The organism is Sphingomonas sp. 320_CC (assembly GCF_059691795.1).
This window is the reverse complement of record NZ_JCAWAE010000005.1, coordinates 1-230,686: the sequence shown is the minus strand read 5'-3', so window position 1 is coordinate 230,686 and position 230,686 is coordinate 1. Positions and strand designations below refer to the sequence as shown.

The window sequence follows — 230,686 nt, the reverse complement described above, 5'->3', positions numbered from 1 at the left end:
TTCTTAGCGTTTTCCATTGGAAACTCCTGCCAGCGAAGGCTTCAAAAACTTCCGTAAGTGCCATGTCTTTGAAATGAGCGGCAATTCCCGATTGTAACATAGATTAACAATTTTTACCAGTATCTTCGAGGCCAAGTGCGGTGGCAGACTTCGACCTCCACAACGACCCGATGCGTTCGTCAGCCGCCGGGTCGAGTTAGAGCAGCTTAGGGTAGGCTACGTCCCAAATTACCACTGCGGGGCTCATTGCTGGCGAGTGAAGCTCCCGAATGGCATTACGGATTTCAGGAAAGCATACCGATTGGACTAATCGGGGTTAGGAACGACTTTTCCAACATAAACGAGTTATCAATATGCCTCGATTAGAACGCCATCGCTAAGGAACCGAAAACCATGGCTGGTTGGCTATTTGACTTGATGCCGAATAGCGAGCGGCAGTCCGGGGAGCTGCTGACCGAGCAATACACCACGTTGCGGCGCCAGATCCCGTTGATGTACGCGTTGATGTTCATCAACGTACTTTTCCTTGGGATCGAGACATTCCGGGACGTTCCGTTGGGAATGAGTTTCGGCATCCCGATGGCATTGTCAGCCGCAATCGTCGGGCGCACGATTATCTGGGTTCGCCGCCGATCGATCGTCGCAATGCCCAAGGACGTCCAGTCATATCTTCGCGGTACCATAGTTACCGCTGCAGCCCTCAGCATCATCTTCGGCAGTTGGGGCGCGCTCCTGTTTTCGGAAGGGGACCCCATCCGCAGCGTGTTGATCGCGCTTTACGTGTTCGTTGGTGCCATCAGCTGCTGCTTCTGCCTGCAAGCGCTTCCACTAGCTGGCTATTTCGTGCTGATGTTCGGGGTGATGCCCGTGACGGTCAGGCTTCTGACTTCTCCGAACTGGTCGTTGGCGAGTGTCGGCATCAATTTTCTGATCGTCGCGTTCCTGATACTTCGGACGTTGTCGACAAGCTACGCAGGGTTCAAGCAGGGCCTGCAAGCGCGTTACGATATGCGCTTCGAACAGGATCGGGCACGGGCCGCCGAACGCACCGCGCAGGAACTGGCTTATCGGGATCCGTTGACAGGCCTGGAAAACCGCCGCGCTCTTACCGAACAGTTGGACATGCTGACGGCTCGAAAGGAGGGGCCCTCCCGGTTAGACCTTCTGCTACTCGATCTCGACCGGTTCAAGGGCGTGAACGATGCCCATGGTCATGGTGTCGGAGACAAGCTTTTGCAGCACGTCGCGATCAGGATGGAGGCGATCGTCGGACAGACTGGCAAAGCTTACCGGCTCGGTGGCGACGAATTCGCCATCACCTTGAGTGCTACTCCGAATGATCAAGACGCACAGGTCATCGCCGACCGGCTTATACAGGCGATGGCTGCGCCGTTTTCCATCGATGGGTTCTTACATCATATCAGTGCCAGCATCGGAATCTCGCGGTTCCCTGCAGATGCCAGCCGTCGCGAAACCCTCATCCAGTATGCCGACATTGCGATGTACGAGGCCAAATCGCAGGGGCGCTCCCGGTGCAGAGCGTTCGAGCCCTGCATGGGCCAGGCGCTTGCCGCCCGCGCCGTCCTGGAGAGCGAGATGCGCACGGACCTTTGCACAGACGCGTTCAGACCATATTATCAACCGATCGTGAACCTCGCTTCGGGTCGCATCGTCGGCTTCGAGATGCTGGCGCGTTGGCTGCGCGCTGACGGCACGATCGTCAGCCCGGGGCAGTTCATTCCGATCGTCGAAGAATGTGGCCTAATGGGCGAGCTGATGCTGAAACTTCTGGAGCAAGTATGCGTCGACGCATCGGCTTGGCCTCCTGAATTAACGATCGCGATCAATGTGTCACCAGTCCAATTTCGCGATCCTTGGCTATCCGAGAAAATCCTGGCCGTCCTTACCCGTCGAGGCTTCCCGTCGCGGCGGATCAGCCTTGAGATCACCGAGAACGCGCTGATCTCCGATCCTGTTGCTGCGCAGCGGATAATCGAGTCCTTGAAGAACCAGGGGATGATGCTTGCGCTCGACGATTTCGGAACGGGCTATTCCTCGCTCCAGCACCTCGGCATGCTTCCATTCGACAAGCTGAAGATCGATCGGTCCTTCGTGCGTAATGTCGATACCGACGACGACGCGAACCGGATGGCCATGGCCATGATTCGGCTCGCGGACAGTCTGAATCTGAGCGTGGTGGCCGAGGGGGTCGAAAGCCATTCGGTGCTCGCCACGCTGCAGCAACTGGGATGTCAGGAGGTTCAAGGCTATCTGTTCGGAGAACCGAAAGGCATGGCGGACACAACCGCCCTACTCAGGAATTACAGGGAAAATATGTTTCGGATCAGCCCCGCCAACAGTGTCTGATGTGTTACATCGGGCAATCTTCGGCATTTTGCCAAACTGTCCTATCAGCTCGCTTAACACAGCTTTGTATCTAACTTTTATGTCACCAGCGCCCAGACGTAGTTTTCAGCTTATTCGTGTTCTGCGTTTGCTGCTACTGCTTTCGAAAGCAAACTTGTGATGACGTCCAGAAGGCGCTCTACGCTCACCGGCTTTTCCAGAACAGTATCGGTTTGAGCATAGTCTTGGCATTCACCGGCATTGCCGGTTACGAACAGAGCGGGCACATGGCGCACTCGCCTACGAAGCTGCCGTACCGCAGCTGGTCCGGAGCCCTGAGATAGTTTGACGTCCGCAATTATTAACGTCGGGAATTGTTTTGCCGCAGACTCTTCGGCTGCCTGTTGGGTTTCTACGATATCGACCGTACGCGCACCAGCCAACCGAGCTATGTCGGCGACCAGTTGTCCGAAAAGGTAGGAATCCTCGATAATTAAGACATGAGGCACTTATAATACCAGACCAATACCAAAGCCGACACGCTTCGAAATTGGTCCGTTAGCGAAAGATGATCGGTTGTGCGACCTTCTCTCACCGTGAGGCCGCCGCAACGGAATTTGATCGCTGCCGGTGCAGCGCTTTTCCGACGCAACGGGTCCGTCAGTCACTAAACGTTCGCTTCTAGTGCCAGCGGTCTGTTAGCCATTCTCTACTGGCGGACCTTTTCAGTAAAGACCAGCCGGGAACAGATTTGGGTGCCCCGAACGCTCTCGGCGCGATTGCCCAGGCGATTGCCTTGCTATGGTTGATTTGCGAAAATTATCCCTCGATCAGATTCCGGATCCGGGTTGCAAGAACGTCCATCGCGAATGGTTTGGTAAGGACATGCATTCCGGCGTCGAGATGGCCGTGGCTTAACACGGCGTTCTCGGCATATCCGGTGATGAACAGGACCTTCAGACCGGGGCGTGCGACGCGTGCCGCGTCTGCCACCTGCCGGCCGTTCAGGCCGCCTGGCAACCCCACGTCTGTAACGAGCAGATCGATACGCAGGTCTGAGTTGATAACCTTGAGCCCAGCCGCGCCGTCGGCCGCCTCAATCGCGGTATAGCCCAAATCGGTCAAAACTTCGGCGACAAGCATGCGCACGGTCGGCTCGTCATCCACTACCAGCACCGTCTCGCCGGCCTCGGCGCGTGGTGCGGCCTCAATCTCCGCTTTCACATCGTCCAGTTCAGCCTCACCCTGATGGCGCGGGAGGTAAACGCACACCATCGTGCCCTGATCGACCTCTGAGTAGATAGCCACCGAGCCACCGGACTGCTTGGCGAAGCCGTAGATCATCGAAAGGCCGAGCCCCGTACCCTCGCCGATCGGCTTGGTGGTGAAGAACGGATCAAACGCTCGAGCAATGACCTCCGGCGGCATACCCGTTCCCTTGTCGGACACGCATAGTGAAATGTACTGACCGGGATCCAGACCGCGCTCCTTGGCCGTCCGCTCGTCCATCCAGCGGTTGCAGGTTTCGATCGTGATCGTGCCGCCATGCGGCATCGCGTCCCGCGCGTTGATGCATAGATTGAGAATGGCGTTTTCGAGCTGGCTGGGATCGATCAGGCTGGGCCATAGCCCCCCAGCATTGACAGTCTCCACTTCGATCTGCGGCCCAACCGTACGGCGTATCAGATCCTCCATTCCGCTGACAAGGTGGTTGACGTTGGTGGGCTTGGGAGCAAGCGTCTGACGGCGTGAGAAGGCGAGTAGCCGGTGGGTAAGAGATGCGGCGCGTTTGGCAGCCCCTTGCGCGGCGCCGACATAGCGTTCGACATCGGTCGTCCTGCCCTGCGCAATACGGATTTGCATCATCTCCAGGCTGCCGGAGATACCGGTAAGCAGGTTGTTGAAGTCATGCGCGAGGCCGCCTGTAAGCTGGCCGACCGCTTCCATTTTTTGCGCCTGTCGCAGCGCATCCTGCGCCGTCATGAGGTCCGCCGTTCGCTCCGAAACGCGGGCCTCCAGCGTCTCATTGAGCTCCTGCAGCGCTTTTTCTGCGCGCTTTCGCTCTGTGAGGTCCAGCATTGCGCCGATCATGCGCACGGCGCTTCCGTCCTCACCGCGGAAGACGTGCCCACGGTCGAAGACATCGGCGAAGCTGCCGTCGCCCCGGCGGAAGCGGTACTCGGACGCCCAATGGTCACCCGCCCCATCGATGATCGCATGGATGTCCGTGTCGACCCGCTCTCGGTCATTGGGATGAATGTTACCCATCCACCAGTCGCCGGTCGGCTCGATCTCGTTTTCAGAATAGCCAAAAAGAACCTGGACCGCTTCGTTCCACTCCACGCGGTTGGAGGCCAAGTCCCAGTCCCAGATCGCGTCGTTGGTTGCCTTGGCGGCAAGGCGGTAGCGCTGTTCGGCCTCACGCAGCGTGGCCTCGGCCGCACGCCGCTCGGTCTCGTCGCGCGCAATCTTGATGAAGCCAGTGATTGTACCCTGCGCGTCGTGCAACGGACGAACCGAGCCGTTGGCAAAGAACCGGCTTCCGTCACGTCGAATGTGCCAGCGTTCGTCGTTGGCGCAACCTTCGTCGCGCGCCGTCCTCAACTCCTGCGTCGGAACGCCAGCGGCGCGGTCTTCGGGCGTGTATAGAATATCGACGGAGCGGCCGCGGATCTCATCAGCGGACCAGCCAAAGACGGTCTCAGCGCCGGGCGTCCAATCCATCACTTGGTTCTGAATATCAACGGTGAAAATGGAATGGTCCTTTACACCTTCCACAATGCGACGGTTACGCTCCTCACTTTCCCGCAACTCGGTTTGCGCACGGTGCGCCTCAGTGGCGTCATGGCCTTCGACGAAAATACCGGTCACGTTGCCGGCATCGTCGGTGATCGGTTCGTAGATGAAGTCGAGGATGCGCTCGACCTGGCTGCCGTCCTCTTCATCCAGCACGAGCGGGATATGATCGGCAACGAACCGCTCGCCGGTCTGATAAACGGAGTCCAACAGCTCGTAGAAACCCTGGTCTGCCAGTTCGGGGAAAGCCTCCCGCACTGTCTTGCCGACGGCATCTCGATCACCGAACAGCCGGCGATAGGTCGCGTTTGCAAACTCGAACACGTGCTCGGGCCCGTGAAGGATGGTGATGAATCCCGGCGCCTGTTCGAACAAGCGCCGCTGGCGTTGCGTATCTGCGTCGCGACGGCGCTCGGCCAGGACCTGATCGGTGATCTCGGTGCAGGCGCAGAACAGCCCGTCCACTGCTCCGGCTTCACCCCGAACCGGGGTATAGGAGAAGGCGAAATGCGTTTCCTCGACGTAGCCGCGCCGCTGCATCATCAACGTGATGTCGTCCATGTGGACAGGCAAGCCGGCATAGGCCTGTTCGACTATCGGAGTCAGATCGGCTTCGATCTCCGCCCACACCTGCATGAACGGCTGGCCAAGCGCCTCAGGATGCTTGTCCGCCAGAATGGTCGCATATGCGTCGTTGTAAAAGAGCGTCTGCTCCACACCCCAGGCGACAAACATGGGCTGGTTGGAGCCAAGTACGACGCTGACCAACGTCTTCAACGCAGTCGGCCATCCCGCGGGCGTGCCTAGTACAGTCTCGCTCCAATCGCGGGCACGAATAGCAGCCCCCATCTGGCCACCATCGACGAGAAAACTAAGCATCTGATCTTCCGATGTTGTCATGTTTGGCCTGTCGGTTCGCCGCGCCGACTGGACGACTAGGCCGTGCGAACGTCTTCCTCAATGGCGTTGCGGCGGAATTTGCCGGACCTTCCGCCAGCCTTACACGATCGTTCGCGCTGGTCGTTTGCGACGCACCGTCAAATCAAACAACTTTCTACCTCATCAGATCACCGATGAGGCCCGAAACTGCCAGGTCATTCGCTTGGAATGGGACTTCGGACTAAGCCTAGGTTGTAAGGTACATCGAGAGGGATTCAGGACCACGAACAGATGCTCTCTCGCAGCGATGAAGGAGCGCCGAATAACGATTAGGCTTTATTTGGCCCGAACGATTTTCCCAACGCTGAACCCGCTTAGCCAAGCGAAACGCTGATCCATCGCTTCATGGACAGCGAACGGACAGGCGGTCGGGAAGCCTTTTTCCAGACCACTTTTCAAGCCCGCATCATAGGCGGCGCGTAATGGGTCATGGCGCATATACGTTTAACGTTACTTTCAGCAGAACGGGCCCTCGAAAAGTAACTTTTGTTTACCTGTGCCAAAACGGTGCTCTTAGTAGACCGGGCGTGGTACCGCTTTGCCATGACAATCATTGAACGGGCATTTGAAATCGCACGGAGTGGCAAAGCGCGCTCGATAACGGATATCCGCACTCAGTTGAAGCGGGAGGGTTTCGATCATGTGCAATCTCATTTGAGTAGCGCAGCGCTCCAAAAGCAGCTGAAGGGGCTGATCAAACCTCTGGTCTAGGACTCGACCACACTAGCGTTCTTTCTTTGTTCCTCTATGATCCGGATATGGAACAGGCACCCGAGTCGATGCGCGACGGCGCACAGCCCTTCAGTCAGACCCCCACTCTGATTGCCGAAATCCTGCCAGAGCTTCGGCCTTGCGAGATGCAGACCATCTTTTTCCAATGCTTCGAAGACGGTCCTGAGACCCTCCTGGCGCCGATTGAAGCAGAGTTTGCGCGGCGTGGGCTGTCACCGTACGGCAAGTACTCGACCGATTGCTTCTGATGGCTAGCGTGATTTCGCCGGAGCGGATCGCGGCCATTATCGAGGACGCGCCTGCATGGGCTTTGATCGGCCTTACAGCACCACGCGAGGGACTGAGAGCGGACGCACGCCTTGAAGTCGCAAGGCATGTCTACGGCACTCTATATCAGCCTGTAGACGCTGAAACGGCGCAGATGGCTTTGCCCTGGTGATCCTGTGGGCAACACGCGGTTTAGGACGCTCGGCAATTTCACGAAGCACGAGGCTAATGTGGGGTGCGTATGCTCGAAATGCGGACGTAAGGGTGTTGTGCACCGCTTGGTTCTAGCAAGATGGTGCTACCTCAAACGCAAGAACATGGCGGTCGAATGCCTACCAGAATATCTGCGGTGTTCGGCTTGCGGCAGTAGGCCAACAGGGTCGCACCGACGCCGCTACCGCCGTCCTTTCCCAGTTATGGTCGGGACGAACGCCAATGGAAACGCCTCGAGCGGAAGCTGAGAGGGTAAGGTGGCCTTCTGAAAGAGCGGGCGTCATCACCGACCATGTCGTTGATAATGACCGCTGACGCCGGGTCGACGGACCAGATGGGCTAGCATCACAGACGGGCGCCGGGAACACACTACAAGCTTGGCAGTTTCTATATACGCTGGAAGCGTCCTGCCCTTTCGGGGGGGAACGGCGGTGAAAGCTCGCAATGCCTTGTCGGTCTTCAGATCGGCAGGGCATTTTCGCAACTATGTGCGGAACCAACACCGGCCTGCACTGTTGTAGTTATAACCGGTTGGGTACTTGCCCCCCCCTTGGTCCCGCTGGTTTTTAAAGCGCCCCGCTGCCCCCCCCCGCAGCGGGGCATTTTATTGTCTGGGTCCTTTCGGACAATTTTCCAATCAGGCGCGTGCATCCGAAGCGATGGCTTAGGGATCTCAAAGCCAGTGGCAAAAACGGTTGCGACGGAGCCGTTTTCGTACGTGACGGGTTAGTGCGGCATGCCCCTATCAACAGTTCCCTATGCGCTTGCCGTCGACGACGACCCGTTCATCCTCATGGATGTCACAGGCATTCTCGAAGATGCAGGTTTCCGCACCTATGAAGCGGATCACGGCGATGCTGCGATCGCGATGCTCCCCGAGTACGCGCACACAATCACCCTGCTCTTCTCAGACGTCGATATGCCGGGCGATACTAACGGGTTCGCGCTCGCCCACCACGTCGCGGAGAACTACCCCTGGATCGAGATCGTCATCGGCAGCGGCCACCTCCGGCCGAAGACGGGTGACTTACCCGAGAAGGCGACATTCGTGTCCAAGCCGTTCAATGCGCAGATGATCCATGGCCATCTCCGCGAGACCCTCCCCGATGGCAAGCTGCCGGAGCCCCTGAAAAAAGCGGTCTAGGCTGGCGTTTACACCGAATATAAGTCGCTGAGCCGAAGAAATTCCCGACGTTTGTCAGGACGAATTGCGATCGGTAAAGGACGGGCAAGTCTACGGACCTGGCGATGTCTGAGTAGAAGGTTGAAGAGACCAAGCCGCCTCGGCCTACATCCAGAAAGGCACCGCTTTGCCGGAGGTGTATCTTAGGTGACCTTTCAATTTTGGGGTTCTCCTAACCGGCGTTGATTATCAGGCAGCCGGTCTCATGGTGAAGCTCGCATAATAAGCATTTGAATGGTTGTGATGTTATTCAGGGAGCCCTACTTGCCCGTCAGCTAAATGGAGCACCCGATGTCCGACGATACCTACCAGCCCAACGCTGTTGAACTCGCTACCGAGTTGACAATCGCTTGGCTTAGCAATCCAAATACCCGTACGTCGGCCGACGACGTTCCTGCATTTCTATCGCAGATGCACAGCAGCGTTCGGTCGCTTGTTGGTGGTTCGCAGGCGGAAGAAGGCCCTGCGGAAGAGCCCAAGGAATACGTTGCCGCGGTAACGGCCCGGAAGTCCCTTGCCAGCCCCGATCACATCATCAGCATGATCGATGGCAAGCCGTACAAGACGCTGCGTCGTCACCTCGCCACTAACGGCATGACGCCAGTGGAGTATCGCGAGCGTTATGGCCTGAAGGCTGATTACCCGATGGTCGCTCCGACCTATTCGGAAGCGCGCCGCACCATGGCCAAGAGCATTGGTCTGGGTCGCAAGCCCGGTCAGACGAATGAGGCTAAGGCAGAGGCAGCAAAGCCTGCACTGCGTAAGCGCAAAGCTGACGACACCGCAGAGTGATTTTGGGCCGGCCTTTAGAAATGAAGGCCGGCCACCCCAGCTATTTCTTTTGCTCTCCCTGCGGCACGCCATTGTAGGGACGAGTAACGTTCTCATCCGGCTTGGCGTCAAAAGAATTGGGCCGCTTGTGATCGTTGCAAGCACCCAATGTGATCAGCAGGCCTAATAGCAATATACGCATCTGATGTACCAGTATGATTGACCACGAGGCGGACCTCTGTTTGGCCTAGTTCGTCTCGATTAGGCAGTTGATCCGTGACGGGAGAGCTTGCCAGGGAAACGGTTATCCGTCCTGGAGGGTTTTCATCACTGCCGCGAGGTTGCCCTTGACCACGACGTAATTGCCCTTCTCAAAGTTTACGGCACTCGCATCATTGCCGCCCCTGAAACGGCGCACAAAGTTCACGCGATCAACGTTCACGACGATTGGATCGCCCTCGGGACTGTGAAATTCCACGTAACCGTTCACTCGTATCCCCCAACGACCGCGCTTGAATGCACTACGTTAAGCATTGTCAGCCGTGTCCGGCGATCTCGCGGCAATCAAAGACGCTATTTCCGCTTCGTCGATCGTCCGATTTTCCCATGTGTCTTCCATTGCGATCGACTTTTCGTCATCGCGCATCGCGATCATTTCAGCGGCAGTAGCGAGCGCTTCATCGAAGCTGTTTCGGTGAACACCCAGCGTGGACATTTCGCCGTCTTTACGGATTACGTAACGCATTGAATCTGCTCCTGTTAATTGGGGTCACTAACCCAACCCAACAGGAATCCCTATGCGCTTCACGGACGCGAGCACTGCTGCGCAAACGCGCACGAGCAATCCGGCGCGAGCAAGAGGCTATCGTCCTGAGATCCTTGAACCTTCCGCGAGCACACCCATATCCGCTTCACTGTTCAACAACTGGAAGGAGGTGGTCGAATGTCTCATTGTTATACGCCGCTAACGGCAAACCGGATGAGTGCGACCCCCGCTGGCGGGGCTGTCCAGCTCTAAGGATCAGGCCATTAGTGGCTGACAATGGAAAGGTCGTCCCGAAAGGGGCGGCCTTTTATGTTTTCTCTCCGCTTGCACACGATCGACCAACGCCCGCAGTTTTGGAGCGAGATGACGATCCCGCTCAATCTGGATGATCGAGCGTCAAGAGATGGAACGCAGGTGGAGCAGCTCGAACGTCGAGAACGAAGTCCACTCGACATACGAGTGGACTTCGTTTCCTGATCCTGAGCCCTGGTCAGGCGCTTTGCAGCCCCGGCTTGCCGCGCTCGGTAACGAAGCTGGCGTGGGTCGAGAGCGTACCGTTCCGCGTTGCGATCGTGTCCAGGACCTTCAGGTCGCCGCGCCATAGATCGCGACCGACGTCGCATAAGACATAGCCACGCCGGTCAGTCAGGGCCTTCAGGTTCGAATTTTCGGCGCGGGACGAACGCGTGTAGTCGTCGTTCTCGCCTACTCCGTCCGCGCCAGAGCTGATTGAAGTCGCTAGGTATTCGCTGCTGATGATTTTGCCGTTGCTGTAATCCTGGATCAGGTCGCCGGCGTAATGGCGGTGGGCGTCACCGCTGACAGTCATGACGTTGCCGGGGCAATGCGCGTCGATGTGTGTGAGCAAACGACGACGGCTGTTCATGTAGCCCGACCATTGGTCCATCGAGACCAGCTGCTCGGGCTGACCGGCCTTGTGATAGCCAAGGTTCATCAGGCAGACCTGCTGGGCGATAAGGTTCCAGCGCGCCTTGGAGCGATCTAGGCCTTTGAACAGCCACGCTTCCTGCGGCGCGCCGGTGATCGATCGGTCGGTGGCGAAGGCGTCCGGGCCTTGCGGAGCATCGCGGTCACCGTAGACCTGATCCGAGCGGTATTGCCGCGTATCGAGGAAGAACGCGTCCATCAGGTCGCCGAACCGCGCGCCGCGATACATCTGCATGTGCGATCCGTCGGGCATCGACGAACGGCGCAACGGCATATGCTCGTAATAGGCCTGCATCGCCATCGCGCGCCGCGTGCGGAACACCTCCGGCGCGGTGTTGTCCTGGTCGATGTCGCCGGCCCAGTTATTGTCGATCTCATGATCGTCGAAGCTGACGAACCACGGTGCGGCAGCGTGCGCGGCCTGGAGATCGGGATCGCTCTTGTACTGGGCGTAGCGCTGCCGGTAATCACCGATCGAATAGATTTCGTGGCCGAGATGACGGCGCACCAGCGGCCTCTTCGCGCCGCGCGGTTGTTCGCCGCGATCGGGGCCCTCATAGATATAGTCGCCGTAGTGGAACACGAAATCGATCGGCTCGGCAGCGATATGGCGCCACGCGGTGTAATAGCCCTCCTCGTAATGCTGGCAGCCGGCGACTGCGAAGCGCACGCGGTCGAGCGCTGCGCCGGGTAACGGCAGGGTTGCGCCGCGCCCCGTGCCGCTGCGCTCGCCGCCGCAGGTGAAGCGGTACCAATAGGGTCGTGCGGGAGCGAGTCCGGCGACCTCGACATGGACCGAATGCGCGAGCTCCGGATGCGCGATCGCCTCACCGTGCTGGATGATCTGGCGGAATTCGGGATCCGCGGCGATCTCCCAGGCAACGAGCACGGGCGCCATCATCATGCCGCCATCGGGCTGGAGCGGTAGGGGCGCGAGCCGCGTCCAGATGACGAAGCCCGTGGCATCCGGATCGCCGGCCGCCACGCCCAGCGTGAATGGCGGGGTCGGAAAACGCGGATCCTCGATCAGGTTGCGTGGCCGCACTTCGGCTGCACCGGCGCGCCATGGAATCAGACCAGCGGCGGTCAGGCTGCCGAGGGCGGACAATAGATAGCGGCGATCGACTTCGTACATGGTCGTAACTCCGTTCGGCTTATCAGCGCAGCATGATGTGGAAAAAGGCGCCTTGGCCATAATCGTCGACTTCGCTGACGTAGCGAAGACCGTTGCCGACCAGGAATTTCGGCTGGTCGTTCAGCAGGTTGGTGATCTCGTATTTGAACGTCATGTGCTTCGTCACGCGGTGCCAGAGGCCGAGGTTGACGGTGGTCAGTTCAGCGCGACCGTTATCGTCCTGCACGGTCTCGCCGATGCCCTCCATGTAGCTGCCGCGGTGCGTGACGGTCGCGCGGAACGCACCGTCGATCGCGGGCAACCGGACCGTTGCGCCACCGTTGATGATCCATTTCGGCTGGTAGATCAGCCGGTCGAGCGTACGCGTTCCGGCGTCGCTGGTGATCGACATCCGCCCCTTCAGCCAAGTCGCGTTGAAGAACGGGTCGATCCGCTGCCCGAACAGGTTGACGTCGTGGTCGGCCACCTGGAACTCGATGCCGTATAGCCGAGAATTGTCGGCATTGAGCGGCTGGCGCACCCGGTAGTTGACGTCGTCGATGAGCTGCGTCGTCGTCAGCGTGAAGATGTCGTCCTTGATCCACTTGGCGAACGCGCCGAGCGAGACAATGCCGTCCTTGTGGAAATACTGCTCGAACTGGACATCGAGATTGTCTGATCGGCGTGGGCTCAGGTCTGGATTGCCGCGGCTGATCGAGCAGTCCGCGCCGCCCGAGTCCTCGTCCCCGCAATTGAGCGATTCCGGCTGCGCGATGTTGCCAGGCGTAGGGCGACCAAGCGTGCGGCTGTACGAGAACCGTAGCTTCTTGCCGCCGGCAAAGTCCTGGATACCGGTGAACGACGGCAGCAGATACTGGTACCCGCCTTTGTTCCGCGTCATGACCGCCGATGCGGTGCCGCCGGTGATCGTGGGCTGGAACGCGGAAAAGCGCGTGTGGTCGTAGCGGACGCCGGCCACCAGCGTAGTGTCGTCAGTAGCGTAATGGAGCGACAGAAACGGCGTTACCAGCCGCTCGGTGTATCGATAATCCCCGGTGATGCTGTCGTAGGTCGAGTTGGGTACGTCCTTGACGAACTTGGGCCACAACTCCTTTTTCACGCGCGCCCAGTCGACCCACGGGAACGATTGCGGTGCGCCCACGGGCACATAACCAGGATCGTAGAGATAGGCGTTCATTGCCTGGCCAAGCTTGTATTCGGTCATATCGACGTTGCGCGACAGTTCCAGGTTGCGGAATTCGATCCCTGTGACGAAGCCGAAGCCACGATCCTCGGGCTCGGCGTTCCAGCCATAATCGACGCGCGCATTCGCCAGCCCCTCGTTGGCCATGCGGTATGTCGTCTGCGCTGTGCTGAGCTTGTACGGCGATCCGAGCACCAGGCCCGGCTTGTTGATCCCGGTGACGTAAGGCAGCCCGCCGGTGCCGTCATTGCCCGCCGCCCAATCGAGCGAAAGCCCGGTCGGATAGGCTCGGACGCCGATGTAGGGCTGCGTATTGTCGTACCGGGCGCGCGTATAGCCACCGCGAACGCGCAACGACGAGCGGTCGTCGTGCCATTCGACATTGCCGATCGCGCCGACGGTCGCCTTGTTCCAGGTGTCGTAGCGATAGCGCGAATAGAGGCTGTTGATGTCCGAGCCGCCGCCCTCCGCCGTCAGATCGCTGACGCTGTTCTTGGTGTAGTAATCGTTCTTGTTCATCGTCGAGGATTCCCACTGACGATAATTGAACCCCAGCAGCGACGCATAGATGTCGGTACCGAGCGGCCGCCATTCGAACTTTGCCGAGCTGCCCGCAGTCTGGAGGCGGTTGGTGTAGCTGCCATAGCTGTGGTTGTACGGCACGGCGATGCCGTTCCACGCGGGATCGTCGGGGCCGGCCAGCTTCTTGCCGGCGTCGCTGAAGTAATATTTGGTGTCCTGCCACCATTTGCGCGAGTTGCGGATGCGGTTCTCGTAGCGCGCCGACAAGACCACGCCGAACTGGTCGCCCGCACCGAACTTGTCGGCGAACACCATCTTGCCGCCACCGCCGAAATGCGGCGTGCTGCCGTTGCCGGCGTTGCTGCCGCCATCGCCCTTGAACGACGAATAGATGCCATAGCCGTCGACCATGACGTAGCGGCGCTTAAGCGCAAAGGCGCTGCGCGTGACGATGTCGACGATCCCGCCGATCGCCGCGCCATCCTGTTCGGCGGTGAAGGTCTTGTAGATGTCGTTATGGAACGCGAGTTCGGACGGAATTTGCTGCAAATTGACCTTGCGCGAACCCTCGCCGTCATTGCCGATCGTCGCGAGGGTGATCCCGTCGATCGTGGTCTGGTTTAGATCTGGCGAGATGCCCCGGATGCTGACGAACCGCGGCGCATCGCCATCCTCGATCGCGCTGATACCGGGCAGCAGGATCAACTGGCCTGCAACGCTGCCGTCGGCGGACAGCGTTTCGAGGTCGTCAAAGACGATCGAGTCACGTACCGACGTCGATTGCTCCTTGTCGGAGCGGATCGCGCGATCGCCCATGACGATGATGTCGGACTTGGTCTGCTCGGGATCGGCGGTCGGGTCTTCGGCGTTTGCGGCACTAGCTACGAACAAAAGTGGAAGCGCACAGGCCGCGGACGCGACCAACCGGACGCGTCTGGCGGGCGAAAGGAACAACATTGGGCCAGCATCTCCGAAAGGGGCGGGCAGAGAGGCTTCCCGATAATGGAAAGGCTGCTCTACCGATTGCGAGACCCCATCTGCGGTCTCGAGCGCCTCGCCTATGATATCGACACGACATAACCGTGTCAGTTATGCTGACCTTTTATGACAGTCAGGGTTATCCGGGCGCACTGTTCGGCCGTGTACTAAAGCTGTCTTTTACTGAGCAGGCCCACGGATCACCCCGGTGGCGATTGTCCGCTTGTGTGCGACGGTTCAGGCACTTCTCGACGACATCGCGACGTTCGGGTCAAGGCCCACTTCAACCTTAGCAGCAAGCGTGGTCACGTCTGCGCCCGACGCCACCTGACTTGCCGTAGCCTTCCGCCAGAGAGATGCGGCACATGGGCGGCCGCGAGAACCCGCAACCGCAAAATCCGGGCCGAGTTGCCGTGTGCCACGGCTGCCCGCTCCACCCCGGTTTTTGCGGTTTCCCTTACGCTTCGCTTGCGGTGCGGGCGCCTCTTGTTCGGCCGCCCAGGAGGTGCGCATCCAGCGGATAGGCCGCCGGCCTCAATCAGATGAAGTGCTTGACCCCATGACCACTTCCCTCGCTGCCGCACTCTCCGCTCTGGAGCTTGGACACCTCGAACCCCGCACTGAAGACGTTTCGGGCATGTGCCCGCCCTCGACCGAAGCACTGGAGCAGACCACCACCGCCATCTGGAGCGACCTGATCGCAACCCTCCAGAACACCTCGCTCGAGCGCGACATCGAGGAAATGGGCTGGGGCCTGGTCAACCTCTTCCACCGGGCCGCGGCCAAGAAGCGCGCGACGATCGACCGTCTCACCGACGAGATCAGGCTCCTCCTGGCCGAGCAGGACGGTTCGGAGATCAACACCGCCAACCTCGAAGACAAGATCGACCTTGCCAAGAAGATCGAGGAAGCTGCCACCTGCGACGAACACATGCGCGACACCGCAGCGGCACACTATATCCGCGAGACCGGCCGTTCCTGGATCCCGTCGACCGGCAACCGCATTTCGCTCGGGGTTACGTCGGCAATCGTTGACGGACGCGCCTTCCTTCAGGCTCGCCGCGAGCGGGTCCGCGACGCCAACACGGCACAGGGCACGCCCGTAGTGTTTGCCGGGGGACGGCTTACCTTCCGCACCGACGAGGACATGAAGGCGTTTGGCGACAATCTGCTGCGTACCCTAGGTGCGGTTCGGGAGCGCGTCGGTGACATGTATCTCGTCCATGGCGGCGACATGAAGGGGATCGAGCGCATCGCAGCGTCGTGGGCCGAACAGAACGGTATCCAGCAAGTCCGCTTCGGTCTCGATCGCAAGCTCGGCGATCGCGCCGGCTTCCGTCGCAACGAGCAGATGCTCTCGCTGAAGCCCCGCTACGTCATCGCCTTTCAGGGTAACGGCGTGACCGAGCGTCTGGTCATCGACGCGAACAAGGCCGGCATACGCGTGGTCGATCGTCGCGGCCCGTTCGGAACTCCTCCCGCTGCACAGAACGCTCAGCGCGACCGCAGAGTCGCCTGAGCTTCGGCGAGGCCGCTGGCTTTGCGCCAGCGGCCTCGCCTCTTGCGGCTTTGCCGCAAAAGATCATTCTCACCCACAACACCGCTGGCGTAACCCGGTACCCCGCCCCAACCCATTCCAGACGGCTGCGCATTGCTGGCGCTTATCCCGGCGCGGATCTCCACGGCCTCGAGAGGGTCTGGACGCCCGCCGAACTCGGCACGTTGATCGTCGAGGCAACCAACCGAAAACCGCTGCTCGACCTTGGTCGAACCCCGCCGCGGACCAAAGGCCCGGCGCTCGATCGCCGGCTCTTGCCGGATGATAGGCTTGCGCATCTTATCCAGACGCATCGCGACCTCGCCATAGTCGCGGCACTCGCGCCGCACGCGAGCGCCGGCGCGCTGTGATCGCGTGAACCGGGCGCTGCCGCGCCCCCAATATATGAGGCAGAGCGGTTCCGTAGGGCGAGGCCCGGAGCCTGCCCCGACCGTCTGCTTTTGTTGATGGGCATGGTCCTCACGCTGTTACGATGGGCCGCGCAAGCCTTGCTCGCACCCCGGTTGAAAGCCTCGATCGGCATCACGACAGCGGGGCTTTTGTCTCGACCGCGTAGCGGGGTGGAACGCGTCGGACCGCCATAGTGCCATGTCGACAGGGGACGGCGCGCGCGCCTGGGCAGGACGGCAGTGCCAAGGTCCACGCCGCGACCGTCATCCCAGAGGTTTGCCCGTGTACGATCGGCGCAAGGCGACGGCAGTCAGGGTAACGCGCCGCCTGTGGTGACGGAACGAGACACCGACGTTGCCGGCAGATCGATGCGACAAGCTGGTCCTGCATACGGTTCTCTGTCCGTTGCCCGCCGGAGGTCCATCCCCTCTCTTTCCTGAACGACCTAATCCGGCCGTCCACCCTCCCCAACCCGCGATCCTTCGGGCCGAGTTGCCGCTTACGCGGCTGCCCGCACCACCCCTCGGATCGGGGTTCCCCTCCGCGTCTTCGCAGCTTCGGTGGAGAGGGCGTCCTGGCCGTCTTTTTTGGTGTTCAGTCGAGGGGACGGACCCTTCGGCTAAGCAAAAGAAGGAACCTCGAAATGCAGAATCTCGTCATCCTCGCCGGCAACGTCGGCGCCGCTCCCGAAGTGCGCACCACCCAGGGCGGCACCAAGATCACCCAGTTCAGCCTCGCCACCTCGCGCCCAAAGCGCGACAGCGAGGGCAAGATCCTCAAGGACGCCGATGGTCGCCGGGTCGAAGACACCGAATGGCACCGCATCACCTGCTTCAACGGCGTCGGCAAGACCGTCGCCCAGTATGTCGACAAGGGCCAGAAGGTCATGGTCCGGGGCCGCATCCACTACACCCGCTGGACGGACAGCGAGAACATCGAGCGCTACGGCGTCGAGATCATCGCCGACGAAGTGACCTTCCTCAGTCGGGGTCGCCAGAGCCAAGGCAACACGCAGGACCAGAACGATCTGGATGACGACGTCCCCTTCTGACCAAGGGTAAGTACGGCCCGGAGCTCAGGCTCCGGGCCTCTTCCCATGTTCAGCCTTGCCGCATCCCCTCCCCGCGTAGCATGCTGCTGCGCAGCTCGCCGTGCCGCGGGCCTGCCAAGGGGAGATGAGCATGAGACGACTGTGGCTGGTTCTGGCAGGTGCAATGGCGCTCACCGCTTGCGGGAAGTCCGTGAAGGGCACCTACAACTTGGTCAACGCGCCAGTCCCCGGCGTAGTCGCCACCTTTGGTGACAAGACGTTCTCCCTCTCCAGCGGCGCCAGCGGCAACTACGAGGTTAGCGGCGACACGGTAATCCTGTCGGGCATGTCGCTGACGGGAAGCTACAAGATCGAGGGCGGGAAGCTGGTCGGTGACACATACAGCTTTGTGCCGCGCGACCCCAACGACACGTCGCCAATCAATCAGGGCCCACATCAGACGAACCGAGCCGAGAAGCGAAGCGACTATCACCAGTGACGTGGAGACCTCAACTTAGCGGCAACCTGAGGAAGCCTGCTTGAGAGGGCGGCGTCTCCCGGCTGTGCCGGGACCGTCGCTCTATTCCGCTTGCGCTCCGCCGAGTCCCTCCGGGTCTCGGCCTATTCGGGTGACGATCACCTGACGAGCGCGCACGCGCGCAGGAAATCCTTTCCCGAAAAGCGGCAACATCTTTCCCATCTGGCCCGGCCAGGCCGTCTCTGCAGGCCCGCGAACTCTCCCATGGATCGGAGGGGGGGGCAGAGTGCGGACACGAGGCAGGCGAGCACCATCCTTACCGAGGGGGACGTCACCGGCGACCCAGCGCTGAGCACGACGCTCCGGCCAGCGAGCTTCACCCCGCTCCTTGAGGCGCAATCCTTGGGACGGCTCGGGGCCTTATACGATCAACCCGCAAGGGGTCCGGGCGCTTCGCTACGGCTTTTTTGCGCGAGCGGAAAAAAGTGATCGCGGCCCCTCCCCATCCCTGTCGGGCGCCTGTCGAGCGGGGATGAACCCCGCCGGCTTCACAAGAGCCTCGCACATGTTCAACGATATCTGGATCGCCCGCAAAAACGCCATGAGCCTCGCCAAGACCCTGATGGTGGCAACCATGGTCATCACCATCGGCACACAATACGTGTCATCATCACCGCCCGAGATCACGACAGCTCGGTCGTCGTCGTCAACGAATACGACCCCTTTGCCTGACCAGATGGGGGCCGAAAGGCCCCCGCGCTTCCCAGCGCAAAAGATCGAGGCCAAGCGGGGCATCGAGCCCGTCTCGTCCCCCGCGCTTCGCGCAGATGCGGCGCCTGTGGGCGAGTTGCTCATCCGTGTCGCGGTACTATGACCTGGGTGCGGGAAACGGAACGCTAGTGTTGATCCCGAGGCACTGATAAAAGGGAGCTTCGGCCCCTGTTTTTGCTCATCGCGTCATGTTGCCGATGATCAACTCCACGCCGTCCTGACGGGCGGCAGCTCCTCGAATGCGTTGAGCAGCCTGGGTTCGCGCAGCAGAGTCGTCCACTGTCCGCCATAGGTCCGTGACACCAGATAGAAGGTCGAGCCGTAGCACTCGACCATCCGGCAGCGCTCGAGCTTGTCGACCAGCGAATAGTTCGCGCCGTGGCGGGCAACGACATCTTCCATCTCGACGCGCATCAACGTCCCGCATTGGCAGCAGCGCGAACGAACCAGCGCCTTCATCCGCAGCATCGTGCCGACGTTCTCCATCCAGCGAGGCCAGAGAGCGACGATGTCGGCAGACGTTTCCATGGCTGCGACGATAATCCACCCGGCCCGGCATCGTCCACCGGTTTGGGATCGGCCGGTCTCTCACTCGCCGCCACCCGAGGGGCCTTTCGGGCTCCCACGTCCTCGCCGAGGCGCTCTCACGCGCAAGTCCGCAAGCGGACTTCTCCACGGCGTTTCGACCCTGCGGGTGCGCGAGCCAGCTATGCCTCGGCGGTCCTGTCGCCTGTCGAAGGCCCCGATTGGCGGGGTCAGACAAGGAGACCGAAATGGCCGACCAGACCTCCACATCCGAGCGCCGGAAGGGCGAGCCGACCGAGATCGCGCGGCTTAACGACTGGCTCCGCGAAAATATCATCGCCCCAGGCAAGAACCGCATCGTGATGACGAGCGGGATCGCCGACCTGATCGGCGACGTCAGCCTCTTGCGTGGTTTTCGCAAGCGGGCCGAGCTGATCCGCACCGTGCGCGACTACGACCGGTTCGATGACGCCATCAATCCGCACGGCGAGCGCGACATGGGCCGGTTCGAGTTCGAGGGGACCGCCTGCTACTGGAAGATCGATTACTACGATATCGACCTCACCGGGGGTTCGGAGGATCCTGCCGATCCTTGTCTGACCACGCGCGTCCTCACCATCATGCGTGTCGATGAACGATGACGCAGACCGCCCCGACGCCCAGCCGTCGGGGCTTTTCCCCATCTCCCGACAGGATCGCAGCACGATCGTCGAAACGATCAACCAGATCAGCGCAATCGAGCGCACCCGTCGTCACCATGAAGTGGACTTCGCACGCGGCAACGTCCGTCACGAAGGCGGCACCCTCTCCGACGAGATCGAGCAGCTCAATGCCCGCTACATCACCCGTGAAATCGACAGCGACGCGCTGACCGGCGCGATCCTGGCATCTTAGGGCGTCCAGGTGCCGTGATGGTGCGCAGGCAGAAAGAAGTGCGCTGTGTGGCGGCCTCCCCTGCCCCACCAACGTCGGAAAGGCTCTGTCGTCGACGCTCCTTCATCGTGACGACCGGGCGGGGCCGGCGTCAAGGATGCGCGGTGCCCCCAATTTTGACGCGGCCTGCGTTTTCGCTGCGCTTCACTACGACCACGACAAAATCGGCACCCCCACGCCCCGCTTCGCGGCCGCTTCGCGGTCCTGTGACCCCGACCCCGCCCGATCGTCAGCCCGCCTCTGTCTCAAGCGAACAGAAGGAGGATCAGATGAACATTCAAACCGCACGCACCCAGACATGGCTCGCGGAGCTGGCCAGCATCCAAGCGGAGATCGCGATACACGGGATGCCCGCGGCACCCCGGCCCGCTCACAAACGGACCCGCAAGCTCAAGCCGCTCTGGGAAGAGTGAGCGCAAGACGGGGCGGCGCTGCCGCCCCGCTCTCGTCATGTCTCACGCAGACCGATGCGCCAACGCATCCCGGGTGCCGCGCGCAGCCCTCTAAAAATCCCTGCATGAGCCCGATCAGATAGGCGGTGAAGAACACCCCCAATCACTGTGGCGATCCCAAGAACGAGACGCTGCGCTGGAGATGCGCGGCGATGCAGCGGTAGCTTTGCCACGTCGACCTTGGCCTGGTGCCCCTGCTGAAACGTCCGGGCCGAAGCGACCAGCTTTTCCACGAAAAGCATGTCCTGACGCGAGATTTCACCAACATCCTCGATGATCTCGGCAGAGGTCGCGACGACCTTTGCTGCTGCCTCACCGCTCAGCCTTACGCTCTCCTCGATGACTCCCAACGGATCCGCCAGATTACTCAACGCAGAGCTTCGATCATGACGCTGTAAGAGCCCCCTCTCGATATCAAGGAGTAAGCTTTCTTCGAAGTTGGGTTCGCCAATGATCGTTCCGCGCTCTGCTGTTCTCGCTGTATAATATATGGCCGGTGTAACCCCCAATGTGCGCTGGTCGGCCCGTCCTCGGAATGAGCTAGGGGCGGGTCGTTACCAGGCCTGAAGAGTATCGCACAAAAAAGGGCGGCCAAAGCCGCCCCGGAGTACGATGCCGGAAGGGGGCTAACGGCATGTGTCAATGGGTTAGGTTAGCTGTCCAATTAATGCAACCTCATGCATCACCCGCGAGTCCCGCACATTAGGGAAGCAGCAGCCAATCATGTTAACGCGGGTTAAACCGAGCGAGCCAGCATTCTGGAAGGCCGTTCCACCGTCACGGAGAAGGTGAAAACAGAACCACTGCGTCACCATGCGTTCAATATCTTGGCGAACCAGGGAATGGTACTTGTCGAGGCGCCGGGCGTCGTAGCGACGATCGGTATAGAGGCTGCGTTCATCCTTTCCGATCAGCTCCTGGCAGCTTGCGCATCAGCCCGGCTGCAACGGCATCGCGCGCTCGATCAGGCTCCAATCTCCGGCCCATCCAACTTGGCCTAGTTAGGCAGTGCCAGCCAGTTCGACCTCAAGCTCATCGGCAGCTCGCTCGAGCGCGAGCGCGACCTCCTCGATCGCATCACTCAGAACCGGACCCGATAAGTGAGCGTGCAGTTCACGGTACTCTCGTGGCTGAGTTCGCATCTGGTCGGGGGTTTTAGTCATGGCGCCCCGATAGAGGGCGAACCTCTACAGGGCATGACGCATTTCGATCATGGCCTACTGTCCAATGTACCACACGACCGGCAAGCAAACGGGTCCGCACCTAGTAAGGGGCATTCCGGTTATCGACGGCCTTTTGCTCCATGGATCGGTCACGCAGGCGTTGCTGCAGTTCTTCCCACTCTCGCACTATCTGGGCTTCCTCAACCCGCCGGTTGTTGCTTCTGAGGGCCCGCATATGCTGCTGACGTCGCGATCCAATCAGGAGGAACCCGATCGCCGCAAGGGCAGCGAACGCTAAGGCTAAGGCCATCTGTAACCACGGCATCACCTTCTCCGAATCCAAGTCCGTCAGGTTAATAGCACTCGGTTCGGCCCTATCTAACTTAATTTCCTGACGGTTCAGTACGGTCAACATCAGCTTCGCAGTCCGGCAGCGACGTCAGTCCGGTTGGTGCGTGAGCGTCGTCTGCCTCTGACCTTCGAGAACCCTCGGCTTCGAGCGTTTGTCGAACAAGGGCCCAGGAGTGCAAAATGTAACGGCTCGCCCCCAGGGTCAGCCAAGAGCGAGCCGGCCAACAGTTTCCGAAGCTACTTGGATTCGGACAACGCGGAAACTTTGAGCCGGTTTCTTCGTAACGGCCCGTCTCTAACGTGAGTGACGACGCGAGACGGGCCGACCAAGGTCGGAGGACGATCTCGGCTTGATACTGATGCCGTGCAATATCTTACGCCGCAAGCGGTAACGACCCGCCTCAAACGTGATGAGCGCGATGCGGTCCGACCGGCAAAAGCGGAGATGAGCCCCGCCAGTGTGCGCGTAAACGGCCGTCGACGGGAAAAGCTTCAACTTGGAAAGAATATACCGGCTCGTCGGGACCTGTTTGGCTTAGCGGGTCGTTTTCAGAGCGTGCATCACAGTAGTATGATGGCGCCCGACTGCACGCACTATCGAACTGGTGCTGGAGCTATCGTCGGCGAAACGCTTCCACATGGCGCGCCTCGCCTCGACGAAGACGACGCTTCGGCCGGCAACCATGACGTCTGCGCGGGTAAGAAAGTAGGCAGATGCCGCCTCCGCGGCATACTGCTCGACCCAAGACGTAGATGGTTCAGCAGTAATCATAACGGATCCTCGCAACCCCAAGATGATCCACTGAAGCAAAGGGAGGGCTCCGACCTCTCCCTTTTTGGTCTCGCTCTGCTCCGACCTAGCGGGCGACTGGGATCTCCGCCAAGCGTGTCGTCCATGCCGGGCTTTTCTGGCCCCGCTTCGTATCGAACGCGCGCGCGCCGAACCCCTGCGCGGCGTTCCCGACGGTTCCACGCCCGAACCGATCGTTGAGCCCATCCATAGCGGCCAGCAGCCCGGGCGCGCGCGGATCCTGGACGGCAAAGAAGTCGCCCTGCCCCGCGCCTCGCACCAGCAGCTCCTCGAGTAGAATGCCGCACTTCGTATAGACGCCCCCAGGCTGATACATCGCCTCCATCATCTTGGCCGCGAGGCCAGCGATGATGCGCTGATCGTTACTGGGCGGCACATCCGGGTCTGGCTGCTCGCCGAGGGCGGATTGGGCGGTAGCGCCCGTGCGCAAACACGATCAGCGACGTCGCTTACCAGCCCTTGGTGACGGATCTTCTCGGCCGCGCGCCGCACCATCGCCTCGCAAAGCTCGTCGAGTTCCGTCACCGGCACGCCAAACTGGCGCGTCACCGCCGTCGCCTTGCTGGCTTCCGGCTCCGGCTTGAAGCCGTCGCACTCGACGCCGTTCAACTCGCGCACCAGGCGCTCGAGAACGACGGTCTCCACATCACGCGCCGACGCCGGTGCCATCGCCACCAGATCGGCCGTCGTGCAGATCCCGAACGGATGCAGTCGCGCAGCCAGCGCCGACCCTATCGCTGCCGCGCAGCGCGCGGGCACGCGGTTCGGGCGGCCATCGAGCATCGACGATGCACAGTGGGCGAAAGCCAAGGAATATCTGGCAGCCGCCCCCCTGCCCGGGTTAACGTTATCGCGGTTTTATCGGGGTCAGCCGGCAAGCAATCTACCGGCGCCTAGAGAGTAACAAGACTCCAGCGACATACCTGTGAACATGCTCACAGGATGAGCATGTTCACAAATGTACATGCGCCCATGTGATCATGCTCACGACGCGGAACGAGTACAGCACGTGAGCGTGCGCCACATGTGCAACCTGCGGCTGCCCGGCACTTGGAAGGCGTATGGGATGTGCGCAATGTGAACATGCGCTACGCATGTAACACGCGGCGGACGCAGCCTTGTATAACGTGCGGGACGTGTGTGACATGTGAGCAAGCGCTACGCGTGACACGCGCCACAGGTGGCTTTTGTACAAAGTGCGGCACGTGTGGGACATGTCGGATATGCCGGACATGTCGGACATCTCGGACATGTCGGACATGCAGGACATGCAGGACATGCAGGACATGAAGGACATGCGGGACATGTGGGACATGCAGAACCCGCGGGACACGCGCGATATGTGAACATGCGATACGCGTGCAACATGCGACAGACTCGACCTTTGTAAAACGTGCGGCACGTGCGGCACGTGCGGCACGTGCGGCACGTGCTGGCCTTGCGAGACATATCAGACATGTGAAACATGTGAGCATGTGTTACGCAGGTAACACGCGCCAGATGCGACTTTTGTACAACGTGCGGGACGTGCGGGACGTGTGAGGCATGTAAGACATGTTAACATGCGCTACGCGTGTAACACGCCGCAGACCCGGATCTGTACAAGGTGTGAAACATGTAAGACACGTGAACATGCGCTACGCGTGTCACGCGCGGCACACGTAAGATTTGTCAGACGTGCGGGACGTGTGTAACGTGCGAAACAACATACACATGTGCGGCTGTCGTCAGCGCAAACCATCGGAGCCATTATGCCCGTAATCACCATGCTATCGCCAAAGGGCGGTGTCGGGAAAACGACAACAGCCCTGATCCTAGCGACAGAGATCGCCGCGCAGGGATCGAGCGTCGTCATGATCGATGCCGACCCGAATTTTCCGCTTGCCCGATGGGCGAAGAAGGATGGGAAGCCCGACACTATCGAGGTCTTGCCGGAGATCGATGAAGACGAGATAATCGGCACAATCGACGCAGCTCGGAAGCGGGCGGACTTCGTGATCGTCGATCTGGAGGGAAAGGCAAGCGCACGCGCGACCAGTGCGCTCCTGATGTCCAATCTTGCGCTCATTCCCATCCAGGGATCGGAATTAGACGCCGTGGAGGCAGCGCGGGCGTTTAAGGTGGTCCGCAACGCCGGGACTGCCCGCGAGCGTTCGTTGCCGTTCGCAGCGGTCCTTACGAGGACGCCTGCTTCGCTTCGGCTTTGGACGCGCGACCTGAAAGCAGTTGTCGCGAACCTGCAAAAAGCCGGCATCCCTATGATTCCAACTGCACTCGCGGAACGCGGTGCATTCCGCGGTCTTTTCAGCATAGGCGGTACGCTTGCTGAGATGACAAACGCGGACGTGGGTTCGCTAGATAGCGCACGAATTAACGCAGCCGCTTTTCGCGATGATGTTCTGGCGCTGCTCGAGGAAGGGGCTACCGCATGATCGATAAGGCCGCACCGGGTTCACGCCGATCCATCGCCAGCTTCGCGGCTGATGATGACATTCCAGTCCCGACGCCCGAGCAAATCGTGGCCGCGAAGGCGGGCGGGGAGGGGCTTGGCTTTCGTTCAGAGAAGGCGACGCCATCAGCGCCCGCCCGGCCTACGCCGAAGCCCAGACAGGCGACATTTACTGACGCGATCCATGTTCGTGCACGCCCCGAGGATAGACAAAGGTTCGAGGATTTCGCGTACCGGCAGCGTCTCTCGAAGGGTGACGCGATGACCCGGCTTCTCGACTTTGCTGAGAAGGAAGAGGAGCGCCTGGCTGCCCTGGGCGACGAGTAGAGACGCGACGGCGCGCGACGATGATACCCGAGCGACGGGCCCAAACAGGTTCAGTGAACCGCAAACGGCCAACGGGACCGCTCGGCAATAGCTGAACGAAAACGAGTCGGGGACGATCGCTGGCGCAGGACATAGAGGAGCTGGTCGACGCACATAAGCAGGCGTCGCCGCACTGATAACAGGGCGGGCCCCGCGTCCGATCGCTGCCCATTAAGGTAGAGGAATGACGAGACTCAAACCGTCGCAACGAACGGGGAGACTTGCGTGGGTCGGTAGCGAAGAGTGCCGGGTACGCAAGCAACGGGTTTATCAGCTGCGCGCGATCGATGCGCACAGATGCCTCAATGCGTTTCCTCTGGCCTGGTAAACGAAAAGATGCCCCGAACAACGGACTGTGGATATGACCGAACGGCTGCCGGTTGGGTCTGAGACCTAGCCAGAAGCGGGGAAGCGGTGAGATAGGCGCGCAACAACCAGCGATGGCGATTCAACGGGGCCGAGCAGCTCCAGTTTCAGTTCGTGAGCAATCCCACGAAGCGCGACAGGGGCTTTCTGGTGCGGACTTATCAATCGTTGGGGCTCGGCTTACGTTTCGAATTAAAGATACGCCCAGAGATACGATAAGCGCCATCGTTCGACATGTCCGGCGAGGGATTGGAGGGTTTTGACAACGGTCGTTCCCGTCTGTGGGCCTTGCGAAAATAAGATCTGCCGCGACCTCAAGATTACGAAGGGCGCCAACACGCCTCATGGAGCAGATGCGGGCCCGTTTTGCGGGGGAAGTTGTAGCGCAGTGAGAGTCAGGACGTAGAAATCGTGGCAAGGTGTTGAGCGACAGCCGCAGCGCCGTGGGTTGAGATGGCTGTAGCGATGGAGCGAGCGTCTGTCTTTTCCATCGATGGGATTTTGACGCGATCGAGAGCAGCAAGCAGGACTGGACGGCCGGCATCGCGTGCAGCAAGTTCGGCGACCTTTTTCTGTTCAGATAGGGCGGCCAGTTCCTCACGTAGGGCTTTTTCCCGCGCTTCGATCGTTACGATGTCGACTGCCTTGGGGGAGGTACGCGCCATGTGATATCTCCGGGTTGGGGGCGGGATCGATCGCATAATGTCCGAGGATGGCATGGATTGCTAGGCTGATCGGTTGAACAGCGACCGCTTAAAACCAGAGACAAAAAAGCGCGCGCCGTAGGTGCACCTTATGACCTTTTATCGACAGCAGACAGAAATGCGGTGGTCATAGTTGAGGGGCTGACGCAGCACAGTTGCCCCGGCTCCGCGTTCGTGAGATGCTGTAGTGCGTAGGGAGGAGCCGAAAGGTCGTGAGGAATTGCTTTAAGGTATGGCAGGATATGCCTCATGGCGCCAATGTCCGACATTGGCTTACGGGTCTCCGCTGCTCGGGGCTTTCAGGATGAAGGTTACGGTCCGGCTTAGCGACGTTCTTACGGCCGAGATCGATCGTATCGCCGTGGCGTCCGGACAGACGCGCAGTAGCTGGATCACAGCCGCGTTGACGCAAGCAGTGCTCACACCAGAAAGTCGAAGCGTGCCGGTCATGCCGGTGCAGGGCAGGGGCCACCCCGACGATTACATTCGGGTTACCGTCCGGCTAAACCGGAGTGAAATGGAGGCGATCGACACCGTTGCGGCGCCGATGCGCCTGACCCGCAACGAGTGGATCAAACGCACGATCCGCTGGCAGCTTTGGGACAGGGCCGCGCTGCTGCGTCTCGCACCGGCAACGCAAACGGAGATCGGCAAAGTCCGCAAGCAGGTCCTCGCGATTGGACGAAACATCAACCAGGCGGTCCACGCAATGAACGCGGCGAACCAACCGGAGAGCTCGCTCGACATCGCGCGTATCGCCGGCTCCTTCATGGAAACATGCGCCGAGTTACGCACTATTCTGATTGAGGCCCGGCGCACGCTGGCCTCCTCAATCGGTGGTGAAATCGGGTACTGGACCCGCAAGGATGAGGCACCGAGCGAGTGAGTCTTCGGCTATCCTCCGGGACCATGGATTCGATGGCAGGCGTCTTTGCGCCTCCCAAAAAGTACCGCATGGGATCGGGGGGCGGCAGCGCCAAAGGCCCGAAGACCGGGGGCACGATCCTCGGCATGGCCGTCGCATCGATGTTTCCGAAACCGGCATCATCGTCGGCTGGATCGCGCCCGAGCGCGCAGGCAAAACATGCGTTCGGAGGCGGATCGCAGGCCCGCATGAATACCCGCGCCGTGATGACGGCCGACCGTACTTCACGTCGCGCGCCAGAGGCCGTTGTGCGGATCACCGGGCGTCAACATGGCGGAGGTCATGTGCTCGCAAACTTCTCCTACATCAGCCGCCTGGGCCACGGCGATGAGAGCGAACTGGGTCTGGAAACGAGCGAAGGCGAGGTGCTGCGCGACGGGCGTGACATGCAGTTGCTCGCCCAAGAATGGCACGGCTGGGAGATGGATGGTGACGCTCGGCGCAAGGGGGCGACGTCGATTTCCATGATCCTTTCGATGCCCACTGGCACCGATCCGGATCGCTTGAAGGACGCCGCTCTCGACTTTGCCAGGCAAGAATTTGCCAATCGATCATGGGTCGCGTCGCTCCACATCGACCGCGACCATCCGCACGTTCACCTCACGATCGCGCGTCGCGATCACGATGGCCGACGCTTCCATCCGAACCGCGAAGATCTCTTCCGGTATCGCCAGCGGTTTGCAGAGAAGCTGCGGACCCGCGGCATCGAGGCAAACGCCACGCCCGCCAGGGCGCGTGGCATTGACCCTATGCACGAGCCGATCGCCGCGGTGAAAATGCGTGAAAAGGGACAGGTGCCTGAGATCGACAAGAGCCGTATCGCGCGTGCTGAACGACTTCGCGCGGAGGGTCGCGACGATCCCGTTATAGCGATGCTGGCCAGCAGGCAGGCGACCGTTCGCGCTACCTACTCACGCTCGATTGCGGAACTCTCGACGTCGCCTTCAGCCGTCGATCAACACGTCGCGCGGAGCCTCGAGCGGTTCGCCGCCACGATGCCGGAGCCCGAACCAAACTCGGTCAGGGCGATGCGCCTGGCGAGAGGGAAGGTCGCCGAGCCGATCGTCGCTGCACCTGTCCGACCGCCTGTTAGTATCCCCGACGCCTCGGTGTCGCGCGCCGATACCGGCCTCGACATCCTCAAGGCGCTTCATCAGAAAATGGCGGCGCCAGAGGTACAACCCAAGGCGCGTTCCGGCGATACGATGCCGACGCCAGCCCAGTCCGAGGACAGGGCAAATCGTATTCGAGATCCGCTCGAAAAGAGCCGCGCCCCGGCCGGGAAGGATGACGATCCAGATCGCGCCGGCACGCTTAGCGATCGTCTCCGAGCGATCACCGAGAAGATCGGCGAGCCCAGTCAGCCGATCGATGTGTCACGCCACGACGAGATCGTGAGGAAGGCCGAGGAGCAAAATCGCGAGCGGCTCGATCGCGACCGTTCAAAGGATAGGGGTGGGCCCAGCCGATGACTTCAGACGCATCAACCGTCGCGATCGCCGCGCTCATGGACGCCGTGTCCCTGCTCCGGGGCGAAGTAGCGGCACTGGCGAGAAGCAACGCGCGCATCGAAGAGTCCCAGGAGCAGCTACATCGCCGCATCAATGTTATCGACACCGGCATCGCGCCACTTTGCGACGTAGTGCCGTACCAAGAGGCTATCCTCGCAAAGATGGTCGAGGGTCACGCTGACACGCATGCGTGGCTCAAAGCTCTGGCCCCGGTTCTACACAACCTCATCGAGCGGTCCGACACCGATCGCGTGACGACACGCTCGCTGCACCAGGACATCATCCGGACTCAGGAAATCGCTGGCGCCGGTGAGAAGGGGATCGCTGAGATCGCCCTTGGCCTCGAGGTGATCGCAGGCCGATTGGATGTGGCCGCAAGTGCCAACCGGAAGGACCGCAGGGCAGGGGTCGCAAAAACCCTGGAATTGATCGGTTTCACCCGGGCAGCCGTATTGGGGCAACGCGGCCCGCTACCGATCGATGTGGAAGATGACCCCTTGATGGAACGGTTCATCCTCGCTCAACCGGCCGACCTCACATCCAACGAACGCGCCCTGGTCGACTGGCGAAAGGCAATCGCCGGCACCGGCGCGGAGGATCTCATCACGCTTCTGAAAAAGCAGCAGACCCCTTCACCAACGGACACCCCAGAATCACGCCTCCTGCGGTATCGCCTCGCCGCCATCTCACGCGCGAAGATCGAAGAGCGCGGAGCAGTACCGCCACCACGGCCGGCGACGACCCGGGCGACGGATCGATCAGCCGGCAGTGGCTTCTTGCGATCCCAGGAACTCGCTGAGCTATGGCGTCAGGGTGAAAGCATAGAACTTTACGCCGAGTCCGAACTGGCGGGCGCGATCGATTTGTTCGATGCTCTTGAGGAGAAGCTCGAACCTACATCGGGGGACGTCGTACAGCCAGAGCTGACCGCGCTTCACCGCGACCTGGCCAAACGTATCGAACTCGGCGAACGGCCATCGCTCGGTGAGAGCCGCTCCACGACGCAACACGAACCCACCATCACGGTGGAGCCGATTAAAGACCGTTAGGGTCGCTGCTGCGCTGACAGGCCGCCACTGGTAGCGAAAGGCGGAACGGCCAATTGAAACGCGCGACGATCAAACGCGTGTCGAGCGTTCCAGCAACCGATCGATATCAGCCATGCTCGCATCAAGGGCGGCCGTAGCAAGGGCCAGCGGCCCATCGTCCAGAATAGCGGGTTGCTCGACGATAAGCTGTCGTTGCGTCGGCTGGATACGACCGCCAGCTACAAGGGTAACAAGGCCGGCACGGGCGAGCGCGTGCGCCTGGATATCGGCCCCGGCTCGAGACAGACGCAGCGCCCGTGCAAGCTGGATCCGCCGCAGCGGGCCAACTGCCACGATGAGCGCCCACGCCTCGCGCGCACGGGCGTTGCGGGATAGGCCGGCAAGCGCCTCGGTACCGCGAACGCAGCGCCGGTTGATGAGCGTGAGGCGGTCGAAGCCACCGCGCGCGGTGTATTCGCAATGCTTGACGAGGGCCTCGGCGCGCTCCTGGGTGGTCAAATCGAGGCGGAAGACGGCCCGCGGAAGCTGACCTGCAAGCCCAGCCATGACACCCGCATTGTGGCTCAGCAACGCCAGGTTGAGCGCCCAACACCCTGACGGTGGTGCTGCGACATGGCGGTGCAGCGGTCCACCCGGCAGGTCCAGCATGGCGTCATGGCCCTGATGCTCGGCAAAATTGGGATGGTCAAACAGTATGTCGACAGCGCCAACAGCTGGCGCGATCGACTGCAAAGAATGATCGGCATCAAGCCCGGCGAGTCCGAGCGCGATAGCGAGTGGGCCGGTTTTCGACGCTGCGAACAGAGCGATCTGCGCGGTATCGAGCAGCGCGAGCTCATTGGAGGCGAAACGCCGGGTCGCATTAACCATGCGCGCCAGCGTGGCGGCGGGTGCTGCGATCGCGGGCACGCCATGATCAGCAAGCCATAAGAGCACGGCGTCACGACGCGGGTCATCGGTCAGGAGGATCGACATGCTGTCAGCGGAAGCCTGGTGAGCGGGGCCAACATCGCCAGCGCCAGCATCGCGCCGATACGCGTGCCATGCGTCTGACACGGTTGCCAGGGCCGCAACCTTGCGAATTTCGGGGGACGCAAAGCAGGTTGCGCCAGCCAGTCGACCGAAAGCGTAGGCAAAGTGCGTGAGATCAAGCCGAGGCATCAAAAGCCTCGTACCCTAGTAATAAGCAAATCACTAGGCACCGGTATTTGCTAATTAATGTCACTTACCATAATCGGACATTATGGTAACTACTGGGATATGCTACACAGGCGGAATGCAGGGTAAATCAGACCGGCGGGCAGGGCCCGCGTGAGCGAAATCGTCGTCCATCGCACCGACGGGGAGGGGCTGCCGGTCCGAGCGCGGCGTGGGACCGTCGAGCCAATCGATGCCCGCGTTACCCGGTTGCTGGGCCTTGCGCTGCCCGCTGATGCCGGCCCTGTCAGCGAGATCGGTTTTGCGGCGCAGCTCGGCGCTATGGCAGCGGCGAGCAAGGCGGCGCTGGCGTCGGACCTGGCCTGCTATCTGCGTTGGTGTGAGGACATCCGTGTCGCCCCGCTGCCCGCCGAGCCCGAAAACCTGGTCCGATACATTGCCATGCTCGAGGCGCGGGGCGCCAAGCCCGCCACGGTCGCCCGGCGGGTTGCCAGTCTCGCCACGGCACACGGCCTGTCAGGGCTGCAGGAGAGGGGGCATGCGCCCACCAGCCACGTCATGGTCCGCGCCGCCCTCAAGGGCCTACGCCGACGGCGTGGCGCTGCGCAGCGTCAGGCGGCCCCGTTGCGCTTCGGGGCCTCGCTCGATCCGCACACCAAGGGGTTTACGCTGACGGCGCTGCTCGGCGCCTGTGGCGGCGATCTGCAGGGGCTGCGTGATGCCGCGCTGCTGTCGCTGGGCTATGACGCTGGACTGCGCGTCAGCGAGCTTGTCGCGGTCACTGTCGCGCATATTGATCCACACAGCGATGGTTCGGCGCTCCTGTTCATTCCGTCGTCCAAGACCGATCAGGAGGGGCAGGGGGCCTGGGGCTGGCTGTCCGCGGACACGATGCGCCGGGTCGGCGCCTGGCTGGTCGCGAGCGACATCACGGAGGGGCCGGTCTTCCGCCGCGTGGGGGTTGATCGGCGCCGTCTACGCGCCGCAGTTCCGCCGATGGCGTACGAGGCGATACCGGGGCACACGCGGCACTGGCAGGAGAAGCTTCGTGGCAAGAAGGCCGAACCGGCGCGGACGGTCTACACCGTGGGTACCGCGTCGCTGAGCCGGCAGGGCGTCAACGGGATCTATCGGCGGGTGGCGCTGAGTGCGTTCGATCAGGGGCTGGTCGAGATGTCGATCGCGAAGGTTGAGGAGGCTGCTAGGGCGCTATCAAGCCACTCGCTGCGGGTAGGGCTGACGCAGGATCTGTTCGCAGCCGGGGAGGACGGCGTTGGCATTGCCCAGGCGCTGCGTTGGTCGTCGCCGTCGACGGCGCTCCGCTATGGGCGGAAGCTTGCAGCGAGGAGCAATGTTGCGGCGCGCGTACTCTCTCGCATCAGGAGCTGATTATTGTTGGATCCAGCGGTCCGGTCACGCTGTCTAAAGGTCTGGCCCAGCCCAGCGGCTGGGATCAGGCCCGGCGCAGCTCACCGATGCTGCGAACAGAATCTCAAGTCTTTTCCGTGTAGCAAGAACGTCGCTGATGGATTTCACAAAAAGCGGTAAGGTGACGGCCTGCGGTCCGAGGCCAACAGAACGGCCGTTGGCTTATACAGCACCAGCGAGCTTCGACGATCCTTCGCTCAGACCGTCATTCCTGATACCGAATGCCGCGCATAGACCCCATAGGCCAGGATCAATATATAGCAGACGGCGGGGAGCAGTAGAGCGAAGTGTAGGCTGCCCGAGCTATCTGCAAGCATACCGGTCAAATACGGAATGATCGCGCCACCGACGATCGCCGTGGCGATCACGCCCGAGCCTTCCGCGGCACGCTTGCCGAGCCCTTCCGAGGCCAGCGAGAAGATTGTCGGGAACATCACCGCGTTCATCAGGCCGATCGCGAGCAACGCCCAGCCCGACAGCGCGCCCTCGGTGTTCGCCGAGATCAGTATCAGCGCCAGCGTGCCCGTTGCGACGCCGGCGAGCACCTTGCCCGGCGACACCTTGTTCAGCACGTAGGCGCCGATGAACCGGCCGACCAGCGCGCCGCCCCAGTAGAACGGTACGTGCTTGCCCGCGGCGACATCGCTCAGGCCCATCACGCTCGGCTGCATCAGGTAATTGACGATCAGCGAGCCGACCGCGACTTCGGCGCCGACGTACAGGAAGATGCACGCCGTCCCCATCGCGAAGCGCGGGCGCTTCAGCAGCGTAAACGCGTGGAAGATGCTGCCGGTCTGGTCCTGCTCCTCGTTGAGCCGGTTGCGACGGGTCCACACGACCGCAGCGACGATCAGCAGCGCGATCGCAAGGCCGAGATAGGTGTGCACGACGGTCCGCGAGGACTCGGTGCGGTACGCATCGAGCGCGGCGCCGGTGAGCTTGGAAGAGTCGACCGTCGCCAGCCCGCCGAGGATCAGCGCGGAGCCAACATACGGGAAGATGGTGGTGCCGAGCGAGTTGAACGCCTGCGCGAAGGTCAGCCGGCTCGAGGCCGACTTGGGATGGCCGAGCGCCGAGATCAGCGGGTTGGCGACGACCTGCACCACGGTGATGCCTGCGCCGAGCACGAACAGCGCGAACAGGAACATGCCGAAGCTCGCCTGCCCTGCGGCGGGGATGAACAACAAGCAGCCCGCGGTCATCGTCACGAGGCCGATCGACGCGGTCCGCATGTAGCCCGCTTTGCGCACGATCGCGGCAGCGGGGATCGAGAACAGCGCATAGGCGAGAAAGAACGCGGACTGGACCAGCATCGCGGTCGCGTGGTCGAGCGTGAAGAGCTCCTTCATCTTGGGGATGATGATATCGTTCAGCGAGGTGATGCCGCCGAAGATGAAGAACAGCGCGAACACGAACACGCGCAGGTCGGGCGCGTCGTAGCCATGGCTGGCATCGCCGTCCGCCGCTACAGCAGACTTTGTATTGACGTGCATCGTTTCAAATCCTCGTGGCACATGGTTGGCAGCGATCAGACCTATAGTATTATCTGTTTCTGATATTGATAAATTGAATATTTTTGGTAGATGATGCACAGCTGCTTGCTCGGCAGATCAGCTTTACAGGAACGGCTGGCAGCTTATAGTCTTCACCAGCTATCATTCGAAGAAGTGCTTCAACGAGGTAACTGCCGGCAACGGCGCCGTTCTGCTCGACCGTGCTCAGCGGGGGAACCGTGTATGGTGCGGAACCAATGCCGTCGAAGCCGATAACGGCAACATCTTCAGGGATGATGCGACCGCATTTGTTATGCGCCTGCATCGCTCCCACAGCAAGACCATCCGATGCCGCGAAGATCGCGTCGAACGAGACATCGTTGTTCACGAGATCCAGTGTCGCAGCATATCCTTGAAGCTCACGGGTGCCGGTCAATCTTGCCTGTGCTTCGAAGACTGGAAGGCGCTGCTAACTCATGACGCTGATGTAGCCGGAACGGCGATCTCGATACGCGTGTTGGCGACGCCAACCTGGGCCCAAGAAGATGATGCGCCGGCGACCCGTCGCAACAGGTGGTGAACAGCAGTCGCCGCACCTGCATGATTGTCACATCTCAGCGTTGGGAGGACGTCGTCCGGACTTCCCCAACAGATGACGTTTTCGCCCTGAGATCGCGCCTTTGAAAAGAACCTCCAGCCCGCTGAGTTTCCTGCGGTCCCGATAACGATGATCCCGTCCGCAATTCGGTCTTGGCAGTAGCTGGCGAAGAAATTGGCAGGGTCATGTTGAAAGGAAACCAGCATCTCCTGGTCGTGGTCAGCCGCTGCGGCCGCGACGTGGGCGAGAATGTCCATGTAGAACGAGTTGATCGGAGCGCCACGAACACCGGGATCGCCTAGGATGACGACCGCAATACGTCCCGTTGCGCTGCTTTGGAGGCTGACAGCTCGCTGATCCGGTCGATAGTTTAGCGCTGCCGCCACCTCTAGGACGCGTCGGCGGGTTTCGATACTGACGCCTTCGCTTCCGCGCAGGGCCTTCGAGACGGTCGATTGGGATACCCCGGCCCCCTCGGCGACGTCGAACGAAGTGCATCTTCTGGTCATCCGGCGATCAACTCGGCCGGGAGCCGCTGATGCTGGATCCTGAACACCATGCTCTCCCTAAGCCCGCTCAACACCGAGCCGCACCCATCAGGCGGCCCGCTAACAGCGGGGCGTCACTATCGTCGCTGCGCGACGCAACACGTCTAACCCAAGTGACGTGAGACATGTCGCGTCCGCTCGCCTCTAACCCGGTCAAATCCGGGCCGCGCCAGGGTAGGCGAACAGGAGATCCGCATCGTCCGATGCGTCCAGATCCTCGTTTCCCGTCACGATAAGACATTCCCCTGCCTTCCAGGCGATCCCGCCTACGCTTCCCGTGCCGCGTACCGGAACGAGCCAGCCTCGGGCATTCCCAGGCATATCGATCCTGCGATCACCGCCGGTCCAGCGTTCGAGAACGAACGTCGGGCCTTCGACCAGTATCTCACGGCCGGGTTCGACGACCCCGCCTTGGGGCTCCGCCGTCCAAGGATCGAGTTCCGCTACGGCGACGCCGTCGTCCAGATGGAGCTCCCTCGGTCGGCCGTAGTCGAACAGGCGATAGGTCGTATCGGAGTTCTGCTGGACCTCAATCAACGTGAGACCCGCCCCAATCGCGTGGACGACACCCGACTTCGAGTAGAAGAAGTCACCTGGCTTGGCCGGCTTCCAGTCCAGTCGGCCTTCCAAGGTTCCGTTTTCCGCGCTTGAGCGCAGATCCTCTCGGGTCATGGGCTCCAGAGGGCCTAGAGCGATCGTCGAGTCTGGCTCCGCGTCGAGTATGATCCAACACTCGTCCTTGCCACGCGGAAGGCCACGTTTTGCAGCTTCCATGTCGGAAGGATGATTCTGCACGGATAGCTTTTCACTCGTGAAGAGATACTTGATCAGAAGCTCCGGGTCGGACAGTTCGGAGGATTGAAACCAGATCTCCCCGATCGGTCCATCGTTCTCCGCCGGGTCCGTGAAGCCCCCGTAGAGGCTATGGCGACCCCAGGGTTTCTCCACTCGTTTCGTCGTGAGTAGCTCAGCAGGCATGTCGTGTGTGTTCTTGATCGAGAAGGTGGGTGGCAGGCCCTCTTGGCCGGCCATTCGCAGAAGGTGGGCAGGTGGAGGCGGATTCGGATATCTAGTCGACCCGACGCTCTCTCCCGGTTTTTAGCCGCCCTTTCGGGAGGAAAAGGGAAGCGACGCGGGTTCGACGTTCCAGCCCCGGACCCGAAGCTCACCGAGCTTCCGGTCAGCCGGTATCTGCAGACGCAGTCGTCTCGTTTCGCCGGGGAGAAGGGAGACGTAGTTGTCCGTGAAGTAGGCAGGTAGTATCTGCACTCCCGCCGCATCGAACGGCGTCAGCTTAGCTTGGAGCACGGGCGAAGTGGACGTGTTGCGTATGATGACGTCGATCCCAGCATCGGAATTCGGTGACGTGCCACCAAACGCGATATCCAATCGAATCTTGGGCAGGTCGTCGAGCGCCTTGAACGCTGCCGGATCGCTCGCATCCCAGTAGAGATTTTCAGACAACAGACCGCCTTTGGCGCTCGTCGCCGTGAGCTTGACGAACCTCAATCCGCCATCCCTACCGACGTCGAGATTACGTATATCGGCTATGTCATCGGCTGCGGCGCTGACCACAGCCGACTTCGTGGCTAGTTCCTGCCCGCTGGGCGATACGATGCGAGCGGTGACCGTGACGTCCTGCAACGAGGCATTGGTGGTGTTCACGAGCGTTAGGCTGCGATCCGGCAAATTCATCTGTATATGGATGGGCTCCGTCCCCTTACGCGTTCCATAGAAAGAAGCGTGCGTGTCGTAGTCGGACGAATAGATTTGAAAATTTGCCGATGGCCATGCGGGATGCGACATCCAGAGCATGCGGGCGCTGTTCGTTCTCCACAGCCCGGCGTTCATGCCTTCGAAGATCGCACGATGGGACTCGTAGTTCAGCAGCTGAGCCTTGCGCTCGAAGTCGGGCAGGCTCGTCGCCTCCCCCAGGCGCAGCTTCATCGCATCCATGAAGCTGGCCACCGAGACCGCTCGTTCCTGATGCCAGTCATGGTAGGCCCAAGTGTCGTTTATAGGCCATTGATCAGCCCCGGGGACCGCCCTCTGCCAGGCTTCAAGCGTGGGAAAGCTCGGCGTGCCTACTTCGACCGCGAAGCCCTTCGCGAAATCGGTAAAGTAGCCTTCCGGGGAACGCCAGTTGTATGGTCCGGATCCGCCGAGGTTTATGATCCGTGACGAACCCTTGTAAAGTCGGCCTCCATCCTCCTCCCAGATCATGTCCTGCAACGCCGTCTGCAGGATCGGCTGGGGTACGCCCTCGTTGCGACCGATCCACATAACGATAGACGGATGGGTCCTGAAACGTCGGACGACGTCACGTGCGTTCTCTAGGAACAGAGGGACGTCCTCGGCTTCCGCATTGTTGTCCTGTGTGGACTCCCAAAAATCGTTGAGGATCATCATGCCGTATTCGTCGGCGAGCTGGAAAAAGTTCTCCTCAGTGCTCTGGCCCATCCAGTTCCGGATGATGTTCAGACCGGCGTCGCGGTGAAGGCGAAAATAGGGTTCGAGCCGCTCTCGCTCCACCCGCTTCATCATCTCGTCCATGCCCCAGTTGCCGCCACGCGCCGCGATCCGGACTCCGTTGACCCTCAGGACGAGGTTCGGAGAAAGGCGCGGGTCGCTGACGACCTTGCGGACCGCTGGTGACAGCTCGGATCCGGGCCGCAACGAGTTCGCCCACCCATTGGGGACCTTTCGAAGAGCCGCGTTCCGCTCGTCGATGATCGGGGTCCCAAGTCGCTTCGCCTCCGCGAGATCGACCTCGACGCGCTCCAGGTCACCGTGCTGATCAAGCGAGGACAGTTCGTAGGTCACCTTCCGCATTCCGAAGGACAGCTGCCGTCGATCGGACACCGTGCCCCCAGCATCCACGGCAAGCCTGAGTTGGTGCAGCGCCGGGGCGCCATATCCGTTTGGCCACCAGAGCTTCGGGTTCCGAACGTGCAGGGCGGCGTGTTCCGATGGGTTGAACCGCGCCGTCACGGTCGACCTGGGCGGTACGCTGATCCGGCGAGCTACGGAGACATCGTCGAAGGCGGCGCTCACGGTCGTATCCAGCGTGGTATCACTAACGTTTGTCACAGGCACGTCGATGAAGACATCCGCAAGCGAGTTATCGTCCTTGGGCAGATCCGTGGACACTTCGGGATCTCCGATAACCAGGGCACCTGTGGATTGCAGTTCGACGCCTTGCCACAACCCGGTGTTGCGGTCGCGTATGCCAGGTATCCAATCCCACCCCTCACTGGCGGTGAAGGTCGGGCCATCGATCATCATGGCGCCCCCGTTTTCGCCCCGTCCGCCCGTCATCGACTGCTCATGGGGGATGCCGGGATGGGGCGGCGGGGATACGCGGATCGCTATCGCGTTCGACCTCCCGGGCATCAGCAGGCTCGTAACGTCGAACCGACCTCGCACGAAAGCGCCTTTGACGTCCCCCACCCGTCGACCATTGACCCAGACGTCGGCATGATAGTTGACGCCGTTCAGAACAAGACGCTGCCTCTTTCCCTCTTCCGATCGAGGAAGGGTGAACTCGGTTCGATACCAGTAGTCCTGCCGTGCAAGCCGCTCGGGGATGGCCATGTTGTTCAGTCCCACGCGCGGGTCCGGATAGACCCCACGATCGACCAGGGTCGTCAGCGCGGTTCCGGGGACCGTTGCGTGAAACCATCTGCTCGCATCGTAGCCAGCGCTCGATAGCAGTTCCGGCGTGCTCGATACGTTTGGAGCTTCAACCATTCTCCAGCCGTTGACCGCGAACAGGCCATCTCGAACCGGAGTCAGCGGGCGGCCTTCCACCGCGGGGAAGGGCTGAGGTTGCGAGAAGGGCGCGGTGCCCTTCGGAAGGGTCCAGGCGCGCTGCGGCACGGCCTCGCCGTACTGCGTTCGTACCTGAAGAGGCCAACTGGGGCTGTTTGTCTCGAAACGGACGAGATTCTCGTCCGGCACGACTGCAGCTTCACTACGTATCCGTTCGGCGGAGTAGGCCTGCGGAGCGGCAACGAAAGCCGCGAGGCGGCCAGCATAGCCTGGCTTGCCGAGCGTGCGCGAGCCGAGCACGATCAGCGCTTCGGGCGAGGACGCAGACGTGGTTCCTTTACCGACTTCGCGTCCATCAAGGTAGAGACGGGCTGTTCCGCCGTCGCTGACTGCGACCACGTGGTGCCATCTGCCAATCTCGAGCGGCCGACCACCACGGATGGATCGTCCACCCACCGATAAGCTTAATCGTCCATCGACCAAATCCAACGAGCGCGAAGCATCGTCCCCGGGCCTGCCGACGCCGGCGACCTCGACCTGGCCAGGCACGAGCCTTGCCGGTTTAATCCAGGCAGACATCGTCCATGCAGAGCCTGCGGGAATGTGCTCGCCTTCGGCATAGCCCTGAGCGCGCTTCGATATGGTGTCCCCACCAGCGATGAACTCGGCATCGTAGGGGCCAAACGCATCCATTTTTGGCTGCTGGAGTCGCGGGGAAGCCCAGTCGACCTGCTGCGCGGTTCCGGGGACCGCTCCTCCGGCCACTACCGCCAGAAGGACGCTCTTCAAGACGATGCGCTTCACTGCGATTCTCCTTCATGGGCGGCAATGCCGATTTCGAGCCCGCGCAGTTCGGCGAGCCCCCTGAGCCGCCCAATCGCAGAATAGCCAGGGTTGCTTCCCGACTTCTTCAGGTCGTCGAGCATCCGGTGACCGTGATCTGGACGCATCGGGATCGAACGCCGTCCCGACATCGATATCGAACGGATGGCCTTCATGATCGCGACCATGTCACTGGACCCACCCAGGTGTGTGGCCTCGTGGAATCCGCCACCTGCTTCGCGCCGCACGTTTCTGAGATGGAGAAAGTGAACACGGTCGCCGAAACGACGGATCATCGCAGGCAGATCGTTCTGCGCGACCACGCCCAACGAGCCGACGCAGAAGCAGAGACCGTTGGAGACGTTGGGCACGGCGTCGAACAGCTTGCCCAGGTCGTCTGCCGATCCGACCACTCGTGGCAGACCGAAAAGTTCGAAGGGCGGATCGTCGGGGTGGATCACCAGCCGCATGCCGAGCTCATCCGCGAGCGGGCATACCGCACGCAGGAAGCCGAAGAGGTTCTCGCGCAGCGTCTGCGCGTCGATATGTGCGTAGCCTTCTATCGCCGCAAGGAATTCTGCGGAACCGAAGCTCTCCTCGCTACCGGGCAGTCCGGCGATGATCGTGCGCTCCAGGCAGTGGCGCGCTGCGCTGTCTATCGAAGCGAAATAGACTGCGGCGCGAGCCCTGACGTGATCGGAATAGCTCCGTTCGGCCGAAGGGCGCCGCAGGATATGAATGTCGTAGGCCGCCAGCGCTTCTGGTTCGAACCTCAAGGCCAACGCGCCATCGGGAAGCTCGTAGGCAAGATCGGTCCGCGTCCAGTCGAGAAGCGGCATGAAGTTGTAGGTCACCGTCGTGACGCCACATGCATGGAGGTTGACCAGGCTCTTTTTGTAGTTCGCCAACGCGTCATCCCGGCCCGGGCCGCCAAGCTTGATCGCCTCGTGAACCGGCAGGCTTTCGACCACCGACCACCTGAGACCGGCCTGCTCGATGAGCGCCTTGCGATGCGCGATCGCCTCGACAGGCCACACCGCGCCATTGGGTATCTCGTGCAGCGCCGTGACGACGCCCGTGCACCCGGCCTGTCGAATGTCGGACAACGAGACAGGATCAGGCGGGCCGAACCACCGCATTGTCTGTTCCATGGGGTATGGAAACGAAAGGGACCGATCGTTCATACGATTAGGCTCAGCATGAGAGTGAAAATCAGGCCGAACACGCCGACCAGCGTCTCCATGACCGACCAGGACCGGAAGGTGTCCACCAGGCTCAGTCCAAAGTATTCTTTGAACATCCAGAAGCCGGAGTCGTTGACGTGGCTGCACATCAAGCTGCCGGCACCTATGGCGAGAACCATTAGACTGGGATCAACGTGCTGGGAGGCCACCAACGGCTGCACCATGCCGGCAGCGGTCAGGCCCGCCACCGTGGCCGATCCCAGAGCCAGCCGGATCGCAAGGGCAATGGTCCAGCCGAGGACAAGAGGCGGAACGTGAAGTCCTGAAAGCCAGCCGGCCAGCGCAACATCGGCCCCGCCGTCAATGAACACCTGCTTGAGCGCGCCAGCGCCTGCAATGACAAGGAGAATGCCGGCGATGTCCTTGATAGCGTCGACGGACCCGACGGACAGAAGGGAAGCGCTTCTACCTTGCGCGACGCCGAGCACAATTGTCGCGACGAGCAGCGAACTTAGCATCACTACGTTCGCATCACCGGCAACGGCAGCCGCCATCAGCGCTTCTGGTCGCATGCCGTGGAAAGACGTGAGGAGGGTTGCACCGGCTAGCAGCGCGACCGGCAAGAGCGCGACCCCGAAACTGGCGGCGACGCCAGGAACATGAAGACTTGTCGGGCTACTATCCGGCCGGGACGTGTCAGGCTTCGCCACTATGTCCTTCAGCGTGTGGGCGAACAGTGGCCCTGCGATCAGCAGCGTTGGAACCCCGACGATCAGCCCATAGACGAGAGTTCTTCCCATGTTTGCGCCGAACAGTCCGACGAGAGCAGTAGGGGAGGGATGGGGCGGCAGAAATCCATGGGCGATCGAAAGACCAGCCAGCATCGGTATTCCGAGATATACCGCAGGCAGGCGTGAGCGCTGCTGGACCGACAGTATGAGCGGCACCATCAGGACGAAGCCGACGTTGTAGAACAGCGGGATCCCGACCAGGAACCCGGAGGCCGCGAGGGCGAGCGTTATACGCTTCATTCCCGCGACGCGTATCAACGTGTCCGCGATCCTCCGTGCGGCACCGCTGTCAGCGACGATCCTACCGAACATGGCTCCGAGGCACAGGATCGCGGTCAACGAGCCCAGCATGTCGCCGATGCCGTGGTTCAAGCTGGTCGTGATGCTGGCCATCGGACGCCCGAGCAGCATGGCCGCGAGAATCGCGGCGATCAGGAACGCCACGAAGGGATGCAGCTTAACGACGGAGATCAGAAGCACGAGCGCTCCCACCGCGACCAGCACGGCGAGCAGGGTCATATCGAACTCCGGCGGATGACTTTGCGCTGAAGACGTGGTTCGGAAACATGCCGATCCGCACGCGCTTCCGAATGACAACTCAACGGCGACAGCATGATGGAGGCGATCAATTCGCCACCCCTCGGTCGACTGGTTCACAGGTGGCCAGTCGGAAGTTGGATCTAGCCAGCGTCTCGAGCTCTCCGCCGATGTCGTCGTTGATCTTCGGGCAAAGCACGCCCTGAGGCATGAGGCGATCTTCGATCATCATTGCGGCGGCGCCGATGGCGACGGCGTAATCGGGCTCGGTCGCAGGAGATACCACCGATCCGCTTCCGCGAAGCTTGCCTAGCGCCGTGGCCAGATCGATCGCGACGGAGTCCGTTACGTATCCCCCCACAAATAATGTCGTGGGCACGGACCTGCCGTAAGCCTCGTGCAGAGCAAGATGCAGATCCCCAGCGCAATCGGCCACCGCGCCGTTGCTTGCGGCCGTTGTTGCGACGATTGGCTGCGCTTCGCTCGCTGCTTGAAGCCTCGCTGCGATCTTCGCTCCCTGCGGAATGCGCTTCGCCTCTACGTGAAGATGGCCCGTAGACCTTCCCGTGACCGTTACGAGCAACGGGGAGGCACTGAGGTGGACGTATCCGAAGCGCCCGATCTCATGACCGGTCCGGTGAAATGGCTCCATCGCCGCCAACGCCTCGTAGCTCGAGACAAAGGTAAACTCGCTTTCCGAGGCATGCTGATCCGCTCGCCCTCCCAGCCTCTCGATCGCGTTGGTCGTAGACGCTTCACCCTGATCTGCACGATCGATCCGGGAACCACATTGCGCCACGGAAACGCCGATGACCTTGCTCGCATCAAGGATCCCGCTGGCGAGCAGGTCAGCGACGGCGACGGTGATCGCGGCGCAGACTTCCGTCTCGTCCGCGACATCCCGCGCCTGTGTTTGTCGGTGAACGACCTGGCCTGCCAGATTGACGGCAACGAGGCGCATCGCGGAGGAACCGACATCAACGCCTACGCAGATCGCTCGATCCTGCACCATCTGCAATCGGATCGCCGGCTGGCCTCGGCCACCGCTCGTCCGGCCGGATTCCCGAACGAAGCCGTCCTTGATCAGAAGGCCCGCGATGTTCGCGATCGCCGGCATGGAAAGCCCGGTAACCGCTGCAAGCTCGCGCCGGGTCTTCTGACCGGACGTTCGAAGAATCTGCAGTAACATCCGCCGGTTCCACTCGGCAGCGACTTCCAGATTTATCCCGTGCAGCATGACGCACTGTCTCCACTGCTGAAAGAATGTCGCGGGCTCCGACTTCCATCGTGGACCCGCAAGCTAGATCAGCCACCGCAACCTGCGGCCCTAATCAACGAGGCTTGATGACGGCGTTGACCACGTTCCATACTCGAACGGACACCGCAGGAGCCTCGTTCGGCGCATCGTCGCACTTGATCTCGAGACGGAAGCGTCTCTGGTAATAATTCATCGATTTTCTCTCTCGATATCAAAGCAATCCACGCTGATCGTGGATGACTTCGGAAAAGCAGGCTTGAGCGACAGCGCCAGGTTCAATCGTTTGCTGCAAAGCGTCCAAAGCCAACGCGAGCGAGCCCATCGGACCAGCTTCGTCGCCAAGACCCGGCGCCACCAGCAGCGTCTCGAGCTGCGCCGCGATGACGTCCGAACCGGCATAGCCGCCCATCCGCGATTCCAGTCTGCTGCGGATCATGGGGATGAGGAACGGCCGCCGAGATGGGACGCCACCTCCCAGCAGGATGCGCTCCGGCACGACAGTGAAGAGCATGTTGTGCATCATGGTCGCCAACGCATCCGCGACGTGCTCCCAGACCGGGTGATCGTCCGCGATGGCGTCACCTGACATGCCGGTCCGCCGTTCTATCGCCGGACCGGAAACCAAACCTTCGACGCAGTCCCCGTGGAACGGGCATGAGCCCTCCCAGTCATCACCAGGCTCGCGCCTCACGAGCATGTGTCCCGCCTCGGGATGGCCGAGCCCATGAACGGTTTGCCCACCAACTACGATGCCCGCACCCACCCCCGTGCCAACGGTGATGTAAGTCCAGCTCGAAAGTCCTCGGGCTGCACCCCATCGACCTTCGGCCAGCGCTGCCGCATTCACGTCCGTATCGGCCCCGGTCGGAACGTCATAGCGTCGCATCAGCCGCTGGACCACGTCGGCGCCATGCCATCCGGGTTTGGTCGTCTTCCCGATGCGGCCAAAGTCGTCGGACGACCGGTTCAGTTCAATCGGCCCGAAGCTGCCTATGCCGAGCGCCCGCACATCGTGCATTCGCATCCAGCCATCGAGTATCCTCTCGATGTCGGCGAGCGTCGAGACCGGGTCGCACGTTGCAAGCCGTCTTGTCTCGACGATTTCGTCATGGTCTCGGGCCAGTGTGCAGATGATCTTGGTGCCGCCAAGCTCTATCCCGACGATGCAGTCCCCGCGGATCGTCTCAGCCGTCGGCTCCGCCCCGGCACGGATGTCCTGAGTGTGCACCTCCATCATCGCACCACCACCGTCGAAGGCGTCACGTTCCATCCGCTAAGGCGTACGCTCACCGGTCCGGCCGCGCGGCTCGTCGGGTATCGCACGGCGATCACCCGTTCTTCTCCTGGGAGAAGAGAGACGTAGTTGTCGGTGAAGTAGGCTGGCAGAACCTGTTTTCCGGCTGCGTCGAAAAGCGTGGCCTTCGCCTCGATGATCGGCGTCTGAGTGGCATTCCGAAGCGTGATGGTAGCGGCTGTCTCCGCTCCGTCGATCCGTGCCGTCGTGGACGCCGTCAGTCCGACCTTCGGCATCGCCGTCATACCCTTCAGGTCTGATGGCTGGCGGCCCTCCCAATAGAAGTTCCGCGAGAGACTCGTGCCCTTTGCATCCACGGCTTCGAGACTGACCAGCGTCACCGGAGTCGAACTCAGCATTTCAGGAGCGATCGTCAAGGCGTCTGAAACGCCTTCGCCGGGCGCATCCAACTGCACAGAGCGATCCGCGATGACCTTGCCTTGCAGATCGGTCATCCTCACTCGAACCTTCAGCCCGCGCAGCGGTTCGCGCGTGTTGTTGACCACCACGATCTTGTGATCCGGCAGGTTCATCTGCACGTGGACCGGTTCCGAGGACTTTTGGACCGCGTAGTAGGACGCCTGCGTATCGTAGTCCGAGCTGAAGATGTTCCATGCGCTGGACGGCCAGGCAGGTTGGGTCATCCACAGCATCCGAGCGCTGTTCGTCTTCCAGATGCCGGCGTTGAACCCTTCGAAGATCGCCCGATGCGAGTCATACTGGAGAAGCTGCGCCTTGCCGCTGAAGTCCTCGAGGCTGGTTGGTTCACCGAAACGAACGCGCATGGCGTCCATGTAAGTCTTAACCGATCCGCCCCGATCCTGATGCCAGTCGTGGTAGGCCCATGCGTCGCTGATCGGCCAGAGATCCTCCTTCGGGATCGCGCGCTTCCAGCTTTCCAGAGTAGGGAATGACGGCGTGCCGAGTTCCACCGCAAAACCCTTGGCATGCTCGGTGAAGTAGGTTTCGGGCTGCCGCCAGTCATAGGGCCCGCTTCCGGCAAGATTCACGTTATTGGAGGAGCCCATGTAAAGCCGGGTTCCGTCCTCCTTTTCGATCAGCGACTGCAAAGCAACGTTGAGCGACGGCTGCGGAACACCCTCGTTCCGGCCGATCCACGCAACGATCGATGGGTGATTCCGATACCGGGCCACGACGTCCTGCGCATTGTTCATGAACAGGGGCACATCGTCGACCTGCTGGTTGTAATCCTGTGTCGATTCCCAGAAATCGTTGAGAACCATCAGGCCATATTCGTCCGCAAGATCGAAGAACACGTCCTCGGTGTTCTGGCCGACCCAGTTGCGGATGATGTTCATGTTGCCGTCACGGTGCAGGCGGAAGAAAGGCTCCAGTCGGTCGCGCTCGATGCGCTTCATGAAATCGTCCATGCCGATGTTCCCGCCCCGAGCGGCGATGCGGACGCCGTTCACGCGGATGACGAGATGCGGCGCGAGCTCCTCCTCGCCATCGATCCGCGTTACAGCGGCCGACTTGAGCGCACCTGGCGCCAAGGATGCGGCCCAGCCGCCCTTGACCTTGCGGATTCCGTCGTGAGTGCCATCGACGATATGCTGTCCCATCGATCTGGCGCGAGAAAGATCGATGCCGACCCGACGCAGCTCTCCCGCATCGTCCATCAACGACATGTCGTAGGTCACCTGCCGAATCCCGAAGCGCGTCGTGCGCTCGTCGGACTTCCTCCCTGCGATCGACGTCTCGATGCGCAGATCGTGGAGGTTCGGCTTGCCGTAGCCGTTAGGCCACCAGAGTAGCGGGTTCCGGACGGTGAGTTGCGGGAACTCGCTGGGCATGAACGCGACGACGGTCTTCTGCCGCGGGGCGAGTTGAACGGAACGGCTGACGGCGACGTCGTCGAAGCTCGCGCGCACGACGGTTTCGACAGGCTGATCCGTAAGGTTCTCGACCGGGACGCGAACCTCGACGTTCGCGAGGCTGTTGTCAGGCTTTGGAAGCGTCGTGACGATCTGCGGATCGCCTATCCGCGCCGCGCTGACCTGTTCGATCAGCACGGGCTGCCAGATCCCCATGTTCCGATCGCGGATGGACGGTATCCAGTCCCAGCCTTCGGCTGCGACAAAGGTGGGGCCGTCAAGGACGAGCATGCCACCGTTCTCGCCGGCACCGGCCTTCAAGGACTCCTCCTGGGCGATGCCGGGATGGGGCGGGGGAAGGATCTTCACGGCGACTGCGGCAATGGTGCCAGGCGCGGCCACCTTCGAGATGTCGAAGCGGCCGCGAACGAATGCGCCCTTCACATCGCCGACGAGCTGCCCGTTGACCCAGATCTCCGCGGCATAGTTGATCCCCTTGAACGTGAGGAACGTGTTCGTCGCGGCTTTTCCCGCTGGCACGCGGAACTGTGTGCGATACCAGTAGGCCTGCCGGCTGAGCTTCTCCGGAATGGCCATGTTGTTGAGGCCGTAACCAGGATCAGGATAGACGCCCCGATCTACCAGAGTCGTCAGGACGGTTCCCGGCACCGTGGCAACGTGCCAGCGGCTGACGTCGTATCCAGCCCTGGACACGACCGCTCCTGCGTCGTGGATGTCCGGTGCGGCAACGAGACGCCAGCCGTTCAGCGTCCAGTGCCCGTCCGCGCCGCTCACCAGAACCGGCAGATCCGGAATCGGCTTGGCGATCGGAGCCGAAAAGGGCGCACCTGACTTCGGGAGCGTATCGGCGGACTGAGGTGCCTCCATACCGATCTGCTGCTTCTTCTGCACCGGCCATTTCGGGCTGTTCGTCGCGAAGCCGATGAGATCCGGATTAGGAAGCCGACCCGCCTCAGATTCGATCGTTGCTGACGGGGTCCCGGACTGGTCCAGGCGAACGTCCGCCAAGCGGCCTGCGAACGTCTGGTAGCCGGACTGGCGTGGCGCGACAGTCATCGATCTCTGGGAAGCGAACCCTTCTAGGCGTCGAGCCCGCCCCGCGGTTCTGCCATTGACGTACAGGACGAGGCCGTTGGCATCGTTGATCACTGCAAAATGGGTCCAACGCCCGACCGGCATCGTCGCATTGGCAGTAATTCTGGTCGAGCCCGCAATGAAGGTAGGACGCCCCTTGACCAGGTTCAGCGCGAACGCGACCTTCCCCTGATCAGCTTGCGCCATCAGCGGCGCGTCCGTTGCCGAAGCGTCCTTGGGCAATACCCACCCGCTCAGTGTGAAGTCACCGGTTCGAGCCGTAGCGTTCGCTGATCGCGCCGCGATTGGGACCTTAACGCTGTCGCCGCCACGCGCGATGTCGACGTTGATGGGACCGCCCACGACGGCTGATGGCTCGCTAGCCGAGACCTGCCACCCGCTAAGCGCCGTTGCCGCAAGCGCTACCGCCAAATACTTCATGCTTCCTCCCTCAGGCGTCAAAACCATTTGCTGCCTACCAGTTCGGGGCAGCCATGATCGATCGTCGATGACTGGAATAGCACCGCCCTAAATTTATTCAATCAAATTGAATAAGTCTTGATCTCGGCTTCTCGGTGTGTTTCTCTGCAACTCTAAGACAGGGCTTAGACACCGGTCGTCACAGGAGAGGACTCGACGCTGCGGCAACCGCGGCGCTCGTCCCCGCTTGCGCGATCAACACAGGGGACGACACCATGCGCACAGGCAGACAACTCATCGCAATGCGCCTGCTTGCAGGCTCGGCAGCTATTCTGATGCATCCTGACGCTGCATTGGCGCAGCAAGAGGTATCGTCTGCCGCACAGGAGGACGTGTCGCAGGATATCGTCGTCACGGGCGTCCGCGGCGCGCAGCAGAAGGCGATCAACGTCAAGCGCGATGCAGCACAAATCGTGGACTCAATCGCGGCGGAAGACATCGGCAAGCTGCCGGATGCGACCATCGCGGACTCTCTGCAGCGGGTGCCCGGCGTCCAGATCACGCGATCCGCAGGGGAGGGGGCTTCCCTAAACATCCGTGGTCTGGGTCAGGTGCTCACGACATTGAACGGGGAGCAGTTTCTAGGTGCCTCGAACATAACGGGAGCGCAGCCAAACCTCACCGACGTCCCATCGGAACTCTTCGCCGGCGTCGACGTGATAAAGTCGCCAACGGCGCGCAACCTGTCCGGCGGTGTCTCTGGGATCGTCGATCTCAAGACGCGCCGCCCCTTCGACCTACCCAAGGGGTTGACCGCATCGGTGTCGGGTCAGCACGTCTACGGAAACCGCACCAAGGACTGGAGCCAGCAGTATTCGGCGCTAGTCGGATGGAACAACGGCCGGTTCGGCGGACTGCTTGCGGTAGCATACGACGACCAGACGCTGTCAAATCAGCGCCCATCGATTACCAACGGCATCCGCAAGACGACGGACAGGGCGGCGGGTTTCGACACGAGAGGCGATGGCGACATCACGAACAGCACCCTGCGCGCCGATGGCGACTACTTCTACAATCCCGTCGCCTTCGAAATGAGCAACTCGATCACTAATCGACAGAGGCTGGGCGCGAACGCGTCGGCGCAGTATCAGATCACGGACTCGCTCCAGCTCATTGGAGATCTGGCCTACACGCGCCTGCGAAACCGAGACTCCGGCGTTTCGGCCGTGCTGCACAACAATTTTTCCGACAACGCCTACCAGTCCAGTTCGATCATCGACGGAAACGGCGTGCTGGAGGTCGGAAACGCGAACCTGTTCCGTTTCCACACATCGACCATCAACAACTATACCACGGCTCGTTCGCTTAACACGAACGTTGAACTGCGCTTCGACGACGGAGGCCCGTTCACAGCGTCGGCGCGCTGGGTGCAGGCGGATTCGAAATCGAGCTACATCTCCGGCAACGTCGATGCATGGGCCACCAGAAGCATTCTCGTTCCGAGGAGCTCGAGCGTCGCCGACTGCACGGCGACGCCGGCGTCCTGCGTCTACGGCAATCCGGGCGGTCTTCCCAGCGTCCTCGCTAGCATCGACTTCCGCAACCACTACCCTGCGGTGTCGTTCGCGAGCGACGTGACGAACCCTGCGCTTTACTCGCTGACGTCCACATGGGCCTTCGGAAACCGCTCCGAAGCACAGCTCGACGCGTATCGGATTGATGGGGCCTACCAGGTCAGCGACGACGGCCTTCTGCGAAAGCTACAGTTCGGCGGCCGATACGGGACGCGTGACGTCAGCAACGACGCTTTCCGGCTCTTGTCTCCGATCTCATTCGGCGGGACGCCTTATCTCTACTACTTCAAGGACGCGACTGGCATTAACCGGGTCAACGGGCTCAACCGCTCCCTCGTGCCGGTGCGCAAGTTCGCCGACATTCCCGGCCTGACCACGATGGCCACCGGCTTTGGTCCCATTACTGGCATTCCAGCCCTACCAGCGATCAATCCGACCGCGCTCAACGATGTCCGGCAGTTCAATGAGGCATTGTTTCCTGGTACGCGGGAATTCGCAAACCCGACCCAGTCGTATCGCGTCAACAGTCGTGACGTCGCCGCCTACCTTCAGGCGGACGTCGGCGGGCAGCTGATCATTCCGTTCACTGGGAACGTCGGATTGCGCTACGCGCGCAACTCGCTCGACATCTTCACCAACCCAGCGAACGGGATCGCCTTCGTCGGGTTGAACGCCAACAACGGCGTCCAGCTCGCGCTGCCCACCGTAAAATACAAGAACGACAGCGACTTCTGGCTACCGAATGCCAATCTCAATTTTGAGCTGGCGAGCGACATGCGACTGCGGTTCGCGTTCGCCAAGGTCGTCGGGACCTACGATCTGGCCACGCTCGGGCAGGGCTTCGCGTTCAGTTACGTCATCAACGGTTCGCGGACGTTCAACGGGCAGCCCCTCCCGTCGGATCTGAAACGGTTCAACTCGGGATCCGCCGGAAACCCATCTCTGAAGCTTCCACAGTCGACGAACTACAATGTTTCCTATGAGTGGTATTTCTCGCGCAACAGCATCCTGTCGGTGGCTGCCTTCCTGTTCGACGTCAAATCGTTCCTACAGACGAACACGGCCATAGAAGCGCAGCCAGACGAAGACGACGTCGTTCGCGAGGGGGGACCAGTGACGCGCCCTGCTAATGGAAAGGGCGGGATCATCAAAGGTGTGGAGATTGGGCTTCAAACGACCTTCGACTATCTGCCTGGTCTGCTCAGCGGCTTCGGCACGCAGCTGAACTACACGCTGTCCGATAGCAGCAGCTCGAACGTCGATCTGTTTGGAAGGACGCTGCCCGTTCCAGACAACTCCCGACACCAGGTCAACGCTGTCGTCTTTTATCAGAAGGGGCCATTCCAGGGGCGGGTCGCGATGAACTACCGCAGCAAGCGGTTCAACGGCCTGACCCCCGCCGGAAGCGACAATCTGGCCGTCTTCACGAAACCGACGAACTATCTGGACGCGTCACTCAGCTACGACGTCACGCCGCGCTTCACTGTATACGTGCAGGGCACCAACCTTACGCAGGAGAACGAGGAGCGCTACGCTCAGTTCAAGAACTTCTATCTCGATCAGGCCATCTTCGAACGCCGCGTCTTGGGCGGGGTTCGGATACGGCTATGAAACGCACGAACGCGTCTGCACAGCTTGCCAGTTGGATCGTCCGGAGCGTGATCGCGATTGTCGCGCTTTCGGGCGGCGCCGCAGCATCCGCGGCACGTCCCCGCTGCGAACTGACGCCATCCGGGCGACAGATCATCGAGATCGGGACGGTGGGCATGGCGCGTCCGGTATTGCTCTACGTGCCTCACGCGACCCGGTCCTGGAAGGCTCTGCCGCTCATTCTCAACCTGCATGGTAGCGGCTCGAATGGCGCACAGCAGCTCGACCGTTCGGGATTGATGGAGCTCGCGGATCGCCACCACGTGATCGTGGCCTCGCCGGATGGGGGGCTGACTCTTCCCTCCGGTGGCCTGGCCTGGAACATACCAGGCGTGCCGACCACGGCCGGGACCTTGCCGCCCGCCGATGCGCCGGATGACGTCGCGCGCATCTTGGCGTTGATCGACACTTTGATCGCCAAGGGCTGCACCGACCCAGAACGCGTTTACGCAACCGGTCTATCCGGAGGCGGCCGGATGGTCTCACTGCTTGGCTGCGTTCTGTCTGATCGCCTGGCGGCGATCGCGCCGGTGGTTGGGCTCAGAGCGGGTGCGCCAGATCGCTCGACGCCTCCGAAACCTGACGTGAAGACCTGCCAGCCGACAAGGCCTATGCCGGTCGTTGCCTTTTCGGGCGGCGCTGACACCACAAATCCGATTGATGGCGGTGGAGCGAGGTATTGGCAGTATGGGTTGCTGGCAGCTGAGCGCCGTTGGGCGGACATTGATGGATGCCGAGGCGTCGCCGAAACTGAACTTGGCAGGTCTGGAAGAATGAAACGTCGTTATCTCGGCTGCCAGCCGGGGGCGGACGTAGTCTCCTATGTGACGAGGAGTGGCACACACGAGTGGGGCGTCGCAGACACGCGGCTTATGTGGCGCTTCATGTCCGAGCATCGCCGTTTACTCAGAAGTGACCCAGCAGCCCCCACCAGAGCCCTAAGCGAAAAGTAGCATGCCAACTTTTATTCAATCAAATTGAATAAGTATTGCAAACGCAAATGAAAGCTGCTTTTCAGGCAAGACCAAGAGGGCTTGGAAAGAGCCGAGTGGGGGAGGGAACATGACACTGCGCCGAAGCGCCGTGCACGTTCGAGTTCCCTCCCGGTCAGGATGAGGGGATGAAGGCAATGCGTAAACTCACAGCACTCCGATCGGTTCTATTTACGGCTAGCTCCGTTGTAGCGCTTCTAGGCGCACAGTCCGCGACGGCGCAGCAGACCACGTCGGACGGTCCGGCAGCAGCGGCCCCGGATGCGGCAACGCCACCAGTTCAGGACGGCGCCAACGAGCAGGACATCGTCGTGACAGGCGTCCGTGGGGCGCAGCAGAAGGCTATCAACGTCAAGCGCGAGGCGTCGCAGATCATCGACTCGATCGCCGCCGAAGACATCGGCAAGCTGCCCGACGTCACCATTGCGGATTCACTTCAACGCGTCACCGGCGTGCAGATCACGCGGTCCGCCGGACAGGGGGCATCCGTCAACATCCGAGGCCTGGCCAACGTCCTGACGACGCTGAACGGCGAGCAGTTCCTTGGCGCATCCAACATCACCGGGGCGCAGCCTAACCTGACGGACATCCCGTCGACGCTGTTCGCGGGTGTCGACGTCATCAAGTCTCCAACGGCCGCAGACCTCACCGGCGGCAACTCGGGCATCATCGCACTGAAGACCCGCCGGCCCTTCGATCTCCATAAGGGTCTGACGGCGACGGGCTCGGTGCAGGACACGTACGGGAATATTACCAAGGACTGGAGCCAGAACGCCTCTGCCCTGGTCGCATACAACGGCAGCCGCATCGGCTTTCTTCTTGCCGGCTCGTATGATCATGAGATCCTGAGCAACAAGAACCCGCGCGTGACCAACGGCATCCTGAAGACCACCGATGCCCAGGCCGGCTTCGACGTCCGTAAGGACGGCGACATCACGAACAGCACGAAGCTCGCCGACAAGGACTACTTCTATAACCCCGTCGCTCTTGAGTTCGACAATGGGCAGACGCAGCGCGAGCGCATCGGGGCGAACGCTTCGGTGCAGTACGACGTAACAGATTCCATCCAGCTCATCGGCGACGTCGCCTACACTCGGTTCCGCAACAGGAACTCGGGCAACACGGCTGTGCTGCACGGGAACTTCTCGAACGACAGCTACCTCCCGTCGTCGATCATCGATAGCAATGGCGTCGTCCAGTTCGCCGACCTGAACTTGTCGCGGTTTCAGGTTCATACGCTGAACGCGTACAACAAGGCTCGATCGCTCAATACGAACCTTGAAGCTCGCTTCAAGAACGACGGACCATTCAGCGCGACGCTGCGCTACGTCCATGGGGATTCGCGTAACAACTCGACCCAGACCGACATCGATTCTTGGGCCACCAGAGCAGGCGTTGTTCCCCGTTCGCTTCCTACCAGCTGCGCCGGAGCCACGATCCCCGCCAACTGCAGCTATGCCAACCCAGGCGGCCTGGCCGCGGTTCGCGCTACGGTGGATTGGCGCGGATCGGAACCGTCGGTCAACTTCCTCACGGACGTGACGAACCCAGCCAACTACTCCCTGACCTCCACTTGGTCGCAAGCGTCGAAGCAGAACGCTACGCTCGACGTCTACCGCGCAGACGCGCAATACGATACCGACCTGGGTCCGCTCAAAAACATCCGCATCGGCGGCAGGTACGGCAATCGCGACGCCGGCAACAACGCATTCCGATATCTGTCGCCTATTGGTCCGGCCGGCCATCTGTACTTCTACAGGGATCCCCTCGTTGTCGATACGTTGGGCTACAGCGTAGTGCCGATTCGCAAGTTCAACGATCTGCCGGGGCTGGTAACGTCGGCGGGCGGCTTTGGACCAATTAGCGGCATTCCCAACCTCCCAGCTATTTCACCCAACGCACTTAACGACGTGAACGCGTACAACGCACTGCTTTTCCCAGGCACGAAAGCATACCTTGATCCGCAGAACAGCTACCGCGTTACCCAACGCCAGATTAGCGCGTACGCCGAAGCCAACTTCGATGGATCGGTAGGTTCACTCGATTTTACTGGCAACGCTGGCGTACGATACGTGAAGACTAAGCTTGGTATTTACTCCTTCCCAACTGGTAATCAGTTTATTGGGGATCAATCGTTCAACGGCGTTGCAATCGCGACCGGGACGTCAAAGTCAAACAATGATAGTGACGACTTCCTGCCGGACGCAAACCTTAGCCTGCACGTGCGCCAGGACATGTATCTGCGCTTCGCTTATGCCAAGACGCTAGGACAGCTCGACCTTTCCCAGTTCGGTCGTGGTCTGGCATCATCGTACGCAGTGAATGGAACGCGGACCTATCAAGGGGTGGCGCTTAATCCAAGCCTACAGCGCTACAGTTCCGGATCGGCAGGTAACCCCAATCTCGAGCTGCCGCGATCGGCCAACTACAACGTCTCCTACGAATGGTATTTCAATCAGAGCAGCCTTCTATCTGTTGCCGCCTTCTGGTTCGACGTTGAAAGTTTCCTGCAGACGAACACCCTGATAGAGGCGCAGCCTGACGCCGATGGCGTTGTCCGGGAGGGTGGCCCGGTCACGCGACCGGTCAACGGTAAGGGCGGCTCCATCAAGGGTGTCGAAGTCGGTTTTCAGACCGTCTTCGATTGGCTGCCTGGTGTGCTCAGCGGCTTCGGCGGACAGCTGAACTACACCTACTCCGACAGCGGCAGTTCCAACGTCGATCTCTTCGGCAAGTCGCTGCCCGTTCCGGACAACTCGAAGCATCAGGCCAACGCAGTGCTGTTCTATCAGAAGGGCCCAGTGCAGGGCCGTGTGGCCTACAACTATCGCAGTAAGCGCTTCGGTGGGTTCGTCGCTGCGGCCGATGACAATCTGGCCGTCTGGAACCGCGCGACAGGCTATCTGGACGCGTCCGCGAGCTATGACGTGACACCGAAGTTCACGATGTTCGTGCAAGGGTCGAACCTGACCAAGGAGAACGAGGAGCAATACGCCCAGTTCAAGAACTTCTGGTATGGCTCGAGCATCTTCGAACGACGAGTGACGTTTGGCGTCCGCATCCGCAACTGAGCTTCACGCGATACCCTAGGCTGGTTCTCCTCCCCTTGACCAGCCACTCACGGGGTTCACTCAGGCCGCAGCGACATTTCGCTGCGGCCATATTTTTGTTCGCGTCACCAGCCGTATTTGATGCAATATGGAGGGGATGAATGATAGCGGTAACGGCAAGATGGTGGCGACGGTGTCCAAGGACGACGGCATGCGTGGCAACGACCGGCAGCCTCGGCTGACCGTTGGCCTGTCTGGCAGCAATCTTGTCCGCGTCAGCGACTTCAACCAGCGGGTGGTCCTGCAGGCCATCCGTGTCGCAGGAGGCGAGGTTTCGCGTTCCGAACTCGCCGCGGCGACCGGCCTCACGTTTCCCACCATAGCCAACATCACCCGTCGTCTCATCGACGAGGGTCTCATCCACGAGACCGCCCGCATCAAAGGCCCCAGAGGTAGCCCCGCTTCGCGGCTCGCGATCGATCCCGACGGCTGCTTTTCGCTAGGGGTCAACATCGATCGGGATCATGTCGCCGTTGTGATCCTCGACCTCGCGGGAGGCGTTCGCGCGCGATCCGTCAAGGAGGTCGATTTTCCTAGCCCCGAAATGGTCGTCGACTTCGTTCAGGAGTGGTACGCCGAGACGACTGACGCATTGAAGCTGGACCGAGAACGCTTCATCGGCATCGGTCTTGCGATACCTGACGATATTGGAACGATCGCGCTGCCGAAGATGCCCGAGGCATACGGCGTCTGGGCAACGACGAACGTCTCACTCCTACTTCAAGATGGACTGGGCCTGCCCGTCCTCCGCGACAACGACGCCGCAGCGGCGGCGATCGGGGAAGCGCAGTTCGGCAACGGACGGCAATTCACCGACTTCTTCTACGTGTTGATCAGCGCCGGACTGGGCGGTGCTGTCGTCGTGGACAACGAGTATGTGCGCGGCGGAAACGGGCGAGCAGGTGAACTCGGACTGCTTCCTGCGGACTTCAACCATCCCGCAGGGCCGACCGTCCAGGACTGCGTGTCTTTGTCTGAACTTAGACTCAGGCTGGAGAAAGCGGGGTATTCGGGTAGCGTGGCGGAACTTCGTGCAGACGTCGAACGCCACAACCCGGTCGTCCGCGCTTGGTCCTTAGAGGCGGCAAAGACTCTCACGCTCCCCATCATGACGGTGAACGCCCTCCTCAACCCGACCGCGATCTTCATCGGCGCGCGACTGCCGTCGTGCCTGCTGGACAGCCTCATACTCGAACTGAACCGTAACATCGCCGCGCTCGGAAGCGCGGTCCCGAACATGGCTTTGATCCAACGAGCCAGTCATGACGAGGACGCCGTCGCGATCGGTGCGGCCATCCTGCCGTTCATAGCCCATACGTTGCCGTCGCACGCTGCACTCATGAAGAACCTTAGCTGACGCCCTGCTCCTGATCGTCGCGTCCCGACATGGCGCGGCGGCAAAAATCCAACGCTAGCATCACGGACTGCAGGAACAGCGCAGGGTTATAGCGCGGAGTGCCTTGGCGACTTTCCCGCTACCTGATCGATCACGGCGGCCGAAGTGCTGCCATTCCTAAAAGGAAAATTCATAAGCGCCTATGTCGTTTACGTCGCGACGAATGAACGGCAATCAAGAAAGCATCGGCGTTCTCGAAATCGATGGTTTGTCGGGACAGCCGCGTTATGCCGTTATGCCAAGGGCTAATCCAAATGTGACCGTCGACACTACTCCCAGCACGCTCCTAACGGTGTGCAGCTTTCCCCATGACACCAACAGCACACGGCTCGCCGGTCCGGCTTCTTCGGGCCGGATTACCTTGAGCCGCTTGTTGGTCGGCATGATCGCAAGTAGGGTGAACGGCCAGTTTGCGAGCAGTACGAGGCTCCCGAACGCCCAGAATAGATTGCCCGATAGATAACAGGCACCCATGCCGGTGACCCCTCCGGCAATGGCTAGGCCGGACTGGATCGGAAGCGCCCTGTCGTAGCTGGGCTTCCATTGCGCGAGCAGGGGGCCATCCGCTAGCTTTAGCCGTGCCGGATGCTCGACCAGCGTGATGTATCCGGCCGCGCCGGTGAACAGCGCCGCACAGATCAGGGCGACGATAGCGATTGTAACCATGAGCATTCCTCGGCTTCAGCCGGGAAGACGCGAACCCCAAAGCCAGCGTCTTCCCAAACATGTTGGGTCAACGCCGTGGCTGGGAAGAACCCGTAGACGGGCGCAGGAGCTACCGACCTGCTACTCTATTTTCGGCGTGCTGACCTGGCTCTACTTGTCCGCCTACATTCTATTGCTCGGCGCGGAGTTCAATTGCGAGCTGGAACGACAGACCACGCAAGACACGACCAGGGGGCCTACTAAATCGCTTGGTGATCGCGGAGCGTACGCAGCCGATACGGTAGCTTCCGGACCGGAGATAGCGCCGCAGGAGGGACCAGAACCGCAGTCCTCGAGTGGAGACAAGGCGGTATCACGAGCCGCACCGTCTACGCCTTCACCTTTGCATGAATACGCTACCGGACGCATCGCCGCGCGTGCAGCACGCATAACTGGCCTTGGCAAAGCTGGCATGGTGCCTTCCGTCATCGTTACCGGCGGGCTTGTTCTTCTTCGACGCCGTGACAAGGCGCTTATGGGGGCAGGTCTGCTTGCTATCGGGGGAGGGCTTAGTTGGCTCTCCGGCCGACCCGTTGGTTCAGATACGCCCGAACTTCCTGACTAACATTGCGCAGACAGCGCATGCCTACCGATCCATGGTCCAAGCGCGATCGAAGGGGACCGGACCTATAGGTCGCAGCATCTGTTGGTACCCGTCACAACAAGGAAGCTGCCATGAATCTTAATGACCTCCTCCCAGATGGTGGCATCGATGCACTCGCCGCCCAACTAGGCATACCGCGTGAGCAAGCTCAGCGCGGCGCAGAGGCGCTGCTGCCGTCGGTTCTGGGCGGCATGGGGAATAACACGACGCAGTTAGACGCCCATGTGAACACGCTTGGCGGCGCAGACCTTGCTTCGAACGTGTTAGGCAACGAGCCGACGCAGATCGATCGCGGTAATCAGATCCTCGGCGGTATCTTCGGGTCGAAGGACGGCAGTCGTGAGGTAGCCGACAACGCGGCGCAGAGCAGCGGCCTGGCGCCCGAGCTTCTGAAGCAGATGCTGCCGATCCTGGTCATGCTGGTGGCCGGCCATCTGACAGGGCGCTCGGGCGGGCAGCAAGGTGGCCTTGGCGGGATCCTTGGATCTGTACTTGGCAGCCTGGGTGGCGCTGGAGTCGCAGGCGCTGCGCCCGGGGGCGGTCTTGGCGGCGGACTTGGGGGCATTCTTGGTTCGGTCTTCGGCGAGCGGCGATAGAGCCGTCCGGACATAAGACCGTCCTGTTCGATCAAACCGGTGGACTTGGGGTCAAGGAACATCCCGTCGCCACATGGGCTACGGCACGGCGACTACATCGATGGCATGACTGGGGAGCGCATGTGATGCGAAGACGAGGAAACAAGCGAGCCGGTCCTGTGGCAATTGTCATTTTCGTTATGATCGTGGCACTCGTCGTCACGATCTGCGCGCTCGCCATGCGTGGCTTTCAGAAAGAGCCGAATGGACCACCGCGTGGTAGTCAGACACTGCCAGCACAGGCGGCGCAGGGAACCGCCGCTGGGACGCCTCCGAACGCTAGTCCAGCTCGCTAGATTGAAAGACGGTTAAGCCAGCAGTCTAAGGCAGGAGGGGGCCGCATAGGGCGCGGTCCCCTCCGGATCGGGCGCGTTAGTTGCGCAGGCTGTCGGGAACGATACCGCCGTTATCGGCAAGCTTCTGCATCACTGCCTTATGAAGGGCAATGTTCTGCTCGGCCGAGCCGTCGGCTGCTGCATGGACATTCAGCTCGGCAGCAAGTTCCTTGCGAGCGGTCAGACTGGAATCCAGGTCCAGCAGCTTCAAAAGATCGACGATCGAACTCTGGTAGTTGCCGCCGCCATCTTTCATCGATGCCATCTCGCTGAGGACCGCACCGACATCGACGGACTGCTGGGACGCTGCGGGGGCGGGCTGGGCGGTAGCGGTCGGCGCAGCTTGCGGTGCAGCCTGCGGCGCAGCGGCGGGAGCTTGAGCCGGTGCAGCGGCTGGTGCGGCTTTGTGGTGAAAAACCTTGTTCATGATCGTGCTGAAGATGCTCATAACCGTGTCCCGATAAGGCCGGCAGCTGTACCGGCAGACGGCTAGAACGAACTCGCTTCAGGATCGGTCCGGAGCTCGTTACTCGTGCGGAACGGTCCTCAGGGGGCACGCGTTGGGCAGATAGCGGTAATATGCGAGCAGATGGAGAGCATAATGAACATCAAGACCCTAGCACTGGTGTCGGTAGCGGCCCTGTCATTGGCCGCATGCGGCAAGAAGGCGGAAGATGCGACTGCCGTCGATAACAGCACCTATGCCAACACGACCGCCATGGAAGTGAACGCAGCTGGTTCCAATGATGCGATGGCAGCACCCGCCTCAGGTGGACAGGCCTTCGTCAACATGGCGGCTGCAAGCGATGCGTTCGAGATCGAGACCTCGAAGCTTGCTGTGACTAACGGCGCATCCGCTGCGGTGAAGAAGTTCGCTGGCCAGATGATCACCGCACATGAGGGTTCGACTGCGAAGCTGAAGGCCCTGACCGCGACGCTGTCGCCAGCTTTGGCGCCCAACCCGGCGCTTAATGCCGAGCAGCAGCAGAAGCTTGCTGATCTGAAGACGAAGCAGGGCGCTGATTTCGACACCGCGTACGCAGCGGCCCAGGTCGCGGGGCACCAGCAGACCCTCGATACGCTGAAGGGTTATGCAGCAACCGGTGATGTGCCCGAGCTGAAGACGTTCGCGTCTGGTCTAGCACCGACGGTCGCCGCACACCTCAACATGGCAAAATCGCTAAAGTCCTGACGCCGCGCGCAAGCCGAGGGGTGCTCAACGACGAGTATCCCTTGGTTTTGCCAATGTGACAGATGCGCAACGAACTTGTATGCGACGCAAAAAGGGCATCCAGGTCGCCCCGAATGCCCTCAATAGATAAGCCGCTTGGGAGCAACCTGGCGGTAGCCCTAAGCGCTTAGCGCCTTAGATGCCATTCGAAAGATTGGTATCTGGATCATTGGTACGCATGTCATCAGCCTGGTTCTGGCCGGTCGCGCGCACTGCGTCAGCCTTGTTCTCGAGGACTGCTTCCGCTGCAGCGTTGCCCGTGTTGTCGGCAGCGTCCTCAAGGTTGTCAGCAACGGCCTCGGTGTTCGACTCAACGTTATCAGCAGCTTGCTCGCGGGGGCTGCTGTTGCATGCTCCAAGCGACAATAGGCCAGTAGCGACAGCGACGGCGAAAATCTTCTTCATGGTCAAACCCTCTTATGGTGGTGTCTGGATACACGAGGGATGTGCGAATTCAACGCCGATCCGTTCGGTCTGCTATGAAGGTTGTGCCTTCGGCATCTAAACTTTTGCCTAGCCCGCACCAACGCTGGAGCTTGTCGACGAAGCTGCCGCTGCTTTGCATCGTCGCGTTGCGACGACCCGCGGCGCATAGCCAAACGCGCTTGGCAGCATTCGCAGGCAGAACCTTATCCACATAAGTCTCGAGTCTGACGCTTGACCAAACGGTTCTGGTAACGGAACATAAAGGGAACATGTAGAGTCTAGACATCATGATCACCGCCTTCGAGTCCCTGCCGACCACCATTGCCCACCTGCGGACAATCGCGACGCCGGTGGTGGATCACCGCATCATGCCGTTCGGTATCCCTGCGCTCGACGATCGCCTCGCAGGCAGGGGCCTTCGCGCCGGCGCGCTGCATGAGGTCGCTGCACAAAGTTGTTCGATGGTCGACGATGCCGCAGCAACGCTGTTCCTGGCGGGCATTGCCGCGCGAGAGGCAGCCCATACCGGCGGACCGGTGCTGTGGGTGAGCTGCCGCAACGATCTCTATGCACCGGGCCTCGAGCAGGCGGGGCTGTCGCCTGCCGACCTGATCCATGCACAACCCCGTGACGATGCAGCCTTGCTTGCCGTCGTCGAGGACGCGGTGCGCGATGGAACGCCGTCGGCAGTGATCGCAGAGGTTAGCCGGATGTCGATGGTGGCGACCCGGCGCCTGCAACTCGTCGCGGCCGACGCCGACATTCCTGTTCTCATCCTGCGGCGCCGACGTAATCGCGACCAGGATCCGCTCGCCGAACCGTCCGCGGCCTGGACGCGCTGGCGGATCGCCAGTGCGTCGTCCGAGCGCCTCGGTGTTGCCGGCGTTGGCCGATCGCGGTGGCAGGTACAGGTCGCACGGCAGCGTGGCGGCGAAGCATTTTCGATGATTTTGGAGGGCTGCGATGAGACGGGTTGTCTCGCTGTTCCTGCCGCACTTGGCCATCGAACGGCTGAGACGGCTGGACCGGCACGCTACGCGGTCGCCTGAGCGGCCAGCGCTTCAGCTTCCCGTCGACGACGATCCCGGTGCCTGTTCGGTGCCGCGGAGTGGCGGATGGCGACCGGGTGCGCGGTGGGCTCGTGTCGACATGCCAACCAGGCAGGATGTGGAAGGTGAGATCGCAGCGCTGCCCGCGCATGCGAAACCACCCATGCGTGAACTTGGCCGACGATCGGAAGCGGCGAACCATCCGTTTCACGGACCAGCGCCAGTGGACAGTCACGACAGGGTCGCGGCGACCGTTGCCGCGTTTCACAGGGCGCCGCTCGCGCTGGTGGGCAAGGTCGGCCGGCGCGAAGAGGTGGTTGCCGCCTGCGATGGCGCTGCCGCGTTAGGGATCACGATCGGGATGGCCGCGACCCATGCGCGTGCGCTGGTGTCCGATCTCGACATCCGACCGTCCGAGACCGAGGCGGATGCCGTGTTACTGGATCAGCTCGCGCTGCGTGCAGTGCGACGCTGGTCGCCGATCGCCGCAGCCACACCGCCCGACGGGCTGTGGCTCGACGTGACCGGCTGCGCGCATCTCCATGGCGGGGAAGAACGGTTCTGCCGGCGTCTGCGCGCGTTTTGCCAGCGTGCCGGGTTCACGGCCCGCGTGGCGGTTGCAGACACACCGGGCGCGGCACACGCTATTGCCCGGTTCGGGCCTGCCGACATCGCGATCGTGCCCACAGGGCGGACGGTCGACGCGCTCAGCGGCCTACCGGTCGCCGCCTTGCGCCTAGCAGGCACCGCGCTCGTTGCTGCCCGCAAGTTCGGCTTCGAACGCGTCGCCGATCTCCTGCCAGTTGCCCGCGGGCCTTTGGCACGCCGGCTCGGGCTGGCCGCAATCACGCGGCTCGATCAGGCACTCGGCGCGGTCGCCGAACCCATCACGCCGCGCACCGACGAGGTCATGCCGGTCGTCGAGCGCCGATTGCTCGAACCGATCGTCACCGCAGACGCGATTGCGCAGGTCATGGAGGATCTCCTCGGCGACATGGCCGAACTGCTGCGCGCGAAAGGGCTTGGCGTACGATCGCTGCGGCTCGGTGGCCTACGCGTCGATGGCACCGAGCAGGTCGTGGCCGTCGGCACCTCACGCCCGACGCGCGAGGTCTCGCACCTGTTGCGGCTCATGAAGCTCAGGATCGAGCGGATCGATCCAGGTCTGGGGCTCGAGCAATTCTATCTGGCGGCGCCGCACACCGAGCCCCTCGACGCGGTCGATCTCGGCGCGGTTCTCGCCGGTGAGGTTCTCGTGCGTGATCCGGCCCGTCTCGTCGACGTCGTTGCCGGCCGCATCGGCGCTGATGCCGTGTTCCGGATCGCCCCTGTTGAAAGCCACGTGCCCGAGCGCGCCGTCGTGCGCGCCGACCCGGTGGTAGCGCCCTCGGGCTGGCCGAAATGGCGACGACCAACGCGCCTGCTGGCCAGACCCGAACCGCTTTGGGGTGTCATAGCGCTGATGCCCGATCAGCCGCCCAGACGGTTCGAGTGGCGCGGCAGGCCGCACAAGGTCGTTGCGGGCGACGGCCCCGAGCGGATCCACGGTGAGTGGTGGCGCCGCGACGCAGAAGTATGGGCGGTGCGCGACTATTACCGCGTCGAGGACGAGACCGGTGGTCGCTACTGGGTATTCCGGCGTGGCGACGGCTTCGTCGACGACACCGGCGATCTGAGCTGGTGGATGCACGGCGTGTTCGCATGACGGACTATGTCGAACTCCAGGTCCTCACGCACTTCTCACTGCTGCGCGGCGCATCGAGTCCCGAGGAGCTGTTCGCGGCTGCAGCGCTGCTCAGCTATCCCTCGATCGGCGTCAGCGACATCGGCACCGTCGCAGGGGTGGTGCGCGCATGGGAAGCGCAGAAGGCGACGGGCGTTCGCTCGATCGCAGGCACGCGCGTTAATCTATCCTGCGGCCGGCAGTTGCTGCTGTACCCGACCAACCGCCCCGCCTGGTCGCGGCTGACGCGTTTGCTGACAGTGGGCAAGAAGCGGGCGGGGAAGGGGGGATGCCTCCTCCACTGGCATGACCTCGAACCCTGGTCGGAGGGCATGATCGCCATCCTGCTGCCGGTTGAGCCGGACGAAGCGAATCTGGCAGCGCTCGCCGACTTGAAGACGGTCTATGGTCGTCGCGGGTATATGGCATTGTTTCAGCGGCGCCGACCGGACGATGCCGTCCGGATCGACGCGCTGGCGCGGCAGGCGGGCGGCGCTGGCGTTCGTGCGGTGGTGACGGGGGATGTCCTCTACCACGCGCCCGAAGCAAGGCTGCTACAAGACGTGGTGACGGCCGTGCGCGAGAAATGCACTGTCGACGAACTCGGCTACCGGCGCGAGGTCAACGCCGATCGGGCGCTCAAATCCCCCGACGAGATGGTCCGGCGGTTCAAGGCGTATCCCGATGCGCTGCGTGCCAGCGTCGATATCGCCCGCCTATGTACCTTCGATCTGGGCGAGCTGGCCTATCAATACCCCCACGAGCGGCTGATCGACGGGCTGACCGCACAAGAGGCTCTGCAGAAGCTGACGGAAGGCGCGGTCGACGCCCTGTTCAACGGCGCGGTGCCGGCTGCCTATACCGAGCAGATCGCGCACGAGATGCGGCTGATCGGCGAGCTCGGCTATGCGCCGTATTTCCTGACCGTCTACGCGATCGTCCGCGAGGCGCGCCGGCGCGGCATCCTGTGCCAGGGGCGCGGTTCGGCTGCCAATTCCTGCGTCTGCTTCGTGCTAGGCGTCACCTCGATCGACCCGATCAAGCACGAGTTGCTGTTCGAGCGGTTCGTCAGTGGTGAGCGCCGCGAGCCGCCCGATATCGACGTCGATTTCGAGCATGAACGCCGCGAAGAGATCATCCAGTGGATCTACGAAACCTATGGCCGCAACCACTCGGCGTTGACCGCGGTCGTCACACGCTACCGGGCGCGGGGCGCGGTGCGCGATGTCGGCAAGGCGCTCGGCTTGCCCGAGGATCTGACCTCGTCATTGGCAGGGCAAGTGTGGGGCTGGTCGGCCGAAGGCGTCGGCGAAAAGCAGGTCAACGAGCTGAACCTCGACATCGGCGATCGTCGCCTGCGCCTGACGCTCGAGCTGGCCCGCAAGCTGATCGGCGTACCGCGCCATATGAGCCAGCATCCAGGTGGCTTCGTCCTCACCCATGACCGTCTCGACGATCTGGTCCCGATCGAACCCGCCGCGATGGAAGACCGGCAGATCATCGAATGGGACAAGGACGACATCGATGCGCTGAAGTTCATGAAGGTCGACGTGCTGGGTCTCGGCATGCTCGGCTGCATGAACCGCGCCTTTAACATGCTCGAGGCGGACAAGGGGCTGCGCGTCGGCCTGGCCGATCTGCAGGACGACGATCCCGACGTCTACGCAATGATCTCGAAGGCCGATACGCTCGGTACGTTCCAGATCGAAAGCCGCGCGCAGATGTCGATGCTGCCGCGGATGAAGCCGCGACGTTTCTACGACCTCGTCATTCAGGTGGCGATCGTGCGACCGGGACCGATCCAAGGCGACATGGTCCACCCGTATCTGCGCCGGCGCGAAGGGCTGGAGAAGCCGGAATACCCACGGCCCGAGCTGCGCGCGGTGCTGGAAAAGACGCTCGGGGTGCCCCTGTTCCAGGAACAGGCGATGAAGGTCGCGATCGTCGGCGCCGGGTTCACGCCGGCCGAAGCCGATCAGCTGCGCCGCGCGATGGCGACGTTCAAGTTTACAGGTGGCGTGTCGCACTTCAGCGAAAAGCTGATCGGGGGCATGGTCGAGCGCGGTTATCCGCGTGAATTTGCCGAACGCACCTTCCGCCAGCTCGAGGGGTTCGGGTCTTACGGCTTCCCCGAGAGCCACGCCGCCTCGTTCGCCAAGATCTCCTACGCATCGTCGTGGATGAAGCATCATCATCCCGACGTGTTCTGCGCGGCACTGATGAATGCGCAGCCGATGGGCTTCTACGCGCCCGCGCAGATTGTCCGCGATGCGCGCGAACACGGCGTCGTGGTTCGCCCCCCTTGCGTCAACGCAAGCCGCTGGGACTGCACGCTGGAGCCGTATGGCGGGCGGTACCTCGCCGTACGGCTGGGGCTCCGGCAGATCCGCGGCCTGTCCAACGCGGACGGCGCGAAGATCGTCGGCGCGCGCGAGCTGACCGCGTTCGAAAGCGTGGAAGATGTGTGGCGGCGATCGAGCGTCCAGCGCGCGGCGATCGAGAAGCTCGCCGATGGCGATGCCTTTCATAGCTTCGGTGCCGATCGTCGGCAGGGCTTGTGGAAGGTGAGGGGGCTCGGCGAAGCGCCGTTGCCGCTGTTCGCCGCGGCCGACCGCGCCGACCAGGCCGTCAGCGCGGAAGGGATTGAGCCTGATGTCGAACTGCGGCCACTGACCGACGGTCGTGAGGTGATTGAGGACTACCGCGCGCTGCAACTCTCGCTGCGCGCGCATCCGCTGACCTTCGTCCGCGATGAGCTGGCCAGGCGTGGCGTAACCAAATGCGCGGACCTGGCCACCATCCGCGATGGACGCCATGTCGAGGTCGCCGGCATCATTCTCGTTCGCCAGAAGCCGGGGTCTGCCAAAGGCGTTCTGTTCATCACGATCGAAGACGAGACGGGAATCGCCAACGGCATCCTTTGGCCCGATCGGTTCGAGCGCCAACGCCGTACCGTCATGTCCGCGTCGATGATCGGCATGAAGGGCAGGGTGCAGAAGGAGGGCGAGGTCATCCACGTCATCTGCGACCGGATCATCGACCACGGCGATCTGCTGCACCGGGTCGGCGAGATGTCGTTCCCGCACCGGACCGGCCGCGGTGACGGCGCGAAGCATGCCGGCTCCCCCGACCGCGGGGACAAGGGCTGGAGCCCTGCCCCTCGCAATTCCTACTGGCCGCCCCATGCGGACGGGATGGATCCGGAAGCTGTCGTGAAGTTCAAATCTCACGACTTCCACTGATGGCCACGCTCGTCCGCCATCAACGCGTTGTCATCGCGCTATCAGTGCATATCTTGCGGGGCGGCGTTGCGCGCTGCTCGGACGCTCGCGTCGATGTCGTCGAGATCCGGTTGGCGCTGCGCTGCCTGCTGCCACACTGCCCGGAACGCTGGCCACTCGAACTCTACTGGGATGCCGCAGCCCAAGAGAACGAGATCGGCAGGGCACAGGGCGTGACCGCGGCGTTCAACGGGATTGTCCGCCAGCTGAGGCGCGCTGGCTGTTATGAAGAGGTAACCGAACCGTGAGTATGCGACTACCGCGAGCAGCCATTGCTCGCGTTCCCGACGGCACGCGGATCGTCAGCGTTGAGCGCATGTCGCGGGCTTTTACCAAATACCATCTGGATGACGGACGCGCACTGCACCGGTTCAAGATGGAAGAGCCGCATGCGACCCCGCATGATCACCCCTGGAGCTTCGACACCGAGATCCTTGATGGCGGCTATGTCGAAGAGGTGTTCCACTTGGATCCAAACGGCGGTTGGCACAGCGAACTGGTTCACCGACTCCCTGGCGAAACCTACCATGTCGACGCTGCGCACATTCACCGCATCGTGGAGCTGCCGACGGGTGAGTGCTGGACCCTCGTCCGCGCAGGTCTCCACACACGCGAGACCCGGTTCTGGCGTTTCAGAGACGCGGTTCAGTCCCGGGCCTGGCATGAGCGCCGATGGACGCGCTTAGGATAAGGCATCACGGCAAGGGTCGATCCACCGCAATATTCATGACGGCGTTGGCCGGGGAAGGGCATCGAGCGCTGCCGATACCTGCAGGCGCAGATCGTCGTCCCGGGTAATTTCCAGCATCGCGCTGAGACTGCTGCGGGCGCCGGCCACATCACCTGCGACCAGTTGAAGTCTGGCGCGCTCCCACCAACCATGGGCATGCGTAGGCGCCACGATCGTCATACGGTCGTACAGGACCAGCGCGCGTGCGGGATCCCCGGCCTGCTCGGCACGGGTCGCCTGGTTGAGCAGCAGGCGGACGAGCGCCGACCGGTTCGACAGGGGAAGCATCCCGTCGGAAAACCGGGCCTGGCCCGTCATCTGCTCCAGCAAGGCTTCCACCTGTGCAGGGGCGACGATGCGACCATCGTTGAAGGGATCGATGATCAGCGCATCCGACGCGTCGCCAAGGCGCACCAGGACGTGACCGGGGGTATTGAGCGGCATTGCCGACCATCCGAGACGTCGTGCCATCGCCACATAGAGGATCGAAAGACTGATCGGCAGACCGAGCCTGCGATCGACGACCGCGATCAGGTCCGCATTCTGCGGATCGTCATAGTGTGTGCGGTCGCCGGAAAACCCGAACTCCTCAACCATCACGCTGCTCAGGGCCTGAGCCTGAGCAGCGCTGCTCACTGCGTCGCCGTCAGCAGCGCGCAGGGCTATTTCCATGTCCGTGAGCTCGTCGAGATATTCGTCGAGATCGATACCGGGATGATCGAGCGCTGCGAGTTCTAGGGCGGCCAGATCAAGCTCGATTTCGCCGTCTTCCATCAGCCCGAGATGAAGAATGCTATTGGTCATGCGCCGGTAGATGGGGGGCTGCTTCGATCGTTTCTATGGCAACGTTCGGGTAAGCGGCCCGGCGTACCCTGCGTCACGTGCGATCCCAACATGTTGGGCGCCGATCCACCCGAAAGCCATCATCACGATTCTGGATCCGGCAGACATCGATACCTGGCTGCGCGGATCGTATGACGATATCGTCCGCCTGCACAAACCCTATGACCCTGCAAGATGACCGTCTGAGAGCCTGTCTTCGCAACCCGCAGCAAGGAACGGTAGCGTTCGGCCTTCCTCGGCAAGCAAACACGACTGCGCCGAACGATCCATTGTGTCCGCTACGCGTTGTGCGACCGTAACAGGGAGCCGAAACGATGACGCAGGATGACGAACGCTGGATGCGCGAAGCCATTGCGATCGCCCGATCGAAGGGCTCCGATCCTTCGACCTCGCCGCTTGGGTGTGTGATCGTTCTCGACGGCAAGGTTATCGCGGGCGAGCGCAACCAGACGAAGGAATTGCCGGACGCGACAGCGCATGCGGAGATGATGGCAATCCGACGGGCGTGTGAAAGCACGGGGGAATTGGAACTGCGCGGTGCGACGCTCTACTCCACGCTGCAGCCCTGCGGCATGTGCACGATGGCGTCGATCTGGTCGAAGGTCGGCCGCGTCGTTTACGGGGCGGGCCGCGATGATGTTCATGAGATGTATTTCGAAGCGCAGCACGTCGACACGCTCGCGTTCATCGGCGACGCCTACCGCGACGACATCGTCATCGAGGGAGGGTGCCTTCGCAACGACTGCGCCAAGCTCTATTATGGTCCCGACGCTGAGCTACCAGTCGACGAGCAGGCAAATCTATAGCCCGCTGAGGCGGCGCGAAACCGAACGAAACTTACCCTGGAGTCGGTGCGTTGCGGCGGTGCCGGAGCAGTTTGCTTCGCGGCTATCCGCTCAGCGAGGACACTATCATGGGCCTGTTTTCCAAAGACATCGTGACGTTCGACGACCTGTTCCTGCATCAGCTGCAGGACGTTTATTACGCGGAAAACCCGATCACCAAGGCCTTGCCGAAGATGGTCGACAAGGCGACGGCACCAGCCCTGAAGCAAGGTTTCGAAACCCATCTGCGTGAGACGGAAGGGCAGATCACACGCCTCGAGAGCATCTTCGACCTGCTCGGCGAGAAGGCAAAAGCAGTGACCTGTCCGGCGATCGACGGCATCATCAAGGAAGCCAACGAAGTCGCTGGCGAGATCGAGGACAAGGCCGTGCTCGACGCTGCGCTGATCGCGTCGGCACAGGCGGTCGAGCATTACGAGATTACGCGGTACGGCACGCTGATCGCCTGGGCGAACCAGCTCGGCCGCGCCGATATCGCAGCGATCCTGAAAGAGACGCTCGACGAGGAATATGCGACCGACGACAAGCTGACGGCGATGGCAACGTCGAGCGTGAACGCAAAGGCGGAAGCAGTTACCGCATAAGCGTTTCAGTGTCGGAGGGCCGATGCCCCCCGACCAGTTTCTAGCTTTTCATGAAAGGCACGTTCGATGGCCGACGATATCGCATTCACGCTTCCCGAAGCCCTGCGTGCGCAAAAGCACATGCGCGATGCGCTAGGCCTGGGCGAGGAACGGTTCCCGGTGCCCGCCTTCATCAACATGGTAAGCGACGAGATCGAGCAGCTGCGCGACGCTGGCAGGACCGATGGCGAAATCGCCACGCTTGTCAAAGAATCGAGCGGTCATGCGCTCACCGAAGCGGATATAGCGCGCTACTACACGCCGGTCGAAGACCGGCACTCCAACGAGCATTGAATCCGCCCCTACCAGGCCAGCGATTACGTCCCTTGTCAGGGGCAGGGGGCACAGGTTTGCTGTTCTGATCAGGACCACCGATCCCCGCGCCGGAGCGGCAGGAACAGATGGCGACCGGGAGCTTTTATAACTGAAAGCCGTCTGGAGTGATCTTATGTTCAAAGATGCCGTGATCAAATCGATTGAGCTTAACGGTTTTCCCAGTTCGGTTGGCGTTGCTCCGCTGCCAAGTCGGCAGGAACGACGTCGCGAGGCAGCAAAGGCAAAACGACTGGCTCCCAAACAGTGTGCCTGCTGCGCCACGGACCAGAACTGATGGTCGCAGACCGGCCCTCGCCAATGGAAGCCAAGCTCGTCAATGAGCTGCCGGCCGAGCCGGGTTGGCAATATGAGCCCAAATGGGACGGTTTCAGGGCCTTGGTCTTCCGCGATGGCGAGGTGGTCGACATCCTTTCCAAATCGGGAAAGCCGCTCGGTCGCTACTTTCCCGAGATCGTCGCGCTCATCGCATCAGTCCCGCAGGCGCGTTTCGTGCTCGACGGCGAAATCATCCTGCCGATCGCGGACATCCTCTCGTTCGATGCGCTTCAGGCACGGCTGCATCCGGCGCAAAGCCGGATCGATCGTCTGGCGAAAGAGACGCCTGCGCAGCTGATGCTGTTCGATTGCCTTGGCTTCGATGATACCGACTTCAGCAGCGCGCCGCTCTCGGCACGCCGGAAAACGTTGGAGACGTTCCATGCCCGACACGCTCGGCCTGGTCTTCTGCTCTCACCCTGTAGCGACGATATCAACGACGCTACGACCTGGCTGGCAACGAGCGGCGGGGCGTTGGACGGTGTCGTCGCGAAACGGCTCGACGAGCCTTACCGCAGCGGGGAACGCGCCATGCTGAAGGTGAAGCAGCATCGCAGCGCGGATTGCGTCGTAGGCGGCTTCAGACGCGTGAAGGAGGGTAGCGAGGTGGCATCGCTCCTTCTCGGGCTTTACGATGATAGCGGAAGGCTCAATCATGTCGGCTTCACGTCAGGTATCGCCGCGGCCGACCGCACGGCGCTTACCGCAAAGCTCGAGCCGTTAGTCGAAGCCCCGGGCTTCACTGGCAAAGCTCCCGGCGGTCCCAGTCGCTGGAACGACGGTCGTGAGAGCGAGTGGGTCCCATTGCGGCCTGAGCTCGTCGTCGAAGTGCTGTACGATCAGGTGACGGGTGATCGGTTCCGGCACGGTACGCGCATCCTGCGCTGGCGTCCCGATAAGGCACCTGAGGCGTGCACCATGGATCAGCTGGAGCACGAGCTTCGCCCTGCTGAACTGGGCATAGCATCATGACTGATTCCTCCTCCAGCGATGCCCTGGCGAAATACCGGGAAAAGCGGGATTTCGCCAAGACCGCCGAACCTGAGGGCAGGATCGCTAAGGCAGGGGGCAACCGCTTCGTCGTGCAGAAGCATGCCGCGTCCCGCCCGCACTATGACTTGCGGCTCGAACTCGACGGCGTTCTCAAGAGCTGGGCCGTCACCCGAGGACCCAGCAGCAATCCTGACGACAAACGTCTTGCGGTTCGTACCGAAGACCACCCCGTCGAGTACGCCACGTTCGAAGGCACGATCCCGAAGTCCGAATATGGCGGCGGAACCATGATGCTGTGGGACACGGGGACGTGGGAACCGCTCGCTGGCAAGGACCCGAGCAAGACGCTGCCCGAGGGGCATCTCCACTTCTTCCTGCATGGGCAGCGCCTGAAAGGCGAATGGATGCTCTTCAGGCTAAAGCCGCGCGGAAAGGAGAAGGGCGAGAACTGGATCCTGCGCAAGGTCACCGACGACCAGGTCGGCGGATCAGAGGACCTAGGAACACACCTCACCGGGGTCGTCAGCGGCCTGACTATGGAACAGATCGCCGCAGGCGAGCGAGGCAAGTCGGGTGCGCCCCCAACGCCTGCCGCAAAGCCTGCGACGAAAGCTGCAAGATCACGATCGACAAGCCGTGAGAAGGCAGGCTCGCCTCCGCCGTTCCAACCTGTCCAGCTCGCGACGCTTGTCGATCATGTGCCCGCCGGCAACGCCTGGCTGCACGAGATGAAATATGACGGGTATCGAACGCTGGTGGCGGTCGGTGGCGGTACGGGGCGTGCCTATACCCGGTCCGGAATGGACTGGACGGAAAAGTTTGCCGGCTTCGTTGCCGACGCCGCAAATTTGGATGCTTCGTCTGCTCTCATCGATGGTGAGGCAGTGGTCGTTGATGCCGACGGCAAGACCAACTTCCAGGCGTTGCAAGCTGCGCTCAAAGGAGACCCGGACGCGATCCTGTACTACGCGTTTGACCTGCTCGCACTCGACGGTGAGGATCTGACCGGACAACCGCTATCGGAGCGAAAGGCGAAGCTTGCGTCGTTGCTCGCGGGCGGCACCGACCGGATCCGCTACTCGGACCACATCGTCGGCCGCGGTGAGGAGCTGTTCGACATGTTTTGCGCCGAAGGCCTCGAAGGTGTCATCTCGAAGCGCGCGGACGCGCGCTATGTCGGCTCGCGGTCCGGCAGCTGGCTGAAGACGAAGTGTATCCAGAGACAGGAGTTCGTCATCGTCGGCTGGTTGCCGTCCGACAAGCAGCGAGGGTTCAAGTCGCTCCTTTTGGGCGTCAACGAGGACGGTCATCTCCGCTATGCCGGCAAGGTCGGAACAGGGTATACGGGCAAGGAGATCGACAAGCTGATGGATCTGATGACGCCGCTGGCCGTCACGAAGCCGACCGTCACCGCACCACGCGCAGCCGTACGCGGCGCACGTTGGATCAAGCCGCAGCTGGTTGCCGAAGTAGCGTTCATGGAAGTGACGAGCGACGGGGTGTTGCGCCACTCCAGCTATCTGGGTTTGCGTCAGGACAAGAAACCGGAGGCGGTCGTCGTCGAGAAGCCTGCGCCCGTTGCCAAGCTCGAGGCACCCGAGCCGTCCGTAGTCCGGGTGACGAACCGGGAACGAGTGATCTTTCCCGAGTCCGCAATTACCAAAGGCCAGCTCGCCGACTATTACCAGGCTGTGTCCGGCATCATGCTGCCTTGGTGCGGAAGTCGCCCGATAAGCCTGGTCCGCTGTCCGCAGGGCCGAGGGAAGAAGTGCTTTTTCCAAAAGCATGACGCCGGCAGCTTCGGCGATCACGTCCACCATGTCGGGATCGCCGAGAAGGACGGACATGACGAACCCTATTTGTTCGTCGATGATGCCGAGGGTCTCGTCACCTGCGTCCAGATGGGGACGATCGAGTTCCACGGCTGGGGTGCGCGGATCGAGGACGTCGAGAAGGCCGACCGGCTGGTGTTCGATCTCGATCCTGATGAAGGCCTCGATTTCAAGGACGTCATTTCCGCGGCCCTTCAGGTCCGCGACGTGTTGGCCCAGATGGGTCTTGAGACCTTTCCGATGGTGACGGGCGGAAAGGGCATTCACGTCATCGCGCCGCTGACGCCGCAGGCCGAGTGGCCGGCCGTGAAGGATTTCGCACACCGCTTGGCACTCGTCCTGGCCCAGTCCGAACCCGATCGATTTACCGCAGCCCTTGCAAAGGCCAAGCGAACAGGACGCATCTTCATCGACTATCTTCGCAATCAGCGCGGGGCGACGGCTGTCATGCCGTATAGTGCTCGTGCTCGCGAAGGCGCGCCCGTTGCCGTACCCATCACGTGGGAAGAGCTCGCTAAACTCGACCGCGCATCGGGCTGGCACATCGGCGATGCAGGCGCGCTGCTGAAGCGCGCAGCGTCAAAGGATCTGGTCGGTTGGGGGCGCGCTGACCAAATTTTGCCCGACCTATGATCGTCTCTGTTCGCTTGGCGCCCCGATGAAGATCGCAACCTACAACGTGAATGGCATCAACGGTCGCCTGCCGGTGCTTCTGCGCTGGCTGGAAGAAGCACAACCCGACGTCGTCTGCCTGCAGGAACTGAAGGCGCCGGACGAGAAGTTCCCATTGAGTGCGATCGAGGCGGCTGGCTATGGCGCGATCTGGCAGGGCCAGAAGAGCTGGAACGGCGTCGCTATTCTCGCTCGTGGCGCAGAACCCGTCGAGACGCGGCGCGGGTTGCCTGGCGACCCGGACGACGTTCAGAGCCGCTATCTCGAAGCGGCCGTTGGCGGCATTCTGGTCGCAGGCTTCTATCTACCCAATGGCAATCCGAGGCCGGGTCCGAAATTCGATTACAAGCTCGCCTGGATGGAGCGCCTGATTGCTCATGCGGCCACGCTGTTCGACACCGATGCGCCGGTCGTGCTGGCCGGCGACTACAATGTGATGCCGACCGAGATGGACGTTTACAAGCCGGAACGATGGATCAAGGACGCGCTGTTTGCGCCAGAAGTCCGAGCCGCGTTCTTTCGTTTGATCGATCAGGGTTGGCTGGATGCGCTACGGGCAAAGCATCCCGACGAAACGATCTACACGTTCTGGGACTACTTCAGGAACGCGTATGGTCGCAATGCCGGGCTAAGGCTCGATCATCTTCTCCTGAACGCCCCTGCAGCCGCGCGACTGGCGGACACGCAGGTCGATCATCACGTCAGAGGGTGGGAGAAGACCAGCGACCACGCCCCCGTCTGGATCAAACTGAAGGCCGTCCGACGGAAGCGTTCCGCCTCCTGATTGGCCGAACGATGGGAGAGACTTAACTGTGAATTGAAGAAAAGTCTGCCGACAGGCTTTGGGCACTGCCGTGGCCTACAAGCGTAGTCGTTGTTCGATGTAATTCAGGTTGGCGCGGAAGCGCCGAGCAGAAGCTCTTAGGCTTTGCCGCGCTCACCAATTAGCTTTCCTGCTGCCGCGTCGAGCTTCTCGCGGTCGTTGCCAACCTCGGCGATCAGGTCACGTGCCTGTTGCGCGCTAAGCCCATGCTTTTGCGAAAAATACTCGACCTCGTAAGGTTCGCTTCCCGAGACACGACTCCGATCACGGCCGTCGGTCTTGCTCTTGTCGTCTGCCATTGTATGTCTCCAAACAATCCTGATCCTAAACGCTTAGGTTTGCCGTAGTTTCCGTATGGATCGTCACACAAGCAAGGGCAGCCGTCGTTCGATCAGACATTTGGAAACTGATTAGATCAGCGTCAAAGGCTTGTAGATAAACCTCACGCCAATGTACCATACATGGGTTACCGATCCGGGTGAGCGGAGCGCTCGTGCGGAGACGGTCTAATGTTGCAGTTCGGCGGTGAGAGTCTGGAGCCTAGCTGAAAGCCGGACGGACTATCGCCAACAGACCTTTTTTGCTCGGCTACTCCGGCGGCACGAACCGAACGTCTAGGTCGGGCATGCCTACATGATCCGCTCCGGTTGACATCCCCACATGACATTTCTGTCATTTTGGGTTTACGCAGCCCTGCCAGCCTGTTTAGAGGACGCCCTTCTAAAGGGTGGCAAGGTGATGATGCGGAAGGCTATTTTTCTTTCCGTGGGCGCGTGCCTGCCGCTGATGGCGGCATGCAACCGGCACCAGTCGACGCTCGCGCCGTTCGGCGAGGAGGCGGACAAGGTCCTCTCGATCACGATCGTTCTGGTCATCGGCGCAATCATTCTGGCGGGCGGGCTCGCGTTGCTGATGCGCCACGCGATGCGCGCGCCGGAAGGTCGGCTGACGCACAAGGGCGGGATGAAGCTGGTGCTTTGGCTAGGCGGCATCGGGCCTTCGATCCTGCTGCTGGGCCTGTTGCTCTACTCCCTCCCCGCAATGCGACCACGCGAGGTGGCCAACGGCGACCTGCGTATCGGCGTCGAGGGCGAGCAATTCTGGTGGCGCGTCCGCTATGCGCCGCCGGGCGGATCGGTGGTCGAGACCGCGAACGAACTCCGCCTGCCCGTCGGCCGCACGGTCGAGCTGTTGCTCCGCAGCCCCGACGTCATCCACAGCTTCTGGGTCCCGGGCTTGGCGGGCAAGATGGACATGATCCCCGGCCGCACCAACCGTCTCGTCGTTCGCGCGACCAAGGCGGGGACGTACCGCGGCGTCTGCGCGGAGTTCTGCGGGCTCGGCCACGCTCTGATGGCGTTCGACGTGATCGCGATGGAGCCGACCGCGTTCGAGCGCTGGCTCGCCGAGCAGCGCAAGCCCGCTATCGTTACCGCGTCGCCCGGCGCGCGCCTGTTCGCGAGTTACGGCTGTAGCGGCTGCCACAGCGTCCGCGGCATCGGACCGGTCGCGAAGATCGGCCCCGATCTGACACACTTTGGGTCGCGCCCGACGCTCGCCGCGGGCGTGCTGCCGATGACGCACGCCAACATCGCTGGATTCGTGCGCGATCCCGGCAAGACCAAGCCCGGCGTGCGGATGCCGGCCTTCCCGCAGATGTCGGCCGCCGAAGCCGACCAGATCGCAAGCTACCTTCAGGGGCTCAAATGACCACCGAGAGCACCCAATATATCGCGCCCGACCAGAATGATCCCGCGGTCCGCAAGGGCCAGGAAGATCGTCTGCGTGAAGTGTGGAAGCCGCCGACCGGCTGGTTCTTCCGCTGGACCGACGTCAACAACAACCGGATCGGCGTGTGGTATACGCTGACGGCGTTCGGGTTCATGCTCTTCGCGGGCGTGCTAGCGCTGATCATGCGCACGCAGCTGGCGGTGCCGAACAATGACCTGGTGACGGCGAACACGTTCAACCAGCTGTTCACGCTGCACGGCTCGATGATGATGTTCCTGTTCGCGGTGCCGATGTTCGAGGCGGTCTCGATCATCCTGCTGCCGCAGCTGCTCGGCGCGCGCGACCTGCCGTTTCCGCGGCTGTCGGGGTTCGGCTATTGGAGCTTCCTGATCGGCGGCGTGTTCGTGTCGGGCTCGATCTTCTTCGACGCGGCACCCGATGGCGGCTGGTTCATGTATCCGCCGCTGACGACGCGGACCGACCTAAGCGGGCTCGGCGCGGACATCTGGATGCTGGGGCTGAGCTTCATCGAGGTGTCGTCGGTGGCGGCCGCGGTCGAACTGATCGTCGGCGTGCTGAAATGCCGCCCGCCGGGCATGCGGCTCAACCTGATGCCGCTCTATGCCTGGTACATCCTGGTCGTCGCGGTGATGATCCTGTTCGCGTTTCCGCCTTTGATCGCCGGCGACGTGCTGTTCGAGATGGAGCGGCTGCTGAACTGGCCGTTCTTCAACGCGGAGAAGGGCGGCGATCCGCTGTTGTGGCAGCACCTGTTCTGGATCTTCGGGCATCCGGAAGTCTACATCGTCTTCCTGCCGTCGATCGCGCTGTTCGCGATGCTGATCCCGACCTTCGCGCAACGCCATCTGCTCGGCTATCCGTGGATCGTGCTGGCCGCGGTCGGCACCGCGTTTCTAAGCTTCGGGCTGTGGGTCCACCACATGTTCACGACCGGGCTACCCAAGATCAGCCTCGCGTTTTTTGCAGCCGCCTCGGAAGCCGTCGCGATCCCGACCGGCGTGCAGATCTTCGTGTTCATCGCGACTTTGTGGGCGGGCAACGTCAAGAAATCGACGCCGCTGCTCTATGCGAGCGGGAGCCTGGCGGTGTTCGTGATCGGCGGGCTGACCGGCGTGATGGTCGCGGTAGCGCCGTTCGACTGGCAGGCGCACGACACCTATTTCATCGTCGCGCATCTGCATTACGTGCTGATCGGCGGCACGCTGCTGCCGTTGTTCGCTGGGCTGTATTATTACTGGCCGCTGGTGACGGGAAAGAAGCTCAGCGACAAGCTCGGGCGGATCGCGTTCTGGATCATGTTCGTGGGCATGAACCTGACCTTCTTCCCGATGCATCTGTCGGGGCTGCTCGGCATGCCGCGGCGCGTGTTCACGTACCCAGAGGAACTCGGGATCGGCGGCCTCAACCTCGCCTCGACCGCGGGTTCGTACATGTTCGCAGCTGGCGTGCTGATCGTCTGCATCGACCTCGCGCTGTCGCCGCGTCGCCCAAAGGCCCCGCGCAATCCGTGGAATGCCGGGACGCTTGAATGGCTCGCACTGCCCGACGACGAGGATTGGGGTATCCGCTCGGTGCCGCTGATCGAGAGCCGCTATCCGATCTGGGACCAGAAGAACTTCGTCCAGAAAGTCGACGAGGGGCGCTTCTTCCTGCCCGACGCGGAGGAGATGCGGCGCGAGTCGATCATCACGACCGTGCTCGACGCGCGCCCGTTGCAGGTGATCCGCCTCGGTACGCCGAGCGTGAAGCCGATGATGACCGCGGTCGCGCTCGCCGGCGTATTCATCCTGACGACGTACCATCTCTACATCTGGTCGGCGGTCAGCGGCGTCGCGACGCTCGCCTGCGTGCTGTGGTGGCTGTGGACCGGCACCGCCGAGATCCCCGAAAAGCCGACCAAGCATATCGGCCACGGCATCGAGGTGCCGCTGTACACGTCGGGGCCATCGGCACCGGGCTGGTGGGCGATGTTCATCACGATGATGGCCGACGCGACCGCGTTCTCGGGGCTGGTGTTCGGCTATTTCTTCTTCTGGACGATCCACAACGATTTCCCGCCGAGCGGCACAGGGCTGAACGGGCCGGGCGTATTCTGGCCGATGGTCGCGTTGGCGCTGACGCTGACCGGCTGGGCCGCAACCGTCGGCGCGCGCGAAGTGCATCGCCGCGGCAACGTTGGTGCGGGACGCGCGCTGCTGGTCGTCGGGATCGTCGCGACGCTGTCGAGCCTGTTCGCCGGGCTCGCCGGGCCGTGGTATTCGGGGCTCGATCCCGAACTCCACGTCTATCCCGCGATCGTCTGGACGCTGGCGATCTGGACCGCGGTGCACGCCGCGATCGGGGTCATCATGCAGGCCTACACCTTCGCGCGCAGCCTCGCAGGCAAGATGACGCCGGTCTATGACGCGGACCTGCGCAACATCACCGTGTACCATCACTTCCTCGCGCTGACCGGGATCGTGACGTTCTGCACGATCGGCCTGTTCCCGGGTGTCGCATGACAGAGCCCAAATCTGACCGGAAGCACTGGGCTCGCGACCTGAAGGTGACGCTGTGGACGCTGATCGTCCCGCCGACGATCTGGGCCGTGCATTTCCTGTTCTGCTATCTGTGGGTCGCGGTGACCTGCGCGAAATCCCCGACTCCGGGAACGGCGTTGACCGGCTTCCCGCTGGCCACGCTGATCGCGACGATCGTTGCGCTGCTCGGGATCGTTGCGGCTGGTTATATCGCTCGCGTCCAGTCAGAGACGCCCGGCGATCCGGCCCCGCACGAACAGGGGACAGCGATCGACCGCCTCCGCTTCCTCGCGCTGTCGACGCGGTTGCTGGCGGGACTAAGCTTCGTCGCGGTGATCTTCACGGCCCTACCGGTCATTATGTTTGGCGACTGCCGATGAGACGCGCAAGCCTTGCGCTTGGCGCCGCGCTAGTCCCACTCGGCTGGGCCTTCGCAGCAGCACCGCTCGGAATGGTCGGCCACATGGCAGGGCACATGATCGCAGTCGCGGTCGCGGCGCCGTTCCTCGCCTACGGGATCGCCGGGAGCCGCTTCGACCCAGCCGAGCGTTGGCCTGCAATCGTTACCCCGCTCGCGATGTCGCTCGTCGAACTCGTCGTCGTATGGCTCTGGCACCTCCCCGCGCTGAGGCTCCGCGTCGACATGCAGCCGCTTGCCTTGCTGATCGAGCAAGTGAGCTTCCTCATTGCCGGCGTCCTCCTGTGGAGCGCAGTGCTCGGGACGCGCATTGGCGGCGCCACCGACCGTCGCGCGTCAGGCGTTGCCGCATTGCTGCTGACATCGATGCACATGACCCTGCTCGGAGCGCTGATCGGCCTCGCCCCGCGACCGCTCTACGCGATGATGGCGATGCACCCGGCAACACACGGCCTCGACGCACTCGAAGACCAGCAACTCGGCGGTGTCGTCATGCTGATGGTCGGCGCGGCGAGCTATTTCATCGGCGGGCTCGCAATGCTCGGCGGACTGTTGAAGACACGGAGCGCGACCGCATGACGATCCGGATCACCTGGGCGCGCGCCGCTGCCGCGATTCTTGCACTGGCACTCGCCGGGCTATTGTTCGCCTGGTCGGGCGTGTTCAATATCGCCGCGTCGTCGGGCCATTGGAAGATCACCGACTGGTTCCTCCACTGGACGATGCGCAACTCGGTCCGCACCTACGCCGCGGTCACCGCCCCCGACGATCCCAAGGCAAAAGAGGGGCTCGTCAGCGCCGCCGGCCTGTTCAAGGCAAGCTGCGCCTCGTGCCACGGCGCGCCTGGCGTCCGTCCGCTGCCCGTAATGCAGGCCGCGACGCCCCCTGCCCCTAACCTCGCGGTCAACGCGCGCGAGTGGACTGACAAGCAGATCTTCTGGATCCTTAAGCACGGCGTCAAATATACCGGCATGCCCGGCTGGGCCGCCAAGGACCGCGACGACGAAGTCCGCCGCATGGTCGCCTTCGTCCGCCTGCTGCCCGAGATGTCGCCCGCGACCTATCGCTCGCTGACCGAAGTGCCGGGCGTCACCGATGCCAAGATCGCCACCTGCGCAGGCTGTCACGGCGCCGACGGACGTGGCCGCGGCCAACCCGACATGCCCGTCCTCGGTGGGCAGAGTCCCGCGTATCTCCGCGCGGCGCTTGAAGCCTATGCGACCGGAAAGCGGCAGAGCGCGGTGATGGCGAACGCCGCCACGACGCTGACGCCCGGGGACATGACGCGCCTCGCGGATCACTTCGCGGTGTTGCCGGGAGTCGGCCGCGCAACGCCATCGGGATCGACCGCGGCCGCCCGGATCGACCGCGAAGGGCTGCCGAAGGTGCAGCTCCCCGCGTGCTCGAGCTGCCATTCTCCCGGCAAGCCCTACCCCGTCCTCGCCGGCCAGCGCGCCAGCTACATCGCCCAACGCCTCCGCAACTGGCGCGGCGACGAGACGGTGGTCGACGCCCGCAAATCGCAATCGACGATGCCGGTCATCGCCCGCCGCATCCCCGAGGATATGATCGATCCGCTGGCCCAGTATCTGGCGGGCCGCTGAATTACCGCACAGGCGATGCCGCCGACTCTTGAACGAAAGGCTCAAGCTTCGTGCTTAAGCATGCCCGCGATCATAGTTTAGTGCTCGATCCCTAGCGGCGATCTTAATGCAGACCCACAATCGGACGCTCACGCCCATCCCCTCGCTTCCCAACTTCAGACGCTGGATAATCTTTGCGAATGACCGATTTCGGAGGGCTATCCTCTCGCGAATGTCGTGATGGGAGAGGAAAGCAGCCATCCGCTTTTGGGGCTTCAATCGAATTAGCAGCCGTCTAAGCTACACTGACCCTTGTTCTCCCGATTTAGCCGACGTCTCGGCCTCACGTCGCATGAACGTCCAATCGATTAGCGCTTCGATCGACGGCCCGAGTGCCAGGCCGATTTCACTCAGCGCATATTCGACCCTGGGCGGAACTTGAGGATAGATCGTCCGGGTGACGATCCCGTCCTTCTCCAGTTCTTTTAGCTGTTGAATCAGCATTTTCTGATTCACGCCTTCGACACGACGTTCCAGCTCGGAGAAGCGCAAAGGCGCTCGTGCGGCAAACAGTTGGAAGATGATCACCATCTTCCACTTGCCCTCCAGGACGCGGAGGGCCTCGCTCGTCGCGGCGGCCCACACGAGCTGCTGCTGTGGGTCCTCGCATTGCCAGTCACGCTGCATGTGTCACTTACCTTTTGGTGAGTTACCCACCTATCAGTAGGTTCTTGTCAGTTCTGGTACCTGACCATAATTCCCGGTGCGACGCAATGATCGCAGAGGAACGACACATGAAGATCGGCATTCTTGGGACAGGGCATATCGGCAAGACACTCGTCACGAGGTTGAGCGAGGCGGGCCATGAGGTGAAGGTGGCCAACTCTCGCGGGCCCGAGACGATCGATCCCGAGCTCCTGTCAGCCGGCGCCCGTGCCGTGACGACGGAGGATGCGCTGACCGACGTTGAGGTCGTCATCCTCTCGATACCTCTCAACCGTATTGCCGCAATTGCACCGTTGGTGGCTCGCCTGCCTGAGGAGACGGTCGTGATCGACACCTCCAACTATTACCCGTTCCGGGACTCCAAGATCCAGGCGATCGAAGACGGACAGGTGGAAAGCCTGTGGGTGGCTGAGCAACTTTGCCGCCCGATCGCAAAGGCATGGAATGCGATCGGCTCCGCCTCTCTTGCCAAGAAGGGCAAGCCGGCAGGGACACCGGACCGGATAGCCATTCCCGTTGCAGCGGACCGTGAGCGCGATCGGCGGATCACGATGGAACTGGTGAGCGATACCGGCCTGGATGCCTTCGATGCTGGCTCGTTGGCGGCCTCGTGGCGTCAGCAGGCCGGCGCGCCGGTCTATTGCACCGACCTGACCCTCGCCGAGATTCCTGCGGCTCTCGACGTTGCGGAGAAGGACAGGCTCCCCAAGCGCCGGGACCTAGCGGTCGCGGTGATGCAGGAGCGCTTGGGTGACGGAACCACGAACCCTGACGAGGACTGGGGCGTCCGCCTCGTCCGCGCCATCAATATGTAAACGCCGGCCGAACCGCTTCATTCCAATAGCCATCCATCTACCAGAGGATCAGACCATGACCCGCGTTGTACGCTTTCACGAATACGGCCCCGCAGACGTGCTGCGCATCGACGACATCGAGGTTCCTGCACCTACCGCCGATGAGGTGCAGATTGCAGTCAGAGCGATCGGCTTGAACCGCGCAGAGGTAATGTTCCGCAACGGCGCTTACCTTCAGGAAGCGGAGTTCCCCTCGCGGCTCGGGTACGAGGCCGCAGGGTTGGTCAAGACCACCGGCAGCGACGTGTCAGGCTTTGCGAATGGCGACGCCGTGAGCGTCATCCCAACGCTCGATATGTCGCGCTGGTCGACCTACGGCGAGATCATCAACATCCCGGCGCGCTACGTCGTCAAGCACCCCGCCGCCCTCTCGTTCGAGAAGGCAGCCGCCTCCTGGATGCAGTATACCACCGCCTGGGGTGCGCTTGTCGATCAGGCGAAGGTCACGGCAGAGGACTTCGTCATTGTGTCAGCCGCATCGAGCAGCGTCGGCATCGCGGCGATCCAGGTGGCTCGCAGCGTCGGGGCGACGGTGATTGCGACCACCCGTACGAATGCCAAGGCTCGGGCGCTGACCGATGCCGGTGCGCATCATGTGATCGCCACCGCCGATGGCGATTTGGCCGCGCGTGTGAACGAGATCACCGGCGGAAAGGGCGCTCGCGTAGTGTTCGATCCGATCGGCGGTCCTGCTATCGCCCAATTCGCCGAGGTAATGGCTGTGGGCGGCATCCTGCTGGAATATGGCGCCCTCAGCCCAGACGACGGGCCGTTTCCGCAGTTCGCGGTGCTGGGCAAAAGCCTGACGATCAAGGGCTACCTGTACACCGAAATTGTCGGCGATGATGAAGCGCTGGCGCGAGCCAAGGCATTCATCACCAAGGGTCTGGAAAGCGGCAAACTAGACCCGCTGGTGTCGCGGACATTCCCGTTCGACCAGATTCAGGAAGCGACCCGCTTCCTCGAGTCCAACGAGCAGATCGGCAAGATCGTCGTGACTGTCTGATCCGCTATCGGGAGGGCCCTCCTAGGGTTCTCCCGATATGAAATGGGTGTGGCAGTCTAACGACTACGACTACGACTGCACCGCAGCGTCCGAGCTGAACAAACGGCAGCTTCCGGCTTTAGGTATTCGCTCAGCGAACGACAGTTTGAGGGCGTAACTGCCGCTGCTCACTTGCGAAAACAGCATAGTGTACATACACATCCGTAAATACAGGAGCGGCGGTGGATTTTTTGTGGGACGATGGAAGGCCGCATCGAATCTCGCCAAGCACGGGGTCTTTTTCGAGCTGGCGCGCGAGGTTTGGAGCGATCCGCTCTACGTGGTCCTTCCTGATCGCATGGAAGGCGGCGAGCAGCGCTGGCACGCTATCGGCATGATCAGTGCTGTTGTCGTCCTGGTGGTCGTTCACAGCCATCCGCAACCGGATAACGAAGACCGGGTCCGGATCATCAGCGCCCGAAAAGCAACGGCACACGAAAGGAAACGCTATGAGCAAGAAAGCGCTTAGTCCCGAGTTACAGGATCAGCTCGATCGGCTCGCAGCTCTGCCGGACGATCAGATCGACACCATCGATATCCCCGAAGCATCGGCCGAAGCGTGGAAGCATGCCCGCCGGCCAGGTCTGTATCGCCCTATCAAAAAGCCCGTCACGCTCCGGCTCGATGCCGATATCGTGAGCTGGTTCAAGGAGCACGCCCATGATCGCGGCTACCAGACCGAAATTAACCGCGTGCTGCGCCGCTACGTTGCAGAGAGCGAAGCGCAGGCCTGACGCTATCCATACCGCTGCTTAGCCGCTCCCACTGCCGACTGATATGTGGGCAGAGTTGCCAACGGCAGGGGATCGAACCCGCACCCGTCGCCGAGATCGCTGTAGCGATACGTCTACCAATTCCGTCACGCTGGCACGCACCAAGTTCGGGAAAATCCCGTCATTAAGCAATGTCCGGTTTCGGGTGGCGCGGTTCGCTGGGGGAATGGCTATCTTTGGGTGCCCCTGCCGTCGCAAAAGGGACCCCTTTTGCAACGCGGCCCGTGCCAGCTTTGATTCTCGAAATAGGATCGAGTTTCAGGAATTAACCGCTGCCTCGTATTGTGGTGTGTGGAACAAGAATATCGGATTAGGCTGTGCAGTCTTACCTTATCGGCATGATCTTACCCGTGCCAGGCTCGGGGCGTCTGGTTCTATTCGAAGCGTATCCGACGAGGGATGTCATTCACCGCGAAATCTGGGGGCGAGAGATGTTCCTGTTCGACGCCGGCTACCGGCTCGTTTGGTAGATCGCGCCGGAACCAGGCGCGACGGACGACATGCACCGGAATTCGATGCGACCCGCCCCGCGACCGACACCTTCTCCGCCATCAGCAATATCGACGAACGATTTTATGCGAGCCGGATCGGCGGTGACACCTTTGTGATCGATATGTCTCCACCTTTTATCGTCATTTTCCAAAGGGCGGTAAGGCCGAGACAGGTGACAAATAGCTCTAACAGACCGTGCCAATTAGCGATGACATCTACACCCCGAGTTACGCAGCTTTCTCTTCGACGGTGCAAACACCGTCGAAGAGCTTGCGAACCTGCTCTTTTGGCGGAACCGCAAGGCAATCCTTGATCGCCGCTCGATTTAGTCTCCGCCCCTTCTTAACTTGGCTTCCCGTCGGACTAGCAGCATCGGACGCGGATGGGGTGGCTGCCGCGGCAGCGGCAGCTGCAGCGTCATCGGCGGCCTGCGTCGCCTCGATCACGCGCAAACTATTTGCCGCGATCGCGGGGTCGACGCGGATCGGGGGCATTTGCGGCGCCGGTATCTTGGTCCGCTCGATCAGGTGCTTCTCCGCGTAATAGCGGACCTTCTTGCCGTAGGTCGCGTACATGCCGCGCCGGAAGACGATCAGATCGTTTTCCGGCAGCAGCTCGACTTCCTGTGGGAGCATCAGCGGCCGGCGCTGATCGGACTCGGACGTCGACCCACCTCCGCCACCCCAGGTGCCCATCGAGCGCGACCGCGCCTTGTATGTGTAACTGCCGAGCTGGTCAGAGATCTTCTTCGCCTCGGACAAGGCAGCCGGACGCAGCACGAGCCGTACCGCGCAGTTGCGCTCGATGTCGGCCGCCACCTTGTCGCCATAGACGCCCTGGATCTGCTCGAGCGACTGGAACGCCGGCAGCATCCGCAATCCATAGCCAGCGACATAGCTGAAGGCATTTGCCAGCACGGTGCATTTGCCGAGGCTGGCGAACTCGTCGAGTGCGAGCAGCACTTTGACCTGGTGGACGCCCTCCTTCGGCAACTCGCGGACGTTTCGGTCGATGAGCTGCTGGAAAAGCAAGCCGTAGATCGGCGCAACCCGCTCCAGATCGTCGGGCGAGACGCCGAGGTAAAGCGAGATCCGCTTGTCGCGGAACTCGCTCAGATCGAAATCGCTCTCCGACGTCGCCGCATCGACATACGGGTTCAGCCAGGCATTGATCTTCGACGTGACGGACTGACGCAGGCCGGAGAAGGTGTTTGCCGACGAGCCGGTGTAATCCTGGATCGCCGAGACGCACGCGGTCGAGAGCGGCTTACCAGCCTTCTCGCGCGCCGCGATGATCTTGGGGAAACGGCGCTGTGCATCGACAGCCGCGAACTGGCGATAAACCTCGCCGAGCGTGAAGGGGAGGGCGTTCTCCCCATCGTCGACGGTTGCGGCGATATACGCTGTGACGCCGAGGAACGCGGTGCGCGCGCCCTCGGCCCAGAACGTCTCGCCAGTCAGCGGATCGGGGTAGAGCATCGCCGCGATCTTCTGCAGCTCGTTGATGACCTCGACCGGATCTCGCCGGTTGATGTAGCCCAGCGGATTCCACCGCACGGTGCGGCCACTCGTATCGAGCGGATTGAACAGCAGCACGATTTGCCGAAGGACCTCCTTCCGGTAGCCGGCGGTATTCTCGTAATTCTCCTGCTTGATGTCGAGCACGACCAGCGAGTCCGGCCAGTCGAGCAGATTGGGGATGATGACGCCGACACCCTTGCCGGCGCGGGTCGGTGCCTCGAGCATGACATGCTCGGGACCACCAAAGCGCATCACTTTGCCATTGAATTTGCCCAGCACGATGCCGGTCTGGGAGAGCAGCAGGCCCTTCTTGACCTCGTTGATGCGCGCCCAGCGTGCTTCGCCATGCAGCTTCTGTCGCGTGAACAACGTCGAGATGATGATGATGACGGTCAGAACCATGCCGACACCGAAGCCGATCAGGAACGGCTGATAGACAATCGGATATCCTTTTAGCGCCCAAAGCGCGGCGGGCACCTTGCGCCACGGCGTATGTGCATTGAGCAAGTGCGCCTTGAACAGAACGGCGACCGCGCCGATCGCCGCGCTCATCACCAACCCAATCAGGGCCAAAAACGCGATCGCTGCCGGCTGCGACCCCTCGTCGCTCCAAATCCATTTACCGCTCACGCCATAATCTCCCTAATCGTTCGGCTTGCTCGCTGGATCGAACCAAACTTCCGTCATGCGATAGCGCGCCGGCCGACCCTCACCAGGCGGCAGCCGGTGCATCTGCACGACGATATCGACCAGCGAGCGCAGCAGCGACCGGATGTCGTGGCGGTCGAGATCGTTGCCGCCCTCCGACTCCTTGACCAGCAGCGTAAGCTGCTCGAACGCGCCCTCGGCCGTGTTGGCGTGGACAGTCGTGATCGAGCCGGGATGGCCGCTGTTGACGTTGCGCAGGTAGAAGAACGCCGTGCCATCGCGCAGCTCCTGCAGGAGGATGCGATCGGGCCGCATTCGCAGCGCCGATTCCAGCAACTCCTTGGCCCCGGCCTTCTGGAGGCTTTGCCCGTCCTTGGCGTACATCATGTGGACGTGGTTGCGCTGCGGCACGACCAGCTCGCGCGTATCCTCGATCGTCAGGATCCGCTCATAGTCCGGGATCAGCTTGATGAGCCCCTTTGAGAAGCTCGTCTTGCCCGAGCCGGTAGCGCCGGAAATCAGGATGTTCTTGCGCGCCTCGACCGCCAGCTTGAAAAAGCCACGCCAGTCGCCCGCCTCGCGCAAGCGCAGCAGATCGGCATCGACATCTCCGTAGAGCCCGTGTGCGCGAACCTCGCTGAACAGTCCGGCACGCTCGAAATCGTCAATGTTCATGGTCACGCCCGACGCTTTGCGGATCGTGATCGAGATGAAACCTTGCTCGACGGCCGGGGGAACGACGACCTGTGCGCGTTCGCCCCCGGGCAGGACCGAGGAGCAGACCGGATGTTCGGAGTTGATATCCTGCTTGGTCAAGCCGGCGATCAGCTTGGCCAGCGTCATGAGAGCGGCGTTGTCGAGCGCCGGCTCTTCATGCCACTCCCACCCGTTGCGCGTCTCGAGACCGATCACCCCGGGCTCGTTGATAACCAGCTCGGTCACGTCGTCGCGAAGAAGATGCCGTCGGATCGGCTCGGCATTATGCTCGTAGATGAGCGACGTCGGGCTGGATGCCATCGGCTTAGCGCCTCAGCCCCACGTCATAAACCGAGCGAAAATCGAAGTCCTTGGCGACGAAGATCGCAGCGGTGTCGCCCTGGTTCTTCTTCAGGATCGGTTTGATGGTCATCGTATTCTGGAGCACCGTTTGCCCGGTTTGCCCCGGAACCTGCGTCGTGTTGCTACCCTCATTGGCAAGTGCTCGACCGGCGATCTGCGAGGAATCCTCCAGCACCGAGATGACGAGCCCAACGCCAAACCGCGCCCAGAACTGCGTATCCACACCGCCCGGAAGCCCTGCGCGACCGAGACTGTCGGCCGCGGGCGAACCGAGATCGATCGCAACACCACGGGGGGTCAGAGCGCGGGTCCACAGCACGAACAGGCGAGCCTGCCCCTGCGTGATGCCGCCCGAATACTGCCCAAGCACCTTGGTCCCCTTGTCGATGAGGACGATGCGACCGTTCTCGGAATAGACGTCGTGATTGATGACGCACGACACGAACCCGGCCTGCGTCGAATTGATCGCGGTCTGAAGCGTGCAGGGGATCACCGTACCGGCGCTCAGCAGCAGGTTCCGGTCGGCGACCATCGTGGCGCGGACGGTCTGGATCGCGGCGTGGCTGAGCTGGTCGTTGAAATCGGTCGCGCCCTTTGCCGGCGCAGCCAGCGTATCGTCACCCGACGGCCCGAACCCGCTTGCGCCGAACCCTTGTCGCGCGACCGTGGATTGCCCGCCACGCGACCCATCGCCTTGGGGCCCCCCTTGCTGCCCTTCCATGCCCGCGCCAGGCATGGCCGATGCCGTGCCGGTATTGCCGAAGGCCATGATCGGCGATCGCCGCGCCGCATCCGCCATCGCGTGAGCTTGCTCGGCCCGTCGCTGCGCCGGCGACTGCTGCCCGTTTGACGCGGTGGTGGTTGCCGAGACGGGGTTCGCGTTCGCATCGGCGACCTGGGTGCCGGCCGCTGGCGTGATCGGTCGCCCGAACACGTCGGTCTGTACAGCGTTAGGTTGCCCAAGCTGGCCCGCCAACGCCGCCCGCTGCGCGTTCGCAGAGCCCATCACATCGTCCACAGATCGCTCGCTGGCCTTAGCGGGCTGAGCTGCCGACGCCGTGCTGGCGGACTGGTGGAACGCGCTATAGCCGATCATGAGGCCACCCATCGTGCCGAGGAGACCGACCCCGGCGCCGATCAAGGCGATGTTGCCCCACCCGCCACTGCGTGCGACCGGGCTATCGATGTCGCTCGAAGGGACGGTATCCGCAGCGACGTCGCCGCCCCGGTCAATGACGGTGCTGGCCATGTTACTGTCCCTTCACTTTACGTTCGACCACATTGGAGACGGTGCCCGTGCGATCGCCGCGATCATTGCGCAGCGGCGCCTCGTTGTAGATGCACAGCACCGTCGAACCGCGCCGGAGGCGGATCTGACGATAGACCGCATGAATCACGACGAAATCCTCGCGAACATCGTAGGGGACGATGGTCTCGGTCCCGTCGACGTCGATCGCGAAGATCGAGGGGATGTCAGCGTGTCCTGGATAGCGCAGTACCGTGAACTCGCCATTGTCGGAGATCTCGGTCGGTTGCAGCGCGGAGTCGCCCTGCACCGTATAATTCATGTTCCGAGTGCCCTCGATTACGGCATGGTCGAGCGCTGCCTGGGCGACGTTGGTCTCGATCGCCTTGGCGGTTTGCGCCTGGGCGAGCTGCACCTGGAGCGCCGCCATGGCGCGTTCCTCGCGCGGATAACGGAAGCGGACACCGTACATCGTATCACCCGTTCCGAGCGACAGATTGAAATGGTAGGTTCGCGGCGTTCCGCCCGCGTTCGTGATGACGATCAGGTTCGTCCCGCCCGCCTTCTCACGCGGCTTCAGGAAGACGACGTTGCCGACCGGGGCGATCTGCCACGACACTGTGTCGCCGAGTGCCGCTTGCGTCACCGTCTCGCCCGGACCGAACTGGATCTCGATCGCGTGCCGGAAACTGCCGACGATCGTCACCACCTGGTCGGGATCGTAATTGACGTTGCGGACGCGCGCGTCCTTCCCGCCAGGGATAGGGGTCTCCGACGCAAACGCCGCTTGTGGGATCAACGTGACCGCAGCGGCCCCGACGATCGACAACGCAACGAGGCGTTGCCACACCGCACCAACCGAGCGCCAGAACCGGCTTTTCGAGCCGGTATCTGTCACCACCAATTCTGTGGTTGATGGTGACAGGCGAACAGCCAGCTTCTTGCGAAGCTCTGGCATGAAGGGGACGACGACGCGCTCGCCATCGTCCGGAATTGTTGGCTGATCGCTCATCTCACGCCTCCGGATCGGAACGATAATTGACGACCTGGAAGCCGAGCGGATCGATATTGCGATCCTTCTCATGCTCGGGCGCTGTGGTGTACCGGAAGGTCAGGATCGCGTTCCAATTCTGCGCGACCGGTGTGTTCTGACCGATGGTGATGATCTTGGTGTAGCGGACCTGCGCGACCGTCGGGCTGAGGAAGCTGATCGTCCGGATCGAGATCGAGACGAAGCCCTTGTTGCCGTAGATGTTTGAAGGCGCGTTCTTGTTGTTCGCCGAGACACCGTTCAGGTAACGCGCGCCCTCGAGCTGGTCGCTCATCAGCATCACGGCATAGGCGTTCTCGCGTGCAGCATCGTTCAGCCAGCCTTCGCGCATCCGAACATATTGCGAAATGAAGTAGCGGTTGACCGCATCGTCGTAGGTGCGCGGCTGCGGCCCCTTCAGGGCCGTGATGACCTGTGTTTCGCCGGACGACTTGTCGACTCGGATGACATAGGGCTCGACGGTCTTTAGCGGGGCCAACATCGCCACGGCCGCAGCCGACGCTACGGCGAGGGTGCAGGCCCCCGCGGCAACACCCCAAGCGATCTTCCTGGACTGGATAGCCGCCCGCATACGGTCGTATTCCCACGTCCTCGAGGTCTCGAAGTATTTCTCTTTATCTTCGGACTTCACCGCGCCCATGGCGTCGATCCCTTCAGCAAGAGGAGTAGGTCAGCGCGACGTCCCGCTGGGACGTTCGAGGCGCTGATCGCGGGACATTCATCGCTCCAGGTCCCATGGGCGCAGCAGGGGCGGCGCCCGGCGCCGGGGATGGAATGGGCATTGGTGCCGGCGTGTCATCCCGCATCAGCACTGGGTCTGGAACAGGTGCCGGCGCCGGCACCGGAGATGCTGCACCGGTAGGTGCGACGATCGACTGACCGGGACCTTGCTGAGACGCCGGCAGGGGCACGGGAAGGCTGGGTAGGACCGTCCCGTAAAGGTTGGCAGGACGACGGTGCTTCCCGTCACACACCGAGACAGGTTTGATGTGAGTCCCGGTGCAGCCGCTAAGCGCGACCGCGCCTAACGCCATGATGGTCAGCCTTTTCATACGGTCTCCGTTCGTATCTTTGCCACGCGGGCGGTGTGCGTGATCGATGGTCCGAAAGCGGCTAATCAGCCGATCTACGACGAGCGATTTGCCGATCCGCCTGGGCCGCGTCCTGCGCCTGGCTTGTTCCCCTGCGTGGCGCGCTTAAACATGAGCCGGTTCGCAGCCATGTTCATGCCGGTTTGCAGGAAGCCATGGCCACCAGAGGAGGCGCCACCTGCGATGCCAGCAGCAATTGCTGGCGACTGGAAGAAGAATATCGAGCCGACAATGTATATTGCGCAACAAACCAAGGTCGCAGCAAGGATGAGATCGGCTGACAAAGTAAAGGTCGTACCCTCGATGGTCACGAAGCCGGAGCCGTCCCCAACAGAGTTCATTATCCCGTCCATTGCTGCCTCCTGAAGGCCAGTAATGAACTTCGTCATGATCGCCATGACGACCATTAGCAGAATGAAGTTGACGGTCTGCTTCAGCCAACCATCAAACAGCCAGCGAGACGAGTTGAACAGAAGACAAGCAAGCGCGAGCGGCGCAAGGGCGACGCAAATTGCAACCGACAGCTTGGCGAAGATAACGATACAAAAACCGATCGAGGCGGAAAGGAATGCAAAAACGTAGAGAAGGCCGATGCAAGAATACGTAATTACCCAGCACCTAAGCTGAATAAGTGGTGTACGTACATCAGTTAGGCCCTTTGAAGGCATCAACTGTACCTTTGCGTTAGCCGAACTCATCTTGCTTGCGAGCTTGCCAGTATCGGAGACATACGTATCGAAAGTAGTGCCAGGGTTCGTGATAGGAGTGCCTGACCCCGCCGCGATGATCTCACTTGGCAGGTTCGTCACTACATTGACAACGAATGCCGAGTAGCCGACGGCGCCCGCAGCGGCGAGCACGAACCCGACTTTGCCCGCTTGAAAGACCAGCTCTCGTAGGGGTGCTTGTATCGCGCCCCTTAGAACTGCAAAGCCTAGCAGAAGAAAATAGATTATTGCGGCCAGCGCAAGTGGCGCAGCAACGAATATAACGAGCCCGGATCCAAATGAGGCAACAGACGTCGCGATAGCTGTCTCCACGTACGAATACATGGTCGTGAACAACGTCATGATATTGATTGGAGTGGCGGCTGGCATCTTTGCTAGACCTTAAGACACAGAAACGGGGTTACACCGCACAATCACCTTCTTATTGTATTAGCATTATAGAAATCGCTCGCGCTTTTCGCAGCGGCTGCCTCGGTGACAGATATGCTGGCTTCCTCGGTTGTGGAGCAGTACCTGGGTTTCTGTTCAGTGGTGATGTGGCTATACTGCCCCGTATCGCATTTCGCTTGCCACTCCTTGAGCAAAGAGCGGTTGGCGATCAGCTCCTGTGCTGTCGGTACGGCGACCTCTTGTTGGCAGCCGCAAGCAATGAGCACTGCGCAAAATGGCAAGAACTTCTTCATTTTCACTTCCTGATCGTATTCGCATCGTAGAAAGCGGCGGCATTACGTGCTGCCGCGGCTTCTGCGCCGCTATTTGCCAGATTGGCCTCACCAGCTTGTGCCATCTGGATTGCCTGCATCTTGAGCATGTCGTTCTGAAGCTGTGCCTGCTCGACCGAGATCCGCGCTTGAAGATCCATGACGTCTTTTGGGTCTTTCGCTACCGACAGTTGCTCACGGAGCTGGTCGAGGCCCTGCATCCGGGCCTGCGCGACGCTAAGCGTGTTCTCGCCCAGAGCGGCAGTCGCCGCAGCCGACCCAGTGGCGTCCTTGAGAGACTGCGCGTAAGCGGCGTCAGCGGATGATCCGCTTGCCGAGAGCGCGTACCGAGACTGGATGTTGCTCGCCAAGCCGGACAGTGATCCAAGCTTGGTCAAGTCGCCTCCCGTCAGTGTCGCGACATCGATCGTCGTGTTCGGCAGGAGGTTGCGCATCTGCGAATTGAGGAGCTGCGGCGCGATGCTGTTGACGTTGGTCAGCTTCGAGAGCGAATTGAACGAGTCCTGCGCCTGTTGAATTTGCTGCTTGCCCTGATCAATCATCTTGACCGTATTCTGGACCTGCGCGAGTGCCTGGACGTAGGTCGAGGTATCGAACACGGGGATACCCTGGGCAGCGGCCGGCGACGCGAACGCAGCGAGCGCGACCGGCGCGGCTGCAACCATGACGATGTGCTTTAGCGACATGTCAGCTTCTCCTTTGGTTGGCGTAGAAATGCGGCAGCCACGCCGCGGGATCGTTGCCCGCATGGGCAATGGCCTCCTCCATGGCGACGAGCGTCTCCTCGCGGCCAGAAAGCACTTTCAACTCGTTCGGCATCCCACCCAGATCGAGTTTCGCCACGATCGAGGTGTGCCCTTGCTTGACTAGGAAGGTGCGGCTCTCCGGCGTCAGATCCTCGCGGATCAGCCGGTACTCAGCCTCTGTCAGGCCTAACCCCTCGCAGTAATCCGACCGCTTGGCGTCCGAGTTAGGCAGGAGGATCTTGGTCGCCGTTTGCTCGATGATCGAGTGTGCGATCGGCGAGCGCAGCGCATCGGCCGGCGACTGCGTGCCAAACACCATGAAGGCGTTGCGCTTACGGAAGGTTTTCAGGCCGTCCTGCGCAAAGGCGCGGAACGCATCATCCTCAAGCGCCTTCCAGAACTCGTCCACGTCGACCACGACACGCTGCCCGTTCAGCAGCTCATCGACACGGTGGAACAGGTACAGCATCGTCGGCGTGCGGATCTCGGGGTTCTCGAGGAAGTCCGTCATGTCGAACCCGACGAACTGCGCCGCCATCGACACCTCGTCCTCCGGTCCGTCGAACGCCCAACCGAGCGGCCCGCCCAGGCACCAGCGCTCGAGCCGCGCCCCGATGCCCTCGGCATCGGAGTAGCCCAGCATCTCGCGCAGCGCGCTGAACGAACGCGATGGCGCCGGCAGGCGCATCACCGCGTCGATACCCTCGTCGATCAGTCGCTCTTCGGCGACGCTGAGCGGGCGGTTCTCGCGGCGCACCAGCACGCGGATGAACTGCCGCAGGAACGCAATGTTGTGCGGGCTGGCGGTCAGCCCCTTCAGCGGTGCAAAGCCAGTTGGCTCGCCATTACGCAACGCCAGATAGGTGCCGCCACAGGCGCGCACGAAGATCTCCGCACCGCGATCCTTGTCGAAGAAGACCTGCTTGGCGCCGGTCTTTTCGAGCTGCGCTTGCAGGAAGTTTTGCAGCACCGTCTTACCACCGCCTGTTGGGCCGATGATGAGCGTGTGGCCGATATCGGCGCGGTGGAAATTGAACCAGAACGACGAGCCCGCCCGCGTCTTCAGCAGCGTGACCGCATCGCCCCAGTGGTTCCCGGACTTGCGACCGGCCGGGAAGGTGTAGAACGGGCTGAGCGCCGCGAAATTGCGCGTGTTGATGACTGCAGGGCGTGCGCGCATCCTGAAGTTGCCGGGAAGCTGCGCCCAGAAGGCGGCTTCCAGTGCGACGTCCTCGCGCGCCATCACCATGCCCGTATCGGCCGCGGCCGATCGGGCGATCGACAGGCGCTCCAGCAGCCGCTTCGGATCCTCGTCGATAACCGAAATCGACAGATGATGCTCACCCATGGCGAAGCGGTTCGCCATGAGATCGTCGACACCCTCGAGCAGCTCCTCCGCTTGGCTGACACCGGCGTCGTCCGACGACACCATCTGCTTGTATTTTTTCGTGAAGCGATCGCTCGCAACCGACTTCACCAGCGGCGCGAAGCTCTGGGTCAGAACAAACGGAAAATCGAGCGTCAGCAGGCTGTTGAACTGCCCGCTCCGCGTGCTGGCGACATATTCGCGCACCCCGAACATGCTGAGGTAATGCGATGTGTGCGGCAAGCGGATCTCGGCCGCTTCGCGGCCAAACACGATGCGCGAGCAATAGAGCGCCTGACCGAGCCTGCCGTTGAGCAGTGGGATACGAATGCGATCGCCGGTCAGGATGAAGTGCAACACCTCCATCGGTTCGGAAAACATGACGCCGTTATGCTCGTAGAGTGACAACGCCTCCGGCGTGACGTCGGCGAGCAGCGATTCAAAATCGCGGCATTTGTCCGCCATGAGCGTCATCGCGCGATCATCGATCTGTACGTCGGCCTGCTTCTTCGAGAAGAAGCGCCCCACCTGATCGCCGGCCATGCTCGACGGGCGCACGAGGATCGTGACGTAAAATTCGTTGTGGTAGAGAACCTTCTCGCGCAGCGTCTCCGCGTACCTGTCCTGCAACTGACGCGCGAAGGCGGAGTGAAAATTGCCTCCGAGAACCGGGTCGGTCGCAGTGCGCACAAGATGCGTCCACATCGCCACGCGATCATCACCGATCGAGCGCCACGCGATGTTGAGCTTGCTATGCCATGTGTTGAGGTCGGAGATGTCGCTGGTCTCGAACGGCCGCCCATCGACGCGGTACATGCGCATGAGTGAGCCGTCTTCGAGCGCGACCAGTGTGTCGTCGGCGTGTCGCGTATAGGGGATGAACTTGATGTCATCCGCCTCACGAAGCGTGATCTTCTTATGCTTCAGCTTGGGGTCAGTCATTGCCGAAATGCTTCCGCTTCACGCCTTTGGCGAGGCGAACGGGAGAGTAACTTCCGCCCCCCCAGAACTTGCGATTCTTTGATAGAAAGCCCGTCTGGAACCACAGGCCCCACAGCCGGAACGCGTTGAAGTCGTAGTGACAGATTGCGCGTGCCGGCAGATAAAGCGCCCCGAACAAGGCCAGGGGGTAGAAGGGATTATGGAATATCCCCCAGAACACCATGCAGACCATGATGATCGGCAGGATCGCCTCGAGCGGCAATCCCATGAACACCGATGGCCTGGTCAGGGCAAGAAACACTCTATCCTCGGCAAGCTTGTCTTCCATGTTACGCCGAGCCGCCCATCCAGCCGACGATCGTCGCGGCCGAGAAGATGATGCCGATACCGATCAGCACCGTGACCGCTTTGCCCCAGTCCATCCGGCCGGTCAGCTTGGCATAGCCGACCGCCATCACGGCAATCACGCCGACGACCGAGGCGACCGTCGTCATCCACGTCTTGATCGTGCCAAGCCCGGTCTCGATCGACGTACCGCCGCTCTGTGCGAGGGCGGGCTGTGCGATCGCAACGAGGGCAACCGCACCTGCGATGCCGATAATTTGGCGAGCACGGCGATCGGACATCATCCGGCCCATCGGCTGAGTGAACTTCATACGCGTCTCCATGGCTTGCGTTTACCTCTCGAGGTCGGGGGTGATTTGGATCGGTTCGACTTGCCGAACGGGCGTTGGCTCACGCACCGAAACATCCAGGCCGCGCGACAGCGCGGCCGAGATCAATTCGCGGCTCTCGAGATTGGCGGACATGATGCGGTCCGCGTCTCCCTCGAAAGCCGCGCTAATATTTTGTTCCATTGCCACCTGCGCTTCGACCGCATTGGCAAGGCGTGGGTCAGACGCAATCCGCTCCTCGCTGCCGCGCAGGAACAGCTCCGCCAATTCCTCATTCTCGTCCCGCGCGGCGTCAGCGCCGTGCACCCGCTCCTCGCGAATGATTTCCGGTTCCTGCTGCTGATGCGGATACGGTATCAGCGTCCCAGCCCGTTCGTCCGCCCGCTCCGACTCTACAAACGACGCGACCAACTCTTTCGCCACCTCGTGACGATTAAGCCCCGACCGAACGATGTAGACCGCATCCGCGACCTCACCCTCCCACTCCCCATCACGCGCCATCCGGCGCAGATCGTCGGGCTCATAGCCCGCCTTGGAGAACGAGCTGGCCAAGGTCGCGCTTTCCAACGCCTGCTCCAGCGCGCCGTTGAGCGCCTCGTTGTTCACTTCGAGGCGCTCGTACCGGAACTCCCGTTCCATCGGCTCCAGGTTCGGTGTCAGGCTCTCGGAGAGCGCCTTATGGTCCTGGGTATAGACGCTCAGCGTCAGCAGCAGACGCTTGTCGGCATCCGACAACTCCGTGCTGCCTTGCGCTGGCGCCGCTTCCGCAACGGCTTCGCGACCGACATTGGCCGACCGCGCCGGAACCGTCGCTTCGATCGGGGCGACCGCCGCGATTGGCGCAACCGGTTCCACGACCGGCGCCGGCTTTGCAGCCGCCTCGCGTTCGCGCCGTGCTTCGTCAGCACGCCGGATATCCGCCATCCGCTCCTGTTCTGCGAAGCTCGGTTCATAACCGCGGACCGTCAGCCCCTCTCGCGATCCGGCCTCCCATACGGCCTTCTTGAACTCGGGCGATCCATCGACGTCGATCCCCTCCCAACCATTATGCTTGGCGATCTTCACTAGCGCGCCGACGGTCTCAGGGTCCTCCTTCCGAGCAACGATCCGATCGCCGTTGCCCAAGATCTCGATCGACGGGTCACCGCGATCACCCGCCCGAAACATGCCCATACGAACGTCGTTGGGGTCTTTTGCCGGGACAACGCGAACGTCGTACCGCTCGGCCAGATCGGGCGGCATCCTGAAGCCAGCCTCTCCGGCTCCCGGCTCCACGTCCCGCCCAGGCCGCGCGACGGTATTATCCACGCTCATTTGAAGACCTCGACTGAGTTGGAAGCGATCTGACCGACCACCCAGCTATCGTCGCTACTAGCGGGCTTGGCCGCGCTGGTTGCAGCGGCCGACACAGCGGGCGCACCCGGAATAGGCGGCGCGGCCTGAATCGTGCCTATGCCGCTCGCGGCCGACCACACGCGACCGACATACCCGTTGCGAAAGCCCCGCGTCAGCGTGCCGGTGTTGTAGAGCGAATAGGTCGCGGAAATCGCGTCGAGGCCGCTGTAGTGGCGGCTGGCGAGACCATAGCCCTCTTGCAGCAGCGACGACGCGAGACGCAGGTTCGTGCACGGATCGAACGCCTGTTCGACGCTGACGCCGAGCCGCGCGAAATTGGCCGAGTTGATCTGCGCCAAGCCCACATCGACCGTGTAGCCCTGCGCCATGTAGTGCCGAACCAACGCGGCACCCTCGGCAATAGAGCCGGCCCGCACGCGCGGGCCACGATTGACGTTGATCGCAAGATCGTCGCCGCCACTCTCCGTAACGACGAGCGGCACGACCGCTTCGGTCGCGACCTCAGACGCGCATTGCTGCACCAGCACGGTGAGGGCGGCGACGGCGTGCATCATTGCTGCGTCACCGTCTGGTAGCGCGTATCCAGCGAGTAGCGTGACGTGCTGCCGTCGGGCTCGGTCACGGTCATGGTATAACCATGCTTCGCCGACTTCATTTTTATGCCGACCCCGGTGCAGGACGGAAACCCGCCGCCCATCGCCAGCGCGTTCCACAGCTTCGTGATCGGAGGCACGCACTCCGCGTACTTGGTCGGCGACCCCGGAGTTGCGAGGCACAGGACCACCCGGCAGCCCCAATCCGACGCATACGCCGGTTGGGGCGCCGCGACGGCGATCAAACCGCCCGCACATAGTGCGATCGCACCCGTGGCGGCGCTCAGCTTATTTAGAAGACGTCGCATCATGAACCACCTCCCTGAGAAGCGCGCCAAGCTGCGCTGGCAAAGACGTCCCATTGTGGCGGGGCCTTCGCTTCGGTTTGCAAAACCGAGGCCGGCGCGCTGTGGGCCTCGGTCTCGACCGGCGCCGACGCCTGCGCATCAGCGCTGGCGACGTTGACGATCCAGTCTTCATCCTCCTCCTCGACCGGCCCTGTCCGGTCGATCACTTGATCCGGACGTGCAAAGGCGATGTGCCAATGATTGGAGTGCCCGCGATCACCCGGGCCTAGCAGCTCGATCAGGTGGATCCCGCTGTGTCCCATGAGCGCGCGGATTTGATCGCGGTTGATCGAATTGACGCCGCCTGCCGGCACGAAATCGACCGCCTGGCCGACCTTGTGCCAGCTATACCGCGCGCCGTAGCTCGCGTTCATAGGGCGGATCGTGTCGGTGATCCGGGCGCCGAAAGCGCGCCGGACCAGCGCGGCGACATTTGAGACCGTCGGCGCACCGCCTGCTGGCGTGCAAGCCGCCCCGTCATCGATATGCGCGAGCGAGCAGGCATCGAAAACTGATGCGGGCGTAACGCCGTAGGTCGCAAAGTCGCGTCCGCTGATCGCAAGTGGTCCCGCCACGAAATCTGCGCCCAACGTTATGAGATCCCGAACAGTCGCTTCGGCGTCCGCTTCGGTAACGGGCTCACGGCTCAGCGCCGCGCCCGCATGTACCGAGATCGCATAAGGCGCTGGCAGCGGCGTCACACCACCTCCGAGCCCTGCTGCGCAGACCTGGATCGCCTTTGCCGTGAGACCCACTGGAAGCATGACCGCCTTCCGCCAGCTTAGTACAAATTTGATCCTATTCTATAACTGACAGATCTGGCAACACGCAATCGCAAGGTGGCAATGACGTATCTGGTTATTGCGCCTTCGAAATTGCCTCCGCTGTCCCGCTCTCGCCCGGTTGCCGATTGGGGTGGCCTGGCGTAGAAAATCTCTTTTTTTGGGGTGACGGCGCGAAGCGTCGCGGTCTCAGGATAATGCGCTTCGCGTAAAGGGCAGAAGATTGGGCAAAAGCGTCGCTTTCCTAGCGCAAACACCGGGCTCGGCGACGATCGAAAACCAACAATCGTGCCTCAACCCTGATGACATCGAGGTCCTCGCGGGCCGCAAGACGTTCAGCCAGCTCAGCGAGCTGCTGGAGCGCAAGGGCATCGGCCTTGAGGCCGGTGATCGCGTCAAAGTCCATGATCTCTCCTGCCTCGCGATCGCGACCCCCATGCTCGTGCGAGCGATTGCCAAGCTGCTTCGGAATGGCGTCAGCTTTGAAATCTGTACGCCCCGGATTATTGTCGAGCCCGGCGCCGATGATAAGCTCCACGCGATGCTTGATGCACTCGACAGCCATTACCGGCACCTACACGGCATAAAGACGCATCCCGCCGAGATGTCGTCCCCAGGTCGCAAGCAATTGCTTGGTCCCGACAAATTACCGGAGATTCGTGAAAGGCTCAGCGCCCCAGGCGCAACCGCTACGGACGTCGCCCAAGAGTTAGGCGTCGCCCGGTCCACGCTCTTCAACTACCTCGAGCGATACGACCTCGACCGCCGCGCTGGTAGGGAGAAGAAGGGCGTAAACCGGCGTCCCGAGAGCAGCGGCGATGACAGTCATGTCGCGGAAAGTGACCGGGATTAGGCTGCCAGCTAGGATGCGATCGACCCGGCTTGACGGCAGCGCGCTCCGCTCCGCAAGCTCGTCCTTGGATAGCCCCATTTTGCCGAGCAAGGCTTGAACGCGGTCCGCAAAACGCGATCGCACCTCTGCGCTATCCCGCACAGCTATCTCTTCTGCCCCCGATGCCGTGGTGGGTTCCGTCTGAGGGCGGCCCGACACCCTGGTCATGCCGCTAACGACGAACGGACGAGCGACATGTCGAGGGGACCCCGCTCGTCCCAACGGCCCTCCGGCCTGATCGCCATCATTGGATCTATCCCGAACCGGATTTCGAGCGGATCCGCGGCCAGCTCCGCGACGATCTCGACATATTCCACGTCTGAGAACAAGAAAGGCGGGCGTTCCGGGATGACATCAAAACTTAGACGCTGCCAAAATCCGACTAGGTCCGAGCGTGAATGTCCGTATATCCGGCGGAAGCCCTTCCGCGCACAGTGAGCCAGCGCTGCTTCGACCAAAGGACGCGATAAGCTTCGGCTTCGATACGCGCGGCGAATAGCAAGGCGTTCTAGCTTCGCAGAATCCCCGAAATAGCGGATGGGGATGCACGCAGCCGGATCATCACCGACATAAGCCAGAATCTGTGTCGCACAAAAATCATTGCCGTCGAACTCTTCCTCGTAAGGGCATGCCTGTTCAGCTTGGAAGGTGGCGGAGCGGACCGAGAAGACCTTGGCCATGTCCTTAATCGAACGTGCCATGCCGACGTGCACATGCCCCCGACGTTCCCGTTCGATGGTCCGGGCTATATCGATCGGTACGGAATTGTGCGGGCATGCCGCAACCAAATGGGCGGAGGCAGCGGGGAACATCTCCTGAGCCGGACGGAAACCGACAGCACGTTGGATGCTCGCCGAAGCATCCGTCGCTCCGTACGAGAATATGGCGCAGCCCTCCGGACAAAGTTCGCGAAAGAGCCGCGCTATGGGCTCGAACATGCGGATCAACAGCCCCGGCGCGACGATCAGCCAGATCGCGATGGCCGATGGTTTTTCGCCTGCCGAGCAGATCCATGCCGGGTCGGGCCTGCTGCCATCATACCGGCCTGTCATCAGCGCCCATGCTCCGTACGCATTGAGCGGGAGGTAGGCGAAGATGCCCGCTGCCCCATCTTCCCCGGGCACGGTTAAGGATCGGACGATATCAAGGTTCTTCTCGGGCATTTGGGCAACATGGACGCCGTCCGCCAGAGGAAGCAGCGCGCGCACCTCATCGATCATCTTCATGGTGCTACCGGAAGGGAGCCGCTGTAGCCGGACTTGCCGACGGTGATTACGCGCAATGAGCGCACCCATGCGCTCATTGAAGCAACCATTCCAGAAAGAGGTCGGTTGGGAGCCTATCGGGTTGCCAACGTCTTGAAACATTCGATATCCCCGGGACTGTCGTGCGAACGGCGTCGTAGCGAAGGTGATATTGCGAAGGCGTCTGACTGACAGGCTCACAAAAGTTGAGCCACGTGTTCCAGGGCGAACACTAAACACCATGCCGAGTTCGCCAACCTGCAATGGGACGACGTGAGGCTGTTCCGGGCCGTCCTGCGGCTCGGCAGCATGCGAAAGGTTGCTTCAGATCATGGCGTCGTGGTCAACACGATACGGCGGAGGATCGAGCGCATTGAGGCAAGGCTCGGTCTGACCTTGGTACATCGCAGCGCCAATGGGATCGTGCTAGCCGAGGACGGAGAAAAGCTCCTAGGAATTGGCGAGGCGATGGGCCACGCCGCAGAGTGGGATCTTGCAGCGAGTAGCAAGGACGTTCTCGTGAAGCCTGGAGAGCTCACCATCGCTTGCACCGAGGGTATCGGAACATTGTGGCTGACACCGCGGATGTCGAGGCTGCAGGCGGTCCTCCCCGAAATGACCATTGGTCTGGATTTCGACTACAATCTTGAGCGCGACCGGACCCACGAGGCCGACATCTGGTTGACGTATGAACAGCCAACGCAGGCGGATCTCATTGCCTCGAAACTGGCTACGATTCATTTCGCTGTGTATGCGAGCCAGAGCTACATTCAGCGCCATGGTATCCCATCAACGATGGACTCGCTCAAAAATCATCGGGTTGTAGAGCATGTCAGTCCTGGTGTGCTCTCGGAACTTCTCGACTTCCTAATTGGTACGGAACGTCCCCAAGACTTCATCGCGATGCGAACCAACTCGTCGCTATCTCAGCTTTGGTCGGTCACGAGGGGGGTGGTATCGGTGCACTGCCGACGTTTGTCAGCGAAATCACAAGTGCTGCGGCTCCCGTACCTCTGGAATTAAGAATACGACGGGAGCTCCGCCTCGTATATCTTTCCAAGGCTAAGCCATCCCCAGCCATTCTTGCGGCAGTGAAATGGCTCCGTGAGTGTTTTGACCGGGCGATCCATCCCTGTTTTGCCGATACCTATGTCGATCCGAAGACCTTTCGCCGGGACTCTAGCGACACCAACATCGTCAACATTTTCCCGGATATCTTCGACGAGATCAATTGACGACGCTTAGTCTCATATCGCGCCCAGCCCCCTGGCTACTCGTCGGTAGGACGCAATAAGTCCCAGATCTCCAGATCTAACGCTGCCGAGAGCTTTATCATCATGTCCAGCGTCGGGTTCGCACGGCCCCTCTCGATCGAGGACAGGTAGCCGATCCCGATCCCCGTACGCTTATAGATGTCGGTCTGGGTAAGCCTAAGCACCTTCCGTCGCGCCTTGACGCGCGCTCCGAAGGCAAGCGCGGCCGGCTGGATGATGTCCTCCAGGTGAAGTCTTGTCGTCATTCAAGGTCTCGTGCCGGCGCGATCACGGCCACAAGTCCGTGGCCATCTTGTGACACCTTAATGAACGGCGCACCGATATCCAAGGAGGCCCCAACCACGGGGTAGCAGGCTTCTCCCCGGGGTCAGTGCATAGAACGGATCCAGATTACGCTACGCGCTGGCGGATCTCGCCAGTCTTCCTCAGCTCCGCACCGTGGCAGCATGGGCAGCTCTCTGGGGCGGGTACGACGACACGGTGCCGGGGAAGATCGGCAGATAGCGGAGCGCGGTTGGCTTTTTGCGAGTGAACGGCACTACGGGAACGCCGGCTGCACTAGCTTGGCGACCGCTATCTCAGCGGCGAGCTCATCCTCGGTTGCGGTAGTGACAACGTCCTCGAGTTGCATCTCGAGCTGGTCGAGCAACTGCCTGTGCCGCTCGGACGACTGTCCCCATTTGTCCTGACGTGCCTTGGCGATGCGCAGCTTGAGGTCTTCGATAATGGCGTGTGCATCGGCGACCTGAGCCTGGGCGATGGCGGCAAGTGCCTCGGCCTCGAGTAAAGCTACGCGGGCAATGAGGACGGTGTGGCGCTCGGCAATCAGCGCTTTGAGTGCTTCGACATCATCGGGAGGCCTCGGAGGCGTTATCCATCGAGGCTCATTTTACAGCAGAAAACCGCCGATTTGTCGAGGCGCTTGATGCCGAAAGCCTAGGAAAACCGGGCGTTTCAGCCCGCTAATTCGGGCCTGAATGTGTATTGTGGATTTCGCCAGTCGATGCCTTCCAGCAGGAAGCCGAGTTGCCCTGCCGAGATCGAAATGACGCCGTCAGATGTCGATGGCCAAGTGAACCGACCGCGCTCCAACCGTTTTGCGTAGAGCAACATTCCGAGCCCATCGTGCCACAGAATCTTCAGCAGATCGCCACGGCGACCTCTGAAAACATAGAGGTCACCGGCATGCGGGTTGCGTCCGAATCCCTGCTGGATCTGCATCGCCAGCGACGACATCCCGTTGCGCATGTCCGTCTTGCCGGTGGCTATCCAGACCCGTGCCCCGCTCGGAATAGGTATCATGCTTTGCTCGCGCAACACCGCCACCAGCAAGTTCGCAGATACGCTGCCAGCTGCACGGATAATTGCACCGCGGAGCTCAATGACCAGCATGTCTGACACGCCGTGGTCGATGGGCGGATCCGCATGAACGGCAACGGCCGCAAAGCCAGTCGGCTGCCCGAGCTTGCCGCACAGTTCGCGTCGACAACGGTAGATCGACGACGGAGAGATATCGGCATCGCGCGCGATAGCGGCAACCGACGCGCCAGGCACAATGGCTGCCTCCACCAAGGCAAGCTTGCGCTCGTCGCTCCAACGGCGACGCTGCTCAACGCCGGACAGTATAGTGATCTGGGTCATCGCCACGTATCTAGCCACGGTGCTTGCGCTGTGGCTAACATCTCAGCTCAGACCATCACCCGCCAGATGCCCCTCGCCCGATGCAGACGCAATACCGGCACTTTGCGGTTCGCTTTGTGTGAGACAGATCACCACCAGCGACCTTGCGACATTCGCTTTCCACCAGCGACGGCAAGGAACACTTCGACCAAGCGATGGGGGCGGTGCGGGCATCGCCCGAGCTGGTCGCATTGGGCAACGACGGCCGCGACCAAGGGCGGTTTATGTCGCGCGACATGATTGCGGTGGAGAACCGGCTTGAGCATGCGTGCGACGAGCTGACGGGCCGCCCCAGGCATCGCTTGCGGATTCCGATGATCGCGCGCAGCCATTCCGACATGATGGCGCGCAGCGTTCCGAGATGATCGCGATCAGTGGCGGTGACCCGGTCGACTTGGGATGGTGTCAGCTTCGTGAGGTAGGGTCAATCGCTGATGGATGCTTTGGTGCGCCGCAGGCTGTCACCTTCGAGTCCGACGCGGTGAGCATTGTGAAGGAGGCGGTCCAAGATCGCGTCGGCATAGGTGGAATCGCCGATGGCATGATGCCACGACGCGGTCGGTAGCTGGCTGGTCACGATGGTCGACTTGCGGCCGTACCGATCTTCCAGGATCTCGAGCAGGTCATGCCTGGCTTGGGCATCCAAAGGCTGAAGACCCCAATCGTCCAGAATGAGCAGTTCGACGCTGGCGAGGCTCTTGAGCCTGTTGGCGATGCGGCCGTCGCCGCGCGCAAGGGCAAGCTCGTCGAGCAGGCGCGTAAAGCGCACGTAGAGGACCGAGCGGTTGTCGCGGCAGGCTTGTGGCCGATGGCGCAGGCGAGCCAACTTTTTCCGATGCCGGTCGGGCCACAGATCGCCAGATTGTCGTGCGCGTCGATCCACTTGCCGTTCAACAGCGTTTCGAACAGCCGACGCTCGAGACCGGGGGGACTTCGATAGTCGACATCCTCAGGTGCGGCCTGGTGCCGCAATTTGGCGTATCGAAGGCGCGCGCTGAGCCTCTTGTCGTGCCGCCAGGTGGTTTCCCGGTCGAGCAGCAGGGCCAGCTACCCGGCATGGCTGAGCGTGGCGGCGCCGCCATGCTTATCGAGTTCGGTGAAGGCTTGGGCCATGCCTTGCAGGCCGAGCGCCTGCAGCTGGTCGAGGGTAGGATGTATCAGCATGAGCTATCTCCTCAGTGGTAGTATTTGGGTCCGCGGATATTGGGGTGGTCGACGCTCACTTCTCCGGCCGAGCGGGGCGATGGAGCGGGTTTCCGTTGAGTTTCTTCTCGAGGATGGATTTGACGGCGCCGTATTTGCGCGCGCCGATCTCGAGGGCGCGTAGCGAAGCCGCGTCTACACGGACTGCGCCATACGCGCGCACCAGCCGCACTATACCGAGACACGAGCGGTAGCCCTGCTCGCGATGTGGCCGGTCGCTCAGGATCAACTCGCACAGCATCCTGACCGACGGACCGAGCCGTCCGGCTTCATCGAGGAGGCGCTCGACCGTCCAGTCGCCGTAGCGGCGATGGCCCGAGGGCATATGGTCGTTGATGGTGGTATGATGGCCGTTGCCGGACTCGCGCATGTGTGAGGCGACACGCTCGCCCCTGAGGAATATCTCGACGGTGCGCGCAGTCAGCCGCACCTCGACCTGCGCCCGGGCGTGACGATAAGGCACCGAGTAGAAATGCTTCGCTGCCTCGACGTGATAGTCGATGCCGACTTTGCAGCGGCGCCACTCCGCCAGGACGTATGGCTCAGCCGGCAATGCCTTCAGCAAGGGGCGGTCGATTTCGTCGAACAGCTCACGCCGCGACCGGCCGAACCGGCGCATGACGCGGGCGTTCAACGCGGTCATCATCTCGGCTATGGCGGCGCGTAGATCGTCCAGGCCGTACCAGACTCGGTTACAAAGACGCCCAAACAGCCAGCGCTCGACGATGCTAACAGAGGCCTCGACCTTGGCTTTGTCTCGCGGGCGATATGGCCTTGCCGCGAGTACCGAGGTGCCATAATGCGCCGCAAGCTTGGCATAGGTGCGGTTCACCTGCGGGTCGTAAAGGCACGCCTTAATGACCGCGACCTTGGCATTGTCGGGCACCATAAGACGCGCCGCACCGCCGAAGAAACCAAATGCCCGGACATGCGAGTCCGTCCAGTCCGGGAGGGTCTCGGTCCAGGTCGGCCACGCAAACGACAGGCTCGAGGCGCCCATCACGGCCACGAAAAGATGAGCCTCGCGGATCTCGCCGGTTAGCCGGTCGACCACCACCGACACCGTGTCCCCAGCATAGTCGACGAACATCCGGTCGCCGCCCAGACGCGTCTGCCGCATCGTCACTCGGAGCCGTCCCTCCCAGGCGCGGTAAAGCTCGCAGAACCGGGAATACCGGTAACCGTCGGGCTGAACCTTGATATATTCGTCCCACAGCACCTGGACGGTGACGTGCTTGCGCTTCAGCTCCCGGTTCACGCCAGTCCGGTTCGGGACGATCGCGCTGCCCGCCTCTGGTCGCCGCTACACCGTAAAGCTCTGCTTCGAGCGCGGTGTCTGTCGGCCCGTCGGGCAACGGCCACTCCAGCTTCGATGCCCGGAAACGCTGAAGCATCACACGTACGCCTGTGCTGCCCACGCCCACCTGGCGCCCAACCTCCCGAGACGGTAGCTTGGCGTCGTACGTCAGTCTCAGAATCTCGCGCACCTTGCGCATCGCAATTCGCTCCGTCAGCATTGGCTGCTCCTCGAAAAGAAGCAGTTTGCGACGACCGGATTACACCACCAAAACATCCGGCATCTGATCGCCACCTTGTCGGAACACTGATCGCCATCCTATCGGAACGATGAGCGCGATGAGCGCGATGAGCGCGATGATCCCGGAATCCGCATCGCTAGCCTTGAACACGAATGGGGGCAGGGGCGCGAGCAGCTAGGCCCAAGGACGTGCTGGTGGTGGACGAGGCCGAGCGCATGTTCATGCTGAAGGGATTTATCGGCGCCATCAGGCCGTGAGCGACGAGCATGCCCGCAAGCAGCCGCTCCCGCCTAGCGGGTTGCTCGCGGCGCTAAGCCGGCCCTCCTACGAGGCGGCGCGGGGAGGCTGGGAGGCAACGGCACGTGGGTTGCAGCCTCGATCTACGCAGCGGGCGGAGCGGTTGGGTCAGCTGAAGGAATATCTTGGCCCCGTCATTGAGCAGCGACGCCACCGTGGCGACAAGTTGGCGTGTGCAAAGGTGGGGCCTTCAAACCGATATCTCACCAATCTCTACGAGGCGGTCGTGCGCGAGCGGCGTGCCGAGTGCATCCGTGGCCAGGAGCAGGAACTTGAACGGATCAGGGCACAGCACAAGGAGAATCGCCGCGATGATTGGGGGCGGGGACGCTAAGCAGGCCAGTGGGTCTATTTTTTTTAGGCACCCGGGTCAACATTAACGAACCGAGAAAATCCGTTTCTGCCTTGTCGCGCTGTGATCCCTAATACGCGTCCGAGGGTTTCTAGTCCATAGCAGGCCGGCTCCAACTACAAGGTGTAAGGGTTATGCGTATATTTGCTCCAAACCGGCTCAAAAATCGTTGTGGATCGCAGCGGTTCCGGTATGCGGATGACATATGGGTATTCGATATCAAAATTCTGCTAAAACCGCAGTGGCGTCGTGAAAATACTCATCCTTGGTATTAACTATTCGCCCGAGCCTATTGGTATCGGTCCCTATACTACCGGTATGGCAGAAGCGCTTGTTAAGTCAGGACATAACGTTTGTGTAGTAACATCCAAGCCTTATTACCCATATTGGGAAGCTCACCCTGATTTTAAAGGCGGGGGTGTGCGGCGGAGCAATGAAAACGGCGTTAATGTGGTGCGCTGTCCGATCTATGTGCCGATTAAACCTAATGGGCTTAGGCGTCTTTTGCACCACGCGACATTTGCCCTCCGCGCGCTAATGCCCATGCTTCAGTTGGCGTGGCGGGAACGACCGCAATTGGTCATTTCAATCGCGCCTTCGTTGATTGCAGCCCCAGTTGCCCGCATTGCTGCGAAAATTTGTCGCGCTAAGACTTGGATCCATATCCAGGATTTTGAAGTAGAGGCCGCGTTCGCTACTGGGTTGCTATCAAAAGAGGGGGTGTTCGCGCGAGCCGCAGAAAAATTTGAACAAGTAGTTTTGAATGTTGATCGAGTTAGTAGCATATCGCCCCAAATGTGCGCGCGATTGATCGAAAAAGGCGTGCCTGCCAATCGAGTGCTTGAATTACGCAATTGGGCAAACACAGAACAGGTAGTTTTGCTAAATGGCGAATCATCGTATCGTACGGAATGGAGAATAGACCGTCCGTTTGTAGCGCTATACTCTGGAAATATTGCTAACAAGCAGGGTATTGAGATCATCATTGATGCGGCCCGCGCGCTAGCCGCTCGAACGGATATCATGTTCGTGATTTGCGGTAACGGAGCTAACAAGCAAAATCTGATCGCAGCGGCACACGGGCTCGAAAACATCCGCTTCTACGATCTTCAACCAATAGATCGCCTGAGCGATATGCTTGGCCTCGCTACGGTGCACCTCCTGCCTCAGATTGCAGGTGCGGCTGACCTGGTTTTACCATCAAAAATGACCAATATGCTGGCGTCCGGCCGACCAATCATTGCTACTGCTGAAGAGCGTACAGGTTTAGCGTCGGAGATTGAAGGATGTGGACTCCTGGTGCCCCCTGCCGACAGCTTGGCTTTTGCTGCAGCGATAATTCAGTTGATCGACGACCCGATTGCCCGCCGCACTCTTGGGGAGGAAGCGCGAAAGCGAGCTGAGGAGCGCTGGAGCCGAGATCAAATTCTCGCGCGGTTCGAACAGTCCGTGCGAGACTGTGTAAACTGAGCTTCCAATGCGCCCCAAATTTTATCTTGGGATTCGTAGGCGCAAGAACAGTTCTATCACTTAATAATCCGCAATATTATACAGATTCTGCGGTATTCGAGGAAGGCGGCGCGAATGATCAACATAGCTATTAAGCTTGCGACGATTGTCCTTGTTGGCGCCACAGCCGGCTCGTTTCAGATTATGCCGAGTACGTACCGTCTTTACGTTGGACAGGTTCGAGCTGCGTCCCCGCTCGACGAGGGGAGTCCAGGCGTATCGCCCACGGGGCTTATATGCCTTCGGACGCAAGCTCAAATTACTATCTTGCCAAAAAAAGCTAAGGGCGATCGCTTGGATTTCGCCGAGCTCGCTGCGGAGGCAATCAACCGTGATTTGTTCCCTAAAGGCAAATGGGATGGGGCGTGGGATCAGAGCTTGATGGTTGACACCGGCATCGTGTTCGATGCGCGCGGCGTCGCGTATACGTTGGTGATACCCCGCTATTCAAACATGAAAAACGCTGCGCTGCTATGGTCCGACAGCGGATGTCGAAACTGGCATGCCGTCCGCTTAGCGAGCAGAAATGCGACGCTGGAGAAGCCAAGCGCGTTCAACGACCGTAATGGCCCTCCGACTATTTCCAGCTTCGAATATTATGGCGCTCTTAGTGGTAAACGGCTGTGGCTCGATCGCTTCGTATGGCAAGATAGAAAATTGGCGCCCGCCTCGGGCTTTCCTAAATTGGTAGCAACTGACAGCCTTCTCCCTGCAAACCATAGCGGCGGGGGAAATTCCACCCTTACAACCGCAGATAAGATTTTCGTAGTCTACCCAACCACCGATACATCGGCAGCGGGAACTCAAAGCGTGGCGCGGCAAATGGATCTTCAGAGCGGCCAGTGGGAAGGACCTGCCGTCGAAATCGGCAGAAGCACCACGGCAAAAGGCCCTGACCCGCATGATCTACCAGCGATCGCCCAGTTGCCTTCGGGCAAACTAGTCGTCGTGATAGGAGCTCACCACGCGTTATTTCGTATATTCGAAAGCAATTCGCCCCATACGATTGCGGCTGGTTGGGGTGCCCAGGCAGTCGTCGGTGATCCATCCAAAGGCAGATCCTTCACGGAATACAGCTATGTCAGCCTAAACATCTCGCATAGTGGCACAATGAACATCATTGCGCGCGACGAAGGAGATCAGGGGCGCTACACTCTCGTGCAATTTCGCAAACTTATTGGCGGCACTTGGGATAGCTGGGCGGATGGCACCCCGCATCGCGCCATCGCGGTGCCAGGCCGCGTACAATATGTGGCTTGGCGGCAAAGAGTCAGCGAGGGTCCGTCTGGCCTGCTCTATCTCAATTTCGCTTTCTATCCCAATATGCTGACCGACGCGGAAGCAACCCAGTTTGGGGTACACAAGAACGGGTCTGAAACGTGCGATAAAGACCGTTGCTGGTATGCCGCAGCGCCTACGCTTGCATTGCATACACTTGTCTCCAGCGACGACGGACTCAATTGGCGTTAATGGTCGACGTTTCGACTGCTGGAGCGGCGAAGTGATCGGCTTTCGTTGTTGCTTGGACGACTCGTAGGAGAATGACGACTTCCGCCCCACACAAGATCAGCAGAGTTGGCGTCAGGTCGGTGCGAAAGATGAATGGAGTAATCGCAGAAGCAAGATAAACTATTAAAGCAAGATAGCCGTAGCGGCCCTGCCGGTTCTCGGCCATTAATAAGCTCCCGAGCGAACTCCAGGCGGCGCTTAACACTGCTCCAGCCCCTAGCAAAGCAAAAACGGTGGTCGAAGCGTGGAGTTTGCCATGGGAGATTCGGGCAAGAATCGTGTTGCCGAATATCGTTAGCACAGCGACGACCGGTGCTACAGCGACTACACTAAGGCCAACGTTTATTTGCATAAGCCGCCGCGTTAATGATGCATTGTCAGCCGCCTGCGCGCGGATCAACTCAGGCAAGCTGGCACGAGTAACCAGCCCTGAAAATTGCAGTGGAATCCGGGTAAGCATCCGACAGGTACCAAAGGTCGCAGCGGCAACCGGCCCGAGAAACCACCCGACGGTTAACACTACGCCCTGCAATCCAAAGGAATTGGCGAGCGTCAGCGACAGCGCCGCAATAGACGGCTGCGTTAAGCGTCTGAGCGTCGCGCGATCCGCGTAGTTCCAGCCCTGCCTCGCCCATGGTTCGCTCCGGCGCAGTACGTAGTTCGTGACTAAGTTGCCGATAGCTCTTGAAATAAGCAGCGCTAATGCGGCTGAGACAATTCCGCGTCCACACCACGCCGTCGCCATTACGCCAAGACCGCCGATTAGGAACCAGATGTCGTAGAGAAAAGTGCCGAACGCGTATTTGTTGGTTGCCTGGAATACAATCCGCTGGATCCCGGTCTGCATGCTGACGAAGGCGTAAACAACGCAGATAACTGCGGTCAGCGCAATTTCCTCATGTGTGAAGATTGTCCCAGACTCGTTTGTTGGGAAGGCGTACCCCCAGATAAGTGCTCCCGCCACGGCAGCCGCGCATATCGCCCCTGTCACCAAAGTTAAGAAAAGCCACACGCTTTGATAGGCACGAAGTGCTCCTTCCGTGTCGTTCCTACTGATGGAACGAGTCATGTCGACGCCCGCCGCAGTACCCAAGCCGAAATCGGACAGCGCTATGAAAGTCGGCACTGTCGAAATCATCAGCCAGATACCGTATCCGCCACCGCCCCAAGCGACGGTGAGGACCGGAACGGATAGTAGTTGGATTAGTAATGCCCAGATTTTTCCAAGCATGTTTGCGCCGGCGCCGCTTATCAATCGGCGCGCAACCGGGCCCCTAGCCACTCTCATAAACTTCATAACTGGCCGAGCTTTGAGCAAGCGAAAGCGTTCGCTGCGCGCTGTTTGAGGGGGGCAGCGGGGTTGCCGCTGAAAATGGTCCAGCTATCAAGGTTCTTCATGGCTACCGCTCTGGCACCAAGGACGGCACCGGCACCGATGTTCACGCCGGGGCCGACGAACGCCTCGGCCGCGACCCAAGCATGCTCACCAATATGTATCGGCCTTATCACTAGCTGAAAATTAGGATCGTTGTAGTCGTGCGTACCAGCACATAGCGAGGCATCCTGCGAGACAATCGCATAGGCACCAATTTCGATCAGCGCCTGATTATAGCATTGGACTCGCGGGCCCAAAGTGGCGAATGCCCCCATGCTAAGATTGGGCGGATACCAGATCTTCGCGCTACTATAGACGTTAGCCGTCGATGCGATCCTCGCCCCGAAGGCACGCAGTATCACCCGCCGCCAAGCTCTGGCTTGGGGTGGTGTCCAACTGGCAAACAAGCCCCAGCATATCATAAATACCATACGCATGCAGCGCATCCGTAACCCAAAACTGGCGCCGCCAACACGTGAATTGCTAGTTGCAGCGCTGAGCACTTCTCGATCTGGCAGCGTCATTCAAATATCTCCGATATGTACGGCACTTAAACTAGGAAATCTCGTCCCGTACCGGTACTGTTCCACTCCTCGAAGGGCTATTAACTTGACGTCGTAAGCTCTTTCGGGGGCGTCCCGCCATTCGAACAAGGCGAAGTCCCCATACCAGCGCTAGGATCAGCAGCAAAGCAACGCCAACGAAGGCGGAATCGAAGCGCCAGATCGCGATGGCCACGAAGGCCGCCATAAACCCTACTGCGCGGTTCCCCGGCATTATAACGCGAAACAGAAAATGGCAGATTGTAAGAAAGACCGCTAAACCAATTGGCCAGAACTTTCCAAAATTGGCGTAGGCCTCGCCATACAATGTAGAGTTCAGTGCTAGACCATCAATATGTGCCATTCCTGATCCCACCGCGAGACCAAAATTTTTTGGTCGATCCGGCCACAGGCTTCCAGGAACTAGTACAGTCGTAGGGCGAAGGTACATCGCACCGTAGAGATATGGAAAGTTGCCCGTACCAGCGTTTTTCACAATCCAGTTTAGTACTACGATATTACTCGACTCAAACACGCTGTTCAGCGTCGTGTCGATTGTCGTATTGCTAGAGTGAGCGCTTGCCATATTTGCTGCATCGGCCATGCTCGCGTAAGAATAGCCTTGCTGTGTAGCCATACCCCGAAACATCGGCCAGAGGATGCTTACGGACGGTAACGCTACTAGGCTACCGATCCCAATGGCGAGCATAATTGCCGTGTTTCGGCGATACATCAAAATTACGGAGATAAGCAGAAAGACTGCCGTGATCCGGTTGAAGGTGAGGAATAGATCAGCGAGCGCGATCATTAACCCGATTACGATAGCGGCAGCTCGCGACAGGCGTTGCGTAGACACGGCATATAACAGAAGGCCAAATACACCATTGCGAGCAACGTTTGCGGCATATTTGACCAGCACGAGTGACGGATTGTTTTCGAAGGCCTTGGATAAATTTTCCTGCCAATGTCCGCCCGATGCGAGACCCATCGCCTGGAACGAAATCAAGGTCGTAACGAAAAACAGGACGATCATCGCCGAAAGCGTCCTAGGATCTGATCGATCGGTTATTTCCTCCCTCATTCTAGGTAGAATCGCACGCATTGCCGGGATCAGAAACATGCCGCCGACCACAATCCAAGTAGTGCTTATGTCATCGTACGGACGGTAGGTGACCCGTAAATCCTCCATGGTGGTTGAACCCTCAACAAGGAAAAATGCCATGGGAATAAGGATATAGTAGGCTTGACCAATCAGCATACCATCTGTGAAATCAAGTCGAAGAACATCAATTCTAGCGAGCATGTATATATTTAAGACAATAGCGGTTAAATAGAATAACCAAATAGCGAAACCCACAGGCCAGCCCTTTATTAAAACCGAAGAAAACCGATGCCTAGCGACGTCTTTTCAGCATGCTGCCATCGCTCCCGGTAGAAACTGTTGAACTATGAAGAACTAAAGTTCTAGCCCGCTTACATGCCTGAGTACCGCAAGCCGATCCTCGCGGGTTTTGCACCCTTCCATCGCCCGTTCGAATTCCAAGATTTTCACGTCAACAAGGAAGCGATACCATAGGCCCTGAAGGAAATGGTAAATCAGTCCGGTCTTGCCATCTAGAAATCCAAGCTGGGCAACATAGCGAAAGAGAAAGTAGCATAGTGGTCCGTAGCCGAACGGAAGTCGGTTATAGATATTTTCTTTTATCGAGCGCTTCAAGCTCGCTTGCCAACTGCTATTTTCGGCACTGATTGCCCGAGGCTTGTCAAAGAGGTTGTATCGCTTGTCGAGTACGTCGATGGCTTCGCGCGCGGCGTATCCATTATGTTTAGTAATGAAAAAGGCGACGTCGTATTCAGACGCGTCCGAAAATTCGCCGTTCATTCGTACCGTCCGGCCTCCATGAACGAGCATATGTTCGTCCATCCAGCGATCCTCCACCTCACCTTGCCCGTTACGCCACAAGCGTAGCATTAGCAGGGGATAGCGGCCGCCGTGACGTACCCATCGGCCCATGAAAATGTGTCGACGATTAAACAAGATGCCCGCTACATCAGCCGGCATTGCCTGCAATTCGGCATTCAGCTTCATAATTAAGTCTGCGCCGATCAGTTCATCGGCATCGAGCCGCAGCACCCAGGTCGAATGAATTTCCTGATCGAGTGCGAACTGGATCTGCCTGGCATGATTGACCCACTTGTTCTGGATCACCCGTGCCCCGAGGCTTTGGGCGAGCTCGACGGTGCGGTCAGTCGAAAAGGAATCTACGACCATGATCTCGCGCGAATAGAGCTTGGCGTTTGCTATAGCCCTCTCAATGTGTATTTCTTCGTTAAACGTCAGAATGATCGTCGTGATTCCGGGTATCAGCCGACGTTGATCTGGCGGCCTTCCGGTCGCGGCCAAGCTCGGTAAGGACTGCCTCATTCGAGTACTCCGGTTGACTGGGGCGCGGCGCATACCGTGCGGTCGTGCCTGGCTATCTCGTCATCATCTAGACGCTTGCGGATCAGTTTGGCAGGCACTCCTGCAACGACAGTATAGGGCTCGACGTCCCGGATGACGAGCGACCCAGATCCTACGACTGCGCCTGCGCCGACGTTGACGCCCTCCATTATGGTTACCCGAGCACCTATCCAGGCATCGACACCGAATGTCGTGACCTTCCGCGGAGCTGTCGGAAAGCCCAATCTTGTAGGCGTATCCGCGATGTCGAAAAGATGATCAGCACCGACAATTAAGCATTCGGCTGCTATCATGCACAAGTCCCCGACGACGACCGGTCCGTGGCTTTCGAAGCCGGGTCCGATATACGCGAATCGTCCGATCCGGCTACCTGGCGCTATCAGTGCCCTGCCGCCTTTCGGCCAATGAAAGCCTTCGCCGATCTCCGCCGCGCCATAACGCCATCGTAACACTGGGATAACTAGCTTGCGCACGAAGCGTTTTAGCGAATTTTCTATTTCTCTCCGGCATCGTTTGATAACCGTGTCACTGGCGCGCTCGGGCTCGCCTACCGCAGCAACACTGCGCTTAGGCATTCCCCGCGACCTCGATCACAGCCTGTTCGATGATGGCAGCTTGATTCATTGGATTCCATTTCTGGTGGATGACTGCGCGGCATGCGGTCCGCACTTCCGCACGATCGCGCCCGCTATTCAGCCAAGTAGCAATCGAATCGGCAAGGCTGTCGGCATCGTTTTGCTTGAATAGCGATCCGGACGTCCCCTCTTCGATAGCTTCGACTTCGGGCATTTGTTCGTCCAGATTGTTATGAGTGATCGCGGGCGTGCCATACATCAAGCTGTGCATCGCCGTCAGTCCGATCTTTCCGGGGGAAACCGTTATGTCAGCTCGGTAGATAAGCTGGCCCAGCACTTCCTCGTCATAGCAGGCACCATAAAAATGCACTGGCACCCCTAGCTCTGCCGCCTGCGCCTCCAGACTCGCACGTGCTGGTCCATCTCCCACTAGCAGCGTGTTTACCGGCGTTCCACGCGTGGCGAGGGCTGCGGCGGCACGTAATAAGAGGTCAAATCGGCAGAGCGGCGTGATTCGCGCGCTGCAGATAATCAGCGGTAAGCCGGAGTCGGAAAATAGAGCCTGTGGCTTCACCGTATCCAAGGCATCGGCTTCGATGCACGCTACAATCTGGTCAGCGCGATCTACGTCGAGGCTGTTGTAAACCACCGTGATTCGGTCGTCTGCGTAGCCGGCCTTCGCGCCGAGCACCTTGGCTCGCTCGCCATATACCAGCAAGCGCTGGGCCAGCCCAAAAAACACGTTGCGCATTCTACGCTTTGACGGGGTTTCCACGCGGAGCCAACCATGTGCCCACATCAGGACCGGTTTGCCGCGTAAGCGCGCCAGCGATGCGCCGACCCAGGTTGATGCAAAATTTGGGTCGCCTAAATACACGAGGACATCGTATTCGTCCGAGAGGGCGGCTTGGACGGCCATCGGCTGCCACATCATTTTGCCGCGAAATTTAAATGGAGCCTTAACAAAACGCAAAAATTTCAAAGGGTCAGCATGCTTGATCCCCTCGTAGGTTTCACCACTACCGAAAAACGAATATTCAACTTTGTCGCTGCGATCCATCGCCCTAGCCACAGCCTGGCGATAGTGCGGCCAGACGTGATAAATAACCGCTGCGCGGACCATCCGATTCCTCACTCGTATTATTAGCTGAAGTGATGGCCTATTGAGCATTAGAGCGGGGAGCAATCGATTTTTGCAACGCAGAATTGCCTCGTGAGAACAGGTAATTTCGGCAATTAGTGACGAAGCCCAGCTATAGGGACGTTTCAGGGCCTGATCATTAGGCCAGCGTTGCTATGTCGATAAGTCATGGGATTCCCGGCATTGGATCGGAGCAGGAAAACTGCTATCGCGTCACACCAAGATTCACCTAGCGGGAGCCTACGTGTTCCGCTTGGAGCGCGCGTATGACGAAGACATATTGAGCACCGGTGATACCGGACAGGATGGCGCCGTCGATGCAACTAAAAGAATGGATTGTCAGCCCTATGTCATATTTAACGAAAATGAAACCAGTAGCGATCTGAACGCGTATTCTAAAACCTGTGGAACACGGTGATTAGTAAAAACTGGGGTTTTGTATTAACTCATTGTTGAGGTTGCCCCGCGTCTCATAAATCTAGGCTAGGCGGCAGGCAAAGCTCGTACGTTAAACCTTATTGAAGGGCTGGTACGACGACGTTAACGGCAAATTTCGTTCGGGCGCGCAGGCTAGGTCACCGAACGCCGGCGAGTATATAAGTAAATTATAACCGAGACGCCCGTCGACTTGCCCGCGTTCCTAATAGCGCTATAGGTCCCGTTGTTGTGGACGCTTCAAATTAGTACTAGTGCGTCGGAAGGATAGAATCAGGTGGTTTTTACTTCGGCCAGCTCGGCATGGCTTCCTCACAATAAATTACAGGTCGGTCTAGCCTGTATGTCATTTGCTTTACTCCTCATTTTTACATTGCTGCGACCGGGGATGGAATCGGGTGCGTTTATTGCGGGGAAATACGTAAGCGAGATTAGGATATTCGCCTATTTGGGGCTTTTTCTAGCCGCGCTGCCGGGCGCTATAACTAATCGAGACATCGGTCGACTCGTCGCAGTCCCATGGTTGATGCTTCCTGCGCTAGCCTGGTGCTGGTTCAGTTTGACGTGGTCGGCGGCTCCAAACGTTTCCGTGAAAAAACTTGTTTTAACTACTATTGTAGTTTGGCTTGCATCATACTGCACCCGCAGAATAGGGTATAATGTCGCTGTTTATCTGCTAAGGATTATTCTCGTCGCCTTCTTGGCGGCAAATATCATAGCAGTAATATTTTATCCTGAAATTGGCGTGCATTCATTCGAAAAAGCTGGTGCCGTTCATCAGTGGCGTGGTTTTATGGGACATAAAAATATTGCCGGCCTCGCAAGCGGAATCATAATCATATTATTCTTGTTTGACGCCAAACGAATTAATCCTATCGTGCGTTGGGCGATTATATCATTGGCCACTCTATTTATAATTGAAAGTCACTCTAGGACTTCAATATGGGTTACTATAATTGGTAGTATGGTAGGAGCCTTAATTTCGGTGGGGTATTACCGCATCAGTTCCTTTATAAATAACTATTCAAAAATTATTAATAGAGGTCTTCTTGTATTATGGTTGTTATTGTTGATAGTAACACTATGGTTTAGTTTCCATGTTGAATTAATACAGGAAGCCTTCCAGGATCCAGATGCCTTGTCCGGCCGTGCCGAGATCTGGCAGCCGATGCTACAATTCTATGCGGATCACCCAGTTGCTGGTGCAGGCTTTGGATCTTACTGGTTGTCTAGTGAACGAGCTTCTGGGGGTATCGATTACAACTGGCTTCAGAGCGTTTCACAAGGGCATAACGGCTACCTTGATATAGCGGTGCAAGTCGGTTTCGTTGGGTTAGTAGCTATTTTAATTGCCTGTGTGGCGATGCCGGTTGCGATTATTTATCGTATGATTGGTACTAGACACGCTTCACGCCGGACGATTGCTCTGCTTTCAGCTTTGCTAGTTGTAGTGCTGGGGCAGAACTTTTCCGAGTCCAGTTTATTTGATCGTGATACGCTTGGGCAGGTAATACTGTTAATCGTGATAGGAATGCTAGTAACGGTATCTGAGCGATCTCACTCGGGCAGAGCCCGGCGCGGTAGCGCAAATATCAGCTTGAAAACGGATATGGTCCGCCGCCGAAGGACACGCCGAATACCAGTCTCGACGTTGCAGGAGAGCGAAGAGTAGAGTCGTCATTTAGCATTTTGGAGGTTTTTAGATACCGTTTACCGATGAACGATGACAACGTCGTGACACGGGTGCTAGGCGGTATCACTGCTAGGTGATTGATCCCACGGTATAATGGTGCGATCCTTCGTTGAAATGGGAAGGAAGCCATATGGGACATGTACGTCACGGGAGCGCCACGACCACGCACGCCGTCCGAGCAGCAATACAGCGATCACAAGCTTCTCTCGCGATGCTGAGCCGAGAGCTGGGGATCAATCCAAAGACGGTGGCGAAGTGGCGCAAGCGGGCGACGGTTGAGGACCTGAAGACTGGGCCGAAGGCCTCTCACTCCACGACCCTCGCCGAGGCCGATGAGGCGGCGGTAATCGCATTCTGACGTCACACATTGCTGCCGCTCGACGATTGCCGCTATGGGTTGCAGCCCTCGATCCCGCACTTGACACGGTAGGCGCCGCACTGCTTCCTGCAGCGGCACAGCATATCCCGTCTGCCGGACATCGAGCGCGATAAGCCTAAGCGCCAGCGCTTCAAGCGCTACCCGATCGGCTTCTTCCACATAGATATCGCCGAGGTTCAGACTGCCGAAGGCAAGCTCTAGCTGTTCGTCGGTATCGACCGCACCAGCAAGTTCGTCGTCACCCAGTTGATAGACAAAGCTGATCGGCGAACGGCGCGGGCGTTCCTCAAGCACCTGATGAAAGCCGTGCCCTACCGCATCCACACGATGCTGACCAATAACATCCAGTCTGCCGACGAGCTTCGCAATCGTAACATTGGCTAATCGCGTCTGATGCGTATTGACATGGTCTGCGAGGCGAACGACATCGAGTACCGACTCACCAAGCCGAGCCATCCCAGCGGTCAGTTGGAGCGGATGAACCGGACGATCAAAGAGGCGACCGTCAAGCGCTTCCACTACGAAAGCCATGAACAGCTACGGACGCACTTCGCCGGCCTCATGACCGCCTACAACTTCGCCCGTCGGCTTAAGCCGCTCAGCGGCCTCACACCCTACGAATACATCGCCAAAATCTGGACATCAGAACCAGACTGGTTCCTCATCAATCCGATCCACCAGATGCCGTTACTAAACACCTAGGAACCACGCGTAAGTATCCTTGACTCCCTCAGCAAGGGCAACGGAAGGCTTCCATCCCATACTAGTAAGCCGTCCCGAATCCATCAATTTACGCATCGTACCGTCTGGCTTCGAGGTGTCGAAGCTGATGCGGCCTGTAAAACCTGTGACGTCCGCAACCAGATGCGCGAGTTCGCTGATGGTCACGTCCTCGCCAAAGCCCACGTTAATGTGGCTGAGCATTGGCTCCGTGTTGGCCTCGTATGTTTCCTTGTCGAGATCGAACACGAACAGCGAGGCCTCGGCCATGTCGTCGACATGCAGGAACTCGCGGTACGGGGTGCCGGTACCCCAGATCACCACCTCTTCGGCGCCGCTGGCAGCCGCTTCGTGAAAGCGGCGGATCAGAGCCGGCATCACGTGGCTGTTTTCCGGGTGAAAATTGTCACCCGGGCCATAGAGGTTGGTCGGCATCACGCTACGGTAGTCAGTGCCATACTGGCGGTTGTAGCTCTCGCACAGCTTGATGCCGGCGATCTTGGCAACCGCATACGGCTCATTGGTTGGCTCGAGGACGCCGGTCAGCAGCGCGTCCTCACGCATCGGCTGTTCGACCGCGCGCGGGTAAATGCAGGAGGAGCCAAGGAACAGCAGGCGCTGCACGCCGGCGACGTAAGCCTGATGGATCACGTTCGCCTCAATCATGAGGTTCTCGTAGATGAAGTCGGCCGGGTAGGTGTTATTGGCATGAATGCCGCCCACCTTGGCAGCCGCCAGCACAACACCGTCAGGCTTCTCGCTTGCAAAGAAAGCACGCACCGCCGCCTGGTCTGTCAAGTCGAGTTCGGCGTGCGTGCGCGTGATCACCTCGGCGCCGCGCTCGCGCAGTTTGCGCGAGATCGCTCCACCGACCATGCCGCGATGGCCAGCCACATAGATGCGCATCGGATGTTGCTCCATCAGCCTTCGACCGAAACGGGAAGATCGTAGCCATGGGTCTTGAGAAGGGCATGACGCTTGGCCGTGTGAAGGTCGGCTGCGACCATTTCCTGGCACATCTCCTGCACGCTGATCTCGGGGACCCAGCCAAGCCGGTCCTTCGCCCTGGTCGGGTCGCCGAGCAGCGTCTCCACCTCGGCCGGACGAAAATAGCGCGGGTCGATCCGAACGAGGATGTCGCCGGCCTTGACCGCCGGGGCATCATCGCCCTCGACCTTGTCGACGATGCCGACCTCGTCAACGCCTTCGCCCTCGAACCGCAGCGTGATGCCGAGGTGCGCAGCCGACCAGGTGATGAACTCACGCACCGAGTACTGCACGCCAGTCGCAATGACGAAATCTTCCGCCTGCTCCTGCTGCAGCATCATCCACTGCATGCGAACATAGTCCTTGGCATGGCCCCAGTCGCGCAGAGAGTCGATATTGCCCATGAACAAGCCCGTCTCGAGGCCTTGCGCGATGTTGGCGAGGCCGCGGGTAATCTTGCGGGTGACGAACGTCTCGCCGCGACGCGGGCTCTCGTGGTTGAACAGGACGCCGTTGCAGGCGTACATTCCGTACGCCTCGCGGTAGTTGACCGTGATCCAGTACGCATAGAGCTTGGCGACCGCATAGGGCGAGCGCGGATAGAACGGCGTCGTCTCCTTCTGCGGGGTCTCCTGGACCAGGCCGTAGAGCTCGGACGTCGAGGCCTGGTAGAAGCGCGTTGTCTTTTCCATCCCAAGGAAACGGATCGCCTCGAGCAGGCGCAACGTGCCGAGGCCGTCGACGTCGGCGGTATATTCGGGTGCCTCGAAGCTAACGGCGACATGGCTCTGCGCACCGAGATTGTATACCTCGTCGGGCTTCACCTCGCTCAGGATGCGCGTCAGGTTCGAGGTATCCGACAGATCACCGTAATGTAGCTTCAGGTTGGGCTGCGGTGCGTGCGGATCCTGGTAGATGTGATCGATGCGCTGCGTGTTGAGTAGCGAGGCCCGGCGTTTGATGCCGTGAACCTCGTAGCCCTTTTCAAGCAAAAACTCAGCCAGATACGACCCGTCCTGACCGGTCACGCCTGTGATAAGAGCTACTTTTTTGTCACTCATCGTTCTTCCCGTTCATCTGGTTTTGCGTCGGCTAGGTTTTAATCTGAACCAAACAAGTCGCGCGTAAAAACCTTCACCCTCACGTCGTCGAGCTCGTCCGACATGCGATTTGCTATTATAATGTCGCAGGTTTGTTTGAAAGCATCGAGGTCGCGAAGTATGCTGGAGCCGAAAAACTCGTTCCTGTCCATTGCCGGTTCGTAGATCACGACCTCAATGCCTTTGGCCTTGACCCGCTTCATGATACCCTGAATCGAAGACTGGCGGAAATTGTCGGAATCCGCCTTCATCGCCAAGCGGTAAATTCCTACCTTATTGGGATTTCTTGCAATTATCTGATCAGCTAAGAAGTCCTTGCGAGTACGATTTGCGTCGACAATTGCGCGAATTAGGTTTTGTGGGACCTCGGAATAGTTTGCCAGCAGCTGCTTCGTATCCTTGGGTAAGCAATAGCCCCCATAGCCAAAGCTGGGATTGTTGTAATGCCTGCCAATGCGCGGATCGAGGCCGATGCCGTCGATAATCTGGCGCGTGTCCATAGCTCCAGCGATCGCATAGCTGTCGAGTTCGTTGAAAAAAGCGACGCGCATGGCGAGATATGTATTGGCGAATAGTTTGATTGCTTCCGCCTCGTTGGCATCGGTAAAGAGGATTTCAACATCCTTCTTCACCGCGCCATCCAAGAGCAGGTTGGCAAATATACGTGCTCGTTCCGAACGCTCGCCGACAATGATACGAGAGGGGTGCAGGTTGTCGTAAAGGGCTCTGCCCTCACGAAGGAATTCGGGACTGAAAATGACCTGATAGGTGTCAAACCGCTTTCGTACATCATTCACGAATCCGACGGGGACTGTGGATTTTACCACAATCGTCGCTTGGGGGTTGGCGGCGACTGTCGCTTGAATCACGGCCTCTACCGAGGACGTGTCAAACTTATTGGTGTCTGCGTCGTAGTTCGTCGGCGTGGCAACGATCACGTAGTCGGCCTCGGCAAGTGCCAGCTGCGCATCGACCGTGGCGGCGAGGTTCAGCGTTCTCGTGGCGAGAAAATCCTCCAATTCCGCGTCGACAATCGGCGACTTACGCGCGTTAAGCATCTCGACGCGCGCAGCCGTAATGTCGACAGCAACCACTTCGTTGTGCTGCGCCAGAAGAACGGCGTTGGAAAGGCCAACATAACCAAGACCAAAGACTGCGATCTTCATAGCGATCTGACCCATTCTTGATCATGGTAGGAAGGCGGGAGTGTATCTTGTCGTGTCCCCGATCTCTCGCTCATTCTCGTCATCTGGCCCCCGCCGCGTGGTAGCGTTGTCATCTGCATTACGGTGAGGCCCGTCAACGCGTTTATGCTGCATCTGCACAATGAAGCGTACGTTCATTCTTTCCAAGCGCTGAAAAGGGCCGGCCCAGAGGGCTGGCATATCACCCCAAAGTGATGGAAATTACATACGATAATGTCCTTTATCGGATGTAGGAGACGGGGTTAGCACCCGTCATGCTCTACCACGTCGAGTTCGTCCGGCAGCCGATCGTCCTCGAGGCCGACGGTCGGTCAGCCGGTGATACGCACGTCGTCAAATCACTTTCCCAGGTGACGCGATTGGAATCGCGCTCAGTCGCATGAACCCCATCGTCGGGGCCGGTGTCGCGGAAATCATCATTAGCGACGCCACGTCACGCGGCGTCGCGCTGTGTTAGTGCACCACACGTTGCCCAGGGTGCCAGCGTGCAACGCTGTCAGAGCAGCCTCCCAAGCCGGTTTGGCACATGCGATCTCAGGTCATGACCGCGCGGCATCCTGCTCGACGATCGGCTCTGTCGTCGCGGGTGGCAGTGCGCGGCGATGGCGAAATGTTCATGCTCGTGCTTAACGTCGATGAGGGCGATACCAGCCGGCTGTTCAGGGTAGCCGCGATCGAGAGGACCTGCTCGAGCTGACGACGATGCTACCGGTCGGATTGCCGGCAATTGCCCCGTTCGAGCACTGGAGGACTGCGCTGGCCGACAAAGCTAGCTTCCTGGCGCTTTATAAGCGTCCGTCCCGGTCGTCACATCCTGACGCGGGCCATGCCTTGGCGCCAGGCCTTAGTGCTACTCGCGCTGCCGGGATGAGCTGATGAACGCGGCCATCCCTGTTTTCCGGCGTCTTCGCTGTTACAACCCGCAATGCGCCTACGCGTCGCGCCGATGCGCGTAGCCGGTGAGTGCCAGCGAAAGATCAATATAGTCGGGGTCCCGATCGACATAGATCGGGACCCCAGTATCAGGTGTCTGATGTCGTTACAGCCGCAGCGAGACGCCTGCGACGAGCTGCCGTCCGAGCAGATCATACCCCATCACGGTATTGCCGCGGAGCAGCCCGATCCGCGAACGGCTGTCCGGGATCAGTGGCGGATCGCGGTCGAACACGTTGTTCGCGGCCAGCCGGAACGTCATCTGCTTGTTGATGTCGAAGCTCAGCGCGACGTCGATCCAGTTGTATGAGCCGACGCCTGGATATTGATCGCGCAGTGCGCTGGCATCCTGCGCTGGGATGCCAGTGTCTGTAGGTGCATAGTTGTCGAGCGGCATCGCGCCGCGGTGACGCCAGTTGACCGACAGGCTGGTTGAGCGGTCGGGTGCGGTCCAGGTGGTGCGGAACTGGTGCGCCCAGCGCGGCATGCTTTCGCCGCATAGGTTGCCGAAATACCCCACGCAGTTCCGCGGTTCGATGGTCGGCGACGACTGCGAACCGACGCGGGTCATCAGCGTACCGTTGAAGCTCATGTCGAGCCGCCCGGCACCGCCAAGACCGACATTATACTGCCCCTGGAAATCCCAGCCGTGCGACTGCGACTTGTAGCCATTGGCCGAGCCGCGAGCTACCCAACCCGTCGCCGGGCTGGTCGCAGGCGAGCTCGACAGCGTACCGGTGCCGGGGTTGCGGACGATGCCGCGGCAGAAATAGTCGTTCCCGGTGGCCAGGCACTCGCCGATGATGTTCTGCGGCTGGAGGAAGTCGAGCTGGTCCTTCAGGTCGATCAGCCAACGGTCGATCGACACCGTCAGGCCGGGCAGGAAACGCGGGCGCAGCACGACGCCGAACGTCTTGGTATAGGCGCTTTCCGGTTTCAGTTCGAATCCGCCTTCGCGCACCGTGCACCGGTCGTCGGGGCATATCAGCGAGGCGCTGCCGTACAGATTGTCGGCAAGCCCGGTGTTGCGGCATTGCTGCAACGTTGCGGACGGCGCCAGGCGCCCGCCATTGGGGTTCGACGGATCGACCCGCGGTGCGCAAGGATCGGAATAGAATCCCTGGTTCCAGAAGATGTTGGCGGCACCCTGTGCGGTGCTGACGCCCGGCGCGGCCTGCGACTTGTTGTAGGACGCGCGCAGCGTAATGTCGGGTATCGGCGCCCAGATGCCCTCGACCTTCCAGGTATCGAACTTGCCGTCGAGCCGGTTGTATTTCGACACGCGGTAGCCAGCATTGACCTGCAACAGTTCCGCGAACGGGCGGTGTTCGATCAGCGGTGCCTGGATTTCGGCATTGGCCTCGAGGATGCTCTGCGTGAAACGCTGGTTCTCGCCGCCGTTGTTCTGCTGAAAGATCTCGTTGACGATCGTCCGTTCCATCTCCTCGCGATATTCCGCCCCGAGGGCGACCGCGATGCCCTGTTCCGCGAGCGGCGACGTGATGCCGTATTTGCCCAGGTCGCCACTGACGGTGCCCACGAACTGCAACAGCCGCGGGATGCGCGTGCTGATCCCGCCGGTCGCGCCGCCATAGAGATACTGGTTGAGCGCGGCGTCCTGGTTGAACGGTGCAAACGCGTTGAACGGCACGCAGGACGGATCGGTGCCGTTGACGACGGCGCGACAGGTCGGCGTCCCATTGACGCGGACGACGTCGAGCGAGCGGTTGATGCTGTCATAGCGCGCGAACGGCACGTCGATGGTGTCGAGCCGCGCGCGGGAGATCATGCCTGCAACATCGTAGGACCACACGTCGTTGAACCCGCGACCCCGAAGCCCCGCGACGATGCGGTATCCCTCGTTGGTGAAGCGCTGTTGGACCAGCGGCAGTCCGTCGAAGCGATAGCGTACGTCGATCGGTGCATATTGCCCGGCGACGCCGGCATTGGCGCCGCACAGATCCTGTGCCTGCGAGCCCGACAGGAACGCGTTGTCGCAATTTACCCGGAACGGATCGGTGCCGTACGCGCCGAAATTGAAGGTGCGGTTGAGCTGTGTGTTGTAGGATTTGTCGCGGTAGAACAGCCCGTTGCCGTAAAGCTCGATGTCGTCGCTGATCTTCGCGGTCAGGAAGCCGCCAACGTTGATGCGGTTGAACGCGCGCTGCACCGCCCAGTTGTCGTAAGGGTTGGCCGAGGTGCCCGGCGGTCCGCTGTTGATCGGGATGAAGGTGCCGTTGCCATTGGGATTGTTGACCAGGATCTGCCCGGCGCGCGGCCCCGACTGCGGGATGATCGTGCCTGCCGGCGTGAAGCTGGCGCGCGAACAGCCGAGCGGCGAGGTATTGGTCGGCTGCACCGCTTCACAGACCGAATAGGACCGATCGACCAGCTCGACCGGATTGGACTGGCGATAATTGACGAAGCCGGTGATGTTCACCCGGTCGTTGAACAGGTTGGTCCCCGCCGCGAGGCTGACGTCGGAGCGTCCGCCATCGTTGGTCAGTCCGCGCTTGGCGTTGAACCCGGCGCGACCCGCTGCGTCTGTGACGGCATTGCTGTCATTGTCGTGGTTGAAGAAGCTGTAGTTCGCGTCGACCCGGATGCCCTCAAAGTTCTTCTTCAGGACGAAATTGACGACGCCCGACACCGCGTCCGAGCCGTACACGGACGAGGCACCACCGGTCAGCACGTCGATCCGCTCGACCAGCGCGTTGGGAATAATGCCGACGTCGACCGTGTTGGCGAGGCCGACGCGCAGGCCGTCGATCAGCGTCAGCGTCCTCTCATAGCCCAGGCTGCGTAGCTTGATGCGCTGGCGACCTTCGGAATCGCTGAAATTCTGTTCCGAGTTCACCTGGACCTGCGGCAGGCGGTTCAGCACCTCCTCGATCGTCGTCGCGCCTTGCGCTGCGATTTCTGCGGCGGTCGTGGTGACGATCGGTGCGGCGGACCGGTTGTTCGGGCGCGTGATGCGCGTACCGGTCACGACGATGTCCGACCCTTCGCGCTCACCGGTGCGTGCCGTGTCTGCAGCTAGCTTGGCGGAGGCGACGGGATCACCAATTGCGGTCTGGCCGTCCTGCGTGACGTCGCTCACGCCCGTATTCGACGTTCCCGTATCCGACGACTGAGCCTTGGCCTGAGCCGGCAACGCGACCAACGCGGCCACGCAACATGTCGTGGTCATCAACCCCTTGAACAACACCATTCGATCACCCCCTGTGCTGCCGATCGGGTCGCATGGATGATGCCGCGCGATATCGACTGCTGCCGACCCTGTTCGGAAGCAATCGGTGAATGTTATGCCGCTCGTTCATCGGGATATTTGCCCCGTGACCTTGTCGACACTGTTCGGCAGTACCATCCGGACCCTCGGACAGGCACATGCTGTCACGTCCGCAATATCAAAACAATACCAATATTTCGAAAATCAACAGGTGGTATGTCGCTTTGTATTTTACTTGTTGCAATAGGTATCAATGACTGCACTTTATTCCGGACGGACTGTTTTAGACGGCAGTCCGTCCGAACCGCTAGCGACCTAGTCGTGTCGTTTGCTACAACTCGCTGCTATTATTGAATTTTGTAGCAGTGGGGCCGAGGGGAGGCGGGTGCAACATCAGCAGCGGTGCCACACTCCGCCAATCATCATCGGCTAAAGTCGCCGTAGCTGGTCCACACCGCCGATCCGGTCGACCGTGCCGTCATCGCCGTGGGGGCGCACCAACGCCTGATCGTCGACCGCACGTCCCAGGCTGCAGCACAACCTGGGACATGGGTTTGGATCGTAGGGCGGATGGGGTTCACCCGCCTGATACAGGGCGCCTGCGATGGATTACCGGGTCGGCACAGGTTCCGCGCCCGAATAATCGTAGAAGCCGCGTTTTGTCTTCCGCCCGAACCACCCGGCCTCGACATACTTTACCAACACCGGCGCCGGCCGGAACTTGGGATCGCCCGTTCCCTCGAACAACACGCGCGTGATCTCAAGGCACGTGTCGAGCCCGATAAAGTCTGCCAGCGTCAGCGGCCCCATCGGATGGTTCAGCCCGAGCTGGCACGCTAGATCGATATCACGCACGCTCGCCACGCCTTCGCCCAGCGCGAAGCACGCCTCGTTGATCATCGGCATCAGCACGCGGTTAACGATGAATCCCGGCGCATCGTTCGCATGCACGACCTGCTTGCCGAGCCTTTCCGCAAACGCCTCGACCGCCGCTACCGTGGCATCTGACGTCGCGAGACCCCGGATCAGCTCGATCGGCCGCATCACAGGGACCGGGTTGAAGAAATGCACGCCCATGAACCGCGCGGGATCGGGGGCCGCCTGCGCCAGCCGAGTAATCGGGATCGACGACGTGTTCGACGCCAGGATTGCGTCCGGCCCCAGCACCTTGCCGACCTCGGCGAAGATCGCGCGCTTGCCCCCCTCGCGCTCGGTCGCCGCCTCGACGACGATCGCACAGTCGCCCATGTCCGCGACGCTTGCGATCGGCTCGATCAGCGTAAGGGCTGCATCGCGCGCGTCGCCCGCGATCTTTTCCTTCTCCACCAGCCGCGCGAGCGCCTTGGCAATCCCCGCCTTGCCCTTACTCGCAGCGTCCAGCGACACGTCCGCCAACAGCACGCGGTACCCCGCCTGCGCCGATACCTGCGCAATCCCTGCGCCCATCTGCCCTGCACCAATCACGCCGATCGTCTGCACATCACTCTCCTGATTTGTTGCCTCTCCGTAGCCGCTTTTCCCCGCGCTGCCAGACCGCTAGGCTGCATCTATGCTGTGCAAACCGATCTTTTCCGCTCTCGTGCCCCTCGTTGTGCTGCCGCTCGCCGCCTGTTCGGCAAGCCAGCCTGCACCTCAGCCCAAGGCCGAGACGGCGCCAAACGCTACATCAGTTGCTGTCACGCCGGCCGTGTCCCAGCCAAAACCCACGGCTGACTCCCATACGCGTCCAAAACCAGGCGAGCTGAAGACGTTCACCGACTGGACCGTCGGCTGTGACAACACGCTGCGCTGTACGCTTGGCTCGCTCCTTCCCGAGATGGGCGGTGAAGACATGATTACACTCAACCTGTCGCGCGAGCCGGGCCCCGTGGCGGCTGGTGGCGGCAAGATTTCGTTGGCGCTGGAAACCCGCAACGACGTTGAGGCCACCAAGCGCCCGCCCGTCAGCTTTGCGGTCGACGGCAAGCGTATAGCCCTGCATGACGCTGCCGCGCTTGCCGCAGCCATCGCCAATGCCCAATCGCTGAAAATCCTCGATGCGAAGGGTGGCACACTGGCCACCCTCTCGCTGAAAGGCGCAGCCGCTGCGCTCCGCTACATCGATGCGCAACAAGGCCGCGCCGGCAGCATTGACGCGGTCGTCGCCAAGGGCCCCGCGCTCTCGAGCGCGCCCATACCGTCGCTGCCGATCATCACCGCGATCACCCCCTCCGGCACCCCCGCAAAACTCAGTGGTGCCCAAGTCGCAACGATGCGCAAACGCGCTACCTGCGATCTCGGCAGCTTCCCTGACGGCGCTGGTGAGTCGATCACTACTCCCGAAACGCATGCCCTCGGCGGTGGCAAGTCGCTGGTCATCCTTCCTTGCTCGACAGGTGCTTACAATCTGATCGGCGCGCTCTTCATCGTCGACGGCACCAGGATCACCCCCGCCCAACTCGACGCTCGTTCAGGCTTCGAAGCAACGGGTGCGGACACTGGCACCTCCGTGAAAAGCGTCATCAACGGCGAGTTCAAGGACGGCGTCCTCACAAGCTATGCCAAGGGCCGAGGCCTGGGTGACTGCGGATCGCACCAGCGCTTCGTCTGGGACGCCACGCGCTTCCGCCTTTCCGAGCAAGCCGACATGGGCGAATGCCGCGGGAACATCGACTACATCACCACCTGGCGTACGAAGGTTATCCGTTAGCCGCCCTCCCGTTAAGGAAGGGGCGGGGTGGGGCGTCGGCAAACGGGTCCTGAGAGCGTCAACAGCAAACCCGGAAGCGGCTCGGTATACGTCGCTCTTTGGCAGACGAGTTTCTTCGCGTCTCGGACTGGGCAAAATTTTGATTGAGACGATATACAGCAAGGCGTGAGCCTTGCCCTCACGCCTTGGCAAGGCAAAGGCTGATCAACCGGGTCGTTTGTTCGGGATGCTGTCGATGCGCCTTGCCGGGCAACACGGTCCTTTCGTAAGGCCCGGGCGATACAGGGAGAGACCTTATGCGCGTTCTCGTTACCGGCGCGGCCGGGTTCATCGGCTTTCACGTCAGTCGCCACCTGCTTGCCCGCGGCGACACGGTTCTCGGTATCGACAGCCTCAACGACTATTACGACGTCACGCTCAAGCACGCGCGGCTGGCCGAGCTTGACAAGGATGGCGCCAATTCAAACGGGGGTTTCACCTTCAAGCACGTCGATTTCTCTGATCACGTCGCGCTCGATGCCGCGCTCGACGGCGAGCAGTTCGACCGCATTGTCCATTTCGGCGCACAGGCTGGCGTCCGCTATTCGATCGAGAACCCACGGGCCTATCTCCAGGCCAATCTTGCTGGCCACCTCAACATGATCGAGATCGGACGCAACCGTCGGGTCGAGCATCTCGTCTACGCGTCATCCTCCTCGGTATATGGCGGCAACGACACTTTGCCGTTCCGTGTCGAGGACCGTGTCGACCAGCCCCTGTCGCTGTACGCTGCCACCAAGAAGGCGGACGAGCTGATGAGCGAGACCTACGCGCATCTCTACCGCCTGCCGCAGACCGGCTTGCGGTTCTTCACTGTCTATGGCCCATGGGGTCGGCCCGACATGGCAATGTGGTTGTTCACCAAAGCTATCTTGGAAGGCCAGCCGATCAAAGTGTTTGGCGAAGGGCGGATGCGGCGCGACTTCACCTATATCGACGACATCGTTGCCGGCGTCATTGCGTGCGTCGACAATCCGCCCATCGACGACGGCATGATCAAGGCGGGCGGCAGCATCAGCCCGCACCGGATCTACAATATAGGCAACAGCCGCTCGGAGGATCTCGGCGAGATGATCGCGCTGATTGAGCAGGCGTGCGGCCGTTCAGCCGAACGCCTAATGCTGCCTATGCAGCCAGGCGACGTGCGCGACACCTTTGCAGACATCGGCGAAATCCAGCGAGATCTTGGTTTTGAACCATGTACGACTATTGCAAAAGGCGTGCCGTATTTTGTTAAATGGTATAAGGAATATACCAAAGTTTAAGATTGCTTGGTAGACACTTTGGTTAAGTGTTATCATTTATTTGAGTAGTAAAAATTCCAGTTTTCTATCATTGGATAAGCATGTTGCTCAAGTTTTTACTTTTTAACAGGTTGAGCCACAATAGGGAATTTACCGTACGAATTTTATCAATGATCGCGGGAAGGTGATATTCGGCGTCCGTGACGGCGATTACGGTGAGCTTACCTGTACCTTCGCCGATGTGGCCGAGGCGCTCAACGGCATCGTCCCCAATGACTGAGCGACGTTCCTCGACGCCCGCCTGACCGAGACCGGCAAGCCCGCGCCGATCAACGGCTTCGCGATGAACGGCTACAAGCTGGTCCACGGCCCCGAGCAGGGCCCGTAACTGAAGCAAGCGGAGAGGACGCGCGGCACGGATGTCAGCTATTCGCTCGGCATGGTGATCAACAGGAGGGCATCGTGACCTCCTTGACCTGGGAAAGCCCCGCGTTCAAGGCCGGCCTCTACGTTGGCACCGAGATCGAGGCGGTTAACGCCGAGGCCTATTCGGCCGACAGTATCAAGGCGGCGAGCCTAGCGGCAAAGGGCATGAAGGTGCCGATCCGCCTTACTGTAATGAACTACGACCGTTTCCGCGACGCCTTGCTCGATTACCATGACGGCCCGCGCTATCCGCGGCTACAGAAGCTGGGTACAGGTGGCAGCGGGCTGGACAAGCTGCTGACGCCGCGCTGACCCGCAACTGTATTCTACCGATGCCGGCCGCTCTCCCAACCGTGGGGCGCGGGCATCGGCATATCGAGAGGACCGCCATGCGTATCGACCTCATTCCGACCGGCAAGAATCCGCCCGAGGACCTCAACGTCATCATCGAAGTGCCGACCGGCGGCGAGCCCGTGAAGTACGAGTTCGACAAGGCCTCGGGCGCGCTGTTCGTCGATCGTATCCTCCACACGCCGATGCGTTATCCGGCGAACTACGGCTTCGTGCCGCACACGCTGAGCCCCGATGGCGATCCCTTGGATGCACTGGTGATCGCGCGCTCGCCGTTCATCCCCGGTTGCGTCGTCCGTGCGCGGCCGATCGCGGTGCTGAACCTTGAGGACGAAGCCGGCGGCGACGAAAAGCTCATCTGCGTGCCGGTCGACGCCGTGTTCCCGTATTACGCCAATATCGGCGAGCGCGGCGACATGCCCGAGATCGTGTTCGAGCAGATCGAGCATTTCTTCACGCACTACAAGGACCTCGAGAAGACGAAGTGGGTCCGGGTCGGCAAGTGGGGCGACGCCGAAGAAGCCAAGCGCGTCACGATCGAGGCGATCGAGCGCTACAACGCCGAGAAGGCCAAGGGCGACGAGCCGATGAACGCGGACGACACCGCAGGACGCTGATAGCATGACCACGGCGTCTCCTGCGTTCGACGGCATCCGCGTCCGCGCGGCGCAGATCGGGATGTACGAGACGCCGATCCTGCACGGGCGGCTGGCCGATGTGACCGCATTGTCCGCTGCGCTGGGGTCCGTGATCTGCGACTGCCATGCCCAGCCTCGCGCGCTCCAATGTCGGTGGCTGGTATTAGCGACCGACATGCTCGACTGGGGGGGGGGCGCTTGCCGACACCGCGCTAAGAGGTGAAACAAGCCTCATATTTCGACGGTCGCTATCCAGCGTCGTTCGAATGAACGGTTAAGATGTGGGAGAACGTCCCGCCGCCCCCCGCCCGCTGAACATGAGCCACGCGCAACCCAGCTGACTATCAGCGGCGGTAACCATTGCCGTCTTTTAAGGCCATGGGCAATATCCAGCCTGCCGGAGCCAAAGACCGATATTATGCCGCCGCAGACGGCATAATATGTCAGTGTGGCTTCTAAGAAGAGGTTTCCGGGAAGCCTATTACCGTGCAGCCTACTCAGGAACGATCAATTGATATACTGAGGCATGGCGTCGGACATGAGTTCGGCTGAGTAGCTAACACTCTGGGCCTTAACTGCAACGGCCGCTCAAAATATCGCTATGCCCATTTAGTATATCATTCGCCGTTAGTTAACTCTGCTAAGTAGTACCGCGCGTCCACATATATCCAAGTATCGCGCGTTCTCATAAATGCGGATAACACTATAAAATATGAAGGTTTCGACGTTCGATTTCGGTAATCAGGGTATCATTACGAGCGCCATGTTCTGCTAGCATAATTCGGTAGACTTCAACAAGCTGCTGATCTGGCAACGCTAGGATAATTTGATCGGCTTTCTGCCGATACAGTTTCAGGTTATTATTTGTCGTATCGAGGCCAGAGCCGTCCTGCGTGCGAATTTCACCACTGTCGATGCGCCTGACGGTGTTCAACAAACTGCGTAGGCGGTTTAGATCGCTATCGTTCATGGTGTCCATCTATGCCCGCTTGACCGATTCCGGCAAACTATCTGCGTGGTTGAAGTGCCTCTATTTTCGGCAACGATAGCGTCAGTCCAGATCGTTCTCGTTCCGCCCAAGCACCATTGCGACCAGAACCACGCCGCAACATACCAACACAATCGTTAAACCACTCATATATGGCACTAACTGCGATCCGGCTGATCGCGCAATGCGTTTGTGTAGGCACTGGCAGTCAGCGTGGCGTCGTCGTCCCCGGTCTATGGCGGCAACGACACTTTGCCGTTCCGCGTCGAGGACCGTGTCGACCAGCCCTTGTCGCTCTACGCCGCCACCAAGAAGGCGGACGAGCTGATGAGCGGGGCCTACGCGCATCTCCCTCGCCTACCGCGGACGGGGCTACGGTTCTTTACCGTCTATGGCCCTTGGGGTCGGCCCGACATGGCGATGTGGCTGTTCACCAAGGCGATCTTCGATGGCCGGCCGATCAATGTGGCTGGCGAGGGTCGGATGCACCGCGACTTTACCTATATCAACGACATCGTAGCCGGCGTCAGCGCGATCCAACGCGACCTGGGCTTCGAACCCTGCACATCGATCGCCGAAGGCGTGCCGCGTTTCGTACAATGGTGCCGCGATTATCATGGGCTGGAGGGTTAAGAAGATAATCGCTATCGAACCGATCAAACATAGCACGATCAAAGAGAGCATCGAATGACCATAAAGCCGCTGCGCAAGGCCGTGTTTCCGGTCGCAGGCCTCGGTACGCGCTTCCTTCCGGCCACCAAGGCCATGCCGAAGGAAATGCTCACCGTCGTCGACAAGCCGCTGATCCAGTACGCCGTCGAGGAAGCGCTCGAAGCGGGGATCGAGCAGATCATCTTCGTGACCGGGCGCGGCAAGGGCGCGCTCGAGGATCATTTCGATATCTCGTACGAGCTCGAGGATACGATGCGGTCGCGCGGCAAGTCGCTGGATGCGATTAGCAATATCCGGATGAAGCCCGGTTCGCCGGTCTATGTTCGACAACAGGAGCCGCTCGGGCTGGGCCATGCGGTCTGGTGCGCGCGTGAGATCGTCGGCGACGAGCCGTTCGCGGTTCTGCTGCCCGACGAGCTGATGGTCGGCCAGCCTGGCTTCATGAAGCAGATGGTCGAGGCCTATAATCAGGTCGGCGGCAACGTGATCGGCGCGCTCGAAGTGCCCGATTCGGAAACCGACAAATACGGCGTCATCTCGCCAGGTGCGATCGACGGTCGGCTGACCGAAGTGACGGCGCTCGTCGAAAAGCCTAAGCGCGGCACCGCACCGTCGAACCTGATGATCCCCGGTCGCTATATCCTCCAGCCCGAGGTGATGCGGATCTTGGAAACGCAGGAAAAGGGTGCGGGCGGCGAGATCCAGCTGACCGACGCGATGGCGCAGTTGATCGGCAACCAGCCGTTCCACGGCTTCACATTCGATGGCCAGCGTTATGATTGTGGCGACAAGGCCGGCTTTATCCAGGCCAATCTGGCGATCGCATTGGCGCGCGACGACATTGGACCGGTGGTTCGTGAGTTCGCGAAAGTCCTCCTCGCGGACTAAACGATCAGCCCCATGCCAGTGCCAATACCGGCCCGCGTGCTACTCGTCGCGCTAGAACGTCATAATCTTTTCTGCTGACTATGTTTGCAGAGACGCGGCGGGGCCATTCACAGTGACGTGCGCAACATGGGACGGCACATGGGGAAAAGTCAATAATACGCTTTATTAAGCGTAAATATTGCCTTAGATGATAGGCTATATCTCGGTTATGCGAGATATAATGTATATCTTGCCAAAATTTAATTTACCTTGGCGACGCAGTTAAGTTAAGTCTAGATTCGGCTATCGACAGTACGGATTGAGCGCAGTTGTCCCATGAAAATTGCTTCGACCGTTCCAGTCCCATTACAGACAGCTGACGCCGGCGGGCGTCGTTTCTCATGAAGGTCTGTATTGCATTTACTATCCCGGAGTTGTCAAAGGGATTGAAATAGTCAGCGGCATCTCCGCAGACCTCTGGCAAGGAGGCGGCATTCGAGGTCAGCACTGGGCAGCCTAACGTCATTGCTTCGAGTGGGGGCAGGCCGAACCCTTCATAATAAGCAGGGTGAACATAGCCAGCGGCCTGTTCGTATAGCGCCCGGAGCTGTGCATCGCTAACGCTACCGACATGTAAGACATGGCTGCTCGTCAGAGCTTCTGGCGCGCTTGCATGAACGCGAGGGTCTGCCCCACCGGCCATTACAAAACGAAAGGGTAGGTCCCCAAGCCGTTCCGCTGCGCGAACAAGTGCTGCAAAATTTTTGTGCGGACTATGACTTCCGACGGCAAGAAGGAATGGTCGGTCATCAAGGCGGTGCTTGGCAATGATCGTTACATCGGCAGGAACTGCCCGGACATGTTCGCTTCCCAGAGGAACAACGTCGATCCGTGTGCTCGGTATCTTCATGTATCGCGTTAGTTCATCGGCAGAAAATTGCGATACGGTAACGATCCCGGCTGCGCGCGTCCCTAGGCGTCTGGTGAGGAACCGGTACCAAAGCACAAACGCGCGTGAGTATGCCTCTGGCACCGCGAACGGCGCTGCGTCGTGAATGGTGACAATCTGTCTGGTGACGGTGATTGGCGCAGCGTTGCACAGGTTGATTAGCCCAGAGCCGGCTAGGTAGCGCGGCAGTTCAAGCTGCTCCCAGGCATGGCCATGCAGGCGACCGACCGTTTCAGCGCCGATCTCCTGAGCAACCGCAGTATGGATAATACCTTTGGGCGCCAAAAAGCGAATGTCGGGACACATGGCCTTCAAGCGACGTGACACTTCGATCGCGTAGCGCTGCACGCCAGTCATTCGCTGTGTTAAGAAGCGCGCATTGACTATGAGGCCATTTGCGTTCCCCCGAATGCTCAAAGGACGGCTCCTTTAGCTGCATCCATATGAGGCGCTTCGGCATGGGGCGCTTCGGCATCCTGACGGAAAAGACGGGCGCGAGCGTCACGGCTTGAAAGTTCTGTTTCAATTACGGCAAGCAGGCGGCGGCGAAACTCGCTAGGTGCAAATCGCAAAGCGTTGTCGCGGATCACTGCCTCATCGAAGCGGTGCGAGTTGGCTTCAAAATCTTCAACGGCTTCGATAAGCGATGCTGGTGTCTGCTCTGGGAAAAAAACGCCGGTTGGCTGATTATGATCAAGTCCCCTTATCGACTCAAGTGCCCCGCCGCGTCCGTAGGCAATGACCGGCGTGCCGCAGGCTTGAGCCTCTACCAGAGTGATGCCAAAATCTTCCTCTGCGGCAAATACGAACGCCTTTGCCGAACGGAAAAGGCGAAGCAATTCATCATGGGATTGATACCCCAGAATCTTAACATTTGGGCCTGCGACCTTGCGCAGTGCCGGCATTTCTGGTCCGTCGCCGACGACTAACAGTGTTTTGTTCGGCATTGACGCAAATGCCTCGGCGATCATGGGCACGCGTTTGTAAGGAACAAGACCAGAGGCAGTTAGATAAAAACTGTCTCGTGGCTCGTGCGAAGGCGTGAATCGATCAGTATCCACGGGAGGATATACCACCCGGGCCTCACGTCGATACGTCTTCCATATACGCGTCGCAATGAAACCAGAATTGGCGACGAAACAATCCACACCATTCGCAGTCCTCTGGTCCCACATCCGGACGTAGTGTAGCAGCGCCCTAGCGTATAATCCTTTAGGGCCTCGATCTAGACCGGCTTCGCGCAAGTATACATGCTGCAGGTCCCACGCGTATCGGATAGGACTGTGTACGTACGAGACATGGACCTGACCAGGTCCCGTAATGACACCCTTCGCGACTGCAGAACTTGAGCTAACAACTAGGTCATAGCTGCTGAGATCAAATTGCTCAACAGCCGCCATCATCAAGGGCAGGTATACTCTGTATCTTTTTCGCGCAAACGGCATCCGCTGAATAAAGCTAGTCTTCGGCACGCGTCCTTGAAGCATATGTCGATCACGCTCTTCCATGAAGTCCACGACGCTGTAAAGGTCCGCCTCGGGGAACATTCGAAGCAGTTCCTCAACGACGCGCTCGCCCCCGCGATACGTGGTGAGCCAATCATGAACGATAGCGATCTTCATTATTACCCAATGCTATTTTGGCGCCGAGAACCGGCGAAAAGGCAACCCCAAGGGGCGTTGTAACGCGTACCCGTAGCGGATATTTTCTACCTCTGCCACCTGGCGCCGACACAACCACATAGCCGACCCGGTGCGTTAACGGTTGTCGGGATGCGCTAAGGAAGGCTACGAGCGACGAGAGCCGCCCCATCTACCAGGAGTACCGATGAGCCCCCCACCCCCGACGCCACTGGCGGACGGACGTGCCGTTCAGGAGGCAACGGCTAGCTCCGCACGTCAACGTCCCGCAATCCTACTTGGCGCAAACCTGCATGAGCCTTTGGCGTGGTGGATGGATCCAATCCGAGCGATTTTGTTCGTCGTGTTGCCAATCTTCTGTTTTGCCGCATATTTTAATCGATTCAACTATTGGACCTTCAACGCCAGCCGAGATTTTATCACCGCCAAGACGTTCGGGCTTGGTCTATATAGTATGGCAATGCTAGTGCTGGGTATTGTCGTCGGTCGATTAGTTATTCCGCGACGAGATGTAGTGTCCATCATAGACGGTGAACTGACGACGCGTGTGCTAACCCGAATTGGCTGGATTACGATTTTTGCCTATGTAATTCTACTTGGTACGCTAGTTTTACATTTGTCGCTGGTCCTATCGCTACTTCGAGGGGATATCGAGGCGTCAACCGAATTGCGAGCAGTACTAGGACGAATTCCGGGAATTACATCCTTCGTCCAGTTCGGCACCGTCTATCTCGCTCTTGTATCAACACTCGTGATGATGACGAATTATAAAATGACATCGCGGTTGTGGACGATGACCGGAGTCATTTTTGCATTGGTTTTTGCGCGGTCGATTTTGGCATCCGAAAGGCTTGCATTGCTCGAGGCATTGGCCGCGATTGGCGTGATCCCCATAGCGTATCGCTGGCGACCCTCCTTGTGGCGCACGATTGCGCCATTTATCGGCATTATATTCGTCTTTGCGGCATTTGCTGCTTTGGAGTATTTCCGTAGCTGGCAGTATTATCGAGCATATTATGACACCTACGCTGATTTTATCGCGCCACGCTTCGCAGGATATTTTTCGACATCAATCAACAATGGGGCCGGGGCCTACCTCACCTATGGTCAGTTTACGCCTAAACCCGAAATTACCGTAGGCTGGATAACCAAATTTCCAATCCTGGGCTCTCTCATTAGAGAGCCTGACGTCACAATGATGGATAACTTTCTCGAAATGTATGCGACACCGGAGTTTAACAATCCGGGCGGCTTTTACGCGGCGTTTTTGGATTATCCATTTCCTTTGGCGTCAGTATTCATGGTCGGACTAGGCGCTGTGATCGGTGCGGTTCATCGTACCTTTCAAAACAAATCACTGATCGGCATGCTGCTATATCCCGCGGTATTTTTGGGAACAACCGACCTTATACGTATCGTTTATATCTCCGACACGCGTACGCTACCGCTATTCTTGGGGGCGATCATAACGGCGTATGTGATTAAGCCGGTACGCTTGCCGCGTGACCGTTTCCTTACCCATGCCGCTGGGGCGGCACGACAGACTGCGACGCTATGACCGACCTTATTTCCCGCCCGGCTCTGTCGCTGGTTATGGCTACACTCGGCCGTACCGATCAGATCGTTCGCCTGTTCGATAGCCTTGCGGCGCAATCTTTCAACGACTTCGACGTTATCGTTGTCGACCAAAACGATGACGATCGGCTCGTACCGATTTTGGAAAGGGCCTGGCCTTTCGCGATACAACGCATACACACCCCGGGTGAGCGCGGTGCCAGTCGTGCACGCAATAAAGGGTGGCGCGCCAGTCGAGGAAGTATCTTACTCTTTCCGGATGATGATTGCTGGTATCCGGTTGATTTTTTAGAGCGTGCGCTTGCAATTATAGCGCAGCAGGGTTGTGACCTCCTATCTGGCCGTCCTGCCGACGAGACCGGCCGCACTATTAACGGCCGTTTCGAAACAACCGCGATGCATATTGACAGAGTTACTGCTTGGACCACCGCGATCGAGTGGATCGTGTTTTTTCGTCGGACCGTGCTGGAGGTTGTGGACGGCTTTGACAACGAGATCGGTATTGGCGCTGCCACACCCTGGCAATCCAGCGAGATTCAAGACATTATCGTACGCGCAATTGAAGCTGGATTTGCGTGTCGGTATGATCCCACCGTCGTCGGCCATCATGAAGAGATTGTTCTAGGACGTCCTGACACGCGGGCCTTGCGTAAGGCACGAGGCTATGCGCGTGGCATGGGCTTCGTGCTCAGGCTGCACGGATATTCGATGCCCATGCAGAGCAAATGGATACTTCGGCCGTTCGCGGGCAGCGTGGTGTCTTTAGCGCGGGGGCGTTGGCGAATGGCAGCCTACTACCGTGAGGTGGCAATCGGACGCATCGAAGGTGCGCTACGGCGGGCACGCAAGTCATGACCGCATTGCCGTCTCGGCGAAACGTGTTGATTGGAATCGCGGGGACCCTGGGGGCTTTGGGCTGCAGCGACCGGAATGCTCAAGCATTAAATGGTAGCGGGCCGGGTAGCGGTCCATCGACGCGTGCCCCGGTTAGGCAGATACGGCCATTGTCGCGCTTTGGCGTTGATCGTTTTACGACGCGCGATCAGTGGCCTCTTTTGCGAAAGGCATTCGAGGTTGCGCATGCCGAAGGGTTCGATCTCTTAGCTGACCCGGATGGAAATTATCGGCACGACGGAGTGCTCCTGCTCGATGGTGTCTCCCTGGACGGACAAGGGTGCACTTTTGTAGCGCTGTCTGACGGGCCGCAGGTGCTGCGCTGCGTTGGCGATCAGTGGCGCGTCGCAAACTTGCGCCTGCTGGGAGCGTCTCGGGTGCGGGTCTCGGCCAACGAAGGCAATGGTCTCATGATCGGTGACGGTCAAGCGCAGCCCGCGACCAATTTCGTTCTGGAGAACGTGACGGTTGATGCCGTCGCTCCAGGTCGTGGGGTGGCTGCAGCAGGCATGATGTTTAGCAACGCCAGTCGAGGCCGTATCATCCGTCCTATCGTTCGTCGCAGCTTAGCCGATGGCATTCATGTGACGAATGGATCGCATGATCTGCTGTTTGATAGGTCCCTTTGCGAATTTACCGGCGACGACGGCTTTGCCGTCGTATCGTACCGTGGGCAAAAGCAGATTTGTCACACGATAACTGTAAGTAATGGGATAAGTCGGGATTCCGCTGCCCGCGGGTGTTCGGTAGTCGGTGGACGTGACGTGGTGTATCAGCGGTTTACAGCAGAACGGTCATCTGCAGCTGGTGCTTATTTCTACGGCGAAGACTCTTTCGATACATTTGGCGTTCAGCGCTGTAAGTTGATTGATCCGGTCCTACGTCAATGTGTCACTGGGCGCGGCCAAGGGTCAGGTTTTAGTAACGCAGCAATTATTATCGGCGGTCGTGATGGGGCGGACCAAGTAGGCGGCCTTAGCATTCCACGCGGTGCCTCTGACTGCGTCGTCACGAATCCCGTCGTGGACGGCGCCGGGGCTGCCTGCACGGCGGGATTATCGACGCATCAATATGCGATCCGTCCCCGTATCTCTGGCGGCAATCTTACCAATCTTATATCCCCCAATGGGCCATTGCGTGCGAATGGCATCGAGGTCGGGGGGAGGGACGTAGTCATTAGCAACGTACGGATGAGTAATATCGCCGGGCTAGCAATAGTCGTAACCAAAACTGCCAGTGGAACATGCATAGTCGATAATCCCACTGTGACGAACAGTTTGGTCCGGCCGGGTCCTATAAATAGTTTTATATATGCAGACCCCGCGCCAGACTTAAATAAAGTGACAGTTAAAGGCGGTCGATTTAGAAACGGCCCCAACAAACTTGTTATAGATCTCACTGCTGGCTCGAGGGTTCGGCTGATTGATAACGTAGTTGGGTAATGTATCACGTGATTCTATAGATCTATATTGCTAGATAGCGTCTGGCGTGTACATTATCCTACTACGTTAATGCATGAGCTAGACGTAAAGATAAGCTAAAATATCTCGTAAACAACATGCTACTGAATTGCTATGAAGGAATGCTGGTATGAAAATCACTTTAGTATTGGGGCTAGGGCTAGCCTTGGCTTCGTGCGCATCTCCGAGTACTGGGGTAGCTGAAATTTCGACACCTGACGGTGCCACCGGGCTAATGCTGAGTAACGTCCCAGCAAGGGGCGTTGCGGAATGCATGTCGCAAATATTGCAGACTGCAGCAACTCAAAGCGGTGAAGAGTATACGATAACGACCTCTGGCATGTATCCCGTTACGTATCGTATTCACCCTATTACTGATAAGCTAAATCGGTTTACGACACAGGTGGATCAGGTGGGCCAGCGCGATAGAGAGCCAATAGTATCAGGCTGTGCACTTGATTCGGGTACGCGTAATGTCGATTTGCGCTAAAATTAGCGCGCTTCGATAGAGTTCAGTCTTCCTAGAAGGCGCTTGGAAAACGATTCCGAACTGAATTGGTCGTGAAATAGAAGACGAGCGCGATCACCAATTAGATCCCATCGTGCCCGATCCTTAAGTGCACGCCGGATTGTCAAAGCTAGGCTGTCAGGCGATGCATCCAAACCGACAAAAGCATCAATGCCGTCGTGGAGGAAATCGGCGATCCCGCACGCCCTAGTACAAATGACGATCTTTCCAGCACTCATCGCTTCTAAGGCAACGAGGGAAAGGGGCTCGTCCAGCGACGGAATAATGACTCCATCCGCCTCGGCCAGCGCTTCAAGCGCTGCTGAAGGCGATAAAGCGCCACCGTTGTGCCAAAAGGGTAGGGGTTCGCTCGCTTTTCGCACGTTTGCGGCATAGGCGGGGTCTGTTTCTCGCCCGTGAATTGTCAGGGCGATACTCATTTGTTCGTCGAGTGTTAGCGTGGCTGCTGCTTCCGCCAAGCCTAATTGCCCCTTCCTGGGTTCGATCCCCCCTAGCACGAGAAAATGCGCTTTAGTACTTGGCGCACGTGGTCGCGCGGTGACCGGGTCAACCGTGCCGCCCACTACCTCTGCGCGGTCGGTAAAGGCGGCAAGTGACCGTGCGACCATCGGACTCGCGGCCCAAATCTGCCGAGCCGACTGAAACGCCGCTCGAAGGTCGATACCCGGTCGATCAAAGGCAGCAACATACTCTGTTTCATGGATGTACCAGACCAGCGGCGCCGGAAGCCTATGGCGAACCAGTAGCGCTGCAACGATCGTGTTACACAGAACGATATCGGAACAGCGGGCCAAATCAAACACGGGAGAGGCTCTTCCCCACGTTAGGCGACTGACGATCACCGTTGCCCCGGCCTGTACGAATAACTCACGATACGGTCCGTCTTCCGGACTGACGACAATGACCGTCCATCCATCGCCAAGGCATGTTTTGGCAACTTCCAGTGCCAATTTTGGCGCGCCGGTAGCGGTCAGCTCGTGACTGACAAGCGTTAGCACCCGGCTCCGCCCTATTTTTGGTTTGATACGGATTTGCCGAGCGTCCGGAGCGTAAACTGCCGCAGGAATGGCGCGATTCACCCAGAACGCGCGCACGGTATTGGGAAGTACCCGCTCAAGATGGGATCGCCTCATTGCGACCTGGAGCAACCGTCGCAACACGCCAGGATGCGCTATGTGGTTGATCTGCCCGGCCAGCGCTTCCAAACGATCCATCTGAACTTCACACCAGTATCAAAGGCGCACATAGGCGGTAGTCAGCAGTGCCTTGGCGCTGCGAGGTTTCCGGCCACCCACTGCAAAGGCCGCGCTTAGACTCGAAGGATATGCATGTCGACTCGCCGTTCGGTCATTTGGGCCTTTGCCGGACAGTTTGCCACAGCTGCGGTAGCTTTTGGCAGCTCGGTCGCGATCGCACGGCTGCTCTCGCCCTACGAACTCGGATTGAACGCCATTGCAGTTGCAACATCGGGCATACTGTCGATCGTCGCTGCATCAGGCGCAGACGCCCTGATCGTGCGCGAGGTTCGGTTGACACGGCAAGTGGTGGCTGCAGCTACTACGGTAAACGCGGTTCTATGCGTCTTTTTCGCGGCCGGAATGATTGCCATCAGCTTTGCGGCTGGCGCCCTTCTCGGGGATGACAGGGCGGGTAACGTACTGCGTATCCTGGCGCTGGTGCCCCTCGTTAACATTTTTACGTTCCGCCCAGCTGCCATGTTACAACGGAACATGCGGTTTAAAACCGCGTCGTTGATCGCCCTGACTAACGTCGTTGTCGCCAATGTGGTGACTATCACCGGGATTCTACTCGGCTTCGGTTACCGCAGTCCGGCAGCCGGCACTCTGACCGCCTGCTTAGTGTCATTCGCGTTGTACGCCCTGACCTCGCCAACCGAAGTCAGGCCTAGCTTCGCGCTGGCGGGGACACAACGGATGGCACTTTTTGGCTTCCGGATGGTGTCGGTCACGGGCATGGGGCAATTCGTACAGTATTTTTCTCAGATCTTACTGGGACGCTTTCTAGGAATTAACATATTAGGACTGTATTCGCGCGCTGCGTCACTCGCAAACTTTATCTACGCGAACCTTTACAGTACCGCAACACGCGTTGCATTTGCACAGCTGTCTAAGGATTATCGCGAAACAGGCGAGGTTCGTGAAACATTTCTAAAAAGCTTTTACATTATCATATCGATTATGTGGCCGCTCCTTGCAGGCCTGGCAATACTCTCGAGACCAGTAATTGCTCTGCTTTATGGTGAAAGGTGGTTGATGGCAGCTTTGCCGTTTTCGCTTCTCCTTATCGCGCAGATATTCACTTTATCATTCGGAATGAATTGGGAGTTATTCGTAATTCGCGACCGGCTGGCAGTTCAAACTCGGTACGAGATTACCCGTTCTATAATTGGTCTCGGCATTTTTGCGATAGGTTGCACGATAGGTATGGCAGCGGCCACCGTGGGACGTATAATGGACGCCGCTATCGGTACCGTGATGTATTTCGCGTGGATGAGCCGGTTGTCAGACGCTCACCCTCGTGAAATTGTCGCAATTTACGCACGTAGTGGTCTTTTAACTGTTGTAGCGGTCGCACCGTCGGCGATGCTCATGATCGTAACAGGCTGGGACGCCCAAGTATCATGGTTGTGGCTCGGAGCTGCGATCGCAACAGGTGTGATCGGTTGGATTTTCGTATTGAGCCTATTGTCGCACCCTATTTTGGTCGAGGCGCGCATCATAGTATCGGCCGTGTCAGGGACTCTAGGGAATTACGGGCGACGCGGTAACGCCGCGCCTTCAGGTGATATTCCGTCCAGTGATGACGATCGGCTGCCAATTGACGAACGATTTTGAGTCGGTGCATTTGATTTTATCGCCATCGCGCAGCAATACGGCCAACGTCACAAAGATACGGTAGGATGCGATCCGGTACGTGGAACATACGATCATTGCATTCTAAAACTTCTCCGCGTCAATACTAAGCTAATCTTTTGAACTTCACTTCTGTGCCGTACATCGTAGCGCAGGTTGTGGAATGAAGAGAATGAATGATTTGATTGCGTGGTGATTGATAGGCTAGGGTATTTACGTGCGAGTATTTATGCTGATTGTACTCGGTATCTGGGTCGCATCACTCGCCATATTTTCAGTATCATTGATTGCGGTACGCGTTAATCGTCGAGTGAGAGCCTGGTTTATTAGCGATAGCTAAAATGAGGCGGGAAATGTGATCGGCAGAGTTATGAAACACTATTTGACATGTCGCCAATATTGTCTTGTTTATAGGCCGTCGGAATCAAAAAGCGGTATGTCAATGGAGTTATCAGTGCATAAAAACAGGCGATGGAGAAGCCCATATTAAGGGAGAACGGAAAAGCTAATTGTCAAACGGTAGCATCGGCAATGCATACCCAATATGGCCACGGTTTTTTAGTTTCGTAACATGACGGTAACGCATGTGGTACTGTGGCGAACGTATAAACGGATCTGCTATCGAACCACGTTGCGGACGGAATTTTTCCCTACCACAGCTTCGTTGAGATGGCGCAGGAAGGCGGCCGTCCGGATAGGCCTGGTGTTGGAAGGTAGGGCGGGGCCGTGCTCTTCCTTTCGCCCCTGAGACACCGTAAGGTCGAGGGATGAAACGTGTAGTTAAATGTGCTGTCGTGGCGAGTGGCTTGGTTCTGGTCACTCCAATAGCGTCGGCCCAATTGCTAAGCGATCGGGTTGTCGATACCCGTCGGTTATGTATTTATGTCGGTTCGGACCAGTCCGCAGATGGGCAAATCGTTCCGCGGAACACCATTGTACCGGCAAGTCAGCCGTGCCCCGATATTGCCCCGTATCGCGATCCTAATCGCCCAGTGCCGGGAAATGCCGCGCTAATGCGCGAGGCGACCGACAACGGCCGGCGGCAGTGCGTTTATGCGCAAGGCGGCGTTGATTATACGCGGGAAGTTCCCATCACACAGCATTGCGCGATGACGCCCGACCTTCTTGATCGTGCAATCGATGACCGCGATGCGAGCACGGGCATAACGCGTAACCGATAGGGCCTTGTCTACAGAGTGTCATTGATGATTATTACTAGCATCACGGAACCACGCGTCTCCGTCGCGATGGCAACTTATAATGGCGCACGCTACATTCGCCAACAGCTGGAAAGCATCGCTGCGCAGACGTTGCAGCCGATGGAACTGATCGTCAGTGATGACGGATCTACCGATGATACGTTAGAAATTGTGCGTGCGTATGCTCGTGAGGTGCCGTTTCCTGTCAGGATACTCGACAAACCAGAGCGGCTGGGCTTTGCGGACAACTTCCTCCATGCTGCCGAGGCATGTAACTCGCCGCTTGTCGCATTCTGTGATCAGGATGATGTCTGGTTGCCGGATAAGCTCGCTATCGGGCATGCCCGGCTCCGCGACGATGCTAGCCTGCTTGCGATGCATCGGTTGACGTTAACCGATGAGAGGCTGCGACCAATTGGCACACACGACCAAGGTATAACAGGTGACCGCTGCTTCTCGGCGCTCGAAATCGATCCATACGTAACAGGGTGGGGAAACAGCATGATGTTTCGCCGCGAGCTTGTAACCCTCATCCCGCGATCCCGTCGCCCCCGGCAGCCGCAAGCAACCCGATCCTTGTCGCACGACACCTGGTTGTATGTGCTAGCGGCCGCCTTGGGGCGCGTATCCCATATTGCAGAACCACTGATTTTGTATCGGCAGCACGATGCCAATGTGTACGGTACGGCCTTAAAAGGTAGCGTGATGGCTCGGTTGAAGGCCCGGCTAGAGATTGTACGAACGGTCCCACTGACAATTTACCGGGAGCGTGCGGTATTCGACGCCCACATGGCCACGCTATTCCAGGACTTAGCCGATCGTCTGGGCGACAGTGAGACCGGTGCCGCTACGCAAGCGGGAACACGCTTTACAGAGCGCGCTGCGCGATGGGCGCGCCGCATTGAACTCTATGATAGCCAAACGCTAAGCCAGCGCTCCAAGGTTTATCTGGAAATGCTTCGGACCCCTACGAACAACGTAGAGGGCGCTAAGGCTTTCCGACGTTCGTCCGTAAAGGACTTGTTGCTCGGCGTCGCGAGCCTAGGCCGTCGGCAATAAGTTCATTGGGTGCGAACGATCGGCCGTCCACGCGCTCTAAGATAGAAGCGTTTAGCATGCTTGATTAGCCGCCCGACCTGGCGACGAGTTCTAATATATCCGGTCAGCGCCACCTGTTCGAACGGTCTGCTAAGCGTTCCGACGATCGGCGTCATGCGTTTAGAATAGTGACCACGAAAGTGAACGTGGTGAGCATGGTACGCCATTATTGAGTAGCGTAGGCCAAGCTCGGCTTCACTTGAAACTCGCCGGTGTGGGATCTGATTTAACAGTGGTTCTATCGCAAACGTGTACGCAATCGGTCCGGTGACGCGTACTACCTCTAGCCCAACGCCGTCACGAAACGCGTTATATCGGTCAATATTGCCAAGTACGCGCTCGATCACGGCCCGTAAAAACGGATGACCGGGTGCTGAGGCTATAAACCATTGTTGGAACTCGCCCCCAGGCACATGGGCAAGATCCGGGTGTAACCCCCAAATCGCATGTTCGCGGCCCGGGGCATTATCCCATTGCGAGACGACAAAGTTATTGTTGCGACCGAATACCTCGGTCAAGGGCAGGTCGGCGGTGCTTTTAATGTCCAGATAAAGACCGCCCCGTCGATAAACTAGCAGATACCGAAACAGGTCAGCGCGCGCTGCACCGTAAAAAGGCGAGATGCGCGAATATAGGCTCAGGACTTCTGCGCCATATTCATCGGCAATAAATTGCTCGATATCGGCATCGTCGTACAGGCGAAACTGCCAGTCAGGATTCCGCTCACGGAGCATGGCGGAATTCCCGCTGAGCGGTTCAGGTAAGGCCTTCGTCGGATACGTCTGGTGTACGATATGGGGGATGGGACCTGTTCGTTCGGAATCGAGAATTCGCTGTTCGACGAATGCGTCGAGTATTGCCCCAATACCGGCGGTAACGTGATTATCCATATCGTACTCCGCGGCGGGCCGCTTACTAGCAATTGACGTATTAGGGCTCAGTTCGACGCGTTGTCAGATGAGCCATAACCGTAGCTATTACCGTAACCGTAGCCGTAACCCGCGCCGTAGCTCCCTTGTTTGGCATCGAACATTGTCAATACAACGCCCAGGATGTGCGCATGGGCGCTGCGTAAGCGGCCAATCGCCAGTCTAGCAACGTTCTTGTGCGTACTATGAGCCGCGGTAACAACCAGAGTGCTCTCGACCTGGCTGGCGATCAGCGGAGCGTCCGCGAGGCCCATCACAGGGGGAAGATCGAGGACGATATGGTCAAATCGATCCCCCATTTGGGTGAGCAGCATCTGCAACCGGTCGCCGGACAGGAGTTCTGGCGTACTGGGTGGTGGCGGACCTGCGCTCATAATGAAGAGGCGCATAATCTCCGTCGGGCGAACCAGCTCATCGATGTCGTCAGAGCCCGCCAGATAGTTGCTCAGGCCACTGCCAAGCGGTTGCTGCAACAACGCGTGAACCGAGGGAGACCGCATGTCCGCATCGACCAGGAGAACCTGCTTACCCGTCCGCGCTATCGAGCGCGCGATTGCGTAACTGGTCGAGCTTTTGCCTTCCGCTGCCCGTGCGCTTGTGATCGCAAGGGTGCGCGGAATGCCATGCGATGTAGCGAAGCTAAGGTTCGCCGTTACCGAGGCGTAGGCCTCGGTAAGCGCCGACTTCGGATCGTCCAACGCATCAACAGGCTCTGCGTTTGGCAGTTTAGGCGTCACACCAATCAGCGGGAGGCCAAGTGTTTCCTCGACTTCGATCGGATCGGTCAGGCCTTCGTCGATCTGTTCGAATACCAAGGCGAGTCCTGCACCGACGATCAAGCCAGCGACGAGGGCAAGCGCCATGTTGAGCAATGGTCGCGGCCGATCCGGCGCAATTGGTAGCTCTGCGTCATCGACTACCGCGATGTTGTTTACTCCCACACCCCCGGCAACGCCGATTTCCTTATAACGCTGCAGCAACGCGTCATATAATTGTCGGTTAGTATCTACTTCACGCTGAAGAATATTATACTGAATGCTGCGCCGGCGGAAATCGAGCACACGACCAGTCAGTTTCTTAACCTGTTCGGTTAACTGCTGCTCACGTGATACGCTGGCTACATAGGTCTGCTGAAGGACGGCGCCTACACGGCTACCTTCACCTTGTAATGCCGCATCTACCGAGCGAATTTGCGCCTGCAGCGCTTTGGCCGGAGGATAGCCGGCATCGAACTGCTGCAGCAGCTTGGCATATTCTGCGGCGAGCTCGGCACGGCGTGTGCGCAGCGTACTATTGGCGGTGTTATCGAGTTGTTCCTTGCTAGCTCCGCCGCTGTTTAAGCGACTCTCGGCAAGCACACGCTCGGCGGTAGCCTGCGCCAATTCTTTGTTAATGTTCGAAAGGTCATCAACGACAAGCGAGCGCTCGCCCGTCGTTTGACCATTAGAGTCGGTTGATCCCGGAATATTCACAATATTCTGCTGGGACGCGTAGTTTACCAAAGCTCGCTCAGATTCGTCGATCCGAGTACGTAGTTGCTTTAGCCGGTCCTCCAGAAAATTACGGGCATAGGACGTGGCGGAATAGCGCCGCTCTAAGGTCGATTGAATGAAATTGACTGACCAGGCGTCAACCACGCGCTTCGACAATTGGGCGTCGGGGCTAGTGAAGCTGATCTCCACCAAACGAGACATGCGCTCAGGCTCAACATCCATGCGGGCAAGAATAAGGCTTCCTGCCATACGGATTCGAGCCGCTCTCGCAGCCGGCGTCTGTACTGGCTTGCCATTCTCGAACGTATCGTCGGATGGCGTGATGCCAAATTTTTCGAAAAATGCGGCGTCGTCGCTTACCCGCAATGACCGTGCAATGCGCTCGGCCAGTGCCCGCGATTTCAACAGTCCGTACTGTGTCTGATAAAATTCGTTGTCGGCGGACGCCTGCGCCTGCTCCGAACCCTTCACTTCTGCAAAGTTACGGTTTTCGCGCTGAATTTCGAGGATCGCACTCGTTTTATAAAGCGGGGTCATCAAGAGCGTTACAAGGAGACCGGCGATCAGAAATGCGACCACGGTTCCCAAGATTAGCCATTTACGCCGGTTCGCGATCGACAGGTATTCAGATACTAGCGAACGCTTGTTGCGTGTTGCATCACCTTCGATCACGACATCCGGAAATGCCCCGGAAGCGGTCGGCTGGAACTTAAATTCGTTCATCGGTTAAACGCTTTCCGAATTAGTTCAAGACGGCGACGAGAGGCGCCGCAATAAGACCAGACGAGGCAATGACCAAGTTGAACAAACGTCGCGCGCGCGACGCGTCTACTTGGATCACGTCATTGGCGAAAACTTCTGGATCTTCGTACATGCCTTGCTTGATAGCCCGTAGATCATACAAGCCAACGATATCGCGCCCGTTAACGCGACGAAATACAAGTACGTAATCTTCACGCGCCAGATCGGTGACGCCCTCAGCGCGGGCGATAGCTCGCATCAGAGTCATGCGACCGGTAACCGGATAGAGGCCGGGTGTGCGCACCTGACCGTCCACGGTAATGACCTGGCTTACAACCTGTGTGACGTTAATGCTGACTTGTGGTGCGCGGACGTGATTAGCACGCAAGCCCTCTGTAACGGCCTGGGTGAGCTGGGTTGGGGTTTTGCCAGAGGCCGGCAGCGCGCCAATGAGCGGCAACGAGATATTGCCGCTCCGATCGATCGTCACGGTGCGACTGAACTCCGGCAGGCCAAATACGTCGACCGAAACCTGATCAAAAGGTCCAAGTACTTGCGGACGTGGCGCTGACACAAGGTCCGTCGGCAGAGGCTCTGGAAGAGCCTTCTGCTCGGTAAGCGTTAAACCCGGCCGCCCGACAAAGTGGTCCTCGGCGCATCCACTTGCCAGCAGGAGCACGCTTGCCCCTATGATCGTTACGCACTTTTTCACGAATGTCTGTCCCTGGGCTCTAGCCACTGATTGGTCGTCCTACAGGCCCAGATAGAGAGAGGCAATCTTCGTGGATACCTATGTTATGGCGTAGGTGTAATGGAAGGGGCAAAACCGACGCGCCGGGCGCTTAACCATCCGCAACCAATGGCAAACCATGCCTCAAGAAGCGGGGTCCGCAGTGGATAGTCGACCAAACTCCCCGCCATGAGAATGCCCGTTATCATGGCGCCCAGCAAAGCCAGGCGACGCGCGTTTCGGTTTTGGCCGTCCCGAAAAGCGCCAACAACGCTCACAATCCACCACGCGCTGAACACGGCTAGCAATATTGCCCCAGCCGCTCCCGCGGTCAGTAGCACTTCAAGCAGCTCGTTGTGCGCGTGGTTGAAATAGCTCCCAATCAGGATCGAATCAGGTTCGTACTGGCGAAAAATGGGATCAAAGCTGCCGAACCCGGTTCCGGCAGGGAAGGTTTCTTTGATGATCCGGATTACAAATGGGGCGAATCGAAACCGGAGGTCGTCATCGATCGATGGCGCCCCTCCCGTAAGGCGTTGGATCGACATGGCGCGGCCGAACCGCCATGTTACAAAAACAATCGCAGCCAACCCCACCGGGATGCCGATCTGCATCAGCCGAGCCTGTAAACGCGGAATCGCGACACCGCGCTGCTTACCGCGCGGGGCAAATAGCACGAAGGTAGCAATCAAGCTTGCTATACCCAGCAGAATGCCAGCTCTTGAGCCGGTCGCAAGGAGCACCGGAACGGTAACAATGCCTAGCGCCACGGCAAGCCAAAAGCGGCGTTGCGTCCATCGCGGGTCGGAGCTTGGCAATAACGTCCACACGCGCAGTGCCGGAAACAACGCCGCAAGTAATGCCCCTTGATGGTTGCGATTGGCCAATAGGCCGACTGTCGTGCCCTCATATGTGCGTTTATAGGTGTAAAGCGCGGAGTTTGCGCCACCGGCGACCTGAGCAACCCCTAACGCCATGCTGGCCACACCTAGGATCACAAAACCGATGACCAGCCACCGCCGCTCCGTTTCGGTAAGTTTGGCAAAGCCAATCAGTACGGAAATAGGAACCACTAGCGCCACGAGACTATTTATCGTCAAATCGGGCGTTAGTGATAGAGGTCGCCAAGGTTGCGTCTGACCCATAAAGGTCGCCGCTTCCAGGTAAGCGGCTCGGCCAGGCAAAGCCGTCCATAGAGAGGGCGGCAGCGGTATCAGCTGGGCGACCATAATAGCTGCAAGCACGGCTAACAATGCCAACGGCGTACGGATACCGTTCCAGTGCAATGTTCTCCCCGAAACTGCGAAAACTACTAATGCAGCCACAGCCGCAAGCCGTACATAAATAAGAGACAGGGTGTCTGCGAAGGCCGATCCGCCTCCTAAAGCAACTAGTATAAGAAGTATGGCAAGGAACGCGAAGTCCGTATGGCTTCGCCATTGGCGAAGAGCTGCAAATGAGCCGCGTTGTTGATTATGGCTACTACGCTGCGACGAAGGGCTGCGATGCGATGTTCTACCTGATTGGTGCGAACGGTTGGGCTTGTTCATGTCAGCGTTCCCCCCGCGGGATCATGGGGCTCGGACGAACAACTATATCGTCGATCCAAGGTGAGGAAGTTTGTTCGTCCAGCGTACTCGTAGCACGCAGTACAATGCGCTGCGCATTACAATCTGTTGGTATCGTCAGGCGCGCACGCCACATACGTCCCGTGTCAGGCGATTGCGGGAAGGCTACTTGCAGGAGTTCACGAGCGTCCTTGGCGCAACGTACGATCAATCGCGGGAAGGCTAGCGGATCGCCTTCGACACCTCCAACTTTGGCAGAAATCTCATAGGTGCCGGGCGGCATCATCGTTAATTGAACGGCAAGATCACCGCCTCGACCATTCGTTGCAGACAGGAACAAAGCATTGCCGCCACCACGAACAGGACTCGTCTGGCGCACCCCGGCTAAGTTCTCTTCATCAACCAGATTCCAGTCAAAAGGATCGGCACTACCGGGGTGCTCAAAATCGCCGTTACGTATTAGGCTGTTATTGAGTGATGCTAGACCATGTGCATGAGCATAAAGCGCTGCGGCCTTCTCATAGGAAAACAGCTCGACGAGACGTTTTTCTATGGCTTGCAACATTCCAGGATCCGAAGACGGTGCGGAATCTAGGTGGAGCGCACGTGAAAATGCATAGAGCGCTTGAGGCGATGTCCCGTTAGCCGCATAGCGCTCCAAGAAGGGGCGCCACCATTGAGGTCGGCGGGCTAGAGTGATGGCGAGGGATTGCGAGACATCATCATCATTGGCAGCGTTCACCAAGATTGGCATGAGTAGTGCATAAGAACTATTATTGGTTTTAAGTGCTCGATCATAGTGCAATAGCGCTGTCTTCACGTCGCCCCGCGTGACGCTACTTTCAATTAGCCACAACTGAGTTGGAAGGTCGCGGCGCGACATCGTCTCTGCGTACTGTATCATGTGGGTGGCGCGCGGTAGATTGCCCTCTTGCGCAGCGACGATGCCCAGAAGTCGCGCAGCGCCGGGATTCACTGGCTGACGGTTGAGCGAACGACCTGCTAAACGCGCAACTTTTTTATCGATGCTGGAGATTTTGCCAGTTTGCAGCATGAGGTCTGCAGCGCGAACGTTAGCGTCGGCACTAGCAGGGTTCCAAAACAAGGCTATTTTGGGTGCCGCTCGTGCAAATATCCTGTCCATAGTTGTGGCAAGTACCAGCCACCCCAGCAGCATACCGCCTGCGATAATGAGGGCAGGGCGGACAAACACACGGACTGGTGACAAACTCATCCCTTTGGACGCTAACCCGGACACAGTCAGGGACGATGACGAGGAGCGATCGACGGTATTCGTCGAACCAGATCAATCCGGCACCATAAAGAACCGCAGCGAATGGTGCAATCGGCAAGCTTTATCCGCGTGCAATTGCTGCGTCGCGGTCGGTGCTGTACGGAACTCCGATGAATCCGATACAGCTCATTATACCACGCCGTTTTGGCGATGCCCGCGGTTGGTTCACCGAAGTGTACTCGGTACCGGCGTTCGAAAAACTGGGCATCTCCTGCACATTCGTGCAAGACAACCACTCGTTGTCCGTACCCGCCTTCACCCTTCGGGGGCTACATTTCCAATCACCGCCCCGGGGCCAGGACAAGCTGGTGCGATGCGTCCGCGGCCGGATTTTCGACGTGGCCGTCGACATTCGCAAGGGCTCGCCAACCTATGGTCAGTGGGTCGGCGCCGAGCTATCAGCGGAGAACGGCCACCAGCTCTTCATCCCGATCGGCTTTGCGCACGGCTTCGTGACGCTCGAGGACAATTGCGAAGTCTCGTACAAATGCTCGGACACCTACGCACCCGACAGCGATGGCGGCATCCGCTGGGATGACCCTGCGATTGGTTCGGGCGGCATCGACTGGCCGATGCCCGCTGGTACCGTTCCCGAACTGTCGGGCAAAGATGCGGTGCAGCCTTTACTCGCCGACTTCGACAGCCCCTTTCCCTATGACGGCCGCCCGCTGGCGCCGCTCGCCTGAAGGACAGACCCATGCGCATCTTCGTCACCGGCGGGGCCGGTTTCATCGGCTCGGCTCTCGTCCGTCACCTGATCGAGAAGACCGACCATGAGGTCCTGAACTTCGACAAGCTGACCTATGCCGGCACGCTGTCGACGGTGGAGCGTGTCGCGAACTCGAACCGCTACCGGTTCGTCCAGGGCGACATCTGCGACGCAGAGGTCGTCAAAGCCGCGATCGCCGAGTTCAAGCCCGAGATCGTCACGCATCTGGCAGCCGAAAGCCATGTCGACCGCTCGATCGACGGGCCCGGCGCGTTCGTCCAGACCAACGTCGTCGGCACCTTCACGATGCTCAGCGAGGCACGCGCCTATTGGCTCGGCCTCGACGACGAGGCGAAGGCCGCGTTCCGCTTCCATCACATCTCGACCGACGAGGTCTACGGCTCGCTCGGCGATACCGGGCTGTTTACCGAAGAGACGCCGTACGATCCGCGGTCGCCCTACTCGGCGTCGAAAGCCGGCTCGGACCATCTCGTCTCGGCTTGGGGTCACACCTTTGGGCTGCCGGTGCTGATCACCAACTGCTCGAACAATTACGGGCCGTATCACTTTCCCGAAAAGCTGATCCCGCTGATGATCGTCAAGGCGCTCGCTGGCGCCGACCTCCCGGTCTATGGCAAGGGCGACCAGGTCCGCGACTGGTTGTTCGTCGAGGATCACGTCCGCGCGCTGCACGCGGTGTTCGAAAAGGGCGAGCCCGGCCGGACCTACAATGTCGGCGGGAACAACGAGAAGCAGAACCTCGAGGTCGTAAAGACCGTCTGCACGATCCTCGATCGCCTCCGGCCGCGCGCCGACGGTCAGTCCTACGCGAGGCAGATCACCTACGTCGCCGACCGCCCCGGCCACGACAAGCGCTATGCGATCGACGCGAGCCGGATCAAGAACGAGCTCGGCTGGGAACCGTCGGAGACCTTCGAGACGGGTATCGAGAAGACCGTTGCCTGGTATCTCGACAATCAGGGTTGGTGGGAAGCCATCGTCGCCGAGCACAAGGCCGACCAGCGCCGGGGGTTGTCTGTATGAGTGACGTGAAGCGCATCCTCGTCACCGGCGGGAATGGCCAGCTCGGTACCGAGCTAAGGCGCTTTGCCTGGCCCGAAGGCTGGGCCGTGACCGCAATCGACATCGACGACCTTGATCTGCGCGATACCGCAGCGATTACCGCGATGGTCGCGTCGCAACCTTGGGCCGCGGTCATCTCGGCTGGCGCCTATACCGCGGTCGACAAGGCCGAGAGCGATGTCGTTACTGCCTGGGCCGTCAATGCGATGGCACCTGCGGCGTTTGCAGAGGCGTGCGTTAAGGCCGAGATCCCGATCGTTCAGGTTTCGACCGACTATGTCTTCGACGGGGCCCGCGATGGCGCGTGGGAGGTGACCGATCCGGTCGCCCCGCTCGGCGTGTACGGTGCCTCAAAGCTCGGCGGTGAACTCGCGGTTCGCACGTCGGGTGCACGGTACGCGATTGTCCGCACCGCCTGGGTGGTCAGCGCGCACGGCAACAACTTCATCAAAACGATGCTCCGCGTCGGTGCGACCAATCCCACCCTGCGGGTGGTAGACGACCAGCAGGGCAGCCCGACGTCGGCCACCGACCTCGCAGCCGCGCTTGCAAAAATCACGATGCGTCTCGTCGAAGACATTACCGCACCGACAGGCACCTATCACTTCAGCAACGCCGGCGCGGTCACCTGGGCGGGCTTCGCCCGCGAGATCTTCGCACAGAGCGCCGCCCGCGGCGGTGCCAGCGCCGAGGTGCAGGGCATCACCACCGCCGAATACCCGACACCAGCAACGCGGCCGGCCAACTCGCTACTCAGCCACGATGCGATCATCTGTGACTATGGCATTCAGCCGCCAGCGTGGCAGACCGCGCTCGGCAACATCCTCGACGAATTGCTCGGGACACCCAATAAGGAGACACGCGCGTGAAGGGCATCATTCTCGCAGGCGGTTCGGGCACGCGGCTCCATCCGGCTACGCTGGCCGTCAACAAGCAGCTGCTGCCGGTCTACGACAAGCCAATGATCTATTACCCGCTGTCGGTCCTTATGCTCGCCGGCATCCGCGACATCCTGATCATCTCAAGCCCGGAATATATCGGCAATTACAAGAACCTGTTCGGTGACGGCTCGGCGCTCGGCCTGACGATCGCCTATGCCGAACAACCCAAGCCCGAGGGTCTCGCTCAGGCGTTCACGATCGGAGCGGACTTTATCGGCGACGACAACGTCGCGCTCGTGCTCGGCGATAACATTTTCTTCGGCGCGCACCTGACCGACCTGTTGGCCAGCGCCGTCGCACGCAAAAGCGGTGCGACAGTATTCTCTTACCGCGTCGAAGATCCCGAGCGCTACGGCGTGGTCGAGTTTGGCGAAGGCGGCAAGGCGATCAGTCTCGAGGAGAAGCCAGAGGCTCCTAAGTCGAACCATGCGGTCACCGGCTTGTACTTCTATGATAATCGCGTCGTTGAGCTCGCTCGCGACCTGAAGCCGTCGGCCCGCGGTGAGCTCGAAATCACCGATCTCAACCGCCTATATATGGAAGCGGGTGACCTGTACGTTGAACGGATGGGCCGTGGCTATGCCTGGCTCGACACAGGCACGCACGACAGTCTACTTGAAGCCAGTGAGTTCGTCCGCACAATCCAACACCGCCAAGGCATTCAAATCGCATGCCTGGAAGAGATCGCTTATGAGCAAGGGTTTATTTCTGCTGACGCGGCGCGCGAACGCGGCGAGTTCTTTAAAAAAACCGCTTATGGTAAAGCGATCTTAAATTGCCTAAAGCGTAGCTTCATTTGACGGTAATGATATTAAAGGACAAGTTACAATAGAACAGCCATATAATTCGGGTGCTGTGGGTTCTGCGGCGCTTGCAAGCAAGCCAGCGCGCTTTGGTAGCCATCATAACGCCTTTGGCGTCCTAAGGCTTCTACTTGCAGCACTGGTTATCGTATCGCATACGCCCGAGTTGGCTGATGGTAACTCACGACGAGAGATTTTAACAAACCTAACAGGTACCTTGTCATTTGGCGGTATTGCCGTATTTGGTTTCTTTATAATCAGCGGATACCTGATTACGGGGAGCTTCATAAAATCTACGTCACTTAAATCATTTTTAAGAAAGCGTGTAGTTAGAATCTATCCCGCGTTTATTATTTCTTCGTTATTGTGCTTATTAATTGTAGCGCCCTTGGCAGGCGCGGTGTTCGATGTAAAGTCGCCGCATCTTCTGCTAAATAGTATTGCGCGCATTGCAATACTCGGTCAGCCTCGCGTCGACGGCGCTTTTATCGGACAGTATTACAACGATCCTGTTTCTGCACTTAATGGCGCGGCATGGACGATACAGTATGAATTTGCATGCTACATTCTCGCCGCAATGCTTGGACTCGTCGGGCTGTATAAACACCCTATTTGGGTAGCAATACTTGCCCTAGTATGCATAATTGCCGCGCAGCTCGTGCCAGGTAACTATGTTGCTAGTCTGACGAGGGGGCATATCTTCGCAGGAGCGCCCGCTTTCATATTCAAGCTGCCAGGAATGTTTCTTGCTGGTGCGACCTTCTACGTTATTCGCGATCGACTACGGCTTACTGGCAGGGGCTGCATCCTAGCAACGGTTGGGCTTTGTATATCATTACCAGTCGCGCCGCTTACCGACATTGGCGTTGCCATCTTCGGTGGCTATTTGCTGCTCGCTGTGGCGCGATTTGGCGGGGATACTGCGTTTGGACGTATCAATGACCGTAATGACATATCCTACGGCTTGTATCTTTATGCGTGGCCTATTGAACAGTTACTCATAAAGTATTTAGGCTCAGAAAACCTACTTGCGCTCGGGCTGGCGACATTCGCTCTCGCTATAGTATGCGGCTGGGCAAGTTGGCTACTAATCGAACGACCTATGATGCTATACTTTGCTAAATCAAAAGATCATACATAAAGGATATTAATAAGCATTTGTATGTCGCACCACCTTAAGCGTCTGTAAAATAATACTCAGATCATGCCGTAAAGACCATACGGCTACATACTCAAGATCGGCTTGCAAACGATTGGTTAGATCTTTGAGTTGATGAGTATTACCCCGGAATCCGCGCACCTGGGCGAGGCCGGTCATCCCGGGTTTAATGACATGGCGTTCACGGTAGCGGGTATCGACATCCCAGTAGAGAACATCGGCAGCCTTCGCAGCCAGGGCATGAGGACGCGGTCCGACGATACTCATATCGCCAAACAGAACGTTAAGCAGTTGCGGCAACTCATCGATTGAGGTTCGACGAATAAAGGCGCCGACGCGGGTTACGCGAGCGTCGTTGACTTGCGTCAAGCGCACGGCTTGCGCATCGCTGTCCTGCGCGTACATGCTTCTGAACTTATAAATTCGAAAAATACGATTCCCGCGCCCGATCCGTTCTTGGCGAAAGAAGATAGGACCTTTGCTCTCATAGCGAATAGCTAGTGCGGTTACGAAGAATAGCGGCATGAACAGTACAATAGCAGCAAGCGAGAAAACAATATCAAAGACGCGTTTAATACCGCGCGCCGATAGGGTCATGGGGCCGTTGTTGATGATGAGTGTTCGACGTTCGCCAAAGCGTCGCATTCCGATAGCACCAACCGCATCCTGCACATCTGTTAGGATTTCACCATCAACCGCGAGAGTTCGCAATACGGGTGCCCATGCTTGAGCTTTCTCTGGTTCGCACGCTATGATCAGGCGATCTGCATGGCCGATTTTACGTGCAAGCATGTTGTACGCATGCGGGTCGCTGGTTGAGGGGTCAAAGCCAAGAGCCTGGACGTCCAGTACGATCTCGTTTTCTTGTCGTTGATAATCAACGCTATCATGGATGACGATGGTCGTATGCGCGGAGCCTCCCAACAAACGGCTGATCACCGGGCGTAAGATTAGGCGGGCTACGATGAGTAAAATGAACGATGCGACAAAGCCGAAGGCGAAGACGCCGCGAGAGAAGGACCCACTGGCTTTAAGCATGTATGCGATCAGCAGGACAAACCCGCCGGCGATCGTTAGTGCGCGCGCCGCGCGGCGGGCTCCCAAATTCGGATCATCTAACGTCGCCGCTCCATAGGTGCCGTTGGTGCTGGCCTGGATCGCGAACAACGGTAGGATCGCGCCGAGCATGACGACACCATGTTCGATTGGAACGGGCGCACTGAGATTAACGAGATGATTAGCGACGATGAACGAACTGGCGATCACCAGGGCGTCACTTAGCGCCAACACCATATAGCAATGCGCGCGGGTCACCGCTTTGTCCTGGGTATTGCGCGATTTACGAGACGCATCCTGCGCAACCGAAGGGGGATTGGCGCTCGTCATTTTTGGGTGGTATCGCATAAATCGTCTGTCATACTCGTTACTCGTCATCTGCGACAAAATACGTGGCCTGTGACGCATGAATGAAGCCGAAACAGCTCTATTAATTTGAAAAGCTATGGGTTTTTCCGAGAATGGAACCCATCGGTAGCCGCGGCCGTCAGCTGATCATTCTAGTCATATACTGTCCCGGCTTGAGGCTTTTGCGATCAACGAATCTAGCGCGTCATAACATACTTCGGATTGGGTGTATGTCTTTGTTGTTCATCGGTTCTAAGGCGGGACAAAGGCAATAGCCGCAGCGCGTCCGTTCGTGAGCACGGTTCAACCTACGCAACGGATGGATGGGCTAGCGATTCCATATGATTCCGTATGATAGAGCCGCAGCGAACCTCGTGATGCCGGGTATCGTATCGCGGTACGCGTTTTGATCCGCTTTACCAGATTGCTGACGTGTACCAGCACGAATGCCCTTATGAGCAAGCTGCCGACGTCCAAGAACCTTTACAGCTTGGTCCGCCGGCGCGCGCCAAATTTTGTGATGATACGTAATGAAGTCGCCTACTTATCACGCGCTTTCAGCGTCTCAATCAGCTTCTTGACTTCTTGACTGCGACCGCGTGGCATAATCAACACGTCATTGCCACTAGCGACGACGATCAGATCTTCAACCCCGACCAAAGATATGCGAATCCCGTCAGTACGGACAAAGCAAGTCTTCGTATCAATTGCAACAACGTCGCCACTTCCGTGGCTTCGGTGTGCGTTACCAGCGCGATCAGTATCACTGATGGCATGCAGCGCATCCCAGCTGCCAACATCGTTCCAGCCCATATCGACCGGTACCACTGCGACCCGGTCAGCTTTTTCCATCACTGCGTAGTCGATTGAATCGTCTGGTGAGGTGGCAAAGGCAGTTGCGTCAGGAAAGATGCGTTTGCCCTCGGTACGCGCCTTGTCCATTGCCTCACGGGTAGCGATCAGCATGCCGGAATTGAATTGCGCAATTGCCTCAAGATAGGCGCTAGCGAGGAATAAGAAAATCCCACCATTCCACGCATGATCGCCGCTTGCGAGCATGGACTGTGCCTTGTCGAGCGGAGGCTTCTCCACGAACCGCGCGACGCGGTTGATCCCCGGCTGTAGCTCGTCGCCGATCTGAATCCAGCCGTAACCGGTCTCGGGCGCGTCAGGTGCGATGCCAAAGGTGACGAGCCATCCTTGCTCAACAAGCGGCATCGCCGCTTCAATGGCAGCGTGGAAAGCAGGAACGTCGCCGATAACGTGATCAGACGGCATCACCAGCAACGCGGCATCACCGCCTCCTGCTGCAATCGCGGCGAGCGCAATGGCAGGTGCAGTATTACGGCCAATCGGTTCTAATACCAGAGCCTGCGGAGTCACGCCCGCCTCGGTCAGCTGCTGTTCGACGAGGTCGGCGTGGCGAGCATTTGCAACGACGATCGGTGCGGCAAAATGCCCACCGGACGTCCGCCGCGCCGTAAGCTGCAGCATCGTTTCGTCCGCCGTCAGAGCGAGCATCTGTTTGGGCATCTCCGGCCGCGACATTGGCCAGAGGCGTGTGCCCGATCCACCTGAAAGGATAACGGGAACGATTGTATGCGCGGTCATTGAGCCTCCTGAGGGTGGTTCGCTATAACGAAGCGATCCCTTGTGCCAACCGCTGTTTGTGCAGATTGGGCAATCCCACTCTAACGGTACCTTCGGCAGCGGCGTCGGCCGACGGAATTCGGATGTCATTCCAGGCTATGGTCGAACTTGGGACTGCGCGAGTGCAAATCCCCATGTTTGAGAGGCGTCACCGAAGCAGTTCCTAGCCACCGCGCGTCGGCAGCGGTGGCTAGTTCAGAAACACGTCACCTTCCAGGCATGTCCGATAACTGTCATTCTCGGACGAAAAGGTGGCGCGCGGAAAGCGAGCATGGCACACGCTCTATATGGTCGCTCCACACCCCCTCGAGCCAACACCTGTCGATCTGGACCTCGCGCTGGCACCAACCGCACTCGTTACGGTAGATCCTGATGAGCCGACGCTCCCCGCGATCCTCCACGAAAAGATCGAGCGGGCGGCCGCATACGCCAAAGCCGCCCGCGCCGGTGCGACGCGGCGTGCGTATGACTCCGATTGGGCGATCTTCACGGCGTGGTGCACGCAGCATGGCTTGGCGTCATTGCCGGCAACGCCCGATGTCGTCGCCGTCTTTGCCAGCGATCAGGCCAGTGCGGGACTCAACCCGTCGACGATCAATCGGCGGGTGGCAGCAATCGGTCATCATCATCGCGCTGGCGGGTATCCCGCGCCGACCGCCATGCCGACCGCCGGGCGGCTGGCCGAAGTGCTCGCCGGCATTCGCGCGGAACACGGCGGTGCCAAACGGCAAAAGCATCCCGCAGACGCGGCCGCGCTTCGTAACATGCTGGCGGCGGTCGAAGGCGAAGGGCTCAGGGCGCTACGCGATCGGGCAATCCTGGCGATCGGGATGGCGGCCGCGTTGCGGCGGTCCGAGATCGTCGCCCTGCAGGTCGAGCATATCGGGATCGTGCCCGAAGGGCTGAGGCTGACCATCGCCCATTCGAAGACCGATCAGACACGGCAAGGCATCGTTATCGCGATCCCCGAAGGTTCGCGCATTCGACCCAAGGCGCTGCTCCTTGCCTGGATGGCTGCGGCGGGCCATGCCGAGGGGCCGCTGTTCCGGCGCCTGTCGCGGCGCGATGCGATGACGCCCGCCGCGATGTCGGACCGGGCGATCGCGCGGCTCGTCCAGCATTATGCGGCCGCTGCCGGCTATGATCCGACGCACTTTGCGGGGCATTCCTTACGCGCAGGGTTCCTCACCGAGGGCGCGTCGCAAGGGGCGACGATCTTCAAGCTACAGGAGGTGAGCCGGCATAAATCGGTACAGGTGCTTGCCGACTATGTCCGTAATGCGGATCTCTTCAAGGATCATGCGGGACAGCGATTTCTGTAAGTCTCTGATTATTATGCGTGTCTTGCCTGCGCATCATAAGCGGACCTCCCCACATGTATGATGTTCGACACGTCTACACCAGTACATGTCGAGCAGTCGACCGCGTAAAATTTGGATGGTAGGCGCGCATAGGTCTGTGGAAAGCGCCTTGGCCGTTGCGGCTCAGCGTATGCCCAGCCATGGCGGCGGAGACGCCAATGCCCTATCCATTCGGACCGTCTCGCGAAGGCTGCTAACGATCTCATGCTGGTTTTTCTCGACTTCGAAGCCTCGTCGCTCGCCAAGCAAAGCTACCCGATCGAGGTGGCGTGGGTGTTTGCGGACGGGCGGTCCGAGACCCACCTCATCCGCCCAGCACCATCGTGGACCGACTGGCACGAAGACGCGGAGGCTATCCATCATATTTCTCGCAGCACGCTGCTGAGCGCAGGAGAGCCCCATGACGCAGTCGCGCAGCGCATGATCGACGTACTTTCCGGCCACGACCTTCTCGCCAGCGCGCCATCCTGGGACGGGAAGTGGCTTAGCGTCCTGCTTCGTGGTGCGGGCCTCGACCGGCGGGCGCTCCGCCTTCGCGACACCGATGATGCCATCGACGAAGATGCCCGCATGATCCTTGCCCCCAGTGTCCCGCCCGACCTGCTGGACGCAACGGTCGAGGATCTGGTCACGCTGATCGAGGCGCGCGCGCGCGGCAAGGCGCCAGCTCATAGAGCGCTGGCGGACGCCGAGGCGGAGCGTCAACGATGGCTTGCGGTTCGAGGCGCCGCGACGGACCTGGCGGAGCAATACCGTCGCTGACGGTGTCGGCGCTTCCGGCCACCCCTCATGCGGAACGACCGATATTTCGTCGTTCGCGGTCGGTTGTCGCGAATAAGCCACCCACGGGTCTGCGAAGACGAGCGCAAGGACTTGGCGCCGATCTGATGGACGCGCGGCGCGCCGTCGGCATAGCATTCGCCAGATGTGCGATGACCGTAGTGTGAGTACGCCCACATCGGGTCGTTCTGCGTTGGCCAGGCGCCTGCCGATTGCAGACAGTCGTTTATGCTGGCAGTCTTTTCAGATGACGTTGAAACGGCTTGGTCTTGCTACTTTACTCGGCGCTATTGCTCTCCCCACGGGCTTCTACCCGATGCAGGCGGCTCTGACCGAGTGGTATTTGCATACCGCTCCTCACGACGGACTGTCCGGCTTAGGGGTATTTGCAGGAAGTCTCTATTTCGCTCTAGCTTGCGGACTAGTGACTTTTGGCCCTGTTCTGGGCCTACGCCGTCAGCGTCCATAACGTGCCATCCGGCCATTCCGCTTACGACCCACTTTCAGACATTCGAACGTTCTTTATCGGCTCCCAACTCTAGGCGCTCGTTCAGGGGCTGTGCTGCGACTGTGACTTGGCCAATAGCTGCCCGCCCCCTTCCGGCGATCCGAGACGACCACGACGTCATTCGATAGCGTCATGGACCATACTGACCATTGCGTCCGCTTGTTCCCATCCTATGTTGCTCGAACCGAAGGTATCATCGTCCAAACCTGGCCTGTCTTGATGGGCCTAACTCCGCAGTCTTCGGCTCCAAGAATACCGCTTTGGCGGTAGGGAGCAGACTGCCTTGGCCTCTATCCGTGCGTTTCCCCGGCAGCGTTTGGACTGATGATATGACGTACTTCAATTTGGACGGCTTTATGGCCTCGGGTGGTCGGGGGGGATGGCAGTCTCCGCGGCCCGTGGAGATGTGCAAGTTATGGCCGTGGCTCGACGCGGAGCCGGAAATCGTCACGTTGACAGGGGTTGGCCTCCATCGCATTTTTAGTGACGCCAATTTGCGTTGGAAGGAAGAGCAGACCAAACGCCGGATCATTTATCCAGTCCTCACCAACTTTCTTGGGTTCTCCGCGCTTGACCTGTCCGAAACGATGGACCCGGGGCTGCGCTAAAATGGCATTGGTCTTCACCCGGACTACTACTATCCTCAGGGTTGCGTCATCGAAACCAAGAAGATCAGGGCTTCGCTGCTGCGGTACAGCAGCGACACTTCGAATTTCTAGAGCACGCTCGATCAGGGCATGTCCTATCTCGATGCTTCCGACGCGCGCAGTTGCATCATCACCAATGGGCATGACTGGTATGCGATCTGGCGTACGTTCGACGATGAAAGATGGCAGGCCGACGGTGCCACCTACTTTGGAGCGCGGTTCCGCCTCAACGAGTGGAAAACGGCGATCCTCAAGCTCGAGCATTTCCTTTCGATGTGCAATTCCTACTGCCTAACGGGGCAAGCCAATCGCACCGTTGTGATCACAGATTTCCGATCCTACCCAGTCGATCGAGGCCTCGATCGATTGACCAGCATGTTCTACTTCGCTGATAGCTCGGCGCTTCCGCTGAAGGGGCGAGGCTGTGGATTTCGGCCGCCAACTACTGCAAGCTGGTGACTTCGTACGGCTGCTGGCCAGACCCAGAAGGGGACGTTCAGAGCATCGGTTCAGCTTCCCAATTCTGGCCGCTTGTTCATGCCTATAGCCAGAGGGTTGGAGCGGCGCGCCACTCCCTCTGACCGCCACGCTTTCTAGAAATGGATCGTATCCAATGCCGCCGCGGCCTACTCGGTCGATTGCCGTTCATCTCTCGGAAAAGCTAAGAAGAAGGCCTGATGGCATGCGCTGGTGAGTTGACGTGTCAGCAGTCGCTGCCGATTGTCAGCGCTCCGCTTTAGGTCGTCAGTCCGACGCCGTTGATGACAAGAGCGAGCCCTATAGAATTTCGTTCGGTATTGGGGACACGAACTTCAAGCGCAGCGGCCGAACGCGTGAATGGTAACGGTGCCTCGCTACCGGGCAGCGTTACGCGTCGTACTTCGCCTCTACCAACGGGGTTGCCGCTTCCCAGCAATGTGAGGCGCACCTTGCCGTCCGCAGGCCACCCTAGAACCAGCGCGTGAACTGCGCCGTTGCGGGTCACGTAACGAACGTCTTTTGCAGTGTAAGTGGAGGTCTGGCCTCCCTCCGAGAAAGCGCCGCCACCATCAGTTATCGAGCCTTCACCGTGCAAGCGCCAAGGGCGGGTGCCATAGATAGCTTCTCCATACCGGCCCATCCAAGTCGCGATCTCCTCAACGATCTGCCGCTCCTTTTCATCGATGGTGCCATCGCCTTTGATCGGGACACTCAACATCAGGTTGCCGTTTTTCGACACTACATCACACAAGGTATGAAGGACCTTCGCTGCGGTCTTGTATCGGTTCTCGCGGTAATATTGTTCGCCGTAGAACCAGTTTCCAAGACACGTTTCCGTCTGCCATGGGAACGTGTCTATGTAGCTCTTCTGGCCACGCTCCACGACATCGACCAACCCCATCCGCCGCTGCGGGGGCGTTTCCTTTGCCGTTACCACACCTTCGAGCCGGCCACCGTTCCACTGCATGTTTCGGTTGTAGAAATATGCTGCCATGTCGAGCCCGGCTTGTTGCAACGGCAGGTCGTGGTTGTCGAAATAGAGCATGTCAGGCCGATACTTGTCGATCAGTTCCTGGCATCGCAGCACCCACTGGCGGACAAACTCGGGATCCGGGGGCACACCCTCATCCCATAATCCATCAGTCGCGGCATGCCACGCGTTGGCCTCGGCAATCGAGGTGATACCATCGGGCATCGCCATGCTCGCTCGCGTGTAGAGTTGCTGCGGATCTAGCCCCTCCCACCAAGTGCCGCGTCCAGCGGCCTTTGCGAGTCTGGCCGCATCGTAGCGCTGTCCCCGCCGCGGTCCTTCAACATCATAACCGTAAGCCACCTGATTCCAGTGCCAAGCATGCCCGGAATGATTGGATACGGCAAAACGCAGCCCACGTTCCCGTGCAAGCTTTTCCCACGTACCGACGATATCCCTGCGCGGTCCTACCAGGGTCGAATTCCAAGCGTGGTGAGAAGAGGCGTAGCAATCCAGATTGTCGTGATGATTGGCGACTGCCATGAAATATCGCGCGCCGGCTCGCTTGTAGAGGTCCAGAAGTCCGGCAGGGTCCCAATGCTCTGCCCGCCAACGGTTCTGGATTTCCATGAACCCGGTGTCTGCGGGATGTCCGTAATTCTTCAGATGGTGTTCGTACGAGGGATGACCTTGAAGGTACATGTCCCGTGCATACCAGTCGTCGCCTGCGGCCGGCACCGAAGCAGCGCCCCAGTGCGCCCAGATACCAAATTTCGCATCGCGGAACCAGTCAGGCGCGCTGTATCCTGCCGTTAGCGAGGCCCAGTTGCCAGCGAAGCTTTGCGGCGGTGTCACCTTTACAGACCGCAATGCTGGGGCAAGCGATGCGGCATGCGAAACTTTGGTCAACAACGGTGCAGCTGTTCCGGCAAGGCCTGCACCCAGGATTGTCCGTCTTGTGGGCCGCAATGTTCGTTCCTCTTTATCGGTGTCACTGGGTTCGTCTATCTCGTACGAACCCAGTTCACTGATGGGAGCATTCTACGCGCAAACGCAGCTGATCAGTAGGTCAGTCGCGCGGTAACGCTGATGCGGCGATCGTTGAGAACTGACGACTGCGGGCGGCTGGGCAGGCCGTAATAGGTACGGTTCTCGGTATCTGTCAGGTTGGTGCCGTCGACGGTCAGCGCGAAGTGCGGTGCGACCGTATATGTCACCGAAGCATCAAGTTGCCCGCGCGCAGCGTTGAAGATGGGCAAATTGCCGCTGCCGTTACCCGCCGTTGTGTCCACAAATTTGCTGCGCCAGTTGTACGCGACACGTGCTGACAGAGCACCCTTGTCGTAAAATCCAATCAGGTTGTAGCTGTACTTGGACAGCTTCTCGAGCGGTACCAGCAACTGGTTGCCCGACGTATCGCGCGCGCCAGGGCTAGGCGCCTTGCTGTCAACGAACGTGAAGTTTGCCTGCGTGCCGAAACCCGAAAGCCAACCTGGCAGGAAATCGAAGAAGGTGTTGCCACCGACCTCGAAGCCCTTGATCGTACCATTGTCGCCGTTGAGCGGACGCGTGATCTGATAGATGTAGGTGTTGGCGCCAAAGGTGTACGTCTCAGGCGCAGTGACGTTGGCGATAAAGCCGTCGACCTTTTTGTAGAAGCCTGCCGCGTAGATCGACGTGCTCTTCGACACATAAAATTCGAGCGAAGCGTCGGCTTGGTCGGCAGTAAGCGGGCGCAGGTTCGCATTGCCGGAGCTTCCGGTCCGCTGGCCGCCGGTCGCAACGAATTCATTGATCGCTATGTTCGGGTTGAGCTGCGAGAAGTCGGGACGGGTCAGCCCCTTCGATGCCGCGAGACGCAACTGGAGCCTGTCGGTGAAATGGAATGTCAGGTTCACGCTGGGCAGGAACTTGGTATAATTCGAATTCACGCTGATCGGCACGAACGCGACGGGCCCGTTGCCGAAGATGGGCTGGCCGGTAGTCGCGTCAGTGCCGGTCTGCACCTGTGCCGAGCGGCTTTCAAAACCCGAAGTACCGACTTTAGTCTTCACTACCCGCAGGCCGATATTGCCGTCGATTGGAACCGCGAAGGCTGAAACACCGAATTTGGCGACGCCGTAAGCGGTATAGGTCTTCTCGCTCTGCGTGTTGCGATCACTCGGCAGATAACCGACGCCCTGGAGTAGCGCGGCCGTCTGCGATGGGTCGACATAGGGGGCGAGCGCCGCCCGTGTCGCATCATAATCAAGCACGGTGTTGCGGCTGAAGAACACTGCGCCCGCCGGCACGCCTTGGTAGCCGCGATATAGGCTGCCCGCGAACGGTCGCACTTCGTACAGATCCGGTGCGAGCGGACGGTTGAGCCCGTAATACGCATAACCGCTGCTGTCGGTAACAGCCGAACGATCCGTGTAACGCAGACCGCCGCTGATCGACTTGAGGAAGCCATCGAACTTGTAGGTTGCGTCAAGGCGACCCGCCTTCTCGGTGCCTACCGAATGCTCGATATGGTCGAGGTAGCCGCCGCCCGAAGCGTAGTTGGACGGATCGACGGTCGACCCGTTGCCGTTGGCGGCGTTACCGTCCGGCGAGATCTGGAAGGTCGGCACTACACCCTTGCCGGTCGCCTCGTATAGCCGCTCGGCGGTCGAACTCAGGATCACGATCGATCGCGTGCCATCGGTGACGCCGCGGACATATTGCGCATCGACGTTGACCGTCAGCCGGTCGGTCGGGTTCCACTTGGCGTTCAGCGAGTAGTCGCTGGTGACTGAATGGCGCGTCTCCAGACTGGTGTTAGCGTTGGTCGGCACGTCGGCAAAGGTGCCACTGGTAAAGTTGCCGTCCTTGTCGAAGGTGAACGGCTTGGTGAAGTCCGGGGTGATCGGATTGTCGCCCGTATAAGCGAAATAACTGTAGTCGCCGTAACGAAACTTGAAGTCCGAACGGATGTACTCGCCGGTGAGCAACAGGCGGTCGGTCGGCTTCCACTGCACCGCGATGTCGGTACCGAGGCGTCGTCGGTCGCCCAGATACTCGCCAATGCCGACACCGTGCGACAGATAGGTCGGTGTACCGGTGCGCCCGAGGCCAGCAGCAGTCGCCGCGTCGAGCGGATTGACGAACGTGCCGTTCGCGTTGCGCGCCTCGTTGAGGAGGTAGAAGGGCTGGCTGGAAATCTGGTCCTGGCGGAACGCGGTCTGCTGATACGCGAGGTCAACGAGGACGCCGATCTCGCCTATGCCTGTACTCCAACGATCGGACAGCAACAGATTAGCTTGAGGCTTCGTCGTGCTGTACAAGTCGTAATAGTTCGAGCTGCCACTGATCGATGCCTTAAAGCCGTCGAAGTCGAACGGTTTGCGCGTGCGCAAGTTGATCAGGCCGCCCAGACCGCCTTCGATCTGTTCGGCCGACGGGTTCTTGTAGACGTCGACGCCGGCCAGCAGCTCGGACGGCACGTCCTCTAGGCTCAGGTTGCGACCGCCATTGGCAGTGAACACGTCGCGGCCGTTGATCTCAGTACGGACCTGGCTAAGCCCACGGATGGCGACCTGGCTTCCCTCGCCGAAGCTACGCTGGATCTGCACGCCGGTAATGCGCTGCAGTGCTTCGGCAACGTTTCGGTCGGGCAGCTTGCCAATGTCTTCCGCGACGATCGAATCCACAATCTGGTCGGCGTTGCGTTTGATCGCCTGCGCGCTCGACAGGCTGGCGCGAACGCCGGTGACGACGATGTCCCCATCGGCGGGACCACTGCCGGTCGACTGCGGATCGGCAACGCCTTGGTCGCCGCTCGGCGAGACAGTCCCGCTCTGCGCTGCTGCGTCCTGCGGATTGACCGTGGATTGCGCCGCGACGGGGCTCGCCCAGATCAGGAGAAGCGCAAGCGCCGAGGTGCCGGCGCGCAGCTGGTTGCGACTAGCGCGCGGGGTCTTAGCTGAGGTCATCGTCTCACTCTCCTGACTTGGCGGCCTCTAACGGGACCCTAGCCTCAGGCTTTAACTTCATGCGAATAAGTATGATATATAAAAGTGGGTTTCATGCGTAATTATTTCGTCGTACTTTGCTGCGGGGTGCGCTGCTGTAGAAGCGGCACGCGACAGTCCGTGAAGGAGAGGTATGGAGAGCAAATCGCGTTATCAGGCGCCCGCGCTGGTCAAGGGTCTCGAAATCCTTGAGTTGCTCGCCTCGGCCAGCGCTCCGCTAATGATGTCAGATATATCGACCGCACTCGGCCGATCGGTGAGCGAAATCTTTCGGATGCTTCAGGTGCTTGAGGAGTATCGCTACATCGCGCGCGGTGACGACGGCTACCGGCTGACGGACCGGTTGTTTGCGCTCAGCATGGGCCAACCGCCTGTCCGGGATCTCGTCTCGACCGCGCTACCATTGATGCGCGATGTCGCTCGCAAAACCGGGCAAAGTTGCCATCTAGCCGTCGTATCCGGCGCTGAAATGGTCGTTATCGCCGGGATGGAGGCGCCAGGCCTCTCCGGGTTCGCAGTGCGCGTGGGATATCGACGCCCTCTTCACAACTCGGCTTCAGGACGTGTCCTGCTCGCCTTCCAGACCATTGAGACGAGGCGGGCGATGCTGGACGACATTCGCCAGACCGGCGCCAAGATCGAAGAAGCCGGGCTTGCGGCAAAGCTCAACGAACTCGCCGCCAATGGTTGCGGCACGAGTCCTAGCCCAGTACTGAACGGCATTACCGACCTATCGGTACCTATTCTCACTACAGGGATCGCGCGTGCCGCTTTGACCATGCCGTTCGTCGATGGTCCTGCTACTCGCGTGACGCTTGACGCCTCCAAGACCGTCCTGCGCGTGGCCGCAGCCACAATAGCCGAGCAACTCACTCCCGTGGTGCACGATCGCGTCGGCGCTGATCGCCAAGAAGTTTCATCGGCATGACCTCATCCCATGATCCTGTTCCACGCAGAGGCGCCGCCAGCGTGTGCGCAATTCACCAGACAGAGATGGTGTACGCGCCTGCCGATGCCGCTCACATGAAGAGTATGCGCCTGGATCATGCGTGGACCGTTGATCGCTGGACATTGACGTGACCCGGTCTGTTCGCAACCTTCGCGACGCGTCACGGCAGACTTCCATTAACGCGGCGTTCCTCATCCTAGCGCTCCTTTCTAGCGCGGCCAGCGCACAAAACTATCAAAGCTCACCCGAGCGCAGGACAGTCGTGGAAAAGGACTGGGGACGCTGGCTCGGCCCATTCCGCGCAAAATTGGTGCCGAGCCTGATGCAGGATTTCGGCGAACGCTACATCTATCAAAAGGCCAATGCCGCCCTTCCGGCCCGCAAACCCGGCGAGCGCCGCGTCGTGTTCCTCGGTGACTCCATCACAGACCGCTGGAATCTTGCCGTCAGCTTCCCTGGCCAACCCTATATCAACCGTGGAATTGGCAGCCAGGTCACCGCGCAGATGGTTCTGCGCTTCCATGAAGACGTGATCGCGCTCGACCCACAGGCGGTGGTGATCCTCGCTGGCGTCAACGACGTGCAGGGCTTCCTGCAACAAGAAGCCCCCGAGCAGATCGAAACCAACTGGGAAGCCATGGCCGACCTAGCCGACGTGCATCACATCAAAGTCGTGTTTGGATCACTGCTCCCGGTAAACAACTATACCGAAGCCGCACGCGATGTCGTCAAGGAGCGGAAACCTGACGAACTCCGCGTCCTCAATGCCTGGCTCCGCGCGTTCTGTGCAAAGCGCGGCTATGCCTATGCCGACTACTATGATGTACTGGTCGACGACAACGGCCTGCTTGGCCACGCCTACACCACCGACGGCGTACACCCCCTCGACATCGGCTATGCCCGCATGACTCCGATCGCCGCCCGCGCGATCGCCTCTGCGCTTGCAAGGAACTGATATGCCCCACCAAAGTCTCGCAGCTCTACTTGCAGCCCTCCTACTCTCAGCGCCTGCCTCCGCGCAGACTATAGTCCCCGGCGACCCCTACGCCGACGACGCCGTAGGCATTGTCGCCGACCCGTGTCCTACTCATCCCAAGCCCACCGACAGCTACCAGATGTATAATCTGCACATGCTGACGCGCGATTATGGTCAGATCTGCCGCTACGCCGCGCAGAACGCCGCGCTGAAGACACCTGCGCGCGTCGTCTTTCTGGGCGATTCGATCACTGACAACTGGATCGGCGCGGATGCGTCGCTGTTCGCAAACGGCCTTCTCGACCGTGGAATCAGCGGTCAGACCACGCCGCAGATGTTGATCCGCTTCCGCAACGACGTAGTCCTGCTTCACCCCAAGGCGGTACACATCATGGCTGGCACCAACGACATCGCGGGTAATACGGGCGCCGCGACGATGGCGACCGTTGAGGGCAACATCGCCAGTATGGCCGAGCTCGCTCACGCAAACGGTATCAAGGTAATTTTGGCTTCGACCCCGCCCGCCAGCGCCTTCCCGTGGAACCCGTCGAAGCGTCCCTCGCCGCAGATCGTCGAACTTAACGCCTGGATACGGGGCTACGCGAAGACGCACGGCTACACGTATGTCGACTATTACACAGCGTTGACCACGCCCGAAGGTGGCATGAAACCCGGTCTGTCGAGCGACGGCGTTCACCCGACTCCCGCCGGCTACGCTATCATGAAACCCCTCGCGCTTGCTGCGATCGCCAAGACACTGGGGACCCGCAAATGACGTATGACCGCCGCGGCGTCCTCGCTGGCACCACCGCCTCGAGCTTTGCCACCGGCCGCGCGCGGTGAGATCGAGCGGTGCACATCGAAGGCCGCAAATTGGTATGATTTAACGCCACTTGGCGGAGGGCGGGGTTCAATTGACGATATATCGGTCTGCCGAGACACCATCCCGGCTGGCCCGGCGCTTGCCGGGGAAGTCAGGGGAAACAAGGCGACGCCTACTTATACACTCCCATCGTCACCTTGAGCAGCAGCGGTCGGTTGATAATGTTGAGGCCATAATCTGTTTGGTCCCCATTCCACACCGCTGTCGTTGTCCAGCGGCCGCCGGTCAGCGTCCCCTCCTCGACACGCACCATCATTCCCTTGGCCGGCCCACTCGACGTCATGCCGAAGTTCAGTCGTACATAATCGCCTGCGACCAGAAATTCGTTGGGTGACAGTTGCGCCACCACCGCGCCGCCGACCGGCTGGTCCGCCCAGCCCGGCTTATCCGACTTGATCCAGGTCCATTCCTTCTGGCCAAACTGCCACTGGCCGAAGCTCGCCGTAATCGACCAGTCGCCCATCACCGTCGACTGCGCCGCGCCGTCGTCGCCCTTGGCGACGCCCCAGGTCGGACACGCGAGCGCTACTTTCGCCCATTCGCGCGCTATTGGTGCGAACAGTGCGTATTTGCGGCCGATTGCCGCTACCGTCTCGTCGTCCAGCGTCTTTGCGCCGAGCGGATAGTTTGAGTACCCGGTGTCATCCATGCCGAACGGCGCATAGCCGATCGCGCCGCGCCCCAGCGCCAGCCAGAAGAACCGGGCGAAGTCGGTCGCATTGCCGATCTCGGGCACCAGCAAGGCGTTGTCCGGCCGCGTATAGGCTCCGAGATATGCAACGACGTTGCTCGCCTTGCGGTCGTAAATGTCGGGCGCTGCAGCATCGATCGACGGCGCTGCCGCCTTCCAGATGTCAAGCACGTCCTGCTGCGGCCCGCCGCTCGCGACGCCGTTGGGATCGGGCACGTTTGAGGGTCCAGCAAGCGATGCATTTACATACATCGGTAGGGGCTTGATCGCCTTGCCCGCCGTGGCGATCGCGTCGACGAAGCGCGCGACGTGCCATGTGTTGAACGCCCGGTCGGCCTGCGCGCCGAATACCGCGCTCCACGTACCGGGCTTTTTGCCAAGCGCCCTTGTCAAGGACGCTGGCACTGCCTGATTGAACAGCGCATTCGCCTTCGCGCCATAATCGCGCGGGTTACTGTAACTGCCTGTCTCGTTCTCGGGCTGGACCATAATCACAGTGTTCTGTGGATCATGCGCCTTGAGGTACGTCATCAGCGCAACGAACGCCTTTTTATCCGCCTCCATTGTTGCGGGGAACATCGCTGAGAGCACGCCATGATCCTTGCCATCGCGCGTCTTCATCCGGGGGAAGCGCACATTGTCGAGCTTTACCCAGTCGGGCGTATACGCGAACGACGTGTTCTTCCACGTGCCGAACCAGAGCAGGACGATGCGCTTGTCGTGCGTACGCGCCTGGTCGAGCAGCGTTTGCACGAATGTGAAGTCGAACTTGCCTTCGATCGGTTCGATCTGCTGCCACGCGACCGGCATCTCCAGCGTGTTAGCGTGCATCCGGTCGAGCATTGGCCACACCGCGGGCAACTGCGATACATAATTGCTCGAATTGTTCGCTTGTGCGCCGAGCATCAAGAACGGCACGCCGTCGACGATCAACGCGTGGCGCCCGTCGCGCGTCTCGATCTTTGGGATCGGCGTCGCTTGGGCGAACGCCGTGCCGGAAGCGAGCAGGGCCAAGGTTGCAAGTGCGATACGCATGATGTTCCTCTCCGGACGGATACCCTCTGGTCCCTATGTTATTTGTATGATCAAGCATGCCTTGCGCTGATGAACAAGGATATCATAAGTGAAATTATAAAGTGGACAACCGCGCCACGTCCGGGAGAGAGATAATGAGCTGTCCGTCCATCCGTCGCGCGCTGCTGCTCGCCACCGGCGCCTCGCTGGTCACGTTTGCCGCACCCGCGCTCGCCAAGCCGCTGGCTACCGTCGACCGCAATGGAAGCTTGGTCGCGATCGAACCCTATGCGCCTAATATCGTCCGGGTCACGATCGCGCTCGACCGTGACGAGGTAACGGCCGCACCCGGGCCTGGCCCTAACGCCAAGCCCGACGCGACCGGTTGGAGCCACCGCACCGATGCCAGCGGCGACGTCTTCGCTTCTTCCGCGCTGTCGATCACGGTTGATGCCAAGCCTTGGCCCAAGGCCCCAAGCCAGATGGAGCGCTATTTCGCGCCCTCGCTGCCCGGCGTCGGGATCACGATCAAGCGTGCCGACGGCAGCGCGCTCGCCGAGATGACCGGCTGGGAAATGGCGCCGCAGACCATCAACGGCGAAAAGACGTTCCGCGTCGGCGCCAGCTTCGCGGTGCATCCCGACGAGCATTATTACGGCCTTGGCCAGAACCAGGAAGGCAGACTCGATCTGAAGGGGCGCACGATCGACTGCCGCCACAATTACGATGCCCCCGCCGGCGAGACGCTCTGCGTGCCGTTTATGGTTACCAACAAGGGCTATGGCATCGTCTGGGATAATCCGTCGGCGACGACCGTGTCGCCGGGGCTCCACAATGCAACTCACTGGCAATCCGACGTGGGCGAGCGAGTCTCGTTCTTCGTTATCAGCGGCGCGACCACCGACGAGATCTATTCGGGGTATGCGAAGCTTACGGGCGTCACGCCTCTGCCCCCCAAGGCCGCTTTCGGTCTCATCCAGTCCAAGGCGCGCTACGAGACCCAGGCCGAACTACTGGGTGTCGCGGAGGGCTATCGCAAGCGCAACCTACCGCTCGACGTGATGGTGCTCGACTGGTTCTACTGGTCGCGGATGGGACAGCTCGATATCGACCGCACCTATTTTCCCGACCCGAAGGGCATGAACGACACGCTGAAGTCGATGGGCATGCGTTCGATCATCAGTGTCTGGCCACGTTTCGAACGCGAGTCGCGCTATTACGACATGCTCGCGACCAAGGGCTGGATGCTCCACGAGAAGGACGGCAGCGTGGTCGATGGCCTGCCGATCCGCTCCGACCGCACCGGCGGGCTGATCGACTCGACCAACCCCGACGCGCGCGAATGGTTCTGGGGCAAGATCCGCGACAACATCGCCAGCCAAGGCTTTGACTGGTTCTGGCTCGACGAGACCGAGCCGGATCTGGTGCCGGACGGCCATTTCTACTCGATCGGATCGGGTGACCGCTATCACAACCTCTACCCACTCGTGCATACTACGGGGGTCGCCGACGGCTCGGCCCGCGACCGACCCGATTTCCGTAATCTGATCCTGTCACGCGCCGCCTATCTCGGCACCCAGCGCAACGGCGCGCTGTTCTGGTCGTCGGACATCCAGTCGACTTGGGAAGCCTTGCGCCGCCAGGTCCCTGCGGGCCTCGGCTTCACCGCAACCGGCATGGCCTATTGGAGCAGCGACACCGGCGGTTGGCAATATCCGAACGGCCCCAAGGCGTTGAACCCCGTGCTCCTCGACCCTGCCGGCGCGGCCGCAATGTCACCGAGCTATGCCGATTACCCAGAGCTTTTCACGCGCTGGTTCGCCTATAACAGCTTCACCCCGACACTGCGTATCCATGGCCAGCGTCCCGGCACGGCGCTCTGGGATTACGGCGCCGCCGCCGAACCCGTCCTCGCGAAGTTTCTAAAGCTCCGTTATTCGCTGATCCCGTACATATACTCTCTCGGGCACACGACATATCAGACCGGCGCACCATTCATGCGCGCGCTGTTCATGGATTTCCGGAACGATCCGAAGGTCGCCGACATGGGCGACGAGTACATGTTCGGCCCCGCCTTCCTCGTTGCCCCTGTCACCGACCAAGGCGTTACCAGCCGAAAGGTCTATCTTCCCGTTGGTGCCGACTGGTATGATTTTTGGACTGAGAAAAAGTACACTGGCGGCCAAACGATCGATGTTGCCGCACCGATCGACCAGATCCCGCTGTTCGTCCGCGCCGGATCCATTCTACCGATCGGCGTCCAGGTGCCGAGCACTGCCACGCGCCAGTCGCTCGAGTCCATTCGCATCTATCCGGGCCGGAACACTAGTTTCTCGCTCTACGACGACGACGGCACCACCAACGCCTATAGAAAGGACGGCGGCAAGTCGGCAACACTGCGCTGGGACGACTCCGCCGCACGGCTAACCGCTTCGACCGCGTTGCCGACTGGGCAGGATGCCGCCAAGCTTGTTCGCTTGGTCAAAGGTCGATGACCACTTGCGACGGTCGCCAAATAAACCGTCGCAAACTCTATAGACACGATGGCGTACAGTTCGAAGTCGCTGTACATGAACGGCACTCGCCTACTAGTGGCAAATGTATAACGGATAGTACATAGCATGGGGGCATCTGCATAGACCTATCAAGATGCTTAAACGTTCATGCTGGTCGCTGGGCCAAGAGAAACCTTACTTGTAGACCCAAATGCGGACGCTCAGACCGTCCTACACTCTTCCTAATTCCAGCCGTTCGTTCATCTACCGATGGCGGGATGCTACAACGAAGACACGGCACAGTTGAATTTCACGCGGCCGACGAAAGGAAAGCCGGCGTGCTTTCCCTTGCCGACCGAGGGAGATACGACTGCTGCGACAAGCGGAAAATGGGGACACGATGAGGTTTGAATATGTGGCCGCGACGGTGCTTCTCGCACTTGCTCCAGCAACGGCGTGGGCCCAGCCGAGCTCGGCGGATGCGCAGCTTAAGGCGATCTACGACGCTGAATGGGAATGGCGACAGAAGGAGTTCGCGCAGATTGCGGACGGCTTGCGCAGCAAGTCCGATGATCATTTCCCCGCCGTCGCCCCGGGTGACTGGGCGCGCCGCCGCAGCTACTGGAGCGCAGTTCTCGACCGCATCGCGCGTATTCCCGCGGCGCAACTTTCGCCCGAAGAACGATTGAACGCCGCCGTCCTCGAGGAATCGCTTCGCGGCGAAGTCGCAAATATCGACTTCCGCACCTACGAGGCGCCGCTCAACAGCGATTCCTACTTCTGGGGCGAAGTGAAGCCCTATGCCCCGCTCGAGAACGCCGACGACTATCGCCGCTACATCGGCCGGCTCAAGGATGTGCCGCGCTGGTTCGACCAGAACATCGCCAACATGCGCGCCGGACTGAAGCGCGGCTTCACGCCGCCACGCGTGTCGCTCGCTGGGCGCGATGCGACCATTGCCGCCTTCACCAAGCCGGGCGCCGACAACCCGCTCGCCGAACCGTTCAAGGCAATGCCCGCTTCGATCTCGGCAAGCCAGCAGGCGTCGCTGCGGGCAGAGGGACTGGCTGCGATCGATACCGCCGCGGCCCCCGCCTATGCGAAGCTCCTCGTCTTCTACCGCGGCACCTACCTGCCCGGCACGCGCACGACGGTCAGCGCCTCTGCACTGCCTGACGGCGAGTCGTTCTACAAAAGCCAGATCCGCGAATACACGACCCTCGATCTCACACCGGAGGCGATCCATCAGATCGGCCTCAAGGAAGTTTCGCGCATCGACGCCGACATGAAGACGACGATCGCCACCACCGGCTTCAAGGGCAGCTTCGCCGACTTCCTCGCCTTCCTGCGCAGCGACCCGCAATTCTACGCCCGAACCCCGGACGAACTGCTCGGCTTCTCGGCCTATGTGGCGAAGCGGATGGACGGTCGGCTGAAGGACGTCTTCACCACCCTTCCCCGTTACCGCTTCACCATCCAGCCGGTGCCCGACGCGATCGCGCCGGTCTACACCTCGGGTCGCGGTGGGCTCAGCGCATGCCTCATGAATACCTACGACCTGAAGTCACGCCCGCTGTACAACATCGTTGCGCTGACGCTGCACGAATGCGTCCCCGGTCACAGCCATCAAGCCGCAATGGCATTGGAAGCCCCCAGCCGCCCCGCCTTCCGCCGCCAGACATACTTCTCGGGCTATGGCGAAGGTTGGGGGCTCTATTCGGAATGGCTCGGCACAAAGCTCGGCATGTACCGCACGCCGTACGAGGAATTCGGTCGCGAGACCTTCGAGATGTGGCGCGCCGCCCGCCTCGTCATCGACACCGGCATCCATTCGATGGGGTGGAGCCGGCAGCAGGCGATCGACTACCTCGCCGGACACACAGCGCTCGCGAAGCTCGACGTCGAGATCGAGGTCGACCGATACATCAGCTGGCCGGGGCAGGCACTGGCCTACAAGCTCGGGGAGATGAAGATGCGCGCGCTGCGCGCAAAGGCGGAGGGGGAATTGGGCGACCGCTTCGACCAGCGCCGCTTTCACGACGCCCTGCTCAACATGGGCTCAGTCCCCCTGCCAGCGATGGAGGCCGAGATGATGAAGTGGATCGCGGTAGAGAAATCACGCTGATACGGTAGGCTTCGCCTCGGGTGCTCGCAGCGCGAGGTCGAGCGCTATTGCGTTTCACCCGGGCAGGCGTGCCGCTACAAGATCGGCCATGCTGCCCGGCTGCGGGCACCGGAGAAGGCCAAGGCAATCGCCGGCAATCGCCGGCGATCGCTTCGACGTGAAGCATTTCCACAATGTACTGGAAGCCGGTGCGATGCCGCTGTCGATTTTTGCAGTGGATTGCCGAGGAACACGCGGGCTTCCGAGCACCTTCGAACTTCGATTTAAATTGACTCACTTCCGGACACTCCGGTGACCATTTACGCTTTCCAACTTCGGACGGCGGTTCATCGTGAGAGAATGTGTAGCGCGCCTTTGGAAACAGCAGCGCGGATGGCTTAGAGATATCAGCGACTTGTGGATCCAGAAACCCTTTTTAGTGGGCGTCTTCTCCACACATAATAGTATTCCCGTCTTGTAAATTATCCGTCCAAAGCAGTGGCTACGTGATGCATCAGCCGTCAGCCAGGCAATACCGCGCTAGGAAATCGCAATGTCGCGGTAGCGCCTGCATTGTACTCGTTATTCCTCTGGAAAGATCTGCGAAGGAGGTTTGCAACTCCTGTTCCTTGATGATGCGCGCGATGCGATGATGCGCGCGGGGCTCGACGCCTTGCCCGAGCATAACTGAGACCCAGGAATCGATCCTGAACAGGTCGTCCTGTCCCTGCCAGGCGCCAGCGGTGTTCGTGAAGAGTGCGATCCGCTCAGCGAGGCTATCGGGGATCGTCATGCGCGCGCAGTCGCGCCAGAACGGAGAATCGTCACGTTGGGTGACATGGTAATGGAGGATAATGAAGTCGCGCACATGCTCCCACTCGTGGCGTGACTGCGCGTTGAAGCGCGCAGCGAGTGCGACGTGATCGTCGCCCCGGAATGGGAACAGCTGGATCAGGCGGATCACCGCATTCATGATCAGATGAATGCTGGTTGATTCAAGTGGCTCGATAAATCCTGCCGCCAGACCCAGCGCGATACAGTTCCGGTTCCACGCCTTGCGTCGCATCCCAGAGCGGAACCGCAGCGGTCGAGGCTCGAACAACGGGCGGCCATCTAGAGCGCCGATCAACGTCGCGTGCGCCTCGTCGTCACTCATATGCGCGCTGGAATAGACGAGGCCGTTACCGGTCCGCGTCTGGAGCGGAATTTGCCAGCGCCAGCCAGCTCCATGCGCGATCGCGCGCGTGTACGGCACGGGCGGTGCCACCGTCTCCGTCTGCACGGCAAGCGCCCGGTCAGTCAAAAGCCATTCCGACCAGTCCTCAAAGCCGGTCCCGAGCGCGCCTTCGGTTAGAAGCGCGCGGAAGCCGGTGCAATCTATGAACAGATCGCCCGCGATCCGCTCACCCGATGCCAGGACGAGCGCGGCGATATCGCCCCCCTCGCCGTCCCGTTCGACCCGCTCGATGCGTCCCTCGACGCGGCGGACGCCCCAGGGTTCGGCCAGCGTTCGCAGGAACCGCGCGTAGGCGGTCGCGTCGAGGTGATAGGCGTAAGCCAGCGAATGCTGCTCGTCGTGACCGAAGAGGCCGGCGCCAGCTGCCTGCTGTTCGAGCGAATAGTCACCGTACGCGCCAGCGAAACCGCGTGCGCGTGCCTCCAGCCAGAAATGCTGGAAGTCGGCGATCGCCACCGACCTGCCGACGCTGCCAAACGGATGGAAATAGCGGTCGCCGACCTGGCGCCAGTTCTCGAACGCGATGCCGAGCTTGAAGGTCGCTTGCGTCGCACGCATGAACGCCGCTTCGTCGATGCCGAGAAACGCGTGGAAGCTGCGCGCGGTCGGAATGGTGGACTCGCCGACGCCGACGGTGCCGATTTCGTCGGATTCTACGAGCGTTACGTCTACGAGCGGGCCAAGCTGGCGCACGATTGCTGCAGCTGCGATCCAGCCTGCGGTGCCACCACCCGCGACGACGACGCGGGTACGCTGTTCTTCGGAAAACTCGCTCATCGGTTCAGCCGGTGGAGCAGGTAGGCGCGCAACTGACGTGCGCCGGGCTCGTCGAGCGGTGCGAGCGGTCCGCGTGCAGGCGGTGGTAGATGCGCTGCGACCGCCTCCGCATCGCCGAACACGTAATGATCGAACATCGCGCGCCACGCGCGCTTCTCCTGCGCGGGCCGGTCGCGCAGGCTGAGCAGAGCGTGCAGCATCGTGTCCATCGGCGTATCCATGAAGGCGGGCGCCGCGTTCCACCAATAGTTCACCAACACGTTGAAGTCGTCGAGCGCCTCGACATGGTGCCACCACAAAGCCGGATAGACGAGGACGTCGCCTGCCTCCAGATCCGCGACCGATCCGGCGGCAATCGCGGCCGTAAAGCGTGGATAAGCCTCAAGATCGGGCGCGGCGAGATCCACCATGCTCACCACCTGCCCTCCAGGAGTCGGTGCGAGCGGGCCGGGATAGAGGTTGGCGACCTGGTCCGGTGGGAACAGCGTGAAGCGTCGTCGCCCGACTGCGCAGACCGCCGCGTTGTTCGACATGTCATGATGCGCGGACGCGATCGTGCGGTTGCCAATCCAGATACTGGCGAGCGGCGGGTGGCGATCGAACACGTTGCCGTGCGGCATCAGGTCGTTCTCGGCGCGGAACTCGGGGAGATAGGTGTCGAGATCGGTGGAACCGATATAATAAGCGGGTGCCTCAGCGTCGCCGAGATGACCAAGCACCCGATCAAGGAAGGCGCCAAGCGCGATCCGCTCGGCAGCGAAGTTCATCGCTGTGGCGGTCTCGTCATAATGGAAGCGTCCCCTGATCGCGGGATTGCCGACATAGCCGGTGACAGGACGGCCGGCATCGAACCGGCGCAAATACGCGGCAGCCTCTTGCGGCGACTTGCGTCCGGCCTGGACCAGCGGCCAGTCGGCGGCGAGCCCGCGAAGGATCACCGGCTCGTCGGTCGCTATCAATGCCTCCAGATCGAGGACACCGGAGTGATCGATCTCGCGCACGCGTCGCGATACGTGCAATTTCTCAGCCATGGAGCTCTTTCCGCAGCTTCCGATCGATCAGGTGTCGAAGGTTGCCGAGCGAAGAGGCGATCCACAACGCCGGACGCAAAAAGTCATCGTGGTGGAGCCGGGCCAGGGTATCGCCGTCCAGCGCCGCGAGCCGCCCCGCATCGATGGTGAACCGGTCAGGAATATCGTAGCGCCGCCCATCGGCGAGATCGAGTTGAAGCGTTGCGGGTTCGAGCAGGTCGGCGGCGGCAAACGCCTTGAACATCGCCTTCTCGGTCTCCAGACCGACATAGATCCGTTGCAGCATCGCCGAGACGTGATCGAGCAATGGCGCGTTACCGCCGAGCTCGCGAAACACCGGCTCGCCGTCGTCGACGATGCGCGGATGATCCGGGTCGACATGGATCATCGGCTCGCCATTGGCATCCACACCGATCGAGAAGGGACCGCGCGCCCGTGCCGCCGGCACGTACCGCGCGTCCCACCGCTCGCCGTCGAGAAACAGGTTCTCGTCCGGATCGAGCCCTAAAAGAACAGTCGCGAAGAGGGCGCCGTGCTCGTCGCGCCGCAACAGGATCGCATAGTCGCGCTGCAGTTCCTCGAACTCGGCTGGGAAGACGCGCGTCTGGTTGATTGCATCGCCGTAGCGCGCGTGATGACCGACCGCGACACGCAGGTCGCGGTGGTCGACATTGTTGAGAAGTATCGGGGACGCCATGAGATGATCCTAGACGAGGAAGGCCGCTGTCGTCAGCGGCCTTCTCGCCGCTTGGTCAGAAGCGGTATCGCGCTCCGACCAGATACCGGGCGGACCCTTCCGACAGGTACCAGATGTTGCTCTTGTCGCGGCCGTAGGAGCGCACGCCCTCCTCGGTGATGTTGATCGCTTCGAACCCGAGTGCAAAACGCGAGGTGAGGTCGAAGTTCACCGACAGGTCGAGCTGACCATAGGGCGCGGTGAACACCGGATTGCGATCGCCGCCGCGGTTGATGCCACTAAGGAACTTGTCGCGCCAGTTGTACGACATGCGCGCCGAGATACCGTTCTTGTCGTAGATCAGCGTAGCGTTGGCGGTATCCGACAGACCGACCAGCGCGAACGTGTTCACGCTCGGATCGGCCGCGATGTCGATGCCGATGTTGCCGCGGACCAGCGTATAGCTCGCTGCCACGCCGAAGCCTGTATCCCCGAGGAAATACTGCCCGGCGAGCTCGACGCCGTAGATATGAGCATCCTGGTTGTTGATCGGCGTATTGACCGCGAAGTTGAACAGCGGATCCTGCCCGTTGGCGGTGATATCGTACTGGCCGAGTATCTGATCGACGAACCCCTGGTTCAACGCGCGGCTCTGCGTGTTGTAGTTGGCCGCGAACTGGGCGTTCGTCGTTGCGACGTTGCCCGCATTCTGCTGGAGCAGCGCCGTGTAGGTGAACAGGTTCACGTCGGTGATGTCAGCGTTGAACGTGCCGGCCAGCTGCTCCCGCGCGGTGCCCGAACGCGTCCCGGCGGTGCCCGAGGTGGGATCGCGCAGACCGAACAGATTGCGGTTGACCACCGTCTGGCCGATGAAGTTGTGGACCTTCTTGTTGAAGAAGCCCGCCGACAGGAACACGTCCTTGCGCGGATACCATTCGAGCGAGACGTCGATGTTGTCCGACGACAGTGGATCGAGATCGGTGTTGTGCGCCGTGCCGGTTGCGATGCCACCGATCGCCGTCGGGCGGCCCGGACCGTTTACGTTGGTCGAAGCGAACAGGTCTCCGTAACCGGCACGCGAGATCGTCTTGCTGTACGAGGCGCGGGCAAAGAGGTTGTCGACGACCTCGAACTTGGCATCCACCGACGGGAGCCAGTTGCTGTAACCGCCACGCGACGACAACGTCTGCCGATCGGCGGTGTTCAACACGAAGAAGTCGTTGTCGGCAGTCCACACGACCGCGGTCGGTACCGGCTGGAGCGACACCGCACGCACCTTGGTGTTCTCGTACCGGACGCCGGCAACCAGCTGCGCATTGTGATCGAACAGCTTGCCGTTCCAGGATCCCTGGACATAGCCCGACCAGATGTTTTCGCGGACGCGATTGTCGTCGTTCGCGTCGATGTTGTCGGCGTGGTTCACGCCGTCATTCGTCACGCCGAGATAATAGTCGTGCAGCGTGTTGTAGAGCTTCGTCGCGTCCTGCGTACGGAATGCCACCAGCGTATTGGCGTCCGGATTTCCGTCGTTGTGCTCGAACTTGCACACGTTGCAGAACTGGAAGACCTGACCGGGCGCGAGACGCGCGATGTCGGGCGGCAGCGAATTGCCCCAGTCACCCAGGACCTGGCGCGTGTTGTACTGCGTCTGACGCGTATTCGTGGTGCGATAATCGGCACCGGCGTCGAGGCGGAGCTGATCATTCAGTGCCCATCCGGCGTCAGCGCGAAGCTCCTTGACGCGCTGCGTCTGATTGGACGCGAACTGACGCTGTACCGCGCTCGACAGATCGCCGAGATCGATCACGCCGTTGCCGTTGCCCTTGATGAAGGACTGGCCGTTGGGCGTTGTGCTGGCCGAACCGTCGTTGATCGCGATCGTCTGCTGCGGGAAGCCATTCTTGCCGAGCGTCAGCGAATGTGCGGCGACGACCGGCGCGTTGAAGGCGACCGTGGTCGACGTCTGGCCATTGGGATTGTCAGGCGAGCTGTCGGCCCGACCGATATGGCCGTCGATCGCCACCGAGAAGCGCTCGGTCGGCTTCCATTCGATGTTGCCCCCGAAGTCGTACAGCTTGTTCTTCTGCGCGCGATACGCCTGCTCGAACGCTTCATCCTTCACGCCGTTGATCGTTTCGGACAGGAAGCTCGTCGTCGCGATGCCGTTGCTGGCGTCGTCGAACGTGACCACGCCGAACGGGCGGTTGAACCAGTTGGACTGGGTCGAGCGACGTTCGGACTGGCGCAGCTGGGCGTAGAGACCGTCTGCAGTGAAGGTCAGCGTATCGGTCGGACGGAATTGAATGACGCCCGACCCGTTGATGCGCTCGCGGCTCGCCTCGGAGAAGTGATAGCGCGAGTCGTTCGGTACGGAGACCAGGACGTTGCCATTGGTCGGACGGTTATTGATCACCGTCTGACCGTTGACGAAGCCGTTGCCGGGATTGAGGAAGTCGGTCAGCGACCGGATGTTCCAGTTGTCCGGCGCGACGCTCGAGAAGCTAAAGTTGCGCTTCTGGTAGCTGCCGAACAGCGACACGCCGAAGCGCTGGTTGGGATCGCTCCAGCTGGCGGTACCCGACACCTCGGGCGTCACGCGCGCACCGCAGTCGAAACAGTCTGACGAGCTGTTGTCGTAGCTGCCCTTGACGCCGAGCGAGCCCAGCAGACCCGTGTCCTTGGAATCAAGCGGACGACGGCTGACGACGTTCACGGCCGCGCCGATGCCACCCGAGGGGATCGCAGCGCGGCCGGTCTTGTAGACCTCCAGCGTCTTTACGCCTTCGGAAGCGAGGTTGGAGAAGTCGAACGAACGACCGAAGCCACCCGCGCCGTCGCCGCCCTGATCACCGCCCACCGCGACGATGTTCGATGTCGCGAGCTGGCGGCCGTTGAGTGTGACGAGGTTGTACTGCGCGCCAAAGCCGCGAACCGTGACGGTCGAGCCTTCGCCGTTGCGGCGATCGATTGACACACCGGTGATGCGCTGCAGTGATTCCGCGAGGTTGGTGTTGGCGAACTTGCCGATGTCTTCCGCGCTGATCGCATCGACAACGCCGAACGAATCGCGCTTGATCGCGATCGACCGCTCGAGCGAGGCGCGAACGCCGGTCACGACGATCTCGTCGCCTGGGGCCTGGTCGGGCATCGCGTTGGTCGCGGTCGCACCGGTCTCAACCTGCGGAGCGCCTGGCGACGTATCGGCTTGTGGTGTGCCCTGTTGGGCCTGAACGGCTGGTGTCGGATCTGGAGCGGCCTGCGCATTCGCCAAGCCGGGCATCGTCAGCCCCGCCACCAACGCGAATACCGACGTCGAGCGCGCGAACGCCGACGGAATAGAACCCCTCATACTCATCCTCCCTGACCGGCATGTCCCTACCGGTGTATGATTCTGGCGGTGTAACCCCGCGTTGCTCAACCGTGCTTCCGTCCGACATCGATGTCAATCAGCGCGTGACATCGACGTCCAACATGGGCGGATTTGTTTCAAGGTGTGTCAAAAGCAGCACGGGCCAACGCAAGGCGCCGGTCAGTCAGGATGACCGTCCCTGCGCCGATCGTCGTCTGAGCGTCCGTTGCGAGTTTTAGCGCATACGCGCCGCCCTTTAAGCGCCAGCCGGAGGTCTCCCACCGTGCCAACGCGCGTGGATCGGCTGTGATCGTCACGTTCCTGGTCTCGCCGGCCGCCAGCGTTTGACGTGACCAGCCGACCAACCGAGGCGCGCCACCGTCCGGCGACGTCGCGTAGAGTTGAGGTACGGCGGTGCCGGTACGTGCGGTCTGATTGGTGACAGCGAACGTTACGCTGGCATTGGTCCCGCCTGAAAACCGTGGGTTGCTGATCTTCGTGTTGGCGTAGCTCAGCCCGAAGCCGAAGGGGAACAGCGGTGTGTCCTTGCGTGAGGCATACCAACGATACCCGACGTTCGCCCCCTCCTGATAGGTGACGGGATAGGCCGGAAGCAGGCTGGCATCTCCGGCACCGGCATTGGCGGAGGCGTCGTTGCTGGTCGCGCCGGTCGGCGAAGTCACCGGCCGAGGGCGAGGGAGTTGCTCGATGTTCCGCGGGAAGCTGATCGGCAGCCGGCCCGACGCATCGACCTCGCCGAACAACACGCGCGCGATCGCCTCACCGCCGCGCTGGCCCGGATACCAGGCCTCGATGATCGCCGGCACCCGAGTGGCCCACGGCATCAGAACCGGTCCACCGGTCTCCAGCACGACGATGGTACGTCGGTTGGCTGCGGCGACCGCGTCGATCACCGAATCCTGATTATCAGGAAGCGACAAGGAGGGCGCATCCTGCGCTTCGGTCTGCCAGTGCGTTGCAAACACGATCGCAAGGTCGGCGGCGCGGGCCGCCTTGGCGGCAGCGACCGGGTCGGTGCCGTCGACGAACGTCACCTGCGCGTTCGGCGCCAGAGCCCTGATGGCACGCAGCGGCGATGACGAGTGATAGGTTATCCGGGCGAACGAGGCTGCCGCGCCACTTTTGAGCGGGATCTCGATCGGTACGCCGCCGACGGAGCGAACCTGGGACGAGCCGCCCCCGGACAGCACGCCGACGTCAGCATGACCGCCGATGACCACGATCGATCGTACCGTCTTGGCAAGCGGCAAAAGACCCTTCTCATTCTTGAGCAAAACGATACCTGCCTCGGCAGTGCGCTGTGCGATCTCGGCGTTGGCGGCATAGTCGATCGGCTGTGCGGATTTGGGCGTGGGATTGTCGTAGAGACCGCTGGCGATGACCCCGGTCAGGATGTGGCGCACCATGTCGTCGAGCCGCGCCGTCGAGACCCGCCCGGCAGCGACAGCGTTCGCAAGCGGCGTGCCGAAATAGACCTTGGCATCCAGTTCCTGGCCTGACTCCTGGTCGAGCCCTGCGTTGGCCGCCTTCTCCGTGGAATGTACGGCACCCCAGTCGGACATGACGAACCCGGGATATCTCCAGTCCCTGCGCAGGACGTCGGTCAACAGGAACTTGTTCTCGCAAGCATAGTCGCCGTCGATGCGATTGTACGCGCACATCACCGAACCCGGCTTCCCATCCGCGATCGCGATCTCGAACGCCAGCAGGTCGCTTTCCCGTAGTGCCGTCGGATCGATCCGCGCGTCGAGAACCGCTCGTCCGGTCTCTTGGCTGTTTAGGACGAAATGCTTGATCGTCGAGACGATATGGTTCGACTGAACGCCCCGGATCGACGCTGCGCCCATGACGCCTGTGAGCAGGGGATCTTCGCCGAGATACTCGAAGTTCCGCCCGTTCCAGGCATCACGCGTCAGGTTCACGCCGCCCGCAAGCAACACGTTGAAGGTCTTCGCCCGCGCTTCACTGCCGATCATGGCGCCCCCGGCATAGGCGATGGCGGGATCGAAACTCGCGGCGGTAGCAAGGCTCGCAGGAAGCGCAGTGGCTACATCGCCCTTGCGCTGCTCGACCTGATTAGCAACGCCCAGCGACGCATCGCTTTCGCGCAACGTCGGTATGCCAAGACGAGGGACACCGGGCACGTAACCGGCGGACGGAATCATGTCGGACGTCATCGGCTTCGCCATCGGTGGAAATATGCCGTGAACGTAGCTCAGCTTTTCGGCCTGCGTCATCGCCGCCACGAGAGCGTCCGCCCGGTCCGCTGCGGTTCTCGTCGTATCGCGCCAGATCTCGGACGTGCGTGCAGCCGTTCCGCCAGCCGCCTTGGATGCTGAAGCTCTTGCAGACCCCACCTCGGGCAAAGTCTGCGCCGAAAGCGCCATCGGCGCGACGCTCAGCAGCGCGCAGGCGATGCGCGGAAATCCCGTGCTCATCGTAGATATCCTCCCATGCCGCATTTTCCCGAGCGGCTTGGCAGCGTGATCGCCAACTCCGACATCGATGTCAATGCGAAGCGCGATGCCGTCGTCATACATTGCGCAGCAGCCCCGCCTTGCTAGGATGCGGCGTGAACACCAGCAGCATGCCCCTTGCGCCCGCTACCGGCGAACAGCGCGCGACACTGCTGTTCCAGCTTTGTATCGGCGTCTATTTTCTTGGCGGCTTCCTCAACTCGCTTGTTGGACTGCTGGTGCCCCGGTTGCGAATGATCGAAGGGCTGAACCTCACGCGCTCGCTGCTGGTGCAGTTCGCGTTCCATTCGAGCTATCTCCTCTTTGCCGTCCCGATCACCGTACTGGTGGTGAAGTTCGGCTACATGCGAAGCATCGCGGCGGGGCTGGTCGTCATCGCGCTGGGTTGCGGCATGCTAGCTGCATCGCTTGGGTCGCTTGGGTACATGACCGTTCTACTCGCGCTCCTCGCGATTGCCGGCGGCGTCACCTTCCTGCAGATCGCCGCCAACATAGTCGTCCCGGTTGTCGAACCGGCGCGCAGCGCCGTCTCGCGACTGACCTTGCTGCAAGGCTTCAACTCGCTTGGTACCGTACTGGCGTCCCTGGCAGGATCCGCGCTGCTGCTCGGGACGGGTCGGCAACGATTTGGTGAACTGGCAGGCCACATACGAGTCGTTCTGCCATTTCTTGCGGTCGCGCTGGTAGCACTTGTGCTTGCCTCAGCCTTCATCTGCCAGCGCGATCTGCTGCGCGCGTCCTCAGCGCCGCGTCGCGTCCCGCTTTCGGGCATCGTCGGCGTGTTGTCGAACCGGCGCTTGCTGGCAGGTGGCGGCGCGATGTTCGCCTATGTCGGCGCCGAGGTCACGATCGGCACGCTGCTCGTAGAATATCTGGCGATGCCCGACATTCTGAACGTCTCGCCGGTCGCGGCAGGGCAACTCGTAGGTCTGTACTGGACCGGTGCGCTGGTCGGCCGACTGGTAGGCGCCCGCTACCTCACCCGCTATGGTGCGCCGACAATGCTGCTCGGTTGCGCGATCGCCGCCGTCGCGCTCGTGGCGGCGGCGATCGGCCTGCACGGGCCCGTGGCTGCCACGGCGCTGCTTGCAGTCGGGCTGTGCAACGCGATCATGTATCCGACGATCTTCGCGCTTTCGCTGCCCGACGATCATTCCACCGCGACCTATGCCTCGATGCTGTTGTGCATGGTAGTCGTCGGGGGCGCCGTCATCCCGTTGCTGACCGGCGTTGTCGCGGACGCGACCGGCTTGAGGATGTCCTTCATGCTCCCTGGCATCTGCTACACGTTCATCGCGGCGTTCGCGTGGTGGCGGCATCGCACATGGGATTGATAGCACGATGATGCCGCCGGTAACCATCAAGGATGTCGCGCGCGCTGCAGGCGTGTCGCCCAAGACCGTTTCGCGGGTGATGAATGCGGAGGCACATGTTCGGCCAGCGGTACGAGACCATGTGCTGAGTGTCGTTGAGGAACTGGGTTATCGCCCGAACGCCTACGCCCGCAGCCTGTCGAGTTCGCGGTCCTACCTCATCGGATTGTTCTTCGACGATCCGGCATCGGGGTACGCTGCAGAGGTCCAGCTGGGCGCAATGGCCCGCTGCCGCCATCACGGCTATCATCTCGTCGTCGAAAGGATCGACCGCGACGGGCCCGAGACGCTCGACGAGGTATCAAGAACGTTGCAGGCCTTGCAGCTCGCCGGGGTCATTCTAACCCCGCCGATCTGCGACTGGTCCGATCTCACCGACCTGCTCGATCAACGCGGCATCCCGGTCGTGAAACTGAATTCATCACGAACCGGCTCATCGGCCGCGGTGATTCACATTGACGACTACCAGGCCGCGCGCGATATGACCGATCACCTTATCACGCTGGGGCATCGCGACATTGCGTTCGTTCAGGGGATCGTATCGCACGATGCGGCTGGCAAACGACTGGCGGGCTTTTGCGACGCGATGCGTTGCGCTGGAATCGGCATTAGAGATGCCTGGATTCAAGCCGGCGACTTCAGTTTCAGGTCGGGCATGGCGGCCGGCGACGCGATCCTCTCGACCAACGACCATCCCAGCGCCGTGTTCGCCGCCAACGACGAGATGGCTCTGGGTGTTCTGGTCAGCGCCGCGCACAGGAACATTGCCGTACCAAATGCCCTCTCCGTCGTCGGCTTCGACGACGCGCCTATTTCCCGCATGGCGTGGCCTCAGCTGACCACCATTCGTCAGCCCAATGCCGTTCTTGCAAGCGTTGCCATCGATATCCTGGCCGATCCCTCGTACCAACAGGCAGGCGACCGGCCCGCGCGATCGGTTCAGGTACCATATACTTTTATCGGGCGTTCAAGTTCGGGCCCGGCTTAATGTACGGAAACAGGCTAACCGAAAGCAGCTCCAATATTTAGGTGTTTGTTACCGTCGACCAACCTTATGGTTACAGTGGTTCACTTATGAGCCGCGATCTGAAGCAAGACCCACATTCGGTCGTTCAGCGGCTGCAAAGCGGTTCCCAACTTCAGTCGTTCGTTCATGCTGGTAACCGGTGGCCCCAACTTCGGCGATGGGCTGCGGACCCGACCTGTGTCGCAAGGCGGCGGCCGTGGGTATCGGCGTCTCGGCAGTTGGACTGGTCGCGCCGGAAGCCGTTCTGTCGCGGCGCAAACAAGCAAGCCGCCGACGGTGCCTAGCGGCCACTAAAGCGTTGTGGCTGGACGGCGCGGCACCCGCGCGCCGGCAGCGGCGAGGCGCAGGCAGGGCGCCGGTCCGCCCTCAAACGACCCGGTTGCGTCCGTTCGTCGGACCCGATCGCGTTCTAAGACCTGACATCATTCGAACCGGCCGTGAACCTTGCCCGTTTGCAGAGGTTGGAGGGAGAAGTCTGATTTTTTAGGAGTGGCTATGAGCCCGTCAGCGTCATCGGCGAAAGCCCCGGCATGCCTTCTTGTCCTAGCACTTTCGCTCGGCGCATGTGGCAAGATCAAGGAGAACAAGCCGGCCGAGACGGCGCAGACGCGGGCCGAGGCCAAAAGACACAAGGCCGCCTGTGCGTCGAGTACAGCCTATGATCGCATGAAGCGCGTCATCTTCGATCAGGCGCGCGAGCAGAGCAACCACCGTACCAACCTCGACACGCTCGAGGCATTCTCCTTCATCAGGATGGAAAAGCCGGTCGTGGAAGGCTGGGATCCGGCGCTGGACGTGACGCGCTGCAAAGGACGCATTATCCTCGACGTTCCGCCGGGCTCCGAACAGGCGCTCGGAGGCGACCGTCGCCTGGCGGCGGACATCGCCTACACGGCTCAGGGCGCAGCCGATGCCAGCGGTTTGGTCTATGCCCTCACGGGCGCAGCGCCGATCGTAGGCAAACTAGCCGCATTCAGCCTGTCGGACGCGACATACCGTCCGCTGCCCGCGGTCGATACTGAGGTCTCGAAGACGGAGCCGCCAGGCCCGGATATGCTACCGACCGAGATCGCTGATCAAACTCCCTCCCGGATCGAGGGTTCAAGCGCAGACGACCTTGTGGAGAAGGATGCGGCACGAGCCCCTCATTCCTCGGTTGCGAAGACATCAGAAGCACCCGCGAGCGTCTCTCGGCCCGACACGATCGCCGGATCATCGGGTGAAGCGACGGTGCGGACCTTCTACAACGCCCTCGGTACCGGGAGCGGCGACGTGGCTTCTGCGCAGGTGATACCGCAGAAGAGATCGAGCCGCGCCTACTCCGCCGACGCGATCTCGCGCTTCTACGGCCGGTTGCGGGACCCCTTGCGGCTGATCAGCATCAGCCCCCTTCAGAGTGGCGCCTACCAGGTAACGTATCGCTACGCTGCGCCGGGATTGCGCTGCAACGGCAGCGCCATCGTTCGCCTCACCTCGGGAGGAACCCGACCTCTCATCAGGTCAATCGATGCTACGAATGGGTGCTAGGATGATTGACCGCCAAAACCCGCCTCAGTCGGAAGGTGCTATCACCAAAGTCGACATCCAACGGTGCAAGGCTCGGGTATTGGTATGTATAGGCTACAAACACGGGAACCCAAAAAACCATTCCCCGGTTAAATCACAATGGCTGCCTCCTCACTCTATAAGCTTCTGCGCTCAGCAATCGCTGGGCTCGAACGAGATGTCGACACAATCCAGACCATCTTCAACATAGGCGAAGAACACGGCCGCAAGGTGCGGCTCCTCGCATATGCCGGGTATCGCAATGCCACGACCGTGCGCCTGAAGGGCAGGATCGTCCGTTACGGAAAGCCGCTCGACGCAGGTGACGACATGCTCGTGCGGCTTCGTGCGATGCTGGCGATTTACAACAGCCAAGAGCTCCCCGGCGTAACCGTCCACGTGGAGGGCTATGGGCAATCGCAGGACATAGTCACTGACGAGGAGGGATATTTCGACATCGAATTAATAATCGATCAGCCATTACCCGAGACAACGCGGTGGGAGACGGTAACGCTGTCAGTCCCCGACGGCGACGTTCCGGACACACAGGTACCCGTGATCGCGCCGGGGAACGATCAGAATTGGGGGATCATATCGGATATCGACGACACCGTAATTGAAACGGGCGCCACCAATTTCCTAAAGAACTGGCGACGAGTGCTCATCGAACGACCGCAGGACAGGTTGGCGGTTCCGGGCGCTGCCTCTCTCTACCAGATGATTGCGCGAGACCATATCGCGCCCGCGAGACCGTTCTTCTACGTCTCGTCCTCCCCGTGGAATCTCTACGGATTCATTGCCGAGTTCCTGGAAAACAATTCCATTCCACATGGTCCGATGTTCCTGAAAGATTACGGCATTGATGCGGATAAATTGATCGATAGTGGACATGATGTGCACAAGCTTCAGGCTATCCGATCAATACTAGATTTCTACCGTAAGCTCCGTTTTCTACTTATCGGAGACAACGGCCAGCGCGACGTAGCGATCTACACACAGGCGGTCAGGGAATTCGGTTGTCGCGTAGCAGCGGTGTTTATTCGAGATGTTGACGGTTCCTGTCGCGAGGGGACGGGCGGCGCCTCGCTTGCCGAAATTGAAGCATGTGGCGTACCAACGTTCTGCGGAGCGGGATTCGAAAGCGCGCTGGCGGTGGTGACCTCGCTCGGTCTTGACCGGCCACATGAGGCCGCTGGAGCCGTCGTTCAGCCCACCGATCAGTAAACTATTGGCTGGCGGTCATGATTGTTAATCTTCAGCCTCTAGCCGCGTTCCAAAATTTATGACGCATTAGTTGGATGCTTGCCGGTGACTGAGAACGGGGAAAGACAGAAGTCCGTCAAGCGGGCCCAAACGGCGCATTGGAAGCGAGGTCGGGCGATTGACGCGGCAGCACCCTGGATCATCGCCTCAATCATCATCTTTGGATTGTACGCAGGCCGGTCGGTCCTGCTTCCAATAATCCTTGCCATCCTACTGTCCTTTCTATTGGCGCCCATCGTGGCAGGCTTCCGCCGCCTACGTGTGCCGCGGGCACCAGCCGTACTTTTAGCAATCGCCCTAGCCTTGGGCGCAATTGGTATAACGAGCGCAATCCTTGTCAGTCAGGCCGCCACCTTGTCCAAGGATGCTCCGGCATACGCGGAACGGATTACGACCAAGGCGGCCATTGTTCGTGTCGGGATCCATGATCGCTTCGGGGCGATCCTGCAGACGAGTGGGGGGAGCGGGCGGCAGAGCACTCAGAATGCCCGCCTTGCAGGTGCAAAATCCATGGAACGCCCCCGTGACGATACCGCGATTCCTGTAGAGATACGTGAACCGCCAGCGAGCGCGATGGATGAGATTCGTAGCTACGTTGTGCCTGCACTGGCACCGGTCGAAACGACGTTGATTGTTCTAATCGTCGCGATTTTCATCCTCTTCCAGAAGGAGGACCTGCGCGATCGGCTAATTCGGCTCATGGGCACGGCCGATCTCCACCGCACGACGGTGGCGCTGGACGAAGGAGCAAAACGCCTGAGTCGTTATTTCCTGTCGCAGTTCGTCGTCAACGTCGGGTTTGGCGCCGTAATCTGGGGTGGGCTGTTCTTTATTGGCGTGCCGTCCCCGGGACTTTGGGGCGTCCTGGCCGGACTACTCCGATTCATTCCCTACGTCGGCGTTCTCGTCGCAGGGGTCGGGCCCCTGGCATTGGCAGCGGCCGTTGACCCCGGCTGGTTGATGGTAGCCTATGTCGCCCTGCTTTTTTTGATCGTAGAACCGCTCGTCGGCTACGTCATCGAGCCGCTACTTTATGGCCATTCGGCCGGCCTTTCGCCGGTATCGGTGGTCGTAGCCGCATTGTTCTGGACTTGGATCTGGGGTCCACTTGGTCTCGTGCTGGCGATGCCGTTGACGCTGATGCTCGTTGTACTAGGCCGACATATTCCAGCATTCGAAATATTCGACGTAGTGCTCGGCGATCGTCCGGCGCTTTCGCCGGCTCAGACATTCTATCAGCGCATGCTGGCGGGTCATCCTGAGGAAGCGATCGAGCAGGCAGAAGTTCATCTCGAGACACTGACACTTGCGGCGTACTACGACGATGTGATCCTTGGTGGCCTCCGGCTGGCAGTTGCGGACGTTGATCGCGGCGTTGTCGCTAGGGATGCGCTTCACGCGGTATGCGCCACCACGCTCGAAGTGCTGGAAGCGCTCGAAAACTATTCCGGTGCTCCGTTCCAAACCGTTGGACTGGCACTGGCCGAAAAGACCGAGCCAAGTGATGCCGTGGCCTGTCAGAATCTAAACTTGTCGATTGTGTGCGTACCCGGGCGCGGTCCGGTAGACGTTGCCGTAGCTCGTATGGCAAGCCAGCTCTTGCGGCGTGCAGGCTGTGAGGTGTTGGAGCAAACGCGGACATCCGGACCTGAAGATCACATCTCTACCTTGGCGACCGTCCATGCCAACGTCTTCTGTATTCTGGGCCTCTTCGACGAGCGAAGCTTCCGCAGAGTGCGGCCAATCATGACGAATTTAAAGGCTGCAGTACCCGAAGCCATTATCTTGGCAGGGATGACGCGGCTGGAAGAACAGCAGAGCCCGAAAAATATGGACGACCACCTTCTGATGTCCATGGCAGCGCTATGCCAAGAAGTTTCATCGGTTCGCTAATGCAATTACCATCTGCGTATATTCACCTTACCCGCCGGACGAAGTGCCACTAATTTTTACTGAAGCGCACCGGCCCTAGACATTTACATGTTAGCCGAGTCCATCCTGCACATCATTCTCTAACCGAAATATGACAGTTCAGCTACTCCGCCTACCTCTTCAAAGCTATCCACGAATGAACTCGACAACCTTACAACGTACCGTCGAAGGTGATGCGCCAGAACGCTGTTTCTGCAGCCTCCATGCCAAAGTCGTTGATATACTGCATAGGTGTTAAACTGCCTATCTGATGCTGCGGCTATTAGCGAATGTCCGCAACTGTGCGGACGCGCCCCGTCCGACACCTTCCGCCCAGACCCACATTCAGACGTTCCCGGTAGCTCCTCCGATCTCCAACTACGGTCGATGCGCTACCGATTCAGAGCAACCGATACGTCAGGCACATTGATAATACCGGTTCTGTCAAGCGTAATAGTGACGCATAAAGCTCTGACTGCCGGCGGATGCTTAAAAGATAGGAGCGGAACACTCTGAATACGTTTTGAGCAAAAAACGCTTCAAATGCCCCTAACCGTTTTCAATATAGTCCGCCCTCTTCTCTCTCGTCGGCGCCTTCCTTCTGAGCCTCCTCGAGATCGTCTGACTTTTGTGCGTCGGGCGACGCCTTATCCTCAAGGCTATCTTCCGGACCGTTATTGCTATCCGGCAGTTCGTTGACGTCGGTTTCAAAACCCGGTTCTTCGTCCTGTGAGGCGACCATAACTACTCTCCTTCAGCGCATGTAACGATCCGAGAAGGCACACGGTTGCTATTGCCTGCCACGCGCTAATGATGCCCTTATAAAGCAGGCTGGAGGACCCGGTCTCAGACACGCGCGCGACGTTCTACGCTTCCCCACATCAGACCTTCGTTTAGCGTCGCAAGCGTGGCTAGGAGGAGGACAAATGCCGCTCGATGATGCTCATCCGTCTCCAAGAGAATCCATTTTTGCAGATGCTTGGGAGGCGCAGAGGATACGACGCGGTTAGCGGCCGAATTTGGAACGGAAGCAATCGTTTAGCGCTTGGGGTTATGATCATTCCGGGAGCTACGACGATGACCGATACCACACGCCGCACTTTCGTGACGGGGGCAGCCATTACCGCTGGTGCCATCGCCGCAACAGCTGCAAACGCCGCAACACAGAGCGGTGGCAATAACGCGGCGACGACGCCGGCAGCCGCAGCCTATCCCAAGCCCCCCTACCCCGTACAACGGCAGCCTTGGCCTGGTCTTGCGTCAAAGATGACACCGCGTCCAGATCACGGCGAGAAAAGCTACAAGGGTTCCGGCAAGCTGGCAGGCAAGAAGGCCCTGATAACCGGTGGAGACAGCGGCATTGGTCGGGCCGCAGCGATTGCGTATGCGCGAGAGGGCGCGGACGTCGCGATCAACTATTTGCCGGCCGAAGAACCTGACGCTCGTGAAGTCATTGCGTTGATCCGGGCCGAGGGTCGCAAGGCCGTCGCGATCCCCGGTGATCTACGCGACGAGCGCTTTTGCCGACGGCTTGTGCAGCAAGCGAGCGAACAGCTTGGCGGGCTCGATATCCTGATCAACAATGCGGCCCGTCAGCAGACGCGTCCGGGTATCGCCGATATCTCAACCCAGGACTTTGACGATACGATGAAGACCAACGTCTACGCGCCGTTCTGGCTGACGAAGGCGGCACTCGAATGGATGAGTGCGGGCGCGGTGATCGTCAACACGTCCTCCGAACAGGCTGGCAATCCTTCACCCGACATCGTCGACTATGCGCTGACCCGTGCCGCGGTGCTGAACTTCACCAAGAGCATGGCCAAGCAGCTTGCCAGCCGCGGTATCCGCGTCAACGCAGTTGCGCCCGGCCCGCTTTGGACTCCGCTGCAGGTCAGCGGCGGGGCGACGCCTGAAAAGTTGCGCAGCTTTGGTGGAGACTCGCCGATGGCGCGAGCTGGCCAGCCAGCTGAGATTGCGGCGCTTTACGTAGCCGCTGCCGATCCGTCCTTGAGCTATTCGACAGGCCAGATCTTTGGTTCGACCGGAGGGAATGGGCAACCGGCGTAAATTTTCCGAACGGCGGCTAATCCGAACCGGGGCGACATCGCACGCTTGAGGATTGGTAGAGCTGGCGGACGAAAACACGCCTCTGGTCTAACTTGGCGAGTGAACCGGTACCGCGATCAGAGCCAGCGGGCTTATTTGCCCGCTGGCTTAGTTCCTTAGATTTGGGCCAATCCTCCGTCGGTGAACAGCTCGCTGCCCGTCATGAAGCTGCTATCCGACGATGCGAGGAACGCCGCGGCTGCCGCGACTTCGGAAGGGTCGCCGACAACTCTGCTCAGGCAGGTCAGTACCGCGGACTAACCCGCAAGGTACCTACCGGCCGCGGCAACTTGCGGTCGGCGTCGTTGATGCCGGGCTCGAATATGTTATCCAGATCCGCAACCGCGCCTAAAGCATGATGGATCGTACTCCGATCTGTGGTTGTGAGACGCCGATAGCTTTTCGGACGTGTCAGATAGCCAAGCAGCCACGAACCGAAGCCGCTCGACCAAGTTTGATGGACGGTGTCTGACATCCGTGTGAGCTGATCATATGCAACCAGCGAACGCCGCCAGCGGTGTTCATCGAAATCGAGTGCGCCATCAGCAAACCGACGGCCAACTTCGAGCCCGCGGAACATCAGTGCCCGCGCACGTTCTGGCGGCATGGTGAGGTTTAGGCCGCCTTCGTCTGCTGAAAGCATGACATGGGCAATACGCTCGCGCTGTCCTGGCATCGTACTCAGCAACTGATCCTGCCAGTCTTTCGCCGCCCTCAGGATCAATCCGAACAAACTGCTGACGGACACTGTCTCGCGCGCCGGCAACCCAAAACCTTGGCGAGCGGTGGCAGGAATGAATACCCGCTGGTCCCCGGTTGTCGTTCCGGGGGGAAGGTCGTCCAGGCTGAGTGCGAAAGTCGGTCGAGCAGGCAACAAGGCATCGAACAGGTGGATAGGAAAATTGCTGCTGATGCCGCCATCGGCAAACAGGATACGCCGGTTTTCGATTATCGGCGGAGCGCCGGTGGCGCGCTGAAGCTCCGCGTTCGCGAAGTCGCGGACATGGACCGGTACCGCTGCAAACAGGAGCGGAAAGGCAAGACTCATCCGCGCAGCTACAAGGACCGGCAGATCGACCGGGGAGGGAAAGCTCAATAGTCCAGGCATCTGGGCCGGTTCGGCAACGGATCCCGCCATCCACTCGCACACATCGCCCGGAAACAGTCGCCGCCATTCGGCATCGCTGTATGCCGCCGTGATGCCGAGGGTTGGCAGCGTATGCGGCCGCCCCATACCAAGGTTGGTCGTAATAACGCGCAGATCAATCTGCTCGCCCGAGCCGGTTCCTCGCAATTGCCCGAAGGTTAGCGGCGGTCGGCTCCGCCAGTCTGCACCGAATGCGATGTCTTGGATCGCTGCGTGAAGCCAGCTGGTCAGCGCGGGCCCGTCCCCGCCAGATTGATCGGTGCCCGGGCAGACACCAAAGTCGCTTTGCGGCAGCTGCGTTCGGATAAGCGTTTGCACATGGACGAGTAGGGCGACGACCAGCCCGACAAGTGCTCCAAGGAGAACACCCGCCAGTCCGGCCCTTAACGCCCACATACCGACCGCACCGGCGACGGTACCAACCATAGCTTGAAACGGTGCGACCAGTGGCAGGCCTGAAATTAGCTTCAGCGCGCTGCTGCCGCTCTGAGCACGTAGCAGATACCGGAATAGGCGGCGGTATCGAGGCTCAGGCTGGAACAGTGAGGCCATGCGCTCGGGTAGTTCGTCACAATGATATTGCAGGCGGACGAAGCCGGCAGGATCACCACGTACCGTGCGCGCATACTCCGCCGCTGCTGCCAGCGACGCCGCGATCGCGCCGGCGGACGTGCCGCCAATCGAGCGGAACCGATACCGGAGGGCCAGCTCCAGGATGGCGTATGGATATACAATACCGCTCGTGACGCCGCCTTTCATGACGATATCGCATTCGTCAGCGGGCGATGCGAACATATCGGCTGTGTAGACCGGGAAATCCTGGTCGTCTCGCATACGAGGTCCTCGGGTGTTCTATGATCGTCGCACAGACGTCACCGGCCAGCTATAGAGTTTGGTCATGCAGGGTTTTTACGACAGCCTTATGATCCGTCTGGACGCTCGGTCTCGTCGTTGGGCCAAAACGCTCAGGCGTATCGCCCTGATTGCGGCGGTAGCGGGATATGCCCCCGCTGCACTCGCGAGCGATGGTGAATTGCACACGTTTCACTGCCTGTACGGCTGTCCCTTGGGGGCCCCGGCCACGAACGACACCGTCGTGCGCGAGATCTACACGCTGTCGTCCAACGACCTAACCAAGCTCGCGGACTGGGTCGCATATCGCGTATCGCCCTCTTCGATCGGCCCGTCGTCGGATCGCGACTGGCGCGCCGACCCTTCGCTTGCTGCCGATGAGACGCTCGCCCCGGAAGCTTACGACGGGGCCAACCAGGCTCTGCGGACTGATCGCGGTCATCAAGCGCCGCTTGCGGCATTCTCTGGCACGCCGTTTGCAGCTGACACCAACATCCTGTCGAACATCACCCCTCAAGCTTCGGCGCTGAATCAGGGGCCGTGGAACGCACTGGAAGGGCAAGAGCGCTCGCTCGCGCAACGGCTGAACACCGCCGTCTACGTATACACCGGACCCTTGTTCGAACGTCTCATGGCGCCGTTACCCGCCGGGCCGGTTCTGGAACGCGTCCCATCAGGCTATTGGAAGGTCGTAGCGCTTGCAGATGGCCGGATCAGCGCGTTTGTTTTCGATCAGGCGACAATGCGTACCTTAGACTATTGCGAGGGCCGGGTATCTCTTACTCACGTTGTGCTTCGCAGCCGGTTGATCCTGTTTCCGATGGCCAACGCAGCCTCGTTTCGAAGCCTCGATAGCGAGATAGGGTGCACGTCCCCGCCCCCGCCCGATCCTGCCCCGTCGACAATCCCGCCTGAGTAACAAGACTATGTCCGACGCTGCCGTGCTCTGAGAAAGTCTTATTGTTGCGATAGGCTTCCGCGTTTAAAATTGTCCGATGGGTCAGACCAGGCGCCTCGACGGCCAATGGGCCACATTCCCTTAACGTTGGGATCTAGGCGGCGCTTCAACAGAGTCCCACACCTCTCACGGTAACGTCGGCTACGAGGATCTTAGCGATGCCGGCGCCTATGATTGAGCTGGTCGGGCCCGCGGTCGTATCGATGCTATCGGTGGGGAAGATGATCTCGAGTACGTGCGAGTTCGGGACGGGAAGACCATCGTCATCAATAACGATCGGCCGAGGAGCGATTTGAACGCGGTAAGACATCAGTTCGGCATAGCGTGTCATTCTGAATGGAGGCCATACGAATTGGTCATTCCGACGTCATCGACCCACAAGCGTTGGGGTGGACGCCCCCTGACGGCATCGATGTGCCATAGTGGAGGTGTTGAAAACACCACTGAAGGAGGCGTCCATGGGTGAGGTTAGCACAGTCGGCATCGATCTGGCCAAGTCGGTTTTCCAGGTTCACGGCTCGGATCCGAGCGGTGCTGTCATCTTCCGCAAAAAGCTTCGGCGTGATCAGGTTCTGTCATTCTTCTCGACCTTGCCACGATGCGTGGTGGCAATGGAGGCCTGTGCGAGCGCCCATTACTGGGCCCGCGAGATCGCCGCGGTAGGTCATGACACGCGGCTCATTCCGCCAGCCTATGTGAAGCCGTTCGTGAAGCGACAGAAGAACGACATGGCTGATGCTGAAGCAATCTGCGAGGCAGCACAGCGCCCGACCATGCGGTTCGTGCAAGGCAAGAGCGCCGAAGCTCAGGCATCCGGCGTAATCTTCCGTACGCGCGACCTGCTCGTGCGCCAACGCACGCAGCTGATCAATGCCCTGCGCGGGCACCTTACCGAGTTTGGCTACATCGTTCGGCAGGGCGTCGGACACGTCGCCAAGCTGGTCGATATTGTCGGCGACCCTGCTTCTGAAATCCCGACCGAGGCCCGACCGGTGCTCACCGTTATCGCAGAGAGCTTGCAAGCGATGCAGGCGCAGATCGCTGTGTTGGACCGCGAAATCGCAAGCCGGGCAAAAGCTGATCCCGTGGCGAAGCGGCTTATGACGATACCTGGTGTTGGTCCCGTGATTGCGACGGCGCTGGTTGCGCTGGCGCCGGCCGCCAGTACTTTCCGCCGCGGGCGAGACTTTGCAGCCTGGCTCGGCCTCGTCCCACGGCAGCACTCCAGTGGCGGCAAGGAGCGGCTGGGGCGAACGACCAAGATGGGCGAGCGCAGTTTGCGACGACTTCTGATCCTGGGCGCGAGCTCGGCAACCAAGGTTGCGGCCCGTGACCCCGACAAAGCCGGAGCGTGGTTGGCCGGCATGCTGGCGCGTAAGCCTCGCATGCCGGTCACCGTCGCGCTGGCCAACAAGATGGCGAGAACCGTCTGGGCGCTGATGGCGCACGGCGGCTCCTACAGAGCTCCGGCCGCGGCGGTGTAACCGCCGAGGCTTGAGGCGTCAGGGACGCAAGGAAAGGTCAGTAGAGAGGTATGGCGCAACGGTCAGAAGACGGGGTCGGGAAAACCAGTGAAATGTCCAGGCGCCTCGAGCGCGCACTTGCGGTCTGGACCCGATCCGCGATCTCCATACAGGCCAGCAGCCGTGATGATGGCACCATCACCAGGCCGGACACACGGAAGCACCTGAACCTGCGCGTACAAATCTCTCGAAAACCCCCTTGTATCCAGCGGGGCGTCCACACACGGTCATTCAGACGCCCTTCCCCGCATCCCAACTTCATCCATTCGTTCATCTGGTTGGGTGACAACGCTCGGCGGCCGATTAGCTGCCTGGACGGCTTGAAAGGCGAGAATAGCATTCGGTCCGGACCGACCAGATCAGCGCCGAACTGCTTAACACCATCAAGACCTGCTCCGCGCTGGCGATGGCGAACGGCATCGACACACCGGCACCGAGCGAGCATCGTCCCGGCCAGTATGCAAATCAACAGCAAAGACCCGGCAATGCCCGGCATGCCCCACGCCGAGCTATCTCGTTGCCGATGGGCGCAGAGCGACCCTTTGCTTGCGGCGTATCACGACGACGAATGGGGCGTGCCCGAACGCGACCCGCGCGCGCTGTGGGAAAAGCTGATGCTCGACGGATTGCAGGCCGGGCTGGCGTGGGTCACGATCCTGCGCAAACGCGACGCATTCCGGGCTGCCTTCGCGGGCTTCGATCCGGACATCGTCGCGCGGTTCGGCGAGCCGGACATCGCGACGATGCTCGGCAACGCCGGTATCGTCCGCTCCCGCGCCAAGATCGCAGCGACGATCGGCAATGCCCGCGCCTATATCGCGATGCGCGACACCGGCGAGGATTTTAGCGGCTTCGTCTGGAGTTTCGTTGATGGTGCACCGGTAATCGGCGACGGTGCCAAGGCGCTAACGCGCTCGCCTGGATCCGAAGCGTTGTCCGCGGCGCTCAAACAGCGTGGGTTCAAGTTCGTCGGTCCCGTCATCGTCTACAACTGGATGCAGGCCTGCGGTCTCGTGAACGACCATGAGACGTGCTGTTTTCGCCGAACCGAACCATGAATGCGCCACCGCCGGGGTCTGGCGACCATCCTCATGCAGGGGCCGCACGGACCACAGCTGTTCGCTATCCTGGCTGGACGATAGCCGCGACGATGCTCGCCTCGAGCCTTGCCTTTATCGATGGCTCGGTGACCAACGTCGCGCTTCCCGCGATCGGCAAGGATCTTGGTGGCGGTGCGTCAGACCTCCCCTGGATCATCAACGCCTATCTACTGCCGCTATCGGCGCTGCTTCTGCTTGGTGGCGCAGCAGGCGACCATTACGGCCGCAGGCGCATGCTGGTGCTCGGCACAGTCCTGTTCGCGCTTGCTTCGATCGGCTGCGCACTGGCGCCGACGCTATCGATCCTGCTGGCAGCGCGCGGAATGCAGGGCATTGGCGCCGCGATCCTGATGCCTAACAGCCTGGGGATCCTCGGCAGTTCGTTCGAAGGCGAAGCAAGGGGGCGAGCGGTCGGGACATGGGCCGCAGCCGGCGCGATAGCCAGCGCCGTCGGTCCACCGCTTGGGGGCTGGCTGGTCGACACGCTGGGCTGGCGGACGATCTTCTACCTTAATCTGCCTGTCGCGGCGGCAGCGATCGTGGTTGCCCTGCGCTATGTCGAGGAGAGCGATCCCGGCGAGCAACCACTCGATTGGCTCGGCGCGATCTTGGTAACCGCCGCGCTCGGCATCCTGACATGGGCGCTGACCCTGTGGTCGAGCGGTCATGTCCTGTCGCCGGAAATCGGTGCGGGCCTGGGCATCGGCATCGTTCTGCTGGTCGCGTTCGTCGGCCAGGAGCACCGTTTAGGCGACCGCGCGATGATGCCGCTGACGCTGTTCGCATCACGCCCATTCGTCGGGCTGACCTTGCTGACTCTGCTGCTGTACGGTGCGCTGGGCGGATTGCTGGTGTTGCTGCCGTATCTGTTGATCGTCGGCGGCGGATACACTCCGACCCAGGCGGGCTTCGCGTTGCTCCCCTTTTCGATCATGATTGGCACCGCGTCGCGCTTTGCCGGACGATTGAGCGAGCGGATCGGACCGCGCTGGCCGCTGACGATCGGGCCGATCGTTACCGGTGTCGGTTTCGCGCTGATGGCGACCGTCGACCCGGGGGCCGGCTATTGGAGTAACGTGCTGCCCGGTCTGGTGGTGATCGCGCTCGGGATGGCCGGCGCGGTCGCTCCGCTTACGACCGCAGTTCTTTCGTCCGTAGACGATCACCACACCGGCACCGCATCGGGGTTCAACAGCGCGATCGCGCGAACCGGCGGCTTGATCGCAACGGCGCTGGCCGGTGCCGTTGTAGCCGCATCGGTCGTACAGTTGATCGAGGCGTTCCATACCGCAGCCCTGCTCGCAGCATTTTCAGCTTTGACGGCAGGCGTCATTGCATTTCTGACACTCGGTCAAGAGCGTGGCAGACGCTAGCCTTATATCTGGGCCCACAAGTGGACGTTCAGAGTGACGTGAGCGTATCTCGAAACCAGCCGTTCGTTCAGGTGTTGTCTAGCGGTTGTAATCGGGCCGGTATCGGTCAGCGCCGTCGGCGGACAAGCCCGGTCGGGAAGACGGCCCGGCCGATGCCAGGCCACTATCCGACCAGCGCTACACGTTACCGCAATTGAACGCAGAAAGCGGAAGGGCATCTCGCCGGACCGGATGGAGAATGTGAGCATGGAGACGGCGGGCTTCGGCGGCGGGTGTCATTGGTGCACCGAAGGCGTGTTTCAAATCCTGCGCGGCGTCTCCCAGGTCAATCAAGGCTTTCTGCAATCGACCGCACCCGACGATGCCTGGGCCGAAGGAGTGATGGTCCGATTCGATCCCGGGGTAATTTCGCTCGACATTCTGATCGAGGTCCATCTGCGCACCCATTCGGCGAACAGCGGCTATTCGCCGAATGGGCGTTACCGCAGCGCTGTCTATTTAGGAGATGCCGACCAGTGGCATCGGGCGGATACGGTGATTACCCGGCTCAGGCACGAAGTTGACAGCGCTGTGCGGACGAAGGTGCTGTCGCTCGTCGGGTTCCGGTCATCGGAAGAGCGCTACCGCAACTATTACCGTACCGATCCGACCCGACCGTTCTGCCAACGCTATATCGACCCCAAGCTGGTTGGGATCCGGCGAGACTTCGCCCGGCATGTTCTATCCGAGGGCAACGGGGTGCGATAGCGACTCCGACGGCTGTCATGCCAAGACGCGGCAGCGAAAGATGCTATTCCTCTGCCCCGCCCGTTTCATGGCGATCTACGTCGAGACCGCCTGCTCACGGGCCAGCAGGATTTATCAGATCGGTTTCAGTGGTTTTGCCAGCAATGCGAAGGTCACTAGGCCGGATGGCTCCTTTCCTTCTCGCGTTCCTGTCTACCGCGCATGCTGCCGTTGCACGCCAAGGACGGGTAGGATCCATACTCGGCTATCAGACCGGCTGTCAGGGAGACGAGCCCCGAATGGCAGCTTACCAACTTCGAAATGCGACATCCGTCGCCCAACCGTAGCTGGTGAGCTTGCCAGGTTCCACTACCCAAAACGCCAGCTGCGCCACGCCGGATCAACTGTCGGTCATCACGGACAGCAGGTCATCCACGTCTCCCACGGCAAACGCCGAATACTCGTCGCCGATCGCGTAGGGCAGCAAGATGCGCCGATCCCGGATCAGCGCACCGCAGCTATAGGTCACGTTCGGCACATAACCCCCGCGTTGCTCCGCGCTGGGAAACAGCAGCGGCGATACCGTGCGGGTGAGCACCTTCGACGGATCGTCCTTGTCGAGCAGGCAGGCACCGATGCAATATCCCCGGACCATGCCGACGCCGTGCGTGAACACCAGCCAACCCTCGTCGATCTCGATTGGCGATCCGCAATTGCCCAGCTGCACGAACTCCCACGGGTATTTCGGCGCCATGATCGGCGTTCCGGTTTCCCACGTGTAGAGATCGTCCGATCGCAGCAGCCAGATATTCTCGCTGTCCTGGCGGCCCAGCATCACGAACTGGTTGTCGATCCGTCGCGGGAACAGCGCCATTCCCTTGTAGCCGGTCATGGCGCCGGCAAGCGCCCTCATCTCGACCCGGCGCAGATCGACCCCGCGCAGGATTTCCTGGCGCGCGTCCTTGCCGTCGAACGCGGTGTACGTGCCGATGATGCTGCGGACCCCATCGTGATCGGTGAAGTTGACCAGCCGCAGATCCTCGATGCCCTGTCGCTGGCTCGGCAACACCGGGAAGATGACGGTCTCGGACGCATCCCGGCTGTCTTCGCAGAGCAGACGGACCCACCCATCATCCTGCCGCTCGATGCGCGGCGGGACGCCGTGCGCGCTGGCCGGATCGATCACCAGCCGGTCACCCGGTCCCCACTCGCCGGTACGGAACGTGATCGACGAGATATGACCCTCGCCGATGCCCCGCAGCGACATGACGAAGCGGACCGCGCCCGGCACCGACGGCTCTTCGTCGGTCAGTGAAACGATGCTGGGGTTGAAAAGCGCGGCGGACTCGAACGCGTATTCCTGGCTGAAATAGGCGCCGATGATCAGCCGTTCGTCCTCGCTGAAGTCGCCATCCCCTATATCCTGCCGTACCTCATCGAAACGACGCAGCAGGACCTGCTCGGCGTTGCGATGGCGCTCGCTCATGGGGGTCAGCAGCAGGTCGCGCATCCTTTGGCGCATCGTATCGTTCAGCGCCTGGACGCGGTCCACGACGACCTGGCTGCGTGGCGGGCGGTCCGCCCCGAACGCTTCCGGATAGCCGAAGCTGAATGGCCGGATCACGGTGCGCGACGGATCGGGCTTCAACTCGACGTCCAGCGTCGTGAAGACATCGGCAGCGTTCATCGGCATCGGCCTTTCAGCTATTCTCGCGAGAGAACGCTCGCGACACGCTGAGGTAACGATGTCGAGCGGCACCCGATCCCAAGTCGGTAGGTATGAAGTCTCGGCTGAAGTGCAGGGTCTAACGGTTACGTCTGCGGCAACGACCGGCCGATCAAAGGCATACTTCGCAGCCGCTCCCCCGTCGCTGAAGCCAGAGCATTCGCCAGCGCAGCCGCGGTCGGTCCCTGGGCACATTCACCGGTCCCGAGGAAAGGCGTGCCCGGCCGATCGATGACCTCAACTTTTACGCTGCGTGGCGCATCGGCAAAACGGAGTATCGGATAGGTGCTCCAGTCGTAATCGGTCCGGCGCGCGCCGTCGTGCCCGGCCGCTTCAAAGGCGGTCCAGCTCAGCGACTGGACGATCCCGCCCTCCACCTGGTTGCGGATGCCATCCGGGTTGACGGCCTCGCCGCTGTCCACGGCAGCGACTGCGCGGTGGACGATCAGCCGGCCTTCGTCGGGGATACGCTCTACGTCGAGCGCGATGGCGCAATAGGCCCCGTGGTTCTTGTAGCGGGCAAAGGCGAAGCCCCGCCCGCGATTGGGGGCGGATCGGTATCGCGCCCAGCCAAACCGTGCTGCGGCCTGCCGGATCACAGCAGCCGCGCGTGGATCGTCCAAGTGCGCCAGCCGGAACGCAACCGGATCCTGTCCCGCTGCTGCCGACAGCTCATCCATGAAGCTTTCGAGCGCGAAGATGTTGAGGTGTGCGCCGAGCCCCCGGAGCGCCGAGACACGCACCGGCATGTCGGGCAGGAAATGGCTGACGATGGTCTGGTTGGGGAAGCGGTACAGCGGGATTGCGTTGCGGTCGCCGCCGCCATTGGGCTGCGGGATCGGTTTCGGCGGGGTCGGCTTGAACGACGGTACGACTTCGGCACCGGCGAGAAGATCGCCCGCCGCGACCGGTCGCGTGCTGTGCGTATTGCTCCACACCTGATGCCGCCAGTCGACGATCCGTCCCGATGCATCGAGCGTCGCGTCAACCTGCGCGACCATCGCCGGGCCGAGCGGTTCCCAGCCATGCTCCTGCTCGCGGCTCCATTGCAGCCGCACGGGGACGCCGGGCATCGCGCGGGCGATTAGCGCAGCGTCACCCGCCACGTCGTCCGCGCCGTTGTGCCCGTAGCATCCTGCTCCTTCGCGGTGGACGCACCGGACACGGTCGGCCGGGATCGCGAGCAGTTCGGCGATCGCCTGGCGGAGCGGCTCGACACCCTGGCTATGCGTCCACACCGTCAGCCGGTCCTCGGCAAACAGTGCCACCGCACAGGACGGCCCGATCGCGCCATGCATCAGATAGGGCCTGTCATAGCGTGCCGACAACTGCTGGACGCCGCGCGCTTCGGGGTCATCGCGGCGGTTGTCGATCACCTGGCTTTCCCGCCGCATGTCCAGCAGCCCGGCCGGCATCGGGAGCAGCGCCGGCACCGACGGATCGCGCACCCAGCGGCCGCGATTGGCCACGCGAAGTGCCTGCTCGAGCGGCCATTCGCGCGGCCCGACGAACGCGGCGAAACGGCCGACCTGCACGACCCTGGCGACACCCGGTTGCCGGCGTAGCGCAGCAAGATCGGGCGTCAGTTGCGTGCCGGATGACGGTCCGCGCAGGACGCGGGCATGCACCATGTCGGGCAGGCGCATGTCGTGTACATAGCTTGGCAAACCGGTCAGCTTGGCGGGCAGGTCTACGCGCGGTACCGGCCGGCCGATCAGCCGTCGAGCCTCCCGACGCTTGCGCGGCACGTCTTCTCTAGCGCGCACTGCGAGCGAGGTCGATGCGGCCAACTCCGCATAGGTCCCGCGTTTTCCCTGTCCGTCGAGCACGGCGCCGTCGCGCGTGAACAGCGTCGCCGCCGCCACGCCCCATTGCGTCGCCGCAGTCTCGGCTAACAACAGACGGACATTGGCGGCGGCATTGGCGATCGCGGTGCCGCTCTGTTCGAGCGTCTGACTCCCCGCGGTCACGCCCTCGTTCGGAGTCAGGCCGGTGTCCGCGGTGATGAGGTCGATCCGGTCGATTGCGACGTCGAGTTCGTCGGCGGCAAGCTGTGCCATCGCGGTCTTCACGCCAGTGCCGAGTTCGACCTTGCCCGTGAACACGGTTACGCGACCGTCCGGTGCAATCCGGATCCAGGCGTCGAGATCGGGGAACTTGGCCAGTGTCCCCGGTAGGTCAGGCGCGATTGTCGGCGGTCCGCCACTACCCTCGCCGCCGCCGGTCTGCGCCAACGCGGTGGACGGCGCGAGCGAGAATGCGACGAGCAAGCCGCCCAGCACGTCGCGGCGTGACGCCTCGCCGCTCACGTCACGGGTTCCACGGCATCGACCACGCCGCCGCCGCGCATCACCGCTGCTCTCCGCACCGCGCGCAAAATCCGCATGTGTGTCCCACACCGACAGAGCGAGGGTGCCATCGCCGTCCGCAATTCGTCCTCGGTCGGCGTCACAGTCTTGCGCAGCAGTCCTTCCGCACGCGCCATCATGCCGGGGATGCAATAGCCGCATTGCGCCGCCTGTTCGTGGAGAAAGGCGCGCTGGACGTCACCCGGTTTGGCGGCCGTGCCCAGTCCCTCGACCGTCGTGACTTTCCGCGTGCCGATCGCACCGATGGGGAGGATGCAAGAGAACACCGGTTTGTCGTCGACCAACACGGTGCACGCACCGCACTGCCCCACCCCGCATCCGAATTTTGCGGCATGCAACCCCAGATCGTCGCGTAGCACGTAGAGCAGCGGGGTTGCGGGATCGATATCCACGAGCTCCGTCGCACCATTGACGGTCAGGTCGATCATTCGCCCTCCTTGCGTGCCTTGGCGACGTCTTTCTCGAGGTTCTTCCACGCCGGTCCGGTACCGTGGCGCATTTGCAGATACGCGACGATTTCCGCCACTTGCCGGTCGTCGAGAGCATCGGCGAACGCCGGCATATAGGGCCCGCGTGGGGAGACGGGCGGATGGAGACCCTTCAGGACAATCTGGATCGTATCACGCGGGTTGTCCTCGTGCAGCGGCGTGCCGAGCGGCAAGGCTGGACGTCCCGCATCCATCATCGCCGCGCCCGGCTCGTGGCATACTGCGCAGGCCCCCTCGTAGAGCCGCGCGCCGTCGGGATAACGCTGCGACGCCAGGGCCTGGCGATCAGGCAGCGGCGGCTCTAACCGTACCGCAGGCGCGTCGCGCATCTGCCACGCATAATAGGTCGCGAGCGCACGAACGTCGGTCGGCGCTGCACGGGCCAAGTTATGGGTTACCGGCCCCATCGGGCCGGCTGCGGCGGCGTGCGCGGTGCTCAGCCCGGTGCGAAAATAGGCATCGAGCCGCTCTACCGTCCAGGCCTGTACCGCGGGCGAATGCGCATTGATCGGGGGCGCATACCAACCACCCGACCAACCGCCATCATAAGCCTGCGCGCCGCGCTTCTCCTGCTGAAAAAGCCCACGCGGACTGTGACAGGCGGTGCAGTGCGCCAGCGTCTCGCCGATGTAGCGTCCCCGGTTCCAGGCGGCCGACTGGCTGACGTCGGGCGTGATCCGCTGTGGTCGGAAGAACAACAGCTTCCATCCGGCAAGCAAGGGTCGAAACCCAAGCGGCGGGATCATCGTGTTGGCCGGCGGCACCGAACGCACGGCCGGTCGGGTCATCAGGAACGCGTACAGCGCCGCCAAATCGCTATCTGTCACGTTCGCATAATGAGTGTAGGGGAACGCGGGATACAGATGGCTGCCGTCACGTCCGACGCCCTGACGCATCGCGCGGCGGAACGCGGCCGGTGACCATTTGCCGATCCCCGTCGCCGGATCGGGCGTGATGTTGCTGCCGTAAATCGTTCCGAACGGAGTCTTGACCGGATACCCGCCTGCATACGGACGCCCGCCAGCAGACTGGTGGCAACTGACGCAATTTCCTAGACGGGCCAGATTAGCGCCGCGCGTAACGAGCGCCGGATCGAACAGACGAGGATCGGGGCGCGTTACGGTTGCGATTGCCGGGCGGTATGCGATGATTGCAAAGATTAGGGCGCAAACGCATAACGCCGCCGCGGCCCATACGAGCTTACGCCTGATGCCGGACCGGCTCATCCTCGCTTATGTCCGGCGATCAGCGTTCGCCCTCGCCTTCACCGCCCTCATATTCCCCTTCGCCGCGCTGACCGGCATGCTGTTGCGCGGCACGTGCGCGACGGGGATGGCGGACGACGTGGCGTGACTTGGTCGAGCGCACGACACGGCGCCCCTCACCTTCGCCCTCACCCTCGCCGCGCTCGTTTTCGCCGCCTTCGCCGACCTGGTCGACCGACGGCGCCAGTGGTTTGGCTGCCACCTCTGTCAGGATCGCCTGGCCGGATTGCGCGACCACGAAGGCACCGACGCCCATCCACAATTTCGTACTCATACTAATTCCTTACTCGCCAACGCGTTGGCCGCATTGGTTGGGACTGGTAGGGCGCCCTTCCGACATCCTGTCGATGATGCGAGAATCCTGATGTTGATCATGATTGCCAACGTTCTGGACGCCGACAATCTCCAGTCGCTACGAGATAATCTTGGCAAGACCCGCTATGTCGACGGGCGCCGGACCGCCGGTCGCGAGGCCCGCCCGGTCAAGCGCAACGAACAGGTCGACCGCGCCGACCCGCTGCTAGCGGACATGCAGGACTTGGTGGTTGACCGGTTGCTCGCGAACCCGTTGTTTCGGATGGCCACACGACCACACGTGGTTCGCCCGCCGCTGTTCAGCCGCTACGAACCTGGCATGGCGTATGGCAGCCATGTCGACGACGCGATCATGGGCGGCATGCGCACCGACGTGTCAGTTACGATATTCCTGTCGGAACCCGACACGTACGAAGGCGGCGAACTGGTGATCGAGTCCGCGGCGGGCGAACAGGACGTGAAACTCGCGGCTGGTAATGCGGTAGTCTATCCGACGACAGCGCTGCACCGCGTTGCGCCCGTCATCTCCGGCGAGCGCCTCGCCGCCGTAACGTGGGTCCGCAGCCTGATCCGCGATACCGATGCCCGCGAACTCTTGTTCGATCTCGAAACGGCACGGCACGCCCTGTTCGACCGTCTTGGCAAGACGCCCGAACTGGACTTGCTGGCAAAGACGCAGTCCAACCTGCTCAGGCGCTGGGCCGAAGATTGAGAATAATTTCGGCTCGTTAGGTGACGCTAGACCCATAGTCGGACGCTTACACCCGCTTAGGGCCTTCCCGGAAGCAGACGTTCATTCATGTTCCGATCTCGCGCTCAAGCTCGTCTCTTTGGCGCTGCGGTAAGGGTCGCGGGCAGGTGCCTGCTCACCTTGATCTCGAGAAGGCTGACCAGTTCTGGCTGCAGGAAAGCGTAATCATCGGATATGTCGAGGCAGATAACGCGCGTGCCTGCCAGAGCCTCTCGGAAGCGTCGCTGCAGCTTGCTTCGATGCGCCTTCTCCATGACGAAAATCAGGTCGGCCCATCTGACCAGTTCAGCCGTGAGTGGGTTTTCTGCATCATGGTTCGTCCCGGCAGAGTCTACCTCTAGGTCTTCTCGCCACGAAAACACCTGCTCGGCCGTTGGGCTTCGCAGCTTGTTTTGGCTACACACGAACAGGACCGTTCGGACGCGTGGGCGACTCAATCCGGCACCTATAAACCGCGCCAGGCAAGTGGGTATGGCGCGACGTCAGCGGAATAGTCGACCTGGAGGACCCGCCGTCGCCGCGGCGGGTGGGCAGGGAGCGATGCGTGGACGATCGACGTAGCATAGAGCCACACGTCGCCGCGCTCGGCGAGGCAGAGCCGCTCACCAGAGATCGCCGCCACGCGTTGAACTTCGCCCTCGGGCAAGCGTCCGAGCCGGTGTGAGCCGGGCACGATACGCAACGGTGCGTTACTCGCGCCGACTTGGTCGAGGTGCACGCGCACTGTCACCATGCGCTTGAGAATCTCGAACGGCGGCTCGACCTGGATGAGCCCGGACTTAACCGTCCACGGCCCGAAACCCGGGGCATCGATCCGCTCCCTGACGACGATCGTGCGGTCCTGATGCCAGCCGAGCGCCCAGTTCCGCCCCGCCGTCTTGTCGAACAGGATCGCACGCACCGGGCGAGCATCGGACCCGATCGCGGTCGCAGCTATGGCACCGATTGGTCCGGAAATCTCAAGCAACGGCTTGAGCAACGGCTCCTCCCCGATCCGCACGCCGGGCGTGTCGATCGGAAGCGCGGCCAAAGCAGCCTCGAGGCGAACAAGCGCAGGTTCGTCCAGCGCCTGCGCGAAGAGTTCCGCCCCGTCCCGGTCGAGGTTAAAATCGGCGGGTCGATCGGATCTCGCAAGCATGCCGATGCAGGTAACCGAGACCGCTGCCGCAGTCGACACCACGACAGCTGCTGACCAGGGTCGCTTGCGCAGCAGTTCGCGCTTACCTCACGTCCAGACGGTGGGCTCCAGAGGGCAGCTGAGTGAAACCGCATCGGCGATCAAGGAAGCGTTCGATCACTGCTGCAGCCGTATAGCTGTGCTGGCTCGGCTTCACGGTCGTGAACGTGCCACCGCCCGCCAACGCAAATGGCAGGAGCAGCTGGTCAGCTAGATATGGGCCAGCGAACGCGTCCGACGCGAGGTAGCCAGTCATGCGGCTCACGGCGGTCTGCGCCACCCTTTCCGCCGACACGCCCAGCTTGCCGAAGCCGCTGACCACCTCGGTCACATGCTCGAACGCCGCTTCCAGGAGTAGGATATTGCCCGGTCCCTGACTCTCGGGGAGTTCCCTGACGGCAAACGCTTCGTCCGGCCAGTCGAGCAGCTTGCGAGCGGTGGCGATTTCGCGGTCGGCGACCGCCGGCGGGATCCCCGCAAACATGGCCAACGCCGAACGATCGACCAAAGCGCCCCGCTCCAGGCAGTCGATCGCACGGAGCGGCGCGGGCGTGATGATTACCTCGATCCGGCCGCCGCCACGCGGATAGAAGCCAGGCCTTACAAGCCGCGCGGTGACGGTCGGCCCCATCCGATCGATGATGGGCAGGAAGCTCTTTGCAATGAAGTCGAACGGTGGCGCGAGCATGTTGTGCGTACCGCCCTCCAGCACGAGCCGCGATGGCCGGTCCGCGAAAACGAGCGGCATCAATACCGTCTGCAACACCAGACCGGTCGATCCCGCAGTGCCAACGGAGAAGTTATATTCCCCCGCAACGACTTGCCCGGGACGAAAAATGATCTCGGACGATCCTACGGTTAGTCCGTCGCACGTCGCACTGCCGACGGTGCAGGCAGCCTCGATCGCGGTGACGTGCTGGCGCATCAACCCGGGCTTCTCTCGTCCGCCGCGCACGTTAGTAATCCGGAAAGGCGTGCCGGTGACGAGCGACAGTGCGCAGGCGTTGCGCACCACCTGCCCTCCGCCCTCGCCTTCGGAGCCGTCGATCTCGATCATGGTCGTTCTTTCCAGTTCGGACGGTGGTGCGCGTCAGCCTTTGACGCACACCACCTGCTTGAGCGTATGCACGATCTCGACGAGATCGGCCTGCGCCGCCATCACCGCCTCGATCGGCTTGTACGCGCGCGGGCTTTCGTCGATCACGCCCTCGTCCTTGCGGCATGCGACGCCCTCGGTCGCGGCAACGTGCTCCGCCACCGTCACCTCGCGTTTGGCCTGGGTTCGGCTCATCACTCGCCCGGCGCCATGCGAGCAGCTGTCGAACGACTCCTTGTTGCCAAGCCCGCGAACGATGAACGACTTGGCGCCCATCGAGCCGGGGATGATCCCCATGACGCCGGTCGCAGCGCGCACCGCACCCTTGCGGGTCACGAGCACGTTCTGGCCGAAATGGTTCTCCCGCCCGACATAGTTGTGATGGCAGTTGATCGCTTCCAGCTCCGCATCGAACGGTTTGGCGATGACGCCGCGCATCGCCCGGATCACATTCGTCATCATCATCCGCCGATTGAGCGCTGCATAGTCCTGCGCCCAGCCGACCGCCCCGACATAATCGTCGAAATGGTCGGTGCCCTCGGGAAAGTAGGCCAGATCCTCGTCAGGCAGGTTCAGGAACCACTTGCGCATGTCCTGCTTCGCCAGCTCGATGAAGAACGTGCCGATCGCATTGCCAACGCCGCGCGAGCCCGAGTGAAGCATCACCCAAACCCGCTGTTCGGTATCCAGGCAGACTTCGATGAAGTGGTTGCCGGTGCCGAGCGTACCAAGGTGAACCAAATTGTTGGCCTTGCCCAGCTTCGGATACTTGGCGACGATCTGCCCGAAACGCCCGGCAAGCGTCGCCCACGCCTCGACGATCGCGGCAGGCGGATCCCCCCACGATCCCGGATCACGCTTGCCCATCTTGACGTCGCGGCCGACCGGCACCGCGCGTTCGATCGCGGCGCGGACCCCCTCCAGATTGTCGGGCAGGTCGCTGGCGGTCAGCGATGTCCGCGCCGCCATCATGCCGCAGCCGATATCGACGCCAACCGCTGCGGGGATCACCGCGCCCTTGGTCGCAATGACCGAGCCGATGGTGGCGCCGATACCGACATGCACGTCCGGCATTACTGCAACGTGCTTGAAGACGAACGGCATCCGCGCGGCGCTGGCCAGCTGAGCTCGCGCCTTGTCGTCGACCGGCACGCCGCGCGTCCACATCTTGATCGGTACGCCGCCCTCAACGGTTTGTAAGTCATAGTTGGTGGTCATGGTCGCCTCCGGTACTCTATTACGTCGCGGATTGGGGTGGCTGGCCTATTCCCGCCACCCCGGCCGCTTCGTCGGGCTGTTCGATACCAGTCGACCCGACACCAATCACGTAGCAGACACCGTGCCAACTGCTCTCCCGCTCCGAGATATCCACCTATCCCACTAATATATTTCAGTATTCTCTTTTGCCGTCTTTTTGCCCTTCTGCGAACAACCGTCGATATCTGATCGACTAGGATCGGTTCTTATCCTATGAGATAATCATGAAACCTTTGGTGGTAATCGGATTTCTTGGGTCGACGCTGGACGGCAGCAAGCTGGATGCGTCCCGCTGGAACAAGTGGCGCCCTTCCGTGAGCCTCGTGATGCACGAGGACCTGCGGGTCGATCGCTTCGTGCTCCTGCATGGTACGCCGCACCGCCGCCTGGCGGAGTTCGTCGCGGAGGACATCCGGTCCGTGTCGCCCGAAACACGGGTTGAGCCCTATTTGATCGATTTCGCGGATGCCTGGGACTTTGAGGAGGTTTACGGCAAGCTCCTCGATTTCGTCCGTGCGTCGCCGTTCGATCCGGAGGCGGAGGACTATCTCGTTCATATCACCACCGGCACGCACGTGGCGCAGATCTGCCTGTTTCTGCTGACAGAGGCGCGTTACCTTCCGGGTCGCCTGCTCCAGACGCAGCCGCGGCGAGGCACGGCCGAACCCGTCGGTATCTGGAACGCGATCGACCTCGACCTGTCGCGCTACGACAGCATCGCCACCCGCTTCAGCGTCGCGAGCGCGGAAAGCACATCGTTCCTGAAGTCGGGGATCGAGACGCGAAACCCCACCTTCAACGCGATGATCGACGAGATAGAGCAGGTGGCGACCCGCTCGCGCGCGCCAGTGCTGCTAATGGGTCCGACCGGCGCGGGCAAAAGCCAACTGGCACGGCGTATTTACGACCTCAAACGACTGAAGCATCAGGTGAAGGGCGCGTTCGTCGAAGTGAACTGCGCCACGCTGAAGGGCGACAGCGCGATGTCGGCATTGTTCGGCCACAAGAAAGGGTCCTTTACCGGGGCAGCAGCCGATCGCGCCGGGCTGCTGCGTACCGCCGACAAGGGCATGCTGTTCCTCGACGAGATCGGTGAATTAGGTCTCGACGAGCAGGCGATGATCCTGCGCGCGATCGAGGACAAGCGCTTCCTGCCAGTCGGATCAGACAGCGAGGCCGCATCCGATTTCCAACTGCTCGCCGGCACCAACCGCGATCTGGGCCAGGCCGTCGCCGAAGGACGCTTTCGCGACGACCTGTACGCGCGGCTGAACCTGTGGACGTTCGCGCTGCCCGGCCTCGCCGACCGGCGCGAAGACATCGCGCCCAACCTCGACTACGAACTGGACCGTTTCGCCGAACGCGAAGGAACGCGGGTTACTTTCAACAAGGAGGCGCGCGATCGTTACCTCGCGTTCGCAATCCACCCAGACGCGCGCTGGACCGGCAACTTCCGCGATCTCGCGTCCAGCGTGACCCGGATGGCGACGTTCAGCCCCAGCGGGCGGATAGACGCCTCGTGCGTGGACGCGGAAGTCGTCCGGTTGAAACGGCTATGGTCGATCCATATTGCTGTTGACGACGGGCTTGGGAGCATCGTGCCGGCGGGGCGAATGGCCGAACTTGATCCCTTCGATCGTGTGCAGTTGGCCCATGTCGTCAATACCTGCCGCCGCAGCCGCTCGCTGTCGGAAGCAGGACGGATGCTATTCGCCGCGTCGCTGGCAAAGCGGACCTCCTCCAACGATGCCGACAGGCTAAGGAAATACCTTCAGAGGTTCGATCTGACATGGCAAGATTTGCACGAAAGCCTTTAGGGTAACCACTTTCGAATCACGACAAGTGCTTTGCCGCTAACGAATGATCAACTTCGTTCTGGTAATCCCCACGGTAAATCGGCCAACTCAATGGAGGTGAGTATGGGCCACTCTTCAATTGACCCTGCCCCTCCCAAGAACGCCGGCCTTGGAACGAGAGCCGCCTGTTAGGCGCCAAACGCGCGCTCAAGCAGCAACAGGTGTGGGCCATTCGCTTCTGGTTAGATCAACATAAGCGGTTGCGTGACCGCGCGCTCTTCGACTTCGCGATCGATAGCAAGTTGCGTGGCTGCGACGTGGTCAAGGTTCGAATTGGTGACATCGTATCTGGCGGGCACATCCGGGATCGAGCGATCGTCGTTCAGCAAAAAACTAAGCGACCTGTTCAGTTTGAACTGATGGAGGCTGTCAGGAAGGCGTTGCGTGCATGCTGGAACGCCGCGGTGGATCAATCAACGACTACGTCTTTCCAAGCCGTAACGATTATACCGGCCATATGAGCACGCGGCAGTATGCTCGGCTGGTCCACGAATGGGTCGCTGGCATCGGCCTTCAACCTCAGGAATACGGAACGCATTCGCTCCGGCGCACCAAAGCCTCGATCATTTACAAGGCAACGGGCAATCTGCGAGCCGTCCAAATCCTGCTTGGTCATGCGAAGATCGAGAGCACCGTTCGATATCTCGGTGTCGACGTCGAAGACGCCTTGGAGCTTGCGGAACGCACCGAGGTTTAGGCGTGATTCAATGACCCACAAGCCGACGTCCAGACGGGTTTCACCGCTTCCCAAAACCAGCCGTTCATTCATGTTCCGGTTTCGCGCTTAAGCTCCCTTCTTCGGCGCTTCCATAGAGGTCGCGGGTGGGTACCTGCTCACCTTGATCTCGATAAGGCGGACCACTTATGGCTGCAGCAAAGCCTAATCATCCGGTATGTCGAGGCAAATTACGCGCGTGCCTACAAAGATTCTCGGAATCGTTGCTGCAGCTTGCTTGGATGCGCCTTCTCCATGACGAAAATAAGGTCGGCCCATCTGACCAGTTCAGCAGTGAGTAAGTTTTCGGCATCATGGTTGGTACCGGCAGAGTTGACCTCCAGTTCTTCTTGCAACGAAATCACCTGCTAGGCCGTGGGGCTTTGCAGCTTGTTCTGGCTACGCACCGACAGAACCGATGAGGCCCAAACTGGCCTAAACCGGCCAGAGCTTCTTTGTTGCCAGGGCACGACCGCATGCTTCGGTCCGAGTGCCCCCGGAGCATGCTCGACAAATCCGGTCGGGGCCTTCAGACCGTGTCCGTACCGCGCAGGGTGCGCGTAACCGATCGGTCTGGAGCGTTCATGCATCGTCGCCACTTTATCACGTCCGCCGGCCTCGCCTCTGCTCTGTTGGCGCTGCCAGCGATCGCGCGTGCTGCGATTGGTCGCGACGACGCGAAATTGCGTGCCATGCTCGACCGGTTCTTCTACGCCCGGCTGGACGACAGCCCCGAACAAGCGACCTCGCTCGGCCTCGACGCCGGCGCGCGGATCGGACTTAAATCGAAGCTCGACGATACCTCGCGTGTCGGCGAGCAGCGCCAGTTCGCGCGGGCCAAGACCGAACTCGCTACGCTGAAGACGGTGTCGCGCGACGCGTTGGGCGACGCGGCAAAGATCGATTACGACGTCGTCCAATACAGCCTGGACCGCATGATCGCGGGGCAGCGCTTCGCGTACGGCGCCAGTGCGGGCCGGTACGCGCCCTATGTGCTGACCCAGTTGAGCGGCGCCTATCGCGACGTCCCCGACTTCCTGGCCAACCAGCATGCGGTGAAAACCGCCGCCGACGCGGACGCCTATGTCGCCCGCGTGCAAGCCTTTGCAGGCGCTATCGATGCCGAAACCGAGCGGCAGCGCGAGGATGCAGCCAAGGGCGTGTTCGCGCCGGACTATATCCTCGACACGACGCTGAAACAGTTGGCGTCGGTGCGCGACAAGGCGCCCGAACTGTCCGGCCCGGCAACCGATCTGGCTGCCAAGCTCAAGGCGGCCGGCTTGCCGCCCGAGCGCGGCTTGGCGGTCGCGGCGCTGATGAGCGAACGGGTGTTTCCCGCGCTTGATCGGCAACGTGCTCTGGTGACCGAACTGCGCAGCAAGGCGACGCACGATGCGGGCGTCTGGCGGTTGCCGGACGGCGACGCGTATTACGCCGCCGCAGCGAGTGCCGCCACCACGGTGGAACTGACAGGCGACGAGATCCACAAGTTGGGTCTGGCGCAGGTCGCCGAAATCAGCGCGCGTATCGATGGCATCCTGAAGACGCAAGGTATGACGCAGGGTAGCGTCGGCGAGCGCCTGGTCGCGCTCAACAAGCGACCCGACCAGCTCTACCCCAACACCGATACCGGTCGCGAGGCGCTGCTCGAGCAACTCCGAGCGCAAATCGCCGCGATGGCGAAGCGCCTGCCCGAGCAATTCGCGGTTCTGCCCAGGGCACCGGTCGAGGTGCGCCGCGTTCCCGAGGCGATCCAGGCCGGTGCGCCCGGTGGCTATTATCAATCAGCCTCTCTCGATGGGTCGCGATCGGCGATCTATTTCATTAATCTGCGTGATACGTTCGATCGCCCGAAATTCGGCTTGGCGACGCTGAGCTATCACGAGGCGATTCCGGGCCACCATCTCCAGGTCATGTCGGCGCTGGAGAGCGAGGACATCCCGCTGATCCGCCGCCGCGGCTTCTATTCGGGGTATTCCGAGGGCTGGGCGCTCTACGCCGAACAGCTTGCCGACGAGATGGGCGTTTACGATGGAAACCCGCTGGGTCAGGTTGGCTACCTCCAGTCGCTGCTGTTTCGCGCCACCCGTCTGGTGGTCGATTCAGGCATGCATGCCAAGCGCTGGAGCAGGGAGAAGGCGACCGATTACCTGATTGCCACAACCGGTATCGCCCGAGGGCGCAGCCAGGGTGAGATCGACCGCTACACCGTCTGGCCCGGACAGGCCTGCAGCTACAAGATCGGTCATACCGTGTGGGTCCGCCTGCGCGACGAAGCCAAGCGGAAGGCCGGCGCCAACTGGGACCCGAAGCAGTTCCACCGCGTGCTGACCATGGGAGCGATGCCGTTGACGGTGCTGGAGAAGGTCGCGCGGGAGCGGATCGCGTAGCAGACGGGGATCAGGCGCCCCCCAAGACAGGGCAGAACATATCGTTCTTCGGTACCTAGATGGAAGTCATTCCCCAAGGAACGCGCGACGCGCGCGGCTTAAATGTCGCGCCGTACGTTCTCATTGATGCACTGAGTCGCGATCCTCGCAGCTTATGAGTGACCCATAGTCGGCCATTGGTGCGCCCTTCCCCGTTTCCCAACTTCAGACACTCATTCATCCGCCAGGTACGACCACAGCTCAATTCGCAACGTTGAGACGAAACCGCGAGTACCCCTGATACCACCGACTGTGTATCGGGGGGTCATGCAGCTGACCTCATCACCTCCAGCCCTCAGGTCCGAAACGGGCGACAGCCTGTCACCTCGGAGCAGCTGAATGGCAGACGGCGTGAGACAAGGGCGCGGCGGCGTACCCGGCCGTCCTACCACTTGGCGCGAGCGACTAGGCGCGTTGCGCAATTTACCACCCTTCCTCGCCATGGTTTGGGGTAGCAGCAGGGCCCTTACCGCCACGACGGTCGCCGTGCGGCTGGTGCGAGCGCTTCTGCCTGTGGTCACGCTGTTCGTGGGCAAGCTCATCATCGACGAAGTCGTCCACCTCACTCATTTAACGGCCCGTCCGGCTGGACTCACGGGATGGCTGGGCTCCGGCTTGCTCGCTCGGCTGGAGGCACTGCTGCTGGCCGAGTTCGCTCTGGCGGTCGCCTCCGACCTTCTTGGCCGGATAGTGTCGCTAGTCGACGGGCTTCTCTCCGACCGTGTCAGCAACGACGCGAGCGTAAGGCTGATGGAGCACGCGGCCACCCTGGATCTCGCGGACTTCGAGGATGCGGCCTTCCAGGACCGCATGGATCGCGCGCGCATGCAGGCGAGCGGCCGTATGTCGCTGATGGGGCAGCTGTTCGGCCAGGCCCAGGACATCATCACGGTCGTGACCTTCGCCGCGGGCCTGGTCATTTACGCGCCGTGGCTGATCGTGCTGCTGGCCGTCGCCCTGGTGCCCTCGTTCCTCGGCGAAGCGCACTTCAACGCGCTGAGCTATGCGCTCAGCTACATGCGCACGCCGCAGCGGCGCGAACTGGATTACGTCCGCCAGGTCGCCGCCAGCGCGGACACGGCCAAAGAAGTTAAGATCTTCGGCCTCAGCCCTTTCCTGATCGACCGCTATCGCACCATCTCACGCGACACCTACAGCGCGAGCCGACGGTTGGCGCTGCGACGGGCGGTTTGGGGCTCGGGGTTCGCGGCTCTTGGCACGATCGCCTATTACGCGGCCTACGCCTACATTGCTTGGCGCGCGGTAACCGGATCAATTTCTATCGGCGACCTCACCTTCCTGGCGGCCTCGTTCCTGCGGCTCCGCGGGCTGCTGGAAGGACTGCTCACCGGTTTTTCCTCGACCGCCGGCCAAGCACTGTACATCGACGACCTGTTTTCCTTCTTCCGGACCGAGCCCGGCATCCGCTCGCCAGACGAAGCACTGCCGTTCCCAAATCCCGTCCGGCAAGGCTTTGTCTTCGAAGATGTAGGCTTTCGCTATCCGGGCGCCGAACGATGGGCGGTGCGGCATTTGTCCTTTACGCTGGGACCGGGCGAGGTGGTCGCACTGGTCGGCGAGAACGGCGCAGGCAAGACCACGCTCGTGAAGCTGCTGGCCCGACTGTACGATCCGGTAGAGGGTCGCGTCCTGCTCGATGGACGCAACCTGCGCGAATACGATCTCGACGGCCTGCGCGCCGCGATCGGCGTGATCTTCCAGGACTTCGTGCGCTACAACCTTCCTGCCGCGGACAACATCGCGGTCGGCCGTATTGAGGCGCGCGGTGATCGCGAGCGGATCGAGGCGGCAGCGTCCGCTGCGCTCGCCGACGGCGTTGTTGCCAAACTGCCCGACGGTTACGACCAGATGATCGGCAAGCGGTTCCGGAACGGTGTCGACCTGTCCGGTGGCGAATGGCAGAAGATGGCGATCGCTCGCGCCTACATGCGCGATGCCCAGGTGTTGATCCTCGACGAACCCACGGCCGCGCTGGATGCGCGCGCCGAGTACGAGGTGTTCCAGCGCTTCCGTGAACTAAGCGCGGGACGCTCGGCGGTGCTGATCTCGCACCGCTTCTCCAGCGTGCGCATGGCGGACCGCATCTTGGTCCTCAGCGACGGCAAGGTGGAGGCATCCGGTACCCATGACGACCTGCTTGCTGCCGGGGATCGTTATGCCGAACTGTTCGAGCTTCAGGCTGCGGGCTATCGATGATCAGCGGTGACCCCAAAAATGCCGTACAAACCGATATTGACGATTTTGATAAGCGGGCCGTCATTCAAGTGGTCCCGCGTCCCTACTTATCCACCTGACAATCGCGTAGGACGGAGCTGCTTGAGTAAGGCACCTAATGCCAACAGCAGCTTGACCAGCAAAAGTGCGCGGTCGACGCAGTCTAAATGACGGATCCGAAGACAGTCACACTTTCCCTGCTCGAACGCCGCGCACCGGGGGCGACGATATGCCCAAGCGAAGTGGCTCGTTCGATTGCACAAGATTGGCGCAGCGTAATGCCTACAGTCCACGAAGCTATCGACGAGCTAGTCAGCGACGGGCTGGTACAGCTTAGCTGGAAGGGACAGCCGCTTGCAAAGCGATCCGGACCGTACAGGATCTGCAATCGTCGCAACGATTTAAGCTAGGGCTTAGCTAGCGTGCTCTCCCCATTCCAGTATCAGACGTCGGCTCAACAACGTAACATTCAGCAGCTGCGACGTCATCGACCCACAAGCAGACGCTCACGCCTCTTCCCTCGCTTCCCAACTTCGGACGCTGGTTCATCTTCGAATAACCGATTTTCAAGCCCGGCTATCCGCTCGCGAATGTCTCGATGGGAGAGGAAAGTCGCCGTCCCGATACACAAGCTAGAGCATGCCGACTGCGCCATCGGCCCAGATCGCCAAGGCCGCTATTATCACTCCGCAAACGAGAGCCATCCGTAAGATCGACTGGTCAACGAACCGAACAATCAACTCAATTGCACAGCCAAAAACGGCGAAAATAGCGGCAGCCGCAATGAAATCGGCACCTGTCCAACGCACCTCGTCGGTGAACAACATCGCGATGGCTGGAAGGATGAGTGAGACCCCAAGGATAGCCCAAAGGGCCGGACGCCAGCGTCCGAGATTAGCTACTCGAGAACTGGCCGATACAGTCACAGACACCCTCCATCGACGCTACTTTCACATGCGCCTTGAATGTCTGCAAGTGGGCAAACGTACCCTCCCTTACGGCTTCCGGGCAGACCCAGAGGCGGACGTCTGCCAGCCGATCAAGGGCACCCTGAAGCGGTCGTTTGTTCACCAGCCGTGCGGCCGGTTTCAGATCTTAAATCCAACTGGTCTCAACGCCGTCCCCGCTGAATGGGTCAACGCTGTCGCCCTAACCCCGTAGCCGTCCAATAGATGCCGCCTAGCAGGTGCTGTAGATACCGCTCGTCCCGGTACATCTCGACATTGTGTCCGAGCAGGGTGACGAACACGCGCCCTTTCTCATACTGCTGGAACCACGCCTCTGGATGGTCCCCGCCCATCCGTTTGCCCACTTGGTCAGGCCAAATCCTGGTAGGATCGTAGCTCGTCTCGTCCACTTTCAGCACGGGATTGATCGTAATGCGATATGGATTGCTAGTGACGTAGAATTCGTCGCTCCATATCCAACGGTCGGGCAAGCCAAATGTCGCGGGAAATCCGTTGTCCGCAATAGTGACGACCGCAGTCTGGACCATCGGATGGTTGATGAAGGAGCGGCCGATTAACTTCTCGTACCATGGCCAGGCATTGGGCGGAATGATCGCTGCCCGGTGCACCACCATGGCATTCCCACCCGACCGCATATACTGCTCGAAATGGCTGCGCTGCGTCTGGCTCAACTGCTCCGCTGGTATGTTAAGGAAAAGCACCGCTGCATACTCACGCAGGTCGCGGTCGAAGACGGCCGGGTCACTTGTCCAGGTGACCCCGAACGAGTGAAGCCTCGCCAAACGCTCGAGGTTTTCCCGCGCCACAGGGATATACTCATAATGGTACTTGCTGGGTGTCGCGATCACGAGCAGCTTGAACTGATCCTCGGCCCAGCTTGTGGAAGGCATAACGAGGCAAAATAGGGCGGCAATTACCCGAACGACGGTCTTCATTGTGCGCTCCTCCCAACAGCTCATGAACGCTGCGACGGCGCCGACCAATCGCCTGCGCGGCATCATCGAACGCTTCACCTCCGCTGTAGTCGAGCGTGACGTTGTTGCCGCGTATCGCATCATCCAAGCGATCGGGGACGCCTAGCTGTACGGCGGCCGACAAGTGAGACCGACCCAGTTGCGGACGTTCGCCCTCCCCAACGCGCTTCCCAACTTCAGACACTCGTTCAAATGGATCGTTCTTCGACAGCATCAGCACAAACTAATCTCGGCGCGTCGCGCCGCGTCGATTGGAAGGTGGGGTGCTCAGCGCGCAAAAGTCAGACGAGGACGTTACACAACGTCCTTGGTCGTCTTACCTGGGCTGGCCTTGTTTGAGCCCCGTCATGTAGCCGTTGTCGCGAACCTGGCTAACGCTATGCGCTGCAATAGAGAAGATAGCGGCAGCTCAAGAAACGAGCCACCGCTATTTTCCCGCTATTAGAACTTGAAGTTTGCACCCGCGCGGAACGTCCGGCCGATCAGACCGGCGTAATGCCATGTGGTCAGATAATTTGGCGAGCTCGCGTAGGAGGCCGGCGCGATCGGAGCGCGTGCGCCAAGTATGTTGCCCACGTTACCGAAGAACGAGAAGTCGTCATTCACCGCGACCGTCGCGTTCAGGTCGACGTTGATGAAGCTGTTGACGTAGCAGAACCGATCGACGGGCACGCCGGCCTGCGACGACTTGTAGAGGCTGTTGGCGCACGACGTATCGAGGCTGCCCTGGTCGGTTGCGACCGCCTTGATCTTGCCGACATAATAGGCGGTTGCGGTCAGCGAGAACTTGCCGGCCGCGATGGTGTTCTGCCAGTTGCCACGCCAGTTCGGCGTGCCGTTGCCCGACGACAGGTCATACGGACCCATCGTGCCAGCGAACTTCTGGACACCCTGCGCCGTGTGGCGATCATATTGGATGATGTAGGTCGCCTCGACCCGGCTGGTGAAGCGGATGCCCTCACCAAGCGGGATACGCGCGGTCCCCGAGAAGTCGAGGCCCGACGTCTTGTCGAAGTTCACGTTCACGAACGGCGCGTTGATGATCAGCAGGCGGGCAGTGCGTTCGGGAAGGCCGGATCGACGCCATCGACCGTGTTGACCGAATAGCCCTGCCCGACTGCCGCAACCGCGGCAGTTGCGGCGGCCAAGTTCGACTGCCGGTAGTAGGCGACGATCGCATCGCCCGCGAGCGGACCGTTGGCGATCAGGTTCGACTTCTTGACGTTGTAATAGTCGACCGTCGCGCTGAACCACGACGTCGGCTCGACGATGATACCGCCGGTGAAGCTGCGCGACGTCTCTGGCTTCAGATCCGGATTGCCGACGAAACCGCGACCAACCGAATAGTTGAGGTTGTACGGGTTGCCGCCCGTGACGCAGGTGTTGGTGGCCCGGGGATTTTCTCACCGGTCATGACGATGCCGTCGACGGGCGCAATCGTCGTGCCGCCTATGTGCTCGGTCTCAATCCCATATGACGAACCGAATGGGGTGGACTACTGGTTTTCCATTCGGACGGCAAAGGGTGGCTGCGGGCCCTGGAACCCCGATTCAACACTCTGAATCTGTTCAGGGTACCGCAAATGCATAGTGTGTCCGAAGTAACGCGTGCGGCGGCTTGGAGGCGATACTCAATAACAGGCTGGCTGCGCGCCACGGGTAGCAAGTCTGACTCGTAAAGCAGTTAGACGTCGGGTTCGATGGTCACGCCGGCCGACGGCGTCGCGAACCAGACGTTCGTTGGCCGATCTGGAACTGAGCTACACGCTCAAGTACTTCACCTGTCCGTCGGCGCTCACAATTTCACCAACGGGCATCTTAATCGGCTGACTCCCAATTTAACTATGCAGATCTATCCGCTCACCGGTGGCATATCGGACGGTCAGGTCTTTCCGCGTAAGGGCGGTCCGTGCGACTTTAACGGAGGTTGTTACTACACCCGTCTATGCGTAAAAATCTGAGATGTCGTGGAGCGGCGACCGCGCACCCACGATTTGCAAATCGTGACGTGGCATGTTGCCTGTACTACTCTTCAGCCCCCGATCGTAGACGTCTCGCGCAGAACACTCTGACACGAACGGACTCGTTACGCGGGAACACGCAACCACTAAGCCTGCCGCTGGTTTACCGTAAACATCATCGGCGGCCGGTCCGGTTCATCGCCGTGCTTGCCGACCGGTATGAGGACTCACAAGCGGACACTCGCGAACTCTTCCCAGCTCTCCAGCTTCGGCCGTCCATTCATTTTCGCCGCGGTGGTTTGATTACCGGTATTTACTACCGGACGCGAAGATCCTTGGCGCAGGCTTATCCCGCGACGCATAATGGAGTGAAGGTCTGGTCGCGATCGCCGAGAGAACGGCTCAGCCTACTGCGCGATTTCGGGTGACACCCCTCGCCCAGGCAGCTAAGTTTGCGATATGGCTGCACTTCATTCTCTGCATGTGTCTTTAACGAAGGCAATATGTGACTACGTGCGTAGTCAGGTGGCGTTGGGACATTACGATAGTGCAAGCGAAGTTGTTCGTGATGCCCTGCAAATTCATGCGGCGAAAAAAAATGTAGATCTTTCAGCAGAGATTATTGAATTGCCGCCATCTCGGACGCGAAGTAACTCGAACGCAACATAGCTTGGTACAAACGACAGCGCTGCCCGTAAGGGCGGCAATGGTTGTTCTATGAGAATGGTTGCGGGGACAGGATTTGAACCTGTGACCTTCAGGTTATGAGCCTGACGAGCTACCGGGCTGCTCCACCCCGCGACACTTCGCTATTGCGAAGGAGGGTATGGGACGTTGTGAATGGGTTTTGATATGGTGCGTGTTACATGTTGCACGGGCTTCAATGCCTGGCGACGACCTACTCTTCCATCGCTTGAGCGATAGTACCATTGGCGCAGTCAGGTTTCACGGCCGAGTTCGGAATGGGATCGGGTGGGACACCGACGCTATAGCCACCAGGCAATGGAGCCGGTGCGACATGCGTTTGCGTTCATATCTGGGTCCCTCAGGGTTTCGCGTTTCGGCGAAGCCTGAGGTTTTAAAATCGATACCGTGCAAGGTTTGTATTTGTAGTGTGACCAATCCCTCGACGGCGAAGGGATTGGCGATCTGGCGTCGTCTTAATCATCTGCACTATCGTTGGCTAGCTGGGCGAACCCAGTGTTGTCATTGATGGTGTGAGACTCTCAAGCGCGAATAGAGCAATTAGTATCGGTTAGCTCCATGCGTTACC

At 60.5% G+C, this 230,686-nt stretch carries 191 protein-coding genes, 1 tRNA gene, 1 rRNA gene and 9 pseudogenes; 103 read left to right on the top strand and 99 right to left on the bottom strand.

Features of this window, described 5'->3' with window-relative positions; all coding sequences use genetic code 11:
* Nucleotides 1–393 precede the first annotated feature (393 nt).
* Nucleotides 394–2,367, top strand: a complete 1,974-nt coding sequence (locus tag AC59GX_RS19265; RefSeq protein ID WP_497302317.1) for a putative bifunctional diguanylate cyclase/phosphodiesterase — start codon at nt 394–396, stop codon at nt 2,365–2,367.
* Nucleotides 2,368–2,477: 110 nt separating this feature from the next.
* On the opposite strand, the gene AC59GX_RS19260 is transcribed toward AC59GX_RS19265, so the two are convergent.
* Nucleotides 2,478–2,855 carry a response regulator gene (locus AC59GX_RS19260; protein WP_497302316.1) on the bottom strand — a complete coding sequence of 126 codons (378 nt, stop codon included), beginning with the start codon at nt 2,853–2,855 and terminating at the stop codon, nt 2,478–2,480.
* 310 nt (nt 2,856–3,165) lie between these two features.
* On the bottom strand, nt 3,166–6,021 hold the full coding sequence (locus AC59GX_RS19255) for a PAS domain-containing hybrid sensor histidine kinase/response regulator (protein ID WP_497302315.1): 2,856 nt from the start codon (nt 6,019–6,021) through the stop codon (nt 3,166–3,168).
* An 818-nt stretch (nt 6,022–6,839) separates the two neighbouring features.
* Between AC59GX_RS19255 and AC59GX_RS19250 the strand changes: the two genes are divergently transcribed.
* The 4 genes from AC59GX_RS19250 (at nt 6,840) to AC59GX_RS19235 (ending at nt 9,268) form a co-directional block, all read left to right on the top strand.
* The gene (locus AC59GX_RS19250) at nt 6,840–7,061 is read left to right on the top strand and encodes a hypothetical protein (protein WP_497302314.1); all 222 of its coding nucleotides are present in this window, start codon (nt 6,840–6,842) and stop codon (nt 7,059–7,061) included.
* Nucleotides 7,061–7,252 (top strand): DUF6771 family protein, encoded by a 192-nt coding sequence (locus AC59GX_RS19245; RefSeq protein ID WP_426291548.1) that lies wholly within the window; start codon nt 7,061–7,063, stop codon nt 7,250–7,252. Before AC59GX_RS19250 ends, AC59GX_RS19245 begins: the two co-directional genes overlap by 1 nt.
* Nucleotides 7,253–8,029: 777 nt before the next feature.
* Nucleotides 8,030–8,437 carry a response regulator gene (locus AC59GX_RS19240; protein ID WP_497302313.1) on the top strand — a complete coding sequence of 136 codons (408 nt, stop codon included), beginning with the start codon at nt 8,030–8,032 and terminating at the stop codon, nt 8,435–8,437.
* Between the two features lie 330 nt (nt 8,438–8,767).
* On the top strand, nt 8,768–9,268 hold the full coding sequence (locus AC59GX_RS19235) for a Ros/MucR family transcriptional regulator (protein WP_497302312.1): 501 nt from the start codon (nt 8,768–8,770) through the stop codon (nt 9,266–9,268).
* Between the two features lie 283 nt (nt 9,269–9,551).
* Here the strand turns inward: AC59GX_RS19235 and AC59GX_RS19230 are convergent, their stop codons facing one another.
* The 4 genes from AC59GX_RS19230 to AC59GX_RS19215 form a co-directional block, all read right to left on the bottom strand.
* The gene (locus tag AC59GX_RS19230) at nt 9,552–9,737 is read right to left on the bottom strand and encodes a hypothetical protein (RefSeq protein WP_497302311.1); all 186 of its coding nucleotides are present in this window, start codon (nt 9,735–9,737) and stop codon (nt 9,552–9,554) included.
* Between the two features lie 36 nt (nt 9,738–9,773).
* Nucleotides 9,774–9,992 carry a hypothetical protein gene (locus tag AC59GX_RS19225; RefSeq protein WP_497302310.1) on the bottom strand — a complete coding sequence of 73 codons (219 nt, stop codon included), beginning with the start codon at nt 9,990–9,992 and terminating at the stop codon, nt 9,774–9,776.
* 511 nt (nt 9,993–10,503) lie between these two features.
* Nucleotides 10,504–12,096: an alkaline phosphatase D family protein gene (locus tag AC59GX_RS19220; protein ID WP_497302309.1), complete on the bottom strand. Its 1,593-nt coding sequence runs from the start codon at nt 12,094–12,096 to the stop codon at nt 10,504–10,506.
* 22 nt (nt 12,097–12,118) lie between these two features.
* Nucleotides 12,119–14,758, bottom strand: coding sequence for a TonB-dependent receptor (locus AC59GX_RS19215; RefSeq protein WP_497302308.1), 2,640 nt, complete (start codon nt 14,756–14,758; stop codon nt 12,119–12,121).
* Nucleotides 14,759–15,338: 580 nt separating this feature from the next.
* Here AC59GX_RS19215 and AC59GX_RS19210 point away from each other — a divergent pair.
* From AC59GX_RS19210 to AC59GX_RS19190, 5 genes are all read left to right on the top strand, one after another.
* The gene (locus tag AC59GX_RS19210) at nt 15,339–16,298 is read left to right on the top strand and encodes a DUF2493 domain-containing protein (protein WP_497302307.1); all 960 of its coding nucleotides are present in this window, start codon (nt 15,339–15,341) and stop codon (nt 16,296–16,298) included.
* 50 nt (nt 16,299–16,348) lie between these two features.
* On the top strand, nt 16,349–16,687 hold the full coding sequence (locus tag AC59GX_RS19205; RefSeq protein ID WP_497302306.1) for a hypothetical protein: 339 nt from the start codon (nt 16,349–16,351) through the stop codon (nt 16,685–16,687).
* Between the two features lie 683 nt (nt 16,688–17,370).
* The gene (locus AC59GX_RS19200; RefSeq protein WP_497302305.1) at nt 17,371–17,778 is read left to right on the top strand and encodes a single-stranded DNA-binding protein; all 408 of its coding nucleotides are present in this window, start codon (nt 17,371–17,373) and stop codon (nt 17,776–17,778) included.
* 130 nt (nt 17,779–17,908) lie between these two features.
* Nucleotides 17,909–18,256: a hypothetical protein gene (locus AC59GX_RS19195; protein ID WP_497302304.1), complete on the top strand. Its 348-nt coding sequence runs from the start codon at nt 17,909–17,911 to the stop codon at nt 18,254–18,256.
* A 544-nt stretch (nt 18,257–18,800) separates the two neighbouring features.
* Nucleotides 18,801–19,109: a hypothetical protein gene (locus AC59GX_RS19190; RefSeq protein ID WP_497302303.1), complete on the top strand. Its 309-nt coding sequence runs from the start codon at nt 18,801–18,803 to the stop codon at nt 19,107–19,109.
* Nucleotides 19,110–19,207: 98 nt separating this feature from the next.
* On the opposite strand, the gene AC59GX_RS19185 is transcribed toward AC59GX_RS19190, so the two are convergent.
* A complete protein-coding gene (locus AC59GX_RS19185) occupies nt 19,208–19,534 on the bottom strand; it encodes a hypothetical protein (RefSeq protein ID WP_497302302.1) in 327 nt (108 codons plus the stop codon).
* A gap of 245 nt (nt 19,535–19,779) precedes the next feature.
* Between AC59GX_RS19185 and AC59GX_RS19180 the strand changes: the two genes are divergently transcribed.
* The 3 genes from AC59GX_RS19180 (at nt 19,780) to AC59GX_RS19170 (ending at nt 20,877) form a co-directional block, all read left to right on the top strand.
* On the top strand, nt 19,780–20,172 hold the full coding sequence (locus tag AC59GX_RS19180) for a DUF3768 domain-containing protein (RefSeq protein ID WP_497302301.1): 393 nt from the start codon (nt 19,780–19,782) through the stop codon (nt 20,170–20,172).
* Nucleotides 20,162–20,425 (top strand): antitoxin VbhA family protein, encoded by a 264-nt coding sequence (locus AC59GX_RS19175; RefSeq protein ID WP_497302300.1) that lies wholly within the window; start codon nt 20,162–20,164, stop codon nt 20,423–20,425. The genes AC59GX_RS19180 and AC59GX_RS19175 overlap by 11 nt, the downstream gene beginning before the upstream one ends.
* 308 nt (nt 20,426–20,733) lie before the next feature.
* A complete protein-coding gene (locus AC59GX_RS19170; protein WP_497302299.1) occupies nt 20,734–20,877 on the top strand; it encodes a hypothetical protein in 144 nt (47 codons plus the stop codon).
* Nucleotides 20,878–20,912: 35 nt separating this feature from the next.
* Here AC59GX_RS19170 and AC59GX_RS19165 read toward each other — a convergent pair whose 3' ends face one another.
* Nucleotides 20,913–21,287, bottom strand: coding sequence for a hypothetical protein (locus tag AC59GX_RS19165; protein ID WP_497302298.1), 375 nt, complete (start codon nt 21,285–21,287; stop codon nt 20,913–20,915).
* A gap of 630 nt (nt 21,288–21,917) precedes the next feature.
* Complete coding sequence (locus AC59GX_RS19160; RefSeq protein WP_497302297.1) at nt 21,918–22,079, bottom strand: hypothetical protein; 162 nt, start codon at nt 22,077–22,079, stop codon at nt 21,918–21,920.
* Between the two features lie 64 nt (nt 22,080–22,143).
* Here AC59GX_RS19160 and AC59GX_RS19155 point away from each other — a divergent pair, with 64 nt between their 5' ends.
* On the top strand, nt 22,144–22,377 hold the full coding sequence (locus AC59GX_RS19155) for a hypothetical protein (RefSeq protein WP_497302296.1): 234 nt from the start codon (nt 22,144–22,146) through the stop codon (nt 22,375–22,377).
* A 910-nt stretch (nt 22,378–23,287) separates the two neighbouring features.
* On the opposite strand, the gene AC59GX_RS19150 is transcribed toward AC59GX_RS19155, so the two are convergent.
* Both AC59GX_RS19150 and AC59GX_RS19145 read right to left on the bottom strand, forming a co-directional pair.
* Complete coding sequence (locus AC59GX_RS19150) at nt 23,288–23,557, bottom strand: DUF4113 domain-containing protein (RefSeq protein WP_497302295.1); 270 nt, start codon at nt 23,555–23,557, stop codon at nt 23,288–23,290.
* Nucleotides 23,558–23,565: 8 nt separating this feature from the next.
* Entirely contained in the window at nt 23,566–24,024 is a 459-nt protein-coding gene (locus AC59GX_RS19145) for a hypothetical protein (RefSeq protein ID WP_497302294.1), read from the bottom strand.
* A gap of 431 nt (nt 24,025–24,455) precedes the next feature.
* Here AC59GX_RS19145 and AC59GX_RS19140 point away from each other — a divergent pair, with 431 nt between their 5' ends.
* The 3 genes from AC59GX_RS19140 to AC59GX_RS19130 all read left to right on the top strand — a co-directional run bounded on the left by AC59GX_RS19140 (nt 24,456) and on the right by AC59GX_RS19130 (nt 26,017).
* Entirely contained in the window at nt 24,456–24,587 is a 132-nt protein-coding gene (locus AC59GX_RS19140; protein WP_497302293.1) for a hypothetical protein, read from the top strand.
* Nucleotides 24,588–24,992: 405 nt separating this feature from the next.
* Nucleotides 24,993–25,673: an AAA family ATPase gene (locus AC59GX_RS19135; RefSeq protein ID WP_497302292.1), complete on the top strand. Its 681-nt coding sequence runs from the start codon at nt 24,993–24,995 to the stop codon at nt 25,671–25,673.
* On the top strand, nt 25,670–26,017 hold the full coding sequence (locus AC59GX_RS19130) for a hypothetical protein (RefSeq protein ID WP_497302291.1): 348 nt from the start codon (nt 25,670–25,672) through the stop codon (nt 26,015–26,017). The genes AC59GX_RS19135 and AC59GX_RS19130 overlap by 4 nt, the downstream gene beginning before the upstream one ends.
* An 800-nt stretch (nt 26,018–26,817) precedes the next feature.
* On the opposite strand, the gene AC59GX_RS19125 is transcribed toward AC59GX_RS19130, so the two are convergent.
* Entirely contained in the window at nt 26,818–27,087 is a 270-nt protein-coding gene (locus tag AC59GX_RS19125; protein WP_497302290.1) for a hypothetical protein, read from the bottom strand.
* 343 nt (nt 27,088–27,430) lie between these two features.
* Between AC59GX_RS19125 and AC59GX_RS19120 the strand changes: the two genes are divergently transcribed.
* The 3 genes from AC59GX_RS19120 (at nt 27,431) to AC59GX_RS19110 (ending at nt 30,611) form a co-directional block, all read left to right on the top strand.
* Entirely contained in the window at nt 27,431–28,012 is a 582-nt protein-coding gene (locus AC59GX_RS19120; protein ID WP_497302332.1) for a hypothetical protein, read from the top strand.
* A 227-nt stretch (nt 28,013–28,239) separates the two neighbouring features.
* Nucleotides 28,240–29,523 (top strand): relaxase/mobilization nuclease domain-containing protein, encoded by a 1,284-nt coding sequence (locus AC59GX_RS19115; RefSeq protein ID WP_497302330.1) that lies wholly within the window; start codon nt 28,240–28,242, stop codon nt 29,521–29,523.
* Nucleotides 29,520–30,611: a hypothetical protein gene (locus AC59GX_RS19110; protein ID WP_497302289.1), complete on the top strand. Its 1,092-nt coding sequence runs from the start codon at nt 29,520–29,522 to the stop codon at nt 30,609–30,611. Before AC59GX_RS19115 ends, AC59GX_RS19110 begins: the two co-directional genes overlap by 4 nt.
* Before the next feature lie 69 nt (nt 30,612–30,680).
* Here the strand turns inward: AC59GX_RS19110 and AC59GX_RS19105 are convergent, their stop codons facing one another.
* Nucleotides 30,681–31,586, bottom strand: coding sequence for a hypothetical protein (locus tag AC59GX_RS19105; protein WP_497302288.1), 906 nt, complete (start codon nt 31,584–31,586; stop codon nt 30,681–30,683).
* A gap of 336 nt (nt 31,587–31,922) precedes the next feature.
* Between AC59GX_RS19105 and AC59GX_RS19100 the strand changes: the two genes are divergently transcribed.
* On the top strand, nt 31,923–33,158 hold the full coding sequence (locus tag AC59GX_RS19100; RefSeq protein ID WP_497302287.1) for an integrase: 1,236 nt from the start codon (nt 31,923–31,925) through the stop codon (nt 33,156–33,158).
* 236 nt (nt 33,159–33,394) lie between these two features.
* Here AC59GX_RS19100 and AC59GX_RS19095 read toward each other — a convergent pair whose 3' ends face one another.
* From AC59GX_RS19095 to AC59GX_RS19050, 10 genes are all read right to left on the bottom strand, one after another.
* The gene (locus tag AC59GX_RS19095) at nt 33,395–34,690 is read right to left on the bottom strand and encodes a sugar MFS transporter (RefSeq protein ID WP_497302286.1); all 1,296 of its coding nucleotides are present in this window, start codon (nt 34,688–34,690) and stop codon (nt 33,395–33,397) included.
* Between the two features lie 49 nt (nt 34,691–34,739).
* Nucleotides 34,740–35,126, bottom strand: a complete 387-nt coding sequence (locus tag AC59GX_RS19090; protein WP_497302285.1) for a substrate-binding domain-containing protein — start codon at nt 35,124–35,126, stop codon at nt 34,740–34,742.
* A gap of 38 nt (nt 35,127–35,164) precedes the next feature.
* A complete protein-coding gene (locus AC59GX_RS19085; RefSeq protein ID WP_497302284.1) occupies nt 35,165–35,797 on the bottom strand; it encodes a LacI family DNA-binding transcriptional regulator in 633 nt (210 codons plus the stop codon).
* Between the two features lie 192 nt (nt 35,798–35,989).
* Nucleotides 35,990–36,814, bottom strand: a complete 825-nt coding sequence (locus AC59GX_RS19080; protein WP_497302329.1) for a class I mannose-6-phosphate isomerase — start codon at nt 36,812–36,814, stop codon at nt 35,990–35,992.
* A gap of 120 nt (nt 36,815–36,934) precedes the next feature.
* Entirely contained in the window at nt 36,935–40,411 is a 3,477-nt protein-coding gene (locus AC59GX_RS19075) for a glycosyl hydrolase 2 galactose-binding domain-containing protein (RefSeq protein WP_497302283.1), read from the bottom strand.
* Nucleotides 40,408–41,568 carry a mannonate dehydratase gene (uxuA, locus tag AC59GX_RS19070; RefSeq protein ID WP_497302282.1) on the bottom strand — a complete coding sequence of 387 codons (1,161 nt, stop codon included), beginning with the start codon at nt 41,566–41,568 and terminating at the stop codon, nt 40,408–40,410. The genes AC59GX_RS19075 and uxuA overlap by 4 nt, the downstream gene beginning before the upstream one ends.
* A 41-nt stretch (nt 41,569–41,609) precedes the next feature.
* Nucleotides 41,610–42,923, bottom strand: a complete 1,314-nt coding sequence (locus AC59GX_RS19065) for a gluconate:H+ symporter (protein ID WP_497302281.1) — start codon at nt 42,921–42,923, stop codon at nt 41,610–41,612.
* 106 nt (nt 42,924–43,029) lie between these two features.
* Nucleotides 43,030–44,178 carry a helix-turn-helix domain-containing protein gene (locus tag AC59GX_RS19060; protein WP_497302280.1) on the bottom strand — a complete coding sequence of 383 codons (1,149 nt, stop codon included), beginning with the start codon at nt 44,176–44,178 and terminating at the stop codon, nt 43,030–43,032.
* Nucleotides 44,179–44,410: 232 nt separating this feature from the next.
* Nucleotides 44,411–45,469 carry an ROK family protein gene (locus tag AC59GX_RS19055; protein WP_497302279.1) on the bottom strand — a complete coding sequence of 353 codons (1,059 nt, stop codon included), beginning with the start codon at nt 45,467–45,469 and terminating at the stop codon, nt 44,411–44,413.
* Nucleotides 45,433–48,864 (bottom strand): glycosyl hydrolase 2 galactose-binding domain-containing protein, encoded by a 3,432-nt coding sequence (locus AC59GX_RS19050; protein ID WP_497302278.1) that lies wholly within the window; start codon nt 48,862–48,864, stop codon nt 45,433–45,435. The genes AC59GX_RS19055 and AC59GX_RS19050 overlap by 37 nt, the downstream gene beginning before the upstream one ends.
* Before the next feature lie 281 nt (nt 48,865–49,145).
* Here AC59GX_RS19050 and AC59GX_RS19045 point away from each other — a divergent pair, with 281 nt between their 5' ends.
* The 4 genes from AC59GX_RS19045 to AC59GX_RS19030 all read left to right on the top strand — a co-directional run bounded on the left by AC59GX_RS19045 (nt 49,146) and on the right by AC59GX_RS19030 (nt 57,526).
* Complete coding sequence (locus tag AC59GX_RS19045; protein WP_497302277.1) at nt 49,146–52,028, top strand: TonB-dependent receptor; 2,883 nt, start codon at nt 49,146–49,148, stop codon at nt 52,026–52,028.
* On the top strand, nt 52,025–53,020 hold the full coding sequence (locus AC59GX_RS19040) for a CE1 family esterase (RefSeq protein WP_497302276.1): 996 nt from the start codon (nt 52,025–52,027) through the stop codon (nt 53,018–53,020). The genes AC59GX_RS19045 and AC59GX_RS19040 overlap by 4 nt, the downstream gene beginning before the upstream one ends.
* Before the next feature lie 176 nt (nt 53,021–53,196).
* Nucleotides 53,197–56,130 carry a TonB-dependent receptor gene (locus AC59GX_RS19035; protein WP_497302275.1) on the top strand — a complete coding sequence of 978 codons (2,934 nt, stop codon included), beginning with the start codon at nt 53,197–53,199 and terminating at the stop codon, nt 56,128–56,130.
* 127 nt (nt 56,131–56,257) lie between these two features.
* On the top strand, nt 56,258–57,526 hold the full coding sequence (locus AC59GX_RS19030) for an ROK family transcriptional regulator (protein WP_497302274.1): 1,269 nt from the start codon (nt 56,258–56,260) through the stop codon (nt 57,524–57,526).
* 264 nt (nt 57,527–57,790) lie between these two features.
* Here AC59GX_RS19030 and AC59GX_RS19025 read toward each other — a convergent pair whose 3' ends face one another.
* Nucleotides 57,791–58,231: an anthrone oxygenase family protein gene (locus AC59GX_RS19025; RefSeq protein ID WP_497302273.1), complete on the bottom strand. Its 441-nt coding sequence runs from the start codon at nt 58,229–58,231 to the stop codon at nt 57,791–57,793.
* 714 nt (nt 58,232–58,945) lie between these two features.
* Here AC59GX_RS19025 and AC59GX_RS19020 point away from each other — a divergent pair.
* Nucleotides 58,946–59,470, top strand: a complete 525-nt coding sequence (locus tag AC59GX_RS19020) for a DUF937 domain-containing protein (RefSeq protein WP_489033665.1) — start codon at nt 58,946–58,948, stop codon at nt 59,468–59,470.
* 411 nt (nt 59,471–59,881) lie between these two features.
* Here AC59GX_RS19020 and AC59GX_RS19015 read toward each other — a convergent pair whose 3' ends face one another.
* On the bottom strand, nt 59,882–60,292 hold the full coding sequence (locus tag AC59GX_RS19015) for a DUF3597 family protein (RefSeq protein WP_333962140.1): 411 nt from the start codon (nt 60,290–60,292) through the stop codon (nt 59,882–59,884).
* Between the two features lie 153 nt (nt 60,293–60,445).
* Here AC59GX_RS19015 and AC59GX_RS19010 point away from each other — a divergent pair, with 153 nt between their 5' ends.
* Nucleotides 60,446–61,036: a DUF4142 domain-containing protein gene (locus AC59GX_RS19010; RefSeq protein WP_497302272.1), complete on the top strand. Its 591-nt coding sequence runs from the start codon at nt 60,446–60,448 to the stop codon at nt 61,034–61,036.
* A gap of 174 nt (nt 61,037–61,210) precedes the next feature.
* Here the strand turns inward: AC59GX_RS19010 and AC59GX_RS19005 are convergent, their stop codons facing one another.
* The gene (locus AC59GX_RS19005; RefSeq protein WP_497302271.1) at nt 61,211–61,480 is read right to left on the bottom strand and encodes a hypothetical protein; all 270 of its coding nucleotides are present in this window, start codon (nt 61,478–61,480) and stop codon (nt 61,211–61,213) included.
* A gap of 308 nt (nt 61,481–61,788) precedes the next feature.
* Between AC59GX_RS19005 and AC59GX_RS19000 the strand changes: the two genes are divergently transcribed.
* From AC59GX_RS19000 to AC59GX_RS18980, 5 genes are all read left to right on the top strand, one after another.
* Complete coding sequence (locus AC59GX_RS19000) at nt 61,789–62,550, top strand: ImuA family protein (protein ID WP_497302270.1); 762 nt, start codon at nt 61,789–61,791, stop codon at nt 62,548–62,550.
* Nucleotides 62,551–62,713: 163 nt separating this feature from the next.
* Nucleotides 62,714–64,255, top strand: a complete 1,542-nt coding sequence (locus tag AC59GX_RS18995) for a Y-family DNA polymerase (RefSeq protein ID WP_497302269.1) — start codon at nt 62,714–62,716, stop codon at nt 64,253–64,255.
* On the top strand, nt 64,252–67,515 hold the full coding sequence (locus AC59GX_RS18990) for an error-prone DNA polymerase (protein ID WP_497302268.1): 3,264 nt from the start codon (nt 64,252–64,254) through the stop codon (nt 67,513–67,515). Before AC59GX_RS18995 ends, AC59GX_RS18990 begins: the two co-directional genes overlap by 4 nt.
* Nucleotides 67,515–67,802, top strand: a complete 288-nt coding sequence (locus AC59GX_RS18985) for a hypothetical protein (RefSeq protein WP_497302267.1) — start codon at nt 67,515–67,517, stop codon at nt 67,800–67,802. Before AC59GX_RS18990 ends, AC59GX_RS18985 begins: the two co-directional genes overlap by 1 nt.
* 2 nt (nt 67,803–67,804) lie before the next feature.
* The gene (locus AC59GX_RS18980) at nt 67,805–68,245 is read left to right on the top strand and encodes a hypothetical protein (protein WP_497302266.1); all 441 of its coding nucleotides are present in this window, start codon (nt 67,805–67,807) and stop codon (nt 68,243–68,245) included.
* A 33-nt stretch (nt 68,246–68,278) separates the two neighbouring features.
* On the opposite strand, the gene AC59GX_RS18975 is transcribed toward AC59GX_RS18980, so the two are convergent.
* Nucleotides 68,279–69,088 carry a SirB1 family protein gene (locus tag AC59GX_RS18975; RefSeq protein WP_497302265.1) on the bottom strand — a complete coding sequence of 270 codons (810 nt, stop codon included), beginning with the start codon at nt 69,086–69,088 and terminating at the stop codon, nt 68,279–68,281.
* 353 nt (nt 69,089–69,441) lie between these two features.
* On the opposite strand from AC59GX_RS18975, the gene AC59GX_RS18970 reads away from it, so the two are divergent.
* The 6 genes from AC59GX_RS18970 to xth all read left to right on the top strand — a co-directional run bounded on the left by AC59GX_RS18970 (nt 69,442) and on the right by xth (nt 75,527).
* Nucleotides 69,442–69,933, top strand: coding sequence for a nucleoside deaminase (locus tag AC59GX_RS18970; RefSeq protein WP_056413848.1), 492 nt, complete (start codon nt 69,442–69,444; stop codon nt 69,931–69,933).
* Between the two features lie 107 nt (nt 69,934–70,040).
* Nucleotides 70,041–70,556, top strand: a complete 516-nt coding sequence (locus AC59GX_RS18965; RefSeq protein WP_497302264.1) for a YciE/YciF ferroxidase family protein — start codon at nt 70,041–70,043, stop codon at nt 70,554–70,556.
* A 66-nt stretch (nt 70,557–70,622) separates the two neighbouring features.
* Complete coding sequence (locus tag AC59GX_RS18960) at nt 70,623–70,889, top strand: hypothetical protein (protein WP_497302263.1); 267 nt, start codon at nt 70,623–70,625, stop codon at nt 70,887–70,889.
* A gap of 315 nt (nt 70,890–71,204) precedes the next feature.
* Nucleotides 71,205–72,218 carry an ATP-dependent DNA ligase gene (locus tag AC59GX_RS18955; RefSeq protein ID WP_497302328.1) on the top strand — a complete coding sequence of 338 codons (1,014 nt, stop codon included), beginning with the start codon at nt 71,205–71,207 and terminating at the stop codon, nt 72,216–72,218.
* Complete coding sequence (gene ligD / locus AC59GX_RS18950; RefSeq protein WP_497302262.1) at nt 72,215–74,704, top strand: DNA ligase D; 2,490 nt, start codon at nt 72,215–72,217, stop codon at nt 74,702–74,704. Before AC59GX_RS18955 ends, ligD begins: the two co-directional genes overlap by 4 nt.
* 25 nt (nt 74,705–74,729) lie before the next feature.
* Nucleotides 74,730–75,527 (top strand): exodeoxyribonuclease III, encoded by a 798-nt coding sequence (gene xth, locus AC59GX_RS18945; protein WP_497302261.1) that lies wholly within the window; start codon nt 74,730–74,732, stop codon nt 75,525–75,527.
* A gap of 137 nt (nt 75,528–75,664) precedes the next feature.
* Here the strand turns inward: xth and AC59GX_RS18940 are convergent, their stop codons facing one another.
* Nucleotides 75,665–75,865, bottom strand: a complete 201-nt coding sequence (locus tag AC59GX_RS18940; RefSeq protein WP_426283650.1) for a DUF3606 domain-containing protein — start codon at nt 75,863–75,865, stop codon at nt 75,665–75,667.
* A 442-nt stretch (nt 75,866–76,307) separates the two neighbouring features.
* On the opposite strand from AC59GX_RS18940, the gene AC59GX_RS18935 reads away from it, so the two are divergent.
* From AC59GX_RS18935 to AC59GX_RS18915, 5 genes are read left to right on the top strand one after another with little or no spacing between them, the layout of a single operon-like run.
* Nucleotides 76,308–77,276: a cytochrome c oxidase subunit II gene (locus tag AC59GX_RS18935; protein ID WP_426283779.1), complete on the top strand. Its 969-nt coding sequence runs from the start codon at nt 76,308–76,310 to the stop codon at nt 77,274–77,276.
* Nucleotides 77,273–79,819: a cytochrome c oxidase subunit I gene (gene ctaD / locus AC59GX_RS18930; protein ID WP_497302260.1), complete on the top strand. Its 2,547-nt coding sequence runs from the start codon at nt 77,273–77,275 to the stop codon at nt 79,817–79,819. Before AC59GX_RS18935 ends, ctaD begins: the two co-directional genes overlap by 4 nt.
* On the top strand, nt 79,816–80,217 hold the full coding sequence (locus AC59GX_RS18925) for a hypothetical protein (RefSeq protein ID WP_426283648.1): 402 nt from the start codon (nt 79,816–79,818) through the stop codon (nt 80,215–80,217). Before ctaD ends, AC59GX_RS18925 begins: the two co-directional genes overlap by 4 nt.
* Nucleotides 80,214–80,834, top strand: coding sequence for a cytochrome c oxidase assembly protein (locus AC59GX_RS18920; RefSeq protein ID WP_497302259.1), 621 nt, complete (start codon nt 80,214–80,216; stop codon nt 80,832–80,834). Before AC59GX_RS18925 ends, AC59GX_RS18920 begins: the two co-directional genes overlap by 4 nt.
* Nucleotides 80,831–81,859 (top strand): c-type cytochrome, encoded by a 1,029-nt coding sequence (locus tag AC59GX_RS18915; RefSeq protein WP_426283646.1) that lies wholly within the window; start codon nt 80,831–80,833, stop codon nt 81,857–81,859. Before AC59GX_RS18920 ends, AC59GX_RS18915 begins: the two co-directional genes overlap by 4 nt.
* A gap of 279 nt (nt 81,860–82,138) precedes the next feature.
* Here the strand turns inward: AC59GX_RS18915 and AC59GX_RS18910 are convergent, their stop codons facing one another.
* A complete protein-coding gene (locus AC59GX_RS18910) occupies nt 82,139–82,525 on the bottom strand; it encodes a winged helix-turn-helix transcriptional regulator (protein ID WP_497302258.1) in 387 nt (128 codons plus the stop codon).
* Nucleotides 82,526–82,611: 86 nt separating this feature from the next.
* Here AC59GX_RS18910 and AC59GX_RS18905 point away from each other — a divergent pair, with 86 nt between their 5' ends.
* From AC59GX_RS18905 to AC59GX_RS18890, 4 genes are all read left to right on the top strand, one after another.
* Nucleotides 82,612–83,379: an NADPH-dependent F420 reductase gene (locus tag AC59GX_RS18905; RefSeq protein WP_497302257.1), complete on the top strand. Its 768-nt coding sequence runs from the start codon at nt 82,612–82,614 to the stop codon at nt 83,377–83,379.
* Nucleotides 83,380–83,434: 55 nt separating this feature from the next.
* Nucleotides 83,435–84,424, top strand: a complete 990-nt coding sequence (locus AC59GX_RS18900) for a zinc-dependent alcohol dehydrogenase family protein (protein WP_497302256.1) — start codon at nt 83,435–83,437, stop codon at nt 84,422–84,424.
* 187 nt (nt 84,425–84,611) lie between these two features.
* Nucleotides 84,612–84,932, top strand: coding sequence for a BrnT family toxin (locus AC59GX_RS18895; protein WP_497302255.1), 321 nt, complete (start codon nt 84,612–84,614; stop codon nt 84,930–84,932).
* Entirely contained in the window at nt 84,913–85,197 is a 285-nt protein-coding gene (locus tag AC59GX_RS18890; protein WP_497302254.1) for a BrnA antitoxin family protein, read from the top strand. Before AC59GX_RS18895 ends, AC59GX_RS18890 begins: the two co-directional genes overlap by 20 nt.
* A 56-nt stretch (nt 85,198–85,253) precedes the next feature.
* Here the strand turns inward: AC59GX_RS18890 and AC59GX_RS18885 are convergent.
* The 16 genes and pseudogenes from AC59GX_RS18885 to AC59GX_RS18810 all read right to left on the bottom strand — a co-directional run bounded on the left by AC59GX_RS18885 (nt 85,254) and on the right by AC59GX_RS18810 (nt 100,581).
* Nucleotides 85,254–85,332: pseudogene (locus tag AC59GX_RS18885) on the bottom strand.
* 623 nt (nt 85,333–85,955) lie between these two features.
* Nucleotides 85,956–87,878: a type IV secretory system conjugative DNA transfer family protein gene (locus AC59GX_RS18880; RefSeq protein WP_497302253.1), complete on the bottom strand. Its 1,923-nt coding sequence runs from the start codon at nt 87,876–87,878 to the stop codon at nt 85,956–85,958.
* Nucleotides 87,879–87,890: 12 nt separating this feature from the next.
* Nucleotides 87,891–88,913 carry a P-type DNA transfer ATPase VirB11 gene (gene virB11, locus AC59GX_RS18875; protein ID WP_497302252.1) on the bottom strand — a complete coding sequence of 341 codons (1,023 nt, stop codon included), beginning with the start codon at nt 88,911–88,913 and terminating at the stop codon, nt 87,891–87,893.
* Between the two features lie 4 nt (nt 88,914–88,917).
* The gene (virB10, locus tag AC59GX_RS18870; RefSeq protein ID WP_497302251.1) at nt 88,918–90,204 is read right to left on the bottom strand and encodes a type IV secretion system protein VirB10; all 1,287 of its coding nucleotides are present in this window, start codon (nt 90,202–90,204) and stop codon (nt 88,918–88,920) included.
* A gap of 1 nt (nt 90,205) precedes the next feature.
* The gene (locus AC59GX_RS18865) at nt 90,206–91,213 is read right to left on the bottom strand and encodes a TrbG/VirB9 family P-type conjugative transfer protein (RefSeq protein ID WP_497302250.1); all 1,008 of its coding nucleotides are present in this window, start codon (nt 91,211–91,213) and stop codon (nt 90,206–90,208) included.
* 1 nt (nt 91,214) lies between these two features.
* Entirely contained in the window at nt 91,215–91,892 is a 678-nt protein-coding gene (locus tag AC59GX_RS18860; RefSeq protein ID WP_497302249.1) for a VirB8 family type IV secretion system protein, read from the bottom strand.
* A gap of 486 nt (nt 91,893–92,378) precedes the next feature.
* Nucleotides 92,379–93,413 (bottom strand): type IV secretion system protein, encoded by a 1,035-nt coding sequence (locus AC59GX_RS18855; protein WP_497302248.1) that lies wholly within the window; start codon nt 93,411–93,413, stop codon nt 92,379–92,381.
* 71 nt (nt 93,414–93,484) lie between these two features.
* Nucleotides 93,485–93,754, bottom strand: a complete 270-nt coding sequence (locus AC59GX_RS18850; protein WP_497302247.1) for an EexN family lipoprotein — start codon at nt 93,752–93,754, stop codon at nt 93,485–93,487.
* A 2-nt stretch (nt 93,755–93,756) separates the two neighbouring features.
* Entirely contained in the window at nt 93,757–94,479 is a 723-nt protein-coding gene (locus tag AC59GX_RS18845; RefSeq protein ID WP_497302246.1) for a TrbJ/VirB5 family protein, read from the bottom strand.
* A 1-nt stretch (nt 94,480) separates the two neighbouring features.
* Nucleotides 94,481–96,847: a VirB4 family type IV secretion/conjugal transfer ATPase gene (locus tag AC59GX_RS18840; protein ID WP_497302245.1), complete on the bottom strand. Its 2,367-nt coding sequence runs from the start codon at nt 96,845–96,847 to the stop codon at nt 94,481–94,483.
* The gene (locus tag AC59GX_RS18835) at nt 96,840–97,175 is read right to left on the bottom strand and encodes a VirB3 family type IV secretion system protein (protein ID WP_107955824.1); all 336 of its coding nucleotides are present in this window, start codon (nt 97,173–97,175) and stop codon (nt 96,840–96,842) included. Before AC59GX_RS18835 ends, AC59GX_RS18840 begins: the two co-directional genes overlap by 8 nt.
* A gap of 1 nt (nt 97,176) precedes the next feature.
* On the bottom strand, nt 97,177–97,503 hold the full coding sequence (locus AC59GX_RS18830) for a TrbC/VirB2 family protein (protein ID WP_426283629.1): 327 nt from the start codon (nt 97,501–97,503) through the stop codon (nt 97,177–97,179).
* Nucleotides 97,504–97,524: 21 nt separating this feature from the next.
* On the bottom strand, nt 97,525–98,763 hold the full coding sequence (locus AC59GX_RS18825; RefSeq protein WP_497302244.1) for an LPD7 domain-containing protein: 1,239 nt from the start codon (nt 98,761–98,763) through the stop codon (nt 97,525–97,527).
* A gap of 68 nt (nt 98,764–98,831) precedes the next feature.
* On the bottom strand, nt 98,832–99,431 hold the full coding sequence (locus tag AC59GX_RS18820; protein ID WP_497302243.1) for a lytic transglycosylase domain-containing protein: 600 nt from the start codon (nt 99,429–99,431) through the stop codon (nt 98,832–98,834).
* Nucleotides 99,428–99,781 (bottom strand): hypothetical protein, encoded by a 354-nt coding sequence (locus tag AC59GX_RS18815; protein WP_497302242.1) that lies wholly within the window; start codon nt 99,779–99,781, stop codon nt 99,428–99,430. The genes AC59GX_RS18820 and AC59GX_RS18815 overlap by 4 nt, the downstream gene beginning before the upstream one ends.
* On the bottom strand, nt 99,778–100,581 hold the full coding sequence (locus AC59GX_RS18810; RefSeq protein WP_497302241.1) for a lysozyme family protein: 804 nt from the start codon (nt 100,579–100,581) through the stop codon (nt 99,778–99,780). The genes AC59GX_RS18815 and AC59GX_RS18810 overlap by 4 nt, the downstream gene beginning before the upstream one ends.
* Before the next feature lie 241 nt (nt 100,582–100,822).
* On the opposite strand from AC59GX_RS18810, the gene AC59GX_RS18805 reads away from it, so the two are divergent.
* Nucleotides 100,823–101,452 (top strand): recombinase family protein, encoded by a 630-nt coding sequence (locus AC59GX_RS18805; protein WP_497302240.1) that lies wholly within the window; start codon nt 100,823–100,825, stop codon nt 101,450–101,452.
* Nucleotides 101,453–101,655: 203 nt separating this feature from the next.
* On the opposite strand, the gene AC59GX_RS18800 is transcribed toward AC59GX_RS18805, so the two are convergent.
* A complete protein-coding gene (locus tag AC59GX_RS18800) occupies nt 101,656–102,717 on the bottom strand; it encodes a GNAT family N-acetyltransferase (RefSeq protein ID WP_497302239.1) in 1,062 nt (353 codons plus the stop codon).
* A 291-nt stretch (nt 102,718–103,008) separates the two neighbouring features.
* On the opposite strand from AC59GX_RS18800, the gene AC59GX_RS18795 reads away from it, so the two are divergent.
* On the top strand, nt 103,009–103,758 hold the full coding sequence (locus AC59GX_RS18795) for a LysR substrate-binding domain-containing protein (RefSeq protein ID WP_497302238.1): 750 nt from the start codon (nt 103,009–103,011) through the stop codon (nt 103,756–103,758).
* A 247-nt stretch (nt 103,759–104,005) separates the two neighbouring features.
* Here AC59GX_RS18795 and AC59GX_RS18790 read toward each other — a convergent pair whose 3' ends face one another.
* Both AC59GX_RS18790 and AC59GX_RS18785 read right to left on the bottom strand, forming a co-directional pair.
* Nucleotides 104,006–104,254, bottom strand: coding sequence for a helix-turn-helix domain-containing protein (locus AC59GX_RS18790; RefSeq protein ID WP_497302237.1), 249 nt, complete (start codon nt 104,252–104,254; stop codon nt 104,006–104,008).
* Between the two features lie 293 nt (nt 104,255–104,547).
* A complete protein-coding gene (locus AC59GX_RS18785) occupies nt 104,548–104,712 on the bottom strand; it encodes an IS66 family transposase (RefSeq protein ID WP_497302327.1) in 165 nt (54 codons plus the stop codon).
* Here AC59GX_RS18785 and AC59GX_RS18780 point away from each other — a divergent pair.
* Complete coding sequence (locus AC59GX_RS18780) at nt 104,635–104,796, top strand: hypothetical protein (protein WP_497302236.1); 162 nt, start codon at nt 104,635–104,637, stop codon at nt 104,794–104,796. The genes AC59GX_RS18785 and AC59GX_RS18780 overlap by 78 nt on opposite strands.
* A gap of 167 nt (nt 104,797–104,963) precedes the next feature.
* Here AC59GX_RS18780 and tnpB read toward each other — a convergent pair whose 3' ends face one another.
* The gene (tnpB, locus tag AC59GX_RS18775) at nt 104,964–105,650 is read right to left on the bottom strand and encodes an IS66 family insertion sequence element accessory protein TnpB (RefSeq protein WP_497302235.1); all 687 of its coding nucleotides are present in this window, start codon (nt 105,648–105,650) and stop codon (nt 104,964–104,966) included.
* 143 nt (nt 105,651–105,793) lie between these two features.
* On the opposite strand from tnpB, the gene AC59GX_RS18770 reads away from it, so the two are divergent.
* The gene (locus tag AC59GX_RS18770) at nt 105,794–106,054 is read left to right on the top strand and encodes a hypothetical protein (RefSeq protein WP_497302234.1); all 261 of its coding nucleotides are present in this window, start codon (nt 105,794–105,796) and stop codon (nt 106,052–106,054) included.
* 59 nt (nt 106,055–106,113) lie between these two features.
* On the opposite strand, the pseudogene istB reads toward AC59GX_RS18770, so the two are convergent.
* Both istB and istA read right to left on the bottom strand, forming a co-directional pair.
* A pseudogene (istB, locus tag AC59GX_RS18765) lies at nt 106,114–106,853 on the bottom strand (IS21-like element helper ATPase IstB).
* Nucleotides 106,854–106,864: 11 nt separating this feature from the next.
* Nucleotides 106,865–108,388 (bottom strand): annotated as a pseudogene (istA, locus tag AC59GX_RS18760) (IS21 family transposase).
* A 940-nt stretch (nt 108,389–109,328) separates the two neighbouring features.
* Here istA and AC59GX_RS18755 point away from each other — a divergent pair.
* Both AC59GX_RS18755 and AC59GX_RS18750 read left to right on the top strand, forming a co-directional pair.
* On the top strand, nt 109,329–110,549 hold the full coding sequence (locus AC59GX_RS18755) for a WcaI family glycosyltransferase (protein ID WP_497302233.1): 1,221 nt from the start codon (nt 109,329–109,331) through the stop codon (nt 110,547–110,549).
* Between the two features lie 333 nt (nt 110,550–110,882).
* Complete coding sequence (locus AC59GX_RS18750) at nt 110,883–112,058, top strand: hypothetical protein (protein ID WP_497302232.1); 1,176 nt, start codon at nt 110,883–110,885, stop codon at nt 112,056–112,058.
* Here the strand turns inward: AC59GX_RS18750 and AC59GX_RS18745 are convergent.
* The 6 genes from AC59GX_RS18745 to AC59GX_RS18720 form a co-directional block, all read right to left on the bottom strand.
* Complete coding sequence (locus tag AC59GX_RS18745) at nt 112,045–113,328, bottom strand: lipopolysaccharide biosynthesis protein (RefSeq protein ID WP_497302231.1); 1,284 nt, start codon at nt 113,326–113,328, stop codon at nt 112,045–112,047. The genes AC59GX_RS18750 and AC59GX_RS18745 overlap by 14 nt on opposite strands.
* A gap of 62 nt (nt 113,329–113,390) precedes the next feature.
* Nucleotides 113,391–113,747 carry a putative colanic acid biosynthesis acetyltransferase gene (locus AC59GX_RS18740; protein WP_497302230.1) on the bottom strand — a complete coding sequence of 119 codons (357 nt, stop codon included), beginning with the start codon at nt 113,745–113,747 and terminating at the stop codon, nt 113,391–113,393.
* Nucleotides 113,748–114,027: 280 nt separating this feature from the next.
* Nucleotides 114,028–115,371: a hypothetical protein gene (locus tag AC59GX_RS18735; RefSeq protein WP_497302229.1), complete on the bottom strand. Its 1,344-nt coding sequence runs from the start codon at nt 115,369–115,371 to the stop codon at nt 114,028–114,030.
* Between the two features lie 99 nt (nt 115,372–115,470).
* Nucleotides 115,471–116,439, bottom strand: a complete 969-nt coding sequence (locus AC59GX_RS18730; RefSeq protein WP_497302228.1) for a glycosyltransferase family 2 protein — start codon at nt 116,437–116,439, stop codon at nt 115,471–115,473.
* Nucleotides 116,436–116,771 carry an LbetaH domain-containing protein gene (locus AC59GX_RS18725; RefSeq protein ID WP_497302227.1) on the bottom strand — a complete coding sequence of 112 codons (336 nt, stop codon included), beginning with the start codon at nt 116,769–116,771 and terminating at the stop codon, nt 116,436–116,438. The genes AC59GX_RS18730 and AC59GX_RS18725 overlap by 4 nt, the downstream gene beginning before the upstream one ends.
* Before the next feature lie 274 nt (nt 116,772–117,045).
* Complete coding sequence (locus AC59GX_RS18720) at nt 117,046–118,176, bottom strand: glycosyltransferase (RefSeq protein ID WP_497302226.1); 1,131 nt, start codon at nt 118,174–118,176, stop codon at nt 117,046–117,048.
* 730 nt (nt 118,177–118,906) lie between these two features.
* Here AC59GX_RS18720 and AC59GX_RS18715 point away from each other — a divergent pair.
* Both AC59GX_RS18715 and AC59GX_RS18710 read left to right on the top strand, forming a co-directional pair.
* Complete coding sequence (locus tag AC59GX_RS18715; RefSeq protein WP_497302225.1) at nt 118,907–120,301, top strand: O-antigen ligase family protein; 1,395 nt, start codon at nt 118,907–118,909, stop codon at nt 120,299–120,301.
* Between the two features lie 151 nt (nt 120,302–120,452).
* Nucleotides 120,453–121,403, top strand: a pseudogene (locus AC59GX_RS18710) (transposase family protein).
* On the opposite strand, the gene fcl reads toward AC59GX_RS18710, so the two are convergent.
* The 3 genes from fcl to AC59GX_RS18695 are packed head-to-tail and all read right to left on the bottom strand — an operon-like array spanning nt 121,392 to nt 124,674.
* A complete protein-coding gene (gene fcl, locus AC59GX_RS18705; protein WP_497302224.1) occupies nt 121,392–122,327 on the bottom strand; it encodes a GDP-L-fucose synthase in 936 nt (311 codons plus the stop codon). The pseudogene AC59GX_RS18710 and the gene fcl overlap by 12 nt on opposite strands.
* A gap of 14 nt (nt 122,328–122,341) precedes the next feature.
* Entirely contained in the window at nt 122,342–123,469 is a 1,128-nt protein-coding gene (gene gmd, locus AC59GX_RS18700; RefSeq protein ID WP_497302223.1) for a GDP-mannose 4,6-dehydratase, read from the bottom strand.
* A 38-nt stretch (nt 123,470–123,507) separates the two neighbouring features.
* On the bottom strand, nt 123,508–124,674 hold the full coding sequence (locus AC59GX_RS18695) for a nucleotide sugar dehydrogenase (protein ID WP_497302222.1): 1,167 nt from the start codon (nt 124,672–124,674) through the stop codon (nt 123,508–123,510).
* A gap of 565 nt (nt 124,675–125,239) precedes the next feature.
* On the opposite strand from AC59GX_RS18695, the gene AC59GX_RS18690 reads away from it, so the two are divergent.
* Nucleotides 125,240–125,410, top strand: a complete 171-nt coding sequence (locus AC59GX_RS18690) for a hypothetical protein (RefSeq protein WP_497302221.1) — start codon at nt 125,240–125,242, stop codon at nt 125,408–125,410.
* A 342-nt stretch (nt 125,411–125,752) separates the two neighbouring features.
* On the opposite strand, the gene AC59GX_RS18685 is transcribed toward AC59GX_RS18690, so the two are convergent.
* Together AC59GX_RS18685 and AC59GX_RS18680 are read right to left on the bottom strand one after the other, a co-directional pair.
* The gene (locus AC59GX_RS18685; protein ID WP_497302220.1) at nt 125,753–128,836 is read right to left on the bottom strand and encodes a TonB-dependent receptor domain-containing protein; all 3,084 of its coding nucleotides are present in this window, start codon (nt 128,834–128,836) and stop codon (nt 125,753–125,755) included.
* Between the two features lie 648 nt (nt 128,837–129,484).
* A complete protein-coding gene (locus tag AC59GX_RS18680; RefSeq protein ID WP_497302219.1) occupies nt 129,485–130,354 on the bottom strand; it encodes a 3-hydroxyacyl-CoA dehydrogenase NAD-binding domain-containing protein in 870 nt (289 codons plus the stop codon).
* A gap of 70 nt (nt 130,355–130,424) precedes the next feature.
* Between AC59GX_RS18680 and AC59GX_RS18675 the strand changes: the two genes are divergently transcribed.
* Entirely contained in the window at nt 130,425–131,564 is a 1,140-nt protein-coding gene (locus AC59GX_RS18675) for a DUF1176 domain-containing protein (RefSeq protein WP_497302218.1), read from the top strand.
* Nucleotides 131,565–131,860: 296 nt separating this feature from the next.
* Nucleotides 131,861–132,868, top strand: a complete 1,008-nt coding sequence (locus AC59GX_RS18670) for an NAD-dependent epimerase/dehydratase family protein (protein ID WP_497302217.1) — start codon at nt 131,861–131,863, stop codon at nt 132,866–132,868.
* 67 nt (nt 132,869–132,935) lie between these two features.
* Here AC59GX_RS18670 and AC59GX_RS18665 read toward each other — a convergent pair whose 3' ends face one another.
* Nucleotides 132,936–133,214 (bottom strand): hypothetical protein, encoded by a 279-nt coding sequence (locus tag AC59GX_RS18665; RefSeq protein WP_497302216.1) that lies wholly within the window; start codon nt 133,212–133,214, stop codon nt 132,936–132,938.
* Nucleotides 133,215–133,309: 95 nt separating this feature from the next.
* On the opposite strand from AC59GX_RS18665, the gene AC59GX_RS18660 reads away from it, so the two are divergent.
* The 3 genes from AC59GX_RS18660 (at nt 133,310) to AC59GX_RS18650 (ending at nt 134,485) form a co-directional block, all read left to right on the top strand.
* Nucleotides 133,310–133,585 (top strand): hypothetical protein, encoded by a 276-nt coding sequence (locus AC59GX_RS18660; protein ID WP_497302215.1) that lies wholly within the window; start codon nt 133,310–133,312, stop codon nt 133,583–133,585.
* 77 nt (nt 133,586–133,662) lie between these two features.
* The gene (gene ppa / locus AC59GX_RS18655) at nt 133,663–134,241 is read left to right on the top strand and encodes an inorganic diphosphatase (RefSeq protein ID WP_497302214.1); all 579 of its coding nucleotides are present in this window, start codon (nt 133,663–133,665) and stop codon (nt 134,239–134,241) included.
* 4 nt (nt 134,242–134,245) lie between these two features.
* Nucleotides 134,246–134,485 carry a hypothetical protein gene (locus tag AC59GX_RS18650; RefSeq protein WP_497302213.1) on the top strand — a complete coding sequence of 80 codons (240 nt, stop codon included), beginning with the start codon at nt 134,246–134,248 and terminating at the stop codon, nt 134,483–134,485.
* Between the two features lie 480 nt (nt 134,486–134,965).
* Here the strand turns inward: AC59GX_RS18650 and AC59GX_RS18645 are convergent, their stop codons facing one another.
* Nucleotides 134,966–135,232 carry a hypothetical protein gene (locus tag AC59GX_RS18645; RefSeq protein ID WP_497302212.1) on the bottom strand — a complete coding sequence of 89 codons (267 nt, stop codon included), beginning with the start codon at nt 135,230–135,232 and terminating at the stop codon, nt 134,966–134,968.
* 234 nt (nt 135,233–135,466) lie between these two features.
* On the opposite strand from AC59GX_RS18645, the pseudogene AC59GX_RS18640 reads away from it, so the two are divergent.
* Nucleotides 135,467–135,883: pseudogene (locus AC59GX_RS18640) on the top strand (NAD-dependent epimerase/dehydratase family protein); the annotation flags it as partial.
* A 54-nt stretch (nt 135,884–135,937) separates the two neighbouring features.
* Nucleotides 135,938–136,810, top strand: a complete 873-nt coding sequence (galU, locus tag AC59GX_RS18635) for a UTP--glucose-1-phosphate uridylyltransferase GalU (RefSeq protein WP_497302211.1) — start codon at nt 135,938–135,940, stop codon at nt 136,808–136,810.
* A 244-nt stretch (nt 136,811–137,054) separates the two neighbouring features.
* On the opposite strand, the gene AC59GX_RS18630 is transcribed toward galU, so the two are convergent.
* Together AC59GX_RS18630 and AC59GX_RS18625 are read right to left on the bottom strand one after the other, a co-directional pair.
* The gene (locus tag AC59GX_RS18630) at nt 137,055–138,095 is read right to left on the bottom strand and encodes a glycosyltransferase family 4 protein (protein WP_497302210.1); all 1,041 of its coding nucleotides are present in this window, start codon (nt 138,093–138,095) and stop codon (nt 137,055–137,057) included.
* Nucleotides 138,096–138,151: 56 nt separating this feature from the next.
* A complete protein-coding gene (locus AC59GX_RS18625; protein ID WP_497302209.1) occupies nt 138,152–139,360 on the bottom strand; it encodes a glycosyltransferase family 4 protein in 1,209 nt (402 codons plus the stop codon).
* 205 nt (nt 139,361–139,565) lie between these two features.
* Here AC59GX_RS18625 and AC59GX_RS18620 point away from each other — a divergent pair, with 205 nt between their 5' ends.
* The 3 genes from AC59GX_RS18620 to AC59GX_RS18610 all read left to right on the top strand — a co-directional run bounded on the left by AC59GX_RS18620 (nt 139,566) and on the right by AC59GX_RS18610 (nt 143,289).
* On the top strand, nt 139,566–140,936 hold the full coding sequence (locus AC59GX_RS18620; RefSeq protein ID WP_497302208.1) for a hypothetical protein: 1,371 nt from the start codon (nt 139,566–139,568) through the stop codon (nt 140,934–140,936).
* The gene (locus tag AC59GX_RS18615; protein WP_497302207.1) at nt 140,933–141,808 is read left to right on the top strand and encodes a glycosyltransferase family 2 protein; all 876 of its coding nucleotides are present in this window, start codon (nt 140,933–140,935) and stop codon (nt 141,806–141,808) included. The genes AC59GX_RS18620 and AC59GX_RS18615 overlap by 4 nt, the downstream gene beginning before the upstream one ends.
* Before the next feature lie 149 nt (nt 141,809–141,957).
* Nucleotides 141,958–143,289, top strand: coding sequence for a hypothetical protein (locus tag AC59GX_RS18610; RefSeq protein ID WP_497302206.1), 1,332 nt, complete (start codon nt 141,958–141,960; stop codon nt 143,287–143,289).
* Nucleotides 143,290–143,799: 510 nt separating this feature from the next.
* On the opposite strand, the gene AC59GX_RS18605 is transcribed toward AC59GX_RS18610, so the two are convergent.
* Entirely contained in the window at nt 143,800–145,050 is a 1,251-nt protein-coding gene (locus tag AC59GX_RS18605) for a glycosyltransferase family 4 protein (protein WP_497302205.1), read from the bottom strand.
* A 114-nt stretch (nt 145,051–145,164) separates the two neighbouring features.
* Here AC59GX_RS18605 and AC59GX_RS18600 point away from each other — a divergent pair, with 114 nt between their 5' ends.
* Nucleotides 145,165–146,691, top strand: coding sequence for an oligosaccharide flippase family protein (locus AC59GX_RS18600; protein ID WP_497302204.1), 1,527 nt, complete (start codon nt 145,165–145,167; stop codon nt 146,689–146,691).
* A 1,223-nt stretch (nt 146,692–147,914) separates the two neighbouring features.
* Nucleotides 147,915–148,967 (top strand): glycosyltransferase family 2 protein, encoded by a 1,053-nt coding sequence (locus AC59GX_RS18595; protein WP_497302203.1) that lies wholly within the window; start codon nt 147,915–147,917, stop codon nt 148,965–148,967.
* Nucleotides 148,968–148,969: 2 nt separating this feature from the next.
* Here AC59GX_RS18595 and AC59GX_RS18590 read toward each other — a convergent pair whose 3' ends face one another.
* From AC59GX_RS18590 to AC59GX_RS18570, 5 genes are all read right to left on the bottom strand, one after another.
* Nucleotides 148,970–149,896, bottom strand: a complete 927-nt coding sequence (locus AC59GX_RS18590; RefSeq protein ID WP_497302202.1) for a glycosyltransferase family 32 protein — start codon at nt 149,894–149,896, stop codon at nt 148,970–148,972.
* Nucleotides 149,897–149,943: 47 nt separating this feature from the next.
* Complete coding sequence (locus tag AC59GX_RS18585; RefSeq protein ID WP_497302201.1) at nt 149,944–152,151, bottom strand: GumC family protein; 2,208 nt, start codon at nt 152,149–152,151, stop codon at nt 149,944–149,946.
* A 19-nt stretch (nt 152,152–152,170) separates the two neighbouring features.
* The gene (locus AC59GX_RS18580) at nt 152,171–152,848 is read right to left on the bottom strand and encodes a polysaccharide biosynthesis/export family protein (RefSeq protein ID WP_497302200.1); all 678 of its coding nucleotides are present in this window, start codon (nt 152,846–152,848) and stop codon (nt 152,171–152,173) included.
* Between the two features lie 116 nt (nt 152,849–152,964).
* Complete coding sequence (locus AC59GX_RS18575; protein ID WP_497302199.1) at nt 152,965–154,449, bottom strand: O-antigen ligase family protein; 1,485 nt, start codon at nt 154,447–154,449, stop codon at nt 152,965–152,967.
* A 1-nt stretch (nt 154,450) separates the two neighbouring features.
* Nucleotides 154,451–155,644, bottom strand: a complete 1,194-nt coding sequence (locus tag AC59GX_RS18570) for a tetratricopeptide repeat protein (RefSeq protein ID WP_497302198.1) — start codon at nt 155,642–155,644, stop codon at nt 154,451–154,453.
* 227 nt (nt 155,645–155,871) lie between these two features.
* Here AC59GX_RS18570 and rfbC point away from each other — a divergent pair, with 227 nt between their 5' ends.
* The 5 genes from rfbC to AC59GX_RS18545 are packed head-to-tail and all read left to right on the top strand — an operon-like array spanning nt 155,872 to nt 160,438.
* Nucleotides 155,872–156,447, top strand: coding sequence for a dTDP-4-dehydrorhamnose 3,5-epimerase (rfbC, locus tag AC59GX_RS18565; protein ID WP_497302197.1), 576 nt, complete (start codon nt 155,872–155,874; stop codon nt 156,445–156,447).
* Between the two features lie 11 nt (nt 156,448–156,458).
* Nucleotides 156,459–157,514, top strand: coding sequence for a dTDP-glucose 4,6-dehydratase (rfbB, locus tag AC59GX_RS18560; protein WP_497302196.1), 1,056 nt, complete (start codon nt 156,459–156,461; stop codon nt 157,512–157,514).
* The gene (rfbD, locus tag AC59GX_RS18555) at nt 157,511–158,422 is read left to right on the top strand and encodes a dTDP-4-dehydrorhamnose reductase (protein WP_497302195.1); all 912 of its coding nucleotides are present in this window, start codon (nt 157,511–157,513) and stop codon (nt 158,420–158,422) included. Before rfbB ends, rfbD begins: the two co-directional genes overlap by 4 nt.
* Nucleotides 158,419–159,294 carry a glucose-1-phosphate thymidylyltransferase RfbA gene (gene rfbA / locus AC59GX_RS18550; protein ID WP_497302194.1) on the top strand — a complete coding sequence of 292 codons (876 nt, stop codon included), beginning with the start codon at nt 158,419–158,421 and terminating at the stop codon, nt 159,292–159,294. The genes rfbD and rfbA overlap by 4 nt, the downstream gene beginning before the upstream one ends.
* Before the next feature lie 55 nt (nt 159,295–159,349).
* Nucleotides 159,350–160,438, top strand: coding sequence for an acyltransferase family protein (locus AC59GX_RS18545; RefSeq protein ID WP_497302193.1), 1,089 nt, complete (start codon nt 159,350–159,352; stop codon nt 160,436–160,438).
* Nucleotides 160,439–160,444: 6 nt separating this feature from the next.
* On the opposite strand, the gene AC59GX_RS18540 is transcribed toward AC59GX_RS18545, so the two are convergent.
* Both AC59GX_RS18540 and AC59GX_RS18535 read right to left on the bottom strand, forming a co-directional pair.
* On the bottom strand, nt 160,445–161,842 hold the full coding sequence (locus AC59GX_RS18540) for a sugar transferase (protein WP_497302192.1): 1,398 nt from the start codon (nt 161,840–161,842) through the stop codon (nt 160,445–160,447).
* 558 nt (nt 161,843–162,400) lie between these two features.
* Nucleotides 162,401–163,471, bottom strand: a complete 1,071-nt coding sequence (locus AC59GX_RS18535; protein ID WP_497302191.1) for a mannose-1-phosphate guanylyltransferase/mannose-6-phosphate isomerase — start codon at nt 163,469–163,471, stop codon at nt 162,401–162,403.
* 326 nt (nt 163,472–163,797) lie between these two features.
* On the opposite strand from AC59GX_RS18535, the gene AC59GX_RS18530 reads away from it, so the two are divergent.
* The 4 genes from AC59GX_RS18530 to AC59GX_RS18515 all read left to right on the top strand — a co-directional run bounded on the left by AC59GX_RS18530 (nt 163,798) and on the right by AC59GX_RS18515 (nt 167,265).
* Complete coding sequence (locus AC59GX_RS18530; protein ID WP_497302190.1) at nt 163,798–164,832, top strand: site-specific integrase; 1,035 nt, start codon at nt 163,798–163,800, stop codon at nt 164,830–164,832.
* A gap of 243 nt (nt 164,833–165,075) precedes the next feature.
* Complete coding sequence (locus AC59GX_RS18525; protein WP_497302189.1) at nt 165,076–165,633, top strand: 3'-5' exonuclease; 558 nt, start codon at nt 165,076–165,078, stop codon at nt 165,631–165,633.
* Nucleotides 165,634–166,488: 855 nt separating this feature from the next.
* Entirely contained in the window at nt 166,489–166,767 is a 279-nt protein-coding gene (locus AC59GX_RS18520) for a hypothetical protein (protein WP_497302188.1), read from the top strand.
* A 129-nt stretch (nt 166,768–166,896) separates the two neighbouring features.
* On the top strand, nt 166,897–167,265 hold the full coding sequence (locus AC59GX_RS18515; RefSeq protein WP_497302187.1) for a hypothetical protein: 369 nt from the start codon (nt 166,897–166,899) through the stop codon (nt 167,263–167,265).
* A 277-nt stretch (nt 167,266–167,542) separates the two neighbouring features.
* Here the strand turns inward: AC59GX_RS18515 and AC59GX_RS18510 are convergent, their stop codons facing one another.
* Nucleotides 167,543–169,165: an alpha-L-fucosidase gene (locus tag AC59GX_RS18510; RefSeq protein ID WP_497302186.1), complete on the bottom strand. Its 1,623-nt coding sequence runs from the start codon at nt 169,163–169,165 to the stop codon at nt 167,543–167,545.
* A gap of 152 nt (nt 169,166–169,317) precedes the next feature.
* Nucleotides 169,318–172,209, bottom strand: a complete 2,892-nt coding sequence (locus AC59GX_RS18505) for a TonB-dependent receptor (RefSeq protein ID WP_497302185.1) — start codon at nt 172,207–172,209, stop codon at nt 169,318–169,320.
* A 172-nt stretch (nt 172,210–172,381) separates the two neighbouring features.
* On the opposite strand from AC59GX_RS18505, the gene AC59GX_RS18500 reads away from it, so the two are divergent.
* The 3 genes from AC59GX_RS18500 (at nt 172,382) to AC59GX_RS18490 (ending at nt 174,948) form a co-directional block, all read left to right on the top strand.
* Entirely contained in the window at nt 172,382–173,176 is a 795-nt protein-coding gene (locus AC59GX_RS18500; RefSeq protein WP_497302184.1) for an IclR family transcriptional regulator, read from the top strand.
* 283 nt (nt 173,177–173,459) lie between these two features.
* The gene (locus AC59GX_RS18495; RefSeq protein WP_497302183.1) at nt 173,460–174,152 is read left to right on the top strand and encodes a GDSL-type esterase/lipase family protein; all 693 of its coding nucleotides are present in this window, start codon (nt 173,460–173,462) and stop codon (nt 174,150–174,152) included.
* Between the two features lies 1 nt (nt 174,153).
* The gene (locus tag AC59GX_RS18490; RefSeq protein WP_497302182.1) at nt 174,154–174,948 is read left to right on the top strand and encodes an SGNH/GDSL hydrolase family protein; all 795 of its coding nucleotides are present in this window, start codon (nt 174,154–174,156) and stop codon (nt 174,946–174,948) included.
* A gap of 220 nt (nt 174,949–175,168) precedes the next feature.
* On the opposite strand, the gene AC59GX_RS18485 is transcribed toward AC59GX_RS18490, so the two are convergent.
* Nucleotides 175,169–176,782: a DUF5597 domain-containing protein gene (locus tag AC59GX_RS18485; protein ID WP_497302181.1), complete on the bottom strand. Its 1,614-nt coding sequence runs from the start codon at nt 176,780–176,782 to the stop codon at nt 175,169–175,171.
* Between the two features lie 134 nt (nt 176,783–176,916).
* Between AC59GX_RS18485 and AC59GX_RS18480 the strand changes: the two genes are divergently transcribed.
* Together AC59GX_RS18480 and AC59GX_RS18475 are read left to right on the top strand one after the other, a co-directional pair.
* A complete protein-coding gene (locus AC59GX_RS18480) occupies nt 176,917–179,256 on the top strand; it encodes a glycoside hydrolase family 31 protein (RefSeq protein WP_497302180.1) in 2,340 nt (779 codons plus the stop codon).
* A gap of 400 nt (nt 179,257–179,656) precedes the next feature.
* The gene (locus AC59GX_RS18475) at nt 179,657–181,381 is read left to right on the top strand and encodes a DUF885 domain-containing protein (protein ID WP_497302179.1); all 1,725 of its coding nucleotides are present in this window, start codon (nt 179,657–179,659) and stop codon (nt 181,379–181,381) included.
* 493 nt (nt 181,382–181,874) lie between these two features.
* Here the strand turns inward: AC59GX_RS18475 and AC59GX_RS18470 are convergent, their stop codons facing one another.
* From AC59GX_RS18470 to AC59GX_RS18450, 5 genes are all read right to left on the bottom strand, one after another.
* Nucleotides 181,875–183,374, bottom strand: a complete 1,500-nt coding sequence (locus tag AC59GX_RS18470; RefSeq protein ID WP_497302178.1) for a tryptophan halogenase family protein — start codon at nt 183,372–183,374, stop codon at nt 181,875–181,877.
* Complete coding sequence (locus AC59GX_RS18465; protein ID WP_497302177.1) at nt 183,371–184,405, bottom strand: cupin-like domain-containing protein; 1,035 nt, start codon at nt 184,403–184,405, stop codon at nt 183,371–183,373. Before AC59GX_RS18465 ends, AC59GX_RS18470 begins: the two co-directional genes overlap by 4 nt.
* The gene (locus AC59GX_RS18460; protein ID WP_497302176.1) at nt 184,398–185,102 is read right to left on the bottom strand and encodes a SapC family protein; all 705 of its coding nucleotides are present in this window, start codon (nt 185,100–185,102) and stop codon (nt 184,398–184,400) included. Before AC59GX_RS18460 ends, AC59GX_RS18465 begins: the two co-directional genes overlap by 8 nt.
* A gap of 55 nt (nt 185,103–185,157) precedes the next feature.
* Nucleotides 185,158–188,430, bottom strand: a complete 3,273-nt coding sequence (locus tag AC59GX_RS18455) for a TonB-dependent receptor (protein ID WP_497302175.1) — start codon at nt 188,428–188,430, stop codon at nt 185,158–185,160.
* A gap of 137 nt (nt 188,431–188,567) precedes the next feature.
* On the bottom strand, nt 188,568–190,889 hold the full coding sequence (locus tag AC59GX_RS18450; RefSeq protein ID WP_497302174.1) for a beta-glucosidase family protein: 2,322 nt from the start codon (nt 190,887–190,889) through the stop codon (nt 188,568–188,570).
* Between the two features lie 134 nt (nt 190,890–191,023).
* Between AC59GX_RS18450 and AC59GX_RS18445 the strand changes: the two genes are divergently transcribed.
* The 5 genes from AC59GX_RS18445 (at nt 191,024) to AC59GX_RS18425 (ending at nt 198,029) form a co-directional block, all read left to right on the top strand.
* A complete protein-coding gene (locus AC59GX_RS18445) occupies nt 191,024–192,262 on the top strand; it encodes an MFS transporter (protein WP_497302173.1) in 1,239 nt (412 codons plus the stop codon).
* Nucleotides 192,263–192,269: 7 nt separating this feature from the next.
* The gene (locus AC59GX_RS18440; protein WP_497302172.1) at nt 192,270–193,289 is read left to right on the top strand and encodes a LacI family DNA-binding transcriptional regulator; all 1,020 of its coding nucleotides are present in this window, start codon (nt 192,270–192,272) and stop codon (nt 193,287–193,289) included.
* A 705-nt stretch (nt 193,290–193,994) separates the two neighbouring features.
* Entirely contained in the window at nt 193,995–194,855 is an 861-nt protein-coding gene (locus AC59GX_RS18435) for a hypothetical protein (protein ID WP_497302171.1), read from the top strand.
* A 138-nt stretch (nt 194,856–194,993) separates the two neighbouring features.
* Nucleotides 194,994–196,097 carry an App1 family protein phosphatidate phosphatase gene (locus AC59GX_RS18430; RefSeq protein ID WP_497302170.1) on the top strand — a complete coding sequence of 368 codons (1,104 nt, stop codon included), beginning with the start codon at nt 194,994–194,996 and terminating at the stop codon, nt 196,095–196,097.
* Between the two features lie 84 nt (nt 196,098–196,181).
* Entirely contained in the window at nt 196,182–198,029 is a 1,848-nt protein-coding gene (locus tag AC59GX_RS18425; RefSeq protein WP_497302169.1) for an AI-2E family transporter, read from the top strand.
* A 577-nt stretch (nt 198,030–198,606) separates the two neighbouring features.
* Here the strand turns inward: AC59GX_RS18425 and AC59GX_RS18420 are convergent.
* Nucleotides 198,607–198,789 carry a hypothetical protein gene (locus tag AC59GX_RS18420; RefSeq protein WP_497302168.1) on the bottom strand — a complete coding sequence of 61 codons (183 nt, stop codon included), beginning with the start codon at nt 198,787–198,789 and terminating at the stop codon, nt 198,607–198,609.
* Nucleotides 198,790–199,124: 335 nt separating this feature from the next.
* Here AC59GX_RS18420 and AC59GX_RS18415 point away from each other — a divergent pair, with 335 nt between their 5' ends.
* The gene (locus AC59GX_RS18415; protein WP_497302167.1) at nt 199,125–200,114 is read left to right on the top strand and encodes an SDR family oxidoreductase; all 990 of its coding nucleotides are present in this window, start codon (nt 199,125–199,127) and stop codon (nt 200,112–200,114) included.
* Between the two features lie 155 nt (nt 200,115–200,269).
* Here AC59GX_RS18415 and AC59GX_RS18410 read toward each other — a convergent pair.
* Together AC59GX_RS18410 and AC59GX_RS18405 are read right to left on the bottom strand one after the other, a co-directional pair.
* Nucleotides 200,270–200,380: pseudogene (locus tag AC59GX_RS18410) on the bottom strand (SDR family oxidoreductase); the annotation flags it as partial.
* A gap of 17 nt (nt 200,381–200,397) precedes the next feature.
* Nucleotides 200,398–202,134, bottom strand: coding sequence for a patatin-like phospholipase family protein (locus AC59GX_RS18405; RefSeq protein ID WP_497302166.1), 1,737 nt, complete (start codon nt 202,132–202,134; stop codon nt 200,398–200,400).
* Between the two features lie 64 nt (nt 202,135–202,198).
* Here AC59GX_RS18405 and AC59GX_RS18400 point away from each other — a divergent pair, with 64 nt between their 5' ends.
* From AC59GX_RS18400 to AC59GX_RS18380, 5 genes are all read left to right on the top strand, one after another.
* Complete coding sequence (locus tag AC59GX_RS18400; RefSeq protein WP_497302165.1) at nt 202,199–203,071, top strand: DNA/RNA non-specific endonuclease; 873 nt, start codon at nt 202,199–202,201, stop codon at nt 203,069–203,071.
* Between the two features lie 497 nt (nt 203,072–203,568).
* Nucleotides 203,569–204,594: an IS110 family RNA-guided transposase gene (locus tag AC59GX_RS18395; RefSeq protein ID WP_497302326.1), complete on the top strand. Its 1,026-nt coding sequence runs from the start codon at nt 203,569–203,571 to the stop codon at nt 204,592–204,594.
* A gap of 524 nt (nt 204,595–205,118) precedes the next feature.
* Nucleotides 205,119–205,691, top strand: a complete 573-nt coding sequence (locus AC59GX_RS18390; protein ID WP_497302164.1) for a DNA-3-methyladenine glycosylase I — start codon at nt 205,119–205,121, stop codon at nt 205,689–205,691.
* 92 nt (nt 205,692–205,783) lie between these two features.
* On the top strand, nt 205,784–207,106 hold the full coding sequence (locus tag AC59GX_RS18385) for an MFS transporter (RefSeq protein WP_497302163.1): 1,323 nt from the start codon (nt 205,784–205,786) through the stop codon (nt 207,104–207,106).
* Between the two features lie 246 nt (nt 207,107–207,352).
* Complete coding sequence (locus AC59GX_RS18380; RefSeq protein WP_497302162.1) at nt 207,353–207,853, top strand: peptide-methionine (S)-S-oxide reductase; 501 nt, start codon at nt 207,353–207,355, stop codon at nt 207,851–207,853.
* A 379-nt stretch (nt 207,854–208,232) separates the two neighbouring features.
* On the opposite strand, the gene AC59GX_RS18375 is transcribed toward AC59GX_RS18380, so the two are convergent.
* From AC59GX_RS18375 to AC59GX_RS18355, 5 genes are all read right to left on the bottom strand, one after another.
* Nucleotides 208,233–209,519 (bottom strand): glycoside hydrolase family 130 protein, encoded by a 1,287-nt coding sequence (locus AC59GX_RS18375; RefSeq protein WP_497302161.1) that lies wholly within the window; start codon nt 209,517–209,519, stop codon nt 208,233–208,235.
* Between the two features lie 125 nt (nt 209,520–209,644).
* Nucleotides 209,645–211,867: a molybdopterin cofactor-binding domain-containing protein gene (locus tag AC59GX_RS18370; RefSeq protein ID WP_497302160.1), complete on the bottom strand. Its 2,223-nt coding sequence runs from the start codon at nt 211,865–211,867 to the stop codon at nt 209,645–209,647.
* The gene (locus AC59GX_RS18365) at nt 211,864–212,355 is read right to left on the bottom strand and encodes a (2Fe-2S)-binding protein (RefSeq protein WP_497302159.1); all 492 of its coding nucleotides are present in this window, start codon (nt 212,353–212,355) and stop codon (nt 211,864–211,866) included. Before AC59GX_RS18365 ends, AC59GX_RS18370 begins: the two co-directional genes overlap by 4 nt.
* The gene (locus AC59GX_RS18360; protein ID WP_497302158.1) at nt 212,352–213,641 is read right to left on the bottom strand and encodes a cytochrome c; all 1,290 of its coding nucleotides are present in this window, start codon (nt 213,639–213,641) and stop codon (nt 212,352–212,354) included. The genes AC59GX_RS18365 and AC59GX_RS18360 overlap by 4 nt, the downstream gene beginning before the upstream one ends.
* Nucleotides 213,642–213,660: 19 nt before the next feature.
* Nucleotides 213,661–213,954: a hypothetical protein gene (locus tag AC59GX_RS18355; RefSeq protein WP_497302157.1), complete on the bottom strand. Its 294-nt coding sequence runs from the start codon at nt 213,952–213,954 to the stop codon at nt 213,661–213,663.
* Nucleotides 213,955–214,044: 90 nt separating this feature from the next.
* Between AC59GX_RS18355 and AC59GX_RS18350 the strand changes: the two genes are divergently transcribed.
* Entirely contained in the window at nt 214,045–214,707 is a 663-nt protein-coding gene (locus AC59GX_RS18350; protein ID WP_497302156.1) for a Fe2+-dependent dioxygenase, read from the top strand.
* Nucleotides 214,708–214,853: 146 nt separating this feature from the next.
* Nucleotides 214,854–215,087, top strand: a complete 234-nt coding sequence (locus AC59GX_RS18345) for a hypothetical protein (RefSeq protein ID WP_348769874.1) — start codon at nt 214,854–214,856, stop codon at nt 215,085–215,087.
* A 104-nt stretch (nt 215,088–215,191) separates the two neighbouring features.
* Here AC59GX_RS18345 and AC59GX_RS18340 read toward each other — a convergent pair whose 3' ends face one another.
* The 3 genes from AC59GX_RS18340 to AC59GX_RS18330 form a co-directional block, all read right to left on the bottom strand.
* The gene (locus AC59GX_RS18340) at nt 215,192–215,884 is read right to left on the bottom strand and encodes a phytanoyl-CoA dioxygenase family protein (protein WP_497302155.1); all 693 of its coding nucleotides are present in this window, start codon (nt 215,882–215,884) and stop codon (nt 215,192–215,194) included.
* A gap of 82 nt (nt 215,885–215,966) precedes the next feature.
* Complete coding sequence (rtcA, locus tag AC59GX_RS18335; protein WP_497302154.1) at nt 215,967–216,980, bottom strand: RNA 3'-terminal phosphate cyclase; 1,014 nt, start codon at nt 216,978–216,980, stop codon at nt 215,967–215,969.
* Between the two features lie 33 nt (nt 216,981–217,013).
* Nucleotides 217,014–218,237, bottom strand: a complete 1,224-nt coding sequence (locus tag AC59GX_RS18330; RefSeq protein ID WP_497302153.1) for an RtcB family protein — start codon at nt 218,235–218,237, stop codon at nt 217,014–217,016.
* Nucleotides 218,238–218,500: 263 nt separating this feature from the next.
* Between AC59GX_RS18330 and rtcR the strand changes: the two genes are divergently transcribed.
* The 5 genes and pseudogenes from rtcR (at nt 218,501) to AC59GX_RS18305 (ending at nt 225,921) form a co-directional block, all read left to right on the top strand.
* A complete protein-coding gene (gene rtcR / locus AC59GX_RS18325) occupies nt 218,501–220,093 on the top strand; it encodes an RNA repair transcriptional activator RtcR (protein ID WP_497302152.1) in 1,593 nt (530 codons plus the stop codon).
* Nucleotides 220,094–220,195: 102 nt separating this feature from the next.
* Nucleotides 220,196–220,829: pseudogene (locus AC59GX_RS18320) on the top strand (tyrosine-type recombinase/integrase).
* A 602-nt stretch (nt 220,830–221,431) separates the two neighbouring features.
* The gene (locus AC59GX_RS18315) at nt 221,432–223,237 is read left to right on the top strand and encodes a DUF885 domain-containing protein (RefSeq protein WP_497302151.1); all 1,806 of its coding nucleotides are present in this window, start codon (nt 221,432–221,434) and stop codon (nt 223,235–223,237) included.
* Between the two features lie 534 nt (nt 223,238–223,771).
* Nucleotides 223,772–225,493: an ABC transporter ATP-binding protein gene (locus tag AC59GX_RS18310; RefSeq protein ID WP_497302150.1), complete on the top strand. Its 1,722-nt coding sequence runs from the start codon at nt 223,772–223,774 to the stop codon at nt 225,491–225,493.
* Nucleotides 225,494–225,678: 185 nt separating this feature from the next.
* The gene (locus tag AC59GX_RS18305) at nt 225,679–225,921 is read left to right on the top strand and encodes a DUF3253 domain-containing protein (protein ID WP_497302149.1); all 243 of its coding nucleotides are present in this window, start codon (nt 225,679–225,681) and stop codon (nt 225,919–225,921) included.
* 222 nt (nt 225,922–226,143) lie between these two features.
* On the opposite strand, the gene AC59GX_RS18300 is transcribed toward AC59GX_RS18305, so the two are convergent.
* Complete coding sequence (locus AC59GX_RS18300; RefSeq protein ID WP_497302148.1) at nt 226,144–226,338, bottom strand: hypothetical protein; 195 nt, start codon at nt 226,336–226,338, stop codon at nt 226,144–226,146.
* A 308-nt stretch (nt 226,339–226,646) separates the two neighbouring features.
* Nucleotides 226,647–227,414 (bottom strand): ThuA domain-containing protein, encoded by a 768-nt coding sequence (locus AC59GX_RS18295; protein WP_497302147.1) that lies wholly within the window; start codon nt 227,412–227,414, stop codon nt 226,647–226,649.
* 22 nt (nt 227,415–227,436) lie between these two features.
* Here AC59GX_RS18295 and AC59GX_RS18290 point away from each other — a divergent pair, with 22 nt between their 5' ends.
* The gene (locus AC59GX_RS18290) at nt 227,437–227,559 is read left to right on the top strand and encodes a hypothetical protein (protein WP_497302146.1); all 123 of its coding nucleotides are present in this window, start codon (nt 227,437–227,439) and stop codon (nt 227,557–227,559) included.
* Between the two features lie 335 nt (nt 227,560–227,894).
* On the opposite strand, the gene AC59GX_RS18285 is transcribed toward AC59GX_RS18290, so the two are convergent.
* Both AC59GX_RS18285 and AC59GX_RS18280 read right to left on the bottom strand, forming a co-directional pair.
* Entirely contained in the window at nt 227,895–228,479 is a 585-nt protein-coding gene (locus AC59GX_RS18285) for a hypothetical protein (protein ID WP_497302145.1), read from the bottom strand.
* Nucleotides 228,480–228,652: 173 nt separating this feature from the next.
* Nucleotides 228,653–228,763: pseudogene (locus AC59GX_RS18280) on the bottom strand (hypothetical protein); the annotation flags it as partial.
* A gap of 182 nt (nt 228,764–228,945) precedes the next feature.
* On the opposite strand from AC59GX_RS18280, the pseudogene AC59GX_RS18275 reads away from it, so the two are divergent.
* Together AC59GX_RS18275 and AC59GX_RS18270 are read left to right on the top strand one after the other, a co-directional pair.
* Nucleotides 228,946–229,131, top strand: a pseudogene (locus AC59GX_RS18275) (2OG-Fe(II) oxygenase); the annotation flags it as partial.
* A gap of 741 nt (nt 229,132–229,872) precedes the next feature.
* Entirely contained in the window at nt 229,873–230,082 is a 210-nt protein-coding gene (locus AC59GX_RS18270) for a ribbon-helix-helix domain-containing protein (RefSeq protein ID WP_497302144.1), read from the top strand.
* Between the two features lie 55 nt (nt 230,083–230,137).
* On the opposite strand, the gene AC59GX_RS18265 is transcribed toward AC59GX_RS18270, so the two are convergent.
* Together AC59GX_RS18265 and rrf are read right to left on the bottom strand one after the other, a co-directional pair.
* Nucleotides 230,138–230,214, bottom strand: a tRNA-Met gene (locus AC59GX_RS18265).
* An 84-nt stretch (nt 230,215–230,298) separates the two neighbouring features.
* Nucleotides 230,299–230,413, bottom strand: a 5S ribosomal RNA gene (gene rrf, locus AC59GX_RS18260).
* Nucleotides 230,414–230,686: the final 273 nt, after the last annotated feature.

What these genes read in the sequence shown, in the direction of transcription:
- AC59GX_RS19265 (WP_497302317.1), top strand. Translation starts at nt 394, where the DNA reads ATGGCTGGTTGGCTATTTGACTTGATGCCGAATAGCGAGCGGCAGTCC.
- AC59GX_RS19255 (WP_497302315.1), bottom strand. Translation starts at nt 6,021, where the DNA reads ATGCTTAGTTTTCTCGTCGATGGTGGCCAGATGGGGGCTGCTATTCGT.
- AC59GX_RS19250 (WP_497302314.1), top strand. Translation starts at nt 6,840, where the DNA reads ATGGAACAGGCACCCGAGTCGATGCGCGACGGCGCACAGCCCTTCAGT.
- AC59GX_RS19245 (WP_426291548.1), top strand. Translation starts at nt 7,061, where the DNA reads ATGGCTAGCGTGATTTCGCCGGAGCGGATCGCGGCCATTATCGAGGAC.
- AC59GX_RS19240 (WP_497302313.1), top strand. Translation starts at nt 8,030, where the DNA reads ATGCCCCTATCAACAGTTCCCTATGCGCTTGCCGTCGACGACGACCCG.
- AC59GX_RS19235 (WP_497302312.1), top strand. Translation starts at nt 8,768, where the DNA reads ATGTCCGACGATACCTACCAGCCCAACGCTGTTGAACTCGCTACCGAG.
- AC59GX_RS19225 (WP_497302310.1), bottom strand. Translation starts at nt 9,992, where the DNA reads ATGCGTTACGTAATCCGTAAAGACGGCGAAATGTCCACGCTGGGTGTT.
- AC59GX_RS19220 (WP_497302309.1), bottom strand. Translation starts at nt 12,096, where the DNA reads ATGTACGAAGTCGATCGCCGCTATCTATTGTCCGCCCTCGGCAGCCTG.
- AC59GX_RS19215 (WP_497302308.1), bottom strand. Translation starts at nt 14,758, where the DNA reads ATGTTGTTCCTTTCGCCCGCCAGACGCGTCCGGTTGGTCGCGTCCGCG.
- AC59GX_RS19210 (WP_497302307.1), top strand. Translation starts at nt 15,339, where the DNA reads ATGACCACTTCCCTCGCTGCCGCACTCTCCGCTCTGGAGCTTGGACAC.
- AC59GX_RS19200 (WP_497302305.1), top strand. Translation starts at nt 17,371, where the DNA reads ATGCAGAATCTCGTCATCCTCGCCGGCAACGTCGGCGCCGCTCCCGAA.
- AC59GX_RS19195 (WP_497302304.1), top strand. Translation starts at nt 17,909, where the DNA reads ATGAGACGACTGTGGCTGGTTCTGGCAGGTGCAATGGCGCTCACCGCT.
- AC59GX_RS19190 (WP_497302303.1), top strand. Translation starts at nt 18,801, where the DNA reads ATGTTCAACGATATCTGGATCGCCCGCAAAAACGCCATGAGCCTCGCC.
- AC59GX_RS19185 (WP_497302302.1), bottom strand. Translation starts at nt 19,534, where the DNA reads ATGGAAACGTCTGCCGACATCGTCGCTCTCTGGCCTCGCTGGATGGAG.
- AC59GX_RS19180 (WP_497302301.1), top strand. Translation starts at nt 19,780, where the DNA reads ATGGCCGACCAGACCTCCACATCCGAGCGCCGGAAGGGCGAGCCGACC.
- AC59GX_RS19175 (WP_497302300.1), top strand. Translation starts at nt 20,162, where the DNA reads ATGAACGATGACGCAGACCGCCCCGACGCCCAGCCGTCGGGGCTTTTC.
- AC59GX_RS19170 (WP_497302299.1), top strand. Translation starts at nt 20,734, where the DNA reads ATGAACATTCAAACCGCACGCACCCAGACATGGCTCGCGGAGCTGGCC.
- AC59GX_RS19160 (WP_497302297.1), bottom strand. Translation starts at nt 22,079, where the DNA reads ATGACTAAAACCCCCGACCAGATGCGAACTCAGCCACGAGAGTACCGT.
- AC59GX_RS19155 (WP_497302296.1), top strand. Translation starts at nt 22,144, where the DNA reads ATGTACCACACGACCGGCAAGCAAACGGGTCCGCACCTAGTAAGGGGC.
- AC59GX_RS19150 (WP_497302295.1), bottom strand. Translation starts at nt 23,557, where the DNA reads ATGTATCAGCCTGGGGGCGTCTATACGAAGTGCGGCATTCTACTCGAG.
- AC59GX_RS19145 (WP_497302294.1), bottom strand. Translation starts at nt 24,024, where the DNA reads ATGCTCGATGGCCGCCCGAACCGCGTGCCCGCGCGCTGCGCGGCAGCG.
- AC59GX_RS19140 (WP_497302293.1), top strand. Translation starts at nt 24,456, where the DNA reads ATGTCGGATATGCCGGACATGTCGGACATCTCGGACATGTCGGACATG.
- AC59GX_RS19135 (WP_497302292.1), top strand. Translation starts at nt 24,993, where the DNA reads ATGCCCGTAATCACCATGCTATCGCCAAAGGGCGGTGTCGGGAAAACG.
- AC59GX_RS19130 (WP_497302291.1), top strand. Translation starts at nt 25,670, where the DNA reads ATGATCGATAAGGCCGCACCGGGTTCACGCCGATCCATCGCCAGCTTC.
- AC59GX_RS19125 (WP_497302290.1), bottom strand. Translation starts at nt 27,087, where the DNA reads ATGGCGCGTACCTCCCCCAAGGCAGTCGACATCGTAACGATCGAAGCG.
- AC59GX_RS19120 (WP_497302332.1), top strand. Translation starts at nt 27,431, where the DNA reads ATGAAGGTTACGGTCCGGCTTAGCGACGTTCTTACGGCCGAGATCGAT.
- AC59GX_RS19115 (WP_497302330.1), top strand. Translation starts at nt 28,240, where the DNA reads ATGAATACCCGCGCCGTGATGACGGCCGACCGTACTTCACGTCGCGCG.
- AC59GX_RS19110 (WP_497302289.1), top strand. Translation starts at nt 29,520, where the DNA reads ATGACTTCAGACGCATCAACCGTCGCGATCGCCGCGCTCATGGACGCC.
- AC59GX_RS19105 (WP_497302288.1), bottom strand. Translation starts at nt 31,586, where the DNA reads ATGTCGATCCTCCTGACCGATGACCCGCGTCGTGACGCCGTGCTCTTA.
- AC59GX_RS19095 (WP_497302286.1), bottom strand. Translation starts at nt 34,690, where the DNA reads ATGCACGTCAATACAAAGTCTGCTGTAGCGGCGGACGGCGATGCCAGC.
- AC59GX_RS19085 (WP_497302284.1), bottom strand. Translation starts at nt 35,797, where the DNA reads ATGACCAGAAGATGCACTTCGTTCGACGTCGCCGAGGGGGCCGGGGTA.
- AC59GX_RS19080 (WP_497302329.1), bottom strand. Translation starts at nt 36,814, where the DNA reads ATGCCTGCTGAGCTACTCACGACGAAACGAGTGGAGAAACCCTGGGGT.
- uxuA (WP_497302282.1), bottom strand. Translation starts at nt 41,568, where the DNA reads ATGCGGTGGTTCGGCCCGCCTGATCCTGTCTCGTTGTCCGACATTCGA.
- AC59GX_RS19065 (WP_497302281.1), bottom strand. Translation starts at nt 42,923, where the DNA reads ATGACCCTGCTCGCCGTGCTGGTCGCGGTGGGAGCGCTCGTGCTTCTG.
- AC59GX_RS19060 (WP_497302280.1), bottom strand. Translation starts at nt 44,178, where the DNA reads ATGCTGCACGGGATAAATCTGGAAGTCGCTGCCGAGTGGAACCGGCGG.
- AC59GX_RS19055 (WP_497302279.1), bottom strand. Translation starts at nt 45,469, where the DNA reads ATGGAACGTGACGCCTTCGACGGTGGTGGTGCGATGATGGAGGTGCAC.
- AC59GX_RS19050 (WP_497302278.1), bottom strand. Translation starts at nt 48,864, where the DNA reads ATGAAGTATTTGGCGGTAGCGCTTGCGGCAACGGCGCTTAGCGGGTGG.
- AC59GX_RS19045 (WP_497302277.1), top strand. Translation starts at nt 49,146, where the DNA reads ATGCGCCTGCTTGCAGGCTCGGCAGCTATTCTGATGCATCCTGACGCT.
- AC59GX_RS19040 (WP_497302276.1), top strand. Translation starts at nt 52,025, where the DNA reads ATGAAACGCACGAACGCGTCTGCACAGCTTGCCAGTTGGATCGTCCGG.
- AC59GX_RS19035 (WP_497302275.1), top strand. Translation starts at nt 53,197, where the DNA reads ATGCGTAAACTCACAGCACTCCGATCGGTTCTATTTACGGCTAGCTCC.
- AC59GX_RS19030 (WP_497302274.1), top strand. Translation starts at nt 56,258, where the DNA reads ATGGAGGGGATGAATGATAGCGGTAACGGCAAGATGGTGGCGACGGTG.
- AC59GX_RS19025 (WP_497302273.1), bottom strand. Translation starts at nt 58,231, where the DNA reads ATGGTTACAATCGCTATCGTCGCCCTGATCTGTGCGGCGCTGTTCACC.
- AC59GX_RS19020 (WP_489033665.1), top strand. Translation starts at nt 58,946, where the DNA reads ATGAATCTTAATGACCTCCTCCCAGATGGTGGCATCGATGCACTCGCC.
- AC59GX_RS19015 (WP_333962140.1), bottom strand. Translation starts at nt 60,292, where the DNA reads ATGAGCATCTTCAGCACGATCATGAACAAGGTTTTTCACCACAAAGCC.
- AC59GX_RS19010 (WP_497302272.1), top strand. Translation starts at nt 60,446, where the DNA reads ATGAACATCAAGACCCTAGCACTGGTGTCGGTAGCGGCCCTGTCATTG.
- AC59GX_RS19005 (WP_497302271.1), bottom strand. Translation starts at nt 61,480, where the DNA reads ATGAAGAAGATTTTCGCCGTCGCTGTCGCTACTGGCCTATTGTCGCTT.
- AC59GX_RS19000 (WP_497302270.1), top strand. Translation starts at nt 61,789, where the DNA reads ATGATCACCGCCTTCGAGTCCCTGCCGACCACCATTGCCCACCTGCGG.
- AC59GX_RS18995 (WP_497302269.1), top strand. Translation starts at nt 62,714, where the DNA reads ATGCGTGAACTTGGCCGACGATCGGAAGCGGCGAACCATCCGTTTCAC.
- AC59GX_RS18990 (WP_497302268.1), top strand. Translation starts at nt 64,252, where the DNA reads ATGACGGACTATGTCGAACTCCAGGTCCTCACGCACTTCTCACTGCTG.
- AC59GX_RS18985 (WP_497302267.1), top strand. Translation starts at nt 67,515, where the DNA reads ATGGCCACGCTCGTCCGCCATCAACGCGTTGTCATCGCGCTATCAGTG.
- AC59GX_RS18980 (WP_497302266.1), top strand. Translation starts at nt 67,805, where the DNA reads ATGCGACTACCGCGAGCAGCCATTGCTCGCGTTCCCGACGGCACGCGG.
- AC59GX_RS18975 (WP_497302265.1), bottom strand. Translation starts at nt 69,088, where the DNA reads ATGACCAATAGCATTCTTCATCTCGGGCTGATGGAAGACGGCGAAATC.
- AC59GX_RS18970 (WP_056413848.1), top strand. Translation starts at nt 69,442, where the DNA reads ATGACGCAGGATGACGAACGCTGGATGCGCGAAGCCATTGCGATCGCC.
- AC59GX_RS18965 (WP_497302264.1), top strand. Translation starts at nt 70,041, where the DNA reads ATGGGCCTGTTTTCCAAAGACATCGTGACGTTCGACGACCTGTTCCTG.
- AC59GX_RS18960 (WP_497302263.1), top strand. Translation starts at nt 70,623, where the DNA reads ATGGCCGACGATATCGCATTCACGCTTCCCGAAGCCCTGCGTGCGCAA.
- AC59GX_RS18955 (WP_497302328.1), top strand. Translation starts at nt 71,205, where the DNA reads ATGGTCGCAGACCGGCCCTCGCCAATGGAAGCCAAGCTCGTCAATGAG.
- ligD (WP_497302262.1), top strand. Translation starts at nt 72,215, where the DNA reads ATGACTGATTCCTCCTCCAGCGATGCCCTGGCGAAATACCGGGAAAAG.
- xth (WP_497302261.1), top strand. Translation starts at nt 74,730, where the DNA reads ATGAAGATCGCAACCTACAACGTGAATGGCATCAACGGTCGCCTGCCG.
- AC59GX_RS18940 (WP_426283650.1), bottom strand. Translation starts at nt 75,865, where the DNA reads ATGGCAGACGACAAGAGCAAGACCGACGGCCGTGATCGGAGTCGTGTC.
- AC59GX_RS18935 (WP_426283779.1), top strand. Translation starts at nt 76,308, where the DNA reads ATGCGGAAGGCTATTTTTCTTTCCGTGGGCGCGTGCCTGCCGCTGATG.
- ctaD (WP_497302260.1), top strand. Translation starts at nt 77,273, where the DNA reads ATGACCACCGAGAGCACCCAATATATCGCGCCCGACCAGAATGATCCC.
- AC59GX_RS18925 (WP_426283648.1), top strand. Translation starts at nt 79,816, where the DNA reads ATGACAGAGCCCAAATCTGACCGGAAGCACTGGGCTCGCGACCTGAAG.
- AC59GX_RS18920 (WP_497302259.1), top strand. Translation starts at nt 80,214, where the DNA reads ATGAGACGCGCAAGCCTTGCGCTTGGCGCCGCGCTAGTCCCACTCGGC.
- AC59GX_RS18915 (WP_426283646.1), top strand. Translation starts at nt 80,831, where the DNA reads ATGACGATCCGGATCACCTGGGCGCGCGCCGCTGCCGCGATTCTTGCA.
- AC59GX_RS18910 (WP_497302258.1), bottom strand. Translation starts at nt 82,525, where the DNA reads ATGCAGCGTGACTGGCAATGCGAGGACCCACAGCAGCAGCTCGTGTGG.
- AC59GX_RS18905 (WP_497302257.1), top strand. Translation starts at nt 82,612, where the DNA reads ATGATCGCAGAGGAACGACACATGAAGATCGGCATTCTTGGGACAGGG.
- AC59GX_RS18900 (WP_497302256.1), top strand. Translation starts at nt 83,435, where the DNA reads ATGACCCGCGTTGTACGCTTTCACGAATACGGCCCCGCAGACGTGCTG.
- AC59GX_RS18890 (WP_497302254.1), top strand. Translation starts at nt 84,913, where the DNA reads ATGAGCAAGAAAGCGCTTAGTCCCGAGTTACAGGATCAGCTCGATCGG.
- virB11 (WP_497302252.1), bottom strand. Translation starts at nt 88,913, where the DNA reads ATGGCATCCAGCCCGACGTCGCTCATCTACGAGCATAATGCCGAGCCG.
- virB10 (WP_497302251.1), bottom strand. Translation starts at nt 90,204, where the DNA reads ATGGCCAGCACCGTCATTGACCGGGGCGGCGACGTCGCTGCGGATACC.
- AC59GX_RS18865 (WP_497302250.1), bottom strand. Translation starts at nt 91,213, where the DNA reads ATGAGCGATCAGCCAACAATTCCGGACGATGGCGAGCGCGTCGTCGTC.
- AC59GX_RS18860 (WP_497302249.1), bottom strand. Translation starts at nt 91,892, where the DNA reads ATGGGCGCGGTGAAGTCCGAAGATAAAGAGAAATACTTCGAGACCTCG.
- AC59GX_RS18855 (WP_497302248.1), bottom strand. Translation starts at nt 93,413, where the DNA reads ATGACGTTGTTCACGACCATGTATTCGTACGTGGAGACAGCTATCGCG.
- AC59GX_RS18850 (WP_497302247.1), bottom strand. Translation starts at nt 93,754, where the DNA reads ATGAAGAAGTTCTTGCCATTTTGCGCAGTGCTCATTGCTTGCGGCTGC.
- AC59GX_RS18845 (WP_497302246.1), bottom strand. Translation starts at nt 94,479, where the DNA reads ATGTCGCTAAAGCACATCGTCATGGTTGCAGCCGCGCCGGTCGCGCTC.
- AC59GX_RS18840 (WP_497302245.1), bottom strand. Translation starts at nt 96,847, where the DNA reads ATGACTGACCCCAAGCTGAAGCATAAGAAGATCACGCTTCGTGAGGCG.
- AC59GX_RS18835 (WP_107955824.1), bottom strand. Translation starts at nt 97,175, where the DNA reads ATGGAAGACAAGCTTGCCGAGGATAGAGTGTTTCTTGCCCTGACCAGG.
- AC59GX_RS18830 (WP_426283629.1), bottom strand. Translation starts at nt 97,503, where the DNA reads ATGAAGTTCACTCAGCCGATGGGCCGGATGATGTCCGATCGCCGTGCT.
- AC59GX_RS18825 (WP_497302244.1), bottom strand. Translation starts at nt 98,763, where the DNA reads ATGCCGCCCGATCTGGCCGAGCGGTACGACGTTCGCGTTGTCCCGGCA.
- AC59GX_RS18820 (WP_497302243.1), bottom strand. Translation starts at nt 99,431, where the DNA reads ATGATGCACGCCGTCGCCGCCCTCACCGTGCTGGTGCAGCAATGCGCG.
- AC59GX_RS18815 (WP_497302242.1), bottom strand. Translation starts at nt 99,781, where the DNA reads ATGATGCGACGTCTTCTAAATAAGCTGAGCGCCGCCACGGGTGCGATC.
- AC59GX_RS18810 (WP_497302241.1), bottom strand. Translation starts at nt 100,581, where the DNA reads ATGCTTCCAGTGGGTCTCACGGCAAAGGCGATCCAGGTCTGCGCAGCA.
- AC59GX_RS18800 (WP_497302239.1), bottom strand. Translation starts at nt 102,717, where the DNA reads ATGAAGATGATCGATGAGGTGCGCGCGCTGCTTCCTCTGGCGGACGGC.
- AC59GX_RS18790 (WP_497302237.1), bottom strand. Translation starts at nt 104,254, where the DNA reads ATGACGACAAGACTTCACCTGGAGGACATCATCCAGCCGGCCGCGCTT.
- tnpB (WP_497302235.1), bottom strand. Translation starts at nt 105,650, where the DNA reads ATGACCCAGATCACTATACTGTCCGGCGTTGAGCAGCGTCGCCGTTGG.
- AC59GX_RS18745 (WP_497302231.1), bottom strand. Translation starts at nt 113,328, where the DNA reads ATGCTTGGAAAAATCTGGGCATTACTAATCCAACTACTATCCGTTCCG.
- AC59GX_RS18740 (WP_497302230.1), bottom strand. Translation starts at nt 113,747, where the DNA reads ATGGGGGCATTCGCCACTTTGGGCCCGCGAGTCCAATGCTATAATCAG.
- AC59GX_RS18730 (WP_497302228.1), bottom strand. Translation starts at nt 116,439, where the DNA reads ATGAGGCAGTCCTTACCGAGCTTGGCCGCGACCGGAAGGCCGCCAGAT.
- AC59GX_RS18725 (WP_497302227.1), bottom strand. Translation starts at nt 116,771, where the DNA reads ATGATAGCAGCCGAATGCTTAATTGTCGGTGCTGATCATCTTTTCGAC.
- AC59GX_RS18720 (WP_497302226.1), bottom strand. Translation starts at nt 118,176, where the DNA reads ATGGTCCGCGCAGCGGTTATTTATCACGTCTGGCCGCACTATCGCCAG.
- fcl (WP_497302224.1), bottom strand. Translation starts at nt 122,327, where the DNA reads ATGCGCATCTATGTGGCTGGCCATCGCGGCATGGTCGGTGGAGCGATC.
- gmd (WP_497302223.1), bottom strand. Translation starts at nt 123,469, where the DNA reads ATGAGTGACAAAAAAGTAGCTCTTATCACAGGCGTGACCGGTCAGGAC.
- AC59GX_RS18695 (WP_497302222.1), bottom strand. Translation starts at nt 124,674, where the DNA reads ATGAAGATCGCAGTCTTTGGTCTTGGTTATGTTGGCCTTTCCAACGCC.
- AC59GX_RS18690 (WP_497302221.1), top strand. Translation starts at nt 125,240, where the DNA reads ATGCGATCTCAGGTCATGACCGCGCGGCATCCTGCTCGACGATCGGCT.
- AC59GX_RS18685 (WP_497302220.1), bottom strand. Translation starts at nt 128,836, where the DNA reads ATGACCACGACATGTTGCGTGGCCGCGTTGGTCGCGTTGCCGGCTCAG.
- AC59GX_RS18675 (WP_497302218.1), top strand. Translation starts at nt 130,425, where the DNA reads ATGCTGTGCAAACCGATCTTTTCCGCTCTCGTGCCCCTCGTTGTGCTG.
- AC59GX_RS18670 (WP_497302217.1), top strand. Translation starts at nt 131,861, where the DNA reads ATGCGCGTTCTCGTTACCGGCGCGGCCGGGTTCATCGGCTTTCACGTC.
- ppa (WP_497302214.1), top strand. Translation starts at nt 133,663, where the DNA reads ATGCGTATCGACCTCATTCCGACCGGCAAGAATCCGCCCGAGGACCTC.
- AC59GX_RS18650 (WP_497302213.1), top strand. Translation starts at nt 134,246, where the DNA reads ATGACCACGGCGTCTCCTGCGTTCGACGGCATCCGCGTCCGCGCGGCG.
- AC59GX_RS18645 (WP_497302212.1), bottom strand. Translation starts at nt 135,232, where the DNA reads ATGAACGATAGCGATCTAAACCGCCTACGCAGTTTGTTGAACACCGTC.
- galU (WP_497302211.1), top strand. Translation starts at nt 135,938, where the DNA reads ATGACCATAAAGCCGCTGCGCAAGGCCGTGTTTCCGGTCGCAGGCCTC.
- AC59GX_RS18630 (WP_497302210.1), bottom strand. Translation starts at nt 138,095, where the DNA reads ATGACTGGCGTGCAGCGCTACGCGATCGAAGTGTCACGTCGCTTGAAG.
- AC59GX_RS18625 (WP_497302209.1), bottom strand. Translation starts at nt 139,360, where the DNA reads ATGAAGATCGCTATCGTTCATGATTGGCTCACCACGTATCGCGGGGGC.
- AC59GX_RS18620 (WP_497302208.1), top strand. Translation starts at nt 139,566, where the DNA reads ATGAGCCCCCCACCCCCGACGCCACTGGCGGACGGACGTGCCGTTCAG.
- AC59GX_RS18615 (WP_497302207.1), top strand. Translation starts at nt 140,933, where the DNA reads ATGACCGACCTTATTTCCCGCCCGGCTCTGTCGCTGGTTATGGCTACA.
- AC59GX_RS18605 (WP_497302205.1), bottom strand. Translation starts at nt 145,050, where the DNA reads ATGGATCGTTTGGAAGCGCTGGCCGGGCAGATCAACCACATAGCGCAT.
- AC59GX_RS18600 (WP_497302204.1), top strand. Translation starts at nt 145,165, where the DNA reads ATGTCGACTCGCCGTTCGGTCATTTGGGCCTTTGCCGGACAGTTTGCC.
- AC59GX_RS18595 (WP_497302203.1), top strand. Translation starts at nt 147,915, where the DNA reads ATGATTATTACTAGCATCACGGAACCACGCGTCTCCGTCGCGATGGCA.
- AC59GX_RS18590 (WP_497302202.1), bottom strand. Translation starts at nt 149,896, where the DNA reads ATGGATAATCACGTTACCGCCGGTATTGGGGCAATACTCGACGCATTC.
- AC59GX_RS18585 (WP_497302201.1), bottom strand. Translation starts at nt 152,151, where the DNA reads ATGAACGAATTTAAGTTCCAGCCGACCGCTTCCGGGGCATTTCCGGAT.
- AC59GX_RS18575 (WP_497302199.1), bottom strand. Translation starts at nt 154,449, where the DNA reads ATGAACAAGCCCAACCGTTCGCACCAATCAGGTAGAACATCGCATCGC.
- AC59GX_RS18570 (WP_497302198.1), bottom strand. Translation starts at nt 155,644, where the DNA reads ATGCTGCTGGGGTGGCTGGTACTTGCCACAACTATGGACAGGATATTT.
- rfbC (WP_497302197.1), top strand. Translation starts at nt 155,872, where the DNA reads ATGAATCCGATACAGCTCATTATACCACGCCGTTTTGGCGATGCCCGC.
- rfbB (WP_497302196.1), top strand. Translation starts at nt 156,459, where the DNA reads ATGCGCATCTTCGTCACCGGCGGGGCCGGTTTCATCGGCTCGGCTCTC.
- rfbD (WP_497302195.1), top strand. Translation starts at nt 157,511, where the DNA reads ATGAGTGACGTGAAGCGCATCCTCGTCACCGGCGGGAATGGCCAGCTC.
- AC59GX_RS18540 (WP_497302192.1), bottom strand. Translation starts at nt 161,842, where the DNA reads ATGACGAGCGCCAATCCCCCTTCGGTTGCGCAGGATGCGTCTCGTAAA.
- AC59GX_RS18535 (WP_497302191.1), bottom strand. Translation starts at nt 163,471, where the DNA reads ATGACCGCGCATACAATCGTTCCCGTTATCCTTTCAGGTGGATCGGGC.
- AC59GX_RS18530 (WP_497302190.1), top strand. Translation starts at nt 163,798, where the DNA reads ATGGTCGCTCCACACCCCCTCGAGCCAACACCTGTCGATCTGGACCTC.
- AC59GX_RS18525 (WP_497302189.1), top strand. Translation starts at nt 165,076, where the DNA reads ATGCTGGTTTTTCTCGACTTCGAAGCCTCGTCGCTCGCCAAGCAAAGC.
- AC59GX_RS18520 (WP_497302188.1), top strand. Translation starts at nt 166,489, where the DNA reads ATGACGTACTTCAATTTGGACGGCTTTATGGCCTCGGGTGGTCGGGGG.
- AC59GX_RS18515 (WP_497302187.1), top strand. Translation starts at nt 166,897, where the DNA reads ATGTCCTATCTCGATGCTTCCGACGCGCGCAGTTGCATCATCACCAAT.
- AC59GX_RS18505 (WP_497302185.1), bottom strand. Translation starts at nt 172,209, where the DNA reads ATGACCTCAGCTAAGACCCCGCGCGCTAGTCGCAACCAGCTGCGCGCC.
- AC59GX_RS18500 (WP_497302184.1), top strand. Translation starts at nt 172,382, where the DNA reads ATGGAGAGCAAATCGCGTTATCAGGCGCCCGCGCTGGTCAAGGGTCTC.
- AC59GX_RS18490 (WP_497302182.1), top strand. Translation starts at nt 174,154, where the DNA reads ATGCCCCACCAAAGTCTCGCAGCTCTACTTGCAGCCCTCCTACTCTCA.
- AC59GX_RS18485 (WP_497302181.1), bottom strand. Translation starts at nt 176,782, where the DNA reads ATGCGTATCGCACTTGCAACCTTGGCCCTGCTCGCTTCCGGCACGGCG.
- AC59GX_RS18480 (WP_497302180.1), top strand. Translation starts at nt 176,917, where the DNA reads ATGAGCTGTCCGTCCATCCGTCGCGCGCTGCTGCTCGCCACCGGCGCC.
- AC59GX_RS18475 (WP_497302179.1), top strand. Translation starts at nt 179,657, where the DNA reads ATGAGGTTTGAATATGTGGCCGCGACGGTGCTTCTCGCACTTGCTCCA.
- AC59GX_RS18470 (WP_497302178.1), bottom strand. Translation starts at nt 183,374, where the DNA reads ATGAGCGAGTTTTCCGAAGAACAGCGTACCCGCGTCGTCGTCGCGGGT.
- AC59GX_RS18465 (WP_497302177.1), bottom strand. Translation starts at nt 184,405, where the DNA reads ATGGCTGAGAAATTGCACGTATCGCGACGCGTGCGCGAGATCGATCAC.
- AC59GX_RS18460 (WP_497302176.1), bottom strand. Translation starts at nt 185,102, where the DNA reads ATGGCGTCCCCGATACTTCTCAACAATGTCGACCACCGCGACCTGCGT.
- AC59GX_RS18455 (WP_497302175.1), bottom strand. Translation starts at nt 188,430, where the DNA reads ATGAGGGGTTCTATTCCGTCGGCGTTCGCGCGCTCGACGTCGGTATTC.
- AC59GX_RS18450 (WP_497302174.1), bottom strand. Translation starts at nt 190,889, where the DNA reads ATGAGCACGGGATTTCCGCGCATCGCCTGCGCGCTGCTGAGCGTCGCG.
- AC59GX_RS18440 (WP_497302172.1), top strand. Translation starts at nt 192,270, where the DNA reads ATGATGCCGCCGGTAACCATCAAGGATGTCGCGCGCGCTGCAGGCGTG.
- AC59GX_RS18435 (WP_497302171.1), top strand. Translation starts at nt 193,995, where the DNA reads ATGAAGCGCGTCATCTTCGATCAGGCGCGCGAGCAGAGCAACCACCGT.
- AC59GX_RS18430 (WP_497302170.1), top strand. Translation starts at nt 194,994, where the DNA reads ATGGCTGCCTCCTCACTCTATAAGCTTCTGCGCTCAGCAATCGCTGGG.
- AC59GX_RS18420 (WP_497302168.1), bottom strand. Translation starts at nt 198,789, where the DNA reads ATGGTCGCCTCACAGGACGAAGAACCGGGTTTTGAAACCGACGTCAAC.
- AC59GX_RS18415 (WP_497302167.1), top strand. Translation starts at nt 199,125, where the DNA reads ATGACCGATACCACACGCCGCACTTTCGTGACGGGGGCAGCCATTACC.
- AC59GX_RS18405 (WP_497302166.1), bottom strand. Translation starts at nt 202,134, where the DNA reads ATGCGAGACGACCAGGATTTCCCGGTCTACACAGCCGATATGTTCGCA.
- AC59GX_RS18400 (WP_497302165.1), top strand. Translation starts at nt 202,199, where the DNA reads ATGCAGGGTTTTTACGACAGCCTTATGATCCGTCTGGACGCTCGGTCT.
- AC59GX_RS18395 (WP_497302326.1), top strand. Translation starts at nt 203,569, where the DNA reads ATGGGTGAGGTTAGCACAGTCGGCATCGATCTGGCCAAGTCGGTTTTC.
- AC59GX_RS18390 (WP_497302164.1), top strand. Translation starts at nt 205,119, where the DNA reads ATGCCCGGCATGCCCCACGCCGAGCTATCTCGTTGCCGATGGGCGCAG.
- AC59GX_RS18385 (WP_497302163.1), top strand. Translation starts at nt 205,784, where the DNA reads ATGCTCGCCTCGAGCCTTGCCTTTATCGATGGCTCGGTGACCAACGTC.
- AC59GX_RS18380 (WP_497302162.1), top strand. Translation starts at nt 207,353, where the DNA reads ATGGAGACGGCGGGCTTCGGCGGCGGGTGTCATTGGTGCACCGAAGGC.
- AC59GX_RS18375 (WP_497302161.1), bottom strand. Translation starts at nt 209,519, where the DNA reads ATGAACGCTGCCGATGTCTTCACGACGCTGGACGTCGAGTTGAAGCCC.
- AC59GX_RS18365 (WP_497302159.1), bottom strand. Translation starts at nt 212,355, where the DNA reads ATGATCGACCTGACCGTCAATGGTGCGACGGAGCTCGTGGATATCGAT.
- AC59GX_RS18360 (WP_497302158.1), bottom strand. Translation starts at nt 213,641, where the DNA reads ATGAGCCGGTCCGGCATCAGGCGTAAGCTCGTATGGGCCGCGGCGGCG.
- AC59GX_RS18355 (WP_497302157.1), bottom strand. Translation starts at nt 213,954, where the DNA reads ATGAGTACGAAATTGTGGATGGGCGTCGGTGCCTTCGTGGTCGCGCAA.
- AC59GX_RS18350 (WP_497302156.1), top strand. Translation starts at nt 214,045, where the DNA reads ATGTTGATCATGATTGCCAACGTTCTGGACGCCGACAATCTCCAGTCG.
- AC59GX_RS18340 (WP_497302155.1), bottom strand. Translation starts at nt 215,884, where the DNA reads ATGCTTGCGAGATCCGATCGACCCGCCGATTTTAACCTCGACCGGGAC.
- rtcA (WP_497302154.1), bottom strand. Translation starts at nt 216,980, where the DNA reads ATGATCGAGATCGACGGCTCCGAAGGCGAGGGCGGAGGGCAGGTGGTG.
- AC59GX_RS18330 (WP_497302153.1), bottom strand. Translation starts at nt 218,237, where the DNA reads ATGACCACCAACTATGACTTACAAACCGTTGAGGGCGGCGTACCGATC.
- rtcR (WP_497302152.1), top strand. Translation starts at nt 218,501, where the DNA reads ATGAAACCTTTGGTGGTAATCGGATTTCTTGGGTCGACGCTGGACGGC.
- AC59GX_RS18315 (WP_497302151.1), top strand. Translation starts at nt 221,432, where the DNA reads ATGCATCGTCGCCACTTTATCACGTCCGCCGGCCTCGCCTCTGCTCTG.
- AC59GX_RS18305 (WP_497302149.1), top strand. Translation starts at nt 225,679, where the DNA reads ATGACGGATCCGAAGACAGTCACACTTTCCCTGCTCGAACGCCGCGCA.
- AC59GX_RS18300 (WP_497302148.1), bottom strand. Translation starts at nt 226,338, where the DNA reads ATGTTGTTCACCGACGAGGTGCGTTGGACAGGTGCCGATTTCATTGCG.
- AC59GX_RS18295 (WP_497302147.1), bottom strand. Translation starts at nt 227,414, where the DNA reads ATGAAGACCGTCGTTCGGGTAATTGCCGCCCTATTTTGCCTCGTTATG.
- AC59GX_RS18290 (WP_497302146.1), top strand. Translation starts at nt 227,437, where the DNA reads ATGAACGCTGCGACGGCGCCGACCAATCGCCTGCGCGGCATCATCGAA.
- AC59GX_RS18270 (WP_497302144.1), top strand. Translation starts at nt 229,873, where the DNA reads ATGGCTGCACTTCATTCTCTGCATGTGTCTTTAACGAAGGCAATATGT.